This is a genomic window from Corynebacterium casei LMG S-19264 (assembly GCF_000550785.1).
Classification (GTDB): Bacteria; Actinomycetota; Actinomycetes; order Mycobacteriales; family Mycobacteriaceae; genus Corynebacterium; species Corynebacterium casei.
In genome coordinates this window covers 2,528,043-2,756,623 of sequence record NZ_CP004350.1, presented here as the reverse complement: position 1 = coordinate 2,756,623, position 228,581 = coordinate 2,528,043, and the positions used below count along the sequence as shown (strand labels likewise).

Annotated in this window: 212 protein-coding genes, 7 tRNA genes, 3 rRNA genes and 4 pseudogenes (2 of these 226 cut by a window edge); 123 read left to right on the top strand and 103 right to left on the bottom strand. The window is 58.7% G+C overall.

Going from position 1 to position 228,581, the window contains the following annotated elements; genetic code table 11:
• The 11 genes from tilS to CCASEI_RS12550 form a co-directional block, all read left to right on the top strand.
• On the top strand, positions 1 to 8 hold the 3' end of the coding sequence (tilS, locus tag CCASEI_RS12600; RefSeq protein WP_025388164.1) for a tRNA lysidine(34) synthetase TilS. The gene continues 1,096 nt to the left of window position 1, outside the view; 8 of the gene's 1,104 nt are visible here — the last part of the coding sequence; its start codon lies beyond the left edge, outside the window; it ends in the stop codon at positions 6 to 8.
• A gap of 42 nt (positions 9 to 50) precedes the next feature.
• Positions 51 to 659, top strand: coding sequence for a hypoxanthine phosphoribosyltransferase (gene hpt / locus CCASEI_RS12595; protein WP_006822654.1), 609 nt, complete (start codon positions 51 to 53; stop codon positions 657 to 659).
• 13 nt (positions 660 to 672) lie between these two features.
• Positions 673 to 3,240 carry an ATP-dependent zinc metalloprotease FtsH gene (gene ftsH, locus CCASEI_RS12590; RefSeq protein WP_025388163.1) on the top strand — a complete coding sequence of 856 codons (2,568 nt, stop codon included), beginning with the start codon at positions 673 to 675 and terminating at the stop codon, positions 3,238 to 3,240.
• 79 nt (positions 3,241 to 3,319) lie between these two features.
• The gene (gene folE, locus CCASEI_RS12585) at positions 3,320 to 3,913 is read left to right on the top strand and encodes a GTP cyclohydrolase I FolE (protein ID WP_025388162.1); all 594 of its coding nucleotides are present in this window, start codon (positions 3,320 to 3,322) and stop codon (positions 3,911 to 3,913) included.
• 26 nt (positions 3,914 to 3,939) lie between these two features.
• Entirely contained in the window at positions 3,940 to 4,815 is an 876-nt protein-coding gene (folP, locus tag CCASEI_RS12580; RefSeq protein ID WP_025388161.1) for a dihydropteroate synthase, read from the top strand.
• A complete protein-coding gene (gene folB / locus CCASEI_RS12575; protein WP_006822658.1) occupies positions 4,816 to 5,193 on the top strand; it encodes a dihydroneopterin aldolase in 378 nt (125 codons plus the stop codon).
• A 3-nt stretch (positions 5,194 to 5,196) separates the two neighbouring features.
• Positions 5,197 to 5,682 (top strand): 2-amino-4-hydroxy-6-hydroxymethyldihydropteridine diphosphokinase, encoded by a 486-nt coding sequence (folK, locus tag CCASEI_RS12570; protein WP_006822659.1) that lies wholly within the window; start codon positions 5,197 to 5,199, stop codon positions 5,680 to 5,682.
• Positions 5,679 to 6,155, top strand: coding sequence for a DUF3180 domain-containing protein (locus tag CCASEI_RS12565; protein ID WP_006822660.1), 477 nt, complete (start codon positions 5,679 to 5,681; stop codon positions 6,153 to 6,155). The genes folK and CCASEI_RS12565 overlap by 4 nt, the downstream gene beginning before the upstream one ends.
• A 5-nt stretch (positions 6,156 to 6,160) precedes the next feature.
• Positions 6,161 to 7,474 (top strand): DUF6779 domain-containing protein, encoded by a 1,314-nt coding sequence (locus tag CCASEI_RS12560; protein ID WP_025388160.1) that lies wholly within the window; start codon positions 6,161 to 6,163, stop codon positions 7,472 to 7,474.
• 5 nt (positions 7,475 to 7,479) lie between these two features.
• Positions 7,480 to 8,166, top strand: a complete 687-nt coding sequence (locus CCASEI_RS12555) for a 6PGD fold domain-containing protein (RefSeq protein ID WP_006822662.1) — start codon at positions 7,480 to 7,482, stop codon at positions 8,164 to 8,166.
• Positions 8,163 to 9,023: a pantoate--beta-alanine ligase gene (locus CCASEI_RS12550; RefSeq protein ID WP_025388159.1), complete on the top strand. Its 861-nt coding sequence runs from the start codon at positions 8,163 to 8,165 to the stop codon at positions 9,021 to 9,023. The genes CCASEI_RS12555 and CCASEI_RS12550 overlap by 4 nt, the downstream gene beginning before the upstream one ends.
• Before the next feature lie 13 nt (positions 9,024 to 9,036).
• Here CCASEI_RS12550 and CCASEI_RS12545 read toward each other — a convergent pair whose 3' ends face one another.
• The 3 genes from CCASEI_RS12545 to CCASEI_RS12535 are packed head-to-tail and all read right to left on the bottom strand — an operon-like array spanning position 9,037 to position 11,978.
• Complete coding sequence (locus CCASEI_RS12545; RefSeq protein WP_025388158.1) at positions 9,037 to 10,005, bottom strand: ArsA family ATPase; 969 nt, start codon at positions 10,003 to 10,005, stop codon at positions 9,037 to 9,039.
• Positions 9,996 to 10,259, bottom strand: coding sequence for a cory-CC-star protein (locus CCASEI_RS12540; RefSeq protein ID WP_006822665.1), 264 nt, complete (start codon positions 10,257 to 10,259; stop codon positions 9,996 to 9,998). Before CCASEI_RS12540 ends, CCASEI_RS12545 begins: the two co-directional genes overlap by 10 nt.
• Before the next feature lie 3 nt (positions 10,260 to 10,262).
• The gene (locus CCASEI_RS12535; protein ID WP_025388157.1) at positions 10,263 to 11,978 is read right to left on the bottom strand and encodes a carbon starvation CstA family protein; all 1,716 of its coding nucleotides are present in this window, start codon (positions 11,976 to 11,978) and stop codon (positions 10,263 to 10,265) included.
• Between the two features lie 233 nt (positions 11,979 to 12,211).
• On the opposite strand from CCASEI_RS12535, the gene CCASEI_RS15120 reads away from it, so the two are divergent.
• The 3 genes from CCASEI_RS15120 (at position 12,212) to CCASEI_RS15115 (ending at position 13,582) form a co-directional block, all read left to right on the top strand.
• The gene (locus CCASEI_RS15120; RefSeq protein WP_155894846.1) at positions 12,212 to 12,349 is read left to right on the top strand and encodes a hypothetical protein; all 138 of its coding nucleotides are present in this window, start codon (positions 12,212 to 12,214) and stop codon (positions 12,347 to 12,349) included.
• Between the two features lie 390 nt (positions 12,350 to 12,739).
• The gene (locus CCASEI_RS12530; RefSeq protein WP_006822668.1) at positions 12,740 to 13,276 is read left to right on the top strand and encodes a hypothetical protein; all 537 of its coding nucleotides are present in this window, start codon (positions 12,740 to 12,742) and stop codon (positions 13,274 to 13,276) included.
• Positions 13,277 to 13,417: 141 nt separating this feature from the next.
• Positions 13,418 to 13,582 (top strand): hypothetical protein, encoded by a 165-nt coding sequence (locus CCASEI_RS15115; protein WP_155894845.1) that lies wholly within the window; start codon positions 13,418 to 13,420, stop codon positions 13,580 to 13,582.
• 139 nt (positions 13,583 to 13,721) lie between these two features.
• On the opposite strand, the gene CCASEI_RS12520 is transcribed toward CCASEI_RS15115, so the two are convergent.
• Entirely contained in the window at positions 13,722 to 15,833 is a 2,112-nt protein-coding gene (locus CCASEI_RS12520; protein WP_025388155.1) for a PhoX family protein, read from the bottom strand.
• A gap of 214 nt (positions 15,834 to 16,047) precedes the next feature.
• On the opposite strand from CCASEI_RS12520, the gene lysS reads away from it, so the two are divergent.
• Together lysS and CCASEI_RS12510 are read left to right on the top strand one after the other, a co-directional pair.
• On the top strand, positions 16,048 to 17,631 hold the full coding sequence (gene lysS / locus CCASEI_RS12515; RefSeq protein WP_025388154.1) for a lysine--tRNA ligase: 1,584 nt from the start codon (positions 16,048 to 16,050) through the stop codon (positions 17,629 to 17,631).
• A 62-nt stretch (positions 17,632 to 17,693) separates the two neighbouring features.
• Positions 17,694 to 18,245: an NADPH-dependent FMN reductase gene (locus CCASEI_RS12510; RefSeq protein WP_006822672.1), complete on the top strand. Its 552-nt coding sequence runs from the start codon at positions 17,694 to 17,696 to the stop codon at positions 18,243 to 18,245.
• 247 nt (positions 18,246 to 18,492) lie between these two features.
• Here CCASEI_RS12510 and CCASEI_RS12505 read toward each other — a convergent pair whose 3' ends face one another.
• On the bottom strand, positions 18,493 to 19,044 hold the full coding sequence (locus CCASEI_RS12505; protein ID WP_006822673.1) for a CAP domain-containing protein: 552 nt from the start codon (positions 19,042 to 19,044) through the stop codon (positions 18,493 to 18,495).
• Between the two features lie 393 nt (positions 19,045 to 19,437).
• Here CCASEI_RS12505 and CCASEI_RS12500 point away from each other — a divergent pair, with 393 nt between their 5' ends.
• The 4 genes from CCASEI_RS12500 to CCASEI_RS12485 all read left to right on the top strand — a co-directional run bounded on the left by CCASEI_RS12500 (position 19,438) and on the right by CCASEI_RS12485 (position 26,792).
• Positions 19,438 to 20,355, top strand: a complete 918-nt coding sequence (locus CCASEI_RS12500; protein WP_025388153.1) for a phytoene/squalene synthase family protein — start codon at positions 19,438 to 19,440, stop codon at positions 20,353 to 20,355.
• Positions 20,356 to 20,359: 4 nt separating this feature from the next.
• Complete coding sequence (crtI, locus tag CCASEI_RS12495) at positions 20,360 to 22,063, top strand: phytoene desaturase family protein (protein WP_025388152.1); 1,704 nt, start codon at positions 20,360 to 20,362, stop codon at positions 22,061 to 22,063.
• Between the two features lie 242 nt (positions 22,064 to 22,305).
• Complete coding sequence (locus tag CCASEI_RS12490) at positions 22,306 to 23,805, top strand: MDR family MFS transporter (RefSeq protein ID WP_025388151.1); 1,500 nt, start codon at positions 22,306 to 22,308, stop codon at positions 23,803 to 23,805.
• 269 nt (positions 23,806 to 24,074) lie between these two features.
• Entirely contained in the window at positions 24,075 to 26,792 is a 2,718-nt protein-coding gene (locus CCASEI_RS12485; RefSeq protein ID WP_006822677.1) for an ATP-dependent Clp protease ATP-binding subunit, read from the top strand.
• A gap of 103 nt (positions 26,793 to 26,895) precedes the next feature.
• Here CCASEI_RS12485 and CCASEI_RS15110 read toward each other — a convergent pair whose 3' ends face one another.
• On the bottom strand, positions 26,896 to 27,072 hold the full coding sequence (locus CCASEI_RS15110; protein WP_155894844.1) for a hypothetical protein: 177 nt from the start codon (positions 27,070 to 27,072) through the stop codon (positions 26,896 to 26,898).
• A gap of 128 nt (positions 27,073 to 27,200) precedes the next feature.
• Here CCASEI_RS15110 and CCASEI_RS14840 point away from each other — a divergent pair, with 128 nt between their 5' ends.
• The gene (locus CCASEI_RS14840) at positions 27,201 to 27,371 is read left to right on the top strand and encodes a DUF4236 domain-containing protein (protein ID WP_006822678.1); all 171 of its coding nucleotides are present in this window, start codon (positions 27,201 to 27,203) and stop codon (positions 27,369 to 27,371) included.
• 58 nt (positions 27,372 to 27,429) lie between these two features.
• Here the strand turns inward: CCASEI_RS14840 and CCASEI_RS12480 are convergent, their stop codons facing one another.
• The gene (locus CCASEI_RS12480; protein WP_025388150.1) at positions 27,430 to 28,293 is read right to left on the bottom strand and encodes an HhH-GPD family protein; all 864 of its coding nucleotides are present in this window, start codon (positions 28,291 to 28,293) and stop codon (positions 27,430 to 27,432) included.
• Between the two features lie 62 nt (positions 28,294 to 28,355).
• Between CCASEI_RS12480 and CCASEI_RS12475 the strand changes: the two genes are divergently transcribed.
• Positions 28,356 to 28,961 (top strand): carbonic anhydrase, encoded by a 606-nt coding sequence (locus CCASEI_RS12475; protein ID WP_035095172.1) that lies wholly within the window; start codon positions 28,356 to 28,358, stop codon positions 28,959 to 28,961.
• Between the two features lie 130 nt (positions 28,962 to 29,091).
• A complete protein-coding gene (locus tag CCASEI_RS12470) occupies positions 29,092 to 29,847 on the top strand; it encodes a hypothetical protein (protein ID WP_025388149.1) in 756 nt (251 codons plus the stop codon).
• Positions 29,848 to 29,898: 51 nt separating this feature from the next.
• Here CCASEI_RS12470 and radA read toward each other — a convergent pair whose 3' ends face one another.
• The 4 genes from radA to CCASEI_RS12460 form a co-directional block, all read right to left on the bottom strand.
• Positions 29,899 to 31,290, bottom strand: a complete 1,392-nt coding sequence (gene radA / locus CCASEI_RS12465) for a DNA repair protein RadA (RefSeq protein ID WP_025388148.1) — start codon at positions 31,288 to 31,290, stop codon at positions 29,899 to 29,901.
• Between the two features lie 158 nt (positions 31,291 to 31,448).
• The gene (locus CCASEI_RS15635; protein WP_264298710.1) at positions 31,449 to 31,577 is read right to left on the bottom strand and encodes a hypothetical protein; all 129 of its coding nucleotides are present in this window, start codon (positions 31,575 to 31,577) and stop codon (positions 31,449 to 31,451) included.
• A 42-nt stretch (positions 31,578 to 31,619) separates the two neighbouring features.
• Complete coding sequence (locus tag CCASEI_RS15105) at positions 31,620 to 31,757, bottom strand: hypothetical protein (protein WP_155894843.1); 138 nt, start codon at positions 31,755 to 31,757, stop codon at positions 31,620 to 31,622.
• Positions 31,758 to 32,152: 395 nt separating this feature from the next.
• Positions 32,153 to 32,719 (bottom strand): hypothetical protein, encoded by a 567-nt coding sequence (locus CCASEI_RS12460; protein ID WP_174401648.1) that lies wholly within the window; start codon positions 32,717 to 32,719, stop codon positions 32,153 to 32,155.
• A gap of 429 nt (positions 32,720 to 33,148) precedes the next feature.
• Between CCASEI_RS12460 and CCASEI_RS12455 the strand changes: the two genes are divergently transcribed.
• The 9 genes from CCASEI_RS12455 (at position 33,149) to CCASEI_RS12415 (ending at position 41,955) form a co-directional block, all read left to right on the top strand.
• Entirely contained in the window at positions 33,149 to 33,736 is a 588-nt protein-coding gene (locus CCASEI_RS12455) for a CarD family transcriptional regulator (RefSeq protein WP_006822685.1), read from the top strand.
• A 3-nt stretch (positions 33,737 to 33,739) separates the two neighbouring features.
• The gene (ispD, locus tag CCASEI_RS12450) at positions 33,740 to 34,435 is read left to right on the top strand and encodes a 2-C-methyl-D-erythritol 4-phosphate cytidylyltransferase (RefSeq protein WP_006822686.1); all 696 of its coding nucleotides are present in this window, start codon (positions 33,740 to 33,742) and stop codon (positions 34,433 to 34,435) included.
• 23 nt (positions 34,436 to 34,458) lie between these two features.
• On the top strand, positions 34,459 to 34,953 hold the full coding sequence (gene ispF / locus CCASEI_RS12445) for a 2-C-methyl-D-erythritol 2,4-cyclodiphosphate synthase (RefSeq protein WP_025388146.1): 495 nt from the start codon (positions 34,459 to 34,461) through the stop codon (positions 34,951 to 34,953).
• A 466-nt stretch (positions 34,954 to 35,419) separates the two neighbouring features.
• Entirely contained in the window at positions 35,420 to 37,597 is a 2,178-nt protein-coding gene (gene nagE, locus CCASEI_RS12440; protein ID WP_025388145.1) for an N-acetylglucosamine-specific PTS transporter subunit IIBC, read from the top strand.
• Between the two features lie 207 nt (positions 37,598 to 37,804).
• Positions 37,805 to 38,569: a glucosamine-6-phosphate deaminase gene (gene nagB, locus CCASEI_RS12435; protein WP_025388144.1), complete on the top strand. Its 765-nt coding sequence runs from the start codon at positions 37,805 to 37,807 to the stop codon at positions 38,567 to 38,569.
• Between the two features lie 69 nt (positions 38,570 to 38,638).
• A complete protein-coding gene (gene cysS / locus CCASEI_RS12430; RefSeq protein ID WP_006822690.1) occupies positions 38,639 to 40,027 on the top strand; it encodes a cysteine--tRNA ligase in 1,389 nt (462 codons plus the stop codon).
• A 25-nt stretch (positions 40,028 to 40,052) separates the two neighbouring features.
• Positions 40,053 to 41,009 (top strand): 23S rRNA (guanosine(2251)-2'-O)-methyltransferase RlmB, encoded by a 957-nt coding sequence (gene rlmB, locus CCASEI_RS12425; RefSeq protein WP_006822691.1) that lies wholly within the window; start codon positions 40,053 to 40,055, stop codon positions 41,007 to 41,009.
• A gap of 111 nt (positions 41,010 to 41,120) precedes the next feature.
• The gene (locus tag CCASEI_RS14540) at positions 41,121 to 41,669 is read left to right on the top strand and encodes a hypothetical protein (RefSeq protein WP_006822692.1); all 549 of its coding nucleotides are present in this window, start codon (positions 41,121 to 41,123) and stop codon (positions 41,667 to 41,669) included.
• 19 nt (positions 41,670 to 41,688) lie between these two features.
• Positions 41,689 to 41,955 carry a hypothetical protein gene (locus CCASEI_RS12415; RefSeq protein WP_006822693.1) on the top strand — a complete coding sequence of 89 codons (267 nt, stop codon included), beginning with the start codon at positions 41,689 to 41,691 and terminating at the stop codon, positions 41,953 to 41,955.
• A gap of 57 nt (positions 41,956 to 42,012) precedes the next feature.
• Here CCASEI_RS12415 and CCASEI_RS12410 read toward each other — a convergent pair whose 3' ends face one another.
• The 4 genes from CCASEI_RS12410 to CCASEI_RS12395 all read right to left on the bottom strand — a co-directional run bounded on the left by CCASEI_RS12410 (position 42,013) and on the right by CCASEI_RS12395 (position 45,613).
• Positions 42,013 to 42,834 carry an alpha/beta hydrolase family esterase gene (locus tag CCASEI_RS12410; protein ID WP_038574758.1) on the bottom strand — a complete coding sequence of 274 codons (822 nt, stop codon included), beginning with the start codon at positions 42,832 to 42,834 and terminating at the stop codon, positions 42,013 to 42,015.
• 11 nt (positions 42,835 to 42,845) lie between these two features.
• The gene (locus CCASEI_RS12405) at positions 42,846 to 43,814 is read right to left on the bottom strand and encodes a metal ABC transporter permease (RefSeq protein ID WP_025388141.1); all 969 of its coding nucleotides are present in this window, start codon (positions 43,812 to 43,814) and stop codon (positions 42,846 to 42,848) included.
• Entirely contained in the window at positions 43,814 to 44,515 is a 702-nt protein-coding gene (locus tag CCASEI_RS12400) for a metal ABC transporter ATP-binding protein (protein WP_006822696.1), read from the bottom strand. The genes CCASEI_RS12405 and CCASEI_RS12400 overlap by 1 nt, the downstream gene beginning before the upstream one ends.
• 81 nt (positions 44,516 to 44,596) lie before the next feature.
• Entirely contained in the window at positions 44,597 to 45,613 is a 1,017-nt protein-coding gene (locus tag CCASEI_RS12395; protein ID WP_006822697.1) for a metal ABC transporter solute-binding protein, Zn/Mn family, read from the bottom strand.
• A 158-nt stretch (positions 45,614 to 45,771) separates the two neighbouring features.
• Here CCASEI_RS12395 and CCASEI_RS12390 point away from each other — a divergent pair, with 158 nt between their 5' ends.
• Positions 45,772 to 46,890, top strand: coding sequence for a LacI family DNA-binding transcriptional regulator (locus tag CCASEI_RS12390; RefSeq protein WP_006822698.1), 1,119 nt, complete (start codon positions 45,772 to 45,774; stop codon positions 46,888 to 46,890).
• Here the strand turns inward: CCASEI_RS12390 and ccsB are convergent.
• The 6 genes from ccsB to thrE all read right to left on the bottom strand — a co-directional run bounded on the left by ccsB (position 46,772) and on the right by thrE (position 53,274).
• Positions 46,772 to 47,887: a c-type cytochrome biogenesis protein CcsB gene (ccsB, locus tag CCASEI_RS14835; RefSeq protein WP_025388140.1), complete on the bottom strand. Its 1,116-nt coding sequence runs from the start codon at positions 47,885 to 47,887 to the stop codon at positions 46,772 to 46,774. The two genes, CCASEI_RS12390 and ccsB, sit on opposite strands and share 119 nt — an antisense overlap.
• 134 nt (positions 47,888 to 48,021) lie before the next feature.
• A complete protein-coding gene (gene otsB, locus CCASEI_RS12385; protein WP_025388139.1) occupies positions 48,022 to 48,816 on the bottom strand; it encodes a trehalose-phosphatase in 795 nt (264 codons plus the stop codon).
• Between the two features lie 93 nt (positions 48,817 to 48,909).
• Positions 48,910 to 49,485 carry a hypothetical protein gene (locus CCASEI_RS12380; RefSeq protein WP_006822701.1) on the bottom strand — a complete coding sequence of 192 codons (576 nt, stop codon included), beginning with the start codon at positions 49,483 to 49,485 and terminating at the stop codon, positions 48,910 to 48,912.
• The gene (locus CCASEI_RS12375; RefSeq protein ID WP_025388138.1) at positions 49,485 to 50,978 is read right to left on the bottom strand and encodes an alpha,alpha-trehalose-phosphate synthase (UDP-forming); all 1,494 of its coding nucleotides are present in this window, start codon (positions 50,976 to 50,978) and stop codon (positions 49,485 to 49,487) included. The genes CCASEI_RS12380 and CCASEI_RS12375 overlap by 1 nt, the downstream gene beginning before the upstream one ends.
• 45 nt (positions 50,979 to 51,023) lie before the next feature.
• Positions 51,024 to 51,377: a hypothetical protein gene (locus CCASEI_RS12370; protein ID WP_025388137.1), complete on the bottom strand. Its 354-nt coding sequence runs from the start codon at positions 51,375 to 51,377 to the stop codon at positions 51,024 to 51,026.
• 79 nt (positions 51,378 to 51,456) lie between these two features.
• Positions 51,457 to 53,274, bottom strand: a complete 1,818-nt coding sequence (gene thrE, locus CCASEI_RS12365) for a threonine/serine exporter ThrE (RefSeq protein WP_051461268.1) — start codon at positions 53,272 to 53,274, stop codon at positions 51,457 to 51,459.
• 378 nt (positions 53,275 to 53,652) lie between these two features.
• Between thrE and CCASEI_RS12360 the strand changes: the two genes are divergently transcribed.
• Positions 53,653 to 53,725, top strand: a tRNA-Thr gene (locus CCASEI_RS12360).
• A 164-nt stretch (positions 53,726 to 53,889) separates the two neighbouring features.
• Entirely contained in the window at positions 53,890 to 54,384 is a 495-nt protein-coding gene (locus tag CCASEI_RS12355; RefSeq protein WP_006822705.1) for a hypothetical protein, read from the top strand.
• A 56-nt stretch (positions 54,385 to 54,440) separates the two neighbouring features.
• Here CCASEI_RS12355 and CCASEI_RS15740 read toward each other — a convergent pair whose 3' ends face one another.
• Genes CCASEI_RS15740 through CCASEI_RS12335 form a run of 4 tightly spaced genes read right to left on the bottom strand, consistent with a single transcriptional unit; the run spans position 54,441 to position 57,333 of the window.
• Positions 54,441 to 54,656, bottom strand: coding sequence for a PLD nuclease N-terminal domain-containing protein (locus tag CCASEI_RS15740; protein WP_006822706.1), 216 nt, complete (start codon positions 54,654 to 54,656; stop codon positions 54,441 to 54,443).
• A 7-nt stretch (positions 54,657 to 54,663) separates the two neighbouring features.
• Positions 54,664 to 55,266, bottom strand: a complete 603-nt coding sequence (locus CCASEI_RS12345) for a hypothetical protein (RefSeq protein ID WP_025388134.1) — start codon at positions 55,264 to 55,266, stop codon at positions 54,664 to 54,666.
• A 32-nt stretch (positions 55,267 to 55,298) separates the two neighbouring features.
• Positions 55,299 to 55,832, bottom strand: coding sequence for a TetR/AcrR family transcriptional regulator (locus CCASEI_RS12340; RefSeq protein WP_006822708.1), 534 nt, complete (start codon positions 55,830 to 55,832; stop codon positions 55,299 to 55,301).
• The gene (locus CCASEI_RS12335; RefSeq protein ID WP_025388133.1) at positions 55,819 to 57,333 is read right to left on the bottom strand and encodes an MFS transporter; all 1,515 of its coding nucleotides are present in this window, start codon (positions 57,331 to 57,333) and stop codon (positions 55,819 to 55,821) included. Before CCASEI_RS12335 ends, CCASEI_RS12340 begins: the two co-directional genes overlap by 14 nt.
• A 187-nt stretch (positions 57,334 to 57,520) precedes the next feature.
• Here CCASEI_RS12335 and CCASEI_RS12330 point away from each other — a divergent pair, with 187 nt between their 5' ends.
• A complete protein-coding gene (locus CCASEI_RS12330) occupies positions 57,521 to 59,272 on the top strand; it encodes a pyruvate dehydrogenase (protein ID WP_025388132.1) in 1,752 nt (583 codons plus the stop codon).
• Positions 59,273 to 59,328: 56 nt separating this feature from the next.
• Here CCASEI_RS12330 and CCASEI_RS12325 read toward each other — a convergent pair whose 3' ends face one another.
• Entirely contained in the window at positions 59,329 to 60,669 is a 1,341-nt protein-coding gene (locus tag CCASEI_RS12325) for an MFS transporter (RefSeq protein WP_025388131.1), read from the bottom strand.
• A 121-nt stretch (positions 60,670 to 60,790) separates the two neighbouring features.
• Between CCASEI_RS12325 and CCASEI_RS12320 the strand changes: the two genes are divergently transcribed.
• The 3 genes from CCASEI_RS12320 to CCASEI_RS12310 all read left to right on the top strand — a co-directional run bounded on the left by CCASEI_RS12320 (position 60,791) and on the right by CCASEI_RS12310 (position 64,138).
• Complete coding sequence (locus CCASEI_RS12320; RefSeq protein WP_025388130.1) at positions 60,791 to 61,582, top strand: MerR family transcriptional regulator; 792 nt, start codon at positions 60,791 to 60,793, stop codon at positions 61,580 to 61,582.
• A 107-nt stretch (positions 61,583 to 61,689) separates the two neighbouring features.
• Positions 61,690 to 62,400 carry a response regulator transcription factor gene (locus CCASEI_RS12315; RefSeq protein WP_006822713.1) on the top strand — a complete coding sequence of 237 codons (711 nt, stop codon included), beginning with the start codon at positions 61,690 to 61,692 and terminating at the stop codon, positions 62,398 to 62,400.
• Positions 62,401 to 62,620: 220 nt separating this feature from the next.
• On the top strand, positions 62,621 to 64,138 hold the full coding sequence (locus CCASEI_RS12310) for a sensor histidine kinase (protein WP_025388129.1): 1,518 nt from the start codon (positions 62,621 to 62,623) through the stop codon (positions 64,136 to 64,138).
• Positions 64,139 to 64,211: 73 nt separating this feature from the next.
• Here CCASEI_RS12310 and CCASEI_RS12305 read toward each other — a convergent pair whose 3' ends face one another.
• Positions 64,212 to 64,652 carry an HIT family protein gene (locus CCASEI_RS12305; RefSeq protein ID WP_025388128.1) on the bottom strand — a complete coding sequence of 147 codons (441 nt, stop codon included), beginning with the start codon at positions 64,650 to 64,652 and terminating at the stop codon, positions 64,212 to 64,214.
• A 145-nt stretch (positions 64,653 to 64,797) separates the two neighbouring features.
• Here CCASEI_RS12305 and purD point away from each other — a divergent pair, with 145 nt between their 5' ends.
• The 5 genes from purD to CCASEI_RS12280 all read left to right on the top strand — a co-directional run bounded on the left by purD (position 64,798) and on the right by CCASEI_RS12280 (position 71,667).
• On the top strand, positions 64,798 to 66,078 hold the full coding sequence (gene purD / locus CCASEI_RS12300) for a phosphoribosylamine--glycine ligase (RefSeq protein WP_006823169.1): 1,281 nt from the start codon (positions 64,798 to 64,800) through the stop codon (positions 66,076 to 66,078).
• 149 nt (positions 66,079 to 66,227) lie between these two features.
• A complete protein-coding gene (gene purB, locus CCASEI_RS12295; RefSeq protein WP_025388127.1) occupies positions 66,228 to 67,667 on the top strand; it encodes an adenylosuccinate lyase in 1,440 nt (479 codons plus the stop codon).
• 147 nt (positions 67,668 to 67,814) lie between these two features.
• Positions 67,815 to 68,702, top strand: coding sequence for a phosphoribosylaminoimidazolesuccinocarboxamide synthase (locus CCASEI_RS12290; RefSeq protein WP_025388126.1), 888 nt, complete (start codon positions 67,815 to 67,817; stop codon positions 68,700 to 68,702).
• Positions 68,703 to 68,739: 37 nt separating this feature from the next.
• Complete coding sequence (locus CCASEI_RS12285) at positions 68,740 to 70,878, top strand: S9 family peptidase (RefSeq protein ID WP_025388125.1); 2,139 nt, start codon at positions 68,740 to 68,742, stop codon at positions 70,876 to 70,878.
• 51 nt (positions 70,879 to 70,929) lie between these two features.
• On the top strand, positions 70,930 to 71,667 hold the full coding sequence (locus CCASEI_RS12280; RefSeq protein WP_006823166.1) for a DUF2334 domain-containing protein: 738 nt from the start codon (positions 70,930 to 70,932) through the stop codon (positions 71,665 to 71,667).
• A gap of 18 nt (positions 71,668 to 71,685) precedes the next feature.
• On the opposite strand, the gene CCASEI_RS12275 is transcribed toward CCASEI_RS12280, so the two are convergent.
• Together CCASEI_RS12275 and CCASEI_RS12270 are read right to left on the bottom strand one after the other, a co-directional pair.
• Positions 71,686 to 72,633: an iron-siderophore ABC transporter substrate-binding protein gene (locus tag CCASEI_RS12275; RefSeq protein ID WP_025388124.1), complete on the bottom strand. Its 948-nt coding sequence runs from the start codon at positions 72,631 to 72,633 to the stop codon at positions 71,686 to 71,688.
• Between the two features lie 490 nt (positions 72,634 to 73,123).
• Complete coding sequence (locus tag CCASEI_RS12270) at positions 73,124 to 75,538, bottom strand: ExeM/NucH family extracellular endonuclease (RefSeq protein ID WP_025388123.1); 2,415 nt, start codon at positions 75,536 to 75,538, stop codon at positions 73,124 to 73,126.
• 321 nt (positions 75,539 to 75,859) lie between these two features.
• Between CCASEI_RS12270 and purS the strand changes: the two genes are divergently transcribed.
• From purS to CCASEI_RS12250, 4 genes are all read left to right on the top strand, one after another.
• Positions 75,860 to 76,102 (top strand): phosphoribosylformylglycinamidine synthase subunit PurS, encoded by a 243-nt coding sequence (gene purS, locus CCASEI_RS12265; protein WP_006823163.1) that lies wholly within the window; start codon positions 75,860 to 75,862, stop codon positions 76,100 to 76,102.
• A gap of 1 nt (position 76,103) precedes the next feature.
• On the top strand, positions 76,104 to 76,781 hold the full coding sequence (gene purQ / locus CCASEI_RS12260) for a phosphoribosylformylglycinamidine synthase subunit PurQ (protein WP_025388122.1): 678 nt from the start codon (positions 76,104 to 76,106) through the stop codon (positions 76,779 to 76,781).
• 9 nt (positions 76,782 to 76,790) lie between these two features.
• Complete coding sequence (gene purL, locus CCASEI_RS12255) at positions 76,791 to 79,067, top strand: phosphoribosylformylglycinamidine synthase subunit PurL (RefSeq protein WP_025388121.1); 2,277 nt, start codon at positions 76,791 to 76,793, stop codon at positions 79,065 to 79,067.
• Positions 79,068 to 79,291: 224 nt separating this feature from the next.
• On the top strand, positions 79,292 to 80,392 hold the full coding sequence (locus tag CCASEI_RS12250; protein WP_025388120.1) for an HNH endonuclease signature motif containing protein: 1,101 nt from the start codon (positions 79,292 to 79,294) through the stop codon (positions 80,390 to 80,392).
• A 15-nt stretch (positions 80,393 to 80,407) separates the two neighbouring features.
• Here the strand turns inward: CCASEI_RS12250 and CCASEI_RS12245 are convergent, their stop codons facing one another.
• From CCASEI_RS12245 to CCASEI_RS15495, 3 genes are read right to left on the bottom strand one after another with little or no spacing between them, the layout of a single operon-like run.
• Entirely contained in the window at positions 80,408 to 81,604 is a 1,197-nt protein-coding gene (locus CCASEI_RS12245; protein ID WP_225868406.1) for a thiamine pyrophosphate-dependent enzyme, read from the bottom strand.
• 21 nt (positions 81,605 to 81,625) lie between these two features.
• Positions 81,626 to 81,769 carry a hypothetical protein gene (locus CCASEI_RS15500; protein ID WP_225868405.1) on the bottom strand — a complete coding sequence of 48 codons (144 nt, stop codon included), beginning with the start codon at positions 81,767 to 81,769 and terminating at the stop codon, positions 81,626 to 81,628.
• A 24-nt stretch (positions 81,770 to 81,793) separates the two neighbouring features.
• Complete coding sequence (locus CCASEI_RS15495; protein ID WP_225868404.1) at positions 81,794 to 82,045, bottom strand: thiamine pyrophosphate-binding protein; 252 nt, start codon at positions 82,043 to 82,045, stop codon at positions 81,794 to 81,796.
• Between the two features lie 355 nt (positions 82,046 to 82,400).
• On the opposite strand from CCASEI_RS15495, the gene CCASEI_RS12240 reads away from it, so the two are divergent.
• Genes CCASEI_RS12240 through CCASEI_RS12235 form a run of 3 tightly spaced genes read left to right on the top strand, consistent with a single transcriptional unit; the run spans position 82,401 to position 83,189 of the window.
• On the top strand, positions 82,401 to 82,640 hold the full coding sequence (locus CCASEI_RS12240) for a hypothetical protein (protein ID WP_006823157.1): 240 nt from the start codon (positions 82,401 to 82,403) through the stop codon (positions 82,638 to 82,640).
• Between the two features lie 26 nt (positions 82,641 to 82,666).
• Positions 82,667 to 82,888: a hypothetical protein gene (locus CCASEI_RS15100; protein WP_006823156.1), complete on the top strand. Its 222-nt coding sequence runs from the start codon at positions 82,667 to 82,669 to the stop codon at positions 82,886 to 82,888.
• A gap of 28 nt (positions 82,889 to 82,916) precedes the next feature.
• On the top strand, positions 82,917 to 83,189 hold the full coding sequence (locus CCASEI_RS12235) for a hypothetical protein (RefSeq protein WP_006823155.1): 273 nt from the start codon (positions 82,917 to 82,919) through the stop codon (positions 83,187 to 83,189).
• A gap of 84 nt (positions 83,190 to 83,273) precedes the next feature.
• On the opposite strand, the gene CCASEI_RS14535 is transcribed toward CCASEI_RS12235, so the two are convergent.
• Positions 83,274 to 84,674, bottom strand: a complete 1,401-nt coding sequence (locus CCASEI_RS14535; protein WP_025388119.1) for an alpha/beta hydrolase — start codon at positions 84,672 to 84,674, stop codon at positions 83,274 to 83,276.
• Positions 84,675 to 84,882: 208 nt separating this feature from the next.
• On the opposite strand from CCASEI_RS14535, the gene trhA reads away from it, so the two are divergent.
• On the top strand, positions 84,883 to 85,593 hold the full coding sequence (trhA, locus tag CCASEI_RS12225; RefSeq protein ID WP_035095553.1) for a PAQR family membrane homeostasis protein TrhA: 711 nt from the start codon (positions 84,883 to 84,885) through the stop codon (positions 85,591 to 85,593).
• Positions 85,594 to 85,647: 54 nt separating this feature from the next.
• Here the strand turns inward: trhA and CCASEI_RS12220 are convergent, their stop codons facing one another.
• Complete coding sequence (locus CCASEI_RS12220) at positions 85,648 to 86,598, bottom strand: acyl-CoA thioesterase (RefSeq protein WP_051461266.1); 951 nt, start codon at positions 86,596 to 86,598, stop codon at positions 85,648 to 85,650.
• Positions 86,599 to 86,735: 137 nt separating this feature from the next.
• On the opposite strand from CCASEI_RS12220, the gene CCASEI_RS12215 reads away from it, so the two are divergent.
• From CCASEI_RS12215 to purM, 3 genes are all read left to right on the top strand, one after another.
• Complete coding sequence (locus CCASEI_RS12215) at positions 86,736 to 87,134, top strand: sterol carrier family protein (RefSeq protein WP_006823151.1); 399 nt, start codon at positions 86,736 to 86,738, stop codon at positions 87,132 to 87,134.
• An 83-nt stretch (positions 87,135 to 87,217) separates the two neighbouring features.
• Positions 87,218 to 88,717, top strand: a complete 1,500-nt coding sequence (purF, locus tag CCASEI_RS12210; protein ID WP_025388117.1) for an amidophosphoribosyltransferase — start codon at positions 87,218 to 87,220, stop codon at positions 88,715 to 88,717.
• A gap of 15 nt (positions 88,718 to 88,732) precedes the next feature.
• Positions 88,733 to 89,788, top strand: coding sequence for a phosphoribosylformylglycinamidine cyclo-ligase (gene purM, locus CCASEI_RS12205; protein ID WP_025388116.1), 1,056 nt, complete (start codon positions 88,733 to 88,735; stop codon positions 89,786 to 89,788).
• A gap of 221 nt (positions 89,789 to 90,009) precedes the next feature.
• Here purM and CCASEI_RS12200 read toward each other — a convergent pair whose 3' ends face one another.
• Together CCASEI_RS12200 and ygfZ are read right to left on the bottom strand one after the other, a co-directional pair.
• Positions 90,010 to 90,225 (bottom strand): DUF3073 domain-containing protein, encoded by a 216-nt coding sequence (locus CCASEI_RS12200; RefSeq protein ID WP_025388115.1) that lies wholly within the window; start codon positions 90,223 to 90,225, stop codon positions 90,010 to 90,012.
• 284 nt (positions 90,226 to 90,509) lie between these two features.
• On the bottom strand, positions 90,510 to 91,610 hold the full coding sequence (ygfZ, locus tag CCASEI_RS12195) for a CAF17-like 4Fe-4S cluster assembly/insertion protein YgfZ (RefSeq protein ID WP_006823147.1): 1,101 nt from the start codon (positions 91,608 to 91,610) through the stop codon (positions 90,510 to 90,512).
• 121 nt (positions 91,611 to 91,731) lie between these two features.
• Between ygfZ and CCASEI_RS12190 the strand changes: the two genes are divergently transcribed.
• The gene (locus tag CCASEI_RS12190; protein WP_025388114.1) at positions 91,732 to 92,580 is read left to right on the top strand and encodes an aminodeoxychorismate lyase; all 849 of its coding nucleotides are present in this window, start codon (positions 91,732 to 91,734) and stop codon (positions 92,578 to 92,580) included.
• Here the strand turns inward: CCASEI_RS12190 and CCASEI_RS12185 are convergent.
• Positions 92,577 to 93,281 carry an FABP family protein gene (locus CCASEI_RS12185; RefSeq protein ID WP_006823145.1) on the bottom strand — a complete coding sequence of 235 codons (705 nt, stop codon included), beginning with the start codon at positions 93,279 to 93,281 and terminating at the stop codon, positions 92,577 to 92,579. The two genes, CCASEI_RS12190 and CCASEI_RS12185, sit on opposite strands and share 4 nt — an antisense overlap.
• A gap of 134 nt (positions 93,282 to 93,415) precedes the next feature.
• Here CCASEI_RS12185 and CCASEI_RS12180 point away from each other — a divergent pair, with 134 nt between their 5' ends.
• Complete coding sequence (locus tag CCASEI_RS12180) at positions 93,416 to 94,441, top strand: diacylglycerol/lipid kinase family protein (RefSeq protein WP_170316209.1); 1,026 nt, start codon at positions 93,416 to 93,418, stop codon at positions 94,439 to 94,441.
• Between the two features lie 17 nt (positions 94,442 to 94,458).
• Here the strand turns inward: CCASEI_RS12180 and CCASEI_RS12175 are convergent, their stop codons facing one another.
• Positions 94,459 to 95,277 (bottom strand): LmeA family phospholipid-binding protein, encoded by an 819-nt coding sequence (locus CCASEI_RS12175; protein WP_025388113.1) that lies wholly within the window; start codon positions 95,275 to 95,277, stop codon positions 94,459 to 94,461.
• A gap of 73 nt (positions 95,278 to 95,350) precedes the next feature.
• Here CCASEI_RS12175 and mshD point away from each other — a divergent pair, with 73 nt between their 5' ends.
• From mshD to pstB, 5 genes are all read left to right on the top strand, one after another.
• Positions 95,351 to 96,271: a mycothiol synthase gene (mshD, locus tag CCASEI_RS12170; RefSeq protein ID WP_006823142.1), complete on the top strand. Its 921-nt coding sequence runs from the start codon at positions 95,351 to 95,353 to the stop codon at positions 96,269 to 96,271.
• 246 nt (positions 96,272 to 96,517) lie between these two features.
• Positions 96,518 to 97,648, top strand: a complete 1,131-nt coding sequence (gene pstS, locus CCASEI_RS12165) for a phosphate ABC transporter substrate-binding protein PstS (protein ID WP_025388112.1) — start codon at positions 96,518 to 96,520, stop codon at positions 97,646 to 97,648.
• A gap of 182 nt (positions 97,649 to 97,830) precedes the next feature.
• Entirely contained in the window at positions 97,831 to 98,904 is a 1,074-nt protein-coding gene (gene pstC / locus CCASEI_RS12160; RefSeq protein ID WP_025388111.1) for a phosphate ABC transporter permease subunit PstC, read from the top strand.
• Positions 98,905 to 98,916: 12 nt separating this feature from the next.
• Positions 98,917 to 99,834 (top strand): phosphate ABC transporter permease PstA, encoded by a 918-nt coding sequence (gene pstA / locus CCASEI_RS12155; RefSeq protein WP_006823139.1) that lies wholly within the window; start codon positions 98,917 to 98,919, stop codon positions 99,832 to 99,834.
• Positions 99,835 to 99,873: 39 nt separating this feature from the next.
• Positions 99,874 to 100,647, top strand: coding sequence for a phosphate ABC transporter ATP-binding protein PstB (pstB, locus tag CCASEI_RS12150; protein ID WP_006823138.1), 774 nt, complete (start codon positions 99,874 to 99,876; stop codon positions 100,645 to 100,647).
• A gap of 193 nt (positions 100,648 to 100,840) precedes the next feature.
• Here the strand turns inward: pstB and phoU are convergent, their stop codons facing one another.
• Together phoU and dusB are read right to left on the bottom strand one after the other, a co-directional pair.
• Positions 100,841 to 101,569: a phosphate signaling complex protein PhoU gene (gene phoU, locus CCASEI_RS12145; protein ID WP_006823137.1), complete on the bottom strand. Its 729-nt coding sequence runs from the start codon at positions 101,567 to 101,569 to the stop codon at positions 100,841 to 100,843.
• A gap of 110 nt (positions 101,570 to 101,679) precedes the next feature.
• Positions 101,680 to 102,825 carry a tRNA dihydrouridine synthase DusB gene (dusB, locus tag CCASEI_RS12140; RefSeq protein ID WP_006823136.1) on the bottom strand — a complete coding sequence of 382 codons (1,146 nt, stop codon included), beginning with the start codon at positions 102,823 to 102,825 and terminating at the stop codon, positions 101,680 to 101,682.
• A 235-nt stretch (positions 102,826 to 103,060) separates the two neighbouring features.
• On the opposite strand from dusB, the gene CCASEI_RS12135 reads away from it, so the two are divergent.
• The 5 genes from CCASEI_RS12135 (at position 103,061) to CCASEI_RS12115 (ending at position 107,116) form a co-directional block, all read left to right on the top strand.
• A complete protein-coding gene (locus CCASEI_RS12135) occupies positions 103,061 to 104,560 on the top strand; it encodes a succinate CoA transferase (protein ID WP_006823135.1) in 1,500 nt (499 codons plus the stop codon).
• Between the two features lie 254 nt (positions 104,561 to 104,814).
• Positions 104,815 to 104,887, top strand: a tRNA-Lys gene (locus CCASEI_RS12130).
• A gap of 105 nt (positions 104,888 to 104,992) precedes the next feature.
• Positions 104,993 to 106,129, top strand: a complete 1,137-nt coding sequence (locus CCASEI_RS12125; RefSeq protein WP_025388110.1) for a cytochrome P450 — start codon at positions 104,993 to 104,995, stop codon at positions 106,127 to 106,129.
• 116 nt (positions 106,130 to 106,245) lie between these two features.
• The gene (locus CCASEI_RS12120; RefSeq protein ID WP_225868403.1) at positions 106,246 to 106,635 is read left to right on the top strand and encodes a hypothetical protein; all 390 of its coding nucleotides are present in this window, start codon (positions 106,246 to 106,248) and stop codon (positions 106,633 to 106,635) included.
• Positions 106,636 to 106,648: 13 nt separating this feature from the next.
• Positions 106,649 to 107,116 (top strand): SgcJ/EcaC family oxidoreductase, encoded by a 468-nt coding sequence (locus tag CCASEI_RS12115; protein WP_025388108.1) that lies wholly within the window; start codon positions 106,649 to 106,651, stop codon positions 107,114 to 107,116.
• Positions 107,117 to 107,144: 28 nt separating this feature from the next.
• On the opposite strand, the gene CCASEI_RS12110 is transcribed toward CCASEI_RS12115, so the two are convergent.
• From CCASEI_RS12110 to CCASEI_RS12090, 5 genes are all read right to left on the bottom strand, one after another.
• Positions 107,145 to 107,768 (bottom strand): DNA-3-methyladenine glycosylase I, encoded by a 624-nt coding sequence (locus CCASEI_RS12110; RefSeq protein ID WP_038574740.1) that lies wholly within the window; start codon positions 107,766 to 107,768, stop codon positions 107,145 to 107,147.
• Positions 107,765 to 108,361: a methylated-DNA--[protein]-cysteine S-methyltransferase gene (locus CCASEI_RS12105; protein WP_404825255.1), complete on the bottom strand. Its 597-nt coding sequence runs from the start codon at positions 108,359 to 108,361 to the stop codon at positions 107,765 to 107,767. Before CCASEI_RS12105 ends, CCASEI_RS12110 begins: the two co-directional genes overlap by 4 nt.
• Complete coding sequence (locus tag CCASEI_RS12100) at positions 108,348 to 108,851, bottom strand: RNA polymerase sigma factor (protein WP_025388105.1); 504 nt, start codon at positions 108,849 to 108,851, stop codon at positions 108,348 to 108,350. The genes CCASEI_RS12105 and CCASEI_RS12100 overlap by 14 nt, the downstream gene beginning before the upstream one ends.
• A gap of 21 nt (positions 108,852 to 108,872) precedes the next feature.
• A complete protein-coding gene (locus tag CCASEI_RS12095) occupies positions 108,873 to 109,400 on the bottom strand; it encodes a methylated-DNA--[protein]-cysteine S-methyltransferase (RefSeq protein WP_025388104.1) in 528 nt (175 codons plus the stop codon).
• 87 nt (positions 109,401 to 109,487) lie between these two features.
• Complete coding sequence (locus CCASEI_RS12090; protein WP_006823126.1) at positions 109,488 to 109,820, bottom strand: metal-sensitive transcriptional regulator; 333 nt, start codon at positions 109,818 to 109,820, stop codon at positions 109,488 to 109,490.
• 87 nt (positions 109,821 to 109,907) lie between these two features.
• Between CCASEI_RS12090 and CCASEI_RS12085 the strand changes: the two genes are divergently transcribed.
• Together CCASEI_RS12085 and CCASEI_RS12080 are read left to right on the top strand one after the other, a co-directional pair.
• Positions 109,908 to 109,980 (top strand) — tRNA-Glu (locus tag CCASEI_RS12085).
• A 23-nt stretch (positions 109,981 to 110,003) separates the two neighbouring features.
• A tRNA-Asp gene (locus CCASEI_RS12080) sits at positions 110,004 to 110,077 on the top strand.
• A 140-nt stretch (positions 110,078 to 110,217) separates the two neighbouring features.
• Here CCASEI_RS12080 and CCASEI_RS12075 read toward each other — a convergent pair.
• Positions 110,218 to 111,402, bottom strand: a complete 1,185-nt coding sequence (locus CCASEI_RS12075) for an IS1249 family transposase (protein ID WP_025388103.1) — start codon at positions 111,400 to 111,402, stop codon at positions 110,218 to 110,220.
• A 244-nt stretch (positions 111,403 to 111,646) separates the two neighbouring features.
• On the opposite strand from CCASEI_RS12075, the gene CCASEI_RS12070 reads away from it, so the two are divergent.
• From CCASEI_RS12070 to CCASEI_RS12050, 5 genes are all read left to right on the top strand, one after another.
• Entirely contained in the window at positions 111,647 to 113,713 is a 2,067-nt protein-coding gene (locus CCASEI_RS12070; protein ID WP_025388102.1) for a vWA domain-containing protein, read from the top strand.
• Positions 113,714 to 113,910: 197 nt separating this feature from the next.
• A tRNA-Asp gene (locus tag CCASEI_RS12065) sits at positions 113,911 to 113,984 on the top strand.
• A 24-nt stretch (positions 113,985 to 114,008) separates the two neighbouring features.
• Positions 114,009 to 114,081 (top strand) — tRNA-Phe (locus CCASEI_RS12060).
• A gap of 66 nt (positions 114,082 to 114,147) precedes the next feature.
• On the top strand, positions 114,148 to 114,432 hold the full coding sequence (locus tag CCASEI_RS12055; RefSeq protein ID WP_025388101.1) for a GNAT family N-acetyltransferase: 285 nt from the start codon (positions 114,148 to 114,150) through the stop codon (positions 114,430 to 114,432).
• A gap of 50 nt (positions 114,433 to 114,482) precedes the next feature.
• Positions 114,483 to 114,803, top strand: coding sequence for a GNAT family N-acetyltransferase (locus tag CCASEI_RS12050; RefSeq protein ID WP_025388100.1), 321 nt, complete (start codon positions 114,483 to 114,485; stop codon positions 114,801 to 114,803).
• A gap of 128 nt (positions 114,804 to 114,931) precedes the next feature.
• Here CCASEI_RS12050 and epsC read toward each other — a convergent pair whose 3' ends face one another.
• Positions 114,932 to 115,504 carry a serine O-acetyltransferase EpsC gene (epsC, locus tag CCASEI_RS12045; protein ID WP_006823122.1) on the bottom strand — a complete coding sequence of 191 codons (573 nt, stop codon included), beginning with the start codon at positions 115,502 to 115,504 and terminating at the stop codon, positions 114,932 to 114,934.
• 121 nt (positions 115,505 to 115,625) lie between these two features.
• The gene (gene cysK, locus CCASEI_RS12040; protein ID WP_025388098.1) at positions 115,626 to 116,561 is read right to left on the bottom strand and encodes a cysteine synthase A; all 936 of its coding nucleotides are present in this window, start codon (positions 116,559 to 116,561) and stop codon (positions 115,626 to 115,628) included.
• Between the two features lie 296 nt (positions 116,562 to 116,857).
• Here cysK and ramA point away from each other — a divergent pair, with 296 nt between their 5' ends.
• The 5 genes from ramA (at position 116,858) to rrf (ending at position 125,053) form a co-directional block, all read left to right on the top strand.
• A complete protein-coding gene (ramA, locus tag CCASEI_RS12035) occupies positions 116,858 to 117,697 on the top strand; it encodes an acetate metabolism transcriptional regulator RamA (RefSeq protein WP_006823120.1) in 840 nt (279 codons plus the stop codon).
• 11 nt (positions 117,698 to 117,708) lie between these two features.
• The gene (murA, locus tag CCASEI_RS12030) at positions 117,709 to 118,977 is read left to right on the top strand and encodes a UDP-N-acetylglucosamine 1-carboxyvinyltransferase (protein WP_025388097.1); all 1,269 of its coding nucleotides are present in this window, start codon (positions 117,709 to 117,711) and stop codon (positions 118,975 to 118,977) included.
• A 637-nt stretch (positions 118,978 to 119,614) separates the two neighbouring features.
• Positions 119,615 to 121,137: ribosomal RNA gene (locus tag CCASEI_RS12025) — 16S ribosomal RNA — on the top strand.
• A gap of 538 nt (positions 121,138 to 121,675) precedes the next feature.
• A 23S ribosomal RNA gene (locus tag CCASEI_RS12020) occupies positions 121,676 to 124,750 on the top strand.
• Between the two features lie 184 nt (positions 124,751 to 124,934).
• A 5S ribosomal RNA gene (gene rrf, locus CCASEI_RS12015) occupies positions 124,935 to 125,053 on the top strand.
• Together the 16S, 23S and 5S rRNA genes form the textbook arrangement of a ribosomal RNA operon.
• A gap of 151 nt (positions 125,054 to 125,204) precedes the next feature.
• Here the strand turns inward: rrf and CCASEI_RS12010 are convergent.
• On the bottom strand, positions 125,205 to 125,681 hold the full coding sequence (locus CCASEI_RS12010) for a universal stress protein (protein ID WP_025388096.1): 477 nt from the start codon (positions 125,679 to 125,681) through the stop codon (positions 125,205 to 125,207).
• Positions 125,682 to 125,987: 306 nt separating this feature from the next.
• Between CCASEI_RS12010 and CCASEI_RS12005 the strand changes: the two genes are divergently transcribed.
• Both CCASEI_RS12005 and CCASEI_RS12000 read left to right on the top strand, forming a co-directional pair.
• Positions 125,988 to 126,806 carry an ABC transporter ATP-binding protein gene (locus CCASEI_RS12005; RefSeq protein ID WP_025388095.1) on the top strand — a complete coding sequence of 273 codons (819 nt, stop codon included), beginning with the start codon at positions 125,988 to 125,990 and terminating at the stop codon, positions 126,804 to 126,806.
• A complete protein-coding gene (locus CCASEI_RS12000) occupies positions 126,806 to 129,367 on the top strand; it encodes an ABC transporter permease (protein WP_025388094.1) in 2,562 nt (853 codons plus the stop codon). Before CCASEI_RS12005 ends, CCASEI_RS12000 begins: the two co-directional genes overlap by 1 nt.
• Positions 129,368 to 129,492: 125 nt before the next feature.
• Here the strand turns inward: CCASEI_RS12000 and CCASEI_RS11995 are convergent, their stop codons facing one another.
• Positions 129,493 to 129,885 (bottom strand): fluoride efflux transporter FluC, encoded by a 393-nt coding sequence (locus CCASEI_RS11995; protein WP_025388093.1) that lies wholly within the window; start codon positions 129,883 to 129,885, stop codon positions 129,493 to 129,495.
• Entirely contained in the window at positions 129,878 to 130,231 is a 354-nt protein-coding gene (locus CCASEI_RS11990; RefSeq protein WP_006822152.1) for a fluoride efflux transporter family protein, read from the bottom strand. The genes CCASEI_RS11995 and CCASEI_RS11990 overlap by 8 nt, the downstream gene beginning before the upstream one ends.
• 94 nt (positions 130,232 to 130,325) lie before the next feature.
• Between CCASEI_RS11990 and pgm the strand changes: the two genes are divergently transcribed.
• The 4 genes from pgm to CCASEI_RS11970 all read left to right on the top strand — a co-directional run bounded on the left by pgm (position 130,326) and on the right by CCASEI_RS11970 (position 133,472).
• Positions 130,326 to 131,954, top strand: coding sequence for a phosphoglucomutase (alpha-D-glucose-1,6-bisphosphate-dependent) (gene pgm / locus CCASEI_RS11985; RefSeq protein WP_006822151.1), 1,629 nt, complete (start codon positions 130,326 to 130,328; stop codon positions 131,952 to 131,954).
• A gap of 10 nt (positions 131,955 to 131,964) precedes the next feature.
• Complete coding sequence (locus tag CCASEI_RS11980; RefSeq protein WP_006822150.1) at positions 131,965 to 132,426, top strand: MauE/DoxX family redox-associated membrane protein; 462 nt, start codon at positions 131,965 to 131,967, stop codon at positions 132,424 to 132,426.
• Between the two features lie 103 nt (positions 132,427 to 132,529).
• Positions 132,530 to 133,258 carry a DsbA family protein gene (locus CCASEI_RS11975; RefSeq protein WP_006822149.1) on the top strand — a complete coding sequence of 243 codons (729 nt, stop codon included), beginning with the start codon at positions 132,530 to 132,532 and terminating at the stop codon, positions 133,256 to 133,258.
• Between the two features lie 138 nt (positions 133,259 to 133,396).
• Positions 133,397 to 133,472, top strand: a tRNA-Ala gene (locus tag CCASEI_RS11970).
• Between the two features lie 89 nt (positions 133,473 to 133,561).
• Here CCASEI_RS11970 and CCASEI_RS11965 read toward each other — a convergent pair.
• The 3 genes from CCASEI_RS11965 to CCASEI_RS11955 all read right to left on the bottom strand — a co-directional run bounded on the left by CCASEI_RS11965 (position 133,562) and on the right by CCASEI_RS11955 (position 137,095).
• On the bottom strand, positions 133,562 to 134,746 hold the full coding sequence (locus CCASEI_RS11965) for an IS1249 family transposase (RefSeq protein WP_038574734.1): 1,185 nt from the start codon (positions 134,744 to 134,746) through the stop codon (positions 133,562 to 133,564).
• Positions 134,747 to 134,987: 241 nt separating this feature from the next.
• Positions 134,988 to 136,172 (bottom strand): IS1249 family transposase, encoded by a 1,185-nt coding sequence (locus tag CCASEI_RS11960; protein WP_025387088.1) that lies wholly within the window; start codon positions 136,170 to 136,172, stop codon positions 134,988 to 134,990.
• Positions 136,173 to 136,336: 164 nt separating this feature from the next.
• On the bottom strand, positions 136,337 to 137,095 hold the full coding sequence (locus CCASEI_RS11955) for a GAP family protein (RefSeq protein ID WP_025388091.1): 759 nt from the start codon (positions 137,093 to 137,095) through the stop codon (positions 136,337 to 136,339).
• A gap of 136 nt (positions 137,096 to 137,231) precedes the next feature.
• Here CCASEI_RS11955 and CCASEI_RS11950 point away from each other — a divergent pair, with 136 nt between their 5' ends.
• Positions 137,232 to 137,822 carry a TetR/AcrR family transcriptional regulator gene (locus CCASEI_RS11950; protein WP_025388090.1) on the top strand — a complete coding sequence of 197 codons (591 nt, stop codon included), beginning with the start codon at positions 137,232 to 137,234 and terminating at the stop codon, positions 137,820 to 137,822.
• 137 nt (positions 137,823 to 137,959) lie between these two features.
• Here CCASEI_RS11950 and CCASEI_RS11945 read toward each other — a convergent pair whose 3' ends face one another.
• On the bottom strand, positions 137,960 to 138,796 hold the full coding sequence (locus CCASEI_RS11945) for a phosphosulfolactate synthase (protein WP_006822145.1): 837 nt from the start codon (positions 138,794 to 138,796) through the stop codon (positions 137,960 to 137,962).
• Positions 138,797 to 138,811: 15 nt separating this feature from the next.
• On the bottom strand, positions 138,812 to 140,185 hold the full coding sequence (locus CCASEI_RS11940) for an MmgE/PrpD family protein (protein ID WP_025388089.1): 1,374 nt from the start codon (positions 140,183 to 140,185) through the stop codon (positions 138,812 to 138,814).
• 209 nt (positions 140,186 to 140,394) lie between these two features.
• Between CCASEI_RS11940 and CCASEI_RS11935 the strand changes: the two genes are divergently transcribed.
• Positions 140,395 to 141,183 (top strand): class I SAM-dependent methyltransferase, encoded by a 789-nt coding sequence (locus tag CCASEI_RS11935; protein ID WP_038575244.1) that lies wholly within the window; start codon positions 140,395 to 140,397, stop codon positions 141,181 to 141,183.
• Between the two features lie 102 nt (positions 141,184 to 141,285).
• Here the strand turns inward: CCASEI_RS11935 and CCASEI_RS11930 are convergent.
• The 3 genes and pseudogenes from CCASEI_RS11930 to CCASEI_RS11920 all read right to left on the bottom strand — a co-directional run bounded on the left by CCASEI_RS11930 (position 141,286) and on the right by CCASEI_RS11920 (position 144,223).
• Positions 141,286 to 142,409, bottom strand: a pseudogene (locus tag CCASEI_RS11930) (HNH endonuclease signature motif containing protein).
• Positions 142,410 to 142,541: 132 nt separating this feature from the next.
• Positions 142,542 to 143,768: an NAD(P)/FAD-dependent oxidoreductase gene (locus CCASEI_RS11925; protein WP_025388088.1), complete on the bottom strand. Its 1,227-nt coding sequence runs from the start codon at positions 143,766 to 143,768 to the stop codon at positions 142,542 to 142,544.
• A 104-nt stretch (positions 143,769 to 143,872) separates the two neighbouring features.
• Positions 143,873 to 144,223, bottom strand: coding sequence for a cupin domain-containing protein (locus CCASEI_RS11920; protein WP_006822141.1), 351 nt, complete (start codon positions 144,221 to 144,223; stop codon positions 143,873 to 143,875).
• A 217-nt stretch (positions 144,224 to 144,440) separates the two neighbouring features.
• On the opposite strand from CCASEI_RS11920, the gene CCASEI_RS11915 reads away from it, so the two are divergent.
• The 6 genes from CCASEI_RS11915 to CCASEI_RS11890 are packed head-to-tail and all read left to right on the top strand — an operon-like array spanning position 144,441 to position 149,708.
• A complete protein-coding gene (locus CCASEI_RS11915; protein WP_006822140.1) occupies positions 144,441 to 145,406 on the top strand; it encodes an ABC transporter substrate-binding protein in 966 nt (321 codons plus the stop codon).
• A 6-nt stretch (positions 145,407 to 145,412) separates the two neighbouring features.
• Positions 145,413 to 146,477 carry a FecCD family ABC transporter permease gene (locus CCASEI_RS11910; protein ID WP_025388087.1) on the top strand — a complete coding sequence of 355 codons (1,065 nt, stop codon included), beginning with the start codon at positions 145,413 to 145,415 and terminating at the stop codon, positions 146,475 to 146,477.
• 3 nt (positions 146,478 to 146,480) lie between these two features.
• On the top strand, positions 146,481 to 147,560 hold the full coding sequence (locus CCASEI_RS11905; RefSeq protein WP_006822138.1) for a FecCD family ABC transporter permease: 1,080 nt from the start codon (positions 146,481 to 146,483) through the stop codon (positions 147,558 to 147,560).
• On the top strand, positions 147,557 to 148,351 hold the full coding sequence (locus CCASEI_RS11900; RefSeq protein ID WP_006822137.1) for an ABC transporter ATP-binding protein: 795 nt from the start codon (positions 147,557 to 147,559) through the stop codon (positions 148,349 to 148,351). Before CCASEI_RS11905 ends, CCASEI_RS11900 begins: the two co-directional genes overlap by 4 nt.
• A gap of 44 nt (positions 148,352 to 148,395) precedes the next feature.
• Complete coding sequence (locus tag CCASEI_RS11895; protein ID WP_025388086.1) at positions 148,396 to 148,968, top strand: dihydrofolate reductase family protein; 573 nt, start codon at positions 148,396 to 148,398, stop codon at positions 148,966 to 148,968.
• The gene (locus CCASEI_RS11890) at positions 148,965 to 149,708 is read left to right on the top strand and encodes a fructosamine kinase family protein (protein WP_025388085.1); all 744 of its coding nucleotides are present in this window, start codon (positions 148,965 to 148,967) and stop codon (positions 149,706 to 149,708) included. The genes CCASEI_RS11895 and CCASEI_RS11890 overlap by 4 nt, the downstream gene beginning before the upstream one ends.
• Here the strand turns inward: CCASEI_RS11890 and nadE are convergent.
• Positions 149,705 to 150,535 carry an ammonia-dependent NAD(+) synthetase gene (gene nadE, locus CCASEI_RS11885; protein ID WP_006822134.1) on the bottom strand — a complete coding sequence of 277 codons (831 nt, stop codon included), beginning with the start codon at positions 150,533 to 150,535 and terminating at the stop codon, positions 149,705 to 149,707. The two genes, CCASEI_RS11890 and nadE, sit on opposite strands and share 4 nt — an antisense overlap.
• Before the next feature lie 107 nt (positions 150,536 to 150,642).
• On the opposite strand from nadE, the gene CCASEI_RS11880 reads away from it, so the two are divergent.
• From CCASEI_RS11880 to nrdE, 5 genes are all read left to right on the top strand, one after another.
• Positions 150,643 to 151,974, top strand: a complete 1,332-nt coding sequence (locus tag CCASEI_RS11880) for a sugar porter family MFS transporter (RefSeq protein WP_025388084.1) — start codon at positions 150,643 to 150,645, stop codon at positions 151,972 to 151,974.
• A 236-nt stretch (positions 151,975 to 152,210) separates the two neighbouring features.
• Positions 152,211 to 152,333, top strand: a complete 123-nt coding sequence (ykgO, locus tag CCASEI_RS11875) for a type B 50S ribosomal protein L36 (RefSeq protein ID WP_003847162.1) — start codon at positions 152,211 to 152,213, stop codon at positions 152,331 to 152,333.
• A 504-nt stretch (positions 152,334 to 152,837) separates the two neighbouring features.
• On the top strand, positions 152,838 to 153,065 hold the full coding sequence (gene nrdH / locus CCASEI_RS11870) for a glutaredoxin-like protein NrdH (RefSeq protein WP_006822132.1): 228 nt from the start codon (positions 152,838 to 152,840) through the stop codon (positions 153,063 to 153,065).
• A 101-nt stretch (positions 153,066 to 153,166) separates the two neighbouring features.
• Entirely contained in the window at positions 153,167 to 153,601 is a 435-nt protein-coding gene (nrdI, locus tag CCASEI_RS11865) for a class Ib ribonucleoside-diphosphate reductase assembly flavoprotein NrdI (RefSeq protein ID WP_006822131.1), read from the top strand.
• A gap of 94 nt (positions 153,602 to 153,695) precedes the next feature.
• Entirely contained in the window at positions 153,696 to 155,858 is a 2,163-nt protein-coding gene (gene nrdE / locus CCASEI_RS11860; protein WP_025388083.1) for a class 1b ribonucleoside-diphosphate reductase subunit alpha, read from the top strand.
• Between the two features lie 117 nt (positions 155,859 to 155,975).
• On the opposite strand, the gene CCASEI_RS11855 is transcribed toward nrdE, so the two are convergent.
• Positions 155,976 to 156,689, bottom strand: a complete 714-nt coding sequence (locus tag CCASEI_RS11855; protein WP_025388082.1) for a FadR/GntR family transcriptional regulator — start codon at positions 156,687 to 156,689, stop codon at positions 155,976 to 155,978.
• A gap of 369 nt (positions 156,690 to 157,058) precedes the next feature.
• Between CCASEI_RS11855 and nrdF the strand changes: the two genes are divergently transcribed.
• From nrdF to CCASEI_RS11840, 3 genes are all read left to right on the top strand, one after another.
• Entirely contained in the window at positions 157,059 to 158,048 is a 990-nt protein-coding gene (gene nrdF, locus CCASEI_RS11850) for a class 1b ribonucleoside-diphosphate reductase subunit beta (protein WP_006822128.1), read from the top strand.
• Positions 158,049 to 158,413: 365 nt separating this feature from the next.
• Positions 158,414 to 159,730 (top strand): tyrosine-type recombinase/integrase, encoded by a 1,317-nt coding sequence (locus CCASEI_RS11845; RefSeq protein ID WP_009881981.1) that lies wholly within the window; start codon positions 158,414 to 158,416, stop codon positions 159,728 to 159,730.
• Positions 159,731 to 159,764: 34 nt separating this feature from the next.
• Complete coding sequence (locus CCASEI_RS11840) at positions 159,765 to 159,971, top strand: helix-turn-helix domain-containing protein (protein WP_009881983.1); 207 nt, start codon at positions 159,765 to 159,767, stop codon at positions 159,969 to 159,971.
• Between the two features lie 56 nt (positions 159,972 to 160,027).
• Here the strand turns inward: CCASEI_RS11840 and CCASEI_RS11835 are convergent, their stop codons facing one another.
• A complete protein-coding gene (locus CCASEI_RS11835; RefSeq protein ID WP_009881985.1) occupies positions 160,028 to 160,378 on the bottom strand; it encodes a hypothetical protein in 351 nt (116 codons plus the stop codon).
• A 10-nt stretch (positions 160,379 to 160,388) separates the two neighbouring features.
• Positions 160,389 to 160,781, bottom strand: coding sequence for a hypothetical protein (locus CCASEI_RS11830; protein WP_009881986.1), 393 nt, complete (start codon positions 160,779 to 160,781; stop codon positions 160,389 to 160,391).
• 231 nt (positions 160,782 to 161,012) lie between these two features.
• Between CCASEI_RS11830 and CCASEI_RS11825 the strand changes: the two genes are divergently transcribed.
• Positions 161,013 to 161,747, top strand: a complete 735-nt coding sequence (locus tag CCASEI_RS11825; protein ID WP_009881987.1) for a DUF6349 family protein — start codon at positions 161,013 to 161,015, stop codon at positions 161,745 to 161,747.
• A 65-nt stretch (positions 161,748 to 161,812) separates the two neighbouring features.
• On the opposite strand, the gene CCASEI_RS11820 is transcribed toward CCASEI_RS11825, so the two are convergent.
• The 6 genes from CCASEI_RS11820 to CCASEI_RS11795 all read right to left on the bottom strand — a co-directional run bounded on the left by CCASEI_RS11820 (position 161,813) and on the right by CCASEI_RS11795 (position 171,107).
• A complete protein-coding gene (locus CCASEI_RS11820; RefSeq protein ID WP_009881988.1) occupies positions 161,813 to 162,409 on the bottom strand; it encodes a hypothetical protein in 597 nt (198 codons plus the stop codon).
• An 11-nt stretch (positions 162,410 to 162,420) separates the two neighbouring features.
• Positions 162,421 to 162,885: a single-stranded DNA-binding protein gene (locus tag CCASEI_RS11815; RefSeq protein ID WP_009881989.1), complete on the bottom strand. Its 465-nt coding sequence runs from the start codon at positions 162,883 to 162,885 to the stop codon at positions 162,421 to 162,423.
• A 103-nt stretch (positions 162,886 to 162,988) separates the two neighbouring features.
• Positions 162,989 to 167,971, bottom strand: a complete 4,983-nt coding sequence (locus CCASEI_RS11810) for a helicase-related protein (protein ID WP_025388081.1) — start codon at positions 167,969 to 167,971, stop codon at positions 162,989 to 162,991.
• 41 nt (positions 167,972 to 168,012) lie between these two features.
• Complete coding sequence (locus CCASEI_RS11805) at positions 168,013 to 168,567, bottom strand: hypothetical protein (protein WP_009881992.1); 555 nt, start codon at positions 168,565 to 168,567, stop codon at positions 168,013 to 168,015.
• Between the two features lie 231 nt (positions 168,568 to 168,798).
• Entirely contained in the window at positions 168,799 to 170,550 is a 1,752-nt protein-coding gene (locus CCASEI_RS11800) for a TraM recognition domain-containing protein (RefSeq protein WP_081448517.1), read from the bottom strand.
• A 29-nt stretch (positions 170,551 to 170,579) separates the two neighbouring features.
• Positions 170,580 to 171,107: a hypothetical protein gene (locus CCASEI_RS11795; RefSeq protein WP_196776663.1), complete on the bottom strand. Its 528-nt coding sequence runs from the start codon at positions 171,105 to 171,107 to the stop codon at positions 170,580 to 170,582.
• A 10-nt stretch (positions 171,108 to 171,117) separates the two neighbouring features.
• On the opposite strand from CCASEI_RS11795, the gene CCASEI_RS15630 reads away from it, so the two are divergent.
• A complete protein-coding gene (locus CCASEI_RS15630; RefSeq protein ID WP_009881998.1) occupies positions 171,118 to 171,252 on the top strand; it encodes a hypothetical protein in 135 nt (44 codons plus the stop codon).
• 22 nt (positions 171,253 to 171,274) lie between these two features.
• On the top strand, positions 171,275 to 171,742 hold the full coding sequence (locus CCASEI_RS15095) for a hypothetical protein (protein WP_155894841.1): 468 nt from the start codon (positions 171,275 to 171,277) through the stop codon (positions 171,740 to 171,742).
• Positions 171,743 to 171,956: 214 nt separating this feature from the next.
• Here CCASEI_RS15095 and CCASEI_RS11785 read toward each other — a convergent pair whose 3' ends face one another.
• From CCASEI_RS11785 to CCASEI_RS11750, 7 genes are all read right to left on the bottom strand, one after another.
• Entirely contained in the window at positions 171,957 to 172,718 is a 762-nt protein-coding gene (locus tag CCASEI_RS11785; protein WP_009882001.1) for a class I SAM-dependent methyltransferase, read from the bottom strand.
• Between the two features lie 82 nt (positions 172,719 to 172,800).
• On the bottom strand, positions 172,801 to 173,895 hold the full coding sequence (locus CCASEI_RS11780) for a DNA alkylation repair protein (RefSeq protein WP_009882003.1): 1,095 nt from the start codon (positions 173,893 to 173,895) through the stop codon (positions 172,801 to 172,803).
• A gap of 459 nt (positions 173,896 to 174,354) precedes the next feature.
• The gene (locus CCASEI_RS11770) at positions 174,355 to 175,728 is read right to left on the bottom strand and encodes an MFS transporter (protein ID WP_009882004.1); all 1,374 of its coding nucleotides are present in this window, start codon (positions 175,726 to 175,728) and stop codon (positions 174,355 to 174,357) included.
• A gap of 213 nt (positions 175,729 to 175,941) precedes the next feature.
• Positions 175,942 to 176,691 carry a DDE-type integrase/transposase/recombinase gene (locus CCASEI_RS11765; protein ID WP_169731183.1) on the bottom strand — a complete coding sequence of 250 codons (750 nt, stop codon included), beginning with the start codon at positions 176,689 to 176,691 and terminating at the stop codon, positions 175,942 to 175,944.
• A gap of 269 nt (positions 176,692 to 176,960) precedes the next feature.
• Complete coding sequence (locus CCASEI_RS11760) at positions 176,961 to 177,407, bottom strand: hypothetical protein (protein ID WP_025388078.1); 447 nt, start codon at positions 177,405 to 177,407, stop codon at positions 176,961 to 176,963.
• A 20-nt stretch (positions 177,408 to 177,427) separates the two neighbouring features.
• Entirely contained in the window at positions 177,428 to 177,985 is a 558-nt protein-coding gene (locus tag CCASEI_RS11755; RefSeq protein WP_196776662.1) for a formyltransferase family protein, read from the bottom strand.
• Positions 177,982 to 178,863, bottom strand: a complete 882-nt coding sequence (locus CCASEI_RS11750; RefSeq protein ID WP_205751068.1) for a ThiF family adenylyltransferase — start codon at positions 178,861 to 178,863, stop codon at positions 177,982 to 177,984. The genes CCASEI_RS11755 and CCASEI_RS11750 overlap by 4 nt, the downstream gene beginning before the upstream one ends.
• 38 nt (positions 178,864 to 178,901) lie before the next feature.
• Between CCASEI_RS11750 and CCASEI_RS11745 the strand changes: the two genes are divergently transcribed.
• Positions 178,902 to 179,657 carry a helix-turn-helix domain-containing protein gene (locus tag CCASEI_RS11745; protein ID WP_225868402.1) on the top strand — a complete coding sequence of 252 codons (756 nt, stop codon included), beginning with the start codon at positions 178,902 to 178,904 and terminating at the stop codon, positions 179,655 to 179,657.
• A gap of 109 nt (positions 179,658 to 179,766) precedes the next feature.
• Here the strand turns inward: CCASEI_RS11745 and CCASEI_RS11740 are convergent, their stop codons facing one another.
• From CCASEI_RS11740 to CCASEI_RS11715, 6 genes are all read right to left on the bottom strand, one after another.
• Positions 179,767 to 181,251 (bottom strand): ATP-binding protein, encoded by a 1,485-nt coding sequence (locus CCASEI_RS11740; RefSeq protein WP_009882008.1) that lies wholly within the window; start codon positions 181,249 to 181,251, stop codon positions 179,767 to 179,769.
• Positions 181,248 to 182,102 (bottom strand): hypothetical protein, encoded by an 855-nt coding sequence (locus tag CCASEI_RS11735; protein ID WP_009882009.1) that lies wholly within the window; start codon positions 182,100 to 182,102, stop codon positions 181,248 to 181,250. Before CCASEI_RS11735 ends, CCASEI_RS11740 begins: the two co-directional genes overlap by 4 nt.
• Before the next feature lie 79 nt (positions 182,103 to 182,181).
• Complete coding sequence (locus tag CCASEI_RS11730; protein WP_009882010.1) at positions 182,182 to 183,648, bottom strand: PrgI family protein; 1,467 nt, start codon at positions 183,646 to 183,648, stop codon at positions 182,182 to 182,184.
• A 6-nt stretch (positions 183,649 to 183,654) separates the two neighbouring features.
• Positions 183,655 to 185,043, bottom strand: coding sequence for a conjugal transfer protein TrbL (locus CCASEI_RS11725; protein WP_196776661.1), 1,389 nt, complete (start codon positions 185,041 to 185,043; stop codon positions 183,655 to 183,657).
• A 103-nt stretch (positions 185,044 to 185,146) separates the two neighbouring features.
• A complete protein-coding gene (locus tag CCASEI_RS11720; RefSeq protein ID WP_009882012.1) occupies positions 185,147 to 185,416 on the bottom strand; it encodes a DUF6112 family protein in 270 nt (89 codons plus the stop codon).
• A gap of 132 nt (positions 185,417 to 185,548) precedes the next feature.
• A complete protein-coding gene (locus tag CCASEI_RS11715) occupies positions 185,549 to 185,815 on the bottom strand; it encodes a DUF6112 family protein (RefSeq protein WP_025388076.1) in 267 nt (88 codons plus the stop codon).
• Positions 185,816 to 186,106: 291 nt separating this feature from the next.
• Here CCASEI_RS11715 and CCASEI_RS11710 point away from each other — a divergent pair, with 291 nt between their 5' ends.
• The 4 genes from CCASEI_RS11710 to CCASEI_RS11695 all read left to right on the top strand — a co-directional run bounded on the left by CCASEI_RS11710 (position 186,107) and on the right by CCASEI_RS11695 (position 188,582).
• On the top strand, positions 186,107 to 186,565 hold the full coding sequence (locus tag CCASEI_RS11710) for a lipocalin-like domain-containing protein (protein WP_009882014.1): 459 nt from the start codon (positions 186,107 to 186,109) through the stop codon (positions 186,563 to 186,565).
• The gene (locus CCASEI_RS11705; RefSeq protein WP_009882015.1) at positions 186,549 to 187,031 is read left to right on the top strand and encodes a winged helix-turn-helix transcriptional regulator; all 483 of its coding nucleotides are present in this window, start codon (positions 186,549 to 186,551) and stop codon (positions 187,029 to 187,031) included. Before CCASEI_RS11710 ends, CCASEI_RS11705 begins: the two co-directional genes overlap by 17 nt.
• A gap of 71 nt (positions 187,032 to 187,102) precedes the next feature.
• A complete protein-coding gene (locus tag CCASEI_RS11700; RefSeq protein ID WP_009882016.1) occupies positions 187,103 to 187,909 on the top strand; it encodes a thioesterase family protein in 807 nt (268 codons plus the stop codon).
• 55 nt (positions 187,910 to 187,964) lie between these two features.
• Positions 187,965 to 188,582, top strand: coding sequence for a cysteine hydrolase family protein (locus tag CCASEI_RS11695; RefSeq protein WP_009882017.1), 618 nt, complete (start codon positions 187,965 to 187,967; stop codon positions 188,580 to 188,582).
• A 329-nt stretch (positions 188,583 to 188,911) separates the two neighbouring features.
• Here CCASEI_RS11695 and CCASEI_RS11690 read toward each other — a convergent pair.
• The 12 genes and pseudogenes from CCASEI_RS11690 to CCASEI_RS11635 all read right to left on the bottom strand — a co-directional run bounded on the left by CCASEI_RS11690 (position 188,912) and on the right by CCASEI_RS11635 (position 202,303).
• Positions 188,912 to 190,238, bottom strand: a pseudogene (locus tag CCASEI_RS11690) (IS1380 family transposase).
• A 141-nt stretch (positions 190,239 to 190,379) separates the two neighbouring features.
• Positions 190,380 to 192,032 carry a M23 family metallopeptidase gene (locus CCASEI_RS11685; protein ID WP_009882020.1) on the bottom strand — a complete coding sequence of 551 codons (1,653 nt, stop codon included), beginning with the start codon at positions 192,030 to 192,032 and terminating at the stop codon, positions 190,380 to 190,382.
• Between the two features lie 16 nt (positions 192,033 to 192,048).
• Positions 192,049 to 192,783: a hypothetical protein gene (locus CCASEI_RS11680; protein WP_009882021.1), complete on the bottom strand. Its 735-nt coding sequence runs from the start codon at positions 192,781 to 192,783 to the stop codon at positions 192,049 to 192,051.
• Between the two features lie 44 nt (positions 192,784 to 192,827).
• A complete protein-coding gene (locus tag CCASEI_RS11675; protein ID WP_009882022.1) occupies positions 192,828 to 193,847 on the bottom strand; it encodes a ParB N-terminal domain-containing protein in 1,020 nt (339 codons plus the stop codon).
• Positions 193,847 to 194,710, bottom strand: a complete 864-nt coding sequence (locus tag CCASEI_RS11670) for a hypothetical protein (RefSeq protein ID WP_009882023.1) — start codon at positions 194,708 to 194,710, stop codon at positions 193,847 to 193,849. Before CCASEI_RS11670 ends, CCASEI_RS11675 begins: the two co-directional genes overlap by 1 nt.
• Positions 194,711 to 194,795: 85 nt before the next feature.
• Positions 194,796 to 195,302, bottom strand: coding sequence for a hypothetical protein (locus CCASEI_RS14530; RefSeq protein WP_009882024.1), 507 nt, complete (start codon positions 195,300 to 195,302; stop codon positions 194,796 to 194,798).
• Complete coding sequence (locus tag CCASEI_RS11660; RefSeq protein WP_081748497.1) at positions 195,299 to 196,150, bottom strand: DUF2637 domain-containing protein; 852 nt, start codon at positions 196,148 to 196,150, stop codon at positions 195,299 to 195,301. Before CCASEI_RS11660 ends, CCASEI_RS14530 begins: the two co-directional genes overlap by 4 nt.
• Positions 196,151 to 196,152: 2 nt before the next feature.
• Complete coding sequence (locus CCASEI_RS11655; protein ID WP_009882026.1) at positions 196,153 to 197,085, bottom strand: bifunctional DNA primase/polymerase; 933 nt, start codon at positions 197,083 to 197,085, stop codon at positions 196,153 to 196,155.
• 357 nt (positions 197,086 to 197,442) lie between these two features.
• Positions 197,443 to 198,252: a helix-turn-helix transcriptional regulator gene (locus CCASEI_RS11650; protein ID WP_196776660.1), complete on the bottom strand. Its 810-nt coding sequence runs from the start codon at positions 198,250 to 198,252 to the stop codon at positions 197,443 to 197,445.
• Between the two features lie 295 nt (positions 198,253 to 198,547).
• The gene (gene wecB, locus CCASEI_RS11645; protein ID WP_009882028.1) at positions 198,548 to 199,723 is read right to left on the bottom strand and encodes a non-hydrolyzing UDP-N-acetylglucosamine 2-epimerase; all 1,176 of its coding nucleotides are present in this window, start codon (positions 199,721 to 199,723) and stop codon (positions 198,548 to 198,550) included.
• Positions 199,724 to 199,771: 48 nt separating this feature from the next.
• Positions 199,772 to 201,034 carry a hypothetical protein gene (locus CCASEI_RS11640; protein WP_025388074.1) on the bottom strand — a complete coding sequence of 421 codons (1,263 nt, stop codon included), beginning with the start codon at positions 201,032 to 201,034 and terminating at the stop codon, positions 199,772 to 199,774.
• Between the two features lie 24 nt (positions 201,035 to 201,058).
• Positions 201,059 to 202,303 carry an MFS transporter gene (locus CCASEI_RS11635; protein WP_009885391.1) on the bottom strand — a complete coding sequence of 415 codons (1,245 nt, stop codon included), beginning with the start codon at positions 202,301 to 202,303 and terminating at the stop codon, positions 201,059 to 201,061.
• 199 nt (positions 202,304 to 202,502) lie between these two features.
• On the opposite strand from CCASEI_RS11635, the gene CCASEI_RS11630 reads away from it, so the two are divergent.
• From CCASEI_RS11630 to CCASEI_RS11615, 4 genes and pseudogenes are all read left to right on the top strand, one after another.
• A complete protein-coding gene (locus CCASEI_RS11630; protein WP_009885392.1) occupies positions 202,503 to 203,378 on the top strand; it encodes a helix-turn-helix domain-containing protein in 876 nt (291 codons plus the stop codon).
• A 57-nt stretch (positions 203,379 to 203,435) separates the two neighbouring features.
• A pseudogene (locus CCASEI_RS11625) lies at positions 203,436 to 205,034 on the top strand (GMC oxidoreductase).
• A 26-nt stretch (positions 205,035 to 205,060) separates the two neighbouring features.
• Positions 205,061 to 205,768: a hypothetical protein gene (locus CCASEI_RS14525; RefSeq protein ID WP_009885394.1), complete on the top strand. Its 708-nt coding sequence runs from the start codon at positions 205,061 to 205,063 to the stop codon at positions 205,766 to 205,768.
• A gap of 168 nt (positions 205,769 to 205,936) precedes the next feature.
• A complete protein-coding gene (locus CCASEI_RS11615; RefSeq protein WP_025388073.1) occupies positions 205,937 to 206,803 on the top strand; it encodes a helix-turn-helix transcriptional regulator in 867 nt (288 codons plus the stop codon).
• A gap of 474 nt (positions 206,804 to 207,277) precedes the next feature.
• Here CCASEI_RS11615 and CCASEI_RS11610 read toward each other — a convergent pair whose 3' ends face one another.
• Positions 207,278 to 208,696, bottom strand: coding sequence for an MFS transporter (locus CCASEI_RS11610; RefSeq protein WP_025388072.1), 1,419 nt, complete (start codon positions 208,694 to 208,696; stop codon positions 207,278 to 207,280).
• Between the two features lie 101 nt (positions 208,697 to 208,797).
• On the opposite strand from CCASEI_RS11610, the gene CCASEI_RS11605 reads away from it, so the two are divergent.
• Positions 208,798 to 209,682, top strand: coding sequence for a helix-turn-helix transcriptional regulator (locus CCASEI_RS11605; protein WP_009885397.1), 885 nt, complete (start codon positions 208,798 to 208,800; stop codon positions 209,680 to 209,682).
• A gap of 127 nt (positions 209,683 to 209,809) precedes the next feature.
• Here CCASEI_RS11605 and CCASEI_RS11600 read toward each other — a convergent pair whose 3' ends face one another.
• The 6 genes from CCASEI_RS11600 to CCASEI_RS11575 are packed head-to-tail and all read right to left on the bottom strand — an operon-like array spanning position 209,810 to position 215,676.
• Positions 209,810 to 210,760 carry an MsnO8 family LLM class oxidoreductase gene (locus CCASEI_RS11600; protein ID WP_009885398.1) on the bottom strand — a complete coding sequence of 317 codons (951 nt, stop codon included), beginning with the start codon at positions 210,758 to 210,760 and terminating at the stop codon, positions 209,810 to 209,812.
• Complete coding sequence (locus tag CCASEI_RS11595) at positions 210,757 to 211,287, bottom strand: hypothetical protein (RefSeq protein WP_009885399.1); 531 nt, start codon at positions 211,285 to 211,287, stop codon at positions 210,757 to 210,759. The genes CCASEI_RS11600 and CCASEI_RS11595 overlap by 4 nt, the downstream gene beginning before the upstream one ends.
• Positions 211,284 to 212,129, bottom strand: coding sequence for an alpha/beta hydrolase (locus tag CCASEI_RS11590; RefSeq protein WP_009885400.1), 846 nt, complete (start codon positions 212,127 to 212,129; stop codon positions 211,284 to 211,286). The genes CCASEI_RS11595 and CCASEI_RS11590 overlap by 4 nt, the downstream gene beginning before the upstream one ends.
• On the bottom strand, positions 212,126 to 212,908 hold the full coding sequence (locus CCASEI_RS11585) for an SDR family NAD(P)-dependent oxidoreductase (RefSeq protein ID WP_009885401.1): 783 nt from the start codon (positions 212,906 to 212,908) through the stop codon (positions 212,126 to 212,128). The genes CCASEI_RS11590 and CCASEI_RS11585 overlap by 4 nt, the downstream gene beginning before the upstream one ends.
• 15 nt (positions 212,909 to 212,923) lie before the next feature.
• The gene (locus CCASEI_RS11580; protein WP_009885402.1) at positions 212,924 to 214,156 is read right to left on the bottom strand and encodes an acyltransferase family protein; all 1,233 of its coding nucleotides are present in this window, start codon (positions 214,154 to 214,156) and stop codon (positions 212,924 to 212,926) included.
• Between the two features lie 14 nt (positions 214,157 to 214,170).
• Positions 214,171 to 215,676 carry an FAD-dependent oxidoreductase gene (locus CCASEI_RS11575; RefSeq protein WP_196776659.1) on the bottom strand — a complete coding sequence of 502 codons (1,506 nt, stop codon included), beginning with the start codon at positions 215,674 to 215,676 and terminating at the stop codon, positions 214,171 to 214,173.
• 22 nt (positions 215,677 to 215,698) lie between these two features.
• On the opposite strand from CCASEI_RS11575, the gene CCASEI_RS15335 reads away from it, so the two are divergent.
• Positions 215,699 to 215,896, top strand: coding sequence for a hypothetical protein (locus CCASEI_RS15335; protein WP_196776658.1), 198 nt, complete (start codon positions 215,699 to 215,701; stop codon positions 215,894 to 215,896).
• 495 nt (positions 215,897 to 216,391) lie between these two features.
• Positions 216,392 to 216,787 carry a transposase gene (locus CCASEI_RS15330; RefSeq protein ID WP_009885404.1) on the top strand — a complete coding sequence of 132 codons (396 nt, stop codon included), beginning with the start codon at positions 216,392 to 216,394 and terminating at the stop codon, positions 216,785 to 216,787.
• Here CCASEI_RS15330 and CCASEI_RS11570 read toward each other — a convergent pair.
• Positions 216,704 to 217,750, bottom strand: a complete 1,047-nt coding sequence (locus tag CCASEI_RS11570) for an IS110 family RNA-guided transposase (RefSeq protein ID WP_025388069.1) — start codon at positions 217,748 to 217,750, stop codon at positions 216,704 to 216,706. The two genes, CCASEI_RS15330 and CCASEI_RS11570, sit on opposite strands and share 84 nt — an antisense overlap.
• Before the next feature lie 272 nt (positions 217,751 to 218,022).
• Between CCASEI_RS11570 and CCASEI_RS15295 the strand changes: the two genes are divergently transcribed.
• Positions 218,023 to 218,508 (top strand): hypothetical protein, encoded by a 486-nt coding sequence (locus tag CCASEI_RS15295; RefSeq protein WP_009885406.1) that lies wholly within the window; start codon positions 218,023 to 218,025, stop codon positions 218,506 to 218,508.
• Between the two features lie 545 nt (positions 218,509 to 219,053).
• A complete protein-coding gene (ltrA, locus tag CCASEI_RS11560) occupies positions 219,054 to 220,460 on the top strand; it encodes a group II intron reverse transcriptase/maturase (protein WP_025388068.1) in 1,407 nt (468 codons plus the stop codon).
• A gap of 21 nt (positions 220,461 to 220,481) precedes the next feature.
• Here the strand turns inward: ltrA and CCASEI_RS11555 are convergent, their stop codons facing one another.
• On the bottom strand, positions 220,482 to 221,756 hold the full coding sequence (locus CCASEI_RS11555) for an IS256-like element ISBli2 family transposase (RefSeq protein WP_009882371.1): 1,275 nt from the start codon (positions 221,754 to 221,756) through the stop codon (positions 220,482 to 220,484).
• Positions 221,757 to 222,069: 313 nt separating this feature from the next.
• Here CCASEI_RS11555 and CCASEI_RS11550 point away from each other — a divergent pair.
• The 5 genes and pseudogenes from CCASEI_RS11550 to CCASEI_RS11530 form a co-directional block, all read left to right on the top strand.
• Positions 222,070 to 222,546: pseudogene (locus tag CCASEI_RS11550) on the top strand (IS3 family transposase); the annotation flags it as partial.
• A 219-nt stretch (positions 222,547 to 222,765) separates the two neighbouring features.
• Positions 222,766 to 223,401, top strand: coding sequence for a hypothetical protein (locus CCASEI_RS11545; protein ID WP_009885258.1), 636 nt, complete (start codon positions 222,766 to 222,768; stop codon positions 223,399 to 223,401).
• Between the two features lie 206 nt (positions 223,402 to 223,607).
• Positions 223,608 to 227,174 (top strand): MobF family relaxase, encoded by a 3,567-nt coding sequence (gene mobF / locus CCASEI_RS11540; protein ID WP_225868470.1) that lies wholly within the window; start codon positions 223,608 to 223,610, stop codon positions 227,172 to 227,174.
• 121 nt (positions 227,175 to 227,295) lie between these two features.
• A complete protein-coding gene (locus tag CCASEI_RS11535) occupies positions 227,296 to 227,592 on the top strand; it encodes a DUF6504 family protein (protein WP_009885256.1) in 297 nt (98 codons plus the stop codon).
• A gap of 7 nt (positions 227,593 to 227,599) precedes the next feature.
• Positions 227,600 to 228,581: the 5' portion of a DNA polymerase III subunit alpha gene (locus CCASEI_RS11530; protein ID WP_009885255.1), read on the top strand. Its footprint extends 2,387 nt past the window's final position; only the first 982 of its 3,369 coding nucleotides appear in the window; it begins with the start codon at positions 227,600 to 227,602; the stop codon falls past the right edge of the window.

Genomic DNA, 228,581 nt, shown 5'->3' with positions numbered 1-228,581 from the left:
CTCCCTAAGCCACCTAAAGGTCCTAAACCGGCTCATCAGAAAGGGCGACCATGGCTCACAATGAAACTGCGCTATATGAATCCAAAGACTTCAACGTCCCGCCACACCGTTATGGCAACGATGTTGAATCAGTACTGATCAGTGAAGAAAAGCTCCAGGAAAGAATCCAGGAACTAGCTGATAAAGTATCCAAGGACTACGCGGACACCGAAGAGGACCTGCTGCTTATCTGCGTGCTCAAGGGCGCGGTCTACTTCCTGACCGACTTCGCGCGTGCGTTGTCCATTCCTTCCCAGATGGAATTCATGGCGGTTTCTTCCTACGGCAACTCCACCTCCTCTTCCGGCGTGGTACGCATCCTTAAAGACCTGGACCGTGAAATTGAAGGCCGCGACGTGCTCATCGTTGAGGACATCATTGACTCCGGCCTGACCCTGTCCTGGTTGCTGCGCAACCTCAAGGGCCGTCACCCAAAGTCTTTGGAAGTCATCACCTTGCTGCGCAAGCCTGAGGTAGTCACCGCTGAAATTGACCTCTATGACGTGGGATTTGACATCCCTAATGAATTTGTCATTGGCTACGGCCTTGACTACGCCGAACGTTACCGCGACTTGCCGTATGTAGGCACTTTGCATCCGGACGTCTACTCCAACCACTAAACTAAAACGCTTGATGAAAAATTCTTCCTGGATCAAATACGGTGGCATCGCTGCAGTAGTACTAGTAGCGCTGTACATCTTCACCTTCTTCTCCGACGACACCCGCTCCTTCATGCGAGTGGATACGTCCATTGCGCTGGAGCAGCTCAACGACCAAAACGTTGAGGAGGCGCAAATTGATGATCGCGAACAACAACTGCGCCTGACTCTGCGCGAGCCAATAACGGTTGAAGAACGCGAGGGCGTTGAAGAGGTTATTGCGAAGTACCCAGCGCGTACCTCGCCGGAAATCTTCGACTCAGTGCGCAACTCCGGTGCTGAGACCTACCAGACCAACGTCACGCAAGATTCGATCTTCATGTCGATGATCTCCTTCTTGCTGCCGATGTTGATTCTGTTCGCAGTACTGTTCTGGTTCATCTCGCGTATGCAAACCGGCGCCGGCGGCATGTTCGGCATTGGCGGTTCCAAGGCGAAGGAACTGACCAAGGACATGCCTACCAACACCTTTGAGGATGTTGCGGGCGCTGATGAAGCAGTGGATGAGCTGCAAGAAATCAAGGACTTCTTGGAAGACCCAACGCGCTACCACGAGCTTGGCGCGAAGATTCCGCGCGGCGTGCTGCTCTATGGCCCTCCGGGTACTGGTAAAACCCTTCTTGCCCGCGCCGTTGCAGGTGAGGCAGGCGTTCCTTTCTACTCCATCTCTGGCTCGGACTTCGTGGAAATGTTCGTCGGTGTTGGTGCATCGCGCGTGCGTGATTTGTTCAAGCAGGCTAAGGAAAATAGTCCTTGTATCATCTTCGTCGATGAGATTGATGCCGTTGGCCGCCAGCGTGGCTCCGGCACTGGCGGTGGACACGATGAACGTGAGCAGACCCTGAACCAGCTGCTGGTGGAAATGGATGGCTTCGGCGACCGCGAGGGCGTCATTTTGATTGCCGCGACCAACCGCCCAGACATCTTGGACCCAGCGCTGTTGCGCCCGGGCCGTTTCGACCGTCAGATTCCTGTCACCCCGCCTGATTTGGCTGGCCGTGAGCAGATTTTGCGCGTGCACTCAAAGAACAAGCCTTTGGCGAAGGAAGTTGACGTCACCCAGCTGGCAAAGCGTACCGCCGGCATGTCCGGTGCGGACCTGGCCAATGTGTTGAATGAGGCGGCACTGTTGACTGCCCGTATCGGCGGCAATGTGATTACCGCCGATGCTCTGGAAGAAGCCACTGACCGCGTTGTCGGCGGCCCGCGCCGTCAGTCCAAGGTGATTTCTGAGCATGAAAAGAAGATCACTGCCTACCACGAGGGCGGACACACGCTGTCCGCGTGGGCATTGAAGGACATTGAGCGCGTCTACAAGGTCACCATTTTGGCCCGTGGCCGTACCGGTGGCCACGCGATGACTGCTCAAGAAGACGACAAGGGCATGTACACCCGCGATGAGCTGTTTGCGCGTTTGATCTTCGCCATGGGTGGCCGTGCCGCTGAGGAACTGGTCTTTGGTACTCCAACTACCGGTGCTTCTTCCGATATTGAGCAGGCAACCAAGATTGCCCGCGCCATGATTACGGAGTACGGCTTCAGCCCATCATTGGGCACCGTGAAGTACGGCAAGGAACAAGGCGACCCATTCGCTTATGCCGGTGGCGGCGGAGTCTCTGAATACTCGGATGCCGTGGCAGCCAAGATTGATGATCAGATGTCCTTCCTTTTGGACTCCGCTCACCAGCAGGCCTACGACATTTTGGCTGAGCACCGAGACTACCTGGACAAGCTCGCCGAAGCGTTGCTGGAAAAGGAAACTCTGCGTCGCCCTGACCTGGAAGCTCTTTTCGATGGCATTGAGCCACGCGAATCTCGCGAGGTCTTCCCTGGTGAAGACTCCCGTTTCCCAGCTCAAGCCGGCCGCGAGCCAGTCCAGACCCCAGTTGAAGTTGCCATCGAGCGCGGCGAAGAACCACCACGCCGTTTCTCCCTGCTGGACGCCTCCCGTATCGCGCGTGAGCGCCGCATAGCTTTGGAAGAATCTCAAGCCAACGCTGGCAACGACTCCGATGACGCCAACGAGAGCTCCGACAAGGACTCTGCCAACGAGCCAGAGATTGGCTTCAACTTTGGCCAGCACGCCGGCGACTGGACCGAAGACGGCTTCAAGACCGTCGAGGAAACCGAGCCGACCACGCCATCCGACGCCGAGCCAGCCGAGGATGACTCCCACGTCGTTCCAGATGTAGCGCCTGAGGCTGAAAAGCCGAAGGATGCGAAGCCATCGGTCATCATGCCTGAGCCATCGCGTACTGCGCCGAAGGCTGCAGAACCAACGAAGGACAAAGCTGAAAAGGCTGAAAAGGCCGACCAGGCAGAAAAATCTGAGAAGCCTTCCATTTCAGAGCGGATGGGTGAGAGTCGTCCAAGCGAGGATGACACTGCGGTTATCCCAACCGGGCGCCACCACAAGCCGTCGATGAATGATGATGAGGGTTGGCAGGCTCCGGGCTGGGACAATCAAGATGAGTCCAGCAATCCTTATGCGGCGAAGCCGAAGGATAAGCAGGACCGTCACCCCGGTGAAGATAATTACTAGGCGTGTTTAGCTGCTTCCCGCGTGCGCAATGGCGCGGGAAGCTTGAGAAAACTTGAAAGCAAGGAAAAGATCCGTCGATATGAGTGACAATTCGATTCCAGCCCGCAAGCCTTTTGATCAGGCACGAGCTGAAGCAGCAATTCGCGAGCTGCTCATCGCAGTGGGTGAAGACCCAGAACGCGAGGGCCTCCAAGAGACCCCGGCACGAGTTGCGCGCTCATATGCAGAGATCTTCTCCGGACTTCATACTGACCCAACGGAAGTTCTAAACAAGACTTTCGCGGAGGACCACCAGGAGCTCGTCCTGGTGCGTGATATTCCGATCTACTCCACCTGTGAGCACCACTTGGTGCCGTTTTACGGCGTGGCACACATTGGTTATATTCCGGGCAACGACGGCAAAGTTACTGGCCTGTCCAAGCTGTCACGCCTGGCCGATGGCTTTGCCAAGCGCCCACAGGTACAAGAGCGCCTGACCCGCCAGATTGCGGATGCGCTGACTGAGGAACTCGGCGCGCAGTCTGTCATCGTGGTTATCGAATGCGAGCATTTGTGCATGGGCATGCGCGGCGTGCGTAAGCCGGGTGCAGTGACCACCACGTCGGCTGTGCGCGGCGGGTTCAAGAACAACTCCGCATCCCGCGCTGAAGTCATGAGCCTCATCCGCAGCTAGTCAGACTTTCGAGGAGAGCCACACACATGCAGGTCGCCGATATTTGCCCTGATGCCGCAGCCAAGCGCACGCTGGTCATGGGAATTGTGAACGTCACAGAGGATTCCTTTTCCGATGGCGGAAAGTGGATCGACATCGACCGCGCGATTGCGCATGGCCGTGAGCTGGTCGCGCAGGGTGCGGACATGATTGATGTCGGCGGCGAATCCACCCGTCCGGGCGCAACACGCGTTGAGCCGGAGATGGAAAAGCAGCGGGTAGCACCAGTTGTTCAGGCTTTGGCGGAGGAAGGCATTGTGGTCTCCGTTGACACAATGCGTGCAAGTGTCGCCGAGGCAGCAGTCGAGGCAGGGGCATTATTGCTTAACGATGTCTCCGGTGGCCTTGCCGATGACAACATGTACTCAGTCATGGCAGATTCCAAGGTGCCAGTGTGCTTGATGCATTGGCGCACCGTGCGCTTTGGGGACGCAGCGGGTTCCGCGGACCACAACGGTGACGTGGTCAAAGACGTACATGCCACCCTCGCGCGGCTTACTGACAACGCCATCAAAGCCGGTGTCACACCAGAGCTCATCACCCTGGACCCAGGCTTGGGCTTTGCCAAGACCCCGCAGGATAACTGGGTGCTTCTCAAAGCACTACCGGAGTTTATCGCTGGGCACTATCCCATCTTGGTTGGCGCATCCCGCAAGCGTTTCCTCGCCGCTATCCGCGAAGACCGCGGCATGGAACATGGGCCGCACTTGTCAGATCCTGCAACGGCGGCAGTAACCGCGCTATCGGCACAATTGGGTGCATGGGCAGTGCGCGTGCATGACGTGCCGGTTTCCCGCGATGCCGTGGATGTCGCCGCCGCTTGGGCAGCAGGCCCACAGTATATTTCAGGAAGTGAGCGCTAAATGGCTGACCGTATTGAACTCAAAGGCTTAGAATGCTTTGGCTACCATGGCGTCTTCGACCATGAAAAGCGCGATGGGCAAAAATTCATCGTGGACTTGACCTGCTGGTTGAGCTTCAAAGAAGCAGCGGCGACCGATGATCTGGACAAGACTGTGAGCTACGCGGACCTCGCTGACATCGCCGCCGACATCGTTGAAGGCCCAGCGCGGAATCTCATTGAGACCGTTGCTTCTGAAATCGCCGATAAGATCATGGCTAGTGATCCAATTTTGTACGCTGTGGAAGTCACCGTGCACAAACCGGATGCACCAATTGAGCGAACTTTCCATGACGTGGCCGTTGTTGCCCGTCGTTCCCGCAAATCAGAACGGATGTAAATCATGCGTGCAGTGCTATCAATCGGGTCCAACATGGACGACCGCGTCGAACTATTGCGAACCGTCTTCGAAGAATTCAAGGATGAAATAGTTTCTGAGTCGCGCGTGTACTCCACCCCGCCATGGGGTGTGGAAGACCAAGCGGAATTCCTTAACGCCGTCATCATCGTCGACGTGGACCAAACCCCGCTCGAGCTGCTGCACCGTGGACAGGCACTTGAAGCGGCAGCGGAGCGTGTCCGCGAGCAGCGCTGGGGTCCTCGCACTCTGGATGTAGACATCATTGAGATCGAAGGCTTTAGCTCCGAAACGGAAGAACTTACCGTTCCTCATCCGCATGCCGCTGAGCGCGCCTTCGTGCTCATCCCATGGATGGCCGCTGATGTTAATGCCACGTTGGGCGGAAAGCCAGTAGCGGAGCTCATAGGCAACGTCCCTCAAGAAGACATCGAAGGAATCAAGGTGTTGGGGAGCATCGACAAGCTGTGAAAAAGACATCCATTGCCGCACTAGCGGGCATTGCTGTCTTTATCACCCTGGCTGTTTTCATCCTCACCCGCGGCTTTTATGGCTCCATGATGTCCATTCCCACCACGGTGTCCATCACCCTGTGGGGCATGGCAATTTTATGCGCGGGCCTGTCCTGGAAAGTCCATAAAGCCAAGGGCGATGACTCTCACGGCATTGGATTAGACCGCAGCCAACTTAACCCCATGACCATCGCGCAGTTCATGCTGGTGGGCAAAGCATCCGCCTGGACCGGGACGATTGTCGGCGCTGCATATTTAGGCATCGCGTTGTACGTGGTGCCGATGTCAGGGCAGATCGCCGCAGCGCAAGAAGACCTTACTGGAGTAGTTACCTCAGTTTTAGGTGGGCTAGCAATGGCAGTTTCGGGAGTAATCCTGGAGCGACACTGTGAGGTGCCACCTCCAACTGACGGAGCACAAGCGATAGAGTAGAAATCATGACCGCCTACGACGAAGAGAAGTACCACGACTCTGAACGCTCTGACAGCGCTGATCAGTCCGCCGATTCACACACGGGCGATGATTACAGTGATGATCAATCAAACGGTCATGCTCAAAGTAATAAACAAGGCCTTGATACCGGCTCCATCATTTTGATTGTGTTGGTAGTGCTAGCAATCATTGCGTCTATCGTGATGCTGATTGCCAGCTCTACTGCCGCTTTGAAGATTGCTTTGCTGGCCGCGCTGTGGGCGGCAGTCGGCGGAATCTTCCTGGTCTCGCGCTACCGCAACCAGGTCCGTGACCGCGAGGATGAACTCTACGTCCGTGAAGACCTCTACCACGCTGAACTGGAAAGGCTGCGTGCGCAGCAAGAAACCCGCCAGGCAATTGAGCATTTAGAAAACTCTTCTTCCGTTGACATGGATGTGCTGGCGGAAATCAAGGCGGAACTGGCCTCTATCCGTGAGCAGCTAGAAGAACTCTCCGGACGTGAGTTCACCTATGAGCCAGCCGCGCTTCAGGCGGAAGCGCGCCGCATCATGGAAATTGAAGCCCGTGCACATGCCGCCGAAGCCAACGGCAACGGCGCTGGCGCCGCTGCTGGCACAGGTACTGGCAGCAATTACAACAGCAGCAGCTATGCCTCGAGCTATGGCACTGATTTCGGTGATGACGCCGAGCCAGAGTTCACCCCGGTGAATTACACGCAGGCGCCAGCGGGCAAGCCGTCCGCAGATGCTATTGCTGGCCGCATTGGCAACACCCCAACCTATCCACGCAATGACAATCCACTGGCTGAGTTCATCAATGAGATGAACAGCAACGCCAAGGATGAAGAGCCAAAGCCGGCGGCTGCTGCCAAGGCACCAGCTGAATCTGTTGCAGAACCTGTAGCTGAGCCCGCTGCAGAAAAGAATGCACCAAAGGCTGAGACTAAGAAGGACGCCAAGAAGAAGTCCAAGTCCAAGGCATCTGAGGCTGCTGCGAAGGCAGAGCCAAAGCCGGAAGCGAAGCCAGAAAAGAAGGCTGAGGCCAGGGTCGAAGACAAGGCTGAAAACAAGGCAGCGGCCAAAGCTGAAGACTCCCAGGGTGAGAAGCCAAAGGAATTCAACACCGGTTCCTTCCAGGCAGTGCGCTGGGATGCGGGCGGCGATGAAGCAGCGAAGCCTGCGGCCAAGAACGCGACGCCGGCTGAGGAAGAAGACGAGCCACGCGGTGGACGTCGCCGCAGTGATGCGCACCGTCAGGGTTCCGTGTCTGTTGCTGAGCTTCTAGCAGCGGCGAAAAAGCGCGAGAAGGATTCCTAAAACCAATGCCAGGACCACGCATGATCGTTGGTTGGTTGGGTCGTGAAAGCCGTTTCAAAGCACTACTTGAAGCCCAAGGCCACGACATTGTTGATCTTGAGTCAGCAGCAGATTCGGTGCGCTGCGAAGCCATTGTCATTTCTACGCCGGAAGCCCAGGTAGAGGGCATGGTTACCGCGCTTGAGCCACACGTGCGCAGGGGGCAGATTGTTGTCCACTGCAGCATTGGCTTGGGCGTGCAGGTCTTGGATCCGCTAGAGGTGCAAGGTGCGTTGGCTATGGCTATTGCGCATGTCGGTGCGGACCGTTGGATTGTCACCACCAGTGATGAGCTTGCGCAGGGAATCGCTGAGGTCTTGCTCTTTGAATCCGGTCAGGTGACCTTGCCGAAGACGGATGCTGAGCGCGTGGAGATTGCGCCCAAGATTGCGTATGCGCAGATGGTGCGCCAGCTTGCGCGCGCAGCACACAGGGACCTGAAAGTGGTTCTGGATGAAGAAGCCGTTCCACCCGGGGAGGAACAGGGCGAGTTTTTGGCGCCACGCTTTGTCACCAGTGACATCTATTCGGCATTTCAATCCATTACAGACCCGGGCTTTAGAAAAGCCTTCGTGGAGGCAGCACGCCGGGTGGGCGAGATTGAAAACAACATGGAGTTAGAGATGTGGGGATTGCAGGAGGAGCTTCGATGAGCATTGGCCGCGGGCAAGCAACGGTGGTTGCAGACCTGAATATGATTTCCAAGGTCGGTTCGGCTTTTAAGAAAACCGGTGCGCCGGTCGTGCTGGTTCCTCTGGGCCGCGGCGTTCACGCCGGCCACATTGCGCTGGTGCGCGCAGCGAAAGCAATCCGCGGCGGCGTGGTCGTCGTGGCGTTGTCCTCTACTGATGAGCAGGACTTGGAAGCGCTGCGCAAAGAATCTGTGGATGTCATTTGGCAGTACACCGATGAGCAGTTGTGGCCAAACGGCCACCGCTTGCAGCTCGCGGTGAAGCAGGATGCGCTAGAGCCTGCCGATGCCCTCTCCGCCGCCCTCACCCGCAACCTCGCGCTTATCGGCGCGCTGAGCCCAAGCGATGTCGTGGTGGGTGAAAAAGACTATGAGCTGCTCATCGCGCTGAATCAGGCTATTCATGATTTCCACATCCAAGTCCGCCTGCAGGGTGTTCCGACCGTGCGTATGCCTGATGGCCTAGCACTGTCACTGCGCAATATGGATGTCGAGGAATCTGCGCGTGAAAAAGCCAGCACCTTATCAGCAGCGCTGACCGCTGGCGCGCACGCCGCTGAAGCAGGCGCCGAGCAGGTACTTGAAATAGTTAAGACTGTTCTGGACGCAGCCGGAATCGAGCCTGAATACGTGGAACTGCGCGGCCGCGACCTTGGCCCAGCTCCTGAAATTGGCGATGCCCGCCTGCTCGTCGCAGCGAACATCGGCGGCGTCCGACTGACCGACAACGTCGGCCTGCCACTCGGCATCGGCTTCCGCAACATCGAAGCCCACGCTGAAGAAGCGACACAAGCTGAAAACGCAGCAGGTTCCAACTAATAGCAGCCGCTACTTAGAGGTAAGTAGCGATATCTTCTAGCGCCTGCGGCGAGCCGACATCGTGGGCGCGCAGGGGAATCTCCACGACTGGAAGATTTGGTAGGCGGCGGTGAAGATCTGTCAGTGCTTCGTCTTCATAGCTGCGGCGGGAGGCGAGGAAATCACCCTGGTCCGCAGGGGAGCGACGGTTCACAATTAGTGCGCCGACGTGGACGCCGTTGGCGGTGAGCTCGGCGTGAAACTCATCGGTTTCTAACACCGGTAGACGCTCCGCGGTGAGGACAATGTTGAAGGTGCACGCGGTGGCATCGTTAAGCACTGCGCGAAGCCGCTCAAACCGGTGCCTGCGTTTGAGCAAAATGGACCGCAACTCTTGGTTGCGGCGATCGACGGGATCGATGGCTGTTGTCACCGTGGTGTCTTTGCCTGTTGGCGACATCCCGCGAACCAACTCGGAGAACTTCTCCGATTTCGCGCGCCGCTCCAACAACCCATCCGTCCAGGCGGACATGAGCTCCGGCAATGCCATCAACCGTGCCGTGTGGCCCGACGGCGCGGTATCAAAAATGATGTGGTCATAGCTCTCGCCGTACTCTTCCAGCAATATAGCGATGCGCTCCAACAACGCTGCCTCATGGGTGCCCGGCGAATGCTTGGCCAAGTTCAGGTGCTTGTTCACTTCCTTGTGCAGATGCTCCGGCATCATCCGGCGCATCGTGTTGCCAGCCTGCTTGAGATGCTCATCCGTGGCGCGCGCGGGATCGAGCTCCAGCACATCCACGCCCGGGCGCACCGTGGTTTGGGTATCTCCCACCTTGGTATTCCATAGGTGGCCAACGTTGTGCGCTGGATCCGTGGAGACCACCAAGGTGGAGGCACTCTCAGAAAGTTTGAGCGCCGTTGCATTGGCGATGGTTGTTTTACCTACCCCGCCTTTGCCACCAAAGAACATGACGGGAGAGGTAGGGACATTTAACAACACTGAATGTTCTCCAACGGTGAGTTCGCCATTCCCATCCGGCGGTGCCAGGCGTGGAAATCTTCATAAATAACGGGCAGGAGCTCCAGGGTATAAAAGCTCGCTGGATTCGGAATCCCCAAAGCTTCTGACATGACCAGCAGCATGAACAGGTCTTCTTCTTGTTGCTGTGCTTTTGCAAACGTCGCTCGGTAGGGCGCGGAGTAATACTCTTGAAGCTCCGCGCTCAACCGTGCGAGTTTGTCTTTCAGCGACATAAATTAGGCCTTGCTGTCTACCGATTCTGGTGTTGGGGCGTCGATGTCTTCATCTGACCACTCAATCTGCTTGGTCTGCTTCATGCGGCCAACCGCGAGGAAGACCTCCACGATGATCCAGATTGCTGCTAGGACGATGATGACGTCCATGGTAAACAGCAGCCAATTGCCTTGCTGGAAGAATGTGCCCAGCTGGATGAATGCGGCCCACAGAGACATCACTGTCAGGAAGATCAACGGGATGAGAATTGGCCACGTTGGTCGACGCAGGTGCATGAGAATCAGCAGCAGGATGGACAGTGACAGGCCTGCCATGAGCTGGTTGGTGGTACCGAACAGCGGCCAGATGGTCATGCCGCCTGAACCGTCGGTGCCCTGGGAGAAGGTCAGACCGAAGGCGACCAGTACGGCGATACACGTTGCTAGGAAGGTGTTGATCTTGAAACCTGCGGTATCACCAATTTCTTGCACCACGATTCGCTGAAGACGCACACCGGAGTCCATGGTTGTTGCGGCGAACAGCACGGCCATGGTTGCCAGGATTGTTGCCGACAACGAGGTGGAGATGCCAAGGCCCTCATTCACCAGGTTGCCGCCACCTTCAACAAACGCGTTCACACCGCCGGCGTTGAACTCGGAGTAAATGGATTCCCATTCCTGGTAAGTGCGGAAACCAGCAGTGGTAGCAATGATGGTGCCCAGCGCCAGCAGGCCTTCACCAACAGCGCCGAAGTAGCCGACGAAGCGAGCATCGGTTTCCTTATCCAACTGCTTCGAGGAAGTACCAGAAGCAACCATGCCGTGGAAGCCGGAAATCGCGCCACACGCAATGGTCACGAACAGCAGTGGGAACATGCCCGGGGTACCGGCAGGAACGTCTTCACGGATTGCCGGTGCAACGAGGTCAGGGCGGGTGAACAGGAAGGACGCGTAGAGAATACCCAGGCCAATGAACAGCTGCAGGCCGTTAATGTAGTCACGTGGCTGAAGCAGCATCCACACTGGCAGCAGAGATGCGCAGAACGCGTAGATGAACAAGATGATGATCCAGACACCAGCGGCTGGGATACCCAGGACGGTCTCCGGCAGGGAGATTGGGTACCTATCGCCAATGAGCATCAGGGAGTACAGCGCGACCACGCCAACAACGGACACCAGTGGCAGGTTCCACTTGAAGCGGTACATAGCCTGGCCGATGCACAGTGCAACGGCGATAGCGCCCCAGGTTGGGATGACCGAAGATGGGGTGGAAATCAGCAGACCGGAGATAACCACACCGAATGCTGTGTTGACCATGAGCAGCAGCAGGAAGATGACCACGAGGAAGAGCATGCGGCCACGCTTGCCGATGTAGCGCCCGGACAAAAGTCCAATGGACTGGCCGCGGTGACGTTGGGATGCCCAGAGCACGCCCATGTCATGCATACCGGCGGCGAAGACCGTACCGATGGTTACCCAGAGGAATGCTGGGAACCAGCCCCAGATAACCGCAACGGCTGGGCCGATGATGGGCGCTGCACCTGCAACGGAGGTGAAGTGGTGTCCCCACAGGACGTACTTGTTAGTAGGAACAAAGTCCACGCCATCTTCCATGGTGTGGGCTGGGGTTTTATAGTTTGGTGAAAGCTGGAAAATTTTCTTACCAAGGAACTTGGAATAAAGCAGATAGCCACAGACCATCATGGCCACGCCGATTATCGCTAAGATTAAAGAGTTCATGTGGAATGCTCCGAACACAGTAAGACGGCAAGGTCCACCACAGGTATATGTGATGTGCATCAAAGATTGTTGTGAACATAGCGTAAATCATTGAAGGTGAATTCACGAAGGATTAGGGGAACTAATTTCCAATCCCAAAGAACATGGGTGCCCCCGCGGGACGTTCGAAAACGTGAAATCCCTGCTAGACATAGGTTCCACCTGAGTGGCGGGTAGGCTAGCAGGGAAGTGCCGTGGTGGACTATTTAGCTAATGCAGCTAATGCTTCTAACTCGGTAGAGCTGTATCAAGTCTGCTGGCGACTAAGCGTCTTGCAGGCCGATGTTGCCATCGGTGCGCCACACGGTGACAACAGCGAAGCGTTGGACTGAAATGCTGTAAATTGCCTAAGTTAATTGGATGCCGTTTCTTAGGGGTTGACTCGACGCGGTCTTTGGGAGTGTGGCTAAATCCTTAAACTGAGGGACAGTGGTTTCCCAAGCGGGTACTGGGTTACCCGAAAAATATGGACACGTATTTAAGTTACCCGGTGATTAAGCAGCTGCTTCTTTTCCTTGTGGGTCTTTATTCTGCGCTTCGAAGTTGGCTGAGCTGACCATCCAGATAGCTGAGTAACGGCGGCGCCGGTTGTAGACAATCTCAATCCATCGGGGCTCAGCTTTCCTGGCTTCATCACGCGAACTTGACCTATGTGTTCTTTGAGAACCAAAATAAGATCAACTGCTGTCGCATTTGTGGCGGCTGCTTTGATGAGCGGTCACATGGCTGCTGTTGCTGGCGCGTCTGAGCCATACGGTGCTGCTGAGTTTGAATCGGTCGATTCGCTGCAGACTGAGCAAGAAGACGAATTAGCCGGAGACCTTGAAATCCTGTTCACCGAGTATGTGCCTGAAAAAGACGGAGTTTTCGTGGTAGATGAGCAGGCGATTACAGCTGATGGGCACGAAGCGAGTCTAGGAGATTTTGAGGCATTGGCGGCGATCCTAAATAGCCCTAATCCGAGCCAAATGAGGGGTGAGCCGACCAATGAGAACTTAATCCAAACAAGGGATGCGCAGTCTTATGCTAAGTGCTTGATTTGGGGCGCATTGGGAATTCCAGCGACGGCGTTTTCTGCTGGAACTTGGCAAGCAATCGTCACAGGAATTAAAGCAAATCAGTGGAAACTTACTGCATCGACCATCGTTCGCGCTCTCGGTCCGGCGTTCGTTAATGGCGCCGGAAAGGCGATTGGCGGGCCGGTAACAATTGCAGCCGCTCTAGTTGTAGCTGCTGGACTGTGCGCTTTTCAGCAGTAGAGAAAACTGAAACAGTACTATGGTAGAAAGAGTGTCATGACCCCACGAAAGTATCTTATGAGAATGGTCATTAGTTGCGGGATATTCTTCATCATTTCCACGGTTATTCTGGCGTTCTTCTTCGCGTTGGGAAGAGGGCACATGATTAATACACAGGATGTGCTGCCATGGATTGGCGCGGCGTTTGTCTCTTGTTTCTTTACGTACTTCTGGGCTAAACGAAATTCCAAGGAACTCCGAGAGCGCCAGAACCTATGGGGGCCAGATAGCCCCACGCATAATCCCTCAGTGCGTAAACGCGACTAAGCATGTGGGCAAACGGCATTTAATACCGATGTGAGAGCCCGATAAGACCTGCTAGCCCCACTTTTTCAGGGCTAGCAGGTCTTATTCGGCGGTTACAGTCAGCTCATAACATCGACTGTCGACGCTTGACGGGTTGGAGCTAAGCGTCTTGGATGCCAATATTGCCGTCGGTGCGCCACACGGTGACGACGGCTGGGCGAGGGGTAGAGTTGCCACCATCCGGCCAATTGGAGGTTGGCTTTGCAAAGGTTGCGTCGTCGGACTCACCCGGGTGTTGAACGTTGACCATCACACGTTCATCGGTGACGATCGGGCCACAGGTTTCCGCACTAACGGGAACGGTGAGGAAGCACTTGAGTTCACCCCGATTCTTGCCTTCGGTGGTTACAGCGTAAAGACCATCGTTGGAACCGAGAGCATTGCCGTCGGTAGAAATCCACATCAATCCGTGGTTATCGAAAGCCAAGTTGTCTGGGCAGGAGATGGGGGATACCTTCTCTTTGTCGAAGCCGCCGAAGTAGGTCGCAGCTTCTGCAGGATCGCCACAGACCAAAAGCAGGTTCCAGGTGAAGCTTTCGCCCGCGTGGTCGTCTTCAATTTCCATCACCAAGCCGTTCTTGTTTTCCTTGACCGGTGCCCACTCCATTGGATCTTCCTGGTTGCTGTCGGCGTTTTCACCGGTTGCGCCACGGTAGGAGTTGTTGGTCAAAGCAACGTAGACCTTGGATGAGGTTGGGTGAACCTCGATGTCTTCTGGGCGGTCCATCTTGGTCGCGCCGACTTCATCGGCAGCCTCGCGAGTGAAGATGGCAACTTCCTCAGCGGTGAAACCGTCAACGTGGGACTCGTAGTTTCCGTCCTCACAGGTCAGCAACGGTTCCCACGTGCCGGTGCCATCAAAAGCACCGTCTTCTGGCAGTACACCAGAGCCATCGATTTCATCTTCTGGGGAGTTACCTTCCATAACGGCGACGTAGAGGGTGCCGTTGTCCAGGATGGACATGTTGTGCTCGAGGTCGCCTTCAACCATCTTCTTGGAAGAGACGAACTTGTAGATGTACTCGAAGCGGGAGTCATCGCCGGAATAGCACACCACGGTGCCATCTTCGGTGATGTGGATGTTGCCGGCCTCGTGCTTGAAGCGGCCATTAGCGGAGTGCTTGATTGGGGTGGACTCTGGATCGAAAGGATCAAATTCCACGATGTATCCGAAGCGGTTGACCTCATTGGGAGTCTTGGTGACATCAAAGCGGTCATCGTAGTTTTCCCACTTGCGGTCTGATGCCTCATCGCCGAATCCGAAACGTTCCAGCGACTTCTGGGTGCGTTCATCATCAGACTTGGCATTAGCGAAGTACTGGTTAAAGTTTTCTTCACCAGACAAGACGGTGCCCCACGGGGTGACGCCGCCCGCGCAGTTATTAAGGGTGCCCAGGACGTCTTCGCCAGTTGGGTCAGCTGCAGTCTTGGTGTAATCAGAACCTGCTGCAGGGCCGACCAGCTTGAATGGGGTGGTGGCGGTGATGCGGCGGTTGAGCGGGCCGAACTCGCGCTTCAGATCACCGGTGCCATCAACTTTGGAAACCTCCAAAACAGTCAGGCCGTGGCCTGCCCAGCCAATCTTCACGTGCTCTTCAGATGGATCTTCAGGATCATAATCTGGGAACATCTGTGGCTCAGTGGTGTATTCGTGGGAGCAGACGTACATCATGCGAGAGTCATCTTCTGGATGCTCTAGCAAGCCAGCGAAGTCATTGTTGAAGCCGAACTGCTTTTCTGCATCCACAGCGGTCTGGTTCTCAACATCGAATTCTGGCGCGCCTTCAATCACTGGATCGCCCCAGGCAATCAGGATGGATTGCTCGTAGCCTTCAGGGATGACAATCGCATCCTCAGTGTTTGGCTCCACTGGGGTGAACTGCATGCCCTTATTGGAAACGTGCTCCGCGGTAGCAGCGGAGGACGAACCCGAAGAGGATTCTGGCGCAGCATTCGCAGAGGTGGTTGCTGCGGAATCATTCTGGTTCGGAGGCGCACACGCAGCCAAAGCTGCACCGCCGCCGACGGTAACAACAGTCAGCCCGCCAGCACGCAGTGCAGTGCGGCGGGAAAGCTGATCGCCAAAGTAGGGGTTATTAGAGGTGTTCTCGCATGCCCCGAAACATGCGTTGCCGCACTTGTAGGTGCAGGTCAGGGAAGAACGAGAAGATGAAAACAGCGAACTTAGAAGGTTACGTCCTTTGAGATCCACGAAGTATGCTCCAGTCTGAAATTGAAAAAGGTGAAGATCGTTGTCTGGGGATGACGTATCTAAGGTAGGTATTTCAGCTTTCCTAACTAATAAATCCAGATGACAATTAGGTGAATTAACTATCGGTGGCACGCGCGTTGTCCTTGGATAAGGTAGAAACTCCAGCTCGGCCTGTATTTAACGTGGATGTGGTTGATCGACTAACCTTGTGTGCGTGAGCGAGCAGAAGAAAAACAATCAGACCCCAGACGTCCCAGAGCAACTGCGTATCCGCCGCGCTAAGCGCGCCCGGCTGCTAGAAAACGGCACCGAGGCTTACCCGGTATCCGTTAAGCGCACTATCGGGCTGCGCGATCTGCGCCAGAAGTTCCAGGTTCTTGCAGAAGGCGAAACCGCAGGGGATGCAGAAGGTGTGACCTACCTGGAGGTAGGGCAGGAAACTCAAGAGGTTGTTTCCATCGCTGGCCGTCTTATCTTTATGCGCAACACCGGCAAGCTGTGCTTCGCCACCCTGCAAGACGGTGACGGCACGCAGGTTCAGGCCATGCTGTCTTTGGCAGAGGTCGGCGAGGAAGCCCTGGCTGCGTGGAAGGCTGATGTTGACCTTGGTGACTTCATCTCTGTTACCGGTCGCGTGATTTCTTCTCGCCGTGGTGAGCTTTCCGTAATGGCGTCTGAGTGGCAGATGGCTGCGAAGTCTCTGCGCCCAATGCCAGTGGCGTTTGCCGACATGGCAGAAGATACCCGCGTTCGCCAGCGCTACAACGATCTAATTGTTCGTGAGGAAGCGCGTAAGAACGCCATGACCCGTATTCAGGTCATCCGCGCACTGCGTCACCACTTGGAAGATGACGGCTTCAATGAGATTGAAACCCCAATGCTGCAAACACTGCACGGCGGTGCAGCGGCTCGTCCATTCGTGACTCACTCCAACGCACTGGATATTGATCTCTACCTGCGTATTGCTCCTGAGCTGTTCCTCAAGAGGGCTGTTGTTGGCGGTATTGACAAGGTCTTTGAAATCAACCGCAACTTCCGCAATGAGGGTATTGATAAGTCTCACTCGCCTGAGTTCGCGATGCTGGAGATTTATGATGCCTGGAGCGACTACAACGGTATTGCCAAGACCATCAAGGACTCCATCCAAGCAGTAGCCAAGTCCGTATTTGGCTCCCACGTTGTCACTTTGGCGGACGGCACCGAATACGACCTGGGTGGCGAGACCTGGCCAGAAATTGAGATGTACCCATCTCTGAATGAAGCCCTGCAGAAGAAGTTCCCAGGCCAGCAGGAAGTCACCATCGACTCCACCGTTGAACAGCTCGAGGAGCTGGCCAAGGTTATTGGTCTGGACGTTCCAAAGGGCGGTGGCTGGGGCCACGGCAAGCTTGTTGAGGAAATCTGGGAGCTGCTGTGCGAGGATCAGCTGGAAGGCCCAATCTTTGTTAAGCACTTCCCAGTTGAGACCTCACCACTGACCCGTTCACACCGCAGCGAACCAGGTGTGACTGAAAAGTGGGACCTCTATGTCCGCGGCTTCGAGTTGGCTACCGGCTACTCTGAGCTGGTTGACCCAGTTATTCAGCGTGAGCGCTTTGAGGACCAGGCTCGCCTTGCTGCCGCCGGTGACGACGAGGCAATGGTTCTGGATGAGGAATTCCTTTCAGCCATGGAACAGGGCATGCCACCAACAGGCGGCGCCGGAATGGGCATTGATCGCCTGCTCATGGCCCTGACTGGTTTGGGTATCCGCGAGACCGTTTTGTTCCCAATTGTAAAACCGGAAACAAAGGACTAGCACTTAAAGCTTTAATCATTTAGGATGGCCGTTGACATATCAACTATCGAAAGGTTTCTTAAATGAAGGTCGGCATTATTGTTGGTTCTATCCGCGAAGGCCGCTTGGGCGAAGGTATTGCGAAATGGGTGAATGACTTGGCTCAGGGTCGCGACACCGGCGTTGAGTACGAACTGGTGGACTTGAAGAAGTTCAACGTTCCTCTGCTTGAAAGCCCAGTTGTTCCGGGTGCAGCGAACAAGCAGTACGACAACGCGCAGGTCCAGGAATGGTCCAACGCAATCGATTCTTTCGATGGCTTCATCTTCATCACCCCTGAGTACAACCACTCTGTACCAGGCGCTTTCAAGAATGCATTCGACGCTCTTGGCAGCGAGTGGTTCGGCAAGGCTGTTTCCTTCATCAGCTACGGTGCTTCCGGCGGCGTTCGCGCTACCGAGGCATGGCGCCTGATTGTTTCCAACTTCCAGATGCTGCAGGTTCGTACCTCCCTGGAGCTCGGCCTGTTCACCGACTTTGGTGAGAACGGCTTTGCACCTAACGACCGTCGTATCGAAGAAGCAGCCAACCTGTTCACCGATCTTGAAGCAATGCTCAACAAGGTCAACGCTTAAGGGTTTCTTCTAGCCTCTGATTAAGAGGCTACAACGCGTTGAAGCCGCGGGCCGCAATCATTTGGGTTGCAGCCCGCGGCTTCTTCGATCCCTCAACTTCGGGCAGATTCTAGTGGTTGTGGGGTGCCCAGTTTGGTGGTGTGCATGTCGCACGACGATAGGAGATGCAGGTATGAAGAAAGGCTAGAGCAGGAGCTTGCTCTAGCCTTTAAATCTTGCCGTCTGGGCGGGTAGCCAGTGTGGCTTATTAGCGCATGTAGTTGGTGACAACCCACATGCGGCCATCGGCGCTGTAGGCAACGCCGACGCCAATCTGGTTGAAGTTCGGGTCAGCCTGGTTTAGGCGGTGGGATTCGGAGTTGTGCCAAGCCTGGACAACTTCCTGCGGGGAAGCGCCGCGCCAGTTCTGGTGCACGTTCTCGCCGCCCTCACGCCAGCCGGCAGGGTACTGGCCCAAGTAGTTAGGGTTGTGTGCCGGAACGCCAGTACGTGCCATGTGGTCAGCCCAGTTCTGCGCAATGTTCTTCAGCTGCGGGTTGGAAGCAATTGGTGCCAGACCATGGCGAGCACGGTATTCATTGACCGCAAGGTAAATTGAAGTGGTGCTTACTTGACCGCTAGAAGAAGCAGGAGTAATAGCGCCTGCGCCAGCGGTGGTTGCTGCGGTAGCGCTCTGGGAAGAGCCAGCAAACTGGGCTTCAACAGATGCAACTGCGTCCTGGACGCCGCCAGTAAGGCCACCGAGTGCGGTGGTAATGATCGCGATAAAGCCAGCGATCTGAGTTTGAATTGCGTTCATCGAATTCGCTCCACTTAAACCGTTCGTTACGCCCCGTGCGGATTGACACCAAGCTGTAGCGGGTTTGTTATTTAATCGATATATAAGGTCTGAAAAGAAACTTTAGGACTGAACAAAAAGCGGCGCGAGGAGCAGGGGTAAAGAAGGGGTACACTATTGTGACCAGTGTGTTTAAGTGTTGCTTGTGTGGATAAAGGGATTTATTTTCGGCAGTAATTCGAACACTGAAATAGGTGTCTCTAATTTCTCAACCTGCTCCAAACGGTCACGTTCGGGCAGGGTCAAAAATGGAGAAGAAAAAGCCCAATGTCTTAATTTTCAGCCGACCGGCTTATAGTCAGTGGGTAGAAATTTTGGTTTAAGCGCTGTAGTTAAGGCGGAGGTGTGGCAGACATGTCAGGTGCGTGGGATGAGCAACCTGCTAAGTTGCTGCACCACTATGACCGCACTGCTCAGCGCGCGGCGCACCAAGTTATCCGCAACTATTCCAGCAGTTTCAACCTGGCCTCAAACTTATTGCGGGGCACTATCAAGACAGATATCCGCAGTTTGTACGCGGTTGTTCGCATCGCCGATGAAATCGTGGACGGGGCCGGCCACGCCGCAGGGCTTAATAATGAGCAATGTCGAGAGTTGCTCGATGATTATGAAGCGCAGGTTCTGCGCGCCCCACGCCAAAGGCTGCACCGCGACCCGATCATGCACGCCTACGGCATAACCGCCCGGCGTTGCGGGTTCGCCGATGAACATATCCGTGCCTTCTTTACTTCTATGCGCAGGGACTTGGGCGATCAAAGTACTAATGAACAACAAGAATTCGATGCCTATATCTATGGCTCTGCTGAAGTCATTGGGCTGTTATGCCTGCAAGCATTCTTAGTTGACCGGGATGTCAACGCCAGCGACCGGCAAATAATGGAGCATGGCGCGCGAAAGTTGGGCGCAGCATTTCAAAAAATTAATTTCCTGCGCGATATTGCCAATGACACTGAGTTCTTGGGAAGGCAGTACTTTCCGCAACTCCAAGACGATGAGTTCAATGACGCCATCAAAGCCGAACTTGTTGCCGATATCCGCACAGATTTAGCTGCAGCACGCCGCAGCGTTGCGCTACTGCCGCTCGATGCCCGTATTGGAGTAGTCGCAGCACTTGAGCTTTTTAATGAACTGACTAATGACATCGATCGTCTTACCGCAGCGGAACTGCTGAGCACACGCGTGAGCCTGTCGCCAGCGCGTAAGACCAGAGTCTTGGCACGCATTCCGCGCACCGTTTTGAAGAAGGATAATCAGAAGAAGGGCTCGAAGTAAGGTAATGAGCGAACAGTCAGCAGTAGTCATTGGCGCTGGTGTCGCAGGTCTTGCAACCGCGACTTTGCTCAGCCGTGAAGGCTATGACGTCACGGTTATTGACCGTTTGAGCCAACCCGGAGGACGTGCTGGTAGCTACACCACGCAGGACGCACCGGGCTTTCGTTGGGATTCCGGCCCCAGCTGGTATCTCATGCCAGAAGCATTCGACCACTTCTACCGCCTGTGCGGCACGACCACCGAAGAACAACTGGACCTGGTTGACCTGCAGCCGGCTTACCGCGTCATTACTGGACCTTCTGCAGATGAACAGGATGCTGAGGGCGTTGTGGGCACCGAGGGGGCTGGAGACGCTGGAAATGCGTTAGACCGCGTTCTTGATATCACGCCAGAGACCATCATCGATACCTTTGAAAGCATTGAACCTGGGGCGGGCGAGCGGCTGCGTAAGTATCTGCAGAAGTCTTCTTTGGTCTATGAGGTGGCGATTCAAAAGTTCCTCTATAACAACTTCACGCGCCCGCAAAACCTCATGACCTGGGAGATGCTGCTGCATGCACGCCTGCTGGCAGTGCTGTTGGCGCGAAGCCTGGATTCCTATGTGAAGACCGTTGCGCAAGATAGCCGACTGCGCCAGGTGCTGAGCTACCCCGCGGTATTTCTCTCCACAGAACCAAAACAAGCCCCGGCGTTGTATTCGCTGATGAGCCACACTGACCTCATTCAGGGGCCAAAGTATCCGCGCGGTGGATTCGCGGCGGTTGTGGATTCCCTTGTCCGCCTTGCCAAAGACAATGGTGTGAAGTTCCAGATGGCCACGGAAGTCACCGAAATCGTGACCTTTGGAAAGAAACAGCGCGTGCGAGGTGTGCGTATTGCTGGTGGGGACATGGACGGAGACGGAGAGCACGGCCAACACGGTCAACACGGCCGAATTATTACGGCGGATGTTGTGGTGTCGGCGGCCGATTTGAAGTACACAGAAACGAAGTTGTTGCCGCAAAGCTTGCAGACCTATCCGGAAAAGTATTGGGACAAACGCAACCCGGGTTTAAGTTCTGTTCTCATCTATGCCGGGGTTAAAGGCAAGCTACCGGAGCTGGCACACCACACTTTGCTATTTAGCAGGGACTGGGATCCTGATTTCGAAGCCGTGTTCGGCCCGCAGAAGTCTCTGCAGAAATCTTGGTCGCACTCGATTTATGTTTCTAAGACTTCCGCCACGGATGCAGATGTCGCACCAGAAGGTTATGAAAACCTCTTCGTGTTGGTACCAGCTGCCGCTGAGCCCGAGATCGGGCACGGTAGTGCCTACATAGAAGACAGCAGCAAAGTGAATGGCGGTGTTGCTGGCCGGGGGGAAGATGAGCGCGTGCGGAGCATCGCTAAGCAAGCGATAGCGCTTATCGCCCAGTGGGCGGGCATTGATGACCTTGCACAACGCATTGTGGTGTCCAAAACTGTCGGCCCGGCGGATTTTGCTGAGCGTTACTACTCCTGGTCCGGTGGGGCGATTGGTCCGGCGCATACGCTGGCGCAATCGGCGTTCTTTCGCGGTAAAAACAAGTCCGCCAAGGTGGAAAGTCTCTACTACGCGGGAGCAACCACGGTGCCTGGCGTTGGCGTGCCGTTGTGTCTGATTTCTGCGGAGAACATCATCAAGCGACTACGTGCTGACCACACTCCGGGGCCACTGCCGGAGAGCTAGCAATAGTGCACACCGCGTACACATAGTGTTTTCAGTTACAGCAGGGCGCTGTGGGCTATCTATGTGGATTAAAATTCCGTAACCTGTTGCTAGCTCTAATGCGGTTGACCAATTTTTCGGCTCATACCGCATGGGCCCTTTTTTGTCTTTAGGTACCGGCGCGAGATTTCACGCGGTGCTCAATTTCCTCTCCCCATGTTTTCCTTAAAGCAATGCGTGTTTAGTTAAGAAAGAAATCTCTAGTGTCACAAGAAAATACCCAGGCGCCCGCAACCGCGGCCAGCCCGGATAAACTGCCCGCTGACGTGAAGACCACGTTGGCGGTCCTGGTCGGCGCAGCGACCATCATGATTTTGAATGAGACCTCGCTGTCGGTGGCGTTACCAGCCATCATGGCGGAATACGCTGTGCCAGCAACTACAGTGCAGTGGTTGCTCACCGGTTTTATGCTGACCATGGCTGTGGTCATTCCGGCTACTGGTTTCGCCATTGAGCGTTTTACCACCCGCCAGGTGTTTATTACTGCATGTTTGCTGTTTCTGAGCGGCACCGTTGTTGCGGCCCTCGCGCCGGCGTTCGTGTTTTTGTTCATCGGCCGCCTGATTCAGGCGGCCGGCACGGCACTGGTTATCCCGTTGCTGATGACAGTGGCAATGACGCTGGTTCCGCGCCAGCGGCGCGGTTCCGTCATGGGCATTATCTCCATTGTTATCTCCGTAGCACCGGCGCTCGGCCCAACAGTTGGTGGCGCGATTGTTAACTCCCTGACCTGGCACTGGGTGTTCTGGTTGATGGTTCCACTCATCGCTTTGGTCTTGATCGCTGGTTGGTTCAAGTTGAAAAACGTGGGCGAAAACCGCAAGGTTCCGCTGGATATCTTGTCCTTCTTCCTCTCCGCCATCGCTTTCGGCGGCTTGATTTATGGCCTGTCTTCCATGGAATCCATGCTGGCCGGTGAGGGCACCGTGGCAATCGCAGTGGCCGTCATCGGTGCGGTTTCCCTGGTGCTGTTCGTGATGCGCCAAATCAAGCTGGGCAAAGAAAACAAGGCATTCTTGGACCTGCGCCCATTCACCATCCGTAACTTCACCCTGGCGGTTTCCGTCATCCTGATTTCGTTTGGCGCCATGCTCGGTTTTGCAACCGTGCTGCCGATTTACCTGCAGACCTCCCTCGGCGTGACCGCGCTGGTCACCGGCCTGGTGGTTATGCCAGGTGGCGTGTTCCAGGCGATTATGTCCCCATTCGTCGGTCGTCTCTTTGACTCCTACGGACCATTCCCGCTGGCTATTCCGGGCACCATCTTGATGCTCATCGGCGTTGGTTCCATGATTACGCTGAGCGAGGAGTCCGCAGTGTGGATGGTTGTTGCCATGCACATCACCTTCTCCGTCGGCATGGCCATGATGATGACCCCAATGATGACCACGGCGGTGAGCTCCTTGCCGGACAACCTGTACAGCCATGGCTCGGCCGGCATGAACACCGTGCAGCAGCTAGCCGGTGCAACCGGTACCGCCATCTTGGTTGTCTTCCTCACACGCGGCACGATTGCGGGCACGGAGTCTGGCATGACTGAGGCAGCCGCCACCGCCCAGGGCGCGACGATGGCGTTTACTTTCGCTGCAGCTTGCATGCTGGTTGTTGTCTGCTTGGTACCTTTTGTTAAGCGCGTCAACAATGACCCAGAGCTCGTTGAAGTAACCGAGCCAGTCTCTAAGGATGAGGCAGCAAAGGCTTAAGGTAGTTTCACGGCTTTAAGGCAGGCCGGCATCGACGTTTTTAAAAGCTTGCACAAGCTTGTCGATGCCGGCCTTTTTCCTGCCCTAAAACCGGCACAAACGTTGGCTATAAAATGCGATTTATGCCTCTGTTCGCTACCGGCGTACACCCCTTTGAGCTGGTGTTATGGTGAATTTTTGAACAATTGCTGAGTTAGTGAGAAATAGTCCTGCCTAACTCGCGTTAGAGTGGGTGACAACTTAGCAACGAAATTCAAGGGGTAAGACTCATGTTCGAGAGGTTTACGGACCGTGCTCGTCGCGTCATTGTGTTGGCGCAAGAAGAGGCACGGATGCTCAACCACAATTACATTGGCACCGAGCACATCCTGCTTGGCCTCATCCAGGAAGGTGAGGGCGTTGCCGCTAAGGCGCTGGAGTCCATGGGAATCTCGCTCGAGGACGTCCGCGGCGAGGTAGAGGCAATTATTGGCCACGGAACTCAGCCACACAATGGCCACATTCCGTTTACTCCACGTGCAAAGAAGGTTCTGGAGCTTTCCTTGCGTGAAGGTCTGCAGATGGGACACAAGTACATCGGTACTGAGTTCCTACTGCTCGGTCTCATCCGTGAAGGCGAAGGCGTTGCTGCACAGGTTCTGACCAAGCTGGGCGCTGACCTTCCACGCGTGCGCCAGCAGGTTATTCAGCTGCTTTCTGGTTACGAAGGTAACCAGGGTGAGAAGCCAGAGGCAGGGCCGGGCCCAGTTGGTGCTGGTACCGGCCCACAGAACCCAGGACGCCAGGGTCCTGGCAACCAGGGTGAGCGTTCCAATTCGCTCGTATTAGACCAGTTCGGACGCAATCTCACCCAGGCAGCCAAGGATGGCAAGCTGGATCCAGTTGTGGGACGCGAATCCGAAATTGAGCGCATTATGCAGGTCCTGTCCCGCCGTACCAAGAACAACCCTGTTCTTATCGGTGAGCCGGGTGTTGGTAAGACCGCCGTGGTTGAAGGCCTCGCGCTGGATATTGTTAACGGCAAGGTTCCAGAGACCCTGAAGGACAAGCAGGTTTACTCGCTTGACCTGGGTTCTTTGGTTGCAGGTTCCCGCTACCGTGGTGACTTCGAAGAGCGCCTGAAGAAGGTTCTCAAGGAGATTAACCAGCGCGGCGACATCATCTTGTTTATTGATGAGATCCACACACTCGTTGGTGCTGGTGCGGCAGAGGGCGCAATCGATGCAGCTTCCTTGCTGAAGCCAAAGCTTGCTCGAGGTGAGCTGCAGACCATTGGTGCAACCACCCTGGATGAGTACCGCAAGCACATTGAGAAGGATGCTGCGCTGGAGCGTCGTTTCCAGCCAGTCAAGGTTGATGAGCCTTCCATGGAAGACACCATCACCATCCTGCGTGGTCTGCGTGATAAGTATGAGGCACACCACCGCGTCTCCTACACCGATGATGCTTTGAAGGCTGCGGCTTCCTTGTCTGACCGCTACATCAATGACCGTTTCTTGCCAGATAAGGCAGTTGACCTACTTGATGAGGCCGGTGCACGCATGCGCATCAAGCGCATGACCGCACCAAAGGGCATTCGTGACGTGGATGACCGCATTGCGGAAGTCCGCAAGGAGAAGGAATCTGCTATTGATGCGCAGGACTTCGAGAAGGCAGCTGGCCTTCGCGATACCGAGCGTAAGCTGCATGAAGAGCGTTCCGCGAAGGAAAAGCAGTGGCGCTCCGGTGACTTGGAAGAAATCGCTGAGATTTCTGAAGAGCAGATCGCAGAGGTTCTTGCACACTGGACCGGTATCCCTGTTCTGAAGCTGACCGAGAAGGAATCTTCCCGTCTGCTCAACATGGAAGATGAGTTGCACAAGCGCATCATTGGCCAGAACGAGGCAGTCAAGGCTGTTTCTCGCGCCATCCGCCGTACCCGTGCTGGTCTGAAGGACCCACGTCGTCCTTCCGGTTCCTTTATCTTCGCTGGTCCTTCCGGTGTTGGTAAGACTGAGCTGTCCAAGGCTTTAGCTAACTTCCTGTTCGGTTCTGATGATGACTTGATTCAGATCGACATGGGTGAGTTCCATGACCGCTTTACTGCGTCACGTCTGTTCGGTGCTCCTCCGGGATACGTTGGCTACGAAGAAGGTGGCCAGCTGACTGAGAAGGTTCGCCGTAAGCCTTTCTCCGTGGTTCTTTTCGATGAAATTGAGAAGGCACACAAGGAGATTTACAACACCTTGCTGCAGGTCCTGGAAGATGGCCGTCTGACCGATGGTCAGGGTCGCGTGGTGGACTTTAAGAACACCGTTCTGATTTTCACTTCCAACCTTGGTACCCAAGATATTTCCAAGGCTGTTGGTCTGGGCTTCACCTCTGCGAATGAGACTGACTCGGATGCTCAGTATGACCGCATGAAGAACAAGGTCAATGATGAGCTGAAGAAGCACTTCCGTCCTGAGTTCTTGAACCGTATTGATGAGATTGTGGTCTTCCACCAGCTCACTCGTGATGAGATTGTTCAGATGGTTGAGCTGCTCATCGGCCGTGTTGAGGTTCAGCTTGCTGAGCGCGACATGGGCATTGAGTTGACTCAGAAGGCGAAGGACTTGCTGGCTAAGCGCGGCTTCGATCCAGTGCTGGGTGCACGTCCACTGCGTCGTACTATCCAGCGTGAGATTGAAGACCAGCTGTCTGAGAAGATTCTCTACGGCGAAATTGGTGCCGGCGAGATCATCTCCGTCGATGTCGAAGGCTGGGATGGCGAGGCCAAGGATAACTCCAAGGCAACGTTTACCTTCAGCCCACGTCCGAAGCCACTGCCAGAAGGCACCTTCGACGAGCCTTTGGAGGACACCGTGGTTCATGAGAACGACGGCGAAGACTCCGACGGCGCTGACACCATCGTTCCGGACACTCTGCCAGAAGAGCCTGTTTCCTCCTCTAACGACGACGGAAACAACCCACCACCAGCTGGTGCAGGCGCTCCTTCCGGTCAGTAGTCGCCCTGAGTAGCTGCTGGCAGTAGCTACTCCCGGTGATTGCCGGAGATACAAGAAAGTCGCCGTTTCAGTACAAACACTGAAACGGCGACTTTCTTCTGTTTTAGTTCCCTACAGCGGTCTTCTTTCGATGATTGAGTTCAATGCCGACGATTAAGGCCAAGATGATTCCAAGGAATGGGAAAAACCATCGGAATGGGTCATCAAGAACTATGTAAAGCAACGCCCCGTTGAGCAACCACGACAGCGCAAACATTATTGGGAAAAAGCTTTGCTTCATCAGCAGCTACCTCTCATTGTTGAGTTTGTAGTGAACCAGGTTAGTTAAAAAACAATTTCCGCAGCCGAAGTTGTCGTGGTGATGAAAATTCATGGCTGAACTGTGCATGCTGCGCTAAGGTTTTCGGTATGGGAATTTACTTTCGTAAGCGCAAAAAGATGGGCAAGAACTCCTGGCTTAACCTCTCTGGTTCGGGTGCATCCACCTCTACGAAGATTGGACCAGTCACCCTCAACTCTCGCGGCGGCATGTGGGTCAATCTGCCTGGCGGACTGAACTTCCGCGGCCGCTGGAAATAAATCCAACGTCGATTTCATCGGTTAGAGATTTACCGTTCAGCACTGACCGTGGAAAGCGTTACTGCGGAAGATGGAATTTGCCGGCATCAGTTTGGACGGCGAGACCGTCTTCAACAAGCGAGAAAAGCGCACGGGAGCGCTGCGCGGCATCGGGCCACACCACGTCGAGCTGTGATTTCTCCACTGGATCATCGGCCGCGCGCAACACATCCATGAGCAGACCACGGACCTGGCGGTCAGTGCCAGTGAACTTTTGAACTCGCTTCTTTGCTTTGCTCAAGTCTTCTTCGCTTGGCTGTGGACAGCCGAGTTTCTGCCATTGGCAGGTGCGCCTAATTGGACAGATATCGCACTTCGGGGACTTCGCGGTGCACACCAGTGCGCCCAACTCCATGAATGCCGCCGAACAGCGCGGCCCAGTGGTGACCTCAGCAACCTGGCCAAGCTCCTTGGCGGATGGCTGAGGCTGTAGGAACTGCCCAGTCACGGCGCGGCCGCAAACACGACGCACGTTGGTATCAACCACCGGTACGTTCTGCTGGAAATGAAAACATGCCACTGCACGCGCGGTATATGCGCCGATGCCGGGCAACGCGAGGAGCTCATCGACATCGGAAGGCACTGCGCCATCATGGCGCTTAACAATCGCCTGCGCGCACTCATGCAGGCGCAACGCGCGGCGCGGGTAGCCCAGCTTGCCCCAGGCGCGCAGAACCTCCGCCTTACTTGCCTTCGCGAAGTCCGCAGGGGTGGGCCAGCGCTCAATCCATTCTTGCCACTGGGGTGCCACGCGCGCCACAGGAGTCTGTTGACTCATGACCTCACTGATAAGAATCCCCCAGGCAGAGGTAGTTTTGTTTCGCCAGGGAAGGGGACGTTCATTGAGGTCAAACCAAATAAGAAGCGCAGCAGTATCAATCATGATCACGGTAATTGTACTAGTAGGGAGTAAGATCAGTAATTGTGACGGAACAAACTACTAATATGAACCCCCAAAGCGTCTGGGATGCCTTGAAAGAAGGCAACCAGCGTTTCGTAGAAGAGCGCGCCGAACACCCCAACATTGACCAGACCCGACGTGTTTCCCTGGTCTCTGGACAAGACCCTAAGGTCGTAGTGCTGTCCTGCTCGGACTCCCGTGTTCCAGTGGAGCTGGTCTTTGACATGGGCCTTGGAGATGCCTTTGTCATTCGTACCGCCGGCCACATCGTCGACAACACCGTGCTGGGCTCTTTGGACTACGCGCTGGAGAACCTAGGCTGCAACCTGATTGTGGTCATGGGCCACCAGTCCTGCGGTGCAATTGGCGCTACCGCTGCCTTTGTTGATGGTGACATGCAGATTCCTTCTGGTTTCCAGCGCACTATTATTGAAAAGGTTGCGATGTCTACATTGCGCGCACAGAAGGAAGGCAAGCGTGACCGCTCCGACTATGAGCGCCAGAACGTTCAGGACACTGTGCGTCAGATTCTTGCCCGCATGCCTAACTTGAACCAGCGCATCATCAATGGCGAGCTCGGCGTAGTGGGCACTCGCTACCTGCTGGATGAGAGCAGCATTGAGCCAGTCGTTCTGCACGGCGTGGTTTAACAACTTCCGTTGTCCAGTTTTTTAAAGCGCCCGAATCCAGGCCACTAACGCTGTGCCCTGGGTCGGGCGCTTTTGAGACACGCCCGCCCGCATGGTGTTGCTGAGCAGCAAAAGCGCTTAACATGAGGGTGTGTCTAACCCAAACCAGTCCTCCGATAAGCTGCCGCGCGAGATTTACATGCGACGTCGCATCGCGGCGTTTGTTGTCATTCTGGTCGTGGTGGTTGGTTTGCTGATTGCATTTAGCGCATTCGGCGGCAACAACGATGATGAAACGGCTGCCCCGGAGTCCACTCCGGTTTCGGCGCCTGAAAACTCAGAAGATGAGGGCGCAGGCTCCGAAGGTTCAGAAGAAATTGAATCTGAATCCGCGGAGCCATCTGCGGCCAATGATGAAGAAGCTAACCGTGATCAAGCGCGTGACGGTGAGAGCGAAGAATCCTCTAATGATTCCAACTCCAGCAACATCGACCCAGCATTAGCGGACAAGGATTCTTGTGAGCTCTCCGACTTGGTTATCCGTGCGTCCTCTGATGCCACCACCTACCCGAATGGCGTGCAGCCAAACTTTGGTATGACGGTGGTGAACCCAACTGGTGCTGACTGCGACATCAACCTGGATGAGGAAACCCTACGCTTTGAGGTGTACCGAATCTCGGACAACCAGCGTATGTGGACTGATACCGACTGCTACGACTCAGTACAGACCGGTACCTACAACTTCCCAGCAGGCGAAAAGCGCAGCTTCGACGCAGTCTGGTCCCGCCTTGCATCTGAGCGCGGCGGCGACTGCGGCCAGCGCCCGGTAGTAGAACCAGGTGCTTATTTTCTGCACACTGTCATTGGTGATAATGCTTCGGAGCCATACACCTTTAACTTGGCATAACTTTTGTTCAACTAGCCCGTCTGTGCACTGGAATAGCCCAGCACAGGCGGGTTAGTTATTGATGATGGCAATAGCTTGGCCAAGGGTGGAAGCATAGGCAATGTTCATGCTGGTGACTTCGGACTTCCCACCGGCCGGAACAATAGCGTGGGTATAACCCAGACGCGCGGCTTCGCTCAATCGGCGGTCAATATTAGGCACGTGGCGCAGCTCGCCTGCAAGCCCGACCTCGCCGATGACTACCATCTTGGAGGGCAATGGCCGTTCATGCAGCGATGACCAGGTTGCTAGCGCAACCGCTAGGTCTGTGGCGGTCTCAGTAATTTTCATGCCGCCAACGGTTGCCACATAAGCATCTTTGTCATTAGTGCGCTCATTCGCACGTGCCTGCAGCACTGCCAGCACCATGGGCACGCGGTTATTATCCAATCCGGTAACCACGCGGCGTGGGTTCTTGCCCACTGGGTCAACGGTCAAAGATTGTACTTCTGCGAGAATAGGCCGCACGCCATCCATCGCAACGGTGACGGCAGAGCCGTCAGGAGTGGTGCCGCGGTGGGAGAGAAACAGCCCTGAGGGGTCGGCGACTTCCCGGATGCCGCCGGCGGTTTGTTCAAAACAACCCACCTCATCTGTAGCGCCGAAGCGGTTTTTAATGCCGCGCAGCATGCGCAAACTGGATTGGCGGTCGCCTTCGAAGTTGAGCACCACATCCACCAGGTGTTCAAGTACGCGCGGGCCAGCAACATTGCCGTCCTTGGTTACATGCCCGACCAGAAGGATGGGAATGCCGGTGGTCTTTGCCAGTGTGGTCAACGCAGCGGTCACCGCGCGGGACTGCGCCACACCGCCGGCAACGCCCTCAACGCCGGCTGCGTGCATGGTCTGCACTGAGTCCACGATGATGAGGGAGGGTTTGATTTGCTCCACATGCCCGAAGACAATGTCGAGGTTTGATTCGGCTGCTAGATACAACGTGTCATGCAAGGCGTTGGTGCGCTCCGCACGGGTACGAACTTGGCCCACTGATTCCTCAGCGGTGACATACAATGCCGTTCGCGGATCCTTTTCAGCCTGAGTCCAACGTGCGGCCACTTCAAGCAGAAGCGTGGATTTACCAACACCGGGTTCACCGGCCATCAACACCACAGAACCTGGAACAATGCCATCACCCAGCACACGGTCGAGTTCCCCGATACCGGTCTTTAGAGCTTTCGTGGTGGTGCTTGCGACCTGTGAGATGGGCTTTGCTGGGGCAGTAGGAGTCAGCCCCTTAGATACTTGCCCAGAGATTGCCGCTGCCGCAACATTCGCGCTAGCAGTAGCGGGCATTGATTCTTGCAGCGTGCCCCACGAGCCGCACTCTGGACAGCGACCCAACCACTTGGGTGAAACATATCCACATTCAGAACAGGTGTGGATGGGACGTTGCTTTTTAGCCATGTCTTCACACTTTAGTCGACCGCCCCGACATTAGCCTTAACCAGCAAGGTTGAAGCTCTCTCCCAATAAGAAACCGCCGTCAAACCCCTTCACGTAGGTTTGACGGCGGTGAGATCCCCCGGCCGTTTCAAGCGGCGGCCAAGTTGGCTTTAAGGAGATTAAAAGCCGTACTTGGATGCTGCACGCTGAGCAGCTGCAGGGATGCCTGCACCTGGTGCGCGCTGGTATTCAGTGAATACCTCGAGGATGCCCCAGATGAATGCTGCGGATGATGCAAGAGCGAGCATGTTGAATCCTTTTCGGGTTAGTAGGGAGTTCCTCGAAAGGAATTAGAAGCCGTACTTGGAAGCTGCGCGGCGTGCAGCGGAAGGGATGCCTGCACCTGGTGCGCGCTGGTACTCAGTGAATACCTCGAGGATGCCCCAGATGAATGCTGCGGATGATGCAAGACTGATGATAGTTGCCATGGTGTTTCCTTTCGAGTGGGTTAAGTGTCTCCTCAATTAAAAGTTTTGCCGACATTTGTGCAGTGCAAATGTGCAGCGTGAGGGCACTAACTCGAAAGGTGACGTGTCACGTGTCACCAATCGCGAGACGTGAAATCATGGTTTGACCTGCATGAATTGTCTAGATTTATACCTGCGTTTTCGCTTGGAATAATCCGAATTTAAACTGAGAGAAACCTACCCCCGTTAGGGTGAAACCCGCTGGTGGCGTAACGAATTGGACTGTTCGAGCGATAGCCTGCGACCAATTCGGGCTGGCGGGCTGACTCTGGATGCAGGCGGTCTGAAAACGCAAACGCGCCCTGCCGGGATAGGGATCCAAGCGGGGCGCTGAGGTGCTGAAAGCTGTGCGGGGCTTAGTTAGCCTCGTAGCCTTCGGTGCTCTCGACGTCGCGGTCCATCTCGCCAGCAGGCATCTGTGGAGCGGAGACGGTGGCGTTGAGCTCAATGTCGCCGTTGGAGAAGGAGAATACGACCGGGCGGTGGCCAGCGTAGCCGTAGTCATCATTCTCAAGCTCGGTAGCAACGTACTGGATACGGTCGTTGTCCGATTGTGGAATTTCATCCAGCAAGTCAGCAGAGTTGCCGACGATGGAGGTGTTGCGGGTCAGTGGCTCCAAGCCTTCGAGTGCAACGTCCTGGCCATCAACTGTGATGGAATCAAGGGTGAACTCTTCGTTGGCGTATGCCTGGTTGGAGGCGGTGAACTTCAGGGATGCTTCACCGGTGTCAGGCTCAACCTGAATGGCGACGTCGCGAACTGCAATGTTGCCATCCTCGCTTTCGGCCTCGCCGCCGTCAACTGCTGCAACCTGGTTAGAGGTCTGGGTAATCTGGCCTGCGGAGCAGGATGCCAGAGCCAACGCGGCAATAGCAGTGGCGGAAATGGTGGCACCCTTGCGGGTTACAGACTTCAGGGACATCACGTCGAGGGTCCTCCATCGATTGAGATCACGCGGGTTATCAACGACTTAGCTTAGTCCCTCTTGTCGCGGAATACCCAGTTTCTATCCTGTCGAGATGCTCACAATGACATTTTAGGGGGCATTCTCGGGGTGAATCGGGGGTAATCCGTCTAGAATGTAGCGCTTACGTCTGGGCCAGTATGCAGCGCACTTGGGCTTAAAATATTACCTCGCCCGAAGCTGCAGCGTATGGGGAAGGCGTGCTAGAATCGACTGCCTGAGTGTGTCCTTGGTGCGTTTATGGCGTGGATTTGGTATCTGGCTCATCGGTGCTTAGGCATTGAGTGAGCTGCAAAGGATAGAAGCAGTCTTTTAGGCAATGCATGGCCGAAGATTGTGGTGCGCACGTGTGCATATGCAACGAAATTTTATTTTAAAGGAGCTGCAATGGAGTTCAAGGTCGGCGAGGTTGTCGTATATCCCCACCACGGTGCGGCGGTGATTGAGGCAATTGAGCATCGTGAGATGGGCGGCGAGATGCTGGAGTATCTCGTGCTGCAGATCAATCAGTCTGACCTTGTGGTTCGCGTTCCTTCCAAGAACGTTGAACAGGTTGGCGTTCGTGACGTCGTAGGCAAGTCAGGCCTGGAAAAGGTCTTCTCCGTTCTACGCGAAATTGACGTTGAAGAAGCGGGCAACTGGTCCCGTCGTTACAAGGCGAACCAGGAGCGTTTGGCTTCCGGTGACATCAACAAGGTTGCGGAGGTTGTTCGTGACCTGTGGCGCCGTGACCAAGACCGCGGCTTGTCCGCTGGTGAGAAGCGCATGTTGGCTAAGGCTCGTCAGATCTTGGTAGGCGAGCTAGCGCTTGCGCAGCCAGTGGATGAGAAGAAGGCTGACACCATGTTGGATGAGATTAACTCCACCATTGAGCGTCACCGCGCGGCTGGTTTGGTTGAAGATAATTCGATTACCACCACCATCGATGATGATGCGGATCTGGATGATCTCTCCTTCGATGATGACGAGGATTAAATAGTGGCTCGTCGCGTTAGTGCCCTGGTCGCTGCTGCTGGCCAGGGCACTCGTCTAGGTGCAGCCGTCCCCAAGGCTTATGTTGAGCTGGCGGGCATGACTCTGGTGGAGCGTTCGGTGCGCGCGATGCTTGACTCGGGCGTGGTGGATGACATCGCCATTGTGGTTTCCCCATCCATGGAGGATCACGCGCGAGCAATCTTTGAAAAAGCCGAGCTCGCCGACTGTGTGCGTTTGGTGCACGGCAGCGTGGAGCGCGCTGATTCTGTGTGGGAGGGGCTTAAGTCCATCCCCGATGAGGACGGTATTGTTCTGGTTCATGATGCTGCCCGAGCATTGACTCCGCCGGATATGATTGCCCGCGTGGTTAATGCCGTGCAGGCTGGCGCGCCGGCGGTCATTCCGGTGCTCGCCTTGGCCGATACCATCAAGCGCGTTGAGGGCACACAGGTTATCGGTACCCCGGATCGCGCGACGCTGCGGGCGGTGCAAACCCCGCAGGCCTTCGACTTGGCCACGTTGCGCGCGGCGAATGAGAAGTACTTTGCCAGTTCAACAAGGACTTTTGTGGCAACAGATGACGCCAGCTTGATGGAATGGTTCGGCCAGCGAGTCACCACTGTTGAGGGCGACGGACTGGCATTTAAAATCACAACGCCCATTGACTTGACCTTGGCTAACGCAATTATCGCGCAATAAAACGCAGAAAGGCATTCACTACCGTGACTTCACCACAACCGCAGCCCATCATTCCCCGCGTCGGCACGGCTTTTGACGCGCACCAGATTGAAGAAGGCAAAGAGTGCTGGATTGCTGGGCTGCTGTTCGACGGCGTTGCAGGGTGTGAGGGTCATTCCGATGGGGATGTTGTATCGCATGCGCTTGTCGATGCCCTCTTGTCCGCCGCCAACTTAGGCGACCTAGGTTCCTTTGTCGGCGTAGGCCGCAAGGAATATGACAATGTCTCCGGTGAGCGTTTGCTGCGGGAATGTCGTGAACTGTTGGAATCCAACGGATTCGTGATTGGCAACGCGGCTGCGCAAATGATCGCGCAGACCCCAAAGATGGGCCCACGACGTGAAGAGGCGCAGGGCGTTCTCAGTGAGATTCTTGGCGCGCCGGTGTCAATTTCTGCAACCACGACTGACCACATGGGCTTTACCGGCAGTGGGGAAGGCCGCGCTGCTATCGCCACCGCAGTGGTCTGGAAGGCTTAGACTTCATAACGTGGTGCTGAAGTTGATTGCAACTTCAGCACCACTAGTCACATGCGTCACCCGAATGGGGTTAGTTTTCGCTGCCTTAATGTTGGGAACTGAAAGTGCTTGTGAAATAGCGGTCAAGATATTGGAACCGGCCATAGCAAGAGGGCACCGCTCGGTGCCCTCTTGCTATTTCACTGCGTGGGACTAGCGCTTTTGTGGAAGTTTGGGGTGCCCACGCACGTAGCGTGGGCACCTTTGGGAGTCGGCTTAGGGCGGTTGAAATTGGGTAGAGCGCTATGTGTGTCCTGCGCACTTGGGTAGGTAGGGCGTCGCCAGCAATGGCCTGTGCGTGTTAGGTTGAATAAAACTTTTTGATGTGTGAGCAGGATTACCTTTGCTCGCGCTTTGTCGACTTTTTAATCAAACCATTCAACTTCTCAAACACAATTACGCAAAAGTAGAAAGGGGCGCGGGCGCGATGGATAATTTCATGGAGCCGCTACAGCGACTCGGAAGAGCTTTGATGGGTGCAGTTGCAGTTATGCCACTGGCTGCGCTCATGATGGGTGTTGGTTACTGGATCACCTCAGTCGGTGGGGACAACGCCGTTATGTTCGGTGACCTGCTGCTCAAGACCGGTGCTGCAGTTCTTGACAACCTTGGTGTCATCTTCGCCATCGCTATTGCTTACGGGCTTTCTAAAGACAACAGTGGCGCGGCAGCGCTGGCAGGCTTTGTTGGTTTCGCCACGCTGGTCAACCTCATCGGACCGGACGCGATCGCCGGATACCGGGGCATTGACCCGGCTGAACTTACTGGTGATGAAGCTCTGCAGTGGGCGGAGGCCGGCTGGAACGGCATTGGCTACGGCAACGCTTTGTTCGGAATCATGATCGGTATCCTCGCCGCGTGGACCTACAACAGGTTCTATCAAACGCAACTGCCTGATGCCCTGGCCTTCTTCTCAGGCCGCCGCCTGGTCCCAATTCTCGCGTCGATCTTCTCGGCGGTTGTCGCTGGAATCATGTACATCATCTGGCCGCTGGTCTACTCCGCTCTGTTCTCCTTTGGCGCGTGGATTCAAGGACTAGGTGCGGTTGGTGCTGGTCTCTACGGATTCGCCAACCGTTTGCTCATCCCGACAGGCCTGCATCACGCGTTGAACTCAGTGTTCTGGTTTGACGTGATGGGTATTGATGACATTCGTAAATTCCAGGAAGGGCCTGCCACTATTGAGGCGGCTGCCGCAGCTACTGATGCTTTGAGTTGTCCGGGTGTCTGGGACGGTTCTACCTGTGAAGTCATGGGCATTATTGGTCAGTACCAGGCCGGATTCTTCCCCATCATGATGTTCGGTCTGCCAGGTGCGGCGTTGGCTATCTACCTGCGTGCAAAGACCAAGCGCCGCAAGGTAGTTGGTGCCTTGATGATTGCGGCAGCTGTTGCCTCCTTCTTTACTGGTGTTACCGAGCCACTGGAATTCTCCTTCATGTTCCTGGCTCCACTGCTGTACCTGGTGCACGCAATCCTGACTGGTATCTCCTTGGCTATTGCTTCGGCGATGGGCTGGACTGCGGGCTTCGGATTTAGTGCCGGTGCCGTGGACTTCCTGTTGTCCTCGCAAAACCCACTGGCGAATCAGTGGTGGATGCTGCTTGTGATGGGCGTGGCTTACTTCTTCGTTTACTTAGGGATTTTCTACTTCCTCATCGGCAAGCTCAACATTAAAACGCCGGGCCGCGAAGACGATGATGACGCTGATTCTGGCGCAGACTTTGATGCATTTTCCGATGTTGCTGACTCTTCCACTGGCGCCGGTGCAGCAGCTGCATCTAGTAATCCGAATGCACAAACTGCCCAGCAGATTGTTCGTGGCCTCGGCGGCAAAGACAATATTGATTCGATTGACTACTGCTCAACGCGACTGCGCACCCGCATCAATGACCCGGAGCTGGTGACGGAATCAGAAATTCGGAAGGCCTCTGTCTCCGGATTGGTTCGCCCATCCAAGCAGACCGTGCAGGTTATTGTCGGACCGAAGGTGCAATTCGTTTATGACGAAGTCGCACGCATCCTGGCACAATCCGGTGCTGACGTGGAGCTCATTGGCGCGCGCCCAGAATCCGAGCTCGGAAGTGACATCGGCGCAGCTGGTGCTGCTGCTGGAACCGCAACCTTGGCAGGAACAACAGCTGGGGTAGTAGTTGAGCTGTCCAAGCCAACGGTGGGTTCTGTGACCGCGTTGGAGAATGTCTCTGATGAAGCATTCGCGTCCAAGTCCATTGGTGATGGCTTCGCGCTGGTGCCAGTGGAAGCAGCGGCAGTGTTTGATATCTGCGCACCGGCATCAGGCCAGCTCGACATGGTATTCAAGACCAACCACGCCTTCTCCATCACAACGGCCACTGGACTGGAAGTACTCGTCCACATTGGCTTTGACACAGTCAAGCTGAAAGGTGAAGGCTTCACTCGTCTGGTTGAAGCTGGTCAACCGGTCGAAGCGGGCCAGCCCATTATCCGCGTGGATGCCAAGACACTGCGCGCTAAGGGTGTCGACTTGACCACCGCAGTGGTTATGCCAACCAAGAAGCAAGTGGAATCTGTCCAGTTCGCCCAAGGATTCGGCACCATAGCCGCCAAGGTGACAATGGCCTAGACCGAAGCTAATCAGCGCGCCAATTCGGGCGCTAATCCCGGGAATATCTCAGCGAGGGCTGAGAAAGTGACCTAGAATTTCAAGAACCTGTGCTTTTATCAGGGCTGTGCGCTGCAAACCGGCGCGCAGTCGTAGTATGGGGGAAGAAAATCTAGGCCACAATTTTTATGTTTTAAAATTTTAGGATTTGGAGAAAAGGCAGCTCACATGGAAATTATCATCAGCGACTCACCCAATGATGTAGCTGTCAAAGCAGCAGATATTCTCCAGGGCTACGCCAATCGCGGCGCAACCTTGGGCGTTGCTACCGGCTCAACTCCCTTGGCAACCTATGAAGAACTAATCCGCCGCCACACAGCAGGCGAGCTCAGCTTTGCCGGCTGCAAGATGTTCGCACTTGATGAGTACGTGGGCCTGCCCATTGAACATGAGCAGTCCTATTACAGCGTTATCCACAATGAGCTCTCCAATCACGTTGACATTGACCCTCAGGATGTCCACATCCCGAACGGCCTGGCAGAAGACCTCGCAGCGGGTTGCGCGGATTATGAGCAAGCCATCGTGGACGCAGGCGGAATTGATGTTCAGCTGCTGGGCATCGGCGCTAACGGCCACGTCGGTTTCAATGAGCCTTCCAGCTCCCTTTCCTCACTGACCCGCATGAAGACGCTGCACCCGCAGACCGTGGCAGACAATGCACGCTTCTTTGATTCCGCAGAAAATGTGCCAGTACACGTGGTGACCCAAGGCTTGGGCACCATCCAGCGCGCCGGGCAGCTTTTGCTGCTGGCCACCGGTGAGCAGAAAGCACATGCCATCTCTCAACTGGTGGAAGGCCCCTTGAGCGCAGCCTGTCCAGCTTCCATTCTGCAGATCCACCCGCACGCCACCGTCATCGTGGATGAAGCCGCGGCAAGCAAGCTCAACAACGTGGACTATTACAAGTTCATTCAACAGCACAAACCTGCTTAAACAACGCTAGGCAAGACGGTTCTGCAAACCGTTAGTGACGGGGAGATACTGGCCGGTAGACTAGGACACGTGAATCTTCGTATCTTTGACACCGCCACCCGTTCGTTGCGCGACTTCGAGCCGATCAAGCCCGGCTATGCTTCGATCTATTTGTGTGGTGCCACTCCACAGGCCAAGCCTCATATCGGACACCTGCGCTCAGGTGTTGCCTTTGATATTGTGCGCCGCTGGCTCAGCGAGCTGGGCTTGGATGTGGCTTTTGTCCGCAATGTCACCGACATTGATGACAAGATTTTAACCAAAGCCGCTGATAACAACCGCCCTTGGTGGGAGTGGGTTTCGACCTATGAGCGGGAATTTACCAAGGCTTATGAAACTCTTGGCGTACTGCCGCCATCGGTAGAACCACGCGCGACGGGCTTTGTCACGCAGATGGTGGACTACATGCAACGCCTGATGGACCGCGGATTTGCTTATGCTTCCGAGGGCTCTGTCTACTTCGACGTTGCTGCCTGGGTTAACTCCGAGGGCTCGGATTATGGTTCCTTGTCTGGCAACCGCGTGGAGGATATGGAGCAGGGCGAAACCGATGTCACGGGCAAGCGAAGCCCGCAAGATTTTGCCCTGTGGAAAGCTGCGAAACCAGGCGAGCCTTCCTGGCCCACCCCGTGGGGCGACGGCCGCCCCGGCTGGCACCTAGAGTGCTCGGCGATGTCCACCTACTATCTGGGCGAAAGCTTTGACATCCACGGTGGTGGCCTAGACCTGCAGTTCCCGCACCACGAGAATGAGATTGCACAGTCGCATGCAGCCGGTGATGGCTTTGCCAATTTCTGGATGCACAACCACTGGGTCACCATGGCCGGGGAGAAAATGTCCAAGTCCTTGGGCAATGTTTTGGCCGTGGATAATTTGCTCGATATAGTTCGTCCGCAAGAATTGCGCTATTATCTTGGTTCTGCACATTATCGCTCTGTTCTTGAGTACTCCGAAGGTGCGTTGACTGAGGCAGCTGCTGGCTACCGTCGCATTGAGGAGTTCCTAGCACGCTTTGACAACGTGGAACTCGGTGAGTGGACCGAAGGTTTTGAGAAGGCCATGAATGATGACTTCTCTGTCCCGAAGGCACTGGCTGAAATTCATGTTGCTGTTCGTGAGGGCAATAAGGCCCTTTCTGCTTCCGATGAGCAGACTGCACTATCGCTTGCAGGTTCAGTGCGCCGCATGGCTGCAATTTTAGGCTTCGACCCATTGAGTAATCAGTGGTCGAAGGGTGAATCTGATGAATCTGCTGCACTTGGCGCGTTGGATGTTTTGGTTCAGGCTGAACTGACTCGTCGCGCGCAAGCTCGTGCAGAAAAGGACTGGGCTGTTGCTGATGAAGTCCGCGATCGTCTCGCCGAAGCCGGAATCACTGTTACTGATTCCGCTGATGGCGCCACGTGGTCGCTGAATTAAACTACCGTTAAGGAGAAACACATACATGGCACGTATCCACGGCCGCGGCGGCGCAGGTCCCCGTAAAACCAACAAGAAGGGTGCTGTTAAAGGCACCGGCGGTCAGCGCCGCAAGGGCCTAGAAGGAAAAGGCCCAACGCCTAAGGCAGAAGACCGCACCTACCACGCGAAGCACAAGGCAAAGCTGCATCGCCAGCGCCGCGATTCCGGACGTCATGAGAAGGAAACCGCGGAGATGGTCGTTGGCCGCAACCCGGTTGTTGAGTGCCTACACGCGAAGGTCCCTGCAACCAGCCTCTACATCGTGCAGGGCACGCGCAATGATGAGCGTCTGTCTGAGGCAGTAGCCATTGCGAACGCGCGCAACCTTCCTATCTTGGAAGTCCAGCGCCACGCCATGGACCAGATGACCGGCAATGGCATGCATCAGGGCATTGGCCTGCAGATTCCGCCATACAAGTACGCCGATGTCCATGATCTGATTGCAAATGCTGCTGACAAGGCAGAACCAGGCATGTTTGTCATCCTGGATAACATCACCGACCCACGCAACTTGGGCGCGGTCATCCGCTCCGTTGCTGCCTTTGGTGGTGACGGCGTGATTATCCCTGAGCGTCGCTCTGCATCTGTGACCGCTGTGGCGTGGCGTACCTCTGCTGGTACCGCGGCGCGTTTGCCAGTGGCACGTGAGACCAACATGACCCGCACCGTGCAGGAATTCCAGAAGAACGGCTACCAGGTTGTTGGCCTGGATGCCGGCGGTGAGCACACCCTGGACACCTACAAGGGCGGCAAAGACCCAGTTGTTATCGTCATCGGCTCTGAGGGCAAGGGCATCTCACGTCTGGTTAAGGAAAACTGTGACGTTGTCATGTCCATCCCAATGACCAGCTGGGTTGATTCCCTCAACGCCTCTGTTGCTGCCGGCGCAGTACTCTCCGAATTCGCCCGCCAGCGCCGCGTCGCTGCGCAAGAAGGCTAGATTTGGTTCGAGTGTTTATGGATCTATTGCACAATCCTTAGTGGAGGTGTACTTTTGGGCTATGCACATATTCCAAAGGGGGGATTTGTGCGATATCTAAAAGGGGGACCTATGAGAAGTATCAATTTTGGAGCACAGGTTGTGGCGGTGGCTACGGTCTTGTCAGTCTTTTTATTTGGAGTTGGTTCGGCACACGCCGAATCTACTAGTGAGAGCGTGGGGCAAGTAGCAGTCGATGAGACCGGGAACGAGCGTTCCGCGGTTCCGACTGAAGATGGACTCAAGCTCAATACAGCTCCAGGGGATACAGTATCGATAGATAACGATGTGGCTTCGTGGACGGATTTGGATGGAAACATCATTGCGTCCATCGAGCTCGATGACGAAGGCGACAGTGATACCAAGTTCCGTTTTGATGAAGAAAGCCAAACCATTTCAGCGGAGTCAGCGACCGAGAAGAATCTTCCTGAGGGCATGGTAGTTCAAGCAGCTTGCATGCCGAAATGGGTTGCATGGGCATTCAATATCACGTGGGGTGGGCTGGTTTGTATTCCGGCTTCCCTAGCTGCGAGTGGCGTTGCCACTCCAATTGCTGGAATTGCCACTGGTGCGGCGTGTGAAGCGGCCGGTGGAGCTATGGTGACAGCGGTTTCCTGTTAATAATGAAAGGCGCAAGAGGATGAATAAGAGTTCAATTGGCAAACATACGTACAGTGTCTTGATTGCGCTTGTCATTACTGCCGTTGCGATTCCATTCAGCCCGGGAATACCTTGGCTTGCTTGGCTCGGCGCTTTTATTGTATTACTGGCGGTCGCTGAGATCGCTGGGACTCTGATGCAATCCGATGATGGAAAATTAAAGGCGCAACGACAACGGCAGGCGATCTATTTTGCTGCTGGAGCGGCTGTTGTCATACTTCTCCTCCTAATTGCCTGGTTCATATAATGATGTGAAAACGCGATGCTTAAAGCAGTGATCGTGTGTGATTGGGGTAGGAGTTATTTAAGACAGCTCGAAGAATTCCGCTACGACCTCCGCTGCGGTGAAAGAATCAGTGTTCTTTCCCAAGCGGGGGTCTAGTTCTTTTCCAGAGGGCACAACATGGCCCATGTCTTGGACGGTCCACAGCTCAACGCGGTTGTCACCCGGCCAGGTGGTGACTTCCACGTCTGGGTAGGGGTTGGAGATTTCTGCGGCGCCGGCGTCATTGCGCTCAGCAAAGAACTCGCCGGTAGCAGGTGCGGAAAGCACTTCGCCGCGGGTGCGCTTGGCGTGAATACCAGCCATACCGCCTTCATACGGTGCCTTGTCATCCAAGGTGCCGTGAATCATCAGCAGAGGAGTCGGCTGATAGGCCTCAATTGGATTGGTTGGCGCGAGATTCTCACAGGCAGCCAAGGTTGCAGCGAAGACGGCGGCGCCGGAGAGCAACCCGGGGGCATCAAAAAGCAAGCGCAACACCATCTGCCCACCATTGGAATACCCGCAGGCAAAGATGCGGCCAATGTTGTACTCTTTGCGCAGCTCATCCACGACTGCTTGGGTGAATCCAACATCATCGGTGCCCAGCTCACGCGTCTTTTCCGGCAGGTGCTTACGGGCATCATTGAAGTGATTATGAATACCACCTGGATAGGCCACAATCGTGTTGCAGCTAGCCAGGGCATCAAAGGTGAAATCAGTAAAACGCCGAATCACATTCGGGGACTGCAAAGAACCATGGAAGACCAACAGTAAATCCTGCGGGGTGTCTTCGGGGTTCTCAGGTGGGACAAGAACGTAGCGACGTTCAGTGTCCTGGAAGGTAATCCGGCGTTGTTCCATAAGCAACAAGCTTAATCATCAACGTGATCGCAACGTTCATCATGGTGGCTGGTGTGGTGTACCTCTGCCGGGTCGGCATTGTTGTGCTGCGGGGAGATGGCCGTCGTGAACTTCTGATTGTCACGCTTAGCGGCAATATCATCGCGCACTGCACGGCGATTCATAAGCTTGCCGATACCGCGGCAGATGAGATAGATGATGAAAGAAATGGTGGTGACAAAAACAGACACCGGCAGGCCCGGGGCCAGCGAAAGAACCAAACCACCGACCGCGGCGATTTCGGCGAAGATGACCGACCACATCACGGATTTCAGCGGGGAGGAGGTAATCTGCACCGCTGCCGCACCCGGGGTGATAAGCAGCGCCATGACTAGTAGTGCGCCGACAATCTGCACGGACTGCGCGGCAGCAAGACCGACCAACACCGCGAAAAGCACGGCGATAGCGCGCACCGGAATACCCGCTGCTTGGGCCATGATCGGGTCGGCGGAGGCAAAGAGGATCGGGCGCCAAAACAGCACGACTGCGCCCACAACAATCACCGTGGTCAGCGCCAGCAACCAGACAGAAGCGCTGGAAACGCCAACAATTTGACCGGTCAGCAAAGACATAGCCGCGGTGGAATTACCGGGGTAGAGGTGAATAAACAGAACGGATAAGCCCAGGCCAAAGCTCATGACCACGCCGATGGCGCTGTCTTGCTGTCCTTTAAAGCCCAGCACCGCCAGCACAATCGCGGCACCAATCGCGCCGGCGATAGCGCCCCAACCAATGTTGAGACCAAACAACAACGCTGCCGCCGCACCCATCAAAGCCAGCTCAGAAGTCGCGTGCACCGAGAAGGACATCTGGCGCAGCACAATCAGCGAGGTCATCACGCCGGAGAGCACGCCGAGCAGCGCGCAGGCAATGAGTGCTTGCTGCACAAAGTCAACGGAGAGCAGGTAGACGGTGTCTTCCCACATGGTTTCAAAATCCATTAGGCGACAATAATCCTTCCATCGACGTTCAAAACCTTGACGTTCGCGCCATAAAGCTCAGACAACACTTCCGTGCGCATCACCTCATCCACCGTGCCGAGCACGTGCCCGTGCGGCGCGAGATACAGCACCCGTGAGACCACATCGAGCACCGGGTTGATGCCGTGGGTGACAAAGATGGTTGCGGTGCCCTTGTCATGGCGGCGGCGCTGCAGCCTGTCGATGGTCATCGCCTGGCGTGCAGGATCCAACGACAACAGTGGTTCATCGGCAAGAATTACCTGCGGATCATTAGCCAACGCCTGTGCCTGACGCACCAACTGTTGCTGCCCGCCGGAAAGCTGGCCCACGCGCCGATCCGCGATGCCTTCTGCACCGACCTCGGCGAGCAACTCATCAACCTTGGTCTTGGATGGACTGCGTTTGGCTATAACGCCATGCGCTAAAGACAGCGACACCAGATCACGTGCACGCAACGGCAACTGCTGCGGGAACATGCGCTGCTGCGGGATGTATCCCAGCCGCGCGTTGATTTCCAGCTTGCCCCCGGTGAGCGAACGGGTGCCCAACATGGTGCCCAGCAGCGTGGATTTACCCACGCCATTGGGGCCTAAAACAGCGATAAATTCGCCGGGGTGCACTTCCAAGTCCAGCCCTGACCAGAGTGGGTCAACGGCGGCTTGAGAAAAAGAAACTAACATCAAACTCCAAAAGGATGGTTGGGCTACATCGAGTGATGTCTAAGCCCAACCATCTTAAACGCAGGTTTATATTTTTAGATTTTATACTTCGAGAGCTTCCAAGCTGGAAACAACTTCTTCAAAGTACTCAAAGAAATTCTGGTTGTCTGGGGGAGTCTCACCAATTTCTACAACCTGGATGCCTTCATCTTCCGCGGTGGTGCGGATGCGGCTGGTCATATCAGTCTGGGTCTGTGGGTTGTAGATGAACACATCCACATCCCCGGCCTTGAGCTCATCAATGAATGCGGCCAAGTCAGCAGCTGCTGGTTCACCGTGGCTTAAGGTTGCGTGGCGGTAGCCTTCTGGCGTCGCATCAGTCATGTCGGTGTGTGCCAGCATGTAGTCCGCGATTGGCTCGGTCTGTGTGTAGGTGACCTCTGGCAGCGCGTGCAGGCGTGAGTCCAGGTCAGATACCAGGCTCACTACCTCTTCATCACTAGCCTGCGCATCCGGATTAACCTCATTGATCTGCTCCGCAATCTCATGCGCTACTTCCATGACCGCAGTTGGGTCATACCAGATGTGCTCATTGCCATCGATGGAAGAAACATCATGCGAATGTCCCTCTTCGCCATGATCATGGTCATGGTCGTGATCTTGGGCCTCTTCATCGCCGTGATCATGGCTGTGCGCGGTCAAAGGCAGAGCGTGAATGATCTTGTCCTGGTACTCGATGGCGTCATAGAGCCAGGCGTCGTATCCGCCGCCGCCGACAACAATGACGTCGGCTTCGCCAGCGCGCGCAAGGTCTGCCGCGGTGGGTTCAAAGTGGTGTGGGTCCATGTTGTTGCCTTCAACGATGGAAGTGACTTCCACATCCACACCTTCAGCGGAGTCAGCAATGGACTGTGCGACATCGCCCCAGATGGACGTGGAGGCAACGATATTCAAGGTGTCGGTGTCATTGCCGCCTTCTGATCCGTAGTCAGATGCTTCATCAGAAGTTGCGGTAGAGCATGCCGATACAAAAGCCAGCGCGCCGACGCTCAGCGCAGCTAAAGCGGCACGTCGGCCGCGGTGGGTGCGGGATGAATTAGGGGAAGTCTGTAAATGCATAAGTTCTATAATTGCCTTATTGAAAACAATTGTCAACTGAAAATGGATTGAAAATGGATTGAAAATGAGTTAAGAGTTAAACCCCTATTTCAAACACCGGGCATGTGCCGTCCATTCCCGGCGAAGTAAAACGGTGCGGGAGCGGTAAGGTGTAGAGCATGGTTAAACGCGGTCCGGTTCGAAAGACTCTTGCTTCACTAGCAGCTGAATTAGGGGTCTCCCGAACGACCGTTTCTAATGCATATAACCGCCCGGATCAGCTCTCGCCAGAGTTGCGTGATCGAATTTTGGCGGCCGCTGCATCGCATGGTTATTCCGGGCCGGATCCGATGGCTAGGAGCCTGCGCACCCGGCGTGTGGGTTCTATTGGCGTGGTGCTGACGGAAGATTTGACCTACGCCTTTGAGGACGCCGCCTCGGTTGATTTCTTGGCGGGTATGGCGCAGGCTCTCGCGGGTGAGCAAAGCACTTTGACGTTGATTCCCGCGGGGCCTGACACAGCTGAGGACACCGGTGCGGCGGAGCTGCTTGGCCGCGCGGTGGTGGATGGCTTCGTGGTCTATTCCGTCGGTGGGGATGACCCGTACCTGGCTGCGGCAGGCAACCGTGGATTGCCCGTGGTGGTCTGTGACCAGCCGCGCGATACCGGGCAGCCTTTCGTGGGCATTGATGATTTCGTGGCGATTGCCCCCGCAGCACAAGCTCTTATCGATGCCGGACACACCGACGTCGGCATCTTATCCATTCGCCTCCGCCACGGGCGCCTTGATGGTTCTGTGGACCGGGAGAATCTAGCTGCCGCCGAGTTTGATACGCAGCGTCTGCGCGTGCAGGGCGCGCTGAAAACTTTCGCCGATGCCGGTATTGATGCTGATGCGATTCCCGTGGTCACTCGCCACATCAACAACCGCGACACCGCGCGGGAAGCAGCCGAAGAACTGCTGAGCAATAATCCGGAACTCACCGCGGTGCTATGTACAACGGACTCCATGGCGTTGGGTGTTATGGACTACGCCGAAGAACATGGAATCAGCATTCCCGAAGAGCTCTCAGTCACCGGTTTCGATGGCATCGAATCGGCCCGCCTGCGCGGTCTGACCACGGTCATCCAGCCAAACTTTGACAAGGGCGCAGAGGCCGGCCGCATGCTGGCACAGCTTATTGATGCATCCGTTGCCAACACCGACTATCCCACCGACGCCGACGGCGAGCCCCTGCGCTTTCTCCTCGAAACCCAGCTCGCGCCGGGCAACACCGTCGCGCCGCCGCGGACCTGATGAAGCGGCGGGTTTTGTTGAGACCTGCGTAAGAATGCAGGCCAGAGACCACCATGTTGATGAAGAATAAGTTGAAGATCATGGTGGCGAATGCCAAGAGGTTTACAAACGCGGCCTTCTCCGGACCCCAGCTGGGAGTCGCACGGGCGTGTAGATACGCGGCATAAAGAACCCACGTCATAAACGACACTGCTTCTTTTGGATCCCATCCCCAGAACCGTTCCCATGCTGATTCAGCCCAGATGGCGCCGAAGATAACTCCCAGACCAAAGGTGGGGAGGGCAGCGATTGCGAACCGGTACGCAAGGGCATCTAGTTTGTCTGCGGACGGAAGCGGGCGAACTAGGAATGACAGGAATTTGAGGTTGGATTTTTCTTCCCACACCCGCAACAAGTAGAGCAAAGATCCGACACCGGAGGTCAGGCCGATTGATGCGCCAAAGATGACCGTGGTGATGTGAATAGGAATCCGGTTGGATTGCAGCGCTGGAACGACCGGAGCAGCTTCCGCATAAAGACGGGCTGCAGCGTAGAACATCAACAGCAGGGTCGGGGTGAGAAACCACGGCACGAGGGTGATATTGCGGCGCTCGCGCGCAACCAGGATTGCGCAAATGATTATCGCGACGAGAGCAAATGCGACCGAGTATTCATAGAGGTTTCCGAGCGGAAATCGAGATACCGCGATTCCTCGAATAGTCCATGAGGCAGCGTGCAGAACCAAACCTAAGAACAACAAGAACCGAACTATTGAGGAAGAACGGTGCGCTTTTCGTGATTGCGTACTAACGCCGTTCTTGGCTTTGGTAATTGTGCCAGTGCTGTTCCCGGAAACCACGGCTTGCTCAGTGGCGGTTTTAGCTTGATTCTGTTTTCGAAGGATTTCTGAGATGAGGCCGTAGTAGTACAGCGACACCAATAAACACAGAATATATGTGGTGAAAGCACCCTGATAAAACACATCCGAGATGCTTGAAAGCTGCGCGTTGGCACCCATAATTTTCCTTTTCGAGCCCCCCGACCCCGAGAGCAGGCAATTTCTATTGCAAGATATTGCTGACTACTTTGAATGTACTCAAAAAGGAAAGGTTAGCCAATGCAAAGTGGCCAGAATCAACGCGCGGTGAATCCTTAGTTAGTAAGGAAGTCCTGGCGTGCCTTCAGAAGCGTTTGTAAGAACGTTGCAACCTCGTCGATATCGGCAACGCGCAGGTAGGCGCCGGTGTCGCCGTCGCCGACCTTCACGCCCAAGTCATTAGGCTGGTCAAGAACTGCGAAACCGTGTTCATCGGTGGTGTCATCGCCCAAGAAAACTACCGCGGTGGCATCGACAGTCTTGCGGTGAGTCTCCAACCAGGTGCCCTTGGTGGCGGTGGTCGCGGAGAACTCCACCAAGTTCTTGCCCTCAGTGACGAAGTAATCGCCGGGATCCACTTCCAGTCCGCGTGCTAGGGCAGCGTTTGCTTCCTTTGGGTTGCGTTCATAAACAGCCTTGACGTGCAGTCCACGGTGGAAAGGCTTTTCCTCAACAAATGCACCTTCATAGTCAGCGGCAATGGCGTTGAGCTCACCTCCGACGCGGTCAAGGAAAGTCTTCATGTCTTCAGACAGAGCACTTTCTTCCCCCTCAGTCTCCGCGCCGTGAGAACCGCCAAGCAATACTGGCGCACGCAGCGGAAATACCTTCTTCAAGCCATCCAGGTGACGTCCTGACAGTGCGGCAGCGAAGGTGTTGGGTAGCTCGGCGAAAGCAGACAATGCATCGATGGAGTCTTGATTGACCGGGACGGCATAGATATCCGTGGAATGATGCGCGAGCGTGCCATCAAAATCAGAGACCACGAACAAGCGCTCAGTGGAGGCTAGCTTGTTGATGATCTCTTGGGCCTGTGCGGAATCACGAAATGCAATGGGAAAGTCAGACATGGCTACAAGATTACCCACGAAAAAGAAAACAAGACCTACAAGCAGAGCTTTGCAGGTCCTAGTCTGGCCCCGTCTTGCCTAGTTCGTCTTGAGCTAGAGCCCCACGAAGCGGATGGCTGGAGAATTCACTAGGTCATCCTGAAGAGTCAAAATCAGCTGATTGTTCTTATCCACAGCAATATCGAACTCATTGCCCTCAACATATAGGCGCGACAAGTTGTTGTGCGTCCACTGCATTTCACCCGAGCATTCCACGCTGCCGGTCTCGCCCTCGGTGTCATATGCAATTGAATCAATGCGTACCGAGTCAGCCTTGCGCAGCTCCGCTGCGGAATCATCTTCAGAGTCTGGGGCGTCACTAAAGTAGCTGACCTCTGCCCGGAAGTGCTCACAGCCGGTCGAGCCAATCATGGAAGTTTCACCAAAGACAACGCGTGGGACCACCAAGGCGTTCTCAGAGATAGCGCCATTCGACTCAGGCGAGGTGTACACGCCAATCGCTTGCCAGGTCTTTCCGCCCACGCGGTCATCACCCAGTGGCTCCGGTGGGGCATCGTCAGGCGTACTGCATCCTGCGAGCACAAGGGCTGCTGCGGCCAGACCACCTGCGACATACTTGTTGACCGTGCGGCCCAAAAACTTCTGGCCAAAAAGGTTGGAAATTGTCATTATGCGCGTGCCTTATCCAAGGCACTTAAGAATGCGGACGCCCATAGGTCAACGTCATGTTCCATGACTTGGTTGTACATCGATGCCATTCGTTCTTTCATCATCTCCGGGTTGTCCTTCAAACCCCAAGCTGCCTGCAGCATGGCTTTCTTAGTATCTTCAATATCGAATGGATTGCACAGGTGCGCCTGAGTGAGCTCATCCGCCGCACCGGCAAACTCTGAAAGCACCAGGGCACCCGAAGAATCAGCACGGGTGGCCACGAATTCTTTGGCCACCAAATTCATACCGTCACGGAAAGGGGTGACCAGCATGATGTCCGCCAGGCGGTAGTAGCGCATCAAAACATCTTTGGACACTGAGCGGTGCTGATAATGCACCACCGGGCGGCCAATCTGCGCGAAACGGCCATTGATGCGGCCGACTGCTTCTTCCACGTTCGAGCGGGTAATGCGGTAGCTATCAATACGCTCACGCGACGGCGTAGCTAGTTGAACCAGCGCAACATCGGCCGGATCCAACGCGCCGGAATCAAGCAATTCCTCGAAAGCTAGAAGGCGCTGCAGGATGCCTTTGGTGTAGTCCAAACGGTCAACGCCAAGGAAGACCGTGGAGGGCGACCCCATATCGAGGTGCATTTGCTCCAACGCTTCATCGGCTTCCTCATGGGAGCCCGACGCAGTCGGCGTCGCCATCGCGGAAGTATCAATAGAAATTGGGAATGCGCCAACCCCAAGCTTGTGACCGCTTGGAGTAGTGATGGTGATTCCAGCTTCACGAATGGTGATGTCGCCGCTGATTTCAAAATCATAGGAACGGCACAGCTCAACAAAGTTACGAACGTTAGATACCAGGTGGAAACCGATGAGGTCAGCGTCCATGAGCCCCCGCAGCATCTCATCCCGCCATGGAAGCTGGCGGTAGATTTCTGGCGGTGGGAACGGAATATGCAGGAAGAACCCGATGGTGAGATCCGGGCGCAGCTGGCGCAGGATCCCCGGAACGAGCTGCAGCTGATAATCCTGCACCCACACCGTTGCGCCGTGTGCTGCAACCGATGCTACCTCGGTGGCAAAACGTAAATTGACGTCGCGGTAGGCATCCCACCAGGAGCGATTGAACTCCGGGGTGACAATCAGATTGTGATACAGCGGCCACAGCGTGGCATTAGAAAAGCCCTCATAGAACTCCTCATAGTCATACTGAGTGAGCTCCACTGGGTGAAGAAGTACCCCGCGTTCAGTGCGGAATGGCTCCGGTGATTCATCAGCAACACCAGGCCAGCCAACCCAGCAGCCCTGATGCTTTTCCAAGACCGGCGACAGCGCAGAAACGAGACCGCCAGGGGACGCCTGCCAGGTCTTTGTGCCGTCGGCTTCTGTAATCATGTCGACGGGAAGCCGGTTCGCAACAACGACAAAACTGTTGTTGCCTGCGGCTCCGCCTGTTTGGTTAGCGCCCTTGACGCTAACGCCCGTGGCGGTCTCGCTCATGTGCTCAAAGGCTCCTCAAGTTGGCTTTCGCTGGATGAAGTGAAACTAGCTTGAAGTCTTCTTAGCAGCAGTCTTCTTCGTAGTCTTCTTAGCAGCAGTTTTCTTGGTCGCTTTCTTTGCTGCGGTCTTCTTGGTGGCCTTCTTAGCCGGAGTCTTCTTCGCGGCCTTCTTTGTTGCATTCTTGCGGGTGGTCTTTGGTTCTGCTTCGACCTGCTCTGCCAGAACCTTCTTGTGGATTAGACCCTCAGGTTCCACACCCAGCATGGACATCAAAGTAACGCCGTCCAAGAAGTCTTGAGCGTACGTTGCGACAACGCGGCGAGCTGAGCGCGCGGTCTCTTCCTCCACAGCATGCATCTGCTCCGCTGCTGGCTGTGTGTCAGTGACCTTTGGTGGCACGAGTTCCTCCTATATGCGTTCCCTGCGATTAGCCAGGGAAAATGATGATCAACCGTGAGTAGGGTTCAGACCGGATATTCTACCGTATCTCACCTTGTGAAGCCGCGTCGCCCTCATTTTCACCGGCAGGCTCGGCACTGTTTCCTTGTTCAGCGGCCTGTGCTTCTTCGGCTGCGGAACGCTGGGCAACGAATTCTTCCGTACCTGGTGAAGTGTATACGGTTGGGGCTTCTTCGTCTGGCCAATGCTGCGCCGGGAAGGTAGTGCGTGGCGGCCACGCTTCATCGTAAGCGTGCTCGTTTGGCTCAACTTCCCACTGTGCCGTTGGCGTGGCATCAGCATAGACGGTGGTGGTAGCTTCCGGCGGTGCTGTCGGTCCCTGAATTGGTGGCAATTCGGGACGGTTAACCCGTGGTGCAAGCGGCGCCATTGGCACCCGCGGAATCTTCTGTGCCTTCGCAGCCAAGCCCTTTGCTTGAACCACCGAATAGCGGCTTATTCGTTTGAACGCGGTGTATGGGCGGAAGTGCTTTGGACGGCGCAGACGACGCGCACCGCGCTCGCCCAGGAGAACACCAGCCGCGAGTGCACCGGCGATAGCTAGCGCGGTTGCCAGGTTTGAGATACCGGTGATGAACTGCTCGTTCAAGGAGGCGTACATACCGCGGTAGAGAGTCAAACCAGGAAGCATTGGCGTATAGCCAACAATCATGGTGATAAGCGGCGGGATGAAGAAGCGACGAGCCAACAGACCACCGGCAAGGCCCACAACAATCGCAGAAATACCAGAGGCAACAACCACGCTGGCGCCGAAAGGAACGACCACGAAGTAGTAGAACAACATGCCTGATGCGGCAGTCGCACCGGAGATAAGCACCTCAGTCCACGAAGCGTGCAGTGCGAAGCCTAGCGCCGCGGAACCAATGCCACCCGCAAGAACCAGCAGCGGGATCTCGTAGTACACCGGCGATGACATGGAAGCCAGTGGCGGAAGCGGGTAGCCGATCCACGCGGAGAACTGGATGCCCAAACCGACGCCGCCAACAATCGCACCTGTTGATAGGAGCGCTTCAAAGAATCGCGCCGTGGATGTCACGGGTGCTCTGGTAATGCCGTCAATAATTGATTGCACCAGCGTTAGACCAGCAACCAGGACGATGATGCCCATGCCGATAACCTGGCTGGGTGAGAACGCCAATCCAAGCGTGGATGCAATGTTGTAGACGACTGCTGCGGGCACAACGGCCATAAATCCGCCGACAATATTGTGATAGAACGGCGGGATTCTCAGCCCATCCATCCAGATGACAACCGCCATGATGCTGAATGCAACAAAGAAGGACATGATTGCCACGAAGACGTTGCCGCCCAGCATGACTGAGAACGCGCCACCCATCGTGCCCCAGCCAAGCAACTCAGTGAAGATGGTGCGCGGCGACTTCATGGCCTCGATGTCATCCAGGGCTTGCTCTGCAACAGCAGGCGGGGTCATACCCGTGTGGATCGAACGAATCAGACGGTCAACAGCGGAGAGTTTAGAAAAGTTAACAGTCCACTTCGGGGCTGAGCGCACCACAGTAAGTGGCTGCCGTTTGGAACCGGTACCGATATTGGTGTGGATGGTAATCGTGGACATGACGATATCCACGTGGCAGTAGTGCAAACCGTAAGATGCCGCGGCGAGATACACCTGCGCGCGGGCATCCGCGTTGGAGCTGCCGGAGAAGATCAAGATCTCACCAATGCGCGCCGCGATTTCCATAACGCCGGTCACCTGCGCTGGGTCTGTCAGATCGACTGGTGCCAGGGGCGATGGCGGCGGTGCCGCCATCGCGGTATCGACCGTTGCAACGTGGTCGGTGTTGAGGAAACCTTCAGGGAATTCACCAGTCAGGATGCCGTGAACAGTGGAGTCTTCATCATGGATAGAACTGGTTGCTGAAGTACCTTCAGCCGACGTTTCCGACTTATCGCCCTTGAACAGGCGTGCCTTAAAAGACTCAAATACAGACAACGAACTTCCTCTACACCAGCGTTGATGAACTACATTAAACTCTTCGGATATTTACACTGCACACAGTCGCATTACACGTTTTCTGTACTGCACTTTAATGCCGGAACTCGATTCGTGCATACCACCGCGTAAACATTAGTTTTCACCAGAAATAACGCCGTGTCATGCGTTGAAATGTGGTCTGTCAAACTCGGCTTTTGCCACTGCGTATAGCCCTATTTGGAAGTTTATAAACGGAATGTTGTAGTGTAAATAGGCACTGCTGAAGTGGCGCAATTGGTAGCGCAACGCACTTGTAATGCGTAGGTTGCGAGTTCAAGTCTCGTCTTCAGCTCAAATTTTCCCCTATGGTCTGCTGTGCAGCTCGAATAGGGGAATTTGTCTTGAGTAGCCATTGAAAGTTTTTCTCTCTCTGTACATTGGGCTGCACGTTGGTTATTCCCACATCCTGAACTGGGCTGCGAGGTTTGCCATTATTTGTACGAGAATTGGGGAATCATGAGCGAAGGACGAAACAAAGACGGCGGAATGTCGGAGCTATACGCGGAAAAACTGCAAGAGCTCGAAAAACGCGCTCGGGCGATTCTCATTGAGCATCAGGCTGGAGACAGTGCACTTGTGCATTCAGAACTGAATGTTGCTGACCTCGGTGAAGTAGATTTTCCACGGAAGGCAGTTGAGTCAATTCGGGACTCGGACTTGCCTAGGAGTGAGCGGCATGAGCTAATGACGTACTTGCTGGGATGCTGGTACAAAGACAACATTGGTGGAACATGGACCTATGTTCCAATGCTTGTAGAGCAGCCTGCGCTTTACTTGGGATTTGGTATCGGAATAGCAAACGCATCTGGCACCGTACTGGCTAATGTAGCGGAGACTGCGCGCGGGATTCTTGAAGGAGCAGACATGGACTTTGAGGAAGCTCGTTTCAATGCAGACGTCAAAGTCGCGAAAAGCAGCACCGATGAAGCTCGGGGAGCATCCGAAAGATAAATTGCGCTGGAACACACTTGGTTTAGCGCTACAGAAATGCGGCTCCGCAGAGGAATTCAATACCTGCGGGACCGCATTCTTTGTGTCTTGAAAAGAGACACAAGCGAGCCGATGAAAGGCGCGAGCAGGATGAAAATCAGCCAGAGTAAGGTACGGGCGCGGTTGTTTCGCTGGAAGTAAAGATCGATTGCCGACCAGGCAGTGAGTACGACAAGAACAACAGCAAGTGTGCCAAATGCAATGTCAGTGGCGGTGAGGATCAGAGGATTCATTCCGTGCTCATTTCATTGCTGGTCCGGTCATTGGAACTTGAGGTTTGAGGTTGGATGACAACTTTCCACAGATAAAGGGCAAGGACAATGCCGAGTGAGATGAGGACGGCGCCGGAGACCCAGCCGGCCCAGACGGTGGGCCAGGGGAGAAAACCCGTGCCGGGATGCTGTTGATGACAAATGGTTCCGCGATAAGACCAAGCGGAACGATCAGAAGCAGCCAGGGGAATTTGTGGGAAAGACCCCCGATAAGTCCGAAGGTGGGACCGGAAATGAAAGAGCCATACATCCACAAGGCGTTGCTGCTAAAGATCTGATCATCGAAGACGCCGATGAGCAAACCAAATGCGTAATGAATAGCCAGCATGGCGAAGATGATGACGGTACCGGCAAGAATGCTGCGCCACAGGCGGGGGCCGGCAACACGCCCAGCCCACACGCTCATCGACGCCCAAAGGATGCCGGAGCCGACAACAAGGCCCACGGTGTTGCGCAAGAACAGCAAGCTGTTGGCTTCACCGGAAAGCATTGCAGTCGTGGTGAAGTGCCCAAGCGCGTATCCAAAAGTCGGCACCGCCGCCACGATGGTGATCGTCTTATATCGTGACATCACAATTTCCCCCGATAAGTCGTAGTTTTCGACTATACCGCCGCGATTCGGTCGAGGAGGTTGTCCACCATGAGTTTGCGGTTGGACGCAGACAGGGGGCGCTGCGAGATGTGGTCATAAACCCACAGGCCGTTGGCAATAAGCGAGATTTCCAGCATTTCCGGACTCAAGTCTGGGTCGGAGGCATTGGGAATCCACTTGCTATCCACCGGGACCCACTGCTGCGCGAAGTCAGGGTGAGACTTGGTGTGGATGCTCAAGATGAGCTCCACCAGCGGATCATTTTTGCCAAGCGATAAAATCACCGCGCGCAGGCGCTGCTTGGCGTCTAGCTCATCGGCAGGTGCGCCAGCGATGGAGATGAGCTCATCCTCCCAGCGCTGCGCGGACCACGCGTGGATGTCAATAAGCATCTCGTGGCGCGAAGGAAAGTGATAGATCAGCCCTGATTTAGACATGCCGGTCGCCTCAGCGAGTGACTCATAGGTCAACGCGGGAACACCATCGCGTTCAATGATGTTCAGGGCTGCTTGAAGCGCTACTTCCTTCTTGCTAGTGCGCGCCACCGTTTCCTCCTGACTTCGGGTTATCGCGGAAGCACCAGACCGTGACAATAGTGAGGATGAAAGCAAAGACAGCCATGAATCCCACGGTGGTGCCGTATGCAGAAGCATACGCGGTCGAGGCTTGAGCATGACCAAGCCCACCATGCAGAGCTACGATGCCCATGTGCTTGAGCTCCGCCGGAAGATTAGTCAGATACAAAGCAGGAGTCAGCGAACCCACGAAGGCCACGGACAGCAAGGTGCCGAACTCATAAGAGACTTCCTCCACGCCGGCGGCCATGCCGGAGCGGTGCATCGGAACCGAACCGATAATCGCGATGGAAGATACGGACATGATGGAACCCGCCCCGGCGCCCAGGAAGAGTAGGCCGGTAATGAGCAGCGGAACCGAATCGGCATGTGTGGACCACATGGCCAGCCCCGTGCCGATGGTGGCGAGCAAGAAGCCGCCAGAAATCAACGGCAAGAAACCTATGCGGTGCAGGTTCGCACCACCGAGTGCGGACATTGGCAAGGCAGCTACGGCAGCCGCGGCAACAACGAGACCGGCGTGGAAGGGCGAGAAATCATCAGCGAGCTGAAGCTTTTGCGCCGTGATCATCTCCAACCCAGCCATTATGAACATCGCGCCCGAAGCCGCAATGACACCACCGGCAAACAGGCGGTTGCGGAAGACTTCAAAGGTCAACAGTGGCTCATCCAGCTTGTTCTGACGCTGGACAAAGAGGTGTCCGCCGATAATAAACGCCACGAAAGCCACGGCGATGAGAATCCACGAGCGGTTCGGGTTAGCCAGTTCCTTGATGGTCAACGTCAGACCGGTGAGGGTGACCAGCGCGAAGATAGAAGACACCAAATCCCAGTGCTTGATTGGGTTAGCCATATTCGGCGGCGCCAACAATGCTGTAGCAATCAACGCGATAACCACGACGGGGACGTTGATGAGGAAGACCGAGCCCCACCACCACACTTCCAGCAGCGCGCCGCCGACAACTGGACCGGCCGCAGCGCCGACCACGGCAACAGAGCCCCAAATTCCGATGGCGGTATTGCGCTCTTGCTCATTGGTAAAGGTCAAGCGGATAAGCGCCAGAGTTGCAGGCATCATTACCGCAGCGCCCAGGCCAAGCAACGCGCGGGCGGCAATCAAGAACGCCGGGGTGGGGGAGAACGCCGCGGCTAACGATGCCACGCCGAAGATTACCAGGCCGGTGGTAAACATCCGACGGTGGCCAATCTTGTCACCCAAGGTGCCGGTGCCCAACAGCAGACCAGCCAGGACCAGCGGATAAGCGTTGATGATCCACAGCTGCTGGGTATCACCCGCGTGCAGCTCTTCCGTGAGTGTAGGAAGTGCGGTGAACAAAATGGAGTTGTCTAGGCCGATCATGAGCAAACCCAGAGAGATAGCAGCGAAGAAAGACCAGCGCTGCACTGGCGTGGAGTTGTTATCGAATTCCTTGCGCGCGTTCCTCAGACGCGCGTTGTGTCCTGCCGTCATAGCGGATTACTGTAACGTACGTTCGGTACAGTAACAAGTGTGAGGAAGGGGTTGGTTAGAAACGTCACAACCGCCATATCCGGTAAGGATGCGAACCGTTGTGGCGAAAATTCCGGATTGGACGCATTATGGGGATACACCCTGCGTTTAGTGGAGTGGCAAATCTTCGAGATGAAAGAGGTTAGACATGGCACGTACTTATGCTGACCAACTGGTTGACACCCTTGAAGTACAAGGTGTCAAACGCATTTATGGTCTAGTTGGTGACTCCCTCAACCCCATTGTTGATGCTGTTCGACGCTCATCTATTGAATGGGTTCACGTTCACAATGAAGAAGCAGCCGCGTTCGCTGCCGGCGCGGAATCCCTGCTTACCGGTGAGCTGGCCGTGTGTGCTGGTTCCTGCGGCCCGGGCAACACCCACTTGATTCAGGGCCTTTATGACTCCCACCGCAATGGCGCGAAGGTGCTGGCTCTGGCCAGCCACATCCCATCGCGTCAGATTGGTGGGCAATTCTTCCAGGAAACCCACCCAGAGATTTTGTTCAAGGAAGCCTCCGGCTACTGCGAGATGGTCAACTCCGCAGCCCAGGGCGCTGTGATTACGCACAACGCTATCCAGTCCACCATGGCCGGCAACGGCGTTTCCGTTTTGGTTATCCCTGGTGATTTGGCTTCCGCTGAGGCAGAAAATGAGCAGTTCACTGAATCTGTCATCTCCGCTGGCAATCCCATTACCTTCCCGGATCCGGCTGAGGCAGCAGCGCTGACTCAGGCCATCAATGAGGCAGAGAAGGTCACCTTCTTTGTTGGTGTCGGTGCACGTTATGCCCGCAAGGAAGTCCTTGAACTAGCTGAAAAGGTCAAGGCGCCGGTAGGCCACGCGCTGGGCGGCAAGATGTACATCCAGTATGACAATCCCTTTGACGTGGGCATGTCTGGCCTGCTGGGCTATGGCGCGGCGCACGATGCCATGAATGAAGCAGACCTGCTGATTTTGCTGGGTACTGATTTTCCTTATGCCGACTTCCTGCCACAGGGTGGTGCGGGCGATACCAAGGTGGCGCAGGTGGATATCAACGGCGCGCACATTGGCCGTCGCACCAAGGTCTCTTACCCAGTCACCGGTGACGTTGCTGCCACCATCGCGAATATCTTGCCGCATGTAAAAGAAAACAAGAACCGTTCCTTCTTGGACAAGATGCTCAAGCAGCACCACAAGAAGCTGACTCAGGTGATTGATGCCTACACCTCAAATATTGAGAAGATGACGCCGCTGCACCCAGAGTTTGTTGCTGATGTTATTGATGAAGAAGCAGCGCAGGATGCTGTATTCACGGTGGATACAGGCATGTGCAACGTGTGGGGTGCTCGCTACATCACCCCGAATGGCCAGCGTGAACAGCTCGGTTCCTTCCGCCACGGCACTATGGCCAATGCTTTGCCACACGCGATTGGTGCGCAGTTCGCAGACCTTGACCGCCAGGTCATTTCCTTCAACGGTGATGGTGGCCTGGCCATGCTTCTGGGTGAGCTCCTCACCGTCAAGCGCCATAACCTGCCAGTGAAGTCCTTTGTCTTCAACAACTCTTCATTGGGCATGGTGAAACTAGAAATGCTGGTGGAAGGCATACCAGAGTTTGAAACCGACCATGATCCTTTGAATTTTGCGGACATTGCAACCGGCATTGGCATCAAATCCATCCGCGTGGAAAAGCCAAAGGAAGTCCGCAAGGCTGTGCGCGAGGCACTCGCTTATGACGGCCCTGTGCTGGTGGAGTTTGTTACCGACCCGAATGCGCTGTCCATTCCACCAACACTGTCTATTGATCAGCTGCTCGGCTTTTCCAAGGCTGCAGCCCGCACCGTCTTTGACGGCGGCGTCGGCCACATGGTGGACATGGCTGCGTCTAACCTGCGCAACATCCCGCGCTTCTAGGTGTTTAGCTGGCGCTAAATCACCGCACATGAGGTGGCGCTAGGACGTGGAAGTCCCTAATTCTGCGTGGAAAGTTCCTTGGAGCTTTCCACGGAGGGGTCGCGCACTGGGATGAGAATGAGTGCGCCGACTAGTAATACAACGGCGATCGCGATGACACCACCGCGGTCGCCGTCGCCGATCAAGGACACGAAAATGCCAAAAAGTGCAGGGGTGAGCCAGCTGACTGAGCGGCCGGTGGTGGCGTAGAGGCCGAACATCTGGCCCTCGTGGCCGGCGGGTGCAACGCGGGCGAGGAAGCCGCGAGATGCGGATTGTGCAGGGCCGACGAAAAGACACAGGATGAGCCCCAGGATCCAGAAGGCGACGGGGCCGTCGACAAAGTACATAGCGCTGCCTGTTCCGGCGAGGATCAACAGTGAGGTCAAGATGATGACTTTGGGTCCCACGATGTCATCAATGAGACCGCCGATGAGTGCGCCGAGTGCTGCGGCAACGTTGGCGGCAACACCGAAGATGAGCACGTCGCCGGCGTTGAGCCCGTAGACGGAGACACCTAGAACAGCGCCGAAGGCGAAGACCCCGGCCAGGCCATCGCGGAAGATGGCTGAGGCGAACAAGAAATAGCAGGCGTTGCGGTCAGCGTGCCATAGCTCTTTGATGTCACGAAACAGCTTGGCGTAGGAGTCCTTGATGCTTCCCGGCTTTTCACCAGATGGGGGAATCTCCGGCACGCGGAAGAAACCCGGCAGGGCGGAAAGCCCGAACCAGACGGCGGCGAGTACCGCCACCATTCGGATATTCAGGCCGCCCTCAGTACTAATCCCCAGCAGGCCGCCATCACCGGCGACGAACCCGAAGTAGCAAATCAACAGCAGGAAGATTCCACCGAAGTAGCCAAAAGACCACCCGAGGCCGGAAATCTTACCAACATTGTCCCTGGTAGAAATCTGGGAAATCTGCGCGAAGTAGTTGACCTCAGCGAACTCAATGGTGATTGTGCCAATAGCTAAGACAACCAGGCCAATCCAGAAATACATCGGTGCATCATTGCGGATGAAAAACAGCGCGGCCATCAATAAGAACGTGATGAAAGACCACAACGCCAAAGAACGCCGGCGGGTACCGCGGGTATCGGAGCGCTGGCCCATAATCGGTGTGACCGCGAAGATAGCCAAGCCCGCAACGGTCATGGCAACTGAAAGCCACTGCGCCGGGGTGCGGGAGGTATCAATCTGCGCGCCGACGGAATCGGTGAGATAAACCGCGAAGATAAACGTCACCAGCACCGCGTTGAATGCTGCGGAACCCCAATCCCACATGGCCCAGGAAAAGACCGTCTTTTTATCAGTGCGCTTGGCGGAGTCAGGAACATTCTCCAATGCTGGGCTAGTCATAGTGCTCAATCCTAAAACTATCCCCGCATTTGTGCAGCGCAATAAACCGCAATGAGTTCTGTACAAAAAGTTTAGGATTGGGCTTGAACTTAACGCTGCGTCAACCAGGAAGATAATTCTTGTGACCAATTACGACCAGAACGAATACACCATCGGCGAGGCCGCGGAGATGCTGCAGGTATCCACGCGCACGCTGCGCCATTGGGATGAGGTTGGCCTGCTGCAGCCCAGCTGGCGCACGTGGGGCGATCATCGTCTGTACTCCGAGTCCGATGTGGAGCGTGGCATGAACATTCTCATCTACCGCGGCGCGGGCGTGGCGTTGAAAGATATTGCACAGCTTATCGATTCCTCAGCGGCCTCCCGCACCGCCATCCTGCGCGATCAGCGCCAGCGGCTTCTGGCTCAGGTTAGTCACATGAAAGAACTCATCCAGGCAGTCGACACCCTGTTGACTGCGGAAGAAAACGAGAAAGGAAAGACCATGAGCATGGAAGACAAGATTGCACTATTTGGCGACAGCTGGCCCGTCTATGACGAGGAGGCCCGCGAGCGCTGGGGTGATACGCAGGATTACCGAGACAGCCAAGAAATGGTCCGGAAGATGAGCAAAGAGGAGATTGTCGCCGCGAAGCAAGCCGGTGAAGATTTCAAGAACTTGCTTGCCGATGCCCATCAGCGCAACGTCGCGCCGGGAAGCGATGAGGCACGCGGGATCATCGATAAGCATTTGGCGACAATCAGTCCCTTTATGCCGATGAGCCGTTCCAAGCAGGTCCTACTTGCGCAGATGTATGTGGCGGATGAACGCTTCGCAGAGGCGTACGGTGATAGTAGGGAGTACCTGAAAGAGCTGGTTGAGGCGCAGGCGAAGGCTGAGGGAATCGATCTAAACAACGTGAATTGGGAGTAGCAAAGTCTCACAGGTTTCTTTCAGAAGGTGTTCAGTTCCTTTGATAGCGTGTGTGCCACACTTTCTTGTTAGTTAAGGAAACGGCGAAATCTTTCTAAGGAAGAAACATGGAAGAAAACAGTAATGACCAAGTAACTGTCTTAGTTGTCGATGATGAACCGAATATCGTCGAGCTATTGACAGTATCCCTCAAATTTCAGGGCTTTAATGTCCGCAGTGCCAACTCCGGCACGGAAGCATTGCGCATCGCGCGTGAGATCAACCCAGAGGCTTACATCCTGGACGTCATGATGCCAGGCATGGACGGCTTCGAGCTGCTGGGAAAGCTGCGTGCTGAGGGCCTCGACGGTCCAGTGCTGTACCTGACCGCGAAGGACAGTGTTGACCAGCGCATCCACGGCCTGACCATTGGGGCAGATGACTATGTGACCAAGCCATTCAGCTTGGAAGAAGTCATTACCCGACTGCGCGTTATTCTGCGCCGCGGCGGCGCTGCCCAGGACGACCATGGTGATGCCACCATGTCCTATGCGGACTTGACGCTCAATGATGATACCCATGAGGTGACCAAGGGTGGGGAGATCATTGATCTTTCACCAACCGAGTTCAACCTGCTGCGCTTTTTGATGCAGAACAAGGAAGTTGTGCTGTCCAAGGCCAAGATTCTGGACAACGTGTGGCACTACGATTTCGGTGGCGACGGCAACGTTGTGGAGTCGTACATCTCCTACCTGCGCCGCAAGATTGATACCGGTGACTCACCACTGATCCACACCGTGCGCGGTGTTGGTTATGTTCTGCGTACCCCGCGTTCTTAGAATTAACGTCTTAAGAATCGGCAACTAAGCTATCTCCTGATGTAGCGATTTCAGGTAGATACAGGTAGAAATAGGCAGAAACAGGCACTGCGTGAGTAATTCAGCAACAGCAGACAATGGCGGGTCCGTAAACGGAACCGCGCAGGCTAAAGACGGACGTTCTTTTAAAGACCGCGTGCAAGGGTATTTCTACCCAGGCATGTCTGGCTCGCCGCAGGCAATGCCGCTGCGCACCTGGCTGGTTGTGTTGCTGGTTGTAGTGTCCGGCCTGGGGCTTATCAGCGCTTCGGTGGCAGTGTCCGCGGTGATGCGTGATGTGTTGTACAACCGCGTTGATGATGAGCTCATGGAAGCTGAAGATGGCTGGGCGCGTACCGCCAACATCTTCGGCGTGGATATGACTGGCCGTCCGCCGACAGAATATTCGCTGATCAAGATTTATGCGGATGGCACAGTTCGCTACCTCAACCCATATGAGTCCATGCCGCAGGTGGATGAACTGGTTATTGGTGCAGCACCGGAAACGGTGGATTCCACGAAGGAATCCAACTCCACTTCGGAGTGGCGTGCCATGGCTACTGAACGCGACGGTGTTATCACCGTGGTGGCAAAGAACCTGGATTCGGAGCAAGTCTTGCTGCGCGGTCTCGCCGTCGTGCAGTTAATGATTGCTGTGGTGGTGCTGATGCTAATCGCCATTTCTGGTTTCTGGTTCATCAGACGTGCCTTACGCCCGCTGCGCGTGGTGGAAAAGACGGCCTCTGAAATTGCGGCCGGTGACCTGGATAAACGAGTCCCGCAGTGGCCGCTGCATACTGAGGTTGGTCAGTTGTCTAGCGCGCTGAATATCATGTTGGCCAAGCTGCAGGCATCCATTGAGCATGCCCAGGGCAAAGAGGAGCAGATGCGCCGATTTGTTGGTGATGCTTCGCATGAGCTGCGCACACCGTTGACTTCATTGCGTGGTTACACAGAGCTGTACCGCTCGGGCATTACTGATGACGTCGACTTGGTGCTGTCAAAGATTGATGCTGAATCTTCGCGCATGTCTTATTTGGTGGAAGACCTTTTGGCGTTGACGCGCGCTGAGGGCTCCCGCCTGGATATTCGCACCGTGGATGTTCTTGAACTGTCTCTTTCCGTAGCATCATCTGCACGCGCGGCCTTTACGGATCGCTCCATCAACGTTGCTAATAACACCTCCGGCGTGCCGGTGGTCTACGGCGATCCGAGCCGTTTGCACCAAATCATTTTGAACCTCATTACCAACGGCTTGCGCCACGGTGGTGAGGATGCCAAGGTCACCATTGAGCTGGAAAAAGACAATGGTGATGTGTTGGTTAAGGTTATTGACACCGGCCGTGGCATGGACCCGGAAGTTAGCTCCCATATCTTTGAACGTTTCTACCGTGAGGACACCTCCCGCACACGCGATACCGGCGGTTCCGGCTTAGGCTTGGCCATTGTGAAGTCTCTGGTGGAACAGCACGGTGGTTCCATCGATGTTGAATCCGAGCTAGGAGTCGGTTCCACCTTCACGGTGCGCCTGCCTGCCGCGGAAGAACCCGAATCCATCGAAGCTTCCGAGGACCTCAATGAAGTAGAAACTCCACAAGCTAACGCCACGCCGGTGAAAGCTGCCCGCAAGAACCGTTCTTTCCGCAACGGCAAGAAGGATAGTGCCAAAAAGGACAATGCCAAAAAGAGCAACGGTAATGCGGACGAAGTAGAGCACTAGCCAGTTCTAGGCCGGATACAAAAGAGCAGCCAGCCACGAAGAAAACCGTGGCTGGCTGCTTTAGTTGTGCGGCCTAGTTGTTGCGGTAGCCGTTCTCATCGGTGTTGAGGTGCTGGCGGATACGCACCGCCGCCTCATCCATCGCCTTCGGATCAGTGGCATCCATGGCCATCGCCTTAGCAAAGTCGTACTCAGACATCTTCTCAGTGGGGAAGAGGTGAATGTGTGCGTGTGGGACATCGAAACCAGCGATGATAAAACCGGTTCGCGGGGTGTCATAAGCAGTCTTGATGGCTTCACCAATCTCTTGTGACAGAGAGGACAAGTGCAGCCAGGTCTCAGAATCCAGGTCAGTCCACTTGTCTACCTGCTCAATTGGAACCAGCAGCACATGGCCATAGCGCAGTGGCTCGATGGTCAAAAACGCAGCGCAGACATCATCACGATAAACGAAACGGCCCGGAAGCTCGCCGTTGATAATCCTGGTAAATACAGAAGGCTCAATCTCAGTCATGGTCTCAATGCTAGGTCAATTATTCACTGTGTGTCGTAGAATTTTCCGACGCTTGGTAATTGAAGGACACGCTGTATGGGCAAGCCGTAGCGAAATTTGGCTCGCGTTGGGGTACCCAGGGCTGCGAAAAGTTAAGATAGTTCACATGCGCATACTTGTAATTGGTTCCGGCGGCCGCGAGCACGCCATCCTTAAAGGCCTTGCGGCTGACCCCGCTACCACTGACCTGCACGTTGCACCGGGCTCACCAGCTTTTGCTTCCTTAGCTACTGTGCACGCTGACTACAAGGAAGTAGCGGACCCAGCCCGCATGCTGGAGTTGGCACGCGACGTCAACCCGGACCTGGTTGTTGTTGGACCTGAGGTTCCCCTCGTCGCCGGCGTCGCTGATGCTCTGCGCGCTGAAGGCATTGCAGTCTTCGGTCCAAACGCTGACGCAGCTCAGATTGAGGGCTCCAAGGCCTTTGCTAAAGAAGTGATGGAAGCAGCAGGCGTGGCTACCGCCCGCGCACAAACCGTGCCAGCCGGCGCGAGCGATGACGATATTGAACACGCACTCGATTACTTCGGCCCCATGTATGTGGTCAAAGATGACGGTCTTGCCGGCGGCAAGGGCGTTGTTGTTACCCCAGACCGTGCTGAAGCTCGCCAGCACATTCACCTCGTGCACGCTGCTGGGAACCCGGTACTGCTGGAGTCTTTCCTGGACGGTCCTGAGGTTTCATTGTTCTGCCTGGTTGATGGCGAAACCGTCGTTCCACTGCTGCCAGCGCAGGACCACAAGCGTGCCTATGACAATGATGAAGGCCCAAACACCGGCGGTATGGGCGCGTACACCCCGCTGCCATGGCTGCCAGCCGAAGGCGTTGAGCGCATCGTGCGTGAAGTCTGCGAGCCAGTAGCTAAGGAAATGGTCAAGCGCGGAACTCCATACTCCGGCCTGTTGTACGCGGGTCTGGCATGGGGCGTAGCTGGTCCGTCCGTGGTTGAATTCAACTGCCGTTTTGGTGACCCAGAAACACAACCGGTGTTGTCATTGCTCAAGACCCCATTGGCTGGTGTTCTCAACGCGGTTGCAACCGGAACCTTGGATGAGCTTCCACCGCTGGAATGGGAAGACGGCTATGCGGTCACTGTTGTGTTGGCCGCAGCGAACTACCCAGCAGACCCACGCAAGGGCGATGCCATCACTTCACCTGACCTCGCGGATGCAGACAAAATCCTGCATGCTGGTACCTCGGTGAAAGATGCGGAAGTCATTTCTAACGGCGGACGTGTTCTTAACGTCATTGGTAAGGGCGAGTCCCTATCTGAAGCGCGTGCTGCTGCATATGACGTGCTCAACAACATTGAGCTGGCAGATAGCTTCTACCGCAACGACATCGGCCAGGCTGCAGAAGAAGGCCGCATCAGCATCGATTCTTAAGTCCGCATCGTGGCTTCTAGAGAGACGATCAACCCGCACAATCTCCTTGTGAATGAGGCGTAGGTGCAGCAACGGTGTTGCTGTGGAAAAGTAGCTGCAGGAAAGTAAAGGCGCAAGTAGAGTACTTGCGCCTTTATCCATGTGGAATAATGAAGCGCGTGGCTGATAAGAAGAAGATTTCCAACGTTTTGTCCTCGCGTTACGCCTCCGCAGAGCTATCCAACCTGTGGAGCCCGGAACACAAAATCATTATGGAGCGCCAGCTCTGGATCGCGGTCATGCGCGCCCAAAAAGACCTTGGCGTAGACATCCCGGCTGATGCAATTGACGCATATGAAGCAGTCATTGACCAAGTGGATCTGGGTTCCATCGCAGACCGTGAGCGAGTGACTCGCCACGATGTGAAGGCTCGTATCGAAGAGTTCAACGCTCTGGCGGGCCACGAGCACATTCACAAGGGTATGACTTCACGTGACCTAACTGAGAACGTGGAGCAGCTGCAGATTTACCGCTCTTTGGAGCTGGTACGCGATAAGGCTATTGCTGTTGCCGCACGCATTGGTGAGCACGCTGCCAAGTACCAGACCCTGGTTATGGCAGGTCGCTCCCACAACGTGGCAGCACAGGCTACCACCTTGGGCAAGCGTTTCGCTTCTGCCGGTGATGAATTGCTGCTGGCTATCGAGCGCGTGGAAAACTTGTTGGGCCGCTACCCACTGCGTGGTATCAAGGGCCCAATGGGTACATCCCAGGACATGCTGGACTTGATGGGCGGGGATGAAAACAAGCTCGCAGCACTGGAGACTGCTATCGCGGATCATTTGGGCTTTGCTCGTGTCTTCAACTCTGTTGGCCAGATTTACCCACGCACCCTCGACTTTGATGCGGTCTCCGCGCTGGTTGAGCTCGGTGCAGCGCCATCGTCATTGGCCACCACCATCCGTTTGATGGCGGGCAATGAGACCGTGACCGAAGGCTTCAAAGAAGGCCAGGTTGGTTCTTCCGCAATGCCGCACAAGATGAACGCTCGCTCCTGTGAGCGCGTCGGCGGCCTGCAGGTTATTCTGCGCGGCTACCTCACCATGGTCGCGGACCTAGCTGGCCAGCAGTGGAATGAAGGCGACGTATTCTGCTCCGTGGTTCGCCGTGTGGCACTGCCAGATGCATTCTTCGCCATCGATGGCCAATTCGAAACCTTCCTCACCGTGCTAGATGAGTTCGGTGCATTCCCAGCGATGATTGACCGTGAGCTCGAGCGCTACCTGCCATTCTTGGCAACCACCCGCATCCTCATGGCTGCTGTGCGCGCCGGCGTGGGACGTGAAACCGCACACGAAGTCATCAAGGAAAACGCTGTCGCAGTTGCTCTAAACATGCGCGAAAACGGTGGCGACCAGGACCTGCTGGAACGCCTCGCAGCAGATGAGCGCCTGCCAATGAGCAAGGAACAGCTCGAAGAAGCACTGGCTGACAAGCACGCGTTTATCGGCGCTGCCGAGTCCCAGGTTGACGCAGTCCTCGGCCGCATCAAGGAACTGGCAGACCAGCACCCAAAGGCTGCTGCCTACACCCCAGGGGAAATTCTTTAAAGAATTTCCGGGCGAAGAGATCGTATGAATTTCACGGTCAAGGGATTCTAAGTAATTCCCGTTCACGGGATTTTGGTGAGGAGGTCTTGAGTCTACTCACCGCCACGAGTGGGAGACGCTGTGGGCGCATGCACTAACATTTAGGGCATGCGCCCACAGCTTTCTGATTATCAGCACCTGTCCTCCGGAAAAGTACGCGATATCTACGAAGTAGATGACTCGACGCTGCTCATGGTGGTCACAGACCGCATCTCCGCTTATGACTTCGCGTTGGAGCCAGCCATCCCAGATAAGGGACGCGTGCTGACAGCAACCACCATGTTCTTCTTTGATGCCATTGATTTCCCGAACCACCTGGCGGGTCCCATCGATGATGAACGCATCCCGGAAGAGGTTCTGGGCCGCGCCATCGTGGTCAAGAAGCTCAACATGTTGCCGTTTGAGTGCGTGGCACGTGGTTACCTCACCGGTTCCGGTTTGAAGGAATACAACGCCAACGGCACCGTCTGTGGCATTGAGTTGCCGGAGGGCTTGGTTGAGGCATCACGTTTACCGGAGCCTATTTTCACCCCAGCCACCAAGGCGGAGCAGGGTGATCATGATGAGAACGTCAGCTTCGAGCGTGTTGTGCAAGACCTTGGGCAGGAGCGAGCAGAGCAGCTCCGCGATGAAACCCTGCGTATTTATTCTGCCGCCGCCAAGATTGCCGAAGAAAAAGGCATCATCTTGGCTGACACCAAGTTTGAATTCGGCCTGGATTCCGAGGGCAACCTGGTTCTGGGCGATGAGGTTTTGACCCCGGACTCTTCGCGCTACTGGCCAGCGGACTCCTATGCTGAGGGCGTAGTACAGCCAAGCTTTGATAAGCAGTACGTGCGCAACTGGTTGACCTCTGAGGAATCTGGCTGGGATGTGGCATCAGAAACCCAGCCGCCAGTGCTGCCAGAAGATGTCGTGGCAGCGACCCGATTGCGCTACATCGAGGCCTATGAGCGCCTGTCCGGCAAGCGTTTCATCGACTTCATCGGCGGTTAAAACTTAAAGTCTAAACACGCGGGTAGGGTTGTTCGTTATGACAGACAACAATCTCAACAACGTTAAGCCGCCCATCGCAAAGCAAGAAGTCTTCGTCCGTGAATTCCACGGGCGAAGCTTTGTTGATGAATATGAATGGATGCGCAACAAGGAATCCCAGGACACCCTGGACTACCTGAACGCTGAAAACACATATACCGAGGCCAAGACCGCACATTTGAAGCAGCTGACTGAGAATGTGTTTGAAGAGATTAAGTCGCGTGTGAAGCAAACCGATATGTCCGTGCCATCGCGCGCGGGCGATTATTGGTACTACGGCCGCTCCGAAGAGGGTAAGGAATATGGCTATAGCTGCCGCATTCCGGTCGCCGAGGGCCAGGATCCGTGGGAGCCGCCGGTCATTCCGGAGGAAGGCAAGCCGGAAGGCGAGCAGATCCTGCTGGACAACAACGCGCTGGCCGAAGGCCACGAGTACTTCGCGCTGGGCGCTGCCTCGGTGACCAAATCCGGGCGCTACCTGGCATATTCCACGGACACCGAAGGCGACGAGCGCTTTGAGCTGTTCATCAAGGATTTGGAAACAGGCAAGCTTCTCGATGACCACCTGAGCGACATCTTCTACGGCGCCACGTGGGCGGGCGAAGACTATATTTTCTACCAGAAGGTTGATGACGCCTGGCGCCCAGATACTGTGTGGCGCCACAAGGTGGGCACCGCACAAAGCGAAGACATCTGCGTCTTTACTGAGGCCGATGAGCGTTTTCGCGTTGGCGTGGGTTCCACGCGCAGCGAAAAATACCTCATCATCGCAGCTGGCTCCCCGCTTACCTCTGAATACTGGATTCTGGACATGGATAGTCCAGAGGGTGAGTTTGAAGTCCTCTGGGAGCGCGAATCCGGCGTGGAATACGACATTGACCATGTGGTGTGCGGCGGTAAAGACCAGTGGCTTATCACCCACAATGCGCACGGGCCGAACTTTGAAATCGGCTGGGTAGATGCTGATGCAAGCCCGCTGCCGGGTATTCGTGACCTAGAAGTTCTGGTTCCGCACAGCGATGACGTGCGTATTGAAGGCGTGGATACCTACCGCGACTTCGCCACCTTGTCCTATCGTCGCGGCGGAATCCCACGCGTTGCCGTGATGAAGATTGACGGCGATACGTTCGGCGAGTTCGAAGAGCTGCACTTCGATGAAGAAATCTACTCCGCGGGTTCATCCGGCAACCCGGAGTGGGATGCGCCGGTGATCCGCTTGTCTTATACCTCTTATACCCAGCCGGCGCAGCTGTTCCAGTACCGCATTGCCACCGGTGAGCGCACTTTGCTCAAGGAACAAGAAGTTCCTGGCGGCTACAACGCCGATGAGTATGAGGCCTACCGTGAATGGGTGATTGCGAAAGATGGCACGCAGATCCCAGTGAGCATAGTCAAGCGCAAAGACCTTGCCACCGACAAACCTCAACCGGCGTTGCTGTACGGCTATGGCTCCTACGAAGCCAGCATGGACCCAGGCTTTTCTGTCTCCCGTCTCTCGCTGCTTGACCGCGGCATGCTTTATGTGGTTGCGCACGTGCGCGGCGGCGGTGAAATGGGCCGGCTGTGGTACGACGAAGGCAAGCTGATGGCGAAGAAGAACACATTTACTGACTTCATCGACGTTGCTGACCACCTGATTTCCAACCAGCTAACCAGCCCTGAGGTGCTTGTGGCGGAAGGTGGTTCTGCCGGTGGCCTGCTCATGGGTGCGATTGCCAACATGGCCCCGGACCGCTTCAAAGGTATTCAAGCCGTGGTGCCATTCGTGGACCCACTAACCTCGATTCTGAAGCCTGAACTGCCGCTGACCGTGGGTGAGTGGGAAGAGTGGGGCGACCCCTTCCACGACCCTGAGGTCTATGACTACATGGCCACCTACGCGCCTTATGAGAATGTCTCGGCGCAGCACTACCCGGACATCCTGGCTGTGACTTCGCTCAATGACACCCGCGTGCTGTACGTGGAACCAGCGAAGTGGATTGCCAAACTGCGCCAGGTCGCCACCGGTGGTGAATTCTTGCTCAAGACCGAGATGGCCGCTGGTCACGGTGGTGTTTCCGGCCGTTATGCGCGCTGGCACCAGACCGCGTTTGAGTACGCGTGGACTATCAACAAAGCCACCGGAGCTGTTGAATAAGTTCTTCTACTTGCCGCGCGGGGCGTGCTGTCCTGTGTGATAATGGACAGCATGCATGGGCATCTTCTGGTTTCGATTTCATCTATTTTTGACGACACCCGGAAGTCCGCTGTGCGGCTGCTTGAACAGCTCGACAAAGAAGGCGTGCCCGTCTCCCTGCTGGTTGCCCCGCACATTGACGGCAACTGGCACTTGGCCAAAGACCCTACCACCAAGCAGTGGCTGCAGGAACAACAAGTAACCGGGCGTCTTCTCATTCTCAACGGCTTTGACCAAGCAGTGCAAGGCCGCCGCGCGGAATTCGCGAACCTTGACGCGCATGAGGCGAACCTGCGGCTGAAAGGCGCGACCCGGCAAATGTCCAAGCTGGGTTTTGATTTTGATATCTTCGCTCCACCCCGCTGGCGCATGTCGCCGGGCACGCTGGAAGTCCTGCCGTACTTTGATTTCTCCCTCGCAGTATCATCCACCGGTATTCATGACCTGCGCACAGAGAATTTCCACCAGTCCCGCAACCTGTCATATGGTGAAGGCTTTGGTGCGGCGAAGTGGTGGCGCCGTTCGATTATTAGCGCCGCTGAGCGTGGCGCTAACCGCGGCAACACCGTGCGCCTGTCTGTCTCCGGCCGCAACCTGGCGGAGAAGAAAGTCCAGCACGACTTTATGCGCGCAATTGGCAAAGCCATGAAAGCCGGCGCCACTCCCGCGTCCTACAGCGTCTTTATGGAGCCTTCGAAGAAAGAAAAGAAGAAGGCCGACAAAAAGAAAGCTAAATCAGAAACGGCGTAGAGCACCTCTTAGACCGAGTTAAGAAGCAGGAGCTGCTTCCAGAACATAGGACTTCAGGCCGTCGAGGATGATTCCTGCGGACACCAATGACGCGTTCATGTACCAGGAGTCATAATCAATGGTGATGGCGCGGTCATTCTTCACTGCTTCCAGTGATGGCCACAAGGAAGTGTCCTCAGGGCTTTCGGCGCCATCCTGTACGCCGTAGTCCAGCCAGTCCGCATCCGCTTCGGCGATGAGCTCGGGTGAGAGATCCTTGCCCGCTTGGTCGGTGAACTGCTGTGCTTCGGGGCGTGCGAAACCACAATCGGCAGCGACGGTGCCAGCCATGGATTCTGCACCGTACATCTGGAACTCACCCTTGTTGGTACGCAGGAAAGACACCGTTGGTGGGTTATCCGGCTGGGAGTCTTTGACCTCAGCTGTGGATGCCTCGTACTCATCCAGCAATGCCTGCGCATCTTCGCCCTTGCCCGCGGCTTCGGCGATGGTTATCAGGTCCTGCTTCCAGTTCTCGCCGCCGCCCTCGCCGGTGATGACCGGCGCGATAGCGCGCAACTTTTCCAGCAACGCTTCATCACTGCGAGTATTGGCGCAGATGAGCGTCGGCTGCAGATTAGCGATGATTTCCATATCCGGATCCTGACGGAAACCACAGTCCGCGATGCTATCCAAGTCCATGTCATCCCCGAAACGATTACGCAGGAACTGCGGTATCAGGTCCGTGTTCTTCGCAGCAGCCACACCAACTGGCGTGATGCCAAGCAGCAGAAGGCTATCCAGCTGACCGGTGTTGAGCGCAACAATGCGCTGTTCTTCGCCGCCCCCAGCAGCGGTAGTGGAATCTGCTTCAGCAGAACCTTCAGCAGCGGCGGATGCTTGGCCAGATTTATCTGACTGCGAACACGCTACGAGTGCAATTGCAGCGGCACCAAGACTGGCGCCCAGGAAGCCACGACGGCCAATTTTCTTATGCGTTTGAATAAAGTTAGCCTATCCTAACAATTCAAGTCAAGATAAGTAACCCATTAAACAAAGGGCGGCCTATCGCTGCGCTTGTAACAATCTCAGTGATACAAGCGCAGCAACAAGCCGCTGAAATGCTCAGCTCAAAACCCGGAGAGGCTAGTAGATCTGGACGCGTTGTTAGAGACTAGAGCTGGCCGCTGAAGAACGCGCGGATTTGGTCGCGCAGGTTCTTGATTTCGCTTGGCAGGTGCTGGTCAACGGCGCCGCTAAACAGTGCACCGAGGCCGAGGGTGGCTGCTAGTGCGGCGATGATGCCGAAGAAGCCGCCGAGTGCGCTGCCGTCGTTGGAGCTGCCGGTCGAGGACTCGTCGCTGCCGCCGTTGCCATTACCGTTGCCGCCATCGGTGGTGTCGAGGTTGAAGCCAACCTTGACGGGGTCGTGGTCGGAGGAGCGGAATGGGGTTGCGTCGTGGTAGTCAACAACGTTCTAGAGGCGGCGGGAGTACTCGAACGCGATGGATTCATCGGAGTTGATGTTCCACACCTGAGCGTCCTGCAGGTCAACGTGCTCGTTGGCCAAGACGTGGTCGAGGGAGCCGAGCATGCCGTCGAACTGGTAGGAGGTGGAGGCGTTGTATTCTTCCTGCGGTACGGAGTAGCCGGCATCGCGGAAGCGGTCTAGTGCGTGCTCACGGGTGTAGGTGTTGAGGTCGCCCATGACGAAGGTGGCCTTGTCTTCCCAGTCGGTCTGCTGCGCTAGGTGCTCAAGCACTGCTTCGGCCTGGGAGACGCGCAGGTTCGCGTTGTTGCCCTGGCCATCGCCCATGTCGGCGTCATCATTAGCAATGGAGCCCTTGGACTTGAAGTGGTTCGCCACGGCCACGAAAGTTTCGGTGACATCTTCATCGACAGGCTTGAATTCCTGCGCCAATGGTTCGCGCGCGGTGCCGGTGAAGCGCTCATCTTCAAAGATGCGAGAAGCGCCAACAGGTTTCACGCGGTCAGGGTTGTAAATGAAAGCCACGCGGATGACATCAGGGTTGCCAGGAATTTCATCGGCAGCAGGAGACTCCACAGCCTTCCAGTTGCCGCCATCAGCGTTAAGAGCATCAACCAAGGTCAGCAGAGCTTCATCGCGGCGGGTGATATCGCCGGTGACAGCGAAGGTGTCCTCAATTTCGGACAGGGCAATAACGTCAGCGTTGAGTCCGTTGATGGCAGCAACAATCTTTTCCTGCTGGTCCGCCAACGCGGATTCAGAGTAGGTGCCGCGAACGGTGCAGTAGTTGGTTGCCACTGGGTTGCCGTTGATGTCGGTGTACGCGCCGCAGCCGTCTTCATCCTGGCCCAGGGACGTGAAGTAGTTCAGCACGTTGAATGCGGAGATGGTGTAGTCACCAGCGATGTTGTCCATCGCGCCGAGTTCATCCGCGCGGGAGTCTTCCCAGGTGATAGGCAAGTCTGCCGATGCCGTGTTGCCGGTCACCGGGGTGGTTGGCAAAAAGCGCCACAGGTTGAAATCCTTCTTCACAATGACAGGGTTTTGGAATTCCACCTGGTCAGTGGTGCGCAAGGACTTGATGTTTTCACCGTTATCAGAGGTGATATACGGCAGCGGGGTGTGCTTATCGGATTGCATGTAGTTCGCGGTGCGAGCATCGTCCAAGGTCACCAGTAGTTCTTTGTATTCTTCAGCTTTGGCAACGGCTTCCGCGCCGGGCGCCATGAAGTCAGTTGGCTGACGGAAAGCTTCATCACCAGCAGCCAGGCCAACTTCGCCAAAGGTGTTGAGCGCATAGTTGTTGGTCACGGTGTGGGCACCAGGCAGGACCAGCATGTACTCATAAGGTTCGCGTTCAACATCGCCAGCAGGCAGCTTGTCGATGCTCAATGGAACCACCGGCTCGAACTCGCCCTCTGCGACCTCAAAGGTGACATTGGAGAGCTGAGTGGAGTCAAAGTGCTCGCCAGCCTGGCCGCGCACGGTGAGAACTTCACCGATGGTTGGGTACTCATCGGCGGCACGGTTGCCCATGTAGACGAAGATGCCGTGGGATGCATCGCTTGCCGATGGCACATCCACGCCAGTGCCTGGAGTCTGAATGACAAAACCGTTCAGGCCGCCATCGGAGTACACCGCGGTGACCTCACCCTGGGTGGTGACGGTCTGGCCGTTGAGTGGAGTCGCTGCGTCGGTGCCCTGAATCTCTGCAATATCGATTGCTTCATCTGGGTTAACTGGAGTCTCTGGCTCTTCCGGATCGGTGTTGCCATTGCCGTCCTCATCGCCGTCGCCGTCGCCGGAAACGGTTTCGCCTGCGGAGTTGGTGGGGGTTGGGTCACCCGCGGTGAAATCAGCGGAGTTGTCATCAGTATCCGCGCCATCTTCTGCACGGGATGCGGAGGTGGAGTTGGACAGGCCTGGTGCGCCTGCGGTTTCAACCCGGGAAGCGGTGCCGTAGCCCACTAGGTCAACGGTGCTTGATGCGTCATCGGTAAGTTCAACGGAACCGTTTGCGCCAGCCATGCTCAAAGAACCGGTGGCATCTGGGGTTGGCAGTGCAGCCAAATCCTTGTTGTTTCCAGCGGACTGCTGGATGAGGAAGTAGCCGCCGGCAGGGATGGTTCCGGTCAGTGAGGTGGAACCACCGGTGTTGCCGGAAGCTGCGAAGTACTCCACGGACCAGCCGGCAAGATCGATGTCTTCATCGGTGGGGTTGAACAGCTCAATGAAGTCGTTGGTCAACGGAGCGCCGTTATTGCCGCCACCGCCGTAGACTTCGCTGATGACAACATTGTCGCCGGCAGGAGTTGCATGAGCAACAGGGAAAGCGATGGTTGCGAGGGACGTGGAGGCAAGAGCGGCGAGTGCGAAAGTGCGCAGACGGCGAGACGAAGACATAGGAAGAAATACCCTTAAGTTGTAATTCTGGTGGGGAAAAGAGGTTGTGCAATGAAACAACTGTTTCGTTTCTATAACCGTTTAATAACGCCAGCAACAGCAGAAATGAACACGAACTGGCTGTTTGCTTGAACAGAGCTGAAAGTTCTCCTGCGGTTTAAATTCGAGACACATCGTGTTCATGAAACGGGGGCAGGGAACGCTACGGGGCTACTAGTGGGGAGTAAGTGCGCGGTAGCCGTCTAGGAGTTTTGGTTGCCTAACCGCTAAAGTGGGCAATTGCAGACAAGCAGTAAAACTCGCACAGTAAGGCTTAGAATTATGGCTCGTGTTGTTGTCAATGTCATGCCCAAGGCTGAAATCCTAGACCCGCAGGGACAAGCTGTTGTCCGTGCACTAGGACGCCTGGGTGTTAACGGAGTAAGCGATGTTCGTCAGGGCAAGCGCTTTGAAATCGAAGTCGATGATTCGGTCAGCGCTGAAGACCTGGACAAGGTCGCAGCAAGCTTGCTGGCAAACACCGTCATCGAGGACTACGAAGTTGTAGGGCTGGAGGTCAAGTAAATTGACCGCGAAAATCGGAGTAATCACTTTCCCCGGCACACTTGATGACGTTGACGCACAACGCGCAGTACGTCTTGCCGGCGCCGAGGCAGTAAGCCTCTGGCACGCAGACACCGACCTCAAAGGTGTAGACGCCGTCGTTGTACCCGGCGGCTTCTCCTACGGTGACTACCTGCGCTCCGGTGCGATTTCCGCACTGGCACCCGTCATGCAGTCAGTTATTGACCGCGCACGCCAAGGTATGCCAACGTTGGGCATTTGCAATGGTTTCCAGATTTTGACTGAAGCAGGCCTGCTTGAGGGAGCACTAACCCGCAACAAGGGCCTGCATTTTCATTGCGTGGACACCCACCTCGAGGTTGTAAACAACAACACCGCATGGACCACCGAATTCGAAGCTGGCGATAAGATTTATGTCCCAGCCAAGCACGGTGAGGGACGTTTCCAGGCGGCACCGGAGACCATCGACAAGCTAGAAGGCGAAGGCCAGGTGGTCTTCCGCTACACCGACAACTTTAATGGCTCCCTCAATGACATCGCTGGTGTCACTGATGAAACCGGCCGCATTGTTGGCCTCATGCCGCACCCAGAGCACGCCATTGAGACCCTGACCGGTCCATCCACCGATGGCCTGGGACTGTTTGTATCCGCGATCAATGCCATCACGGCGTCTGTTTAGGAGTAAAACATGACTGTTTCCAATGACACAGTAGATAACGCAAAAGCCACTCCTGAACTGCAGCAGCCGTGGGAAGAGCTGGGACTCAAGCAAGACGAGTATGACAAGATTGTCAGCATTTTGGGCCGCCGCCCAACCGATGCTGAGCTAACTGTTTACTCCGTCATGTGGTCTGAGCACTGCTCCTACAAGTCTTCCAAGACCCACCTGCGCTACTTCGGCGAAACCACTACCGAGGAAATGGCGTCGAAGATTCTTGCCGGTATTGGTGAGAACGCCGGCGTTGTGGACATCGGCGACGGTGACGCGGTGACCTTCCGAGTGGAATCCCACAACCACCCATCATTCGTGGAGCCATATCAGGGCGCTGCGACCGGTGTGGGCGGCATTGTTCGTGACATCATGGCCATGGGCGCGCGCCCAATCGCAGTGATGGACCAGCTGCGCTTCGGTGCCGCTGACGCGCCTGATACCGCACGCGTTCTGCCGGGCGTTGTCTCCGGTATCGGCGGCTACGGCAACTCCTTGGGCCTGCCAAACATCGGCGGCGAAACCGTCTTTGATGAGTCTTATGCCGGCAACCCACTGGTCAACGCACTGTGCGTAGGCACCTTGCGCGTGGAAGACCTGAAGCTGGCATTTGCTTCCGGCACCGGCAACAAGGTCATGCTGTTTGGCTCCCGCACCGGCCTTGACGGTATCGGTGGCGTCTCCGTTCTGGGTTCCGCATCCTTCGAAGAGGGCGAAGAACGCAAGCTTCCTGCCGTGCAGGTAGGCGACCCATTCGCGGAAAAGGTTCTGATTGAATGCTGCCTGGAGCTCTATGCTGCCGGCGTTGTTGTTGGTATTCAGGACCTGGGCGGCGGCGGACTTGCGTGTGCTACCTCTGAGCTGGCAGCAGCTGGTGATGGCGGCATGGTGGTCAACCTCGACAACGTTCCTCTGCGCGCGGAAAACATGTCCGCGGCTGAAATCCTGGCTTCTGAATCCCAGGAGCGCATGTGCGCGGTTGTCTCTCCAGATAACGTGGCGAAGTTCCGCGAAATCTGTGAAAAGTGGGACGTGACCTGCGCTGAAATCGGTGAGGTTACTGACAACAAGGACACCTACCTCGTTTACCACAACGGTGAACTGGTTATTGATGCTCCTCCTTCAACCATCGATGAAGGCCCTGTGTATGAGCGTCCATACGCGCGCCCACAGTGGCAGGAGGCGTTGCAGCAGGCACCTGAAATTGCGCGCCCTGAGTCTTTGGTTCAGGCGCTCAAGGACATGGTCTCCTCCCCAGCGCTGTCATCGCGTGCATTTATCACTGAGCAGTATGACCGCTACGTGCGCGGCAACACCGTGAAGGCGAAGCAGTCTGACTCTGGCGTACTCCGCATTAATGAGGAAACCTCCCGCGGTGTTGCAATTTCTGCCGATGCATCAGGTCGCTACACCAAGCTGGACCCCAACATGGGTGCACGTCTTGCTTTGGCTGAGGCCTACCGCAACGTTGCTGTCACCGGCGCGCGTCCTTACGCGGTGACCAACTGCCTGAACTTCGGTTCACCAGAAAACACCGACGTGATGTGGCAGTTCCGCGAGGCAGTCCACGGTCTGGCGGACGGCTCCAAGGAACTGAACATTCCAGTCTCCGGCGGCAACGTCTCCTTCTACAACCAGACCGGTGATGAACCAATCCTGCCTACCCCAGTGGTAGGCGTACTCGGTGTCATCGACGATGTTCACAACGCGATCGCTCATGACCTGGGCGGTATTGAAGAGCCAGAAACCCTGGTTCTGCTGGGTGAAACCAAGGAAGAGTTCGGCGGCTCCATCTGGCAGCAGGTCTCCGGCGGCGGCCTGCAGGGCCTGCCACCACAGGTGGATCTGGCGAATGAGGCCAAACTGGCTGAATTCTTCGTGGGCAACACCTCTGTTGCTGCATCCCACGACCTGTCTGAGGGTGGCTTGGGCATCGCGGCATTTGAGATGGCTCAGAAGAACGGCGTTGGTGTAGACCTCGATTTGAGCGTCGTCCACGAGGACGCACTGACCGCACTGTTCAGCGAGTCCGCATCCCGCGTTCTAATCTCCACGGCCTCTGACCACCTTGATGGTGTTCTGACCCGCGCATCCGAGCTGGGCATCCCAGCCGTTGTTGTGGGCACCACCAACGACTCCGGCACCTTCACCTTCGCCGGTGAGGAAGTCGCCACCGCCGAATTGCGTGAAGCATGGTCCGCGACCCTGCCAAACCTCTTCGGCCACGCCGTTGGCGCAAACTCCGTGGTTGAGTAAACGCCGCTAAGCAGCTTTGCTTCACGCAGCTGCTTAGCCAGGCTAAACGCCCGGCGCTTCCACGAGCAGTTTCGTTTAAGGAAGGGCCGGGTTTGCCGTTCCCAGGGCAAATTTGCCTCGCCTGTGGATAAGTTAGCCGTTTGGGTGACGCGTCAACGTAGTTATCCACAGGTTTTCAGGCTTGCTCTGGTGCGGGCTTGCGCTGTCGGTTTAGCGTCTGAGTTATGGACTTTCTTCACGCAATCAAATTCGTCTACACCCAGGGTATTGGCTTTCTCCGTCTTGCTTACGAGCACTCTCCTTATGACTTGGAAAGCTTTGGCATCGTGCTGCCAAAGGCAAAAGAGTATTCCAAGCTCGCCGATGCCCTTCTTGGCCCCGCCGACTCCCCGCGCCTGCAGCGCGAATTTTTAGCGCTCGCCGAACAACGCGAGTTCAGCCTCGACCACCTCGTGATGGTCAATAGACACGCCAAGAAATTGAAGAAGCGCGGCGCAGCCTGGAAACTGCGCGCGGAACTTATCGCACACGAGGGCAGCTACAAGGAAGTCAATGCCTACGGCAACCGGCGGGTGAAAGAAATCCAAGGTGAGAAACCGAAAGGGCCCGGTGTAAAAGTGAGCCAAGCCAACAACGGCATGCGCACCATGACCGTGACTGATACCCAACGCCGCATCACTGACTTGATGAAGACCCTCGACGCGATAGAAACCACTGAGCAACCGAGGAAGAAAGCGCTGTTGGAAGCGTTCTGGAAACACATCGACGGCGGCGGAGGGATACTCAAACCGGAATACCGCACCGTTATTGCTATCGGCTTGGACCAATCCGCGCAGATCATCCGCGGCGAAGGCGACGAATCCATCATCGGCGCCTCCGACGGCACCACCATGACTGGCGCGGAGATCGTTAACCTTGCGATTTCTGGTGCACTCGGCGACAAAATCTACGCCGGACTCTTCCATCCGACTGCAGGGCCGGTCAATCTCTATGAAGCACGGTTCGCGTCGTTTAAGCAGCGGACTTTATGTAAGGCGGAGAATCTCGTGTGCCCGTGGCCGGACTGCAACGTGCCAGCGGATCGCTGCCAGGTCCACCACCTGGACGCGCATAAGAACGGCGGGCAAACCAATCCGTCGAATCTCAGCACGCTGTGTGCTTATCACAACGGCGTGAATGACGATGGCGCACAAGGCGTGCGCCATGAAAAGAGCAGAGGGCGAATGGTTCGCCACCGCGGCAAAGTCAAGCTTTTAACCCCAGGAGGAAGGCTCGTGGGCAACACTCATGACCTCGGCGGGATGGGGGCGTTGGACTTAATCTAATGCTCCATGCCTTGGCTAGTTCTTCATGAGCTCCTGCATGAACGGTGCGATTATATCGCGGGAAACCCGGCAGTCTAACGAGTATGTTTCCGGTTCATCGCTGTTGACCCATGCGCGAAAGTCCTCTAGGTCCTCCAGGGCGTGAATGATTTTAGACCGTGCCCCGAAAGCACCTACGAGTGCTGCAAAATCTACTTCGGGAATCAGCATGGGTGCTTTGTCGATCCCTTTTGTAGCGTACCGATGGATTTCGGCGCCGTAGGCAGCATCATTGACAACAACGATGACGCCGCGGTGTGCTTCGCGGATAAAGCTCTCGGCATCGGCAAGTGCCATCAAGCCGCCGCCGTCCCCGGTAACCAGAACGGTCATCTTGTCTGTGCCGGCAGCGGCTGCAACGCCCACAGCAGAGTTGAATCCCAGGCCGATGGATTGGGTTGTGGTGCCTAAAAGCACCATGTTGTCAGCCGCGGGGACATCAAGATACGTATTTGCCCAGCCAATGAAGTGTCCACCGTCGGTTACCACTAGGCGATTGGCAGGAACGATGTTGTTGATAGCATCCATTAGGCTGCGCGGATCAAGGCAGCCATCAGGAGCCAGAGGATTTCCTTTATCGTGCTTTTTCGGGTTTGGATTCGCAAAAGCCCGTGGCGTTGGGGTGAAGTTCTGCTTGCGAAGCGTAGCGGAAAGGGCGCTTACTGCTTCGGTCGCGCTTGCACGCAAGAAACTATTAACTCGTTCATGCGTTGCTTGTGCTGTCACGCCTATCTGAATGATCGTGGCATCAGCGCTGAAAGCCTGGTCAAACGCCATGGTAAATGGATTAAGACCTGCACCGACAACCAAAACAACATCAGCTTTTTGAATCTCAGCGGCGGCGGCCGAAGATGCAAATCCACCGCAGATCCCTAAATTGCGGAATTCTCCGTTGCTATTGAACAATCCTTGTGCGGGCGCCGAGGTCGCGACATCAGCGCGCAAGATGTTGGCTGAATCAATTACCTGGGCCGCGGCCGATTTAGCGCCACGTCCCGCGACAATGAGCGGATGTGCCGCGCTAGCCAAAAGTGATGCAATTTCTTCGGCCTCCTGCATATTCGGACAAACAACCTCAGGCTGTGGAAGCTCTTCAGTAGCGTGGAGAATGTTCTCGAATTCTGGGTCTATACATTCCAACGTCCCCAAGTCATGAGCAATCTCCAGAACCACAGGAGCGCGGTTTCTAAGAGCCTAGGTTAGCGCAGTGTGGGTCTGCTGCGCGGCGTCGTGCGGGTTTGCGGTAAAGGTTTCAACCCCGAAGGAGGCAACCATTGCTGCCTGGTCAATATCCCAGGGACGTGGAGCGTCCTGCGGCGCGGAACCAGTGACCAGCAAAACGGGGACACGAGCCTTAGCGGACTACACAAGTGCGGTGATGGTGTTGGTAAACCCCGGTCCATAGGTGGTGGTTGCAACCGCAATCTCGTTTGTTACCCGGTGATATGCATCCGCCGCAGCAACCGTTCCCACCTCATGGCGAACCGGAATGATCCCGATATTGAGTCTCTCAAGCGCATCAATGAACCATGCATTGCCATTGCCCATGATGCCAAAATATTTGTCCACTCTTGGCGCCAAAATGCGGGCGATAGCTTCCGAGACTGAGTGCATATGAAGGGGACTCCTTGGACGTGAACTCTCGTAATTCTTGAGAGGGCTGAAGTAATCGAACCACATCACGGCCTCGTCCCAGCTAATAGCTTGCAACAAATCTAAGAAGACAGCAATCAGAATGCAAAGTCCAGTCCTTTGGGCCAAGGCGCTTACTGGCGATCTGCTGAGCGGTCACTGTTCAAAACCAGTTCGAAAACTGTGTTCATGCTGGTGGTCGCGTTGCAGATATGTCGGAAGAAAACGATTTCTTCTACTGACATATCTGATTTGCTTTGGTAGCGTGACGAACACTGGCGTATTCACAAGCTGTGAACTATGTCTTGGCGCAACAAGTAACCTTCAGGAGAATCTCATGCGCAAGAAGATTCCATCGATAGTCATTGTAAGTGCTGTTACCTACGGCGTCGCCGCGCCGGCACCTGCGCTTGCCCAAGAAACCGGCGACAACAACAATTCCATCGCCTCCGCGCAAAGCATCGGCCTAGGCGCCGCCAACGACCCGCTTGGGGTGCTGCTGGGAATCGTCGGAATGTCCGCCATCGCCCCGTTCATCCTGTCCTCTTGGGCAGGGGTCGACATTCTTCCGCAGTAACGTCGAGCAGGGACTAGGAGAACATCATGCGTAATAAAGTCGCATCCATCGCCTTTGCTGGCGCCGCGTTCGCAGTTGGTATCGCAGCACCCGCACCGGCAATGGTCAACCCGGCGTCGACTCATTCGTGCAGTTCGCGCAGAACAGCTCCCAGCGGTTTGTGGAAGACCCCGCGGGAGAAGCCCAGGGAGGGTTCATCGACGCTCGGCGTTGAGCATTGCGGACCATTATCCACCCAGCGTTGCTAGCGGAAAACAACACCCGTAGGAGTTGAACATGTTTAAGAAATTCGTATCCATCGCCGCTGCCGGTGCACTCGCCGTGGGCATCGCGGCACCCTCGCCGGCAATGGCCAACCCAGCCGTCGACTCATTCGCACAGTCCGCGCAGAACAGCTCCCAAGGGTTTATGGAAGACCCAGCAAGAGAAGCTCAGAACGGAGTTTCTCTGTCAGCGTTCTTCCCGTACATGCTGTCCTCCATGGGCTCATCCTTGATTGGTATTGAGCAATGCGGCCTGCATGACACCCGCGGCTGCGACGACATTTAAAAACCAAAGCCCAGCACCGCCTCTTCCATGAGAGGAAACGGTGGTGGGCTTTTCTTATGTCCGCAGGGAAAATCGTGCAGTGCTTTATTCGTAAAGCGCAGGGGCGAAGGTGGAGTCCCACGCTTTGTAGAGTTGCCGTTCAAACAGGCTGTAGGTGTGCGCGCCGTAGAACTCGTGGTGGCGGTCTACTTCCACGCCGGCTTCCTCGGCGACGCGGGTGAAGTAGTTGGAGGTGTATTGGGAAACCACTTCAATGCCCACGAGTCCGCCCCAGTCGCCGAGGAGTTCGTTGGCGGAAGGCACGCCTAAGGAGGTGCCCACGAAGACGCGGGTATTTCTCAGCTGTGATGGGTCGTAGGAAGGGTCGTTGAGCTGCCACGCATCGGAGGATGATAAGCCGTAGGCGTTGGTGGAGGAGCCTTCACCGCCGGAGATGACGGAGTTGACCATGAAGCGCCCGAGCAGGCCGGACGACGCAGGGAAGCCAGAGAAGGAGCCGGCGGCTTGGAATGTCTCAGGGTATTCGCCAGCGATGTTCAGTGAAGGCCCACCGGACATGGATAGCCCCGCGATGGCTTTGTGGTTCGTGCTGTTGAACTCAGCGTCGAGGATCTGCGGGATTTCTTCGCCCAGGTAGGTTTGCCACTGTTGGCGCCCGGCATAGGCGTCATCGTGGAGCCAGTTGGCGTACATCGAGGCGCCACCGCCCATTGGAGTGATCACGTTGACGTGCTTGTCCGCAAAGAATTCTTCATAGTCGGTTTCGCTCACCCAGTTGGCGCCACCGGCACCGCCGTCAGCGCCGGACATCAGCACCAGGGAGGGCGCAGGTGCGGGGTCTTCGGGCAGCAGCAAGAGGTTGGTCACCACGGTCTGGTTGGCGGGGGACCAGATATCAACTTCCCACAGGTTGCCTTCCACGTGGCGTTGGTCCATCATCAAGGGTTCGGGGCCGTGATCGACGGTTTCTTCCGCGCCGCGGTCTTCGTCGGAGCTCATTTCCTTGGCGATGGAGTAGTTGCCTTCTTCCGCCACGGAGCTGCCCGCCAGAGAACTTCCCAGGGCCGCGCTTCCCAGCAACGCACCTTCGTCTTGGAAACTGCTCAATCCGTTGCGCAGGGACTGGATATCGGTTGCCGCGCTGCCCAGCCAGCCGGCGTTTGCGCTGCCATCGCCAGAGCCGACAGAATCAGGCAGTTGGGCAGAGCCGCGTGGGGCGAGCAGTGGGTCCAGGGCGCCAGAAGAGCCAAAAGAGCTTGTCGATGACCTATCGCTGTTTTCCGCCGATAACTCATCCGCGTTATCAATCGCGTTCGAGGAAGTTTCTGAATTTGAAGACTGCTCAGAAGAAAAAGCGCCGGGGCCAGTCCCGGACTGCGCGAAGGCAGAGGGAGCGATGCACACTAAAGCCAGCGTCGCTGCTGCTGTCGCAGCCGTGATTGCCTTCGTGCCGAGTCGGCGGGAGGGAAGAATATTAATAGTCACTCCTGTAACTGTAGTATCAATGTGCGCCGAACCATAGTTTACTTTTCGTCTCTCTACGGTAGCGTAGGTTTTGGACAAGTCGCTTAGACTATGAAGAAAGAACTGCGCTCTGCATACCGATACACGCGAGACGGATACCCCCATGAAATCTGCTCCACATCAACCCGCTCAGGCTAATATGCCTGAGACGGAAGTAACCGAGGCTCCCATGCCCAAAGAAAACAATGCTGTTGCTGACCGTATTCAACGCAGCATCTGGGTTGCCGATAGAGGTCCACGCCCGCTCACGCGCGGCTGGGGCCATTTGATAGCCGCCATCTTGTCAGTTATCTCTTCCACCGTGCTCATCACTTTTTCGTGGATGACGCTCAACTGGGTCGAGGCCCTTGGCGTCACCGTCTATGGCGTGGGCTTGGTCGGCCTTTTTGCTGTCTCGGCGCTGTATCACCGCTGGCCATGGCCAACGGCACGCGCTGTGCAGTGGTGGCGGCGCGCGGACCACGCGACCATTTCAGTCTTTATCGCAGCGACCTATACGCCGCTGTGCATCATCGCCTTTGAACCGCGCACTACCGCGTGGATGCTGGGCATCGCGTGGACCGGCGCAATTGCGGCGGTCATTTTGAACCTGGTATGGATCAATCACCCGCGCTGGCTCGATGTCATTGTCTATCTCACCTTGGGTTGGCTAGTTGTTCCGCTCATTCCAACCTTGTGGGCCAACTTAGGCCTGACAGTGGTGTGGCTGCTGGCTGCAGGCGGTCTGTTCTACACCGTTGGCGCGGTGGTCTATGGCCTCAAGTGGCCAGGGCGCAACGCCAAATACTACGGCTACCACGAGCACTTTCACACTGCGACGATTGCGGCAGCAGTCGTGCACCTCGTCGCAGTGTGGATGGCAGTAGTCCAGGCAACCTAGATCCGTTGCTTGCCAGCACATCGACTAGGTCTTAGCGCCCAAAGCGCGTTAGAGCTAGTCGATGTGCTGGTGGTTCGGCGCGTGCACCAGTGGAAGCGGGGAGTACTGGCTGCGCAGGTTGCGCAGGGTAGTGGCATGTTCTGCCAGGCGCTTGTCTTCTTCGGTGTGCGGAATGAACTGACGCGCTGGAAGCGGATTCCAGTCACGGTCCATCGCTAGATAAGCCGCGGTGGCGTGAATGGCAGTCGATAGCTTCTCGCGGCCACCGCGCGCTTCGCCGGAGCGAACATGCACCGACATCTGCATCGAACGGCTATCGGTGCGCATCATGCGGGCATCAACCTCGATGAGATCACCAATGTGGATGGGCTTGTAGAAGCGAATGCCGCCGGCATACACGGCAATAGTCTGCTCACCAGACCACTCCATGGTGCAGGCCGTAGCTGCCTCATCGATCCATTCCATGGCGGTGCCACCGTGGACGTTGCCGCCCCAGTTAATATCCGTTGGCTTAGCCAAGAAACGGTTGACCATGCGTGGCGCATCAGATGGGCCGTCATAGGTCTGAACGTTCATCTCGGCCTCAATGGCCTTGCGCAGATCAATGCGGGTCTTTGCCGCCTCCATCACGCGAAACTGCTCATCGGTTCCTGGCACGAATGGCGGAACCGGAGTCGGACGCTGAGTATCGGCATCCTTCGCCACGAAAATCACCAGGCAGTCACATGCGCGGGTGAAAATGCCGTCGCGTGGATCCGCAGACCATACCTCGTTGACAATGTGCATGGACGACGTACCTGTCATCGTCAAGCGGGAGCGAACTTCGACCAAATGCCCCGACTCAATCGGCCGCATGAAGTGAATATGACCCACATAAACGGTCACGCAGTACTGCCCTGACCACTGCACAGCGCAGGCATAGGCAGCCTTATCGATCCACTCCAGGACGCGGCCACCGGAAATGCCCTGCGAACCTGCAAGCAGGACATCGTTCGGCGAAGCCATAAAACGCAGCGTGATATTAGGATTCTTCAAGGACTCCTGCGACTGAGTCTCTTGCTTCTTGGACGTATCGGACGTGTGCTCACCAGAATTTAATTGGGACATACGAATCAAATTAGCAGGTCACTATAATAGTGCGCATGAGTCCCCAACGAGCCAAGCCGAACGTGCACGACACCAAAGCTGCTGTCGATGCCATCGCGCAGTGGCTGCGCAACCCAGAAGCAGCACAAGCACCTTCTCGGAACGAGCTGGCCAAGGCCGTGCGCAACACCGCGCGCACGCTGGAACATGACGCGCCGGGGCATTCCGTGGAACTGCGAGTACCCCCTTTCGTGGCAGTTCAATGTATTGAAGGACCACGGCATACCCGCGGCACCCCACCCAATGTGGTCGAGTGCTCCCCGCGCACCTGGTTGCAATTGGCTACCGGGCTAATTCGCTGGGAGGAGGCCGATGTGGACGCCTCCGGATCGCGCGCTGGTGAGATTGCCGCGTGGCTGCCAATTATCCCGCTGCGTAGTTCAGCCGCTGAATAAAATACGTGCATACGCCCCCGATCGTGCAGCCTTGAGTACGCAACAGTTAGTTATCGCGGCCAGAACTTAGTAGAATCAGCGTCGTGGTGAACACTACTTTCCCCAGCGACGTGAATTTAGATGACCAAGGCGAACAAGAACCCCGCGAAGAGTGCGGTGTCTTTGGCGTCTGGGCTCCTGGTGAAGATGTTGCGAAGCTGAGCTACTTCGGCCTTTTCGCTCTGCAACATCGTGGCCAGGAAGCCGCTGGTATCGGCGTCGGTGATGGAGACCGCCTCGTTGTCTTCAAAGACATGGGCTTGGTCTCGAATATTTTCGATGAGTCCATTTTAAATTCCCTCCATGGCTCCGTGGGCGTGGGGCATACGCGCTACTCGACTGCCGGTGGCAAAGAGTGGTCGAATGTCCAGCCGATGTTTAACACCACCGCAAACGGTGTGGACATCGCGCTGTGTCACAATGGCAACCTGGTCAACTACCAGGAGCTGCGTGAAGAATCCATAGCGCTGGGACTGTACAAAGAACATGAAAAGTCTTTGTCTGATTCCATGGTGATGACGTCCTTGCTCGCGCATGGCGTGAGCGATGACAAGTCCGTCTTCGAATCAGCTAAGGATCTGCTGCCGCGCATTGAGGGCGCGTACTGTCTGACGTTTACGGACGGCAAAACTCTCTATGCAGCGCGCGATCCACACGGCGTGCGCCCACTGGTGCTGGGCCGTTTGGCCCAAGGCTGGGTTGTGGCTTCGGAGACTTGTGCGCTCGACATCGTTGGTGCGCAGTTCATTCGTGAAGTTGAGCCAGGTGAGTTGATTTCAATCAATGAAGCCGGCATCCGCAGCGAGAAGTTTGCTGAGCCAAAGCGTCAGGGCTGCGTCTTTGAATACGTTTACCTGGCTCGTCCAGACACCGTGATTAAGGGCCGCAATGTTCACGCGACCCGCGTTGATATTGGCCGCGCGTTGGCGAAATCTCACCCAGCTGAGTTCGCTGACATGGTTATCCCCGTGCCGGAGTCCGGCAACCCTGCAGCGGTCGGCTTTGCCCGTGAATCCGGTTTGACCTTCGCGCATGGACTGGTGAAGAACGCTTATGTTGGACGTACTTTCATTCAGCCAACCCAGACCCTGCGCCAGTTGGGTATTCGTTTGAAGCTCAACCCGTTGCGCGAAGTCATCGAAGGCAAAAAGCTGGTTGTCGTTGATGACTCCATCGTGCGTGGCAACACCCAGCGTGCTTTGATACGCATGCTGCGTGAAGCCGGTGCTGCCGAGATTCACGTGCGTATTGCATCCCCGCCAGTGAAGTGGCCTTGCTTCTACGGCATTGACTTCGCTTCCCCTGGGGAACTCATCGCCAATATTGAGCCAACGGATGACCCTGAGGTCATCACGAAGGCAGTGTGCGAAGCTATTGGTGCTGACACTTTGGGCTTCGTCTCCGTTGATGACATGGTAGAAGCAACCCACCAGCCCATCAATGAGCTATGCACCGCTTGTTTCGATGGCAACTATGAACTTGGCCTCCCAACCGCTAATCCCAATGCTGACGCTGTGCGAACCTTGCTCGGCGAAAAGAACTGAAAGGTTTGACCTGACATGTCTGAAAACACCTACGCCGCGGCAGGCGTCAACATTGAAGAAGGCGACCGCGCAGTTGAACTGTTCGCGCCACTAGCTAAGCGCGCAACCCGCCCAGAGGTCATGGGCGGACTCGGTGGCTTCGCTGGGCTGTTCAAGCTCGGTGAGTACAAAGAGCCAATCTTGGCTGCTGGTTCCGATGGCGTGGGCACTAAGTTGGCTGTTGCGCAGGCGATGGATAAGCACGACACCATCGGCATTGACCTCGTAGCCATGTGCGTGGATGACCTGGTTGTCTGCGGTGCAGAACCGCTGTTTTTGCAGGACTACATTGCCGTGGGCAAGGTTGTGCCAGAAAAGGTTGCGCAGATTGTTGCCGGAATCGCAGAAGGCTGCGTGCAGGCAGGCTGTGCACTACTCGGTGGCGAGACCGCTGAGCACCCAGGCGTCATGGACGAAAATGACTATGACGTCTCTGCTACCGCAGTCGGCGTTGTTGAAGCAGATGAGTTGCTCGGCCCGGACAAGGTTCGTGATGGCGATGTCCTCATCGCCATGGGCTCTTCCGGCTTGCACTCCAACGGCTACTCACTAGCGCGCCACGTCCTGCTGGAAAAGGCTGGCCTGCCGCTCGATGGCTACATTGATGAACTGGGCCGCACCCTGGGCGAGGAGCTCTTGGAGCCAACCCGCATCTACGCTAAAGACTGCCTGGCACTGGCAGCTGAGTGCGAAGTTTCCACCTTCTGCCACGTCACCGGCGGTGGCCTGGCCGGCAACCTAGAGCGCGTCATTCCAGAAGGCCTGACCGCTGAAGTTAACCGCGCGACCTGGACCCCTGCCGAAATCTTCCGCACCATCGCCTCCTTCGGCAAGGTCTCATTGGAAGAGATGGAAAAGACCTTCAACATGGGCGTTGGCATGATTGCGATTGTCTCCCCAGAAGACCGCGACCGCGCCCTAGCCATGCTGACCGCACGTCACCTTGACGCGTGGGAGCTGGGCACCGTCCGCACCAAGAAGGAAGAAGACACCGCCGGTGTCATCATGCACGGCGAACACTCCAACTTCTAAGTGAGCTTCTCGGCGTCAGCCGAGAAGCCTCCGGGGGAAGCATAAAAACACACAAATACCGCACCGGTGGCAGGAAATATCTAGGAACCAAGAATTCCAAGTGGTGCGGTATTTATGTGTTTTACAGTGGAAGGAGTCGGGGAGTTACTCAAACCTCAAGGCAATAATCTAAGATTTCAAGCCCTGAGGTTTTCCACTCCTGCGAAGGCGCCTTTTAAGATCTAGCGCCGGTCATCATCCTCATCCTGGTCGTCGTCCCATTCATCGACGTAATCGTCGTATGAATCGCCGTCGTCGTCATCATCCTGTGAACGTGAATCACTCGGGCGCTGTGAAGCAAGCTCCCGTTGAAGTGAATCCAAGTCCATATCAGGCGTGCTGTACTTTAGTTGGCGTGCAACCTTGGTCTGCTTTGCCTTTGCGCGTCCGCGTCCCATGTGCATGACCCCCTTGAGGTGTGTAGGGCAATCCAGGGAATTCGGACGCCCCATCGGCTGTAATCTTGTATATGTTCCTGTTAGACACAATAGCCTGTACAGCAGCAAAATGCCGCACTGACCCCCGCCCTTGGTCTTGACCTGCGGGTTTAGCAGGTCCTTTGGGGCGTGAATTTAATAAAAGCGTCGTTTAAATACACTCGTGCGTGTACTTAAAACTTAAAGTCGCACGAGCGTTGGTAGAGGAACTAGATTAGGGCCAAATTTTGCGCGTCGGGGAGTGCTTATCTGCCGCGCAACTTATCAACTGCGCTGCGTCCGAGCTTGTCGCCTTCATCCGTTGGCAGGGAGTCTTCATCAACCGTCGCAGCACAATCGCCGATAAGTAGTTCAGGCGCGGCAGCACCGGATTTTCCTTCAGCTGGCAATGCGGAACGTTTGACCACGCCAATGGCGATGGGGCCGTACTCAAAGTCATCAATGATGGTGCCCAGGCGGCCAACGCGGCGGCCACCGGAAGTAATCTCAGCGCCAATCTCTGGCATCTCCGGCACGGAGCCATCAACATGCATGAGAACCATCAGGCGAGGGGAGCGGCCGAGATTTTCAACACGCGCGACAGTTTCTTGGCCGCGGTAGCAACCCTTGTTCAGGTGCACAGCACCTGGCAGATGTCCGCGCCCAATCCAATGCGGCACCTCATGTGGAATCGATTTATCGTCCAAGTCAGCGGCGCGCTCAGGTTCAAGGTTGCGAACGCGTTCAGCGGTATAGGCCATGAGGCCTGCCGGCTTAAAGCCGGCCTCAATGAGTGCGTTAGCCATTTCTCGCAGCTGCTCCCGCGGCACCGCAATATCAGTGCGTGGAGTCTGCGTCCACGCATCAAACTTGCGTACAAACGCGGCGGCCTCCTGGACCTGTGCTGGCAATTCTGGAAGCGTGCCCAGCAAGGTGATAACCGCCAAGTCAGCTTCAGTGACTTCCACCTTTGACCAGAAGATCATCATGGTCAAAAATTTGAAGAAGGACTCAAACTCAGCTTCGGTGGTGTCCAGATAGAAGCCATCTTCCACACGCACGATGTCGGCGTGATGAAGGATATGGCCCTGGATATCTAAATCCAAAGCAGTGGCGGCATAACCCGTGTCAGCATCATCGAGCTTTTGCGACAGCAGGTTATTCAAAAACTCTGGCGCATCAGGTCCAACAACAGAGATAACTCGACGCTGCGAGCGATCTACCAGCACAGGGGTATCTAAATGAATTGCGCGTTGTTCAACCAGCGGGTCTCCGTAATGCCACGCAACTCCCTTGGAGTCAATCAGCGTTTCATCTTGTACGACCGCCGCACCCGGCAATTGCATCAGGGGCGAAGTATAACTCACAGGCACTAGCGTACCCGCCCTTTAAGCGAAAAGACACCCTCGGGCATTCAGGCGTGGGGTGTGGTGAGATTAATCAAGCGTTGCCAAGACGCATGTGGTTAAGCAAGGCATAATCGAAGCCATGGTTTCTACTAAGCCGGTTATCTTTGTTGTTGAACCTTTCGGAGGTTCCATTCGCTGGCATAACCCCTCGCTTCCTTTGATTTACTGGGATGACTATGCCGTGACCCGTGGCGACGGCATCTTTGAGTCGATCCTCATTCGCGATGGTCAGGCGGCCAATATTGAGCGCCACGCGCAAAGATTCCGCACCTCAGCCGAAGCCCTGGGGCTTCCTGAACCCATCATTGAGTCGTGGATAAGCGCTACCAACGCCGCTATTGAAGAATTCGGCGACGGTGAAGGGAAGTGCACGTGGACTTACTCCCGGGGGCGGGCTTCAACTGGGCTGCCAACAGCGTGGGTCGCTATCCAGCCAATCGCGGATGACGTCTTGGCGCAGCGCGATAACGGCGTGCGGGTGATGCTCAGTGAGCGCGGATGGAGTTTCCCATCCGAGCTGCCGGCAAAGACATTGAATTATGCTGCGACGATGGCCACGCTGCGTCTAGCGCGCGATCGGGGTTTTGATGATGTCATTTTCACCGACCCCTATGAGGGCCATGTGCTGGAAGGCGCAACCTCCACGGTGGTTACGGTGAAAGGCGATAAGCTGCGCACGCCTTACGATGACACCATTTTGCCGGGCACCACCCAAGCCGCGCTGTTTGAATACGCAGAGAGCCAAGGCTATCGATGCAAACAGAAAGTACTCGACGTGGACTATCTTCTGGATGCTGATTCCGTGTGGTTGGTATCTTCCATCCGGGTAGCTGCGCGGGTGCGCCGGCTGGGGGAGCATAAATTAAAGGCTCCGGATAACGAGCAAGAAATCCGAAGCCTTATTGATACCGCAATGTCCGCTAATTAACCCGCGACGCGGCGCAGCTCAGCTGACATGTATGGGCGCATCTCATCATCGACGAGGCGTTCATCAACCCAGCCCAGGTTGTTGTTTGGCATCAGGCCGTACATGCGCTTGCCTGGGCCTAAGTTCTTCGGGCCGGTCTCAGTGACCATGGTGGATGCGGACTGCAGCTGCCATGCGCGTTCATTAAAGACTTCACCGTAGAAGATTTCCACGATGCCGTTGGACGAGGTGTAGGTCAGTTCAATCTCATCCTTGGAGGAGATGCGCCAGAAACCGCTCTCGCGAACATCGTGTCCGGTTGCCTTACCTTCAGAATCAATCTTCCAGGTACGGGAGCTATAGGTCAGGTATTCGCCACCATCGTGGGCAACGATGAGTTGCTGGCCGAAGTGGTACTGGGTGCCATCGGAAGCGTGAGCTTCACCCTCGCCCTGCCATACACCGACGAGTGGAAGAAGGCCCAGGAGGGCATCGTTGAGCGAAGGTCCCTGGCGTAGGTTAGCGGTATCTGGCTCTAGTGCTTCATCCGCGAACTTAAAGGTAGGGATGTTCTGGCTAGCAGCATCTTTCCATGCCTCAGCGGCCAGGTTCACTGCCTCATTGCCGTTAAGGCGGCCGTTGTCGCCGGTGTTTGCTGCGAGTGCATCAGCAGCGGAATCTGGAATATTTTGTGCGTTATTTTCTGAAGTATTTTCGCTCATGGTGCACCAGCCTAGTCGGACAGCCCCACGGGTTCTTAATTCTGGGGTTGGGCCAAAACACACAGTTATTGCACATCACTAATCCTGTCATCAACCCGGAAATCACGATAGGCTTGGAAAACGTGCGTGCACTGATGATCTTAAACCCGAACTCAACGACTCAATCCAGCGAACTGCTGCGCGAGATCTTGCCTCCGCTATTCGCCATTGAGCAGTTGAAACTGTTCGTGCGTCATACCCAATTTCCTGGCCATGCCGAAGAAATGGTGGCAGGACTGACGCGTGATGACTATGACCTGATCATCTTGCTGGGCGGCGATGGCACTGTGAGCGAAGCCATCAATGGCATGCTCGGCTCGGCTGATACGGAAAGCCCCAGCCCGGAGACTCTTCCGAAGCTGGCGGTCATTCCAACTGGCTCCGCGAATGTTCTGGTTCGTGCCTTGGGCTTTTCCGCCGACCCTGTTGAAGCGGTTCATGTGCTGGCCCGGTTGATCGAAAAAGATATCTCCCGGACCATCTGTCTGGGCACCTGGAATGACCGCTGGTTTGGTGTCAACGCAGGTTTCGGCTTGGACGCTGACGTGTTGGCGCAAGTTGACCGCGTGCGCGAGAAGGGCTTTTCGGCCACTCCGTTTCGATACCTCATGGTCACCGCGCGAGCATTTGGCCGCGCGCGAAACAACCCGCCAAAAATCAATGTCCGTGCAGTTTCTGATGACGGGGAAGAATTCTCACTCGACGAAGCGCCAGTATTGCTTGCCTCTAATACCAACCCCTGGACCTTCTTGGGCCCACTTCCAGTGGGGACCAACACTGAGAACTCCTTCGATGGTGGGCTGAGTCTGTTCGGTGTTACCGATATCTCTGGCCTGGGTGGGCTTATCGGCGTGCTGCATCTCTTCGGTGCCGATCCAAAGCGCGTGCTGAACAAGTTCTCCACTGCCCGCACCATTGACTTTGACCACGCAAGCTCTGTGACGCTGAGCTGCCCAACCCCGCACCGTTTCCAAGCAGATGGGGAATCAGAAGGAAAGCTCACCGAAGTAAAACTGCGCTCGGTGCCAGACGCAGTGGAGGTCTATGCCCCACGCGCGGCCCGTGCTCCGCATGAGCGGAAGCTGCGCGAAATTCTGCGCGACTTCATCCGCGTCTTCTAGTTGCACACTAGCGTTGGCTAGTTCTCGCGGCCTTCGCTGTCATAACGGCCATCGATTTCGACAGGGGACAGCTGGGAAACATCCAGCGTGGTGTTGCGGTGCTGGGTTTCAAAAGTGATGGAACCGCCCTGCAGGCGAACAGCGGTTGCCTGCGCAGACAGTGGAAGGTGGCGGGTATCCAAGGAATAGCTGAAAGCTTCAGCAACTCTGTCATTTTCGGCGTTGACGGGGGTCATGATGAATTTTTCATCGATAAGCCGAAGCGTCACCTCCACCGTGGTGGACTCGTCATCGCCTGGAAGGGTGCCCACCAGATCGGCCTCAGCAGAAGTACCCGACGTCGGCGAGATGTTCTTTGGATTAGCAATCTGCAAGTCATTAATGCCCATTAAACGGCCCAAAGACACAGCATCAACGGAAATGGCACGCGACCACGTGGAGACCGAAGCGCCTGTGAAATTGCCGCTGAAGAGCTGATCTGGGGTGACCTGGACATCGCGCAAAGTAGTCGAAGCATTGACCAGGCCAAGGCGAGGAACCTCAATATCCAAAGCGTTGACTTCCATCAAAGGAATCTCATGGTCCGGCATGATAGCTGCACCTAAGTAAGGCATGCCGCCGACATACACCTGTGGAGTATTTTCCAGCTGAGCCTCAGCTTTTACCTGCTGCGCAAGGGTGTGTTCCGCGTGCATGGCAAATCCTGTATCCACCACGCCGAGCACACCGACAACAACGGCAATTCCGCCGATGATCTTCAATGGGCGAACAGCGCGCGCCGGAATAGTCACGGTGGCCGTGGTGTCTGCCGTGGTGTCTGCCGCGGTATGGCTCATGGTGCATTCCTAACTGTGATGGTGCGTTGAGTAGAAGCTTACTTACCTCATGGTTCATCACTAGGGTGGGGATATGACTTTTAATGTGCAAAGCGTCAACATCACAGACAGTGCTGAACTAGCTGCCGCAGTAGAGGCCGCAGCCCAAGAAACCTCCAAGCATGACGGGATTGACCCGTTTTCTGAGCAGTACTTATTTGGCTTGCGCGATCCCCGGCTGGGGCATAAGCACTGGATTATTGAACAAGAAGGCCAGGTAGAAGCCATTGCGGCAAACGATGGCTCAAGCGCGGAGTTATTTGTGGTTCCTTCCGCACGGCGACAGGGCCGCGGCACGGCGCTGTATGAAGCAGTAGCGCCAACGCCAGTCTGGGCGCACGGCAACTTTGAGGGTGCGCAAGCCCTGGCCAAGGCGAAGGGACTGGATATCACCCGTCACCTGCTGGTGATGGCGATTGAGAGTGCTGCATTGAAAGCGGCAGCGCAAAAGCCTGAAACTGACTTAGAAGTAGCCAACTACGCGGAATCGGTAGAGCGCTTTGGCAAGGACCACGTTCAAAACCAGTGGCTCAAGGCCAATAATGAAGCCTTTTCCTGGCACCCAGAACAAGGCGGCTGGGACCTTGACCGCTTGCAGCGCGGCATGGAACCAGACTGGTTTGATGAGCGTGACGTCATCTTTTTCTGGGATGTAAATGGTGAAACTTCCGGCGAAACGCAGCCGGAAATGGCAGGATTCCACTGGACTAAGTGGCACGAAGAGGTGGATCCAGGATTCGGCGAAGTTTATGTCGTGGGTTTGGCAGATGCGTATCGCGGACGCCGCCTCGGCGGACCACTTTTGAACGCGGGACTGCAGCGTATGACAGAAAAAGGCGCTGAAAGAGTCATCCTTTATGTGGAAGCAGATAACGTGCCGGCAGTGAAAGCCTATGAGCGTTTGGGCTTCGACATCGCCGAAAATCACGTGGTTTATAAGACGCAAACTAGATGAGACGTCTACAAGTGATCAGTTTCACTGTGAAAATTGTCTAAGTTAACCAGTTGTTAACCGGAAAGCACTATTGCGGTTAACCCGCGCCCGATAGGTTTGCAACTCGTGAGCACAACAGCCTGAGATTTGGCTGCTTAAAACTCTTGAAAGATTTAAAGAAAATCTTTCAAGGGAATAGGAAGCCCAGCGCAAGAATGTGTTCGGACAATCAAAAACTTCCCTGAATTTAACCGGAAAGGTTTCCCCGTGATTCGCAACTTTAAGCGCTCCGCTGCTGTCTTTGGTGCTGTTGCAGCATCTTCCCTCGCTCTTGTAGCTTGCTCTGATTCCGCTGAGGACACTTCTGCTGAAGGTGGCTCCGAGGGTGAGTCCGCTGTAGAGCTTCCTGGTGGCTACTCCCTATCCGGCGCAACCGGTGGCCTTGTCGCTGAGGGTGCATCCTCCCAGCAGAACGCAATGGACTACTTCGGCGCTAAGTTCCAGGAGGTCACCGGTGGTGACGCATACTTGGAGTACAACCCAACCGGTTCCGGTTCCGGCCGCACTAACTTCGTTGACGGCAACGTAGTCTTCGCCGGTTCTGACTCCCCACTGGAAGATGAGCAGGTAGACGCAGCTGCTGAGCGTTGCGGAGGCAACGAAGCATGGCACCTGCCATTCGTTATCGGCCCAGTTTCCATCGCGTACAACCTTGAGGGCGTTGATGAGCCAATCAACCTGTCCACTGAGACCCTGGCTTCCATCTTCGCCGGTGACATCACCTCTTGGAGCGATGAAGCAATCGCTGCTGACAACGAGGGCGTAGAGCTTCCTGACACCGACATCTCTGTTGTTTACCGTTCCGACGAGTCCGGTACCTCTGACAACTTCCAGAAGTTCCTGACCGCTTCCACCGGCAACTGGGAGGGCGAAGGCACCAACTTCCCAACCGCAGTTGGTGAGGGCGCGAACGGCTCTTCCGGTGTTGCAACCCAGGTTCAGCAGATTGACGGCGGCATCACCTACGTCGAGAACTCTCACGCAGTTTCCTCCGGTCTGGACGTTGCAAACGTCGATTTCGGACAGGGCCCAGTTGAGCTCAACGAGGAGTCTGTTGGCCAGGCGCTCGAGTCCATGGAGTTCACCACCGAGGGCAACAACATGGTTGTTGACGCTGACGTGCTGTTCGCATCTGACGCTGGCTACCCACTCATCCTGACCACTTACGAAATCGTCTGCTCCGGTGGCTACACCGAGGACGAGGCAAACTTGGTTAAGGACTTCCTGATGACCGCTCTGGCATACCAGGATGAGGGCTTGTCCGAGGCTGGCCACATTCCAGTGTCCGGTGGACACTACGACCGCCTGGTCGAAGCTGTAGAGGCAATCAACGGCTAGTCTTGAGGTTGTTCATTATGAACACCCTGCACTTCCTAAGTTAGAACCTTGGGGAAGTAAAACGCCCCCGCTGGCTTGTATGGTGTGTCTGAGACACTCCGTTAGAGCTCCGGGGGCGTCGCGCCGCTTAGGCGGTGACTGTGACCAATAACAAATCCCATGAAGTTGAAGGACTGCGCCATATGGCTGACTACAACTCGACCTCGGGCGACCACGTCAAGCTGGAAGATAACCGAAGTGCAGAAGCACATCCGGTTACCGTGAACTCCAGCAAGAACGAACAGCCTGCAGGTGTCAATGACGGTGTTAAGTCGGGAAGCGTTCGCCGTCCAGGCGACCGCGTATTTGAATTCCTTTCCACGGCATCCGCAACGCTGATTACGGTATTCATTGCCGCTATCGGTATTTTCCTTGTCCTCCGTGCACTTCCTGCACTGAACCGAAACGCCAATGGATATCTAGGATTCTTCACGTATTCGGATACGTGGAACACCTCCGATGTTGACAACATGTACTTCGGTATTCCGAACCTTTTTGCAACAACGGTCATGATGTCAGTCTTGGCGCTGATTATTGCTATGCCGATCGCGTTGGGCGTTGCAGTCTTCTTGTCCAACTACGCACCGAAGTCCATTGTTAAACCAATGGGCTACCTGGTGGACATGCTGGCTGCGGTACCTTCCATCGTATACGGCCTGTGGGGTTGGCTCGTTCTAGGGCCATTCCTCTCAGGCTTCTACGAATGGCTTGAAAGCTGGGGCGCAGGTTTCTTCTTGTTCTCCACCTACAGCAATACTCCATCGTTTGCTACAGGACGAAACATCTTTACCGGTGGCATTGTCCTGGCGATTATGATCTTGCCGATCATTGCAGCGACCGCACGTGAGGTCTTTGTCCAGACTCCTAAGGGGCATATTGAGGCTGCACAGGCCCTGGGCGCGACCCGGTGGGAAGTTGTTCGTATGACCGTTTTGCCTTTTGGCTTGTCCGGTTACGTTTCCGGTTCCATGCTGGGACTTGGTCGTGCACTGGGTGAGACCATGGCACTGTACATGGTTGTTTCCCCATCGTCGGCATTCCGTGGTTCGTTGTTCGATGGCGGTACGACGTTTGCTACCGCCATTGCGAATGCAGCGCCGGAGTTTAACAACGATATCAAGGCAGGCGCGTACATTGCAGCTGGCTTGGTTCTGTTCCTGTTGACCTTTGTGGTCAACGCGATCGCCCGCTCAATGGTCTCGGGCAAGAAGAAATAGGGAGGGCGTAAAATGACTAATGTTGCATCTCCTGCACCAGCCGGAGTGGGTAAAGCTTCTTCGTTCTTGGAAATCTCCGGGAAACGTAAAGCTACTGATAATTTTGCCAAGGTAATCATTTACCTGTGTATGGCGCTGGCGATTATTCCGCTGGTATTTGTCCTGTGGGAACTGATTTCTAAGGGCCTTCCGCCAGTGCTCAATGCCGAGTGGTGGACTCAAGACATGCTGGGCACCATGTACCACCAGAGCGGCGGCGGTGCGTTGCACGCTATCATCGGTACCCTTGTTCAGACCCTGCTGGCTTCCGTCATCGCTATTCCAGTAGGTATCTTCACTGCTATCTACTTGGTTGAGTACTCCCGCGGTGGCTGGCTCGGCCGCACAACAACTTTCATGGTGGATATCCTATCTGGTGTTCCATCCATCGTTGCAGCACTGTTCATCTATGCCGCATGGATTACTGTCCTCGGCTTTGAACGCTCAGGCCTGGCAGTTGCTTGGTCCCTGTTGCTGCTGATGATGCCAATTGTTGTGCGTAACACTGAAGAAATGCTGCGCGTGGTTCCGATGGATCTGCGTGAAGCGGCCTACGCGTTGGGTGTTCCAAAGTGGAAGACTATTGCGCGGATTGTTCTTCCAACCGCGTTGTCCGGTATCGCAACCGGCATCATGCTTGCGATTGCCCGCATCATGGGTGAGTCGGCACCAGTTCTGATTCTGGTGGGTACCACCCCGGCATTGAAGTGGGACCCGTCCGGCGGCCCAATGTCTTCGCTGCCATTGATGATGCTCGATATGTACAAGGCCGGTTTGAATCCGAATGTTCTTGACAAGATGTGGGGCGCGGCATTTACGCTGGTTCTCCTCATCGCTATCCTCAACGTTGGCGCTCGCATAATTTCGGCGAAGTTCTCTGTCAAGCAGTAACGCGTACTACCTACACTTACATTTGTTCCAGGAGTAAAAATGTCAAAGCTCGAACTCAATGACGTGGACATCTTTTATGGTGATTTCCACGCTGTGCAGAACGTCAACATGCACATCCCGGCGCAGGCAGTGACCGCCTTTATTGGCCCATCCGGCTGTGGTAAGTCCACCGTACTGCGAAGCATCAACCGTATGCACGAAGTAATCCCAGGTGCTCACGTCAAGGGTGAAATCTTGCTCGATGGTGAAAACATTTACAACAGCAAGGTTGACCCAGTTTCTGTACGTAACACCATCGGCATGGTGTTCCAGAAGGCTAACCCATTCCCAACCATGTCCATTGAGGACAACGTGGTTGCTGGTCTGAAGCTTTCTGGGGAGAAGAACAAGAAGAAGCTCAAGGAAGTTGCAGAGAAATCTCTTCGCGGCGCTAACCTGTGGGATGAAGTTAAGGACCGCCTGGATAAGCCTGGCGGTGGCCTTTCCGGTGGTCAGCAGCAGCGCCTGTGCATCGCACGTGCTATTGCTGTGGAGCCTGAGGTTCTGCTCATGGATGAGCCTTGTTCCGCACTCGACCCAATTTCGACCCTCGCGGTGGAGGACTTGATCCACGAGCTGAAGGAAAACTTCACCATCGTGATTGTTACGCACAACATGCAGCAGGCTGCACGTGTGTCTGACAAGACTGGCTTCTTCTCTCTCGAGGCAACCGGCCGCCCAGGCCACTTGGTTGAATATGATGAGACCAAGAAGATCTTCGAAAACCCTGACAAGAAGGAAACCGAAGATTACATCTCCGGCCGCTTCGGCTAAACCGCCTATCGGCCCAATCCTCTTCTTCAGGGGATTGCACATATTGATTGTCTGAGCACAAAGTCCAGCAAATTCTTTCCTGCTGAAAAAGGAAGAACAACCTGGACTTTTTTGTTGCCACAACGCAAACACCCCTAGCGCGGAAAACTCGGCTGAGAGCCCCAGGCTAGGGATTGCTGCTTGATGGGGTGTTTTAATTACGGAATTGGCGCTCTAGAGCTTGGAAGCGGGCCTCGGCAGCCGCACGCTGTTGGCTGCTCTCGCGCTCGGCGAGATACTCCTCCGGGGTCATGCCCGTGATAAGGAAGACCACGCGGGCGGCTACGTTGACGCAGTGGTCAGCGTAGCGCTCATAGAAACGTGAAAGTAGCGCGATGTCGACGGCAGCTCGGGTAGTCTCAGTCCACTCGCGGCGAGTAAGCACATTCAGTAAATGCTCGTTGATGTCATCCACCGCGTCATCTTCAGAGGTTAGGCGCAGGGCAACATCTGCGTCAGGATCGACCAAAACATCACGGGTGAGCGCAACCATGTCTTCGACCAAACGTGCCATTTCCTTGAAGTAGCCCAAGTAGGTTTCGGGGATAACCGAGTCGGGATGGCGGCGGCGCGCAGCGTTGGCAATATGCTTTGCCAACTCGCTCATACGGTTGAGATCTTCCACAATATAAATGGAGGACACAACTTGGCGCAGCTCCTTGGCAACAGGATTTTCTAGTGCCAGTAGCGCCACCGCGCGCTCCTCAGAGCGCAGACGCACGGCATCCAACTCATCCGATAGTGAGATGGCTTCTTCGGCGGGCTGAAGATCAGCCGTCAATAGCGCCTGGGAAGCCTTGTGCATGATCGCAGAAACGCCGTCGCACATCACGATCAAATCGTGGGCGAAGGCATTTAGCTCTTCCCGATAAGCATGTCGCATATGGGTAGTTTAGAACATTGCTGCAGATAATGCGCGTTGAAAAGGGGCTACCCCTCATGGGGAAGCCCCGAATATGAGTAAATTCAATGATTTATTACGCCGGTGGCAATTTATCCACCGGAGTGCATCAGTTCAGCGCCCTCAGGAACCGACTCATCTTCCGGATCATCCAGCCAACCCTCAGGCAAAACAACCTTCCCTGGCGAGCCCTGACGGCCACGTGGGCCATCGGCGTCATCGGCAAGCGCTGGCGACTCTGCCCACGGTGCGAGAAGCTCACGCAGCTGCTGGAGCGACTCCACCCGTGCCAGTGCTGAGCGGACCTCGCCGCCGACTGGGAATCCGCGCAGATACCAACCAATGTGCTTGCGGATATCGCGGGTAGCGTGATCCTCACCGTCGTACTGTGCGAGCAGCTCGGCATGGCGAACGATAATCTGTGCGACTTCACCCATAGTTGGCTCCGAAGGGATGTCCTCCCCGCGCAAATGTGCGGACAGCTCGGCGAACAGCCACGGGCGGCCCAGGCAACCGCGGCCGACCACAACGCCATCGCAGTCGGTTTCTTCCATCATGCGGTGCGCGTCAGTGGCCTTGAAGATATCGCCATTGCCGAGCACCGGAATGTTCGTGTCGGCGAGGTGCTCCTTCAAACGCGCAATCTCACTCCAGTCCGCCTCACCGGAGTAGCGCTGCGCAGCCGTGCGGGCATGCAATGCGACAGCGGCCGCACCCTCTTCCACGGCGATGCGGCCGGCATCGAGGTGCGTGTGGTGCTCATCATCAATACCGACGCGGAACTTCACGGTGACTGGAATATCGGTACCTTCGGTGGCTTTGACCGCGGCAGCAACGATGTTGCCGAAAAGGCGACGTTTATAAGGCAGGGCCGAGCCACCGCCGCGGCGGGTAATCTTTGGCACCGGGCAGCCGAAGTTCATGTCAATATGATCGGCTAGATTCTCATCCGCGATCATCTTCGCGGCCTTATACGTGTACTCCGGATCGACGGTGTACAACTGCAGCGAACGCGGATCCTCATCCGGGGCGAAGGTGGTCATCCGCATGGTCTTTTTATTGCGCTCCACCAAGGCACGCGCAGTAACCATCTCACAGACATACAGACCTGAGACGGTTCCGGTGCGCTGGACTTCCTGCTCCCTGCACAAGGAGCGGAATGCAACGTTGGTTACCCCCGCCATCGGTGCCAGTACCACGGGGGAGGAGAGTTCAATGTTTCCAATTGTTAAAGCCACGTGGCTATTGTCCTCTTACTACGACCCTAGAAGCAAGTGTCAGTGACATGCACCCATGCCTGCTCAGGGTGTGGTGGGGAGCCTGTGAATGATGAGTGGACAATTGGGCGTAAACTGACAATGTTCGCTATTGTGGGCTATGTAACTTAACACAGCGCCGCTGCTGAAAATTCACAACGTCGGGGTTGCATGCCCGCGTGTGTCAGTAGTGTGCCACTACTAGGAGGTAATCAATTTGTCTGACAGGATTGGCAATTACAAGGACCTGGTCATGTCTGCTGAAGAGGCAGCCAAGTTTGTCAACCATGGTGACCGCGTAGGCATCTCCGGCTTTACCGGCGCTGGCTACCCAAAGGCCCTGCCAACCGCTATTGCTGAAAAGGCAAAGGCGGCTCACGCAGCAGGCGATGAGTTCCAGATTGACCTGTTCTCCGGCGCATCCACCGCTCCTGACTGTGACGGTGTTTTGGCTGAGGCAGACGCACTGCGTTTCCGTTCTCCTTACAACTCTGACCCAATTCTGCGTAACAAGGCTAACGCTGGTGAGATCCTTTACCAGGACATCCACCTGTCCCACTCCGGCCAGCAGGTCGAAGAGGGCTTCAACGGTGACTTCCAGGTAGCCATTATTGAGGTTGTTCGCATTCTGGACAACGGCAACATTGTTCCTTCCTCCGCTGTTGGTAACAACCTGGAGTACATCGAGGCTGCTGACAAGATCATCCTGGAAGTTAACTCCTGGCAGTCCGAGAACCTTGAGGGCATGCACGACATCTACAGGATTGAGAAGCTGCCTAACCGCCAGCCAATCCCAATCACTGAGGTAGAAGACCGCATTGGTGAGACCTTCATCGAGCTTCCATCTGAGAAGGTCGTTGCAGTTGTTGAGACCAACGCACCAGACCGCAACGCGCCATTTAAGGCACCGGATGAGGTTTCTGAGAAGATTGCTGCGAACTTCATTGAGTTCCTCGAGGGCGAAGTTGCTGCCGGCCGTCTCGCATACGACCGCTTTGTCATGCAGTCCGGCGTGGGCAACGTCCCTAATGCTGTGATGGCTGGCCTGCTGGACTCTAAGTTTGAGAACATCAAGGCTTACACCGAGGTTATTCAGGACGGCATGCTGGACCTGATTGACGCGGGCAAGATGACCGTTGCTTCCGCAACCTCCTTCGCTCTGTCTCCTGAGTACGCAGACAAGATGAATGATGAGGCGGAGCGTTACTCCAAGCACATCATTCTGCGTCCACAGCAGGTTTCCAACCATCCAGAGGTCATCCGCCGCATAGGCCTGGTTTCCTCCAACGGCATGATTGAGGCCGACATCTACGGCAACATCAACTCCACCAACGTTGGTGGCTCCCGCATTATGAACGGCACCGGTGGTTCTGGTGACTTCACCCGTAATGGCTACATCACCACCTTCGTGTCTCCATCCGTGGCTAAGGACGGCGCTATTTCCGCGATTGTTCCTTTCGTTTCCCACACTGACCACACTGAGCACGACACCATGGTCATCATCACCGAGTACGGTGTAGCTGACCTGCGCGGCCTGGCTCCACGTGAGCGCGTTGAGCGCATCATTGCGGTTGCACACCCGGATTACCGTCCGTTGCTGCAGGAGTACTTCGAGCGTGCGATGCAGAACAAGTTCGTTCACACTCCACACGACCTGGAGACCGCATTCGAGTTCCAGATCAACTTTGCTAAGCACGGCGACATGCGCGGTGAGTAGAAGTAAAAGCACGCATTGCTTGCCGATGTTCCCATGCACCGCCAAGCACCTCGCCCCTTAGCTAAATAGGCGAAAGCCAAGTAGTTGCAGCCAACTTGCTAGGGCGCGAGAAATGCAGTGCATGTGAGGGCCTGTCCGGGATTATCTTCGGGCAGGCCCTTGCTGTCGCAATACCTGCTTTATCCTGTATCTTTGCGCAATCGGGTACCCGGTTTTCAGATTTGTTGCCGGTGGCATTAAGATAGACAGCCGTTGGGCCTTTAGCTCAGTTGGTAGAGCTACGGACTTTTAATCCGCAGGTCGCGGGTTCGAGCCCCGCAGGGCCCACAAAAGAAAAGCACCGCTGATACAGTTCAGCGGTGTTTTTCTTTATGTCTTCTCTTCCTCCATCATTAAACACGGCTTTTTTCGTTTAATGATAAGATTTGGGGTGTGTATCCGAGAGAGTTTGCCGATAAAGCCCATCTTGAAGGTCGAGCAATTGTTCCCCAGGGCGACGAATTTGTCATTGTTGCTCACGCTGAAGCTGTTGCGGCAGGAAATGATCCTGGGCGGTTTTCTTCCCGCGTTTCAGCGCATCTGCAAATCCCGAACGGGCTCGATGGAAAAGCGCACGCCGAGGCACGAGCGCTCGTCGATAGTTACTTAGCGCCAGGGCGAGTAGAGACGTTTGTGCCGCAGTTTCACGCAGCCGCGGACCAAGTTGTGGGCGATGCGCTCTCCGATGGTGCTGTCACTGACATAGGTGCTTTAGCTCGGTTGTATGCAGTGCTCGCTATGCAGGGCTGGTTGCAGTGGCCGGAGCATCTCACGCAGCGTTTCTTGGATTGGATTCAAGACAATGACCGCGCTCGCGTGAGCGGGGACAGGCAATGGACCAAGAGAGTGGCAGGAGAATTCGATGCCATCATCCGCATCGCTGTAGCAGAGGCCCCTGTTGGGTCAGAAACCCATCTGCTTGCAACTGGGCATGGACTCTCGCATGAGGAAGTTGTTTCCATCCTGCGCAACTGGACGGCAGGTGATTTAGGTTCGATGGCTAGGTGCATTGAAGTTATTGCAGTGGCTTTCGCGAACGCGCCTGAACTGCAGGACAGAGTGCGAGTCATCTTGAAGCCAGGCGAGCATGGGGGTCAGCGTGAGTTTGAAGCCATCGCTGATGAAATCTTGCGAATCGATAATCCTTTCGTCAGCAATCGGCGTGTGACCACGTGCCCAGTCGATATCGGGCAAACTCATATTCCGCAGGGCACTCGCGTACACATTCATTGGACTGGTGCTAACCGCGACCCGAAGGTCTTTGAAGGCTTTGACCCCCAAGGGCATGCGAAGGACAACCTAGTGTGGGGGACTGGGCCGCACTGTTGTCCAGGAAAAGCACTATCTATGGCGGAATTGCGAGCCTTTTGGACTGAGGCACTCGCTCGCTGCGAAGTAGTTGCGGTGACTGAAGCCGGTGCGAAACTCGAGGGCGTGCGCAGTGCCAATGGAGGCTGGGAAAGATCACCTGCGCGGCTGGTTCGGCGTAAAACAGGTGGAGAACAAAACCCTATGGCAAAGACGATTTGAGGAAGTGACGGCACGATGAGCTACGAGACTGGGGCTAATGTTTCACAGGCGTTGTTGCAGCAGTGGTTGATGATTATCGGGGCGTCTTTGTACTTCTTGGCGGAGCGGTCGCAGCAGTGACTTCACCGCTGGGCATTGAAAAAGGCAGCTGGCTCGCAGCCTATCTCGTGCTCGTGGCAGGCGTCCCGGTGTATTTGGTGGGGCAGTTCATCGCGCACTGGTTAGCAGGCCGTGGCGGTTGGGCACTGTTGATTGGGTGGAACCTGGGCAATGCCGCGGTCATCGTTGGCTCGCTGCTGTCTTTGCCACTACTGGTGGATGTCGGTGGAATCGTTCTTCTCATCCCACTGGCGTACTTGCTGTGGATTGCGCTGCAGTGGAAAGGTGCTGCTGATGGTACTGCGAGCAGTGCGGCAGTCATCGGCCGCTGGTTGCTCATCGCAGCGCTTATCATCATGATTTTCAGCATCCCCGTGGGCCTTGTTCTGGCGCATGTGCGAGCTTAAGGAGCAATCGGACATGAGTATCTGTCAATCGCCCCTTGATGTGGCAGAAGGCTTTGCGCAAGCCTGGAATGCAAATGACGCGGAAGCACTCGCGGGGCTATTTATCGAGGACGCGGATTTCGTCAACGTCGTTGGCCTGTGGTGGCATGACCGCGAACATATTCGCCAAGCCCATGCTTATGGCTTCCGGAAGATCTTCCGAAACTCGGAAATGAGACTCGGCCGCACGTCTGTGCGTGAGCTGGGACCAGATGTCGCGGTGGTCCACGCGGCGTGGTCAATGACGGGCCAGGAATCACATGACAACCGTGAGGCAGGCAAGCGCCGTGGGGTTATTAGTTTCACCGTGCAGCGCCAAGATAACGGCGGGTGGCTTGCAGTAGCAGCACAAAACACCGACCGCATCAACGGCGCCGAAACCCACATTGCCGCGAGCAGTGGCTTGGAAGCTACGCACTACGGCAACGAGCCGGATGCCTAAAGTCCAGCTAGCTGCGCAATAGATGCAGCTACGCTTTAGCTGGCCACACCCCGGATGAGCCACGGCGATGCGAATCCAGCAGGTGTGTGTCCACAATGCCGACTGCTTCCATCAACGCATACATGGTGGTGGGGCCAACGAAGTTGAAGCCCTCCTTGCGCAGGGCTTTGGACAGCGCCAGGGATTCAGCAGACTTGGTGGGGATCTCCGCGATGGTGCGCGGCTGTGGGGTCTCATCCGGTTGGAAAGACCAAATGAAATCAGCCAGCCCGCCCTTGTCCCGCAGCTTGATGGTGGCGTGTGCGTTGTTGATGGTGGCTAGAATCTTGCGTTGATTACGCACAATGCCGGCATCATTCATCAGACGCTGCACATCAGCATCGTTAAAGAGCGCGACCTTGTCAGGATTGAAGTCGGCGAAAGCCGCACGGAAGGCGGGGCGCTTGCGCAAGATGGTCGCCCAGGACAGCCCGGCTTGAAATGCTTCTAAGCTCAGGCGCTCAAACAGGCCCTGCTCATCGCGTACCGGCATGCCCCATTCGGTGTCGTAATACTCGCGCATGAGCAGGTCGCTGCTTGCCCACTGCGGGCGTGCTAGGCCATCCTCACCGATGACAACTCCGTCGCTGCTCGTTTGTGCTTCATCGCTCATGCTGCGTGCTCCAATTCCAAAAGAGTGCTCTTTGCTTCCAACCCGCCCAAGTATCCGCCAAGAGAGCCGTCGCTGCGCAAAACCCGGTGGCAGGGAATTACCACGGGAAGCGGGTTGGTGGCACACGCCGTGCCCACCGCGCGCACCGCATTCGGGTTGCCCACGGACGCTGCTACTTCCTTGTAGGAGCGCGTGTGCCCGTATTCAATCAGCGGAAGATACTGCTGGACAGTCCGCCTAAAACCCGACGACAACGCATAATCCACAGGCACCTCAAAGCCGCGGCGCGTGCCGGCGAAATACTCATCTAGTTGCACCGCCACGTTGTCCAAGCGTCGTGGGGCGAGCAGGATGCGCGGGCCCAGCTTCGCCGCCAGGGTTGTCAGAACGGCATCAAAATCTTCGCTTTCAAAAGCCACGCGCACCAGACCGGTTTCGGTCGCGGCTAACAGCAAGGGGCCAACAGGTGTATCAACAAAGCGATAGGCCACATCCAGCAGGCCTAAGCGCTGCGCATTCGCCGCGAGCCGCGCGTGCAAGGCATCGGTCGCGCCGGGCTCGATGGGGAAACGCGAGTTGTCATTCATCGTCATAGATCTTTCGTAGTTTCTTCATGCCGTCGGCGGCTGCCCGCCGCACTGCATCAGGGTTGGAGCCGGTTAGCGCCGCAGTCTCGGCGTGGCTGAGGCCCCCGAGAAAGTGATAAGCAATCGCTTCGCGTTGCCGTATTGGCAAGGCCTCCACCAGCGCCCACAGGTCGCAGTCCACCAGGCTAGCTTCGCCATTGCTTACCGATGCTCCCTCGCCCTCATAGTGCGTCAACTCCTCCGGCGGAACCGAGGAGTTAACACGCGCGCGCCGGGCTTGCTGGCGGGTGATATCAACAGCTTTGTGGTGTGAGACGCGCACCAGCCAGGCTTCCACGTTGGTGCTGTCATCCAGTTCGGGCCAGGCTTTCATTGCTGCGAGGAAGGTCTCGGACCAAGCGTCATCGGCGTCTGTGCCCGGGCCAAGAATCGCGCGGCAAACCCGCAACACGGTGGTGCCGTGGAGCTCCACGGACTGCTCAAAAGGAAGATTCATCAGGGGATCAACGCAGTTGGCCTAAAATAGCCGGGATTCGGTGACTTCGGCTGGCTCTTCTAATTCCAGAAGGAAACGCTTACGCTCTAAGCCGCCGGCATAACCGGTCAGCGAACCATCCGAACCGATAACGCGGTGGCACGGAATGATCATGCTAATAGGGTTGCGTCCCACCACCTGACCCACGCGCTGCGGTAGGTGTTTGTTGCCCATGCGCTCGGCGATGTCGCCATAAGTCATGGTCTGCCCAAAGGGAATATCCTGCAGCATCGCCCACACTTTCTGGGAGAACTCATTTCCTTGTGGAGCAAGTGGGATGGTGAACTGCGTGCGCTGCCCATCGAAGTATTCATCAAGCTGCGCCTTGACGGTCTGGAAGAGCTCATCCACGGAGGCATCGACAGCCGTGCCGAATGAGGACTGCTCCGGAAGATACCAATGGCCGGGAAAATAGATCGCGGCCAGGCCGTCACCATCCTGATCACGAGCAGCAACCAGGGTGAGCTCACCGAGCACGGTCTTAATCGTTCCGTGTCGCACATTCGGCATCGTGCTACCTCCTGGTTTAATCTCCTGGTTTAAGGGACTTGCTAATAGTTTCACCTAGTAGACGTTTGAGCGAGCTAAAACGTGAGATTAGCTCTTTAACAATTTTTTAATCGCTCGCATGGCCTCATCGAGCATCTCCTGATCGACAGTGCCGTCCTCCTTCGAAGCACCGGCAACGCAATGCGCAATGTGGTCTTCTAATAACGCCAGGGAGACATTCTCTAGCGCAGACTTCACCGCTGAAATCTGGGTGATGATGTCAATGCAATACTGATCCTCATCAACCATGCGATGAATTCCACGGGTTTGGCCCTCAATGCGCTTGAGGCGAGCGAGGTATTTCTTCTTCGATTCCTCATCAGAGTTGTATCCATGTTGCCCAGGTTCGTGGCAACTGCAAGTGCTTGATTTTTCGGTCATGACCTGCCCTTTCTTTGACTAAGGGGGGTGCGATTTTGTTTACCAGTCTACTTCAAGTATATTTTTGGAAGTCGCCAAGAGCGACAGGCCCCCATCGTCTAGCGGCCTAGGACACCGCCCTTTCACGGCGGCGGCACGGGTTCGAATCCCGTTGGGGGTACGGAAGTAATTCCACAGCAAATTGGCCCTGTGGCGCAGTTGGTTAGCGCGCCGCCCTGTCACGGCGGAGGTCGCGGGTTCAAGTCCCGTCAGGGTCGCATTGTGAAGTAAGAAGCGTCAGCGAAAGCTGGCGCTTTTTGCGATCCATGGCCCCTGTTGCCAAGCTGTTCTGATTTGTTTCACCAAGGGTTAAGTAAAGAAAAGTGTGTCTGTCGGTGTGTTGCCGGCGGACATTGTGTTATCTACCTAGCCATCCTTTCTGTATTCCCATAGAGTGCTGGTAGGTGGTATCGATTGCGGTGTCGTATCCGCTTGGGCCACCGATTTCTGGTGGTGTGGGTGATTCCGCTTCGAGTAAGGCGTTGACTTTGGCGAGTGCGTCTTTACCCCAGCGTTGCTGCCTGGCGGTCTTTACGGGCTCGGCAGGCAGCTGCGTTTTTGATGCGAGCCACCAATCGATGGCGGTGCGTTGGTGTTCTTTGCTCATTCCGCGGTGGTTTCTGGCGAGGAGTTTGAGCGGTGAGTTGATGCCACCTTCAAGGCTGTTGGTGGTGGATTTTGGTGTTCCAATGAATCCTTCGGGTGGTTCTATCCAGGTAAATAGCCATTTTTTGCTGTTGAGGTTGTTTAGCGAATTCATGGCTGTGCGGTCTCGTTTGTGTGTCCAGTCCCAGGTTTTCCCGCTGGGGTGTTGACCGCGTTTATAAAAGGTTTTCTTAGCGAGTGTGGGTTTGTAAAACTCGTGGGTGGCCAGCAGGTTTGTAGTCCATTGGTAGGCGTCGTCGGGGGTTTCTACTTTGGTCAGCGACAGGGCTAGTGCGTAGATGGCTTTGCCTGCTTCTGTGCGTGGCCTGGAGGTGGTTTGGCGTCTGATATGGCGTTGAACGTGGACGGTGCAGCGTTGAATGTGGCTGGTGGGCCAGCATTTTTGGATTGCTGATAAGGCTCCGGTCCCGCCGTCGAGGGTGATGATCAGTGGGGGCTGTAGTTGGGAGATGAGTTTGATGTAGTTGGTGGTGGATTCTTTATCGCACCACAGCCATGCGACGACGTGGTCGAGGCTTGCGGCGATGAGCAGGCACTGTTTGTTGAGGTAGGTGCCGTCGATAAATAGCTGGTCATAGACCCTATTGTGGTCGATTTCTACGTTAGGTTGTATCAGCCAGCACCATTTCATGCGTGCGTGCAGGGTTTGGCGGGTGGTGTTGTGTTCTTGTGCGAGGCTGTTGAGGGAACGACCCGTGGTGATCCAGGTGTAGAACAGTCGGAAGGTTGCGGCGTCTTTGCTGGCTTGTTGGCTGTTTCTTACTGAGGATCCGCGGCAGCCTTGTGTGCATCGCCAGCGTTGGGTGCCGGCTTGTGTGTATCCGTTTTTCTTCATTAGCCCTGTACAGATGGGGCATCTTGGTCTGTTTGTACTCACCGGAAAATCAAACCAGAACCGGTTAGCACATTTTTCACGGGATCTCGGTATTGAACGCAAAAGGCCGGTTAATAGCTCTTGGAGACCTATTAACCGGCTAAAAACAGTTGTTGAGCTGGCAGAAGTAAGCTAATTCAGACACACTTTTCTTTACTTAACCCAACGTTAACCTTTCCTCAATACTCTGGCACCCTAGGGTCGCCTATTCCCGGGTGGCTATCTCGTATTGGAAGGAGCACCCGGCATGGTGAAATTGCCTCTGAGGACCGCCACTCAATTCCTTGCCCTGTTGGTAACAATCATGTTTGTTATCACCTGGACGGCGTGGCCAGCGTTAGCCCAAAGCGCATCTACCAGCGATGAAGTAGCAGAGTCGGAGTCTTCTGCGAGTGATACCGAAGATGAACCAGCTGATTCGGACAGCTCTGAAAGCTCCGATGGTGGTGACTCCCGTGCCGCGCTGATCATGGATGCTTCAGATTCCATGATGGCGCAGGACGTTGATGGGGGAACGCGTCTGGATGCTGCGAAGCAGGCAGCTAATCAGCTGGTGGATTCCCTGCCGGAGACGGCCGTGATGGGCATGCTTGTCTATGGCGCCTCTGAGTCCAACGCGCCGGACAATCGTGAAAGAGGATGTCAGGATATTGATGTCCTGGCCCCGGTTGAGCGCATTGACAAAGAAGAACTCAAGGGTGAGATTGATGCCTTGGAGGCGCAGGGCTACACCCCGATGGGCAATGCTTTGCGCGCGGCTGCCGATGAGCTTGGCAGCGAGGGGGAGCGCTCCATCATCTTGGTCTCTGACGGCATTGACACCTGCGCGCCGCCGCCTGTCTGTGAGGTTGCAGAAGAACTCGCCGGCGACGGTTTGGACCTCGCGATCCACACCGTGGGTTTCAAGGCCGATGAAGCTGCCCAGGCTGAGCTGGAGTGCATCTCTGAGATCTCCGGTGGCATCTACGTTGAAGCCGAGAACGCCGAGGAACTCGGCAACCAGCTCGAGTTCCTGGTCCAGCGCGACGCCGTCGGCTACGAAATGGCCGGCACCGAATTTGAATACGCCGACAACATCGACGACGCCAAATGGCTCGATGAAGGTCAATACCAAACTCATGTCACTGTCTCCGGTACTGAATCCGAGGTCAACTACTTCCGAGTTGCTGTTCCTGAGGGCCACAATGCGATGATTTCAGTAACCGGTATCCCGCAGCGTGACGCAACCGGATCCGTAGCCTCAGGAAGTGATGGCAGCGTTCGAGTGAATGCCGCTGAGGTGTCTAATCACATGGACGGTTCGGACTGCCGGGCAGATGAGTCGATGACGGTCTGGCGGGGAAACGTCGACATGAGAAATCTCTTCCCAACTGAACCGATGACATCTTTCATCGACGGTGAAGAAGTGGGCAATTGCGACATGGAGGAGTGGATTGTCGGGCACACTTTCACCGCGGGAACGGATGGTGAATTAGTCGGTGAAGAGCTCGGCGTAGAAGTCAACATCTACTACGAGCCTGTACCGCCGGAAAATGTTATTCAACTAGAAGGCGACTTTGGATCTTTAGCTCAGGAGTCTCCCGATGTGAAGTTTGGTGAGGCTCAAGGTGTTGAAAATGGCACCAGCTTTAATGACGCACCCGAGATTGAGCCAGGAACCATTAAGAACTCCATCGTGGCCGGTGAAACCCACTACTACAAGATCCCCGTCGAATGGGGCCAGGTTCCGGAGATGGCCATTCGTAATCGCCTGAATGAGAACATCGACTCCGCGTGGTTGTCTCTCCAGCTGGTCAATCCAGTGAAATCGGTCGTGGAAGATACTTACAATTCTCAGCACACTTCAAATGACACTGACGTTTCTCACCTGATGTCGGACCGCCCGCTGCGTTACAACAACAGAAACGCGAACGCAGGAGGAGATCGCATGTCCATTGCCGGTGATCACTTCATTGCTGTGTCGCTGTCGGTGCCGTGGGATGAAGAAAGCCTCAGAAACATTGACCAGGAGTATGAGCTCGCGGTTGATGTAACTCGTCCCGTGGATGAGGGCAGTGACTGGCGTCCAACCTATGAGCCGGGACCAGAGTCTTCGGATACCCCACCGACCTTTGAAGCGGCATCTTCTGAAGCAGAGGAGACCGCTACGGAGTCGGAGGAAGCCACTGATACAGATACCTCCAATGCGGCGGCGGAAGGAGAGTCCGGCGGCGGTGGATTTAATGGCGCCATCTGGGGTGCGGTTGGCATCTTGGTGCTAGGTCTTCTAGCCGCAATCGCGGTCATCGTGATGCGGATGCGCAACAAGCAATAGGCCATGACCGCTGGTTGGTCTCTTGCTTGTTTCTTCCGGGCATCTCAATGCGGGCTTCTCCCCGGTAAGCGAAAGCTACCAGGGTAGAAGCCCGGGTTGAGGTGAGGTAAACTGGTGCTTGAACTGCTGATTTGTATTGAATGACGCGCGTTCTGTAAAGTAACCTATCGTGCCTAAGGGCACAGTTAATTAAATATGGCCCTGTGGCGCAGTTGGTTAGCGCGCCGCCCTGTCACGGCGGAGGTCGCGGGTTCAAGTCCCGTCAGGGTCGCAAGATTGCCTTGCGGCAATCTTTGGCCAGATAGCTCAGTCGGTAGAGCACACGCCTGAAAAGTGTGGGGTCGCCAGTTCGATCCTGGCTCTGGCCACAACGTAAAGCTCCTAGTGTGAAAACATTAGGAGCTTTGTTGCGTCTCGGGTGTAGAATGACTCACATGTCACAAGAAGTAACTCATAACACTGACCGTAAGCGTTTCGTCATCACAGTAGATGGTGAAACCGCAGGCCACGCCGATTACGTCACCCCATCTGATGATGTTCGCGATTTCAACCACACGGTTATCAACCCTGATTTCCGCGGCAAGGGTCTGTCCTCACCTTTGATTAAGACAGCCTTGGATGAGACCCGCGAAGCCGGCCTTAAGGCTGTTGCATCCTGCTCAGCAGTACAGCACTTCGTGTCCAAGAACCCAGAATACGAAGACCTGATTCGTCGCTAAGCATCTGCGTACTCGAAGCTACGGCCTAGATGCCTTGGCAAGGATGAAGAATGAGCACCGAAGACAAAAACAACGAGATTGTCCACGACGCTGAGAACACCAAGTACGTTCTCAAAGTTGATGGGAAAGAAGCTGGCGCAGCGCACTACGTGCTTGCTGCGGAGGGCGTGCGCGATTTCAACCACACCGTCGTTGATGAAGCCTTCCAAGGCCATGGTCTTTCAAAGCCTTTGATTGCTGGCGCGTTGGATGCCTCCCGGGAAGATGGCGTCAAAGTCATTGCTACCTGCCCTGCAGTACGCAAATTCGTACGTACCACGGGTGAGTACAAGGACATCCTCGTTAAAGCTTCTGATGTAGAAGGCAGCTAGAGAGTGCAAACCCCATGTGGTTTGCACTTGAGACAAATAGAAAGTGGGGCCGCGGCACTTAGAGTGTGCTGCGGCCCCACTGGCATTGCTGGCGGCTGACTGTAGGCGCCAATTACTGCTGCTGTGGACTAGATGAAGTAATCCGGGTCAACCAGCTTGATCTGCTCTTCTTTCTTGCGAGGTCGGTTCTTCGCTGGAATACCGGTAGCGGTGTGGTTATCTGGCACATCCTTCGTCACTACCGCGTTGGCGCCAACAGCGGAGCCTTCACCGATAGTGATGGGGCCCAAGACCTTTGCGCCGGCGCCGACAACAACGTTGTCCTTCAAAGTTGGGTGGCGCTTAGTTTGCGTAAGCACCTGGCCACCCAGCGTGACGCCGTGGTACAGCATGACACCGTCACCAATTTCGGCGGTTTCACCAATAACGATGCCCATGCCGTGGTCAATAAAGAAGCGGCGGCCAATAGTCGCACCAGGGTGGATTTCAATGCCCGTGAGGAAGCGGTTGAACTGGGCTAAAATGCGTGCCGGTCCCTTGATGTTGCGCTTCCACATCCAGTGGCAAATGCGGTGAAGCCAGATGGCGTGAAGACCGGAATAAACGACAGCGTTTTCAACGTCGCTGCGAGCAGCAGGGTCATGCTCGCGGGCATTTTTAAGGTCTTCCCGAATCCGAGAACTGATAGTCAAAGGGTTCATATGCGAAATCCTACCGTTTAACCTCTAAGTCGCCACCAAATAAAAACTCCCGGCCACCCAATAAAGTTGGATAGCCGGGAGTGACGCAGTGAATTAAAGTGCCACCGCGTGCGCGAAAGAATTAGTCGCGAATGTCCTCGAACAGGACGGTGGAGACGTAGCGCTCACCAAAGTCAGGTGCAACAACAACGATGGTCTTGCCCTTGAACTCATCACGAGCAGCAACCTTTAGCGCAGCGGAGATGTTGGCGCCGGAGGAGATACCAACCAGCAGGCCTTCATCGGTAGCCAGCTTGCGAGCGGTAGCGATTGACTCTTCGTTGGTTGCGGTAACAACCTCATCGAGCAGCTCGCGGTCAAGAACCTCAGGGATGAAGTTAGCGCCCAGGCCCTGAATCTTGTGTGGGCCAGCCTTGCCCTCGGTCAGAACCGGGGAGTCAGCTGGCTCAACAGCAATCAGGCGAACGTCAGCGTTCTTTTCCTTCAGGTAACGGCCGGAACCGGTGATGGTGCCGCCGGTGCCGACGCCAGCTACGAAAGCGTCAATCTTCTCGCCGGAGTCTTCCCAAAGCTCTGGGCCGGTGGTCTCATAATGAACCTGTGCGTTTGCCTCGTTGGAGAACTGACGAGCCAGAACAGCGTTTTCCTGCTGAGCCAGAACTTCATTGGCCTTGTCCACAGCACCCTGCATTCCAGCAGCGCCTGGGGTCAGAACGATTTCTGCACCGTATGCGCGCAGCAGAACGCGGCGCTCAGCGGACATGGTCTCAGGCATGGTCAAGATGACCTTGTAACCGCGAGCAGCGCCAACCAGTGCAAGTGCAATACCGGTGTTGCCGGAGGTTGCCTCAACGATGGTGCCGCCTGGCTTCAACTCTCCGGATGCCTCAGCAGCGTCGATGATTGCCTTACCAATGCGGTCCTTGACGGAGTTTGCTGGGTTGAAGGACTCAACCTTCACCAGCACCTCTGCGTCGATGTCCTTGGTCAAGTTGTTGAGACGAACCAGTGGGGTGCCACCGATGGTTTCGAGGATTGAGTCATAAATCTTAGCCATGGTCATGGCCTCCTTTTAGTTAGATTTTTTGTTGCTGTAGGCCAGTGTACACCACGCCACTAGACCGCACGGTATATTTATTCTAGACCGAAAGGTGAAGAATGCCGGGTCGGCATTGCGTTGTTGCAGTAAGTGGGGGCACCTGATTGGGTGTCCCTGCTTTTATGGAAGTCGTTGTGAGTCTGATTAGAGATTCCGTAAGGGATTGGGTTAGGATTACCCCCGAATAACGGTTAAACTGTGGATAAACGTGTTGAAATACCCCCGATTCAAAGGGTTATAAGGAGTTTGGGTTAATGGACTCGCATCGGATCAAAGACGACGATGAAGCCGTCCGTACCGCGCTGTCTTCTCTGAAGACTGCAACTGGCATTCCGGTCACCATGTACGGAACTCTGTTGCCGGATAATCGGCTGCAGATTACTCAGTGGGTTGGTTTGCGTACTCCGGCTCTTCAGAATCTCATCATCGAACCGGGTGTTGGCGTTGGTGGCCGCGTAGTGTCTACCCGCCGTGCTGTTGGTGTTTCTGATTATGTTCGTGCGAACACCATCTCGCATGAAAATGACCGTTTCATCCAGGATGAAGGTCTGCATTCTATTGTCGCGGTTCCTGTCATCGTTCAGCGCGAAATCCGTGGCGTCATTTACGTCGGTGTTCATTCGCCAGTGCGGCTGGGCGACAAGGTGATTGAAGAAGTCACCATGACCGCTCGCAGCCTGGAGCAGGACTTAGCGGTTAACTCCGCTCTGCGTCGCATGGATGGCAACAAGGCTGGCGCTGGCCGTGGCCACGTCATGAACGGTGCGGAGTGGGAGCAGGTTCGCTCCACGCACTCCAAGCTGCGCATGCTGGCTAACCGTGTAGAAGATGATTCCTTGCGCAAAGAACTTGAAGCACTCTGCGATCAGATGGTTTCCCCGGTTCGCGTTAAGCAGTCCACCAAGTTGTCTGCGCGTGAGTTGGATGTCTTAAGCTGCGTCGCCTTGGGGCACACTAACGTGGAAGCGGCAGAGGAAATGGGCATCGGCGCGGAGACCGTGAAGTCTTACTTGCGCTCGGTGATGCGTAAGCTAGGCGCCCATACTCGCTATGAAGCTGTCAACGCTGCGCGCCGGATTGGTGCTTTGCCGTAAGATAGCGAGGCGTGAAAGATCTATTTATTGTTTCCGGCGGAGCGCGCCTACAAGGCGCAGTGAAAGTAGACGGCGCAAAGAACTCTGTTCTTAAACTTATGGCTGCCGCATTGCTCGCTGAAGGATCTACAACGTTAACTAACTGCCCAGAGATCCTCGATGTGCCTTTGATGAAGAAGGTGCTTGAGGGCCTGGGCTGTTCTGTTGTTATAGACGGCACGACTGTCACTATTGATACTCCTGCGATGCCCAGCAATGATGCTGATTTTGATGCGGTTCGCCAGTTCCGCGCCTCTGTGTGTGTGCTTGGTCCGTTGACCGCGCGCTGTGGTGAGGCCCGCGTCGCGCTTCCAGGCGGTGACGCTATTGGCTCCCGTCCGCTGGATATGCACCAGTCGGGTCTGGAAAAGTTGGGGGCAAAGACTCGCATCGAGCACGGTGCGGTGGTTACTGAGGCTTCGCAGCTTACTGGCGCAAAAATTAAGCTGGATTTCCCATCGGTAGGTGCGACAGAGAACATTTTGACAGCCGCAGTGCTTGCCGATGGCACCACGGTCCTCGACAACGCCGCCCGCGAGCCAGAGATTGTTGACCTGTGCAACATGCTTTTGGAAATGGGTGCGGATATTTCCGGCGCAGGCACGTCCACCATCACTATTAATGGTGTCGAAAAGCTACAGCCGACCAACCATGAGGTCATCGGTGATCGCATTGTTGCCGGCACATGGGCATATGCTGCCGCGATGACCCAAGGTGATATCACCGTTAGCGGCATCGCACCGCGCCACCTCCATCTTCCTTTGGCGAAGCTGCGTTCAGCAGGTGCTGACATCGAAACCTATGAGAACGGTTTCCGGGTTCGGATGAATGGACGTCCACAGTCAGTGGACTACCAGACGCTTCCTTTCCCAGGATTCCCAACTGACTTGCAGCCCATGGCGATTGGACTGTCCGCAGTAGCGGAGGGAACCGCGGTCATCACAGAGAACGTCTTTGAATCCCGCTTCCGCTTTGTTGATGAGATGCTGCGCCTTGGTGCCGATGCACAAGTCGATGGACACCACGTAGTCATCCGTGGGCAAGAGAAGCTGTCTTCTACGCACGTGTGGTCTTCCGATATCCGCGCTGGAGCAGGACTTGTCCTCACCGCACTGTGCGCTGATGAGCAGACCACCGTTCATGATGTCTTCCACATTGACCGTGGCTACCCGAACTTCGTGGAAAACCTGCAAGCTCTTGGCGCCACAATCGAGCGCGGACAGGAAGAAACGGTCTATTAACTTCAAATGGCCCAAAACAGTCCCCAGTATGAATCGCATTTATGTGGTTTGTGCTGGGGATTTGTCAAGGGTGTGGGTGGCGTGTAACTTTATGTGAGTCAGCGAGACCGACAACGCCCCGCACAGAGCTTGAAGTTCTGGTGAGAATGGCGGTAGGAAAACAGCCGTTGACAATCAAAATAGATTTTTGACTTTCCATTCACTTATCTTGTGACGCATCGTTGATGTGGGTTATGAGAAGTGGTGTGGTTGTTGTCTGAGAACTCAATAGTGTGCCAATGTACTAGATATTATATTTTTGTCTGTGTTGTGTGGATGAGGATTATGTTGGGCTAGATACTCTTTTGGGTGTTTGGTTGTTGGTGTGTACCGGATGTCACTTGTCGTTAATGGGGTGTCATTGAAAATAGTTAAATATTTTAACGGTGCATATTGAATATCGATGTAATTGTTGTCTGTAGTGATACAGGATAAACACTTTTTACCTTACTCAATTGGTTTGTTCTGGTTGGGTTTGTTGATTTCTTTATGTAGTAATTTTTGGTCAGCTTCACACATTTGGTTTAAGCGCTTTGTGTGTGTTGTTTGTCTTTTTTTGCTTGGTTTAGGCTTTCTCGCCTAGATGCTATACGCATTTTTTGTGGAGAGTTTGATCCTGGCTCAGGATGAACGCTGGCGGCGTGCTTAACACATGCAAGTCGAACGGAAAGGCCTCAGCTTGCTGGGGTACTCGAGTGGCGAACGGGTGAGTAACACGTGGGTGATCTGCCCTGCACTTTGGGATAAGCTTGGGAAACTGGGTCTAATACCGAATATGACCACTTCTTGGATGTTGTGGTGGAAAGCTTTTGCGGTGTGGGATGAGCCTGCGGCCTATCAGCTTGTTGGTGGGGTAATGGCCTACCAAGGCGGCGACGGGTATCCGGCCTGAGAGGGTGTACGGACACATTGGGACTGAGATACGGCCCAGACTCCTACGGGAGGCAGCAGTGGGGAATATTGCACAATGGGCGCAAGCCTGATGCAGCGACGCCGCGTGGGGGATGAAGGCCTTCGGGTTGTAAACTCCTTTCGCTATCGACGAAGCCACTTGTGGTGACGGTAGGTAGATAAGAAGCACCGGCTAACTACGTGCCAGCAGCCGCGGTAATACGTAGGGTGCAAGCGTTGTCCGGAATTACTGGGCGTAAAGAGCTCGTAGGTGGTTTGTCGCGTCGTCTGTGAAATCCCGGGGCTTAACTTCGGGCGTGCAGGCGATACGGGCATAACTTGAGTGCTGTAGGGGAGACTGGAATTCCTGGTGTAGCGGTGAAATGCGCAGATATCAGGAGGAACACCGATGGCGAAGGCAGGTCTCTGGGCAGTAACTGACGCTGAGGAGCGAAAGCATGGGTAGCGAACAGGATTAGATACCCTGGTAGTCCATGCCGTAAACGGTGGGCGCTAGGTGTAGGGGGCTTCCACGTCTTCTGTGCCGTAGCTAACGCATTAAGCGCCCCGCCTGGGGAGTACGGCCGCAAGGCTAAAACTCAAAGGAATTGACGGGGGCCCGCACAAGCGGCGGAGCATGTGGATTAATTCGATGCAACGCGAAGAACCTTACCTGGGCTTGACATGTACCGGATCGGGCTAGAGATAGTCTTTCCCTTGTGGTCGGTATACAGGTGGTGCATGGTTGTCGTCAGCTCGTGTCGTGAGATGTTGGGTTAAGTCCCGCAACGAGCGCAACCCTTGTCTTATGTTGCCAGCACGTTATGGTGGGAACTCATGAGAGACTGCCGGGGTTAACTCGGAGGAAGGTGGGGATGACGTCAAATCATCATGCCCCTTATGTCCAGGGCTTCACACATGCTACAATGGTCGATACAATGGGCAGCGACATCGTGAGGTGAAGCGAATCCCTGAAAGTCGGCCTTAGTTCGGATTGGGGTCTGCAACTCGACCCCATGAAGTCGGAGTCGCTAGTAATCGCAGATCAGCAACGCTGCGGTGAATACGTTCCCGGGCCTTGTACACACCGCCCGTCACGTCATGAAAGTTGGTAACACCCGAAGCCAGTGGCCTAAACTTGTTAGGGAGCTGTCGAAGGTGGGATCGGCGATTGGGACGAAGTCGTAACAAGGTAGCCGTACCGGAAGGTGCGGCTGGATCACCTCCTTTCTAAGGAGCTTATTTTTTATAACCCGCATCTTGAGTAGTTTCTTGAGGTTTGTTGGGTTGGTGGTTGATGACCCGAGTGTGGTCATGCCACTTGTTGAATCGGAGTGGAAACACACCGCTGGTCGAAGAGACCGGTAACAGAATCTTTTTAAACACATACACGGACAATCTTTTTCTAGATTATTGCGTTGGCACACTGTTGGGTGTCTGGGACAACAATCCATTTTTGTGGGTTGGTCCTGGTGCTCACACCAGATTTGAGACATACACGAGTGGTTGACACTGTGGTTGTTGATGGTGGTGTGGGGTGTTGTGTGAGAACTGTATAGTGGACGCGAGCATCCATCACATGAGCTTGTGGGGTTTATCCTTGTTGGTTTGTGTGGTGTGTGTAATTTCTTATTTTTTTGTGAGAACGGCATATCAATGCTGATGCTTTCGAGTGTTGGTGTTGGTGTGTGTTTAGTATTTTTTTAGTTACGGTTGTTCACCCCCATGGCTGGTGGTCATCTTTTGGTGGTTGTTGGTTGTGGGGTGTGTGTTCGTTATTTAAGGGCGCATGGTGGATGCCTTGGTATGCTGGGCCGATGAAGGACGTGTAAGGCTGCGTTAAGCCTCGGGGAGTTGTCAATTGAGCGTTGATCCGAGGATGTCCGAATGGGGAAACCCACCTATCGTTATGGGTAGGTACCCACTAGTGAATTCATAGCTGGTGTGGGGGTTATACGTGGGGAAGTGAAACATCTTAGTACCTGCAGGAGGAGAAAATAATAATGATTCTGCTAGTAGCGGCGAGCGAACGTGGATGAGGCTAAACCGTGTGTATGTGATACCTGGTAGGGGTTGTGCATGCGGTGTTGTGGGGCCATGATTTTTTGTATCTACCAGTACAAAGCGCGCAGTGTGTTGTTAGGTGAAGTGGGTTGGAATGCCCGGCCGTAGAAGGTGAGAGCCCTGTAGGTGAAGATAGTATGCTGTGTGTGTTGTGGTGCCCGAGTAGCAGCGGGCTCGTGGAATCTGCTGTGAATCTGCCGGGACCACCCGGTAAGCCTAAATACTCAGTGTGACCGATAGTGTATGAGTACCGTGAGGGAATGGTGAAAAGTACCCCGGGAGGGGAGTGAAATAGTTCCTGAAACCATGTGTCTACAATCCGTCAGAGCCTCTTTTGTTGGGTGATGGCGTGCCTTTTGAAGAATGAGCCTGCGAGTCAGCGGCATGTCGCGAGGTTAACCCGTGTGGGGTAGCCGTAGGGAAACCGAATCCTAACTAGGGTGTTTAGTGGCATGTTCTGGACCCGAAGCGGGGTGATCTACCCATGGCCAGTGTGAAGCGATGGTAAGACGTCGTGGAGGCGCGAACCCACGTAGGTTGAAAACTGCGGGGATGAGTTGTGGGTAGGGGTGAAAGGCCAATCAAACTCCGTGATAGCTGGTTCTCCCCGAAATGCATTTAGGTGCAGCGTCGTAGTAGCTTGGTGGAGGTAGAGCTACTGGTTGGTTGAGCGGGACTATCATCTTAGCAACATCAGCCAAACTCCGAATGCCATCAATGTGTTCTACGGCAGTGAGACTGTGGGGGATAAGCTTCATAGTCGAGAGGGAAACAGCCCAGATCGCCGGTTAAGGCCCCTAAGGGTGTGCTAAGTGGAAAAGGATGTAAGATCGCGAAGACAGCCAGGAGGTTGGCTTAGAAGCAGCCATCCTTGAAAGAGTGCGTAATAGCTCACTGGTCGAGTGGTTTTGCGCCGACAATGTAGTGGGGCTCAAGCACACCGCCGAAGCCGCGGCAAATACTTTTGATATTTGGGTAGGGGAGCGTCGTGCATGGGTTGAAGCGTTACCGTGAGGAGGCGTGGACTGTGTGCGAGTGAGAATGCAGGCATGAGTAACGAATTGAACAGTGAGAATCTGTTCCGCCGGATGACTAAGGGTTCCTGGGTCAAGTTCGTCTTCCCAGGGTGAGTCGGGACCTAAGGCGAGGCCGACAGGCGTAGTCGATGGACAACCAGTTGATATTCTGGTACCCGTATATGCGCGCCCGTGGTAAAGCATTGATACTAACCACCCACAAGCACTGTTGATTTGTCCTTCGGGATGTTTGATGGTGTGCGTGCGTGGGGCCTGAAATGTGGTCCAAGCGATGGGGTGACACAGGGAGGTAGCCATGCCACTTATTGGATTGTTGGTGTAAGCGTGCAAGCCGAGTGATAGGTAAATCCGTCGCTCAATGTGCTTAGGCGTGATGCGTAGCCTTTATTGGTGAAGTTGGTGATCCTGTACTGTCGAGAAAAGCCTCTAGCGATGTGTGTATATGGCCCGTACCCTAAACCGACACAGGTAGTCAGGTTGAAAATACTAAGGCGTTCGGGTGAACTGTGGTTAAGGAATTCGGCAAAATGCCCCCGTAACTTCGGAAGAAGGGGGACCTACCAAAGTGAGCATACTTGCTATGTGAGCTTGGGTGGGTCGCAGAGAATAGAGGGAAGCGACTGTTTATCAAAAACACAGGTCCATGCGAAGACGTTAAGTTGAGGTATATGGACTGACGCCTGCCCGGTGCTGGAAGGTTAAGAGGACCGGTTAGAGACTTTCGGGTTTCGAAGCTGAGAATTTAAGCCCCAGTAAACGGCGGTGGTAACTATAACCATCCTAAGGTAGCGAAATTCCTTGTCGGGTAAGTTCCGACCTGCACGAATGGCGTAACGACTTCTCTGCTGTCTCAACCACAGGCCCGGTGAAATTGCACTACGAGTAAAGATGCTCGTTACGCGCGGCAGGACGAAAAGACCCCGGGACCTTCACTATAGCTTGGTATTGGTGTTCGGTTCGGTTTGTGTAGGATAGGTGGGAGACTGTGAAGCTGCAACGCTAGTTGTGGTGGAGTCGTTGTTGAAATACCACTCTGATCGGATTGGATACCTGAACCTTGGCCCATGATCTGGGTTGGGGACAGTGCCTGGTGGGTAGTTTAACTGGGGCGGTTGCCTCCTAAAATGTAACGGAGGCGCCCAAAGGTTCCCTCAGCCTGGTTGGCAATCAGGTGGTGAGTGTAAGTGCACAAGGGAGCTTGACTGTGAGACTGACAGGTCGAGCAGGGACGAAAGTCGGGACTAGTGATCCGGCACCTACTTGTGGAAGTGGTGTCGCTCAACGGATAAAAGGTACCCCGGGGATAACAGGCTGATCTTCCCCAAGAGTCCATATCGACGGGATGGTTTGGCACCTCGATGTCGGCTCGTCGCATCCTGGGGCTGGAGTAGGTCCCAAGGGTTGGGCTGTTCGCCCATTAAAGCGGCACGCGAGCTGGGTTCAGAACGTCGTGAGACAGTTCGGTCTCTATCCGCCGCGCGCGTTGAAACTTGAAGAAGGCTGTCCCTAGTACGAGAGGACCGGGACGGACGTACCTCTGGTGTGCCAGTTGTTCCGCCAGGAGCATTGCTGGTTGGCTACGTACGGAAGGGATAACCGCTGAAAGCATCTAAGCGGGAAGCCTGTTTTAAGATGAGGTTTCTGTTGAGGTTCCCTACAGACTATAGGGTTGATAGGCCAGACCTGTACGCATTGTAAAATGCTAAGGCTACTGGTACTAATACACCAACAAACAAACACACCAAACACATAAGTCACGCTGTGGCTGGTTTGGTTTCGCAATCGTAACGAGAAAATACTCAAAAAAATAAGAACACATAAAGACTACTTGGTCTTTGCCGTGCACCGCGTCCACTATGCAGTATCTGACACAACACCCATAGCATCAGACACTCACCCACCGTGTGGTGATTGTTCCGATGATTTGTCGGTGGCCATAGCGGCAGGGAAACGCCCGGATACCCATTCCGAACCCGGAAGCTAAGCCTGCCCGCGCTGATGGTACTGCACCCGGGAGGGTGTGGGAGAGTAAGTTACCGCCGACATAAAACATAAATAACTACATAAGACAAAGACCCAAGATGAGGAATAACATCCTCGTCTTGGGTCTTTTAGACGTTTTACCCTGGCTGTGAGAACTAGGAGGCGGAGGCGCAGAGCGAAGCTTGGTGTGATTGTGCTTCGCTCTGCATCCAATTAACGTGATTGTTGTTGCGTGGTGTTAACGATGTACAGATCGCACTTTGCTTCGGCGGCGACGTTGCGTGAAATGCTTCCGAGGATGCGGGAGAGTCCTTGAGCCTTTTTGTTTCCGACGACAATGGCATCGGCACTGAGTTCGTCAGCCTTCTTGAGTAGTACCTCAGCTGGTTGTCCTTCAACAGCAAGTGGCATGACCTGAATCTTTGGCCAGGAGTTGCGCAAGATGGTGGCAACAGACTCGGCTGCTTGTTGTGCGGCTGCGGCCTGGCCGTCGGCGAGGCGTTGGTAGGCTTCGGAAGTCTTTGTTGCCATATTTCCGCTGTTAGCGGTTTGGATAGCTACTGCGGAACTCATGCTGTATGCGGAAAATACGTAAAGATCGGCGTCAAAGCTGGCAGCGAATTCGGCTGCCTTTTCTGCTGCGGTGAGGGCTGTCTGACTGAAATCGACACCCGTGATAATAGTTTTCATGCTTTCAATTGCCTTTCGAGGTTGAACTAGCGTGATAGCAGTGTGTTCTTCGTCGCTAAGCATAGCTTTGTAAGAATGTCATATCATAGGGTTTCTTTGCTGTGAATTGCAGGTGTTAAGGCTGGGGAATCCTTGGAGCATATATGTGTATTGTGCTGCTTCTTGGCTGATCAGAAGTTGAGGGTCATCCCCGATATCTCACAGTGAGACTGTCCGGTAGATTGACAAGGGTAATTGTTTTAGGCGTTTAGCCATAAGCCCCGTATGTGTGGGGCACTTTGAATTCTGAGGAAAGTACAGAAGTATATGAGCAACCAGCCCACTGGTACCCCTGACAAAGAGACGGCAGATGCTTCCGTCCCGGCCTCTGGTATTGATTCGAACGGCAGCTCTCAAGGTGGTGCTGCCGCAGCCCGTGCCATTGATTTGCATAAGCAGTACGGCGAAGGTGAGACTGCGGTTGTTGCACTTGATCACATCAATATCGAGTTCGCACGCAACAAGTTCACTGCAATTATGGGCCCGTCGGGTTCCGGTAAGTCGACTTTGATGCATACGATGGCTGGTTTGGATAGGGCATCGTCAGGCGGAGCTTTTATTGGTGAAACTGATCTGTCCCGTCTTAATGACAAGGAAATTACCGCTATCCGTCGTGACCGACTGGGCTTTATCTTCCAGTCTTTTAACTTGGTGCCAACTTTGACTGCAGAAGAAAACATCACCCTGCCAACTGATATTGCTGGCAAGAAGGTGGACCGCGAATGGTTCGAAGAGGTAACTACTCGACTAGGCATTGCTAACCGTTTGTCCCACCGCCCAGCGGAGCTATCTGGCGGCCAGCAGCAGCGTGTAGCATGTGCGCGCGCACTGGTCTCGCGTCCGGAGATCATCTTCGGCGATGAGCCGACCGGTAACTTGGACTCCAATTCCTCCAAGGAAGTTTTGGACATTCTGCGTACCGCGGTGGACAAGGATGACCAGACCGTGGTTATCGTGACGCACGATCCGAAGGCAGCAGCATATGCCGACCGCGTTGTATTCCTTTCCGATGGCCAGTTCGTCAACGAACTGCAAGACCCATCTGTGGAAGACATTCACAAGGCAATGGCGGAGATTGAGAGCTAATGGCTAGTGGTTCAACAATGCGCAAGGTGTCCTTGCGCAACATTCTTGCACACAAACTCCGGCTGGCACTGACGCTTCTTGCGGTGGTTCTGGGTACCTCGTTTATCGCAGGTTCCTTCATGTTCACTAAGACGCTGTCGGATACTTTTGATTCCGCGATTTCCTCGTCGTTTGATGGTGTTGATGCAGCAGCCAGCCCAGTCGAGGGCGGGCAGGGGATCTCGGAAGAAACCCGCCTGGCTATGGCCGAAGATCCAGAGGTCGGCTCTGTCAATATTCGTGGCAGCCAGACCGTGGTGGCGGCGAATGAAGATTCTGAGGCCTTCCAAACCGGTGGCGGCTCATCATCACTCGCGCCGTTCTACCCCGAAGAGGACTATGTTGGTGAGCCTTTCAGCATGACTGAAGGTGAGGCACCGACTGGCACTGATGAGGTAGTCATTAACCAAGGAGCGGTGGATGAATATGACATTGCTGTGGGAGACACCTTCGTCCTGGTCACTCCGGATGAGCACATCAACGTCGAGGTCTCCGGTATCTATGAGCCGGCGGTAAGTTCTGGTTCTTCCATTACTTTGATGATGGCAGAAGACGGCTACCTGGAGCGCTTCACCGCTAATGGTTCGGTGAGCTCCTTGGCGGTATCCGGTGCTGAAGATGTGGAGCCGGACGCGTTGGTAGAACACCTCAACAATGAGTATGAGGTCTCTGCTGAATCCGGTGAGAAGCTGGCTGAGGAAATGACCGAAGCGATTGCTGAGGGCATGCAGTTTATTAACTATTTCCTGATCGCGTTCGGTTTGATCGCGCTGCTGGTGGGCACGTTCATCATTGCTAATACCTTCTCGATGATTGTCGCGCAGCGTACAAAAGAATTCGCGCTGCTGCGCGCGCTGGGTGCTTCCCGCGGTCAGATTACACGCTCGGTGGTGACGGAATCCGTCATCGTTGGTTTCATCGGTTCTGCTGTTGGTGTTCTAGCCGGCATGGGCTTGGTGGCGATCATCAAACTGGTTCTCAGCGCCCAAGACATGCCGATGGGCAGCGGTTTGGGGCTGACCCCAAGTGCAGTGATTGTTCCAATCGTTTTGGGCACCATCGTCACGGTTATCTCCGCGTGGGCGCCGGCGCGTCGCGCCGGTTCGGTCGAACCAGTTGAAGCGATGCGCACCACGGAATCGGCGGCGGGTTCCTCGCTGAAGGTTCGTACCGTCATTGGTCTAATCGTTCTGGTGCTTGGTGCAGTGTTCGCCATTTGGGGAACATTGTGGACTGATGGCTCAACTGGCAGTCGCGCCTCCCTGGTGGGGGTTGGCGCGTTGTTCGTCATCGTCGGCTACTTCCTAGCCGGTCCAGCATTGAGCCTTCCGATTGTGCCGGCCTTCGGCAAGGTCATCGGCGCACCCCTCGGAGCGATTGGCTCGCTGGCGGCAACCAACTCCAAGCGCAACCCGCGCCGTACCTCCGCGACCGCATTCGCGTTGACCTTGGGTCTGGCGCTGGTCACGGCGATTGGCATGCTGGGTGCGACCATGAACAGCTCCATTCAGGATTTGATGGAAGACAACGTCTCCTCGGATTACATCCTGAGTGGCCCGACCGATGGTTCCTTCCCAACCCCAGGCAACACGCCAGAGTTGGCACAGGAGACAGAGGGCGTGGCAAGCACCACAACAGCGGGTATGTCGCCAGTGCTTATCGATGGCCAAGCGGCGATGAACTACGGCCCGCAGTTCCAGTTCACCAACTACGTTGATGGCAACCCTGAAGACATGGTGACCTTCGAAGTAGTTGAAGGCTCCATGAACCTGGATGAAACTCCAGGCTTCATTGCCAATACCACCGTCGTGGAGGCTAATGGTTGGGAGGTCGGCGAATCTTATGAGCTGACCTCGCCGGTCAATCCGACCGAAACCCGTGATGTTGAGCTGATTGGTATCTACGAGCCGAATCCGATCGTGGAAGGTTTTGCGGTATCGAAGTCTGCTTATGAAGGCATGATTCCAGATGGCGTGAGCCAGATGCTCTTCGTTGGTGTTAGTGCTGAAGAGGGCTATGACCTCGATGAGCTGCGCACCAACCTGGAAGAATCCATGAAGGATCTGATCATTGTGCAGGTCATGACTGGTGAAGAATACGCCGGTCAAGCAACCGACATGGTCACGCAGATGCTGTCTATCCTCTACGCACTGCTGGCGTTGGCTGTCATCATCGCCATCTTGGGCATTGTGAACACCTTGACCCTGGGCGTGATTGAGCGCCGACAGGAAATCGGTATGCTGCGCGCGGTGGGTACCCAGCGCCGCCAGATCCGCACCATGATTACCCTCGAGGCCGTACAGATCGCGGTCTTCGGCGCGGTCATGGGTATGTTGATCGGTCTTGGCCTGGGCTGGGCATTCATCGAAGTGCTGGCAGATTCCGGTCTTGAAAATGCTGTGGTTCCGTGGGCTCAGCTGCTGATTATGCTGGCATCTTCGGCTGTCGTCGGCGTGATTGCCGCTATTTGGCCATCAGCCCGTGCGGCGAAGACTCCGCCGCTCGAGGCCATCGCCGACTAGGAAACGGTTGTTCCAACCGTTTCCTGATCCACGGAGCGGGATTGCCAACCGTTTCCTGCAACCTGGAGAAGGTTTTGAGCAAACCTTCTCCCTGAAGGGCGTTTAGTGGCGGGTCGAAGACCGCACTAAACGCCCCATCCGTTGTATATGCGGGCGGCCCACACGGTTCCACGGTGGGCGAGAATGAGCCCTACTGCCAGAGTGAAACCCAGGTAGCGAACGAGCTTGCGCCACTGCTTGCGCTTGATGAGCTCAGATAGCTCTGCCGCGAGCGTGGACCAGGTCGATAAGGCGCCGGCGAAACCCGTGGCAATGACGGGAGGCAAAAATTCGGAGGCGTCTTGGGTATCGATAAGCATGGCGAAACCGATGGCCAAGCCTGCCGAAAGCGATGCGAGCATGTTGGCAACGAAAGTGCCCACGCGTTTGGGGAACCACTGCGATAGCAGAGAACGCAGCATGCCGCCGAGGAAGGCCGCGACGGCGAAGCCCAGGATAATCACGAAAATATTAGACATGTTGGCCGCCTCGCTGACGCAGGGCATCGGCAAGTATGTAGCAGGCGATGCACCCTGCGACGGTGAAAAAGACATGAGCCAGGGCGCCAGCAGCAGTCATAGTGACGGTGGCGGCGGTAAATGCTGAGAAGCTGGTGAAACCACCAAGCACGCCCTTGCCCCAAAACGGACCCGGCTTGAAATAGCCCATCAGGGCGGAGCCGAGGAAGTTGATGAGCAGAAGCGGCCAGATCTCGGCATAGGGGACAGTGGCGATGGCGGGGATTGCGCCGACACCGAGGCTGAGCCCCCAGCGTGCAAGGGCGCCAATGACGGCACCAGCACCGACCAGTAATGATTCTCGCATGCGCCAATCTTAACGCCGGGGGATAGTTATCTGCTGCAAAGAGAGTCTACGTGGGGGATACTAGAAGAAATACCCTCTCTACCAAGGAGCAACCATGGCGCATGAGCGTGCGGGACAACTGGCCCAACCAACTGATTTGATTGATATTGCGGAGCTAGTCACTGCGTATTACACGCTGGAACCAGACGTGAACAATCCCGATCAAGCAGTAGCTTTCGGCACCTCTGGCCACCGCGGCAGCTCCTTGGACTCGGCGTTTAATGAAAACCACATCTTGGCGATTACGCAGGCGATTGTGGACTACCGCGCGGAGCAAGGCACCACCGGCGCAATTTTTGTTGGCCGCGACACCCATGCACTGTCGGAGCCAGCGATGGTCTCCGCGTTGGAAGTACTGCTTGCAAACGAGGTGGAAGTACGCGTGGACAACGCTGGCCGCTACACGCCAACCCCTGCGGTTTCTCTCGCTATTTTGACCAACCCGGGCACCGACGGAATTGTCATCACCCCATCCCACAACCCACCGCGCGATGGCGGCTTTAAGTACAACCCATCAACCGGTGGCCCGGCTGACTCGGATGCCACGGACTGGATTGCTCAGCGTGCCAATGACTACCTGGTCAAGAACTTGGAGGGTGTCAACCGCGTGCGCACCCAAGGCGTGTTGGATTCGCGCTGCGTTCAGTGGGACTTCATGGGCAACTACGTAGCCGACTTGGGCAACGTCATTGATATGGAGGCGATCGCAAGGTCTGGTTTGTCCATTGGCGCTGACCCCATGGGTGGTGCGAGCGTGGATTATTGGGGGAGCATCGCAAAGCATTATGGCCTCAACATGACCGTGGTCAACCCGGAAGTGGATGCGACCTTTAGGTTTATGACGCTCGATACCGATGGCAAAATCCGCATGGACTGCTCCTCGCCGCACGCGATGGCCTCTTTGATTGATAACCGTGACAAGTACGACCTGGCTACCGGTAATGACGCTGACTCTGACCGCCACGGCATTGTCACCCCGGATGCCGGGCTGATGAACCCCAACCACTACCTGGCTGTGGCCATTGATTACCTGTTTAGCCACCGCCCGAACTGGGGCGATGCCGGTGTGGGCAAGACCTTGGTATCTTCGTCCATGATTGACCGCGTGGTGGTCGATTTGGGCAAAAACCTGGTGGAAGTACCGGTTGGTTTCAAGTGGTTTGTGGATGGCTTGCTAGATGGCAGCATTGGCTTTGGCGGTGAAGAATCCGCGGGTGCTTCCTTCCTGCGTTTCGATGGAAGCGTGTGGACGACGGATAAGGACGGCATTATTTTGAACCTTTTGGCCGCCGAAATCACCGCTGTGACCGGAAAGACACCTTCACAGCGTTATGCCGAGCTGGCTGAGAAATTCGGTGCGCCGGTCTACGCGCGAACCGATGCCCCGGCGAACCGTGAAGAAAAAGCTGTGCTCAAGGCATTGTCCCCGGAGCAGGTAACCGCGACTGAACTTGCTGGTGAGGAGATTACAGCGAAGCTAACTGAAGCCCCTGGCAACGGTGCGGCGATTGGCGGTTTGAAGGTAACTACCGAAAATTCATGGTTCGCTGCTCGCCCTTCTGGCACCGAAGACAAGTACAAGATTTACGCAGAGTCCTTTTTAGATGAAAATCACCTGAAAACAGTGCAGGAAGAAGCCCAGAGTCTCGTGGCGGGGGTTTTAGGGGCCACGTCCACCGACTAAGGTGGGATGAGTGAAATTTCTCAACAAGGCGTTCATTCTTGACTGCGTGAGCGCGTTCGCGCGCTTCTACATGGCCTATATCTGGATCACAGCTGGTATCTCCAAGCTGAACCAGCACGCCACAGTCGCAATGGCCATCCGAAACTACGATATTTTCCCCGGGGAATGGTCCAACTTCCTGGCGCTCATCATTGGCCCGCTGGAAATCATGGGCGGCGTACTGCTGCTGCTTGGACTCTTCTTGAAACAGGCAAACAAGATTGCGATCATCGTTCTGACACTATTTGTCATCGGTATTGCGCAAGCTTGGTTGCGCGGGCTTGACATCGATTGTGGCTGTTTCGAGGCCGACCCGAATGCTACTGACGGGCCGATGAATTACGCAATGACTATCTTGCGTGACTTCTTCTACATCTTCTTGTCCGGCTGGACCATCTTCCGTCCATTCAAGAAGTTCGCAATCTATCCATAGTTGGTGAATTGCGTCATCCGGTAGTGCTTAAAGCTAGCCTGTAAAGTATCATCTAAGTGCGAAAACTTATTAAGTATAAACTCTAGAAAGTTGGAGACAACTCATGGCAAAGAGTGCCAAGGTTTCAGACCCGAACAAGCAAGGCGGCGCTGGCTTCCTGTGGGGCATCGTAGCCCTGCTGGTGATTGCAGCTGTTGTCATTGGCTACATCGTGATTAACGGTCAGCGTTCCCGCGCTGCCGATATTGAAGACGTTGCATTCAATGTTTCTTTTGAAGACGATGCAGTTGTTTTGGCATCGGATAGCGCTACTGCGGACACGCCTCAGGTTGACCTGTACGATGACTTCTCTTGCCCTCACTGCGCTGACCTAGCAGTTGCTACCGGTGATGAGATGAAGAACGCTGTTGAAGCAGGCGACTTGATTGTCAACATCCGCCAGCTCAACTTCCTGGATGGCCAGGACCCAACCGCCAACGATGGCCACTCCACCATGACTGCTGCTGCAGTGACCCCACTGGCTGAGGCCGGCGAGGCCAAGGCTTGGTGGAACGTTCACAAGATCCTGATGGCTGACCAGCAGAAGGTCTACAACTCTTGGACCGCTGAGGATGTTGCCAATGCTGCTGCCGATGCCGGCGCATCCTCCGAGGTAGTAGAAGAAGTTAAGAACTCTGAGATTGCTACCGGCCAGGAGATTGCTACCGCTAACTACGAGAAGCTGGAGCAGGCCACCGGTTCTGTTTCCTCCCCACGTGTTCTGATCGATGGCGAGGACATCCCTGATGACCAGCTCAACACCTGGGTTTCCTACGCAGTAGAAAACGGTTAAACACAAGGCTTAAGCCTAACTAGCCTGAAGGTGGATACCTTCACCCACTACACCGCCAGCGATTTGGTTAACTAATCGCTGGCGGTGTATCTTGTAACAAGTGCCTAACGGCATTACAGACACTTATTTCAAGTGTTCGGGGCTATGGCGCAGCTGGTAGCGCACCACACTGGCAGTGTGGGGGTCACGGGTTCGAATCCCGTTAGCTCCACCAATGAAAGCCGCCGACGTTTCGTCGGCGGCTTCGCTCGTTCCGGCCTATATGCCAAAAGTGGTGTCTGGCGGCGTGTCGGGGTGGGATGTTTAGCGGATGGTTCCTTTTCTGATTCCTACTGAGTGGTTGTATTCGGTTGGGATAGCATTGTCGTAGAGGGCTGGCCTTCCGGTTTCGTGGTTGGTGTGGTTCTCGGTGTGGGTTAAGACGTGGACTTTGGCGAGTTGGTCTTTTCCCCAGTTCTGCTGTCTGGCGATCTTGCGTGGGTCGTCAGGCAGTGGTGTTTTGTTGTAGAGCCACCATTCGAGCATTTTTCTTTGCCGTTCCCCGCCGCGCCCGCGGTGGCAGCGAGCGATGAATTTCAGTTGCGAGTTGATGCCGCCTTCTAGTCTGTTGGTATTTGATGCCCAAGATTCTTTGTCTATGGCTTGCTTTGGTGGGGTGAGGTAGGTAAATAGGTGTCCCTTTTTGTGCAGGTTAGTCAGCGAGTTATAGGCGCTGCGGACTCTGCGGTGGGTGAATTCATAGCGTTTGCCGGTGCGGTTTATTTCTGGGGGCAAGGGGGTTTTCTCGTTGAGGAAATCGTGGTGTTTGAGTCCGTATTTGTGGAGGTCGACGGCCCATTTTCGGGCTTGTTGCACGGTTTCTCTGCTTGTTAGTTCTAAGGCGAGATTATAGATTTCGCGTCCGGCTTCGGTCCGTGGCCGGGAGGTGACGTAGCGGCGAACAACTCGTTGGGCGTGGATGAGGCAGCGTTGGATCAAGGTGCTAGGCCAGAGCTTTTTGATGGCTGCTTGAGCACCTTGGCCGCCGTCGAGGACGACGCATAATGGTGCTGCGAGTTTAGACAGTAGCTGCGTGTAGGAGTGGGTGGTTTCCTGTTTGCACCAGTGCCAGCACAAGACATGGTCGGGGGTTGAGGCTATGAGTAGACATCCGGCTGCGGTGTAGGTGCCGTCGATGAAGATTTGGTCGTGGATGCGGTGTTTGTCAGGGTTGTTGGGTATTTCGATAAGCCATAGTGGTTCGAAGTAGCGGTATACGGTGCGGGTGGATACTTTCATCAGCCTGGCGCATTCGGTGATTGGGTAAATGCCGGTGACGTGGTTGTGGAAGTAGGTGAAGTGGCGCTTGGCAGTGATGTCTGGTCGGTGGGTTTGTTCGGATATTCCGCAGGTGGTGTTTTTACAGCGCCATCGGGTGCGTGCGTTTCTTTTCCCATTTTTCTTCATTTCCCCAGTGCATAGTGGGCATCGTGGTCGTATTTCGGGCATGAGAAATACAAAACCGCACCTGTTAGCACAGGTGCGGTAGAAACTTCGGGATTGACCGAAAAACTCGTGTGTGCAAGCTTTTTGACCTTGCAGAGTATTGATTTAGCTATTGAGAGCTGCGGAGATTGCCGGATCTAGACACCACTTTTGTCACATAGCCCCTCGTTCCCGCAACTAGCGCACACTAGCGGGTTAAGTAAAGAAAAGTGTGTCTGTCGGTGTGTTGCCGGCGGACATTGTGTTATCTACCTAGCCATCCTTTCTGTATTCCCATAGAGTGCTGGTAGGTGGTATCGATTGCGGTGTCGTATCCGCTTGGGCCACCGATTTCTGGTGGTGTGGGTGATTCCGCTTCGAGTAAGGCGTTGACTTTGGCGAGTGCGTCTTTACCCCAGCGTTGCTGCCTGGCGGTCTTTACGGGCTCGGCAGGCAGCTGCGTTTTTGATGCGAGCCACCAATCGATGGCGGTGCGTTGGTGTTCTTTGCTCATTCCGCGGTGGTTTCTGGCGAGGAGTTTGAGCGGTGAGTTGATGCCACCTTCAAGGCTGTTGGTGGTGGATTTTGGTGTTCCAATGAATCCTTCGGGTGGTTCTATCCAGGTAAATAGCCATTTTTTGCTGTTGAGGTTGTTTAGCGAATTCATGGCTGTGCGGTCTCGTTTGTGTGTCCAGTCCCAGGTTTTCCCGCTGGGGTGTTGACCGCGTTTATAAAAGGTTTTCTTAGCGAGTGTGGGTTTGTAAAACTCGTGGGTGGCCAGCAGGTTTGTAGTCCATTGGTAGGCGTCGTCGGGGGTTTCTACTTTGGTCAGCGACAGGGCTAGTGCGTAGATGGCTTTGCCTGCTTCTGTGCGTGGCCTGGAGGTGGTTTGGCGTCTGATATGGCGTTGAACGTGGACGGTGCAGCGTTGAATGTGGCTGGTGGGCCAGCATTTTTTGATTGCTGATAAGGCTCCGGTCCCGCCGTCGAGGGTGATGATCAGTGGGGGCTGTAGTTGGGAGATGAGTTTGATGTAGTTGGTGGTGGATTCTTTATCGCACCACAGCCATGCGACGACGTGGTCGAGGCTTGCGGCGATGAGCAGGCACTGTTTGTTGAGGTAGGTGCCGTCGATAAATAGCTGGTCATAGACCCTATTGTGGTCGATTTCTACGTTAGGTTGTATCAGCCAGCACCATTTCATGCGTGCGTGCAGGGTTTGGCGGGTGGTGTTGTGTTCTTGTGCGAGGCTGTTGAGGGAACGACCCGTGGTGATCCAGGTGTAGAACAGTCGGAAGGTTGCGGCGTCTTTGCTGGCTTGTTGGCTGTTTCTTACTGAGGATCCGCGGCAGCCTTGTGTGCATCGCCAGCGTTGGGTGCCGGCTTGTGTGTATCCGTTTTTCTTCATTAGCCCTGTACAGATGGGGCATCTTGGTCTGTTTGTACTCACCGGAAAATCAAACCAGAACCGGTTAGCACACTTTTCACGGGATCTCGGTATTGAACGCAAAAGGCCGGTTAATAGCTCTTGGAGACCTATTAACCGGCTAAAAACAGTTGTTGAGCTGGCAGAAGTAAGCTAATTCAGACACACTTTTCTTTACTTAGCCCACACTAGCCGACGAACCAGCCCAAGGTGTAGACGGCACGGAGGGCGAGAATTACGCCGACGACTCCGAGAATCCATGACGTTGTGGTTTGGGCGTGGGTGGTGAGCCATTTGTCCAGTGCTGTTAGGGGACGCTCGAGTGCGGATCGGGCAACAATTCGCCCGACTGTAAGCAGCAGCGCTGGGGCAATCATGACTAGACAGTAGCCGGCGAGTAGCAATGCGTTTCCTGGAAGTCCTGGGCCTTCAGCGGTGATGAGTCCGATGGCGGCGAGGTAAGGAACCATCGTGGCTACCTCGGCGAGAACTGCCGTCACCGCCAGCGCCATCAATGGTGCGGTGGTGCGTAGTTTCACTGCACCAGCTGAAGTAGAAACACCAGTTGGATGTGAATTGGCGCCCGTGGCGCGCGCCCGCCAGCGGGAGATGCGCCCGCCAGGCTGCGGGGATTGTCCGCGGGTATTCTTGTTATCCATCTTGTAGCTGAGAAAGATCAATGCGAGGCCAACAATGAATTGCCCGATGAGGAACGCCTTGGTTTCTAGCAACGAGCTAAATGTGGCGAATAGTGCATTGGCTCCGAGAAGCAGCCCGAGGCCAATGAAGAAATACATGCTGACAACGGTGAGCAAGAATTGCAGGACTCTTCCAACTTGTAATCGGCCTGGTGTCATGAGTAGCCACACTGGAATGAGCAGGGTGCCGAAGCTGGTGGAATCCACCAACGCGAGAACGGCTAGCGTTCCCAAGCTTGTAATGTCCATTGCTTTCTCCTCCAGAATTGAATTAGCACGGTCGTGCTTATCGGCTTAGTTGAAAACTAGCACGACCGTGCTAGTTGTGCAATGTGCTGAAGGGGGCTGAGGAATTTTATTAGCACAGTCGTGATAGAGTGCGGTCATGTCACGCACGATAGATAAAGAAGCTCGAAAGGCACAGCTCGCCGAGGCGGTGTGGCAAGTGATCCTGGATGAAGGAATCGGTGCTGTATCGGTTCGCACCGTGGCAGAGCGAGCTGGGGTAGTGGTTGGCTCACTCCGGCATATCTTCCCAACGCGTGCGGAGCTCGTGGTTTTCTCCGCGGAACTGATGGTGAAACGCGCGACCGAGAGGTTGCTCGCAATCGAACCCGATGATGACGTGCGAGAGTACGTATTCACGATTGTGAAGCAACTGCTTCCGCTGGACCCGGATAGCCGGGCGGAGTTTGAAATCAATCTTGCACTATTCGCTGAAGGTACAGCGGTCAAAGGACTCGTTGACATTCGGCAAGACGCGAACCGCCAACTCGCAGACCTATTCGTGCGCTTGGTGGAAATGGTCACCGGTGAGCGGGATACCCCCGAATCACTTCAGCAATCACGACGTCTACATGCGTTGGTGGATGGGTTTGCTTTCCATATTCTGCACCAGCCCGAAATGGAAGATACTTCGTGGGCGCTGGATATCTTATGGGCAGAAATTAACTCTTTGGCAGCTCAGCAGGCTTAAGAAAGTAGCGTGGATAGGGCGTATAAAACGCCATTACCCTCTCCGGCGACGGAATTAGGACATCGTCAGCGGAGAGGGCTTAGCGTGAAAGTGATTGGAGCTCACTTTCGGGGTGATCCAGGGTTAAAGAGCGTGGCTTAAGGAGCGGGGTTGATTACTCGTCCCCAGGTGCTCTTATTGCCCCAGATGTTTTGGCGCAGCCCTTCGAGCTGCAAGATTTGGCTGTGGTCTACGAAGAGGTTGCACTCGTTGCCGTAGTTTTTGACGTACCACTCAAAGACCGGACCGTCGGCGGCTTCAAACATCACGTTCTCAAGGCCGAGGCCGTTGATGATGGATGCGGCAGCGCCGGTATCCCATTCGGTGACGTTCTCAGTAATGCCTTCGGACTCGATCATGATGATGGATGCGCCGGCATCGAGAGCCTTCTTGCCTCGGTCCACCAGGTCGCCGATGTCCTTCTTGCTCTCGGCTGCGAGTTCGGCTTCGCCGGAGTCACCGCCGGAGCCAATCTGTAGTCCCAGCTCAGGCTTTGCTTTCAGGCCGGCTTTGACTACTTTTTCTACCAGGCGCTGCAGACCGGAGGTGTTGAGCATGATGAAACCGGTGGAAATTTCAATAACGTCGAAGCCGACTTCTTTAGCTTCCTTCAAGTAGTGGTCAACCGCGTCATCGCCGTAGCGAAGGACGGTCTCAATCCATCCACCGGAGGAAACATAAGCATCATTTTCATGGGCGATATCGCTAAAGGCACGCACCTGCTCAGTTGGAACAAGAGAGAAGGATCCGCCGGCCCACTTAATGCCATCGACCCACTGGCCAGCGACATCAAAGACGTCTTGAAGGTGACGCGTGCCGAAGGTGGAGTAGTACGGTGCACGAATCTCGGTCATGCCGAAGGTGCGTGGCTTTTCCGGACGGTATGCCCGGGGAACGAAGTTAAAAGATACATTGTGAGGTACTGCATTGCTCATGATGAGTTCCTTTCTCTAGCTGCGGGTGGGTGAGACTTTGGCCAAGGCTGCTGTTAGGTCCGAAACTTGGCGGGTATCGAGTTCGTGGATGATGGTCGCGATTTCCTCGCGCAGCTCCTCGCCTGTAAATGGAGTCACGAGGGCATCGAACTTCTTGCGAGCGTTCTCCCAATCCAGGGGATTGTCGTGGAAACCGAGGTAGCTATCTTGGGAGGCGGTGAACACGGAGCCATCGTTTAGCGTGACCTCGAGGTCAGCGGGCATGTGATCCGGGAAGCGGTCAGAGAATTCGTCCGAGGGAGTAATCTCGACCTTCTTCATCAGGGCTTGCACGTCATTGGCAACGATGCGTGCGGGCTCGTATTGCTCAGGATTGAGCTGGCCATCGAGAAGCACGACCGCAAGCATCCACGGCAGTGAGTGGTCAGCTTCCTCCTTGGTACGAATCAGCTGCTTATCGCCTTCTTCACCACCGCCGATAATGGAATAGGCGACATCGAAAGTGGTCAAGCGAATCTTGTCGATATCTTCGGCCTTGAAGCCTTCCTGCGCGCGGATTTCTAAGGCTGCATCGAGAGCTGACTGCGAGTGAATCTCCGCGTTGTGCCTTTTAATGATGGTGCGCTTAACGCTTTCGAGGTCTTCTTTCGACCAGTCGATTTCGAAAGGCCCGGACACAGAGTCCTTGAAACCCTTGTTGCCTTCGAAGACTTCCTCGGGGCCGGTGATGCCGCGGCTGGCGAGTAGCGCTGCCCACGTTCCTTCCTTGGAAACATGCGGGTAGGCAAGGCCTTTCCAGTGGCTCAGGTTGCCGGTGCGGGCCACGCGTAGCGCGACATTCGCGGTGCCGGCGATGGCTAAGGCGTTGGCAATCTGCTCGGCTGGCAATCCAAGAGCCTTGGCTGCTGATGCACCCGCGGCGAACGCACCCTGGGTGGTGTGGTCGAAACCTTTGGCGCGAACGGGTGCGACATCGGAAAGCCGAGTGTGCACTTGGTATGCCACGGCGAAAGCGGTGAGAAGCTGCTTGCCGGAAGCCCCGACGCTTTCGGTAGCTGCGAGTACCGCGCCGAAATTATCGGAAGGGTGGTTGGTTTCGCCCTTTGCCAAGTAGGCGTCCATGAAATCGAGGTAGCGGCTTAGTGCGCTGTTGAAGAATGCGGCACGCTCTGGGGTGGTCTTGCCGCCGCCGATAAGCGTTGCTTGTTCGGTACCGCCGAGGTCCTCCAAAAGTTCTCGGATGGCGATTATTGGCTCGGCATCGAGTGCGCCGATAGCAACTCCCACGGTGTCTAGCACCCTGATTTTTAATTGCTCAACGGCTTCGGGACTTGCTCCGTCTAATGTGGCAGCTTCCACGAAGGCGGCGAGTTGTTGTGATTCGGTCATTGCAATCCTATCTACTAGTTAAGTGAGGCTTACCTCAATTAGGCTCCTTTTCTGCGGGATTGTCAATGATTCACGTCACAATGTGGATTAAGTCATTAGGCTCTTCTATATCCAACTAAAGTTTGTTAGTCTCTGGTTATCAGTGTGTTGCCAGCCGGAAAGGCTCTCATTGTCTGGCGTTAGTGGCCTTTATTGTCGCGGAGGACATCATGACTGAACAGCTACCGGGTACATCTCGAGCAGATGAGGACATGCAGGGGCATTGGCTATTGGTCAAATTGGGGAAACGGGTGCTGCGCCCAGGCGGGCGCGAGCTTACCGAAAGGTTGCTTTGTCTAGCTGGAGTTCCCAACGTTGATGTGGTTGAGCTCGCGCCGGGCTTGGGACGCACGGCGGCGTCAATTTTGGAACTTGGCCCCGCGAGCTATACCGGCGTGGACAGTGATCCGGACGCGGTTGCTGCCGTGCGCCGGGTTGTGGGCTCCGCTGCGCAGCTGGTGGAAGCCGATGCCGCCGAGACAGGTCTGGGTGGGGAGTCCGCGGACCTCGTCATCGGCGAGGCCCTGCTGACGATGCAAGGGGAGAAGACCAAGAACGCCATCGTCGCTGAGGCTGCCCGAATTCTGCGTCCTGGCGGTAGGTATGCCATTCATGAACTGGGGCTTGTTCCGGAAGATTTATCCAAAGATATCAAAACTGAAATCCGCAAAGGACTAGCTCGCGCGATTAAAGTAAATGCCCGCCCGCTGACGCTGACCGAGTGGACTGAGGTGCTAGAGGCAAATGGTTTCCAGGTCATCAAAGTCAGTACCGCGCCGATGGCACTTTTGCAGCCACGTCGCATCATCGCCGACGAGGGGCTTGTAGGAGCGCTGCGCTTTGTGAAGAACCTGCTGCTTAACCCAGACGCGCGTAAACGCGTTGTGCAGATGCGCCGGACGTTCAACACCTACCGTGACCATCTGAATGCGGTAGCTATCGTCGCGACCAGGAAATAGCCCCAGGTAAATGTGCTCGGCTTTTTTAAAAGGGAGCGCCGAATTGACTAACCAGCACGGTTGGCTAGTTAGCTCTTGCTAGCTGTGGGGATCTCCCCTGTTTTAGAGAAGGTCCATCGCCCCCATGCTGCTCACATGGTGAGTGTTGCCCACAAGCTTCCCACCTGGGGCGTGCAGGCGGACTTTGCCGCGGTGTCGACGCATCCTGCCGCGCTTGGGTTTACCCGGACTTGGTCGTTTCCGTTTCTTGCGCGGACCATCGTCATCATTCACACCGTTGTGGTACTTGCACAACATGGTCAGATTCGATGGCTTGGTGTGTCCACCATGTTTGTGTGCGTCGATGTGGTGAACCTGGCATCTATCGGCCGGCACATTGCAGTCCGGCCACGGGCACACCAGGTTTTCCGCCATGGCTAAGGTGCGCAGCTTCTCTGATGCGAAACGGGCTTCGTAGAGATTGACAGGGCCGGCGGTGGGGTGGAAAAGACCGACATAGAGCTTGTCACCAAGGGAGCCGGCCATCGCAGCGTTGATGAATTCAGCGCTCGTCATGGTCGTGCCGTCGGATAAAGCAACAATGACGTCCTCGCCTTTGCCGCAGGAAACTTTCGCGAAATCATCAAGACCAATAGCAATCACAGTGCGGTATTCCGGCTTGATAAGCCCGGTGCCGGTGCCTTCGACTAAATCCCAGAAAGGTTCAGCAACGCCGCTGAGCGAGGTTGGTCATCGTCTTTGATAGCGGCGTCAAGCGTCTTTTCTAAATCGGCAATACGACGTTGGGTATCGGTGATGCTGATAGTTCGTAGGCCGTCTACAACGCGACCTAGGCGTACACCGCGCTGTTTGGGTTTGTCGCCGCCTTTTTCCATAACGCGCTTTTTCGCGTAGGCTTCGACTTCTTCGAAGGTGCCTTCAAACGCGATAAGTTCTGCACGCAAGCGCCAGGCGGCACCGCGCTTCTTCAACTTCTTGGCGTGCTTTTCCACCATCTCTAAATACTCAAGGCTTAACCCTCGTTCTTCGGCGAGAGCTACTGATTCGCGTTGTAGGCGCGGTGAGTCGGTGGGGCCGAAAAGGGCATCGGCTAGCGTGGTGAAACTCTTCGCAGTCTTCCGAGCCATGCCATCGCTTGCCATGTCATACGGCGAGCGTTTAGACATGTCTTTTAAGATGCCTATTGTTTGGCTGGTGAGAGCCATAAATTCTTCGTATTTATCCATGCCTTCGACACTAAAACGCAAACACAAGCCCGCGCTAGGGGAAGGCCAAAAACCTGTGGATAACTACGTTGACACATCACGCAATAGCCGAAGTTATCCACAGTCACCGTATTTTAGGCCCGAATGAGCGGGTTAGAGGTCGGAATAAGCCACGTTCGGATCGACGAGCTTGTCCGGATCGATCTTCTTGCCTTCCGCGATGAGTGGCTTGACCTCATCGGGGACATCCCAGATATTGACGTTCATCGCGGCGAGGATTTGGTTGTCATCATTGACCCAAAACGCAACGAACTCGCGCTTTTCAAGGTCGCCACGGATATAGACCTGCTCCTCTGAACCGGTGGCGTGGCCGACGTATTCGCAGCCCAAGTCGAATTGGTCGGTAAAGAAATAAGGCAAGTTGGTGTACTGCACATCTTCGCCCAATGCGGCCGCCGCCGCGGTTGCCGGCTGGTTAAGAGCTGTCGCCCAGTGTTCCACGCGGATGCGGTGTCCTAAGACTGGGTGGTCGTGGTTAGCGATATCGCCGACCGCAAAGATGTCTGGATCGCTGGTGCGTAGGGAGGCATCAACAAGCACGCCGTTGTCGACCTCTAAACCTGCTGCCTCGGCGAGGTCGACTGCCGGGGCAACGCCGACGCCGATGACAACATTGTCTGCTTCAATAATCGTGCCGTCTTCAAGACGAACTCCCGCAGCGCGGCCACCTTCGGTCACAATGTCTTGGACTTTTACTTCCGTGCGCAGATCCACGTCATTGGAGGTGTGCAAGTCGGCGAAGACCTGCGCGACCGTGTCGCCGAGGATCCGCAGCAGCGGAAGCTTTGCGCCTTCCAGAACTGTAACCGCGGTACCTGCCCCGCGTGCCGCCGATGCGACCTCTAGGCCAATCCAGCCGCCGCCGATAATTGCAAGCTTTTTATCGTCGCCGAAGGTAGCGCGAATGGCATCTGAATCCTCGACAGTGCGCAGGTAGTAGACGTTGTCGGCATCCGCGCCCGGGATAGGAAGCTTGCGCATCGTTGAACCGGTTGCCAATACCAACTTGTCGTAGTCAAGCACCGAATCATCATCTAAGGTGACCTGATGGTTTGCGGCATCAACCTTGGTTGCGCGAACGCCCTGCTTCAGCGTGACATTATTTTCTTCATACCAGTCGGCTGGTTTCACAACTGCGTCATCAAAAGAGCCCTTGCCAGCGAGGTATTCCTTGGACAGTGGTGGGCGCTCATAGGGCAGATGATCCTCTGCGGCGACGAGCGTAATCGAGCCCGTGAATTCTTTCTCACGCAGTGCTTCGGCGGTCTTGGCTCCGGCCAGGCCGCCACCAATAATGACAATATTTTTTGGGGTACTCATGCCATCCTCCTCATTACTTACAATGGGCGGTCGGCTCCGAAGTCGACCGTGTGGGTCATATTCGCCATGATACGCGCGTAAGCAGGGCTTAGTTGGAATTTAAATCAGGAGAGATAACGCACGACAGTCAGCAAGACCGCGGAGTCTTCCACAGCTACTAGCCCGTGGCGTTGTTGAGGAACCACGGCGTGCTCATCCTCTTTCACCTCAATCGCGTCTTCGCCAACCGTGACCTGAACTGTGCCCTGCAGGACGTGCAATAGCGCTTCACCGGGATTTTCGTGGTCGGACAGGTTCTTGCCGGCCTTGAGCGCCAGGAGTACCTGCGTGAGATGACCGCCTGGTACCGCCCGGAAAGAATGCGTTGCGCGACCATGTTTGACCGTTGCTGCCTTTTCCAGCAACTTGGCACTTAAATCGCGAAGGTTGACAATGTTATTGCTGGAATCAGCCATGGGAGCTCCTTGCTTTGAGGTATTTACACGGTTTGTTTCGAGTTTATACGCATTTGCTTAATCGTGTTCACTGTTCGCACTGGTGACGACGCGAGCAGCTTGCCATACGCCTTTTGGTTGACAAGCCATACCTAATTAAGGTTAGGCAATCCTGCTATTGTCGTGTATATTTTGGCGTGGTTATAGATACCTGTTCTCTAGCAAAAGGAAATCTCTCGTGAAAAAGACGGCACTAGTGGCTCTTGGTGCAGCTGCAGCCATGGTCCTTGCGGCGTGCTCGACATCTGACTCTGATAACCCGCAGGAAGATTCAACTGCTGCTAACGGTGAGCAGCTCACTCTTTCGCACCCCAGCATCGAGGGGTTGAATATCGATTTTGAAAATCCCCCAGAGACCCTAGTCATGGACTGCTATGCGTATAGCTCCTTGCATGAGTATGGGTTGGAGCCAGATGCGCTGTTTGGTTTTGAGTGCGATAACGAAGCCTTGATGGGCAATGCCGATATCGAAGGTATCGAGACTGTTGGCCAAGATGCAGAAATCGATCTGGAAAAGCTTGCGGAGCTACGCCCGGATGCCATTATCGGCAACGGCAACGCCGATGGCTGGTCATGGTTCGAAGATGATGTTAATGCGCAGTTGACCCGCGTGGCACCATTTGTGCCGTTGCCTTCTGAAGGCTCGATTGATGAAAAGATCGCTGATACCCGCGAGATTGCAGATTTCTTTGGCGCAGATGTAGAAGCAGAGAATATTGTTGCCGCTGATGAAGACTATGAAGCAGCGAAGGAAGCGTTTAGCAAGGCAGTAGAAGGCAAGGATTACAATTTCTTGCTGGCCAGCCCAACCAAGGAAATGCTGTACACGGGCGTAGGCTTCGCGCAGGCAGACTTGCTAGAAGAGCTCGGCGCGAACATCGTCGGCCCAGATGCACCCGCTGAGGGCAACCCATGGGGACAGGTGGCATGGGAAGATGCTTCGACCTATCCAGCAGATATCATCTTGGTTGAGAACTTCGATCCTGAGGCTCCATTTACTGCGGAGCTGTGGGATGACCTGCCAGCAGTAAAGACAGATCAGCTCAGTACTTGGTCTTCAAAGGGTGCTTTGACCAGCCGGACATATGCGGACTGGTTGCAGGATTTGGCAGACAAGGTAGAAACCTACGACAAGGTGGCTTAGGCCTTAATGTCTTCACCAGCAGCGCCGACAGAGCCGACACCGGCAATAATTAAAGGACAAGATACAGCACGACCAATCGCGCAGACACGGCTTTTAGGACTGATAGTCCTTGTCGTCATTTGTTTAGGTGCATTGATGCTCAGCATGATGGTGGGCTCGCGCAGTATTGACCCGGCAGAAATCATGCATTTCTTGTTGCATCCGGACTCAGGCGATCCGCTCTCGCAGGTGGTGTGGCAATCACGAGTTCCGCGCACTTTCTTGGTGCTAGTAGCAGGAAGTGCACTGGGCGTTGCTGGTGGGTTGATGCAAGCTGTCACCCGCAACCCGATGACTGACCCCGGAATCTTAGGTGTCAACGCTGGCGCGTCTTTGCTGGTGGTTATCGGCTTGGCCTTTTTCGGAGTCACCGATATCTCGCACTACATGTGGTGGTCTTTTGCAGGCGCCACTATTACTTCGGTGGCGGTCTTTGCCATTGGCAATACCGGCCCCATGCGCGGAAGTCCTGTTCGAATGACATTGTCAGGAGTTGCGCTTGGCGCCGTCCTTGGTGGGTTTACTTCCGCAGTGCTGCTTACCAACTCGGAAGTTCTAGAGCGCATGCGCGGTTGGTCTGCTGGAACAACTGCATCGCAACCACTCGAGGCCACATTATCTATCACGCCGTTTATCGTGGTGGGCCTACTCATTGCCTTGGCCAGTACGCGTGCATTGGATGTGTTATCTCTTGGGGAGGCCGCAGCCGTTGCCATGGGCGCGCATCCACAAAGAACTCGCCTGGTGGTCTTGATTGCGATCGCATTGCTTGCCGGTGGTGCAACTGCTGCGGCGGGTCCCATTGGATTTATTGGTTTGCTGGCACCGCACTTAGCGCGCATGATTGTCGGTCCGCACCAGGGCTGGATTATGGCTTATTCCATAGTCTTGGCCCCGGCCGTGCTTGGTGTCAGTGATGTCATCGGCCGCGTTATTACATCCGGGGAAGTACCGGTTGGCGTGGTCACAGCTTTTGTCGGTGCCCCGCTGCTTATTTATATGGTGCGCAAATACCGCATCCCGGAGGTGTAACTGGTGGTTAATACAGCAACCTCAACGGCAGATTCGGAACTGGAGTTCGGGCGCAAAATCTTCCGCATTGGTCCTAAAGACCGTCCATTTATGCTCATTGGCGCACGCACTGCGGTCATCACCGTTAGCTTGTGGCTGGCCACTGCGGTGATCGCCATATTTTCGCTTGTCGATGGCTCCGCTTCTATCACCGTCGCCGAAGCCTTCGCGGCGCTGACCGGCAACGGTGATTCCTACACCAACATGATCGTGGTGGAATGGCGCGCCCCGCGCACACTTCTCGCAATCTTGCTGGGTGCGACGCTGGCGATGAGTGGCGCCATCTTTCAAAACCTCACGGCCAACCCACTGGGTTCACCTGATGTGATTGGTTTTCAGACAGGTTCTTATACCGGCGCCTTAATCGTCATGTTGATTATCGGCGGCGGCTCCACCCAGACACTGATCGGCGCGCTCATCGGCGGAATCACCACTGCGTTGGTGGTGTTCTTCCTGGCCTCGAAGCGCGGCTTTGCTGGCGGCGTGCGCCTGATTATTGTCGGCATTGCGGTCAGCGCCATGCTGGCATCGCTCAACGTGTGGATTTTGCTTACGGCTTCAGTAGAAGATGCCATCATGGCAAGCCTGTGGGGTGCAGGAAACTTGGCCGGTACTTCCTGGAATTCGCTCCTGCTTGCGGTGGTCGGTTCAGCGATATTCATCGTGATGGCAGCATTTTTGGCACGCCCCATGCGTCTGATGCAGATCGGCATTCACTTCGCCGTGGCCCTGGGGCAAAATGTGCGACTCGTGCAGATTCTCGCCGTGGTTGCTGGTATTGGCCTCACTGCTCTAGCTACCGCCACCGCTGGCCCGATTTCCTTTATTGCACTCGCCGCGCCACAGATTGCCCGGCGCTTAGTTCACGTGGATGGCCTGGCTCTGGCTCCCACCGCAGCTGTCGGCTCTTTCTTGCTGATCCTCGCCGATACGGTTGCCCAAAGAATTGATCCTGAATCCCCGCTCCCAGTAGGTATTGTCACCGTGTCCATCGGTGGCGTGTACTTCCTGTGGTTGCTCATGAGAGAAGGCCGACGCAAATGACACGACTTCTAGTAGAAAACGCCCGGCTCGGATACGCGGACAAGGTCATTTGTCCAGGAGTTGATCTGGAAATACCGGATGGCCAGTTCACGGTCATCGTTGGACCGAATGCCTGCGGAAAGTCCACCTTGCTCAAGAGCTTGACTCGGTTGATTGCGCCGCAAGAGGGCCAGATTCTTCTGGATGGGCAGTCGCTGCACAAAAAGCCCACGAAGGAAGTAGCGCGTGAGGTCGGCTTGTTGCCGCAAGGTCCGGTTGCCCCGGATGGCATTCGGGTTATCGATCTGGTCTCACGTGGCCGCTACCCGCACCAGAGTTTGTTCAAGCCATGGTCGCGGGAGGATGAGCAGGCAGTCAAAGAAGCCATGGATGCTACGGGCATTAGAGAGCTTTCAGGCCGGCTTGTCGATGAACTCTCGGGCGGTCAACGCCAACGCGTCTGGATGGCGGTGGCCTTAGCGCAGCAAACCCCGATTTTACTGCTCGATGAACCGACCACCTTTTTGGATGTCAGCTATCAGATTGAGCTTCTGGAATTGTGCCGCAAACTGAACCGGGAACGCGAATACACCCTGGTTGCGGTCTTGCATGATCTGAACCAGGCAGCGCGTTATGCCGACCACATCATTGCTATGAAAGATGGCGAAGTCGTCGCGACTGGCGAGCCCGCCACAGTAATTACTGAAGAGCTAGTGCGCACCGTCTTCGGCGTGGACTCCAAAATCATCGCCGACCCCGAGTCCGGTGCACCGTTGATGATTCCAACCTGGAGCCACCAACCAGCGCAGTAAGTCACCCAAGATTCCCGTGTGGCCTATTGCGTACGCTTGGGGTCATGCGTGAATTAATTGTCACTGAGATGGTAAGCCTCGACGGTGTCATGGAAGCACCCGGCGGCGAGGCCGGCTACCGCAACGCGGGCTGGACCTTCAATGAAATTGAATTCGACCCGGCGGCCTATGAGCTCAAGGATACTGAGCAGGAAGGAGCCGGTGCGCTGCTGTTAGGCCGCACCAGCTATCAAGCATTCGCTCCTGTGTGGCCTCAGATGGAAGACTTCGCGCGCTACAACGCCATGCCGCGCTTCGTTGTCTCCACCACCTTGGATACAGATGATGAGCACTGGCCGGCGACAATCCTGCGCAACCTTGAAGAAGTCCGCGCGCTCAAGGCAGGGGATCTGGGTGACTTTGATGGCCCCATCCTGGTCCACGGCAGCGGCACTTTGGTGAAGTCACTGCAGGAAGAAGGGCTCATCGATAAGCTGCATCTGCTCGTCTTCCCAGTACTTTTGGGCCAAGGCAAGCGGCTATTCAGCGAGGCCGAGCTATCCGCCGAGCATCTGACGCTGGAGCAGCATGAAAGCTACTCCAACGGAATCCAGAAGATGGTGTTTCGCATTAAATGACAACGTTTACAAAGACCACCAATACTCCTGACCAAGCCGGGGCCGAAGCGGCCGGATTGAAGTGGTTGGCCGCAGCAACGCCCGAAGCCGCGAAAGCTGTCGTCGAGGTAGTGGAAGTCTCCGGCACCACGCTGGTTGAACAACGCATAGAGGCGGTACGGCCCGACCCGGAATCAGCATATGAGTTCGGTCGCGTTCTGCGCGGCATCCATGAAGCTGGGGCAGAAGCCTTCGGCGCTCCGCCGGAAGGGTGGACTGGAAAGAACTACATCGGGCGCGTGGAGCAGGACTGCATCCCAACTGAGAGCTGGGCGCAGTTTTATACCGAGCAGCGTGTGCTGCCGTTCGCGCGCCGGGCCAACCTTCATCCGGAGATTTTGCAGAAGGTGGAGAAGGCGTGCGAAAACATCGTCAAGCATGCCGATGCTCCCGAATTTGATGTGCCACCTGCTCGCATCCATGGCGACCTGTGGGCCGGCAATGTGCTCTTCAGCGCTGATGGCGTGGTCATGATTGACCCTGCCGCGCACGGTGGCCATCCGCACACTGACCTAGCCATGCTGGAGCTATTTGGTACCCCGCACCTGGTGGATATCTTGGCTGGATATGGCGACCCAGATGTGGATTTTGCCCTGCACCAGCTGCACCCCTTGGCCGTGCATGCCATGACGCACGGCTCGGCCTATCACCGCGCATTGGGTGATGCCGCAGCTGAGGTGCTGCAGCGCTACGGCAACTAGCTATTTCGCCCGTTACCAGTGTCATCAGCGGTAACAGGCCCTTGGGGCATGCGGCGCTTGTGCGCGCCGTGGTGCCAGTGGCGTTCGATGGTCGCGGCGGCATCGGCAGGCACTTGCTTGCCTTCCAAGTAATCATCAATGTGCGCATAGCTCACGCCCAAGGCCTGCTCATCCGGCAAACCTGGCTTGTTATCTTCCAAATCGGCGGTAGGTACCTTGCGCCAGGTCTCCTCTGGCGCACCTAAGTGCTGCAGCAACTGCGCGCCCTGGCGCTTATTCAAACCTTCCAGCGGCAACAAGTCTGCCGCACCATCGCCCCACTTGGTATAGAAGCCGGTGACATTTTCTGCCGCGTGGTCTGTGCCCAGGACAAGTAAGTTCTTCTCACCTGCGACCGCATATTGCGCAACCATGCGCAGCCGGGCCTTAACATTGCCACGGTTGAAATCGCCCAAGTCCTGCCCACCAAGGCTTTGCGCCACCTGGTCATCAATAGCCTTGGTGGCATCTGCGATGTTGATGACTAGCGAATGATCCGGGTTGATAAACCGCAGCGCCGTCTGCGCGTCATCCTCATCCAACTGCACGCCATGCGGCAGGCGCAGCGCATAGAACTGCGCACCTTCGACCTTGTCCACCGCCATCTGCGCAAGCTTGCCTGCCAGCGTGGAATCTTGCCCGCCTGAAATGCCAAGGACAAAACCTGCGGCGCCCGTGGTGGTGAGATAATCCACTAGGAAATCAACGCGCGAAGCTACCTCCTCGGCCGGGTCAATGCTGGGCTTGGTGCCCATGGCGTCAATGATGGTCTGCTGCAGGTTTTCCATGTGTTCATTCTAACCCCAAAGCAACTTGGTAGTAATCGTCATCTTGATGGATTCAGAAAAGATAGATCCCTCGGTGAATTAACTAGCTGGTGCTTTAATGGTCTCTTGTGAGTACTGACAGATATGTAAAGCTAGTTGCCCTGATTGCGGCATTAGGCGGCTTGCTCTTTGGCTATGACACCGGCGTGATGTCCGGTGCTTTGTTGTTTATTAGCCCCGAATTCGACATGACCGCCCACCAAGAAGGCTGGGTTACATCCATGCTGCTGGTCGGCGCCGCGGTTGGTGCGCTGACCGCCGGGCGTGCCGCTGATGCATTGGGCCGGCGCATGACGCTGCTTATTGGCGGTGCGGTCTTCGTTGTCGGGTCCATCTGGTGCGCGCTGGCTGATTCCATTGTCATGCTGGGCGCGGCACGTACCTTTTTGGGCGTTGCCGTGGGTGGTGTTTCTATTGTTTCCCCGATGTACATCGCGGAAATGGTGCCACCAGCAGTTCGTGGCCGCCTGGTCTCGCTGAACACCTTGATGATTGTGGTGGGCCAGCTCGCTGCTTACCTGGTCAACTCGGCGCTAGCGACCACCGGGAGCTGGGAATGGATGCTGGGACTAGCCGCCGTGCCTGGCGCCATGCTGTTTGTGGGCATGCTCTTTGTCACCGACTCTCCGGTCTGGCTGGTCTCGCGCGGGCGCGTGGATGAAGCACGCACGGTGGCGGGCAATCTGGGTATGAGCCTAGAAGAACTCGCCCCACCCGAAAGCAACCGCGGCACCGCTACCAAATGGTCGATTCTAAAATCCACACGCTGGATTCGCATCACCGTGCTGCTGGCCATGCTCATGGGATTGACACAGCAAATCACCGGCGTCAACGCAGTGGTCTACTTCGCACCAACCATGATGAACCAGGTGGGAATTTCCACCACTAACTCCGTCTATACCTCGATTGTCATCGGCGTTGTATCAGTGCTTGCCTGCTGGGTTGGCCTGAAAGTGGTGGACCGGATCGGCCGCAAGCGCTTGCTGATGATTGGCCTGGCCGGCAACACGATTTCCTTGTTTGTCTTGGCCGTGGCTTATTCCTTTGCCGATGGCTCCTTCTTCTTCGCCATGCTGTCCCTGTTCTTCATGGCTACCTTCATTGCCTTCCAGCAGGCCGCGGTATCTCCAGCCACCTGGCTGCTGATTTCTGAGCTGGTTCCCGCCAAAGTGCGTGGGCTGGGCATGGGCATTGCGGGACTCAGTCTGTGGGTGACCAACTGGGCTGTTGCACAGTACTTCTTGCCGCTGGTGGAATGGCTCACCGGCTCCGTTGCCTTTGCCGTATTCGGCGTCCTGGGCATCATTGCGCTGGGCTACACCCGGACCCTCGTGCCGGAGACCATGGGCAAGTCATTGGACGAGGTTGGTGCCGAGATGCGCAAACGCTATGATCGATAGTGCAATTGATATACGGACTCGCATAGTTGAAATAGCAGTGCGGAATCCGGAACCTGAAGCATCGTGTTGATTGAGCTATTTTGTGTTCACGGTGCTATAGGGTAATATTTTCCCTCGTGTCATGACCGGGGTTTTCATGTAAAACCTCGGCGCGTGCTTGAACAGTATTAACCGCAGTAAATCTGAAGACTCCCCAAAAGGGCGGGTCAGGATGCGCATAACGAAAGGAGCGCCCGATGAAGGTTCGCAAGTCGCTTCGGTCGCTGAAGAAGAAGCCGGGCGCCCAGGTTATTCGCCGCCACGGTAAGGTCTTCGTGATCAACAAGAAGGATCCACGTTTCAAGGCTCGTCAGGGCTAAGATACGCTTTTTCCAACAAAAGCCACCCAAGTTGTCTTCAAGATGACTCGGGTGGCTTTTGCTATGGCCCCGATCGTCAGCCGCCGGCGGAGTGTTGGCTAAGATACGTTTGCGGAAAAACTGAATTATTGGGACGCATGCTATACATGTGGTCACTGTGGCTAAATGGATATCAGTAGCCCTCTTGATTGTGAACTTAATCACAATTGTGTGCGCTAAAAGCCTAAATCCGCAGGCAATTTCACCGATGTAGTTCCGGGAAGTTCCATCGATGTAATTGGGTGTGGCTCCGAGTGGCCTACATGTGGGGTTGGGTTGATGTCTATCCTGGTAATTCCATGGCTGTAACTACTACATGTTGTGATGGTTGCAGGTTATTGCCACAAAGTATAGTGTTATGGATGTTGCTCACCGGCGAGGAAATGCCGGGAGAGAATAATTCTAAAACGCCTCAAACAGTGCCGATTAACGGCCCACAAGAATTTCTAAGGTTAGGTTTGCGCCATGTCCATCACTCTCTACACCAAGCCAGCTTGCGTCCAGTGCACCGCTACTAAGAAGGCCCTTGACCGTGCGGGATTGGCATACAACACTGTTGATATCTCCCTCAATGACGAAGCACGTGACTACGTCATGGCACTGGGCTACGTACAGGCTCCAGTAGTAGAGGTAGGCGGCGAGCACTGGTCCGGTTTTCGCCCAGAACGCATCAAGCAGCTGCAGGCTGCCTAAGCAGCCACACACTGCGGGGTAGAGCTAAACCCCGCACCTCTTCCAGTGAGGCTAAGTAATTCCTGGAAGAAACTCGTCAGTTTCAAAGGAGGGAGTCGGCCGTGTTGGTCGTCTACTTTTCTTCTGTCACCGACAACACCCACCGCTTTGTACAAAAGCTCGGCCTACCGAATGTGCGGATTCCGCTGCGGTTAAAGGACGAGCCTTTAGTAGTTAATGAGCCTTATGTGCTGGTGTGTCCAACTTATGGTGGCGGAGTCTCACTCACTCATGAAAACAGCCGTCCTGTCCCTAAACAGGTCATCCGTTTTCTCAATGATGAACACAACCGCAGCTTGATACGTGCGGTTATCGCCGGAGGCAATAGCAACTTCGGCACCGACTTTGGCAAGGCCGGAGAAATCATCTCAGGTAAATGTAAGGTCCCGTATGTTTACCGATTTGAAATGATGGGCAATGAAGAAGACGTCCGTATCTGCCGCGGGGGCCTTTTAGACAATGCTCACAAGCTGGGGCTGCAGAAACAAGCAAGCTAAAACCTAGGCCCGTAATTACTATGTGGAATTACGTCGCGAAAAACTTTAGACAAAACTCTATTGCAAGACTCTATTGAAAGGCTGAGTGCTTTAAGTGACTCAACAATTGGGAAAGACCGTAGCTGAACCAGTCAAGACGTCTGAGAAGCTGGACTTCCACGCCCTCAACGCACTGCTTAACCTGTACGACGAAGACGGCAAGATCCAGTTCGACATGGACCGCGAGGCTGCGAACCAGTACTTCTTGCAGCACGTTAACCAAAACACTGTCTACTTCCACGACCTGGAAGAAAAGATCCAGTACTTGGTGGACAACAAGTACTACGAGCCAGAAGTAATTGAAGCTTATGACTGGGAATTCATTAAGTCCCTGTTCAAGCGCGCTTATAGCTTCAAGTTCCGCTTCAAGTCTTTCCTTGGCGCATACAAGTACTACACCTCTTACACCCTGAAGACCTTTGACGGTCGCCGTTACCTGGAGCGCTTCGAAGACCGCGTTTCTATGACTGCATTGTTCTTGGCTGACGGTGACACCGCTGTTGCGGAGAGCATGGTTGATGAAATCATGTCTGGCCGTTTCCAGCCAGCAACCCCAACCTTCCTAAACGCTGGTAAGGCACAGCGCGGCGAGCTCGTCTCCTGCTTCCTTCTGCGTATCGAGGACAACATGGAGTCCATCGGCCGCGCAATTAACTCCTCCCTGCAGCTGTCTAAGCGCGGCGGCGGCGTAGCGCTTCTTCTCAGCAACATCCGTGAGACCGGCGCTCCCATTAAGCACATTGAGAACCAGTCTTCTGGTGTTATCCCAATTATGAAGCTTCTGGAAGATGCCTTCTCTTACGCGAACCAGTTGGGTGCACGTCAGGGCGCAGGTGCTGTTTACCTGAACGCACACCACCCAGACATTTTGAACTTCCTGGACACCAAGCGTGAGAACGCGGATGAGAAGATCCGTATCAAGACCCTGTCTTTGGGCGTTGTTATTCCGGACATTACCTTCGAGCTGGCTAAGCGCGATGAGGACATGTACCTGTTTAGCCCTTATGACGTGGAGCGCGTTTACGGCAAGCCTTTCGGTGACATCTCTGTGACCGAGCACTACGCCGAAATGGTTGAAGACCCACGCATTAGCAAGAAGAAGATCAACGCTCGTCACTTCTTCCAGACTGTTGCTGAGCTGCAGTTCGAATCCGGCTACCCGTACATCATGTTCGAGGACACCGTTAATGACGCGAACCCAGTCAAGACCGGCCGCATCAACATGTCCAACCTGTGCTCTGAGATTCTGCAGGTCAACTCCCCATCAGTATTCAATGATGACCTCAGCTATGAGACGATGGGCAGCGACATTTCCTGCAACCTGGGCTCTATGAACATTGCTCTGGCAGTGGATTCCCCAGACTTCGGCGCAACTGTTGAAGCAGCTATTCGTGGTTTGACCGCAGTGGCTGACAAGACCGGCATTGATTCCGTTCCATCCGTTCGCCACGGCAATGACCAGTCCCACGCAATTGGTCTGGGCCAGATGAACCTGCACGGCTTCTTGGGCCGTGAGCACATCTACTACGGCTCTGAAGAAGGCCTGGACTTCACCAACGCTTACTTCGCGGCAGTTCTGTACGCAGCTCTTCGTGCATCCAACAAGATTGCTAAGGAACGCGGCGAAACCTTCAGCGAGTTCAAGGATTCTGAGTACGCCTCCGGTGTATTCTTCGACCGCTACGACCCAGCTGAGTTTGCGCCACAGACCGACAAGGTGAAGAACATCTTCGCGAACTCCACCGTTCACACTCCTTCTGCGGAGGATTGGGCGGACCTCAAGGCTGAGGTTATGGAGCACGGGCTGTACAACCGCAACTTGCAGGCAGTTCCACCAACAGGTTCGATTTCCTACATCAACAACTCCACCTCTTCGATTCACCCAATCGCTTCCAAGATTGAGATCCGTAAAGAGGGCAAGATTGGCCGCGTTTACTACCCGGCTCCTCACATGGACAATGAGAATCTGGATTACTTCCAGGATGCATACGAGATCGGACACGAGAAGATCATCGACACCTATGCAATCGCTACGAAGTACGTTGACCAGGGCTTGTCTTTGACCTTGTTCTTCAAGGACACCGCAACCACCCGTGACATCAACCGCGCGCAAATCTACGCATGGCGCAAGGGCATTAAGACCTTGTACTACATCCGCCTGCGTCAGATGGCTCTTGCCGGTACTGAGATCGAAGGCTGCGTATCCTGCATGCTTTAATGCTTAACCACTGTCTAATGTCCTAGTGGTGTTAGACAGCGTTAGGTCACACAGGAAAGCACAAGGCCCGAGGTAGTTCCACAAATGTGGAGCACCTCAGGCTTTTCGCTGTTTTAACTACTGGTAGAGCTGTTCTGTTTCGTCGCGGCTATCGAGCAAAATGCGACGTGAAATCTCTTGCGCCTCAACATGGTTGCGGGCAATGATTGACTCGGCGAGTTCCACATGCAGACCAGCAGTGTTGCCCACTGGGTTTCGCTTTTGGGATCCAAATACGGACTTGCCCTTCAGAATGCTTAAAAGCGATGGCGCTAACGCCACGAACATTTCGTTGTGGGACGCAGTAAAAATCAGGGTGTGGAACTTTAAGTCCACTTCCAAAGCTTCGCCTACACGCGTGGAAGGATTCTTTTCCAGTTCCAATAGCCGATGGGCCAATGCCAAGATTTCTTCGCGTTCTTGCTCAGTCGCGGAGCCCGCAGCTACCGATGCCGCAATCGGCTCAACAGCAAAACGCAACTGATTCAGAGAGCGCTGTTGTGCTGGGCGAGCCTTGTCATTGTTGAGTCGCCACTGAATCACGTTCGGATCAAAGCTCACCCAGCGTGACTGGGGGAGTACGGTCAAACCCACGCGCGGGGAAGTCTCCACCAAGCCCATGTGTTCAAGCGTGCGCATGGTTTCGCGCGCGACCGTGCGTGAGACATCGAACTGTGCCTCAATATCAGTCAGCGTGAACTTTTCCCCCGCGGCAATAGTGCCGGTAACAATGTCATTGCCAATGGAATCTAAAACGGGGTTGACCAAGGGCACGCGCCGTGGATCCGTCATGGGTGTCTTCCTTTACATTGTCGAACCCGAAATCGGGTACGTGGACCTAAACCTTCATTCCAGTATGAACTAGTCAAACCCAAGATAGGGGACTGGCCGAACAAGCGGGTCCGAATTATTCAACATCTCTATCGATGCACCAACGAGCACTCAAATTTCACGGTTGTCTCGAGCCAAGTGATTTACTCCGAAAATAGTGTGTTCCAATAGAAAAATGTTGAATGTTCTCGCAGGTCAATATAGCTAAATTTACAGTGACTTTAGCCATAGGGATTATGTCCACCCGCCCCAGCTAAGGAGCTATGTGTTGGGTATGCTTGGAGGCTGATAAAAAATTCACTTTCGAGTTAGAGCAGGTAGGTTGATTTCGTGTCGAACGAATATGACGAGTACGTCGCTAACCACACGGAACCGGTTAAAGCGATTAACTGGAACGTCATTCCAGACGAGAAAGACTTGGAAGTTTGGGACCGTCTGACCGGAAACTTCTGGCTACCGGAGAAGATTCCAGTATCAAATGACATTCAGAGCTGGAACAAAATGACCAAGCAAGAGCAGGAAGCCACCATGCGTGTGTTTACTGGCCTGACCTTGCTGGACACCATCCAAGGCACCGTCGGCGCGATTTCATTGCTGCCTGATGCAGAGACCCTGCACGAAGAAGCGGTCTACACCAACATCGCTTTCATGGAGTCGGTGCATGCGAAGTCTTACTCCAACATCTTCATGACTTTGGCATCGACTCCGCAGATTAATGAGGCATTCCGCTGGTCTGAAGAAAATGAGAACCTTCAGCGCAAGGCGAAGATCATCATGTCCTACTACGAGGGCGATGATCCGTTGAAGCGCAAGGTTGCCTCCACCTTGCTGGAGTCATTCCTCTTCTACTCAGGCTTCTACCTGCCTATGTACCTGTCTTCCCGCGCGAAGCTGACCAACACTGCGGATATTATCCGCCTGATCATTCGTGATGAGTCAGTGCACGGTTACTACATTGGTTACAAGTACCAGCAGGCCGTTAAGAAGCTTTCTGCCGAAGAGCAGGAAGAGTACAAGGCCTACACCTTCGACTTGATGTACGACCTGTACGAAAACGAAATTGACTACACCGAGGACATCTATGATGACTTGGGTTGGACCGAGGATGTAAAGCGCTTCCTGCGCTACAACGCCAACAAGGCGCTGAACAACCTGGGCTACGAGGGCCTCTTCCCATCGGATGAGACCAAGGTATCCCCAGCAATCTTGTCTTCCCTGAGCCCGAATGCAGATGAGAACCACGACTTCTTCTCTGGCTCCGGTTCTTCCTACGTTATTGGTAAGGCAGAAGACACCACCGATGACGACTGGGACTTCTGAGACCCCGTAGCTTGCTCGAGGCCCGAAAGGGCTGATGGGAGGCCCGGACCTGCAGGTTTCTGCAGGTCCGGGCCTTTTTTCGTGCCTCCATCCGAAGGACAGAGGAGAGCACAGATGAACATCAGTACCCGTTCGGCATGGCACACGGGTGGCACGGACACACCTTCCACCCGAGAGCGGACGCCTTCACACACGCGATTTTGGTGGAGGAGCACCCACAATGTCGTGCCACTTCGTGCCACTGACGACCACCGCGAGGCGGCAAAACCCGAGGCCAGAAGCGGTTTCGAGGAGGCAAGAAGATCTAGTGGCACGAAGTGGCACGACCGTCCGCTCCAGTCCGTTCGAGGCGACTGGAGGACACGATGAGCGCGACGACGAAGGAGAAGAAGGCGTCTCCACGAGAGGCCTGGGGGAGCCTGCGCAAGCTCCCATCCGGTCGATGGCAGGCGCGCTACCCCGGCCCGGACGGTGAGACCCATACGGCGCGAACCGAAGACGACAAGGCCCTGACGTTCCAGACCAAGACGGACGCCCGAACCTGGCTGTCTAGTGTGCACACGAAGATCGCGCTCGGGACGTGGGAGATACCAGAGGTCCAGGCCACACGCCGACGTGCCGAAGCCGAGGCAGAAGCTGCTCGCACGATCGGCTTCACCGAGTACGCCGACCGCTGGATCGAGATGATCCGCACCCAGCCAAATCGCAGCGGCAAGATGCGCTCCGAAGGAACAATCCGTTCCTACAAGGGCAAGGTCAACGGCTACCTCATTCCCGAGTTCGATGACACCCCCATTCGAGACATCGACAAAGAGCGGATCCGGCTCATGACCGACAAGCTGGACAAGATCCCTTCCCCACTCAATCCCAAATCGAAGTTCAACGGAGTCACACGCCCGGTGCTCATCGTTCTCATGATGATCCTGCGGCAGGCCGCCAGAGACGGCATCATCGCCAAGGAACCGGACGTGCCCATGCCTCGGCAGAAGCCTGTTCGCCATGATGCCGACCACGACCCCGGTGAAGACGTGGCGACCCCGGCACAGGTCGAGGCTCTCTACGATGCCATGCCCAAGCGGTGGGCCATCGCGGTCTTGCTGGCCGCTTGGTGCCAGCTGCGACGCGGGGAGTGCCTGGGCTTGCAGCGTCGCGACATCGAATGGCGCCCCGATGGCAGTGCCATCCTCCACGTACGCAGGCAGCTCAACGCGAACACCGGGGACTTTACCGATCCGAAGAGTGAAGCGGGCAAGCGGTCTCTGAGCGTGCCACGGATCATGCGTGATCGCCTCTGGGAACACCTGCGCGACTACGTAGCGAAGGAGGCCAAGGCTCCAGTGATCGCGGCCAGCGTTCAAGGCAGCGTGCCGCTGTCGAACACCCGCTGGTGGAACGTCTGGAGCGAGGCGAAAGACGCCGTGGACGTCATCGACTCAGGGTTCCGATTCCACGACCTACGGCACACCGGCCTCACGATCTTCGCGCAGGAGGGAGCAACGCTCGCCGAGCTGATGAGACGGGGAGGCCATTCGGACATGCGCGTCGTGCTTCGATACCAGCACGCCACGATGGCCCGCGACCGTGAACTCGCAGACCGGATGAGCGATCGCGTGGAGGCTCATCTCCGCAAGAAGGAAAACGGTGAAGCCGCGTCATCTCCGGACGGCGATGGACACCTGTGAGGGGAAAGGACCCTGCTCGCTGGAAGGAACCATCATGGACCAACGTAAACGACCCGATGAGTCCGCGCAGACCCTGGTATCGCTCGCCAACGCGGCGGACCAACTAGGGATCTCCGTCAAGACACTACGACGGCGGATCTCCGATGGAACTATCCATGGGTATCGAGTCGGACGCTTGATCCGGGTGGACCCGGAAGAGCTTCGGCGAAGTCTGATCATCGAGATGCCATCGGTTAGATGATGCACAGAGACGGGGTGAGCGTACATGCTCACCCCGTCTTCGCTGCCACGATCTGGTTATTCCACGTCTGATGCGGTATCGACGTCGGCCGCGATCGCGGCGAGAAAGGTGGAGGCCTGCTTGGCTAAGGCGATCTCACGCTCGCGGGAGACTCCCGCAGTTTCGAGGTCGGCGGGAAGCTGATTCTCGTCGACCAGTCGGGGAAGCTTTGCGCAGAGGACCGCCGCCCGGTGGAGCACGCCGACCGGGGAACCGGCTTGTTCCCAGGCACGGACGATGCTCTGCCGGAGCACATCCGCACCTTCGGTATCGAGAGCCCCGATGCTGTCGAACCCCACGTGCCGGGAGAACGCCCTGCTGGCGAGATTACGTGCGACTTCCTCGTCTCGGGCCGTTGCGAAGTCCATGCCTCCGACTCTAGGGCACCCACCGCTCACCGGGTAGTGTTCCGCTCCGATCCCCGGCAGCGCGAGGGGCTGAGCGTTCTACATCGTCGCGCCGACCACGGGCGCGTTCCTTTGCTCGCACCACGATCAGCGTGACCAGGCTGATCGGTCCCATGATGAGGAACTTCAACGCCGACCACACGTACACGAGGAAGACCAGGTGCAGGAAGCCGGGGCCGCCGTGCTCGATGGTGGTGGTGGCCCACTGCGCGATGGCGAGATAGGGAGCTGCGATGAGCATGGCCGGCACGCCCCACTTCAAACCCGCACGGGTGCGGATCAGGTCGAGCACGATGTTGCTGGGCAACCAGGCCCGCAGGATGCCGCGGGTACGGATGCTGGTGACGAGTATGGCGCGGAGCATGGCTCAGTCCTCCCAGGAGGCGACTCATCTTCGGGAGGGACGTGCCGGGGGCCGGTTCCCCTGGACTGTCAACCACCGCATCCAGCTGGTGCGGCAGCGTAGCTAACTTGTATCGCCTAGATCACATCCTACCAATCCGGGCTGACACAGGGAAGTGCGACTGCGGCCAACCGGCTTATCGGTGCGCCGACCCCTTGCTGCGTACCTGCCCTCGAGAGGGAGGTCAGGATCATGCCAGAACACATCGAGGGACAGTTCGCGTTCGACTTCGACGAGATGGCCCGCGAGGAAGCACGTGCACGCCTGGACGAATGGGGCGGTGCACCGCTGGGGTTCACGCGGGACTACTTCCCGCCCGCGCAGCTTGATGAGGCGTTCGAGCACTGGAAGTTCCTCAACGGCTCCATGGGCTCGTGGAAGCGCAGCCACATGTGGCACCGGGAAGGCTGGAACGGGACCGGCACCGAGTTCGGCGGGCACCGCGGCGAGATCTTCGAAGCCGAGCTCGGCCCCGAGGACGGTCACGAAGGCCCCGGCGGAATGCTGGAGCAGATGATCTGCGAGCCGTGCGAGTGGCACGTGATCGGCGACGAGAACTCCGTCATCGAGCAGTGGCACGATCACGCGGTGCCCGGTTGGCGTGACCTGCCTGTTCTACCGGCGACGATCCGTGTCCGAGATGGCGGCTCGAGCCTGTCGAAGCTGGCCATGAAGTGGATCACCGAGCGCTACCCGCAGCACATGCAGGTTCCCGGCGCGCCGATCATCACCGAGCGCGGGCCCTACGGCACCCGGCATGTGCACCATTACTCGCCGTGGGGCGGCTACGACCTCTCCCACACCGCACTCGAACGCCCCGCCGCACCTCAGGTGCCCTCACGGGCACCGCGACGTGAGCTGCCGCCGTTCGTACCGGCCTCGCAGCCCGGGCAGTCCAGCCCGGCAGGCCGTGCCCTGTCCCAGTGAGACGAGCATACGAGGAGGGCCGGAACCGAGATCGGTTCCGGCCCCCAGACTGTGCGGCGGGTGGGTCAGGTCAGTTCACCGGTCTCGGGGTCCAGCCGAGCGTAGAAGTCCTCCTCAGCCTGTTCCCGGCGGGCGACGTCGGAGACGACGAAGGCCACGAAGTCGGCGTCCCGGTCGGTGATCGCGGCGTCCTCGATCGGCTCGGCCTGTTCCTCGCCGGGCCAGATCGTCTGCCGGGTCGGTCGGTCTCGATCCAGCCGGGTTCCGGACGCGGCGACCCAGTCGCGCAGCCGCTGCCGGGAGTCCGCGAAATCGCGTAGCCAGCCGATCGGTGCCGATCCGTTTTGCTGCGGGTCGTAGGCGCAGAGCCAGTGGATGTGCAAGGCGCTCAGCTCCCAGACCAACTCGGGGTGACGATGCCAGTGCGGCGGGATCACCGCGGCCGGGAGCCCGAAGGCGTGGCGCAGCCAGTCCACCCACCGGTTGAGCTCCAGCCAGGCCTCCTCGGCCTGCTCGGCGGTCAGCAGGTTCCAGTTCACCGGCCCCGGCGGCTCGTCCAGGGCCGCGGGCCCGTCACTGGGCGGGGTGGGCAGGTCCTCGGGTTCGGGCTCGTCCAGCTCGGGGACTTCTTCCGGGCCGGGGGTGATGTCGTCGTCATCCATGAGGGTTCCTCCTACTGGCCCATCGCGACGGTCTCGGGCTGCTGGGCTGGGCGCTCGGGGGCCTCGAAGGCCTGCGCCCGCTGGGCGGTGACTTGCTCCTGGGTCAGGCCCTCATCCCGTGGGGTCCGGTCGACGGTGTACGTCGAGCGGGCGGCGTCGTGGCCGATCTTGCGGGCGACGAATTCTTCGCCACCGACCTGGCGTCCCTCACGCTCGTAGGTATAGGGGCGTACGTATCCGTCGGCGACGAAGCGGTCGCCCTTGGCGAAGGCTTCTGCGGCGTGTTCGGCGCTCTTGCGGTAGACGACGAGATCGTGAAACGACGGCTCGAGCTGTGTGAACGTGCCGTCTTCCTCGCGTCGGTAGTGTTCGATTCCCATCCGGGCGTAGAACCGGGCGACGCCTTGCTGCCCATAGGTCAGTTTGGGGTCCGTGGCGATGAACCCCGAGACCGATGTGCCGGTCTTCATGGCCATGATCCGGCCTCCTTCCTGTGTGCCTGGCGATCAGAACCTCTGCTCGCTGCTGGCAGACAGGTGCACGCCCCGTCCGGTAGTCCTCGGAGGCCAGCGGGGCCGGCTACAGGCGACGGTCGAACCCGCCTGCGGCACTTGAGCGCGATGCCTCCGGTATCGGGTCCGGGGTCCGGGACGGATCGGCTTTGACCCCGAGTGCGGGCCGATGAGCGCGCACTGCCTCGACCGTCAGTTCCCGGCCGCGATCCTGCCCGGTCTGTGGCTGCCCGGGCTGTTGCTCGGGGTTGTTCTTCCGGGTGGCGGCCAGCTTCTTCTCGACCTGTGCGAGGTTCTGCTCCGCCTCGGCCAGGGCCTCGGTGTGCCGGAAGGGCTTGCCGATGCGCTCTTGGGCCTCGGCCAGGGACTGCTCGGCCTCGGCCAGGTCGGATCGGGCGCGCTCCAACAGGGTGGGGATGCCGGAGACTCGGTTCTCGATGCGCTGGATCACTCCCGCCCCGCCGGCCAGGAACGTCTCTCGTCCGACCACGGTGGCGCTGCGTGGGACATCGGCCAGGGCGATTTCGACCGAGGGCTCATCCCCCAAAGACGGGACCGTGGCCACGGTGATGTCGAAGCCGCTGATCTGCCCGAGGGTTCCGTAGTCGCGGCCGATGTGCTTCGGCGCCCACGTCACACCTTCCCGGTGCGCCCACTGGGCGAGGGCATGGCCGGCGTCGGTGCGCGAGTCGTAGCTGTGTCCGGCCAGCGTGATGCGGAAATTCTCTCCCGAGGTGTCGGTGACCTGGCCTGCGGCCTGTTCGAGACCGGTGATCTCCTCCTCGTGCCGGGTGATGTCCTCGCGGGCGCGGAGGCGGGTGTGTTCGAGCATGGACTCGTTTCGGGAGTGGGCGCGCTCGAGGCGGTGCAGCTTGGCGACCTCGGCCTGGATCGTGGAGTGTTCCAGCAGTAAGGGGTTGCCGGAGCTGATCGCTTTGGCCTCGGCGGCTGAGAGCTCGGCGGAGTCGATTTCTTCGACCTCGCGGACATCGAGGGACCCGCGCATGATCTGGGAGATGAACTTCGCTTTGCGCTCCACGGCCTGCCACATGTACGCGTCGAAGCTCTTCTCGGTGACCAGGCGCACCACCCCGACTTCCGGGTTCTGGTTGCCCTGGCGCAGGATGCGGCCCTCGCGTTGGGCGATATCGGAGGGCCGCCAGGGGCAGTCCATGTGATACAGCGCCACCGCGCGTGCTTGGATGTTCGTGCCGACCCCCATTTTCTGGGTCGATCCGATGAGCACCGCGACGTGCCCGGCCCGGGCTGCGGCGAAGAGTTGGGCCTTGTCGATATCAGACTTGGCTTCGTGGATGAAGCGAATCGACTCGCCGGGCATCCCGCGCAGCACCAGTTGAGCGGCCAGCTCGTCGTAGGCGTTCCACTGATCGGGGTTCGGGGTGCCGATATCGGCGAAGACCAGCTGCAGCGCCCCACGGGCCGCGGCCGGCTGCCCGGTGGCCGGGTCGAGGTATTCGTTGTCGCGGGTCTGCTCCCAGACGCGGGCGATCGTATCGGCGGCCACATCGACTTTCGTCGGCCCGGTGGGCTGATCGTCGAGGACCAGGCGGATGTCCAAGGCTGCCTTGCGGCCATCGGTGCTGATGGTCAGCATGTTGTCCTCACGCGGCGTCACCAAGCGGGCGGCGACTTTCTCGGCCCGGTCACCTAGGTCGGCGACGAAGTCTTCGAGCTCGGCGGTGGGCTGGACGACCTCCGTGGACGGGGCGCGGGAGCCGTCGTCGCGCTCAGCGATATCGGGCACCGGAAGCTGGAGGTCCTCGGCGGTTTTCACATCGGCGAAGGTGGACCACATGCGCAGCATCTCCGGGACGTTGGTGAACCGGGAGAACCTGGTTTTGAGCCGGAAGCTGCCGGTCGGGGACATCTCCATGTCCGTGCTGGTCTCACCGAAGGTGGCCGCCCACGCATCGAAGGCCTGCACACCGGCCGTGTCGAGCAGGTCCGGACGCAGGTACTTCTGCATTACGAAGGCCTCGGTGATGCTGTTCGAGATCGGGGTGGCCGTCATCCCGGTCACCACCCGGTCCTTGCCCTGGTCGCGCAGATAGGTCAGCTTCATGTCCAGGTCACTGGCGCGCCCGGAGCCCTCGATCGCGGCATCGGAGATGTTGGACTCCGTGGCCAGGTTCTTGTACATGTGCAGTTCGTCGATGACGAGGTAATCGATGCCTGTGTCCTCGAAGCACACTCCCACGTCGCGGCTGGTGTCCAGGCGTTCCTTGAGCTTGTTCTCCAGGTTGACCAGCTTGCGCTGGATGCGTTTGACGCTCATCGCATCACCGGCCTCGGCGTTTTCCAGCACGCGCCGGAGGTCGACCACCTGTCCGCGGATGTAGTCCTGCTGAGTGCTCTGACGCAAGGGGATCTTTGAAAACGCCGATTGCGTGAGCAGGATGCCGTCCCAGTCGTTGGCCGCGGCGCGAGCAACGAAGGAGCGACGCTTATCGGCGGTGACGTCCTTGCTCGACGCAGCGAGAATCCGGGCCTGCGGGTAGATCTGCAGCCACTCGGAGCTGAACTGGGCGAGCATGTGGTTCGGGATGACGATCAGCGGCTTGCTGATCAGTCCCATCCGGCGCATCTCCATCGCGCCCATGATCGCCTCGGCCGTCTTCCCGGCTCCGACCTCGTGGAACAGGCCGGTGGAGGGTTCGGCGATCATCCGCGCGACCGCGGCCCGCTGATGCGGGCGCGGGGTGAACGTCTCCGCCATCCCCGGCAAGCTCAGGTATTCCCCGGCCATGGAGTAGTCGCGTAGCACGATGTTGTTGAACCGGGTGTTGTACTCATCGACCAGGCCCTTGGCCCGCTCGGGGTCTTCCCACACCCATTCGGCGAACCGGGCCTGCATCGTCTCGGCCTTCTCCTGAGCCGCGGTGGTCTCGGTGGCGTTGAGGACCATCTGGGGTTTGCCGTCAGGGCCTTCGATCTCGTCTTTGACGATGATGGCCTTCTGTTCCATCAGCGCTTGGGCGATGGCTGGGGCCGGACGGCGTTCGGTGCCCCATTCGCTGGTCGCCTGCAGCCCGGACCGGCCCCCGCGGACGTCCCACATGCCCGGCAGCGGATTCTCGACCCGGACCTGCTCGGTGCGCAGGATCTCTGCGAGGAACTGCTGGTGAATGGCGGGACTGATCCACACGGCCCCGAACCGGGCCGTGATGTCCTCGACGCCGAGGTCCTCGGGCTGCACGTCGGTCAGCGCCTCGACGTTAGTCTGGAAGTCCGGGTCCTCGGCGGCGCGGTCCTTGGCCTGGGCGAGTTTCGTGCGCACATCGCCGCTGAGGTATTCCGGGGCATGGACGAGGGCGTCGGTGACTGGGTCGGTGTAGACCAGCCCGGTCAGCGCCTGCCGGGTCTCGGTCTCGTCCATGCCGAGCATGTCCGCGATCAGCGGCAGGTCGATGCCACCGGTGCGATCCAGACTCAGAGCGACCGCGTCGGCCGGGGTGTCGGCACCTTGGACCTCCGCGCGTGGGGCGACGACCCGGCGGGAGAGGATCGTCGCGGGGCTCGCGGTCTGGGTGGAGTCGTCGAATTCCTCCAGCGCGGTCACCAGTGCGCCGAAGGGATCTGAGCGCAGCAGCCGCAGCGGGGTGGGCATGATGCGGGCGTGGGTCTCCTCACCGGCGTCGTTGGTGCGTCCGGTCCGCCGCCAGGAGAAGCGGTTCAAGGGCCCAAAGGTGCCGAGGTATTTCTGGTAGTCCCGTCGCAGGCTCTCCCGGGCCGTGGTGATCTCCTCGGTGTCATCGGCGGTGGCGGCTTCGAGCTTGAGCAGATGCGTGGCCGAGTCCCGCAGTCCCAGCAGGGCGGTCATCTCCCGGGTCGCGTTCTTCGGCACCTTCAACGGCTCCAGGGAACCACCGTTGATCGTGGCGAATCCTCCGTCGTCGGTGGCCAGAATGGTTCCGTCCCACGTCCGCGGTGCGCTGCCGGTGGCGGCCACCGCCGGTGCCTGCCCGACCGGGGTGGTGCGCGCGGTCATCGTCTGGCCTTTACGGCGGGCGGTGAAGGTGATCTGCTCCAAGGTCGTGCGCAGATCCTCGGCGACATGGTCGAGGTCGCCGTCGGCCCGAAGGCTCTCGGCGCCATACATGCCCTGGCTGATGCTCATCGTGCCCAGCACGTGCTCGGGGTGGGTGTCGAAGTAGCCGTTAATCTTGATCTCTTGCCCGTCGAGAGTCACGGGAGTGACGGTCTCCCAGAGGTCATCGGCCGGCGGCTGGTCTTCGTCACGGCGGCGGAAGATCAACACGTCGGTGATCGCCTCCGTCCCGGCGGTGCGCTGATGGGTGCCGGTGGGCAGGCGCACAGCGCCGACGAGGTCGGCCAGCAAGGCCATCTCCCGCCGCGCGCCTGGGTTCTGGGCATCGAGGGTGTAGCGCGAGGACAACACCGTGACGAGCCCGCCGGGGCGGGTCGCGCGTAGGGACTTGAGGATGAAGTGGTTGTGGATCGACTGCCGGGTGGGGTTATCGACCGGATCGTGGAGGACGATCTTGCCGAAGGGGACGTTGCCGATCATCGCATCGAACTGCCCGTGGGCGGGGCGGGTCTCGGCGAAAGACTCCGCTCGAATGTCCGCGTGCGGGTAGAGGTGGCGGCTGATGCTGGCGGTGACCGGGTCCAGTTCCACGCCGGTCATGCGTGCATCCGGTGGGGCCAGGCCGATGAATGTGCCGGAGCCGGAGCCGGGTTCGAGGACCTCTCCGCCGGTGAAGCCCAGCGAGGTCATGGCCCGCCAGAGCTCGGGGGCGACCAACGGAGACGTGTAGTGGGCGTTGAGGGTCGTGCGGGCCGCATCGTCCCACTCCTGCTCCGAGAGCAGAGCGCGCAGTTCCTCGCGCTGCTCGGCCCACTGGTCGTTGCGCGGATCGAAAACTTCCGGGAGGGCACCCCAGCTGGACCAGCCGGCCAGCACGGCCTGTTCCTGTTCGGTGGCCGGGCGCTGCTCCTCGTCCAGGACGCGGGCCAGTCCCAGGGCATCGAGGTTGGCGCTGTAACGTGCCCGGGCACCGGAGGGCACGCCAGGATGGGTGCGCGGGTCGAACCGCGGCGCGGTGGGAGTTAGTGGACTTCGCGCAGGAACCGCACGCTCGCGGCCTCCGTCAGTACCTTCTCGTGCTCCTGGGCGTACTGGCCCGGGATCTCCGCTGCGATCAGGCCCTCGAGGAACCACACCGGCAGGGCCCAGTCCTTGGCTTTCTCCTCCAGCTCGGCTGTCGGCGGGGCCAGGTCCGGGGAGTCCTGAATCCTCTCGGCCCAGCTGACCAGATTCGAATCTGCTGGCCGGGTCTGCTCCCACTCCTCGCGGGCTTCGTCGATCGACAGGCTCGGATCCTGCATCCAGACCAGCTCGTCCATCACGACCTCCTCCGCGATCCGTCGTGCCGTTATTCGGCGCGAGACCTCCTGTAGGTACCTCCCATTCTCTCGCGAAGAGCCCGCCATCGCCAGAGGGGCGAAGCGACCGGTCTCGATCTGGATCGTCAGTTCCACGATCTGGGTCGCGATCTGCTCGCCCAGCTCGGTGAAGAACGTCTCCTGATCCTGGATCTCCTCCAGCCGGTGCGGGGCGTGGCGACGCCAGTGCTCCAGGGCTTTCGTTCCGTAGTGGTTCATCGGTGGCCTCGGCTTCCTGTTCGTCGGTCTCAGCCGGTGTGTTGGTCTCCGGGCTGGTGCGGTCGTTCTCGATCTGTTTTGCCGCCTCGGTCTCCGAGGTGCCCCACAGGTCGAACTCCAGCTGTCCCGGGGCGGGCTGGCGGCTACGCCGTGCCATCGCGGTCTCCTTCCAGCACACCCGCCGGTATCTCGCGCCCGTTCAGGCACAAACGCATCGGGGGTGGGTGCATCTCAGGTGTCAGGGGTGGTCTCGAGCAGGGCCTCGATCTCGGCCCGATCCGTCTTCAGCTGCGCCCCGTCGGTGCGGTCGGGCCAGCGGCGCAGGTCCGTGATGATCGGCGGGGCCGAGCGCAGCAGCGTCACCGCGGTCCCGAAGGGCAGCAGGCGGATCCGCTCGGGCGGCAACACCGCGACCCGGCGGATGGAGCGCTGGGAGGATCGAGATCCGTGATCGCCGAGGGTGACACTGTCGGTGAACTCATCCCGCTCGCCGATCAGGTTGGACAGGTCTTGGAGGTCCTTGCTGTTCGACGCCCCGCCCAACAGGAGTTTGACGATCGCGGCGTCCCAGATGGCGTTGGCCTGATGCTCGTTCCACTTATCCCGAGCCTGGGCCAGGGACTGCAGGACCGGCATCGTGGTGATCCCGGTACCTCCGCCCTCAGCCATGAGCGTGGGCAGCGAGGGCAACGGCGCCAAGTTCGCGATCTCGTCCAGGGCCAGCAGCATCGGCGGGTCCAGCCGGGCTCCGGGAGCCCGTGCTGCCATCCGCCGGGCGGTCTCGATGAGGTCTTCGACCAGTGCTGCCACCAGTGCGGCACTGGCCCCGGCTCCGGCGCCGGTGGCCAGCAGGTAGAGGGTGCCGGACTCGCGGAGGAACGCCTCCGGGTCGAAGTCCTCCCCGTCCCGGGGTGAGACGGCATCGAGGACCCGCGGATCGGCCAGGGCACTCAGCGACAGGCTCACGCCCTGCCAGATGGAGTCGCGGGTGCGCGGGTCGGCATCGATCATCGACTGCAAGGAATCCGCCCACCCTCCGGCAGCCTGCGGCGAGTTGGTCAGGATCGCCACCGCGTCGCTGGCGGCACTGGGATCCAGGGTCCAGCGGAACAGTTCCTCCGGTGGCCGGGCGTCGATGGCGGCGGCGTGCAGCAGGGCCTGCAGGGCCGAGCGGGTCTTGCCCTCCCAGAATCCTCCGCCTTCCACACCGCCCGAGCTCAGCCCGGTCGCTGCGGCCAGCCCGTTGGCGCGGATCATCGCCGTCAGCGGGTCCGCGCAGCCGCGAATCGGCGACCACCGCAACCCGGCCGGTAGGCTCTCGGCGAGGTGCTGGGGGTCGAAGACCGCGACCGGGCCGATGCGCTTGCGCGCCCGCAGGGTCGCGGTGAGGTTGTCCGGGCGGGTGCTGGTGGTCACCACCGCGCCCGGGGCATCGAGGATCGTGTTGATGACCACGTGCAGGCCCTTGCCGGACCGGGGCGGGCCGATGAGCAGGAGGGAGTCTTCGACCGAGGCCCAGACCTGCTTGCCGTGCGAGGTGCCCAGCAGGTAGCCCACATCCTTCGGGGCCGGGTTCTCCAAGGACGGGCGCAGGTTCCCAGCCCGGCCCAGCAGAGCCTTCGGCGAGGTCGCCTGGGCCAGATCCTGGCGGGTGGCGACCCCGGCCAGACGCCTCGGGTCCTTCTCGACCTGCTGGGTGCGACGGCGGATCAGCGACCACACCCAGGTGATCGCCGCCGCGACCGTGGAGAGCAGTAGGGCCGCGACCAGCCAGTACACGATCGCGTTGAGGTCCTCGGCCTGCAAGGCGACACCGGGATTGGTGGGGTGGATGAGGACCAGCGCCCCGGCGGCCGGTCCTGCTTCCGGTGCAGGGCTGCCGGTCAGCAGTGCGGTCAGGGAGCCGGCCAGGCGCAGGACCAGGGCCACGGCGAACAGGCCGATGAGCCCGATGATCGCGAAGGTCGTCAGCTCATCGCCCATGGAGCCGGTCTGGCGTCCGGCCGGGGAGCTCACGAGATCTCCCGCACGACCAGCGCCTTCGAGGTGCGCCCGAGCAAGATGACCTCGCTGATGCCCAGGCCCTCGATGAGGTCGCGGTCGAGCTGGACCCGAGCGTCCCCGGTCTCGGTGGCCTCGACCTGGCCGGTGACCACGGCCACGGCGAGGGCCTCACCGGGTGCGAATCCCATCCGCGTCGCCGTGACCTCCACCGTCTCGGCCTGCCCGACATGGGCCGGTGCCGCGACCTCCTGCCCGTCGTCCTCGCGGGTGGTCTCCACGGCGGGGTCGGCCTCGGCGTCGGGGTCGAGGGGGTCCGGGGCGGGGGTGCGGCGGATGATGGCCGGGACGATGTCGGTGAAGGCGGTCCCGTCGTTCTCGTGGACTTCGACCCGCACCGGGAACGCGCGGTCGTTCGAGGCGAGGTCGATGATCTGCGGGAACGCACCGCGTCGCCACACTCCGGGATCGGGTGGGGGCGGCAGGGGCGTCTCGTCGACCGTGACGGTGATCGTCCCGTCATCGTTGACGTTCAGCATGACGGTGGGCATGGACACCGGGGGCAGGCTGGGGCTGGGATTCTTGCTCATGCAGGCAGGTGCACGCCGGCGCGACCAGGGCCCCACCGAAGCCGCATTCGGAACCGTGGCGGGCAGCAATCAGGCCCGCCAGGAAGAGTCCTGACGGGCCTGCGCGGTTAGAGGCGGTGGCTGGGCGGGGCGGGGCCGGGTCCGGCGCGGCCAGTGGCATCGAAGGATTCCGTCCGGAGGGTCTGGGCCCGCACCGACTGCGCCCAAGCGCGGGCGTGGTCGATAAGCTGGTCGACGTCGGCGGCTTGGACCCTGCCGCTGGCGTGCGTGCTCCACTGATAATCACCGGCCGGCTGGCGGGTTCTTTCTTCGGCCTTCCAGGACCAGGAGGTCGGCAGCCGGTCGGGATCGGACCAGTCCGTGCCGGTGTAGTGCTCCTCGATGGCGAAGCGGGCATGACTCTCGCCATCTGGGTAGAGGACGAAATGCCCGGCTCCGAACGTCTCGGGGTCTTCGTCTTCGAGGTCGATGAACCGGGAGTAGTCGCGTTTGATCTGCTCCAGTCCCGTACTGAGCCGTTTCATGTATCCGGTCAGGCGTTCCCGGTCTGCATCGTAGGTCGGGCTTGGGATGGCCTCATCTGAGGGGGCGGAGCTAGGGTTGATTATCTCTAGGGGCACATCTTCTTGACTGAAGTTCATGCCTCTCAGGTGCGTCCGCCCGCCTTGTCCGCTGGGGTCCACTGTTGTTAGGAATCCTGGCAGATCGTCGCGACTCCTGAAGTCGCGGGGCGATACTGCTCACCGCGGTTGAGGGTACCCTGGAACTGCCCGGTCCTGGCGAACCCGCGCCTGTGTCCTACGCCGCTGGCCGTCTGGCTTCGATGAGGTGGCGGGTGGAGTGGGCGATGAACGGGCCGTCCTGCTGGATCAGGTCGTGGAGGTCGCAGAGACGATCGTGGTACTTCTCCACGGTGAAGCCGGGCACCCACCAGATCACCTTGCGCAGCAGATACACCATGGACGCGACATCATGGATCTCGATGCGCAGCCTCGACGTCTTCACGTCGACGATCTCCAGGCCCGCGGCCTGGGCTGCGGCGGTCTCGTCGTCGGGGTGGCGTCCTCGCCGCGCAGCCGGTTGCGGGCCGAGGAAGAACTCGAACAGCTCGAACACGCTCGCCGGCCCGACGTGCTGGGCGAAGTAGGTGCCACCGGGGCGGAGGATCTGGGCGATCTCCTCCCACCAGATCGTGGCCGGGTGCCTGCTGGTGACCAGGTCGAACGCCTCGTCTGCGAACGGTAGCGGGGGTTCGTCCGGATCGGCCACCACGACCACACCGCGGGGATGTAGCAGGCGGGTGGCTTTCGCGACGTTTGGCAACCAGGATTCGGTCGCGACCGCAGTGGTGGGAAACGTCTTGGCTTCGGCGAGGACTTCACCGCCGCCGGTCTGGATATCCAGCGACGCCGTGGCCCTGCTGAGCCGGTCGGCAAGCTGCCGTGCATAGCCCCAGGGCGGGCGCTCCTCAGCGGCCCGCCCCTCCAGCCAGGAGAAATCCCACCCAGACACGTCGGCGCAGGCCCCGGCTTCGATCAGGGAATCGAACGTGTTAGCCATGGGGCACATTGTTTCAGACAACGCGGCAACCTGAGCGCGATCACCACCGCTCTTCGACGAACTGGAACCAGCGGGTACGGGGTCAGGATGAGACCTCGTCTTCGGTGATCTCGATGATCGTTCCATCCAGGATGCGTCCGTTGACCTGCACCTCGATCCGGTGCGGGCCGGGATGGATCGTGCGCACCGAGACGTGCCCGAACCGGTGCTCGCGTGAGAAACGCGCCGGCTGGCCCGCCGGCAGATCGCGCACGGTCAGCTTGAACACCTTGCCCGACTTCGGGCCGCGAGCCCCCTGGTAGTGAATCACGTAGTCGATGGCCGCTCTCGTGGCTTCTTCGGCTTGCAGGGTGAAGCTGATCGTGACCGCATCGCCGATCGCGATGCTCGCCGGCGTGCAGGTGAAGTCAGTGATCTCGATCACCGCGTCCGGATCGAACCCGAGGATCTCCATCGCCTCTGGGCGCCCGCGCTTGATGAGCGTGCGCAGGCCATGACGCACTACGAAGTCACCCTGCGTGGTGCTGGCCGCCCACCGTCTGGCGGTCTCGAGGACGAGGTCGGGGTGGTCTTTGGCGATGTCGTTGAGATGGTTCGCCACCGACCGGCGCACATACAACGACTCGTCATCCACGAGAGCATCCAGCAGCTCCAATGTGGGTGTGGGATCGGCGATGAATCCGGCGAGGCGCCTGCCCCAGGGCAGCCGCGGACGGGTGCCCTCGGAGACGAGCCGGCGCACGTGCTCGTCCGGGTCACGCGTCCACGCCCGCAGGTACCCCATCGTGGTTTCGTACTGGGCGTCGATGAACGGGCGGATCGCGAACTCCGCCGTGTACCGGGAGGTCAAGGCCGCCAGTAGCGGCAGACCGATATCGGGTCGGTCCAGCATCGTCTGAGCAATGTAGGCGTTAACGGCCATCGATGCCCAGTCCTGGAGACCTCCGCGATCGAGGGCGCCGCGAATCATCCGGTCGGCGTCCTCGGGCGAGGGCGGCGTTGTTTTCGTGAGAGCGCAGGCGATCCAGTCCAGCCGGGCCATCAGCTCACGCTCATCGAGACCATCAATCGCGAGCTGTTCGAACGTTGCCCGCTCGAATGATGCCGAAGCACCAGCGAGTTCACTGCCGAGACGTTCGATGAGGCCCGGAGAGAGTTCCTCCTTGAAATCCGCCAATGCGCTTTACCTCTCTTTGGCACGGCCACAATTCCCCTGATGACTGCCGACTGGCCCTCGTTCTTGCGGCCCTCTGCTCGCTGGTTGGACGGGTCTACGGACGAGTGCTGCTCGTTCATGAGACCTCACCGCGCGCTATCGGCCCTAGTCTGCCGGAGAACCTCGCACGCGCGGCGGAGGCGCGCTTGACAGAGCACGCCAGGTTACAGGGAGACGAGGACGATGCTGATCAGAAGGGTTCGTGAAGCTTAGAACTGAGATCGTCTGACCGGGATGGGGTTCTCAATTATCCGCGAAGCCCTTCACAATCTTCGCCGGACTTCCAGGTGCGGTTGCTTCGTCTGGGTTTCCGCATCTGAATCTTACGCCTCATGTTTGTTTTATCTATCGCGGCAAGATCCGCAGTCATTTCAAAGTGGCAATCAGCGTGTCCCGGCGTTGCCGGTGTGACTGCTCAGATCATCCAGTGGGCGTGTTCGACGCCTGCTCGCGAGTGGTCAGAAGGGCCAGCACCACCAGTGCGGCCGCCACAGCGAATACTGCGCTGGCCGTTGCGACTGCCTGGTGGAAGCCGGGGAGAAAACCGTTGGTGCCTGCGATCATGGCACCGAGCACCGCTATGCCGAAGATGCTCCCGGTCTGGCGGGCTGCGTTGATGACGCCACCGGCCACACCAGTGTGCGAGGGTGGAGCCGCCGCCACGGCAGCGGAAGTAGCGGCGGGCATGGTGAATGCCATACCGAATCCTGCGATGAAGGACAGGACAGCGATCAGCGGGTAGGGCGTAGTCGCGTTCAGAACGATCAGGCTTCCGAAACCCACTGTTCCGATGAGCAGTCCGATCAGCATCGTCGGGAATGGTCCGATACGGGCGGCAACACGCCCTCCCAATGGGGAGGCGATGACCGCACTGCAAGCTTGGGGTGCCAGTGCTAGACCGGCGATGAGCGGGTCGTATCCACGGTACGTCTGGAAGTACAGCGACAGCACGAACAACTGGCCGAAGAAGCTGACGTTGAGTGCGAAACCGACGAGGGCTGCGACCGTGAAGCGAGGTTTTCGGAACAGCACGATGGGCAGCATCGGATCGGGATGGCGACGCTCAACCCAGACGAACACGAGGACGAGGACAACGCCGAATAGGAGCAAGCCCAGCCGGACGGGGCTCCACCCCTGCTCACCTGAGGTGATGACAGAGTAGGTGATCGCCACGAGTGCGGCGATGGAGATCACCTGGCCAGCGGGATCGAGCCGCCGAGTTCGGTCATGCGCCGAGGCGCCGATGCTGCGCATCGTCAGCCAGCAGCCAAACGCGATGATCGGCACGTTGACCCAAAAAACCGCCTGCCAACCGATCGCGGAAACCAGTAGTCCGCCGAAGACTGGACCACAGGCGGAGGCAATACCGCCGGCTCCACCCCAGAGTCCAATGGCCTTCGAGCGTTCGGCCGGGTCCGGGTAGACCGTTGCCAGCAGCGCGAGCGATCCGGGTACGACTGCCGCAGCGCCGATGCCTTGGAGGGCCCGGGCGATGATGAGCGCTGGCCCGGTCGGCGCCAGAGCGCAGGCAATGGAGAGAACTCCGAAGGCGACGAGCCCGAGGATGTAGACCTTGCGCGCACCAATCCGGTCGCAGGCGGCACCGGCAGTCAGCAACAGTGCGGCGAACACGAGCGTGTAGGAGTCGACGACCCATTGCAGGGTCGCCACCTGCGTGTTCAAGGACGCCGCCATGTCGGGCAGTGCCACGTTGACGATGGTGGTGTCGAGCATGACGATGAAGAATCCCAGCACGACGGCCACCAGCGCACCGGTTTTTCGCTGTGTGTTCACTGTGCTCCTCTCTGCGCCGTTACGGTCCGGGTCTCTGCTGGGTCAGGCTGTGGTCAGTACGCGCTGGGGCGGCGCACCGTAGTAGGTCCGCAGACTTAGGTCTTGCGGCCAGGACCGGTACGTTCGTGCATGGAGTGTGGGCAACACCAGATCGAACAGCCGCCATGAGGCACCGAAGTGCGAGGCGCGCCCTGTCAAGCTGTTTGGAGTCACTCACGCTGCTAGCGTGTCTATCTCTCGATGGTTGATCCCGACGACCTCGGCTGGTGCCGGGGTCGTCGGTGGTTTCGCGAACCGTTCCGGATGCTGCGCGTAATACTTGGCCAGAGTGTCCTGTCGTTTCTCCCATACTGTGTTCCAGGACCCGTCTTGGACCTGGTCCGGGGTGAAGTGAGCGATCCCGGAGTGACGATGCTCAGTATTGTACCACTGCACATGCGCACCGACATAGTCTCGAGCATCATCAAGGTCATCAAACACGACGGGATACGCCGGCCGATACTTCATCGTGCGAAACGCTGACTCCGAATACGGGTTGTCATTAGACACATACGGTCGGTTATGCGTTGTCTCAGTGCCATGAACGGCCAGGACTTCTTTCAACACCGCGGACTTCATCGCCGCTCCAGAATCGGCATGCACGAACTCCGGGGCACCATATCTCGTGATAGCGTCTTCGAACATCTCCACTGCAAGGTCATCGGACTCGCGGTGCTCGACCCGATATCCCACGATCTTGCGGGAGAAGATATCAATGATCGAGTACACCTTGAACACGACGTGTGCCCAGACCGACTTCACATCAGTGATGTCCCATGACCACACTTGCCCCGGCTTGGTCGCCACCAGCACCGGTATCTCACGGGGCTGCCTTGTGCCCTTGCGCGTGGCGACCTGCGGCCGTTTGGTCTGATCCTCCAGATCGGCAGCGATGCGCCACCATGTGCGTTGGGACGCGACCATGATCCCGTCGTCCCAGGCCCGCGCGAATGCATGATCAACCGAGTGATCATCGGCCCACCCTGCTTCGATGAGTGTCTTAATCTGCTGTTTCGCTTCAGCATCGATGCGGTTCGGATAGGCCCGGTCCCGATGCGCCACCGGCTCAGCCGTAGTCTGGCGCGGGTTGAGCCGGTAATGCCACGTAGACCGTGACAGGCCCACGACGTCAAGAACTCGGCGCTGTGACAGGCCAGACTCGACGAGGTCGAACACGAGGGTGTTCTCCATGGTCAGGAATTCTTCGGACTCGACTGTTCCTCGTCCGCGTCGGGCTCTGACACGTTCCTGCTGTGCAAGAGCCCGATAGCTTTTCCCAAGCTGTTCGCCGTCTCTTCCAGCCTGCGGATCTCCTCACCTTGGGACGCCAGTTCCTTCTCCTTCGCGGCCAGAGCCGCCTCCTTGACCGCGAGTTCCTTCATCAGGGCTTTCTCACGGTCCGAGGTCAATTCCTCGGTCATCTTCTTCCGCCGTGCCGCATAGGTCATAGGGTCATTGTTCCGCGGGACGAGTCCGCGGTCGAGGTCGCCGGTAACGAGAGCTCGTATCCACGTGTACAGCTGCTTTCGCGTGAACGGTTGAGCATCGACCCATTTGCCCTTCTGTCCGAAGGGGATCTGGTCGTACTGAACCAGGAAAGACCGGATCTCTGCCACGCTGTATCCAGTAGTGATGGTCATGGTTAGTGTTCCTCTCAGTGTCAGACTGAGTGACTCACAACCAGCCTGACAGAGAGGGAGGCACGGACTTCATCAGGCGTCTCGTCCCCGCGCAGGCTCAGCAGCTGCTGAGCGATGAGAGGCCCGTCGTCGAGGCCCGCGCTCATGCGGATTGCCGAGACTCCTCCCTGGGCCTCGTGGTTCTGAGCCATCCAGTAATAAGGGGCCAGTCCTGCATAGCGTGGCAGCGGGCTCGGATGGAAATTGAGGATGTCCACAGCGGGCACGTCCCTCAGCTCGCGTCCGACCTGCAGTTGGTAGTTCGCCACGATGATGTAGTCCGGAGCCAGCGCGCGCATCGCCTCCACGATTTCGGAAGCATTGGGGTTCTCGGGCTGATACACGTCGACGCCGTTCTGGCGAGCCTCGGTAGCGACATCGACCTGCACGTCATCGTCGAGGTAGTAGTCGCAGAGAACGCCGGGCGCCCGTGTGACGACCGCTGCCAGGTTGCTTCGCTCGTCAGCGAGGAGACGGTGCAGAAACTCATAGCCGAACAGTGAGTTGGTCTCGGTGATGAGGACGAATCGTGTGTTCACTGTGCCCACCACGCCTTCTCCACCAGCTTCGCCCGCCACGTCAGGGTGTCGAAGAGGGCGTACCCAGGCTGCACGGGAAGCGGCACCCGGCCGGGCAGGTCCATGATCTCTTGGGCCAAGCGTTCGACAAGGACACCTTCGGCCAACGGGGGGCAGGCTCCGAAAATCGGCATGGTCTGGTTCTTCACAAACCATTCGTCCAGGGTCTTCTCCGACGGGAAGTCCTGGTACTCGGGCATGATCCGTTCCATCAGCCGCCGTGTGACCTCCGGCGTGAATTCGGCGTCCTCGGGAAGGTCATAGACCTCTTCGATCGGCATCGAGTCTTTCGTATAGGTGAAGATGATCGTCGAATGAGCCACTGTCGGGATCTTGAACATGAACTTGCACCGATCCGAGGCGCGGAACGCTCGATGCAGGGCATACCGGTTCTTGATCTGGAAGAATTCCATCTGGTCCATGACATAGTCGCACCCGTCCATGAATTCCTCGGCCGAGTCCGGAGTGATACCTTCAGGAAACACATCGATGTTGACATCGCCTGTGAGGTCGTAAACCTGCTCAGCGACCACTTCGGCCTTGTTCCGACCAATCGTGTCGCGTCCGGCACCGTACTGCCGCTGCACGTTCGTGAGATCGAAATGGTCGGGATCGGCCAGCTTCAGATTTAGTGCTCCCATGCGCACCAAACGGGCGGCAACTGCGCCACCGATGCCTCCGGTGCCAACGACCCCGATCACAGAGTCGCGGAGTCTTTCCTGCCTGGCGCGCTGCTCCTCGGTGGTGTCGCCGAGCCAGCCGAGGTTGCGATTGACCCTCTCCCAGTAGAAGTCGTCGTCGTAGGTGCCACGGTACTGCGGACGTCCCGTACTCATCATTCCTCCTCTGAATACGACAGATGCGATGGCATTGAGTCTTGTCCAGGAACTGTTCGGTGGTTGCCGAACAGACAGGGGCTCATACTGGAGGGATGGACACGCGCACGTTTCCCGAGGCTCTTCCGGATATCTCCCGGACCGCCGCCGCGCTGGCCGACGCTTCACGCGCAGCGATGTGCTCCGCTCTGATGGATGGGCGTGCATGGACGGTCGGCGAGCTGGCGAACTACTGTGGCCTCGCGCGTTCGACCGCCTCGGAACACGTGGACCTTCTCACCGAGCGGGGGCTCGTCCTCGACATCCGCCAAGGCCGGCATCGTTACGTCCGCCTTGCTGGTAGCGACATCGCCCGCGTCATTGAGAGTCTTGGTATCGTTGCGCAGTCGAAGTTCGACACCGCCCACAGTCTTCGGGCCTCCTCCGCCACCGACCGCGCCCGGGCTGGACGCACGTGCTATAAGCACCTCGCGGGTCGCCTCGGTGTCGCACTCGCAGAACAGCTTCACGATAGAGACTGCCTGAACGAAATGTGGGAGCCCACCGCCGCCGGTCGTGAGCTGCTGGCCGCGTGGGGGCTTCCGCACGCGCAGTCGGTGACTGCCACTCCATGCATGGACTCAACCGAGAGACGTTTCCACCTGGCCGGACCGCTCGGAAAAGAACTGTGCTCGGTATTCTTCGACAAGGGATGGATTGAACGTCTCGGTGCCACCCGAGCGGTGCGTTTAACCGATGCAGGCACGACAGCACTTGCGGACTCTGGTATTCGGCTGCTGACCGCTGTCGCATCCTGAGGCCCAGAGCATAACAACTACTATTTAGTCTCGATCGCGACGGTCCAAAGGTGTCGACTGCCTGTGGAAACCAAAGCGTCGGCGAAGCTTGTGGACCAGGACGGTGCTTTCAGACTTTCCCGGCCGCGCGAGCGCTGGTATCCCACAGATCCATCTCGGCGGGGTGGAGTTGGTGTTGCGTGACAAAGGATCTCGAGGCGATCTTCCACAGCCCCTGCCCAACACTCAGGGTCGGCAATAAGGACTCTTCGGTGCCGGTCAGGCCCAGGGCCTTGGCGGTGGAGCCGAGCTGGTCGGCTTCCTGCCGGTAGATCACGCGGGTCTCGGCGTTGGCCAGCAGGGAGGCCGCGATCGAACGCATCGCCGATCCTTGATCGCCGACGGCTTCCAGGTCCGAGATCCGGTGAAAGAGCATGAGGTTGGCGATCCCGTAATGGCGGGCCAGCCGCCAGTGCGAGTCCATCCGCCGCAGCAGCGGGGGGTGGCTCATCATCCGCCACGCCTCGTCATAGACGCACCACCGCTGACCGCCGCGCGGGTCCAACAGGGCCGCCTCCATCCAGGCCGACGAGCAGGTCATGAGCACGCTCATCAGCGTGTTGTTCTCCGTCACCCGGGACAGGTCCAGGCTGATCATCGGCAGCGTAGGGTCGAACATCTCGGTCGAGGGACCGTCGAAAAGTCCCGCGAGATCCCCGACCACGAGCCGACGCAGGGCATGGCCGGCGATCCTGCCGTCTTCGGTCAAACGTCCGTCGGCATCGTCGGAAGGGTTGAGGATGTGCTCGACGACCATCGGCAAGATCGGCGTGTCGTTCTCCCGCACCGTCGCGGCCAGGGCCGTGTCGATCGCGGTGTGCTCCAGCGGCGTCAGCGGCCGGGTCAGCACGGTCTCCGTCAGTGCTCCGATCAGGTCTCGGCGGCGGGAGGCGACCGTGGAGGACCACTCGGCATCGGTCATGCCGCTGGGCCGGTAGCCCTCATCAAGGGGATTGAGCCGACTCGGCAGCCCGTGGCCCAGCGCGATGGCGCGCCCGCCCACGGCTTGGGCGACCCGGGTGTGCTCACCCTTGGGATCACCGGGCACGTACACGCGCCGTCCGAACGGCAGACTTCTGGTGTAGAGGCTCTTGGCCAGGGCCGACTTGCCCGAGCCGACGATGCCGGCGACCACGACGTTCGGGGCGGTGATCACGCCGCGGGCGTAGAGCACCCACGGGTCATAGACAAAGCTGGCCCCCGAGTAGAGGTCCTGACCGATGAACACGCCTTCACTGCCCAGGCCCCCTTCGGCCAAGAAGGGATAGGCCGCGGCCAGGCTGGCGGTGGTGTCCTGATGCCGCGGCAACCGGAACCGGCCCGGGGTGCGCAGCGCTGCCGGCCCCGGCTCCCCGGAGGCCGGCAGGTACGCCCGGGCACGGCGTTCGGCGCGTTCGGCCTCGGCGCGTGCCTTCGCTGCGGCCATGTGCTGGCGGTTCTGCTTGGCCTGGATCGCGGTGGCCGCGGCCCGGCGAGCCTTGCGGGAGCGGCGCCGTTCAGAGGCAGGGGCGACCAGCACGGAGGTGTGCAGTCGCTCGTCGTCGTCCCGGCTCATCGTCCCAGCCCTCGGCTGTCCTTGACCGCGGCGACACCGGGGTGTTCGAACCATGAGCTGTCCCGGCGCGACGACTGCGTCGCCCCAGAAGACGGTGGAGCAGGGCTCTGCCCGGCAGGTGCCTGGCGCGGGGCCGGCTTGATCACCGGGCGCGGGAAGCCCGGCACATGACTGTGGTCCGGCACTGCGGGGGCGGCGGGTGTGTCGAGGGCGTCGTCCGGGTCCGGGGTGAAGGTCCGGTAGAGGCCGACGTGGCCGAGGTCGCGGTTGTAGACCATCATGTAGCCCTCACCGGAGGCGGTGTGGTCCAAGGCCCGTATCGGCGGGGTGGTGTAGACGTAGCCGTTGGTCAGAGCGGCGTCGGTGGTCTCGGCACCGGCGTCGAAGGCCTGCAGGTGATCGATCGCGGCGTCTTCGCCTTCGTCGTCGATGATCTCGATGACCTCATCGGCGTCCTGGCCTTGGAGGAAGACGACGTTTAGCCACTGCGGGTCCGGTTCCGGGGACGGCTGCCAGGCGATGAGGTGGGCGTGGGTGCCGGCCCGGTCCAGGCGAGCTTCGACGTCATCGATGAGGGTGACAGCCTCATCGAGCGCGTCGGCGGCGGCGAAGGCATGGGCCTCACCGGTCTTGAAGTCCCCGGCATCGGTGCTGGCCCGGTCGATGTAGTACACGTGCGTCTGCGCCAGGACCTCGAGGGTTTCGCGCAGGCGCCGGGTGGTGGCCAGCAGGTCCCCAACGATGCCGGGCATCGTCTCGGGACGGGAGATGGCGTGGATGGCGTGGGCCAGACCGCGTGTGGCCTCGGCGGTCTCGGCGGCATCACGGGCGGGATCGGAGTAGGTCGGCATGATCAGCTCTCCTGAGTCGAAGGTGGACGCTCCGGCTGCAGGGCGGGAGCGGAGATAGCACGGAGGTGCACGCGAAGGGTCAGACCCGACGGCACAGGGGCAGGGCCGCGGCGGTGAAGGCGCGGGCCTGTTGTCCGACCAGGCGGCGGGTCTCACAGGAGGCCTGGATCGCAGCTTGTTCGAGTGCGGCCAGGTCTCGGTCGAGGTCATCGAGGGTTTCGGCCGAGACGGAGATCAGGCCCGTGTAGCGCACGACGCCGTGGCCGGCGGTCAGATCGGCCTCTTGCTGGAGCACGTCCTGGAATTCGGCGCTGTGCCCGGCGTCTTCGATCTGCCCGATCCGGGCGCGCTGGGTCCGGTCGGAGATGTACTCGACCTTCTTCTTGCGGATATCTCTCGCGGCCTGATCGGTGCGCAGCGGGGTGCAGATCAACGAGAACGCCCGCTGGATACCGGTCGAGAGCAGCACAGGTGAGAGGAACCCGGGGTGGACCATCGCCCGGGGCCACTCGCTGATCCACAGCACCGCGTGGAACGCGGAGTCGGTGCGCAGGTGCCCCCACCGTTCAGTCACAGCGACCGGGCCGGCGGTGGCCAGGTCCTGGCCGATCTCGCCGTGGCGTTCCAGGGTCGCAGCGATGGCCGGGTCGTAGGCCGAGCGCAGGATCACCGCGATCTGGCCGGTGCTCAGCCAGTCGGTGAAGGACAGGTCGGCTGCCCGTAGCGCTGAGGCGAGGGTGGACATGTCCTGGCGGAGGATGTTCGCCGCCCCGCGCAGGCCGCCGCCGGCGGTGCGGATCTGGCGGGCGGCGTGCTTCATGTCCAGGCTCAGACTCAGCGTGGTCGCATGCCTCTCCCCGGCAGGGCCTGCCCGGTCGATGAGCTCGGCGTAGGTCGTCGCCGCCCACGAGCCGTCGTCGCTGCCGTGGGCGGACCACCATTCGGCCAGGCCCTGCCCGGAGTCGGGCAGGGTGCGCTCCAAGACTTGGAGCTGACTGATCCGGCCCGAGCGGCAGATCGTGGCCAGCACACGACCCCAGGATTCGACGCGGCGGTTCTGCTCGACCGGGTCCAGTAACACGAACGCCGGATGAGAGAGTTCGATCATCACCGTCAGCGTCGCGGCCGTGGGGTCGTGGATCATGCCGGCCCCGGTCTCGGGATCGGAATACTCCCGCAGTCGGGCGGCATCACCGGGCAGGGCAAGGGTGCCTGCCGGGCGGGGCATGACGATCCGGCGCCGGTAGATCAGCTGGCCCATGCTGGCCCGCCACACCCACCAGCCGGCGATCGGCACCCACTCCACCGCGGGGCGACCGCTGATGGGGATCCAGGTCATCGCCGCACCGAGGATCCAGATCGGTGATGTGAGCAGGAACAGCGCCCCGCCGCCGCCGTAGAAGGAGCCGACCAGGCTCACCCCGGCGATGCCGAGGGTGACCAGCTGGGAGGCCGAGAGCCCGAGCAGGATGCCCCGACGGGTCAGGCGGCTGAACTTCGCCGGGACCAGGGCGGTCCCGGACTCCGTGGAGGTTTCCGTGGACATGAGGGACTACTCCTTCCCACTCGTCGGGCCTGAGGGCTTCGGACCCTGCCGATTCGGGCCCTGCTTGGGCGCGGACGGTTTCGGTGAGGACGTGTCCGGCGGCGACTTCGGCACCGGCGAGGACGCCGGGGCGGCGTTCGGGGCCGGGGTATCGACCGGGGCCGGTGTCGAGGTCGTGGTGTCCTGGGAGGGCTTCTCGGCGCCCTCGGTTGCCGTCTCTGCCTGTCCGGCCAGGGCTTGGCCTGCTTCGGGGCCGGCGGTGGCGGCCTTCTTCGCGACCGCGGCACCAGCCACGACCGCTGCGGCCGGCCCGGCCGCAGCTGCGCCGGCCCCGGCACCCGCGCCCGCTCCAGCGCCCGCGCTGCCGGCTCCAGCACTTCCGGCCGAACCAGCACCCGCCGACCCCGCACTTGCACTGGAGGCACCGGAGCCACCGGTGCCACCGCCGGGACCAAGAGTGGCGGCCTGGCTCGAGCTGTTGCCGGACTTCTTCCCCCCGCCTCCGCCGTCGCCGCCTTTGTCGGACTTTCCGTCGAGGACCTTGTTCGGGCTGTTGCCCTGCGGCTTGCCCGGTGTCGGCATCGGCCGGTTCAGTGCCGATTTCGCTTCCTGCTCGGAGCCCATCGAGTTGTAGAGGTCGAAGCCGATGAAAGACAGGAATCTGTAGGTGAGATAGGGCGCGAACCCGGCGAGCGCCATGAGCACGATTCCGGCGAGAGGATCGGCGACCGAGGCCAGATCCGCCTCGATCGGTGCTGAGACCTGGGTGACGGCCACGAGCAGGATGATGACCAGGACGAGCTTGCTGAAGATCAACGCGAGGACGAACATCGACCATTTGCCGATCCAGCCGCGACTGGCATCCCAGGAGGCCCCGGCGAACGCGAACGGGGCCAGGACCACGGCGACCAGCAGCAGTGCTTTGCGGATGAGCAGGCTCAGCCACACGATCGCGGCCGCGGAGATCGCGAGGCCGCCGAGGAAGATCGAGATGATCGCGCCGACTCCCGGCGCGGTGATGTTCAGGGTGGCCAGCGCGGCGACCAGGCCGGTGATCTTCGCGCCCATCGACTCGGTGGTCTCGCCGGCGGCTTGGATGATGCCGATGCACAGCTGATCGACGATCTCGAGCAGTAGGGCGGTCAGGGTGAGCACGACGAAGGATCCGAGTACGCTCTTGGCCAGTCCGAAGGCTGCGCGGGAGAGCGCGCCGGGTTCTCGGCGGATCATCCCGGTGATCAGTTGCAGGCAGAAGAAGATCAGCATCACGAAGATCGCGATGCCGAAGATCAAGTTGAAGACCTCGACGTATTCGCCGCTGGTGACATCGACCAGGGTCGTGGTGTCGAAGATCTTCCAGACGGACTCGAACATCCATTCCGCGGCCGCGCCCATGCCCGCGGCCAGCCACTCGAATGGTGCTGATACGAGGCTGGCCGCGGCTTCCCCTGCGGTGTCGCAGACCGAGGAGAGGACAGGTACGTCGCAGAAGCCCATCTCAGATGCCCTGCCCGACGTCCCAGAAGAAGTTCACCAGGGTGACTGCGGCCCCCGACAGGACGGCTGCGGCACAGCTGATGAGGACACCGATTTTGCCCCTGCCCGCGAGGTTCGGGTTGCTCGAGTTGGAGCCGTACGCCCAGACAATCGCGGAGATAATCAGGGCGAGCACGGACAGGATCAGCGCCACGGTCATCACGGCGCCGACGATCTCGCGCAGCTGTTCGATGCCGGGGAGTCCGGAGTCATTGGGGTCAATGTTGATCACGACAGACGCTCCTTCATGCAGAGTCGTTGGGTGCTTGTCTGCGGCAAGGTGCACGGGCGTTGTCGTGGCATGAAGAAGCGCCCATCCGGTATCTGGATGGGCGCTCGGGTCGTTCGTGGAGTGGGGCGGGGATCAGAGCTGTTCGCCGAGGTTGACCAGCCAGTTCAGCCATCCGGTGGCCGCTCCAGCGAGGATCGCGCCGCCGAGGGAGACGAGCACGCCGATGCGGCCTTTGGCGGCGAGGCTGTAGTTGCCGGTGCTCGCAGCGATCGCCCAGATGATCGCGGAGACGAGGACCATGAGCACGGCGATGATCAGCGCGGCCATGAGCAAGGCACCGGCGACCTCCATGAGATCACCGATGCCGCTCATGCCCTCGAAATCGGGAAAAACATCCATGCCCCCAGGTGCACAGGCACCGGGTGGGGCGCCAGCCGCCGATTCGCGTCAACGTCGGGCACGGAGCATTACCTCGGTGGAAGCCCACGCACGTGAAACCGGGCATCGAATGCGACTGACCTGGTGGGTCGAGGGTTCACGGTGCGATCAAGAGACGAATGCATCTGATGTAACTTCGGACCTTTACCGGCAGGGTCGGATGATCGAAGTGCCCGAATGGCCTGCTCGCTTGGGTCCTCATGCCGTCCAGGTGGGTTGGCCGTCGCGTGCCATCGGATGTAGGCTTGCTTTATGCAAGCCAGTGAAGAATCAGTGAAGGACGCCGTCGTCGGCGTGTGGACGTTCGGCTCCTACGAGACGAAGGACATCGACGGTAGCGACGTGGCCTACCCGCTCGGGGAGCACGCGACCGGGATGATCATGTACACCGCTGACGGGTACATGTCGGTGCAGATTGGCGCCGCTGGCCGCCCGGCGTATGCGGACGGGGCCCTGCACGGCGGCACGGACGCTGAACGCGCCGCTGCCGCGGCCGGCTACCTCGCCTATACCGGCACTTACAGCGTGGACGTAGACGTGATCACCCATCACCCGGTCGCGAGCCTGTTCCCGAACTGGGAGGGCAGCGACGTGCCCCGCCGGGCCACGATCCAGAACGACACGTTGAGCCTGGACCTGCTGGAACCCATCCAGCAGGACGGCCAGGCCCGCACCGGAACGCTGAGGTGGCATCGTGCCTCTGCGCTCTGACTGGTCGCACGATGCCTGCTCGATCGCCCGCGGCGTCCAAGCCGTCGGTGACCCCTGGGTGCTGCTGATCCTGCGCGAACTGGTGAACGGACAGACACGGTTCGACGCCCTACGCGAAAGACTCGGTATCGCGGACAACACACTCGCAGCACGGTTGAAGTCCATGACCGAAGCCGGGCTCGTCACCCGGCATCCCTACCACGATGGGCGCCGCACCCGTTACGAGTACCAGCCCACCGAGGCCGCGAAGGACGCGCTGCCGATCCTGCACGCCTTCTCGCTGTGGGCCGGCAAGCACGCCACCGGCGATGCCGACCGGGAGATCGAGATCGTCTGCCGCGCCTGCGGTACCCACAGCACCATGGGTGAGAGGTGCAGCGCCTGCGGAAGTCAGCTCACCGTGGCGACCACGGCATGGATTCGCCCGTCGAGCACCGACCGCACACCGGTACCCCTGGCCGGATAGCCCCCGGAACACTTCCGCTCCCGGCCACCGCGCCCGCGGTGGTCCGAAGAAGCACCAGGAAAGGACACCCGATGCCCGCACCCGATACCGCCTCATTGCCCGCAGCATTCTACCTGCCACTCGCCGAGAACGAGTTCGACTCCACCGCGGCCACAATGAGCCCCTGGGACGAGTCGATGCAGCACGGCGGACCGCCGGCGGCGTTGCTGGCTCGCGCGGTCGAGCGGGTGCGCCCGGATGCGGGGATGCCGATCGGGCGGATCTCGATCGACATGCTCGGCCCGATCCCGCAGGGGCGTATTCGCACCGAAGCGCAGATCCTGCGGCCGGGCAAACGGATCGAGCTGGTCGAGGCCAAGCTGTGGGCAAACGAGAAGCTCGCGGTCACCGCGACCGCCTGGCGCCTCCGCGCCACCCCCGGCGCAACAACCGAGCAAGCACACACAGTGGAAGCCCCGGCGCTGCCGGAGGAGCAGGAGCAGGTCTACTTCCCCGGCGTGGATCCGGACTGGGGGTACGGGCGGGCCATCGAGTGGCGCTTCGTCGCAGGCTCCTACCAGGAGACGGGCCCGGCCAACGTCTGGGCCAGGCCCCGCATCCCGCTCGTCGCCGGCGAGGAGACCAGCCCCGTCCAACGGCTGGCGATCGTCGCGGACTCCGCCAACGGGCTCTCCGCCGAGCTCTCCCAGACCGAGTGGGCGTTCATCCCGCCGACCATGACACTCACCCTCGGCAGACAGCCCGGCACCGAGTGGGTCAACATCACCGCGCGCACGATCATCTCCGCAGATGGCCGCGGTGTGACCGACGGGGACCTCTACGATCAGGACGGATACCTCGGAGTCGTGAGCCAACCCCTGCTCGTCGCCGCCCGCTGACCCGACCGACGCGCATCACCGCGATACCGGCACCACTCATTACGAGGAGGACATCATGACCACGGCCTACGAGCCCGAGATCACCGCACTGCTGTGCGTGGACCTGTACAACGACTTCCTGACCGAGGGCGGCAAGCTCTACCCCTGGGTCAAGGACATCGCCGAGGCCAACGACATGCACGAGAACCTGCGCACGCTAGTGGCAGCCGCCCGGGAGAAGGGCATCACCGTCTACCACGTACCGCACCACCGGTGGGAGCCCGGCGACTACCAGGACTGGAAGTACCCCTCGCCCTATCAGCTCGGTGCTGCCGAGCGGCAGGCGTTCGCCAAGGACACCTGGGGCGGGACGTTCCACGACGACTTCCAGGTCCAGGACGGCGATGTCGTGGCCACCGAACACTGGGCCTCCAGCGGCTTCCCGAACACCGACCTGGAGCACAAGCTCAAGCGGTTCGGCAAGGAGAAGATCATCTGCGTGGGACTACTGGCGAATACGTGCTTGGAGGCCACGGCCAGGATCGGGATGGAACTGGGCTTCCATACGACCTTGGTCCGTGACGCGACTGCGGCCAGGTCCGAAGAGGCGCTGCACGCCGCGCTCAACATTGACGGGCCGACCTACGCGCACGAAGTGCTCACGACTGCTGAGGTAATCCACGCGCTGGGATAGGACCAGCACTTAGTGACGGCGTCCGTGTGCGGCGATACATTAGATGCACGATTCGTGCATTAGATGCGATCCGCCGCACGAAAGGCCAGGTCAGGAGTGCGTCGCAGGGTAGGCCCGGACCTAACGTGTTGCCGCAGATCGGCGCGATTCCGCCATGTATCAAGTGCATGAATCGTGCTTTAGCCTCGATCCACCGATGAACGCTGGAGTAGGTGTCGGGTCCGATTTCAGCTGAGGTCGCAGCCTCCGGGCAGGAATGATCGCCGGGCCTCGCTGCCCGGAGCGTTCCACTGATGGTCCTCAAGTCGCGCCGTTCGCCGGCTGGTCGGTCAGGCTGCAGCTTGCTGTGGTGGTCCGTTGATGGCGGTGAATAGGTTCGTCCAGGCGGTCTCCCACGGCCAATCCTGCGGCAGGTGCAGGGTGATCCGGCGGGCGGAGGTCGCGGTCCGGGCCGGGACGCTGATGAGTTTGCGCCGGATGGTGCCGGTGGTCGCCTTGGCCAGCCCGGCCCCGGCGATCGTGGCCGCGGCCCGGGTGAGGTTGAACGCGAGGACGGCCAGCACCAGCCAGGCGGCGTTGGCATTGAACTCCCCGGAGGGCAGGTGGGCCAGCGCGCTGTCCTTCAGATCGGCGTTGACCTGCTCGATCACGGCATGGGCGCGGTGGGTCTTGTCCGCGGTGACGGTGTCCAGGTCGCTGGTGGTGAAGAAGGCGTGGAACCGGTGGGTGTCGAACAGGGTCGGCTGGTCGAGGTCCTTCGGGTTGAGCTCGGGAATGCGGCGCACCACCAGGCGGCCGGGCACGCGTTGGCCCTTTCTCTTCGAGGTGAAGGCGGTGTAGTCGATCTCGGCGACCTCGGCGCTCGAGATCCAGGTGCCGGTGTCCTCGTCGTAGACCGCGTCGGTGTACTTGATGGTCTGCCAGGCACTGTCGTCGATGGCGGCGATGGCCTTCTTCACGGCCGGGTCCATCCTGACGGTGACGGACACCTCGGCCCCGCCGGCGATCGCGGCCTGCACGGCGGCGTGGCCGTAGTAGGCCGAGTCGGCCCTCATCAGGGTCCTTGCCCCGGCCATGCCGGCGAGGCGGCCGGTGGTGGCCAGTGCGTCGCCGATCAGCCGAGCCGGTGGTGTTGACGGTGGCCAGCTGCGCGTTGAGCCCGCGGACCCCCGAGTAGCCGTAGCTGGAGCCCTGCTTGGCGTGGCCGTGGACCTGGACGATGGTGTCATCGACGTCGACGTACACGTACTGGCCGGGCTCACGGACCAGCAGCGGAGCCTGGGCGCTCAACCCGGTCAGCACCCGGGAGGCGACCGCGTCGAGCTGGCGCACGTGGCCGAAGGCGAACTTACGCAGGAACGAGCCCAGCGTCGAGGGTGCGTACCGGCCGGTGAAGACCTTTCCGGTGCCGCCGTGGCGCAGCAGGGCCATGTCGTCGATCGAGTCGGCGCCGGCGACCATCCCGGCCACCAGGGAGGCCACCTTCGCCCCGGCGTTGGCGCCCTTGTCCGTGGGCACGCTCAGGTGCTGGTCGGCCAGCGCGTGTAGGCCGGCATCTGCGGCGAGCTTGACGGCCGGCACCAGGCCGGCTGCCGACACGAGATTCGGGTCATCGAAGGACACTGACGTGGCCGCCGAAGTATGAGAGAGTTGCACCTGCGAGATGCTCCTTGATCAATTGGAAAGTGAACTGTCGCAAGTTCCATTTTCCCTGATCACAGGGGCATTCTCGTGTTTAACGCGCCATCAAAACCACTACTCGATCGGTGGATCCAGGTTTAGATGCAACTTCCGAGATTATTCTTTCACCGTGATGTGGACGTGGTCGTAGTGTCCGCCTGTGATGTCCTCGGGACTGTGCATGCCCCCACCGTCGTAGTCGCGCCACCCGTCCTTGTCGCTGCCGACCGACCAGATCTTGCCCTGCCAGATCAGATACTCCACGCCCAGGTCCTCGGCATGGTCTTGCATCCAGTGCGTGAAGTCCCAGCCCGCCTCGAGCTGATCCGGCGTCGGCATCTGCCCGATCGGGTTGCCGAACGTGACATCGCAGGCCCGGCCCAACGGGTGCTCGGACTTCTGCCCGGGTCTGGGGGAATAACAGGCCCAGGAGGTGTCGGGGTAGGCCTTCAGCGCCTCGTCGTGGACGTGGAGCATGCGCGCGGTGATCTGCCCGTCGCTGGTGGGATCGTCGACCATCTGGCTGGGATCATCCCCGTCGAAGTCGCTGGGGTCTTCGCCTGTCCCGCCACCGTCGTCGGTCTCGCAGCCGTCCTCGCCGGGTTCTGGGTTGCCGCCTTCGGCCTCGGGGAGGTCTGCCGCGTCGTGATCGTTAAGCCAAGCGGCGGGGTCGGTGTAGTCGCCGTCTGGTCCGCCTTCGCGGACTTCGAAGTGCAGATGGGCTCCGGTGGACTGGCCGGAACTTCCGACGTCGGCGATGTGCTGCCCCGCCGTGATCTCATCGCCGACCTGGACGTGGATGCCGTCTTCCCACATGTGGATATAGGCCGTGGCCAGTCGCTGCCCGTCGACCTGGTGGTCGATGACGACGATCCCGCCGCCGGAGTCGGTGTACTGGGCCTCAGCCACAGTGCCATCAGCGGCGGCGAGGATCTCGGTACCGTCCTCGGCGGCGAAGTCACTGCCGGTGTGCAGGGTCTCTTCGCCGGTGATCGGGTGCGTGCGCGGGCCGAACGGGGAGGTCGCGACCCAGGTGTCCTCCGGGAGGGGGAAGACCACGCGGGAGGTCTCCGCGGCCGGCTGATCATCTTCTTCCCCGTCGCCGCTGCCGTCCTCTGAGGTCGACAGCTTGGTGAGGATGGCCTCGGCGACCGGCTCGTAGTTGGCGTAGCGGTCGGGGTAGGCGCTGACTTCGACGGCTTGGGCGGCTTCGCCCTTGCTCATCTCCTCCCACCCGTCGATATCCAGCAGGCCCCGCGGGGAACCGCCGTTGGGACCGTCCGGCCCGCCGTAGAACGCTTCAGCCTGGTAGTCGGGATCCATCAGCTCTTCGACCGATCCCCACCCGGATTGCGGGCGCATCTGGAACAGCCCCAGAGAGTCGTTGTCGGAGCCATTGCCGTCGTTGGGCATGTCGCCGGATTCGGGGTAGGAGCTGGTGTTCGACAGCTGCTTGAGCACGGATTCGGTCAGTGCCGCCATCAGGGCGATCTGGACCCCGTCGCGGGTGACGCCCTCGGTCTTCGAGCCGGTCTGGATGATCGTGGCCGCGTGCTCGAGCTGCTTCTTGCCCAGCGTGATCGTCTCGCCGTTGGCGGTCTCGGCGGTGAGCTCATCGGGGACATCACCAACATCGCCAACATCACCGTTCTCCCCGGGGGCTACGCATTGGGCGGAGGCGGCGGGGTTCATGATCAGGCCGACGCCGACCAGGGCGAACATCGGGCCCAGCAGAACCAGGACGGCCAGAGCGGCCACGGCTTTCTTCATCGCACGGCCTTTCGTCTCAGCGCAGGGGCGTATCCAGCGCCGAGAGCCGCATGAGGAAACAGGAGTCCTCTTGCCCCTCCGTGGAGGGCGCCACCGTGGCGGTGCTCTCCGGGGTGCTGGTGGCCTTCGGGCAGGTGAGGAAGAGGGTGAAGGTGACCGGGTGCTCGGAGGTGGCGGGGGCGTCGTTCCATGTGCCGTCGCGGTGCCGGGTGCCTTCGATGGTGATCGCGGTCGCGCCCTCGGGCAGTTGTCCCGGCTGGGCCTGGGCCAGGGCCTCGTCCCACTGCTCGGGGACGTAGGCCCGGTCGATGCTCAGATGCTGGCGGGTGGAATGCTTGCGCAGCTCGACCCAGGCCTCCCGGGTCGGGAGGTAGCCGGCGATGTCCGAGGCCAGTCCGGCTTGCTCGACGCCGCTGGGGTCGGCGACCTCCAGCACGGTGGCGGTGTAGTCCAGGGGCATCAACCCGCTGGTGGTGTCCCAGGTGAACAGTGCCTCGGCGGCACTGCGGGCGAAGTCCTCCGGGTCGGTCGAGGGGGCGATGCCGGGGATCTCGACCTCCGCCGGAGCCGGGGACGGTGCTGGAGTCTCGGTGCCTGGAGGGTCAGGCTGTGGTGCGGTGTGCTCCGGGTTGGCGGGGCCGATGATGATGCCGTAGACCCCGACCCCGGTGAAGATGAGCAGGATGATCGTGGCGATGGCCAGGGCGATGTGGCGGCGGCGCAGCCGCGGGGAGCCTTCAGTTCTCGTCATACCCCCAGGTGCACTCCGACCGTCGCCGGTCGGGCGGGGCGGGGTCAGAGGGCGCGCAGATGCCCTCGTCGCGCGCCCTCGTCGTGGGCGTCGCGGGCAGCGCGCAGGTCCCGGGCGAACTGGCTGGTTCCCTCCGCGGTGGCGAGGAAGCTCTCGATCTGTTCCTCGCTCAGCTCAGCGGCGAGCGCCTCGGCGTTGTAGTGGATCCACCAGTTCTCCAGCTCGGTCCAGGTGGCGTTGAACGCGCGCAGGGGCCAGCGGATGATCTTCGCCACCGGTTCCTCATGACTGGTCTCGGGCGGGTCTCCGGCGGGCTGATCCGGGGCGTCCTTGCTCCGGTGAGCGCGCGCGATCGCGTCGTCGGCCATGCTCTGCAGATCCGTGCCGCGCGCCGGCACCGCCTCGCGCTGCTGCAGGCCGCGGATGCGCTCGTAGGCGGGATGGACGGGGCCGCCGTCGTTGATCGCCTCCAGCTCCGCGGTGATCTGCTCTCGCAGCGCCGGTGGGGTCTCGGGGTCGGTGGCGAGCTGATGCAGGTAGGCGATCTTGTCCAGCGTGGTGTGGGAAGCACCGCCGGGGATCATCCCTGCGGCCTGTGCGCGTGCTTCACCTCGGGGAGTCCCCAACGGGTCCGCAAATTTTGCGGACCCGTTCCACCGGGGCTGATGTTCGGAACTGAACTGCGTTGCGGACTCACGTCGGCTGGCGTCTTCGGCCATGAGCGTCTTGAGCTCCCCGTACAGTGCGGCGGCCTCGACGGGGGTGAGGTCCTTGTGCTGGGTGTTCTCATCCTGTTCGGCCAGCAGGTGCCCGAGCCGGTCCGAGATGCTCGAGCGGACCCACACGTCCACCGTCCGCCAGCCCAGCTGCTTCACGGCCGCCAACCGGCGAGCGCCACAGACCAGGGTCCCGTCGGTGGTGATCGTCGGCGGCTGCAGCAGTCCGAGCTGGGCGATGGACGCGGCCAGGGCGTCGATGTCGCCGAGGTCGGTGCGGTGCCGGTGCCCGATCATGATCGAGGCAACGGCCCGCTGGAGTTGGATGTGTCCCTGTGCCTGTCCCATCAGCGATACCCTCCACGGCGCGGGGCGGCCAGGGAGAGGGTGAGCACGAGGTCTTCATCGCGCAGCAGTGCCCGCAGGGTCTCGCCGATGAGCAGCCGGTGCAGGATTCCGCGACCGGTGCTGGTCGCGGCATAGGCCGGGTGCGGGTGCCCCAGCAGCGCTTTGAGCAGAATCGACCAGGAGTCGGCTTCGATATCCAGCAGCGCTTGGGCGTGCTTGTCTCGGCGCAGCGCCTCGTAGGCGGTACGCCGGGTCCCGGCGCGGGCCAGTTCCTGGCAGACGTGCTCGACCGCGGCCCGAGCCAGCGCCGGCGGCCATTTCATCATGGTCACGAAGGCGATGGCGTCTTCGACCAGGCGGGTGGCGGTGGTGAAGGTGTCGTACTCGCGCCGCTGGTCGTCCTCGTCGTGATCGGCGGGGTCCTCGGTCGGGTCGGGGTCGGTGATGTGGAAGGCCTCGTGGTAGTCCGTCAGGGGGTTCTCACGGTCGGAGATCCGTTCGGGATCGTGGAAGGCGGACACGTGCGGGCGGCGAGCTTGATGGACTGAGCACAGCAGTCCTTGGGCGCGTTCTTCGGCGATGCAGGTGATCCGCACCGCGTGGGTGATCACACCCCACGGGTCCTTCGCGGTGCGCGCCGAGCGGGTGCGCATGACATCGAACGCCGCACTGGCGGCCTCCCAGGGGTCGAGGCCGTGCTTGCGCGCCAACGGCGTGTACTTGGCCGCGGCGTGTTCCATCAGATCTGCGGCCACGGGGTCCAAGCGCCAGGCGGCGGGTCCGGCCTCATGCAGGCGGACGAGCAGGGCGCGCAGGCCCTCGCTGGTCGTGAAGTCTTCGGGTTCGGACAAGGTCGTCATCATCGGTATTTCCTCCTGTACGTCAGGTGCACGTCGCTTTCGTGGGGGTCGCATCGGGTCGTGGCGTGGGCTCATGTGAGGTCACCGCCTAGTTCCGTGCGATGGCCGAGCGGGTGGCCGGTTCGCGGATATGGCCGTGGCCGAAGGCCTTCAGCGGTGGCAGCTTCTTCGCGGCAAACGCGCCGGCGCTCTTCCCGGCGGTGACCAGGCCGCGGTCGACCTTGCGGGCGAGGTGTTCCTGCAGGGCGATCCCGCGTCCTGCCATCGCGGCGGAGGACCGGGCGACCAGGTCGGTGGGCCTGACCCAGTCGACGCCGCGGCCCTGCGGGGCCTGGAGGCGCTGGTGCAGGCTCGCGCGGCGCTGCGCGGTCTTCTCGTGCTCGATCGCATCCGGAGCCCCCGTGCCCTCACGGCCGGTGATCCTCGCGGCGTCGTGATCGGGCTCGGCCTCGGGTTCAGGGGCGTCCCACCAAGGGTTCTGCTCTCCGGCAGGGTCCGGAGCGGGTGCGGTGTTCAGCGCATTCCATGGTTCGGGATCGGGCGGGGTGAAGCTGGTGTCCCAGTTCTGCGCGTCCTGGGCGGGATCGGAACTCATGATGTGCTCTCCTTCTCTGCGGCCTCCCCGGGTTCGGACGAGGCGGTAGTGGCGGTCTGGCGGGTGCGCCAGCGGCCGATGGTCGAGGGATGAACGTCCAGGCGCGCGGCGATGGCCTTGTTCGACCACCCGGCCTCCCACAGCCGCGCCGCCTCCGGCTTCCGTCCCGACCCCGCCGATTCGCTCGTGCGCGATGGGGCAGGAAGCTGCGTGGGACCGTCGTCGGATACGGCCTCGGTCGGTGTAGGCGAAGACTCGGCGGTCGGTTCCAGCGGGGTCGGTGAGGGCAGAGCCGACCGGGGCAGGTCCGCCACGGTCGAGGACGTCAGCGGCAACTCGTCACCGTCGCCGTCTGTCCGGTCCGGCACCGTTGCGAGCTCGGGGTCGACGGCATCGGTGCGCTCGGCCTTCTCCAGCCCGTCTACAGCGGATGAGCGATGGTGGTGGGCGGAGCGGATGAGGACCACAGTCAGATGCGTGGATGCCAGCAGCACCAGCGGCGGTACCGAAGCGATCACCGACGCCAGCAATCCCGGCACGGCTGCCTCCGCGGCCACCACAGCGTGCATCGCGTTCGCCGCCACCGAGACCAGAGCCCCAGCGATGAGCAGCCCCCACGGATACCAGGCCCCAGCCCGCCCATCGAGAGCCACCACAGCGATCGTGGCGACGACGATGAGCCCATCGACGAGCAGCGGCCACACCCACGCCTGCGAGCTGGCGATCCCTGAGCGTCGCGCCAGATCCGCCAGAGCGGTGAACGAGAGCCAGAACGCGCCCAGAGCGATCCCGATCGTCCCGCATGCGGCCGTGATCACCGACCATCCCCACCGTTCCGAGCTGCCCATGATCACATCACCCGATACACCGGCGGACGCGACGGCCCCGTACTCGCCGGGGAGAACGAGCGCTGCTGGTCGCCGACGGTGGTGCGTTGCCGTGCTCCGCTGCCGTGGACGTTGTGGTAGGCCGACTGCACCGTCCGGGAGATCTCCCGCTGGCCCAGCCCCGCCTGACCGGCGGCCGCACCGAGGACGTCGAGAGCCTCACCGGCAGGCATGCCGTTCTCCGCCAGCCGGCACGCGGCCTTGAACAAGCCCAGGTTCCGTTCGCCCTCGCGCAGGCTGGCCACCCGGTCAGCGAGCGCGGCGATATTCGGCGTCCGCCGAGTCCCGCGTGACTCGGGTGCAGGCACGGCAGGGCGGGGATCGAGGAAGTCCCGCAAGCCCTGGGCATCCACGGCGGTGGCCGGGCCGTTGTTGACTTGGTCCAGCCGGTAGTGGTGTTGCTGGCCGTCGATGTGGCGGTGTGAGGGCGGGACGATGATGTAGCCGCCGTCACCGCGGAAATCCACACCAGCCCGGGCCGCCTGCCACGACCGCTGCTGCGTCGCCGGTGTGGCCGGGTAGATCAGGTGGGCGCCGCCGGAGGGGGTGCGGGTGACGACTTCCCAGTGCCCGAGCTTCCCGGCGTCGTGGGCGCGGTTGATCGCGTCGTAGCCGTTGACCTTCTCGTGCAGGTCGACATCGACGACGACCACACCACTGGGATGGCCGGTCGGCAGGCCGATGTTGGCGTTGGGGATCTGGTCCCACCACGCCTGGACCTGGCTGAAATCTGTCGTGGCATCGTGGAACCCGCCGTGGGTCAGGGGGCGCTTGCCGTTCGGCGCGCAGGGGAAGACGGGTACTCCAGCCCGGGCGAACTCGCGTGCGGCTGCGCCTAAGGGCCAGGAGTCATCGAGGCGGAGGAGGACCGAGGAGACGGCACCGTGTTCGGCCATCACGACCACGCCCCTCGGGCGGTGCCTGTGGCAGGTGCGGTCCTGTCGTGATCGCGTGCTGTGTGATCAGGTCGTGGTTCGTGTCGGTTGTGCCGTGCGTGTCTCATCACCAGGTCTCCTCGTCGAGAGCCGGCTTCGGGGTGTGGAGCAGGCTCTACGTCCGGCAGGTGCGCGGAGAGGGTCCGGCGTGTCGAGACGGCCAGCACTCACGATCGGTGAGTAGGGTGGCCGCCAGGGCGCGACTCGCACCTGACGTATACACCGGGATAGCGGGAAGTTAGTCGAGCCGGAGCTGGACCTTAGGGATGACCCGTAAATCAGGATCAGAGATCGGAAGATCGGAACCAGAAGTGTCATCTATGGGTCTGCATGTCGCATGGCGCGATAGCGGCTAGGACTCATGCCGATAGCGTGACGGAACACTCGAGCGGCGTGACCCCGGCTGCTCCAGCCCACCTGCCGGAGGATCTGATCGATCGGGGCATCCGTGTCCCTGAGGAGCCGTGCCATTTTCTCGATGCGCAGCATGGTCAAGCACGCGTGCGGGGTCTTGCCGAACGCATCGGTGAAGACTTCGCTGAATCGCGAGGGCGATAGGTGAGTCGCGGCAGCGAGGTCCGCAAGCTTCCACTGCCGGTCGAGCTGATCTTTCATCATCTCTGCGGCCTGCCGGGCTTCAGCCCGCAGCGGGCAATACTTCCGATGGCGGGGTTCAGTGGGGCGTGTACTCGCTCGTTGAAGCGGCGAGGTCCGGACCGGCGAGAAGCGCACAAACGGCGCGATGATGTCCAGCACCAAGAACCACAGCGCTTGCATCCTTGGAGCACGACGGTTGAATCCGTGCGGATCCATGCTCAGTCTCACGAGCTCGTCAACCCAGGGCATGAGCAAACCGACACGGTCTTCGCCGAGACGCAGTATCTGTGTGGGATCGGTGTAGACCGTGTCGGCGAACTCCTTCGCATCGAGCCGATTCTGAATGACGCTGGCGTACTGCCAGTACAGCTGATCCAACGCGTACTCGGGATCAATGTAGATCGTGCTGGCCGTGATCTGCGGGTCGGGATCAATGCCGCACAGCACGTTCGTCCCCAAGAGCACAACATCACCGACGTTCACAGCGCGCTCGCCGAACTCGCTATACATGAACGCGGAACCATCGCGCACGATGATGAGCCTGATGCAGTCGTACGCGACCGGCGCGATAGGGCGATGGCACGCCCTCGTCCTCGCCAGGATTGGGGAGAACTCAAATCCTTCACCTGCACTAATGGGCTTCGGCATCTTCCTCGTCAGACCACTTTCCCTTGATGGGGTAGCGTTCCGTCGCAGACGCGCTTAATGCAAAAGGCTGAGGATTCTTCAGATACTTGCACCCTGGAATTGGGCAAAGAGTGCGAGGCGCGGGGTGATGTCGGTCGTTAGCCCCCATCACCCCGCACCTCGACTCACGCAGGGTGTCTTACGCCGTCAGCACAGGGCGTCGCAGTGTGGAACGGTGAGCCATTGCGTCCTTTCGGGCCTTCGGCACTTCCAGGAAGTCCGCGATGGCTTCGATCGAGCGGGCCGTGGCCTGTCCGTCCCCGTAGGGGTAGATCGCGTTGGCCATGGACGAGTACGCCTCCTCATCGTTGAGGAGCCGTTCGACTTCAGCGATGATCTGGGGGCGGGAGCGGCTGACCAGTCGAGCGGCGCCCGTGGCGAGGGACTCGTGACGTTCGGTGACGTCACGCAGGACCAGAGTGGGGATGCCCAGAGCGGGTCCTTCTTCCTCGGCGCCGGAGCTGTCGGAGACGATGATGTCGCTGCGCTGCAGCAGCTTGCAGAACGCTAGGTACGGCAGGGGCTCGACCAGGTCGATGTTGTCCCTGCCCTCCAGTGCGGGCACGATCACGTTCCGGACGGCGGGGTTGGGGTGGACCGGGATGACGATGCGCACGTCGTGCCGGTTGGCGATGTCGGCCAGGGCGTCCGCGATCTCCTGCATGGGTGCCCCGTGGCTGACGCGGTGATGGGCGGAGGCGACGATGACGCGGCGCGGATCATCGTCGAGGTCATCCAGCAGCGGGTCGCCGTACCCGGTAACGTTCTCCATGCCCCAGTGGAGGGCGTCGACGACAGTGTTGCCGGTGATCACGATGTTCTTCTCCGGCACGCCTTCGCGGATGAGGTTGGCGAAGTTCCCGTGGGTCGGTGCCAGGTGCAGCGCGGCCATCTGCGCGACGAGCTTGCGGTTGCCCTCCTCCGGGAAGGGCGAGGTCGCCACGCCGCTGCGCAGGCCTGCCTCGACGTGCACGATGGGCACCTCGGCCTGGAACGCGGCCAGGGCTCCGGCGAGGGTGGTGGCGGTGTCGCCATGGACGAGCGCCACGTCGAGCCCGTCAAGCGCCGAAGTCGCTGAGAAGCGGGCCAGGGCACGGTGAGTGACATCGGTCAGGGACTGGCCGGGTTCCATGATGTCGAAGTTCACATCGGGGGTGATCCCGAACTCGCCGAGCGTGTGCGTGAGCATCTCCCGGTGCTGGCCGGTGGAGATGACTCGCAGGTGGAAGCGGGAATCCTCGCGCAGTGCGTGGATGAGCGGGGCGAACTTCACGGCCTCAGGCCGGGTGCCGAGGATGATGCCGATGGTCTTCATGTCTGTTTCCTTCGTGTGCGTGTCCCGAAAATGGGGCGTCTCTGGGGTTCAGGGGTGGGTGTTGTTGGTGTGCAGGGTGATCTCGGCGCGGGGTGCGACGAAGTAGTGCTCGACGGAGTAGGAGATCGTCGCGAAGTCCATCGACCCGGTGCCGGTGAAATCAGCGGCGACGATGCGAGCCGTCGACTCCTCGCCGACCTTCCACTTCACGAAGATGCCGCGAGCGGCATCGATGGCCTTGTAGTAGACGGCGCCCTGCCAGGGCTGCGGGCCGCGCAGCCCGATGAGGAACTCGTCCTCCCCGTCGCCGTCGAAGTCGGCGCACATCACCGAGTGGCCGGGGCCTTCACCGTTCTCGTTGGGCTCTCCGTAGGTGTCGAGCAGGAACCGGTTCCAGGAACCGGGGCTGACGGGGTCCTTGACGTACACGGCAACGGTGTTGCCGTGGAAGGGCTCGAGGGTAGCCACGTAGGCGAGCGGGTCGTCTCCGATGCGGCCGCCGTCGACATCGCCGCTGCCGCGGAAAGTGGTCTGCTCGAACTGGCTGTGCTCGCCCTCGCCGATGCGCTCGAACGCCCATCCGGTGTCGGTGTAGGTCATCCAGGTCACGCCCTCGTCGGAGGCCATGAGAATCCCGTCGAGCCCGTTGGGGGCCAAGCCCGGCTTGCGGGCGACACCGTGGATCATGCGGAATTGGTTGTCGTTGACGACCTCCATGTCCCACTGCTCGGCGGTGTGGACGTCGTCGGGGGCGGTGAAGAGCACGATCGGGAGCACGGAGTGGACACTCTCGACGGCGACGATGGGGAAGCCCAGGATCTGGATCCGGTCGTGGCGGGTGAAGTGCCCCACGCGCAGGCGGTGCATGCCGATGGCGCGGCCGACGTGGTGGCGCTTCCAGCGTTCGCCGCGGCGCACCGCGTCGGGGCCAGGGTTCTCCAGCCAGTCAATCTTCCCGCCCTCGGGATCGGCGTGGTGGATGGTGCCGCCGGGGCCGTAGAGCTGATAGGAGATGACGTAGTCGTCGCCGTGCTCGCCGGTGATGTTGGCGAAGTCCGCGCCGACGGGCTCCTTGATCTTGTCCAGCAGGAGTCGCTTCTCCCAGGTCGGGTTCTCGTACCAGTAGAGCTCGCCGGCCTTGAGGCCGTGGCCGACGAGGTCGGGCTTGCCATCGCCGGTGATGTCGGGGGCTTCGAGCCAGTAGCCGTCGCGCAGGAAGTCGGTAACGGTGCTCGAGGAGAACCACGGGATGGTGATGTCGGCGGCAGCGCGCTCAGGGGCTGCTGCGGGGGCGGGTGAGGTGAGAGACATGATGAGTGTTTCCTTTCGTGGGGTTTACGAGCTCAGCGAACTCGGGTGCGCCTTCTTGGCACGCGCGGCGCGTACCGACCGAGTGGCGGCCAGGCACATGATGATGAGACCGATGACGGTCAGTCCGGCTCCGACGACGGTCGGGCTGCGGAAGCCCCACCCGGCGCCGATCGCCGCTCCGGCGAGACTCACGCCGATGGTGTTGCCAAGGTTGAAGGCGGCGATGTTCGTCGCCGAGGCCAGGGTGGCCGCGCCCTGGGCGTGGCGCATCACACGGGCCTGCAGGCCCGGAACGGTCGCGAAACCGACCGCGCCCATGAGCGTGAGCAGTACCGCGGTCGCCCACGGGATCCCCGCGGCCATGCCCAGGGCGAGGATGACGATCGGCAGCAGGATCGACAGCACCACGACCGCCTTATCGGGGTTGCGGTCGGCGGCGCGTCCGCCGATGACGTTGCCGAGGAAGAGGCCACCGCCGAAAAGGACCAGCAGCCACGGGATCGCCCCGGCGGAGAAACCGGTCTCGTTGCGCAGCAGCGGCTCGATGTAGGTGAACACGCCGAACATGCCGCCGAAAATGAGCGCGGTGGTGATCAGCGAGGACAGCACCTGGGGCTTGGCAAGGGTGGCGAACTGCTGGCGCACCGGCAGCTGATCCTGCTCGGGATCGGTGCGCGGGACCAGGGCCATCAGACCGATCAGGGCAAGCACCCCGATGACACTGATGATCCAGAACACGGCCCGCCATCCCAGCTGCTGGCCGATGAAGCTGCCCAGGGGCACACCGAGCACGTTGGCGATCGTGAGGCCGGCGAACATGATCGAGATCGCCGACGCCTGCCGCGACTTCGGGACCAGGGATCCGGCCAGAACCGCGCCGATCCCGAAGTACCCGCCGTGGGCGAGCGCGGCCACGATGCGCCCGGCGAACATGACCTCGTAGCTGGGCGACCAGGCCGAGAGAATGTTGCCGATGACGAACAGGGCCAGCAGCGCCACGAGGGCGACCTTCGGGGGCCGGCGCATCAGAAACGGGGTGAGGATGAGAGCGCCGGGCACCACCGCCAGGGCATAGGCGCCGACGAGATGCCCCGCGGCGGGAATCGTGACACTGAGGTCAGTGGCGACCTCAGTGAGGAGTCCTGCGATAACGAATTCGGTCAACCCGATCCCGAAGCCGCCGATGCTCAATGCGAGCAACGCCAATTTCGCGCGGGAATTCCGAACGGGGCTGATAATGCCCACATCGGGTTTCGTGTCGATGGACAATAGCCGTCCTCATTCTCTCCATAGGTCCGTGTGCGAGATGTGCCCGATACCTCGCCGCCAAGGCGACAAATCAACGGGTGTCAATTCCACTATCGGACCGCGTCGAGCCATCAACCATCCCTCTGCTTCGTCTAGCACCGGCCTGCCTATCACTGGCAGGGATAGGCACGGCACCGGCGAATTTGAGACCCTGGTGAGTATGGCAGCAGCATCGCTTCGGCCCACCGGGCACCCTGACCCACCCGCCGTTCACACGTCGACGAACCCGCTTGGAGACTTCCTCCAGGCGCACCGTTCGCGTCTCACGCCGGAAGAGGTCGGGCTGGTGGCCTACGGGATCCGCCGGGTGCCCGGACTGCGGCGCGAAGAGCTCGCCCAACTCTCGGGTATCTCGCCGACGTACTACACACGCCTGGAGCAGGGGCACGCGGCAAACGTGTCCGGGTCGGTCATCAACGCCCTCGCCCGGGCACTTGGCCTCGATGAAGATGCGACGATCTACCTGCACAGCCTCGCCGGCACCATCAAGGAAGCACCGGCGCCGGCAGCGCCTGCGTCACCACCGGCCGGCGACCCGCTCTTCGAGGACGTGGTGGCGTTGATGCCCAGTGCGGCGGTGTTCGCGATGTCGCGCACAAACGACGTGCTCGCCTACAACGATCTCGCCGGACGGATCTTCTTCTCCCACCTCGACGAATGCGCGCCGCTCAACACGCACCGGCTACTGTTCACCGACCCGTACACCCGCGACCTTTACTCGGACTGGCAATGGGAGGCCCGACTGGCGGTGGCGTCACTGCGTTTCATGTCGGGCAACTCGCCGCACGACCCGGACATCCGCAACCTCGTCGGCGAGCTGTCGATGGCCAGCCGGGAGTTCGCGAAGTTGTGGGCGGAGCATCCGGTCACTCGCTGCACCCGGGGTCGTAAGAGCTTGATCCTGCCGGACTGGGGGACCGTCGAGCTCGACTATCACGTGCTGCATTCCCCGCTGGATGACGGCCAGCGCCTACTGGTGCACACCGCGCCCGAGGGAACCGTCGGCTACGACGCGCTCCGGATGCTCAGCGACTAGTCCGATGCTTGAGAACACGCGCTCCTTCACAAGCCCAGAGGCGAGGTGGCCGAGGCGATGACGTCCACGATCGAGCCGACACCTTCAACCGGTTGGCAGCCGCAGCCGCATCCACCGCTGCGTCCCGGGGTGCTCATCGACCCTGAGACCTGTGGCGGCACGATCACCGCCGACGTCGTGATCATCGGCTCCGGGATGGGCGGTGGTGCCCTCGCCTACGCCCTCGCAGGCTCCGGCCTGTCTGTGCTCATCGTCGAACGCGGCGACTTCCTGCCCAGGGAATCGGAGAACTTCGATGCGGCGCAGATGTTCCTCCACCACCGCTACCAGACCAGCGAAGCCTGGATTGACGGGCACACTGGTACGGAGTTCCAGCCCGGCGTCTACCACTGGGTCGGCGGGAACACGAAGATGTACGGGGCGTGCCTGCCCCGCTTCCGCCGTGAGGATTTCGAAACCTTCGACACCGCCGACGGGATCTCGCCCGCCTGGCCGATCCGCTACGAGGATCTTGACCCTTACTACACGCGGGCAGAGAAAATCTTCGACGTCCATGGCAACGCCGGTGAAGATCCGACCGAGCCGCCACATGCAGGACCCTATCCGCATCCCGCACATGCCCATGAGCCGGTCATCGAACGATTCGCCGCACGGCTGCGCCGCCAGGGTCTACAGCCGTTCCACATGCCCAACGGGATGACGTTCACCGCGGACGGGGATCGTGCCCGCGCGTCCACCGACGACGGCACTCCCTCCGGCACCGATGCGAAATCGGATGCCGAAACCCGGCTGGTCCGCCCGGCCCTGGCCAACGAGAACGTGCGCCTGCTCACCGGCACCACCCTCACCCGGCTCACAACCGACCCCGCGGGCGAGCACATCACCGCGGCTCACGGCAGCAGGCAGGGGCGCCCCGTGACGGTACGCGGTCAGCGGTTCGTGTTGGCCGCCGGCGCGGTCAACTCCGCCGTCTTGCTGCTGGGCTCGGCGACCGAGAGGCATCCGGACGGGCTGGGCAACTCATCCGGCCTGTTGGGACGCAACTACATGGTGCACAACAGCACCTTTGTCATCGGACTCCACCCGCTGCGCCGCAACCGGACCCGATGGCAGAAGACCCTCGGCCTCAACGACTGGTATCTGCCCACTCCGGCGCACCGATATCCGCTGGGTAACGTGCAGATGCTCGGCAAACTCCAGGGGGCGCACCTGAAACCTGCCCGAGCGCGGTTGCCGCTGTGGTTCCTCGACAAGGTCGCAGCACGCACCGTGGACCTCTATCTGACTACCGAGGACCTCCCTCGGCAGCACAACCGTGTGCGCCTGGCAGGCGGGCGGACTGTCATCGACTGGACGCCGACGAATCTGCGTCCCCATCAGGAGCTCGTCGAGGAAGTCACCGCCGCCGTGCGAGGCAGCGGATACCCACTGGTCTTCACTGAGCGGATGGGCATCTAGACCAACTCGCACATGTGCGGCACCGCTGTGGCCGGACACGACCCCGACGGCAGCGTCCTCAACCCGGACTGCCGCAGTCACGACCTCGACAACCTCTGGATCGTCGACGGGTCATTCTTCCCATCCTCGGCCGCGTTGAATCCGGCGCTGACGATCGCCGCGAACGCCCTGCGCGTCGCCGAGCGCATCCTCGCGTAGCCACCGACCTCACGAAAGGACCCACCATGTCCACCACCCGCCGCGCCTCCTTCTCCTTCGATGCCCTCTCCGCGGACACTGTCACCGATGCCGACGAGTTCACGCTCGAGAACCCGAGCATGGTGGTCAACCTCGATGCTGATCCTGCCCGCATCGACATGCCACTGGGCGGGTATATCCCGCCGCTGGCCTCGACGATGCTCGCCGCCGGCACCCAGGTCTCCGGCCGGCTCCTCGCGCTCATCAGCCTGCCCGGGCAGCCGCTGCCCGAGTCCGTGTTCCGCGCCCAGGGGTGGGAAGACTTCTACGGATCCGACCGCGCCGACGCGCAACCGGGGACGGCGGTGCTGCTGAAGTCGACGCAGGACAGCGTCGGCCAGGTCGAGCTCGTGCCCGCGCAGATCCTCGCCGACCCGCACGCCCCGCAGGATCCCTTTCCTCACGAGGTGAAGCTGAATCTGTGGTTCAGTCCCGCGGGGACCGACTGCGGGATCCACCGGGATCACGCGTTCATCGAGACCCATACGCAGCTGCTGGGGACCGGCCGGATGCAGAAGTTCGCCTACAACTCGCATGCTTCCGTCTTCGAGGACCAGATCCTCGCGCCCGCCCAGACCCAACCGTCCATCTTCGGCCGATGGGATGACGGGCGGCTCGCCTACCCCTGGCACCAGTATCGGGCAGACACCGACGTGGTCTGGCTCGCCATCGAGTATCACGCGCTGACATCGTGACCGCGCCGCAACTGCCTGCCCGGCGAAGGGTCCATGCCCCGCGTCGGTCGCAGATGATATCCGCATCGCTGCCGAGCTGCACCGGGGCTGCGCGCGGCGATCTCCTTATTCAAAACTCCGGTCTGCGACGCACGCGGTCCGGCTTCCCGCGAAAGGGGACCTGTTGTTATGCCGTCACACCCGAACGGCCATCCTGGCCGTGCCGCCTTGGGAGCATTCCTCCGCTCCCGCAGGCAATCCTTGACCCCGGAGGACCTCGGTCTCGATCTCACCCAGCCCCGCGAAGGCCCGGGCCTATTTCGTGAAGAGGTCGCTCACCGCGCTGGCATCTCTGTGGCCTACCTAGCCCGGCTTGAGCAGGGCACGGCCACCCAGGCTTCCGTAGCCGCGCTCAACGGTCTCGGGCGCGCGTTGATGCTCGACGCTCACGAGCGCGACGAACTCTTCCGTCTCGCCGAGACGCCTCCTGCCACGCGTCGCCGCGAGCCTCCGCCCGAGCATGTCAGCATCGGCACCGCGCAGCTGCTCACCGCGATGGCCGATGTTCCCGCGATCGTGCTGGGCACTCGCGACGACGTCCTCGCGTGGAATCGACTCGGGCATCGCCTCATCGCCTCCCACCTGCCCTTTGAATCGCCTCTAGACCTCGACACACGCCCAAATCGCGTGAAGATGGTCTTCCTCGATCCCCGACTGCGAGAAACGTATCGCGATTGGAAGGTCGAGGCGCAGCGAGCGGTCACCCAACTTCAACAGCTCGCCACACACCGATCCGACGATCTCGCGCTCATGAGACTGGTCGGAGATCTGGTCGTGGCTAGTGACGAGTTCGCCGCCTACTGGGCAGACCCGCAACCAGCAGCGCCGACCCGCGGAATCCGCGAGCTTTACCACCCCGAAGTCGGGGACTTGGATCTCCGCTTTGAGATCCTCACCCTCGAGGGCAGCGAGCAACGACTACTGACCCATTCCGCCGACCCCGGCAGCGTGTCCGAGGAACGCCTCCGCGACCTGGCGGCACTCATCCCGGCCTGACCTACCTCTTGGCCAACCATCTTCTCGGCGGTGCCGGGCCCGCGGGTCCGGCACCGCTTCGCTGTGTCCGGCACGCCCCTCCTCTCACCGACTTGCAAGAGCTCCGGTGGTACGGCGGAGACCGACATCGTGGTGTGCTGGCGGCGGCGGCGACTCGGCCCCGTGGGCTGATCATCGACGCTGTACCGTCGCGCCCATTGGTGTCGCTCGACCCTTTGTCATGACAGAGGCCACGGCGTCGCCTCGTGCACGCAGAATCGCGTGATACCCAGGGAGACCAGGTCAGCAACCCGGCCAGCACGGTACGCAAGCGGACGCAACGAAGCCGGGGTGGGAGCTCTCCGTGTTGGAGGGCTCCCACCCCGGCTTCGTTCGTTCCTTCCTCGGCCTGCGGGCCACTGCTTCTCACGGTGGCCCGCAGGCCGTGCGCAGATGGGATGGACCCGTGGTGACGGTCCGGTGGTGCTTGGAGGCTCAGACGCGTGCGGGCTTGGGCAGCCGGAGCACGATCGCGATGAGCACGGCCGATGCCAGGGCGATGATGCCGTTGACGCCCATGGCCAGCTGCAGGCCAGGCAGCATGCCGGCGGCGAGCTGGCTGGCCAGGATTGCCGACATCACCGGGGTGCCCAGCGTGATGCCGACCTGCTGGCTCATGGTGACCAGGCCGGTGGCCAGGCCCTGCTGGTGCGAGGGCACCGCGGCCGTCGAGGTGACGGTGTAGCCGACGATGGCGACCAGGTTCGCGACGCCGCCGATGAAGGACAGGATTGCGACCGGCACCACCCAGATGCTGGACTCGGTGGCGAAGAACAGTGGCACCGTCATCACGCCCTGGACGACGAGACCGATGATGATCGCCGTCTTGGAGCTGGTGCGGCCGATGATCTTGGGGGCGATGAGACCGCCGAGCACGGTACCGATGCCGAGCACGCCCAGGACCACTCCGGTGCTGATCGCGCCCAGGCCGAGGATTTCCTGCAGGTAGAGCGTGAGTAGGAACACGAGAGACGTGAACGTGCCGAAGGCCAGGAGCCCGGTGATGTTGCCCCACGCGACGTTTCCGCGACGCAGCATCGACAGCTCGACCAGCGGTTCCGCGACCTTACGCTCGATGGCCCAGAAGACCACGAACAGGATCGCGGCGGCCAGGATCGGACCCCAGGCGCCGGGGTGGGACCAGTCGGCGTGGCCGGCGGTGTCGATGCCGAAGACCAGGGCGACCAGGGCGAGGGTGACCGTGATGGCGCCGGGCACGTCGAGCTTGGGTCGGTTACCGGTCGGCTTCTCGCGCAGCACGAACGGAGCAACGAGGATCACGGCGACGGCGACGACGACGTTGATGAAGAACGCCCAGCGCCAGGACACCGCGCCGGTGAGCAGGCCGCCGAGCACGGCCCCGGCGGTGAAGCCTGCAGCCATGAGCGCGCCGTTGAGGCCGAGTACGCGGCTACGGGCCGGTCCTTCGGGGAAGGTCGTGGTCATCAGGGACAGTGCGGCAGGAGTGACCATCGCGGTCGCGATGCCCTGGCCGACGCGAGCGATGATGAGCAGGGTCGGGTCCTGGGCGAGGCCACCGGCCAGGGAGGCGACGCCGAGGAGCACGATGCCGATGAGGAAGAGCTTCTTCCGCCCGAACAGGTCGGCGACGCGGCCGAAGAGCAGTGTGAAACCAGCCGCGCACAATGCGAAGGAGGTCACGATCCATTGCAGGCTCTCGGTGGGGAACCCGAGTTCGCGGCCGATGTGCGGCAGCGCGACATTCAGGATGGAGAAATCCACCGCGAGGGTGAAGTTCGCCGTCAACAACACCGCGAGGGCCAAACGCTGAAGGGCAGTAAGCCGAGTTTGACCGCGGTCTATTTCTTCTGGTGCTTCGGTTTTTGTGGACATGCTCCCATATTGGAAGCCGGTCAAAGGCGTAGCCAGATCCCTGAGTTGCCTATCACTCACAGGGGTAGGCTAGGAACTCGCAGGCACGGCACAATGGAAGCATGGAGGACTACACAACAGTGACCCGCGCCACAGCCGCCTACGAGGCCCGCGCCGACGACCTCGGCGAATTCCTGCGCTCGCGCAGGGATCGGCTCAGCCCCGAAGACGTCGGCGTCCCCTCCTACGGGCGCCGCCGCGTGGCGGGCCTGCGGCGTGAGGAACTCGCCCAGCTCGCCGGTGTCTCCGTGACCTACTACACCCGACTTGAGCAGGGTCAGTCTCAGAATGCCTCCGACTCGGTCATCGAGTCTCTGGCTCGCGCTCTGCGCCTGGATGCCGATGAGACCGCGCACCTGTTCGCCCTGGCCCGGCCGGGGATGGTCAAACGGCCTGCCGTGGACCGGCCCGAACGGCCCAACGCCGGTGCCCGTCAGCTCCTCCACGCGATGGAATCGGTGCCCGCTGTCCTCCTGGGTCGTCGCAACGACATCCTCGCGTGGAACCGTGCCGGGCATCTCCTCCTGGCCGGGCACCTCGACTTCGAAGCTCCCACTCGCGAGGACGACCGTCCCAACCAGATGCGGATGCTTTTCCTCGACCCGCACACCCGCGAGCTCTACCGCGACTGGGAGGCTGAGGCCACCGTCGCGGTCGCCTCGCTGCGGTATGTCGCCGCCCAGTTCCCCGACGATCGGCGTCTGCACGAGCTCGTCGGCGAACTCAACGTCGGTAGTGAAGACTTCGCGCGCCTGTGGGTCCAGCACACGGTCCAGCTGTGCACCAGCGGCACTAAGCGGCTGCACCACCCTGAGGTCGGCGACCTCGACGTCGACTACGAGGTGCTGCACCTGCCTGAGGGCGACGGGCAGCGCATTCTCACCCACTCTGCAACGCCGGGCAGCAGCGCCCGCTCCGCTCTTCAGCTGCTCCTCAACTCCGCCTGAGTCCTGCCTCTCCCTGCGCGCTCGCTGCGGCATCGTGTGATCGCCGAGCGTTGCCCAGCGGACACGACAGAACTGCCCCGAAGTCTGATTTGGACTCCGGGGCAGTTTCGCGTTCGGTGGGCCGTGTCTATGCCACGCCCACTGCCGCTTGGTCGAACGCGTCCGCCAACAGGGTGTACGAGGCGTCACGGTCTGCCGGATCGCTAGTCAATGTGTTGACCATGATCTCGCTGGCCCGATGCTGCTCGGCAAGCGCGAGGAGCTGGTCGCGCACATGCTCCGGGGTGCCGTGGATGAAGCCGTTTTCCCGGGTGACTGCGCGCGCCCGTTCTTCATCGCTCCATTCCTTGTCGCGTTCTGCGTGTTCGAGACTCGGGATCGGGCTGTCGTAGTTGAGGTCCTTGCGAGCTCGCCACAGGGCGGCCGCTGCCGCCAGTCGCTGCGCCTTCTCGGCGGTATCCGCTGTCACGGCACGCACCGCGATAACGGCGAACCCCGGCTTCTTCCCGACCTCGTCCCAGTAGGCGCGCATGCCTCGAGGCGTGGATGACGGGCTGAGGAAGTGCCCCTGCACGTACCCGGCCCCCAGGCTCGCAGCGAGAGGAGCAGAGGTTCCGCCGGCGCCGAGCACCCACACCCGGTGCTCGGGCTCTGTGACGGTCTGCGGCATCCCCTCAGGGAGTCGACTCAGCAGGGTCTCGACCTTGTGGGGGAAGTCATTCGTGTGCAGCGCAGCGCGGCCGATACCGATATCGACACGATCGCCATGGACCCGCTGGAGCAGCCCCATCGTCTCGGCGACTTTCTGAGGCGTGTACAGCGGGAGCAGGATCCCACCGGTGCCCACCCGGATCCGCGTGGTGCGTTCGAGGGCCAGGGCAGTCATGGTCTCCGGGGCTGGGCTGGCGAAGGACATCGAGTGGTGGTGCTCGGCGTACCAGATCCGCCGGTACCCCTCGCGTTCGGCCCGTTCGGCCAGGCGCAGGCTTTCCTGCAGCGCCTCGGTGCGGTCGAGATGGTCGGTGATGGGTGACTGGTCGAGGACCGACAGCGTCACGGGTGTGGTGGAGCCAGTCATGAGGCGATCAGCTCCCCGGTCCGGTTCTGCGCGGTGGCCGGCACGATGCGCCAGTTCCCGCCGACCTGGAACACGAGATCCTCGATGTCGCTGCCGGCGATCGATCGCAGCACGGGAACCAGTTCCCAGGCGTGATCGGCGGTGGCGACGTTCAGGGGCCATTGGGCCACGGTCGCCCCGCGTAGGTGCGGGTGGTGGAATCCGGCGCCGTAGATGGCGATGATGCTGATCGGGACGAGGCCTGCGGCTTTCTGCTCCGGCCAGCTCAGCAGCCAGGAGGCCAGGAGCCCGCCATGGGCATCGCGGTGCAGGCCAGTGAAGTCGATCTGTCCGGTGTCGAGCAGGAGGTAGGAGTTGAACTCCTCCAGCACCTGCCGGGCTGGGGTGTCGAGGAGTTCGACGGCGCGCTGGAACGCGGCCTCCTTGCCTTGGCGGGTGACCTCGCCGAAGTGGTCCCCGTCGCGCAGATCGGCGAAGTGGCGGACGAGGGCCTCCAGCGGTGCAGGGGTCGTGGTCGCGGTGGTCATGATGATGCTTCCTTTCGCTGTGTGTATTCTCGGGGGAAATCTGTGAGTGCCGCGGCGAGTGCGCCGATGACGGCGCTGGCCGGGCGGAGGACGTCGCCGTGCCCGATCCCGGGCAGGACACGATGGTCGACGGGCACTCCGTCGGCGCGAAGCTGCTCGGCGTAGGCGGCGACGTCGTCACGGACGGGGTCGTGGTCACCGACGACGAGCACGGCCGGGGCCACCTCAGCAAGCGAGTCGGCCTCGCGCGGGGAGAGCAGGAGTCGAGTCCCGTCGGAGGCCACCGCCGAAGCCTGCGGCGTACCGTGCCAGGACCGCCAGGCTGTCCTTAGCAGCCCGGGCGGCGGGAATGAACCGGGGTCGGCATGGTAGGAGACGGCGCGGCACTCGGGATCGATTGGCGGGTAAGCCAGGATCTGCGCCTGCAGGCTCTCGCCCCGGTCGCGGGCGGCGATCGCCGCGACAGCGGCGAGGGTGCCTCCGGCGCTGTCGCCGCCGACGATGATCGAACTGTCCGGGCTGGTCTCGCGCACCCAGCCGATGGCGGTGAGCATGTCGAGCACGGCCGCGGGGTGCCGATGCGTCGGCGCGAGCCGGTAGTCGAGTGAGAGCACGTTCCGGCCTGACAGGCTCGCGAGCAGACCGGTGGCGTGCTGCCAGTCGGCGGCCGACCCTTGGTGCCAGGACCCGCCGTGGGCCCAGATGATCCACCCGGCAGCCCCGTTCTCGGTCTGCCGGTGCATGGTCGCCGGTAGCGCTGGTCCGTCTTTGCTGGCAGGCACGGTGACCCGAGTTGGGCTGATCGTCGCGCGTAGGCGATCCTGCGTGAGGGGGGTGGTCATATCTGGCGCAGAGCTCCACCGTCGATCGACCACTCCGCTCCGGTGACCTGGGCTGCCCGCGCCGAGAGCAGATAGGTCACCGGCCCGGCGATGTCCGTGGGTGCGCCGATGCGTCCAGTGGGCAGGCGCCGCTCCTTCTGGATGAAGTGCTCGATGGCCTCCTCTGGGGGAAGCTCGAACCTCTCCGCGAGCTGCTCAGCGAACCCTCTCGGGGCATCGAAGAGAGCTGTGCGGGTGGGGCCGGGTGAGATCACGTTCGAGCGCACCCTCCCGCCGTAGTCGATGGCCAGGGACTTCGACACCGAGAGCAGAGCCGCTTTCGCTGCCGCGTAGTCGGCGATCGTGGGATCCGGCATCCGCGCGGCTTCGCTGGCGATGTGCACGATCGATCCGCCACCCTCCGCTGCGGCCAGCAACGGTAGCGCGGCCCTGATGAGTCGAATCCCGGCGTGGAGGTTCAGCTCGAAGATCCGGTGCCACTGCTCGTCGTCGATGTCGGCGAACGAAGGCTGGGAAATGAGGATGGCCGCATTGTTGACCAGCCCGTCCAAACGCCCATGGCGTGCCCGGACAGCTTCCACAGCTTCAGTGGCAGCGTGGGGGTCGGTCAGATCGGTCTTGAACAGCTCCGCCCCCTTGGGCAGGGCCACGTCGGTGGTGCCGCGGGCGAGGACGACCACGTGCGCGCCCTCCCGGGTGAGCAGTTCGGTGGTGGCCAGGCCGATGCCGCTGGTGCCTCCGGTGACGATGACGACGTTGCCGGTGAGGTTGAGGTCCATGATGTGTCTCCTTCTTCAGACTCGGGAATCAGCGGTGGCCACCGCGGCCGGTTCGGCGACGGCGGGGGCAGCAGTGGGCGCTGTCGGTTGGACGGCGACTCGCGGGAGGGCGGGCTTGCGGCGGGGCCGGGCGAAGCGGTCCATCATCGGTTTCTCCACGAGCGCGTAGAGCGCCCAGCCGGCCAGCAAGGTCAGGGCGAGGAACCCGGCGATGAACAACAGCGCGACCGAGGTGGAGAAGGTGGCGTTGTCCATCATCTGGCGGACCCAGAAGATCGAGACGCCTTGGACGAGGTAGAAGCCGAAGGAGGTGTCGCCGAGCCATTGCATCGGCTTGGACTGGAGGAAGCTCTTGCGTCCGGTCGCGTCGTAGGAGGCGGCGGTAGCGATGAGCACGGTCACCGGGATGATGGTGGCGACGTTGAAGGTCCACACGAAGGGCACCACGTTTGCCAGCGCATATCCCGCGACGGCCAGGAGCAGGGCGTGCCACATGCGGAAGGCGGGCCACCGCTTCTCCAGGACCAGGCGGGCGACGATCGATCCCAACAGGAACTCGAACAGGCGCGAGGGCGGGAAGATGTAGCCGAACCAGAACTGGAACGAGGACACCGGGGTCAACGCCGACTTCGGGGTGTCGGGGATGAGGGTGAGGTTGATGATCTGGATGGCGATCATGCCCACGACCATGAGCCCCGCCCACGCCCACAGGCGGTTACCCGGGAGCTTGCGGATGAGGACGATGAAGAACGGGAAGAGCATGTAGAACAGCAGCTCGCTGCTCAGCGTCCACGACGGCGGGTTGACGGCCACGTTAACGGCCCCGTCCGGGGAGTAGGCGTGGAGGAGGAAGAAGTTAAGCACCGAGGCGTGTGCCGGGGTGATCGCGGCGGCGAACAGCACCATCGACAGCACCCACATGACGATGTGGTTCGGGAAGATCTTCATCACCCGGCGACGCCAGAACGCGGTGAGCTTCTCATCGGGCTTCGCCGCCCACGCCAGGAGGAACCCGGAGAGGACGAAGAAGAACGACACTCCCACGTACCCGGTGACCAGGAAGATCTGCTCGGCCACGCGCGCGACCTCGGGGTCGGCGAACAGGTTGATCGGGTCGTTCGGCGGGATCGGTGAGGAGGAGAGGGTGATGTGGAATCCGAACACCAGCAGGGCGGCGAAGAATCGCAGCCCGGTCAGGGACGGCAGCTTCGGTGGTCGCGTCGTCGTCGCGGGGACAGGAGTGGTCATGTCAGGCACCCTTCTTAGGCGGGAAGTTCCACGCCGAGGCTGTGGGTGAAGAAGTTCGTCGGATCCCAGGACTTCTTCGCCCGCTGCAGGCGGGGATAGTTGCCCTGGTAATAGAGCTCGGACCAGGCCACGCCAGAGCGGTTGCGCTTCGGGTCGGCCATGTCGGTGTCCGGGTAGTTGATGTAGCAGCCATCGACTTGCCCGTCGGGCACCGGGACGCCACCGGAGGAGGCGAACATGGCCTCGAAGGTCTCGCGCGCCCAGCCGAGATAGAAGTCATGATCTGCTTTGTCCGGCCAGAACGTCTGCAGGCAGATCTTGAAGATCGAGTCGCGCTGCACGTTCGCCGTCGCATCCTTCTTCACCGCGTTGACCGCGCCGCCGAAGGAGAAGACCACCATCATGGTGTCCGGGTTGGTGAAGTCCTCCCGGGTCATCTGCTCCCACATCACGTCGAGCTGGGCGTCGGTGAACCGCTTCTTGAAGTACGCGGACTTGTGCGCGCCCCGGCTGGTGGGGTTGGTGATCGTCGGGTTGTCCGTGCCCACCATGCGAGTTGCCTGCATCCAGGAGATCTCCCGGGTCTGGTGGAAGTCAGGCAGGGCCGGCAGCTCCCCGTTAGGCTTGGTCATCGCCGAAGTCTCGATGTCCACGCCGTCGGTGATGCGGGCGATGAACCGCTCGAGGACGCCGGTCGCATCGGGCGCGTCGGCGTCGATCTGGGTGAACATGCCCAGGCTGCCATGGGCCTTGTGGTTGAGGTTGAATAGGCTCGACAGGTGCGATTCCGGGGTGCCGGGGTCCTTGAACTCCTCGTGCCAGGCACCCCAGTTGTCCATGAGCTTGCGGAACTTAGTCTCGTCGACCTGGTCCCACGGGAACGCGAGCGCATTGACAAGCACACGAGAGGGTGCCTCGATCAGCTGGCCGGCCGGCTCGGAGCCCTTCGCGTGCGGGGAACGGAACCAGTACTTCGTGACGACGCCGAAGTTGCCACCGCCTCCACCGGTGTGCGCCCACCACAGATCGCCGAGCGCCCCGCGGGAGCCGCGGGTGGCGACCTGGATGGACGCCTTCCCGTCCGCGTCGACGGTGACGACTTCCACCGCATACAGGTGGTCGACGACCAGGCCGTGCGCCCGCGACAGGAGGCCATATCCGCCGCCGACGATGTGCCCGCCAGCACCGACGCTGTAGCAGATGCCACCGGGGATCGTCACGCCCCAGCGTTTGAACAACTGCTCGTACACGTTCGAGAGGCGCGCACCCGGTTCGACCGCGAAGGCCCGCTTCTTCTCGTCGTAAGACACCCCGACCATCGTCGACACGTCGAGAATGACTTCGATGTCAGAGTTGCAGACGAAATCGGCGAAGCAGTGCCCTCCACTGCGAACGGATACCTTCTTCCCGGCATCGACCGCTGACTGCACCGCCTTCTTGGCGTCCTTGGCACTGTTGATCATGTGCACGTAGTCAGGCTTCGCTACGAAGCGCACATTGTTTCCCGTCCTGAGGTCCAAGTAACGCGGATCCTTGGGGCCAATGACACCGCCACCACTGGGTAGGGCGCTGGAGACGCTGGCATCGGCGAAACTGGGCGCGGCGTTGAAGGGCATCATCGCCCCGGCGGCAGCTGCTCCCGCCGAGCCCAGCAGAAATGAGCGCCGTCCGACGCGGCCTTTCGACGGTGGCGTTTCAATCGTGGTGGTGTTCATTATCGGTTTCTCTTCATTGGTGTAGGCAGCACAAATCCGCACTTGCCTTGCGGCAGATCTGGTGACTGGCAGACGGGACAGTGGAACAACTGGGAATGAACCCATCGAATCACCGCTGGAGGAGGCCAACCACACCCTGCGAGTGACAGGCTCCCCAGTGACAGGCTTGCGTGACGGCTTCCCGAGGCACTGGACTGTCGGCTACCGTCGTCGTGCATCCGCGCTTCAGGCTCGTGGTGTTCAACCCGCCCTGCCTTGACTAGTCCAGTCACCAACGTGCGACTGGCTTGACGCGAACCCCTGAACAGGCGGAAGGATCGCCCCGAGACGGTAGTTGGCGAGGGCCGCGATTGATTCTCTATTCGGCGCCCCGCCAGACGTCGGAACAATGCCGCTGTAGCAAGAGCCGTGCCAGGAGCCGCTCCGGCGACGGCTTCCGTGTACCGCGGTAGGGACTGATGCAGGGTTTGGTGACATCTGATCTGGCTTGTACACAGGCAAGCCTGGAAGGATAGACACCATGCCCCAGCCCTACCCGAAAGAGTTCCGCGATGACGTCGTCCGCGTGGCCTTGAACCGCGACGAGAAGACCACGATCGGACAGATCGCCAAGGACTTCGGCGTCCACGAAGGCACCATCGCGAAATGGCTCCGCCAGGCCGAGATCGATGCTGGTAACAAGCTCGGCAATACCACCGACGAATCCGCTGAACTGCGGGAGCTGCGGCGGCGGACTCGCCTATTGGAGCAAGAGAACGAAGTCCTGCGCCGCGCGGCTGCGTATCTGTCGCAGGCGAATCTGCCGTCAAAAGGACGCTTCTATGCCTCCGTGTCAAGCCATCCGGGTCCGAAGCTCCCGAAAGAGAGAACGGCAGACGTATCGCTTGAGGCACCTTCGGATCTCGCGCTTGGATAGCCCTTCCGCGCGCCGGCGTTCAACATACTTGCAGGTGGCAGGGTCGTAGCTCATCCGCGAGCGAACGACGACGTCGACGGCCCGGTTGAGTTGCCGGTCGCCCGAGCGGGAGAGCCGGTGGCGACTGGTGTTGCCCGAGGAAGCCGGCAACGGGGCAATGCCCCCGAGCGCGGCGAAAGCCGCTTCCGAGCGCACCCGTCCGTGGTGTGAGTACGACGCCACCAAGATCGCTCCTGTGACCGCGCCGACCCCCGGGATGCCCTGGAGGCCCGGGGCGAGAGCCTCGGTCAGCGCCGACAGCGCCTGGTGGTTCTGCTGGAGTGACCGGGTCTGCTCGATGATCGCCTTGGCCAGCCTTCGTGCCTCCTCACGGAAGATTCGATGTGATGGCTCATCTCGCCCGGTCCGCCAGGCCGCGATGGTGGAGATCTGCGCGTCGGTGAGCGGTTTGCGCGCATCGACTCCGACGTCGGTGGTGCGCAGCAGTGCCGTGAGCGCGTTCTTGTTGGCCGTGCGCTGCTGATCGGTCAGTGACCGGCTCGCCAGCAGCACGCGGAGCGCCGCGCGGTCACCAGAGCGGCGTGGATGAGCGAGCTTCTCAACGTCGGTGCAGAGCGCCGTTCGAGCGGCTGCTTCTGCATCCAGGGGGTCTGACTTGCCTGTTCGTGCTCGGGAACGGCGGTAGAGAGCTCGGATCTCGGCGACCTCGATCCCCTCGGTCAGAAGGGCGGTGGTGATGCCGGCACCGTACGAGGAAGTACCCTCCACGGCAGCGAGCACCGCCGTTCCGCGAGTCCTTCGTCGAATCCAGGAGACCGCACGCTGCATCCCGGGGGCAGTAGTCGGGAACGCTCGCGTATCGACCGTCGATCCCGTTCGAGAGTCGATGATGCAATACGTGTGGGTACGCGCGTGGGTATCGATCCCTACGACGTGCTCGTAGCGTTCAGTAACGGTGGCCATGGTGAGTTCCTCCAGTCGTCAGCACATCAGTGGGCTGGCCCGGGTCGCTCAGAGTCACATCTGTAATGAGTCACGCCCCTGGGGACGGACAGGCTTCTGATCAAGGCATCTGCGCGGAGAGACCGAGCCGAGGCTCGGACGAGGACACGTCCTTTTGAAGACATCGCGAACTGTTCACGAGTCGGTTCTACCCGGAGTCACTCGGCCGAGCTACGGCTCAGCATCCCAGCCGGCCGCAGGCCCGCCAGAGGCCATTACAGCTCTACCCGCTCGTGAGAGAGCTCGCCGTCGACGGTATTCCCGTGGCGGTGTCGTGCCGGGTCTTGAAGCTCTCGCGCCAGCCCTACTACCGGTGGTTGGCCACACCGGTCCCTGAAGCCGATATCGTCGAAGCGTACCGGGCCAACGCCCTGTTCGACGCCCACTGCGACGATCCCGAGTTCGGATACCGATACCTCGCCGATGAAGCAGAGTCGGCCGGCCATCCCATGGCAGTGCGCACCGCGTGGCGGTTGTGTTCGACCAACTCCTGGTTCTCAGCCTTCGGCAAGGGCCGGGGTAAGAATGGAAAGAAGCCCGGTCCACCCGTCCACGACGACCTGTGTGCCGTGGTCGACGAGGACGGTCGGACCCGGCACAAGTTCACAGCCGATGGCGTGAACCGGCTCTGGTTGACCGACATTGTGCGCCACGAGGCGCTGTTGAACCGAGTGGAGGTGAGAGACCACCACCGCCTGGCTGTCGCAGCAGCCAGGTGAAGTTGAGGGCAGCCTGAACTCCGGGATGGGAGCGAGGGCGGGAAGCAGCCCTGACAACGCCGAGACGATTCCAGTACTGCCAGATGGGTCGGGCTCGGCTAACACGACGGAGAGGTACACGCATAGGAACCAGTGTCCGAACGCTCCTCAAGTCAGACCACCGACTCGAAATCTGGTGGATCGGGGTCGGGTTGCATCGCAGACCGAGGCTGGTGTGCCAGTCGAGGGAACTTCCGGATCGGAGAATGTCGCCGGTCCGGGAGGCCATAGTGAAAGCCTGCGGCGTAGCTATGGCGAGGATGCAGGAGTAAAGCTGGGTACCGATCCCGTCAATCGGTTGAATAGTGAACGTGGGAACCCCGCCGCTGGTCCCTGCTGACCACGGATTCCATGCGTGGTCGGCAGGGAAGGTCCGTCGCCGACTGATACCAGTGGTGTGGGGGCGGAGAGTCCGTAGTAGTCCGAGGTCGGGAAAACCGACCACATGGCGAAGGAACTCAGTGCCGATTCCGCAATGAAAGTAGGGATGAAAAGGAGGGACACCGGTGAATACGGGTGTGTCGGGGCCAGTCGATATTACTTCGGCATGGCATCGAGTACTTACGATCCAGACGAAATTGCACCAATGGGCGCGCACCGATCCGGGGCGTGTCTTCGATGATGTGTTCAACCTTGTCCACGATCCGGCCTTCCTCGTAGCAGGGTGGGATCGAGTGCGGGGTAACAAGGGCGGTCGGACTGCTGGAGTCGATGGGGTCGCACCCCGGTCCCTGCTTCATGGTCAGGCCGTTGAGGTGCTCACTATGATTCGCCGCCAGGTGAAGACTGGTGAGTTCCGACCCTTGCCGGTGCGTGAGCGCAGGATCCCGAAGTCGAATGGGAAGACTCGTTCGTTGGGGATTCCAACGCTGGCCGACAGAGTGGTGCAGGCGTCGCTGAAGTTGGTGCTGGAACCGATCTTCGAGGCGGACTTCTATCCGTCCTCGTATGGGTTTCGGCCGCGTCGGCGTGCGCAGGACGCGATTGCTGAGATTCATAAGTTCACGTCGAGGCCTTTGAATTATGAGTGGGTCTTCGAGGCTGATATCACTGCGTGTTTCGACGAGATCGATCACACTGGTCTGATTCAGCGTTTGCGTGAACGAATCACGGACAAAAGGGTCCTGGCTCTGGTCAGAAGGTTCCTCAAGGCAGGCATCCTCAGCGAGGATGGTGTCAATAGGAACACTCACACCGGCACCCCGCAAGGAGGGATACTTTCACCACTTCTGGCCAATATCGCCTTGTCTGGGCTTGATGATCACTTCCAAAAGAAGTGGGAGTCGCTGGGTCCGAGCTGGACGCGAGCGAAACTGCGCCGTAGGGGCATCCCGGTGATGAAGCTGATCCGGTACGCGGATGACTTCGTTGTCCTTGTCCACGGTTCGGTCGAGCACGTGGAGGCACTGTGGCACGAGGTGGCTGAAGTGCTCGCGCCGATGGGTTTGCGCCTATCGGTGGAGAAAACGAAAGTGACTCACATTGATGAGGGGTTCGACTTCTTGGGCTGGCGCATCCAGCGTCGGATGAAGAGGGGAACCAGCGGTCAGGCTCAGGTGTATACGTATCCGTCGAAGAAGTCTCTGGCTTCGATCAAGGAGCGTATTCGCGGTCTGACTCGCAGAGCGCAACATCGGACGCTGGCCGATCTTCTCCGCCGGGTGAACCCGGTGTTGAGAGGGTGGTGTGCGTATTTCCAGCATGGGGTGTCGAAAGCGACATTCAGTTACGTTGACCATTACGCGTTCTGGCGGATCGTCAATTGGTTGAATAAGCGTCACCCCAAGCTGAATAAGCATACTGTGGTGCGTCGTTTCCTCCCTGGATGGGAGATACGGACGGAAGGAGTCGAGTTCTTCCGGTCAAGTCCCTTTTCGTGGTGTTCTTCGGTAGTTCCTTTAACTTGGTATTAAGCAGCGGGGTCGGGCTACGAATCACGCGGTCAGCGGCATCACCACCCCGACCGGGTCGACCTCGGTCTGCCCATGCAACACCGTCACGAGTTTGCGCATCGAGATCTCCGACAAATAGCGTCTCTCACCGTACTGCCATTCCTCGTGCTGTTCCTGCAACACGGCCCCGATCAACCGAGTCACCGACTCCCGGTTCGGAAAGATCTGAACGACATCAGCACGGCGTTTGATCTCCCTGTTCAACCGCTCGATCGGGTTATTCGACCAGATCTTCTGCCAATGCTGCCTGGGCATGGACACGAACGCCGTCAAATCGACCTCGGCGGACTCGAGCATGTCGGCGATGTCGGGAAACGACGCCCGCAGACTCTCAGCGACTTGCTTGTACTGGGCAATGACGGCCTCGGCTGTGGTCTGGGCGAAGATCGTTGAGATCAACGCGTTGACCGGCTTCGAGTGCGCACTGCCAAGGCGCTGAGTGACGTTACGAGCGAAGTGGACTCGACACCGCTGCCACCCAGCACCGGGCAGGATCGCTTTGACCGCGGCCTTGATCCCCGAATGAGCATCAGAGATCACCAGCGCGACCCCTTCGGGATCAGTCTCGGTGCTCACCTTCAACCCCCGCTCACGCAGCCCACGCAGGACCTGTGTCCAGAAGTCCGTGGACTCGGCATCTCCGACACTCATGGTCAGGATCTCCCGCCTGCCCTGTGATGAGACACCCGTGACCACAGCCACGGCCTGAGACACGACACGACCCCGGTGGCGGACATCGACATAGGTGGCGTCGACGAAGAGGTAGGGAAACCACGTGTGATCGAGTCGACGGGCCAGGAACTCGGCCACTGCCTCGTCGATGTCGGCACAGATCCGCGACACCGTCGACCGAGAGATCCCGGACTCGTTGCCCAAAGCACGCACAAGGTCATCGACCTTCCTCGTCGAGACTCCGTCGATCCAGGCCTGGCAGATGACGGCGTAGAGGGCCTTATCGACCCGCCGACGGGGATTGAGCAGGGACGGGAAGAACGAGCCTTTCCGTAGCTTCGGGATCGCCAGGTCGACTTCTCCCGAGGGAGTTGCCAGGGTCTTCTTCCGCGACCCGTTACGGCGTGTTGAACGGTCTTCGCTGCGTTCGTAGCGGGCGGCACCGATCGTGGCGGTGGCTTCGGCTTCGATGAGGTCCTGGAGGCCAGCTTGGAGCATTTGCCTAAACACGTCGGAGTGGGCGAGGTCAGGGTCGGTCAGGACTTGGTTGATCAGGGTCGACACGGCAGAATTGGGGTCAGCCATCGTGGGATGCCTTTCGTGAGGTTCTTGGCGGAACTACTAGCGGGATCCCACGATGGTTCTTCACATTTTTGGGGGTGAAGTCCCTGGTGGGAATGCCACCACTCTATGGGACTCACCCGTTCTTCCGGGCCTGTCGGGTTCCAGTGACTCGCTATCGGTTCCGGGGAACTCGTATTCCCACGCCATGGGACAGTGCTGCGGCTTGATTGGCATGGAGAGCTGGATGCTCAGGAATGGGCACGTCCGGTTCGGAGGGCGGGCCGGGGAAACTTACCAGTCGTGAGGCTGGCAGAGCGCCCCGGTCCGACCCTACTCGGAACACCACACCGATGAGGGCAAGCTGTACCTCTGTGCGACCAAGGACGTCTACTCGGGCCGGATCGTCGGCTACTCGATGAGTGCGCGGATGAAGGCCCGGTTGGCTGTTGACGCTCTCGAGATGGCGGTGGCCCGCAGGGGTGGTGATGTGGGCGGATGCACGGTACACAGCGACCGTGGCAGTCAGTTTCGATCAAGGAAATTCACTCAGAGTCTGGCTTGCCACGGCCTTGTTGGGTCGATGGGCCGGGTCGGTGCTGCTGGCGACAACGCGGCCATGGAGTCATTCTTCGCCCTGCTGCAGAAGAACGTTCTCGACCGTCGCCGGTGGGTGAGTCGGGAGCAGTTGAGAATCGCGATCGTGACGTGGATCGAGCAGACGTATCACCGTCGTCGGCGGCAAGCCCGGTTGGGTCGTTTGACACCTGTCGAGTACGAAGCAATTATTGAGTCACCTGCAGTCGCAGCGTGACACCCGAATTGTCACCTCTCCTTGCATCAGTCCCGTACCTAGATGTTCAGGCTTGTTGTCCATCGAGTCACCGCTATGTGCAGTGGTGGCTTGCGAGCGAAGCCTGTCACTCACAGGGTGTGGTTGGCCTCCTCCGGTGATGTTGCGATAGTTTCATCGCCGAACGCGCCAACGACTGGCCGTCAATTCTGGTCCCGCGTTTGGTGAGGAGAGGGACTTATGTGTCGAGCCAAGTCTGACCCGAACTACTATCGCTGTGAATGGCGTTCTCTGACGACGGGCAAGTTCCTCGACAGGCTCTCAAATGCAGCTGCGGACGTGGGCGTCGCATTCGCAGCGGGCGAGCTCGATCCCAAGAGCACCGAGGACTGGAGTGAGGTCGCAGCACGCGCACGAACATCAGTTGCAGAAGGCGTCGCAGACGTGCTCGGAGCGAGGTCCAAGGCGAGGCGTCGTCGTGAGGCTGCCGCCGGATTCCGACGCTCCGAGAGCCATCTGCTTTGCGCCGTAGCCGCGGCCATCGGCGAAGCATGTGCAACCCTCACCAGCGTTCCAGGGGACATCGCCACCGCCGTCGGCAAAGAGGTTCAGAGCGCCACAGGCAGCGCAATCGCAGGCAAACTGGCGGCAGCCGCTACACGACGGCTACTCAACGATGTCTCGGCGGCCCTCAACCCCGTGGCGAAGGTCGGGCTCCTTGCGGACCTCGCCGCTACTGGATTCTGCCCATCGCAGCAGGACGGCGGAATCCCGGGGGATCATTCGGAGGTTGTCAAGTGCGCAGCCCGAGTCGAGCGGACGATCCTCGCGGGCGTCGTTGACGACTTGTTGACCCCAGCCGGGTCAGTCACCTAAGCCGTTCGCCTCACGAGCTTCTCGCTCACAGTCCTGCCTCCGGACGCCCCCATAGACCCATTGGATCATCCGATGCTTCTGAGGTCCCCAGGCCTTTGAGAACCACTCACACGGTTGGCACCAGGGTGCGACTCGGCGCGCTGCGCGCACCTGCCCGCTGAGGCGGCCCCTTCCTGAGCCCGTCTCGGGAGGGGGCCATCGTGGTGATGACGATCCGCCCTATGTCCGCCGGCCGCGGCTACGAATACCTCCTGAAAACCGTCGCCGCCGGCGACGGCGACCGCGACCTGGGCACCCCGTTGACCCGCTACTACACCGAGTCCGGCAGCCCACCGGGGACCTGGCTCGGCACCGGCCTGGCATCCCTGGACGACGGCACCGGCACCGGAGTCGATGAGGGGTCGACCGTGACGGAGGAGCACCTGGCCCGGTTGCTCGGGCAGGGCGTGCACCCGGTCACCGGCGCGAAACTCGGCCACGCCTACCCGAGCCTGCGCCCACCGCGTGAGCGGATTGCCGACCGGGTTGCAAAGCTCGCCCCGGACATGCCGGCGGCGCAACGTGAGGTCATGATCCAGGACATCCGCGACGAAGAGGCTGCACGGAAGCCCAAGAGCGCCATTGCAGGTTTCGACCTGACGTTCTCCCCGCCGAAGTCCCTGAGCACCCTCTGGGGTGTTGCGGATGCACCGATGCAAGAGCTGCTGGCACAGGCCCATCACGCCGCGATGCGCGACACCGTCGCGATGCTGGAAGAGCGGGTGGCCTCGACCCGGGTCGGCAAGGGTGGGATCGCGCGGATGCCGATCACCGGCGTCATCGCCACCGCCTTCGACCACTACGACTCGAGAGCCGCCGACCCGCAGCTGCACACGCATCTGGTGGTCTCGAACAAGGTCCAAGGCGAGGACGGGAAGTGGAGGAGCCTGGACTCGCGGCGGCTGCACAAGGCCACCGTCGCTCTCTCGGCCAGCTACAACGCCTACCTCATCGACCACACCGCCGACCTGCTCGGCCTGACCTGGGAGCCCGTCGACCGAGGCAAGGACAGGAACACCGGCTGGGAAATCACCGGCATCCCTGCCGAGTTGATCGCGGAGTTCTCCCGACGCTCCACCGGCAGCAGTGGGGGAGTGGAGGGTATCGAGCAGGCGAAGAACCGGCTCATCCGTGACTACCGGGACGCTCACGGGCACGCGCCCAGCCCGGACACCATCGCACGATTGCGCCAGCAAGCAACCCTGGAAACTCGGCCCGAAAAAGAGCTGCATTCGCTGGCTGAGCTCACCGCAGACTGGCGGGAGCGTGCAACCCGGCTGCTGGGCACCGATGCAACCACCTGGGCGCAAGACGTGCTCACCCGCACACCCGATGCGTCCCGGTTGCGTGCCGAGGACCTCGGCGCGCAACAGGTCGAGGACCTGGCAGCGGTGGTGGTGATGACGGTCGCGGATCGGCGCTCGACCTGGACGCGGTGGAATCTGCACGCTGAAGCCATGCGTCAGCTCATGTCCACCCGCTTCACCACCCCGGCCGAGCGCACCGCAGTGCTGGATCAGATCGTGGCCGGGGCGGAAGCCCAGTCGCTGCGCCTGACACCCGAATATGACCGTGCGGTGCCGGGGCACTACGTCGACGGGAGTGGGAACCGCTTCCAGTCCAGCGACCAGGTCGCCTATTCCAGTCAGGAGATCCTCGACGCCGAACACCGCCTGCTGAAACACGCCGATGACACATCCGCGCCGCGACTGCCATCCCGGATGGTTGCCCGGCACGTCTCCCGGAAGATCCAGGGCGTGAGGCTGGCCGATGATCAGGCCGCCGCCGTGACTCGCATCGCTTGTTCGGGGCGGAGCCTGGACCTGTTGGTCGGCCCCGCCGGTGCGGGGAAGACCACCGCGCTGCGCGGGCTGCACCGTGCCTGGACTGCCCGCCATGGGCAGGGCTCCGTGATCGGTTTGGCTCCCTCGGCGGCCGCGGCGGAAGTCCTCGGGGAATCGTTGGGCGTGCAGGCCGAGAACACCGCCAAGTTCCTCTACGAGCACGAGAGAGGCCGGTGGGACTTCCAGCCCGGCCAGCTGATCCTGCTCGATGAGGCCAGTCTCGCCGGGACGCTGACCTTGGATCGGATCGCTGAACACGCGGGGCAGGCCGGGGCGAAGCTGGTGCTCGTCGGTGATCCGGCTCAGCTCAGTTCCGTAGAAACCGGCGGGGCGTTCGGGATGCTCGTGCGCCACCGTCCCGGCCCACCGACGCTGACCGACGCGCGCCGGTTCGTCCACGAGTGGGAGAAGACCGCCAGCCTCGACCTGCGCCGCGGCAAGACCGCCGTGCTCGAGGACTACGAGAACCACGGCCGGCTGGTCGACGGGAGCATCGAGCGAATGCTTGATGCCGCCTACACTGCCTGGCAGCAGGACCGCGATGAAGGCCTGGCGACGCTGATGATCGCGGGCAACGCCGAGATGGTCGCCGAGCTGAACACCCGCGCCCGCGAGGACCTCATCGCGGACGGGCGCGTCGAGCGCGACGGGATCGGGCTGCATGATGGCACCACTGCCGGGGTAGGGGACTTGGTGGTGACACGGCGCAACGACCGCCAGCTGAGTCTCGGCCGGTCCTGGGTGAAGAACGGCGACCGCTGGTCCGTCGCCCGCAGGCTCGAGAACGGGGCGCTGGCCGTGCGCCGCCTCGGCCCCGGAGACCAGCCTGCTGGGGCTGAGCTGGTCCTGCCAGCGGAGTATGTCGCCGAGGACGTCGAGCTCGGCTATGCCACCACGGTGCACCGGGCGCAGGGTGCCAGCGTGGACACCGTCCACGCCCTCGTCGATCCCGAGACCGCGTCCCGCGAGCTGTTCTACGTGGCAATGACCCGCGGCAAGCAGAACAACACCGCCTACATCATCCAGCCCGACCCCCACGAGATCGAACCCCACCTGGAGACGGCGGAACCGCTGACTCGAATCGAGCAACTGCACCGCGTGCTGGCCCGCAGTGATGCTGACCTCTCGGCCACCGAAACCCTGAAGCACGAAGTCGATCGGCACGCATCTCTGGCCACGCTGGTGCACGAGTACGACGTGCTCGCCCGGGAAGCACAGGTCGAGCGGAGCGCCGCCTATCTGGACGTCGCACCCTTCCCTGAAGCCGTTGCGGACGATGTGTTCACCAGCCCGCACTACGAACAACTTGAAGCCGCCATCACCCGCCACGAGGCAACAGGCCATTCGCCCACCCGCGTCCTGACCGCGCTGGCTCCACGCCTTCAACCGACCAGCGACGAAGCCGACCCCGCCGCACACCTGGCGTCGATGATCGATACCGCCACGGCCCAGATGACCCACGGCAGAACCTCGACGCCGGGACGAGTCGGAGGCCTCATCGCCCGCCCCGCTGAGCCCTTGGACGAGGACATGCGCACCGCATTACGCCAACGTGAAGCTCTCATCGACGCGGCGGCCGGTGCCGCTCTCGACGAGGCGGTGGACCATAAGGTCGGCTGGGCGACGCAGCTCGGAGCACCGGGGCCCAGCACCCGAGAGCGGGAGTGGTGGCGGGCCCATGCAGTGACGATCGCCTTGTATCGACAGCGCTACGACATCCAAAGCGCGGCGCCGCTCGGGTCAGACAAAGATGTGGAGTCCCCGCAGCAGGCAGACGAACGGCGAACCGCGCAGGTCGCCTACTCGCGGCTGCGGACGCAGCACTCCTCGAGCTCGCTCCCACGGCCAGAGCGCACCTCTGCGCGACGGACTTCCGAGCGTGGACTGTAGAACGGTCGCAGCAGATCAGAGGCGTGGGTCAGCCGATCACAACGGTGGTGCCCTTGGCTATGTCGGTGCATGGATCTACACTGAATCATCGAACATTTGTTCGATTTGGAGGGAGTGGGCCATGGACACGATGCACCGCGAGGAAGTCGCGACCGTCTGGACGACCTCCTCTGGCGCCCCGGAGCGGTTCATCTGGCACCGTCGCCGTTTCATTGTCTGCGCCCGCCCCATCCCGTGGATGTCCCGGGTCCGCTGGTGGAAGGACAACACGGACCTCGTGGGCACGAAGAACGCCCTCATGGTCGAGCGGCCGATGTGGCAGGTGCAAGCCAAGGCGCTCGATGACGGTGAGATGCTCATCTTCGACCTCGCGGTTGGTGCAGGGCCGCAATGGTCGATCCGGGTCGTCTCCGACTAGAGCGTCCGTGCCCTCCTTCACCCATCTCCATGTTGCCTCGGCGTTCACCGCTCACCACGGCACCGCCCACCCCGAGACTCTCGTCGCTGCAGCTGTCGTCGCCGGCGCTGATGCGGCAGCGATCACCGATCATGACGGCATCTTCGGGGCGATCCGCCACGTCCGCGCGTGCCTCGCCGCCGGGATCGACCCGATCGTCGGCGCGAACCTCCAAACCCGCGACGATAACGGTCAGCTCTCTACGGTCACGGTGCTCGCGCACGGCCACAACCATGGTGCCGGATGGGCCGGCCTGGTCCGGCTCATCTCGGCCGCCCACTCGCCGCGTCGCCGCCAGCACACCCTCCACGGCACCGCCCACCGCAGCGCCTGGATCACCCCCGACCAAGCACCCGCATTCCTGAGCGGCGAAACCGGTCCCGTCGCCACGGTGCTCCTCGGCCCCGGCTCCGATGTCGGCCGCGCCGTCCTCAACGGCGACCGCCCGCGTGCCCGGGCCCTGCTCGAGGCGTGGGAGCGGAGGCTGCCCGGCGGTATCGCCGTGGAGATCGTCTGCCACCACACTCGCCCCGGTACGGCGGCGAGCCTGCAGCAAGCCGCCGACATGCTCCAACTGGCCCGTGTCCAGGGGGTGCCGGTGGTGCTCACCAACGTGGTCCGATTTCTCCGCCCGGACGACGCGATCACCGGCGATGTCCTCGACTCAGCCGCGTTCCTCCTGCCCCTTGGCGCGTTCGAACCTCACTCTGCTCAGGCGTGGTTGAAGCCGGCCTCGGTCATGCACGATCTGGCGTACCGCATCTGCGATTACGCGGGGCTGCGCCGCGATGACGCCATCGATCTGCTTGCTCACACCGAGCGGGTCGCCGACTGGTGTCGTCTCGGCCCGGAGACGGATCTGCGATGGCGACACCCGAAAGTGCCTGAGCTGGAGGCGATCGGACTCGCGGGGGCTGATCCGGTGCGGGTGCTGCGGCAGCGCTGCGAGG

Bases quoted from the DNA above. Each gene is read 5' to 3' on its own strand.
- CCASEI_RS11830 (WP_009881986.1), bottom strand. From the start codon at position 160,781: ATGCTCCGCGCCATACTCGTCACCAGCATCCGTACCCGCGGCATCCTG.
- CCASEI_RS12530 (WP_006822668.1), top strand. From the start codon at position 12,740: ATGGCTGCTGTTGCTGGCGCGTCTGAGCCATACGGTGCTGCTGAGTTT.
- CCASEI_RS12250 (WP_025388120.1), top strand. From the start codon at position 79,292: ATGGACTTTCTTCACGCAATCAAATTCGTCTACACCCAGGGTATTGGC.
- CCASEI_RS11920 (WP_006822141.1), bottom strand. From the start codon at position 144,223: ATGGCTGATTCCAGCAATAACATTGTCAACCTTCGCGATTTAAGTGCC.
- cysK (WP_025388098.1), bottom strand. From the start codon at position 116,561: ATGGCTAAGATTTATGACTCAATCCTCGAAACCATCGGTGGCACCCCA.
- nrdH (WP_006822132.1), top strand. From the start codon at position 152,838: ATGTCCATCACTCTCTACACCAAGCCAGCTTGCGTCCAGTGCACCGCT.
- nagE (WP_025388145.1), top strand. From the start codon at position 35,420: ATGGATAATTTCATGGAGCCGCTACAGCGACTCGGAAGAGCTTTGATG.
- CCASEI_RS11795 (WP_196776663.1), bottom strand. From the start codon at position 171,107: ATGCTGAACGTCAACGATGACGGGACGATCACCGTCACGGTCGACGAG.
- CCASEI_RS11605 (WP_009885397.1), top strand. From the start codon at position 208,798: ATGGAGGACTACACAACAGTGACCCGCGCCACAGCCGCCTACGAGGCC.
- ramA (WP_006823120.1), top strand. From the start codon at position 116,858: ATGGACTCGCATCGGATCAAAGACGACGATGAAGCCGTCCGTACCGCG.
- CCASEI_RS11655 (WP_009882026.1), bottom strand. From the start codon at position 197,085: ATGGCCGAACACGGTGCCGTCTCCTCGGTCCTCCTCCGCCTCGATGAC.
- CCASEI_RS11935 (WP_038575244.1), top strand. From the start codon at position 140,395: ATGACTGAACAGCTACCGGGTACATCTCGAGCAGATGAGGACATGCAG.
- CCASEI_RS11955 (WP_025388091.1), bottom strand. From the start codon at position 137,095: ATGGACATTACAAGCTTGGGAACGCTAGCCGTTCTCGCGTTGGTGGAT.
- CCASEI_RS12115 (WP_025388108.1), top strand. From the start codon at position 106,649: ATGAGTATCTGTCAATCGCCCCTTGATGTGGCAGAAGGCTTTGCGCAA.
- CCASEI_RS11740 (WP_009882008.1), bottom strand. From the start codon at position 181,251: ATGAGCCGGGACGACGACGAGCGACTGCACACCTCCGTGCTGGTCGCC.
- CCASEI_RS15105 (WP_155894843.1), bottom strand. From the start codon at position 31,757: ATGGCAACTATCATCAGTCTTGCATCATCCGCAGCATTCATCTGGGGC.
- CCASEI_RS12410 (WP_038574758.1), bottom strand. From the start codon at position 42,834: ATGGAACAACGCCGGATTACCTTCCAGGACACTGAACGTCGCTACGTT.
- rlmB (WP_006822691.1), top strand. From the start codon at position 40,053: ATGGCACGTATCCACGGCCGCGGCGGCGCAGGTCCCCGTAAAACCAAC.
- CCASEI_RS12310 (WP_025388129.1), top strand. From the start codon at position 62,621: ATGCCGCTGCGCACCTGGCTGGTTGTGTTGCTGGTTGTAGTGTCCGGC.
- CCASEI_RS12315 (WP_006822713.1), top strand. From the start codon at position 61,690: ATGGAAGAAAACAGTAATGACCAAGTAACTGTCTTAGTTGTCGATGAT.
- CCASEI_RS12100 (WP_025388105.1), bottom strand. From the start codon at position 108,851: ATGAATCTTCCTTTTGAGCAGTCCGTGGAGCTCCACGGCACCACCGTG.
- CCASEI_RS12005 (WP_025388095.1), top strand. From the start codon at position 125,988: ATGAGCAACCAGCCCACTGGTACCCCTGACAAAGAGACGGCAGATGCT.
- CCASEI_RS12050 (WP_025388100.1), top strand. From the start codon at position 114,483: ATGAGCACCGAAGACAAAAACAACGAGATTGTCCACGACGCTGAGAAC.
- nadE (WP_006822134.1), bottom strand. From the start codon at position 150,535: ATGGAAAACCTGCAGCAGACCATCATTGACGCCATGGGCACCAAGCCC.
- phoU (WP_006823137.1), bottom strand. From the start codon at position 101,569: ATGCGACATGCTTATCGGGAAGAGCTAAATGCCTTCGCCCACGATTTG.
- CCASEI_RS11835 (WP_009881985.1), bottom strand. From the start codon at position 160,378: ATGGACTTCGCAACGGCCCGAGACGAGGAAGTCGCACGTAATCTCGCC.
- otsB (WP_025388139.1), bottom strand. From the start codon at position 48,816: ATGTCTGACTTTCCCATTGCATTTCGTGATTCCGCACAGGCCCAAGAG.
- CCASEI_RS11890 (WP_025388085.1), top strand. From the start codon at position 148,965: ATGACAACGTTTACAAAGACCACCAATACTCCTGACCAAGCCGGGGCC.
- CCASEI_RS11840 (WP_009881983.1), top strand. From the start codon at position 159,765: ATGGACCAACGTAAACGACCCGATGAGTCCGCGCAGACCCTGGTATCG.
- CCASEI_RS11680 (WP_009882021.1), bottom strand. From the start codon at position 192,783: ATGACGAGAACTGAAGGCTCCCCGCGGCTGCGCCGCCGCCACATCGCC.
- mshD (WP_006823142.1), top strand. From the start codon at position 95,351: ATGACTTTTAATGTGCAAAGCGTCAACATCACAGACAGTGCTGAACTA.
- CCASEI_RS11615 (WP_025388073.1), top strand. From the start codon at position 205,937: ATGCCGTCACACCCGAACGGCCATCCTGGCCGTGCCGCCTTGGGAGCA.
- CCASEI_RS12500 (WP_025388153.1), top strand. From the start codon at position 19,438: ATGTCAGGTGCGTGGGATGAGCAACCTGCTAAGTTGCTGCACCACTAT.
- CCASEI_RS11815 (WP_009881989.1), bottom strand. From the start codon at position 162,885: ATGGCCATGAAGACCGGCACATCGGTCTCGGGGTTCATCGCCACGGAC.
- CCASEI_RS15100 (WP_006823156.1), top strand. From the start codon at position 82,667: ATGCGTAATAAAGTCGCATCCATCGCCTTTGCTGGCGCCGCGTTCGCA.
- nagB (WP_025388144.1), top strand. From the start codon at position 37,805: ATGGAAATTATCATCAGCGACTCACCCAATGATGTAGCTGTCAAAGCA.
- CCASEI_RS11995 (WP_025388093.1), bottom strand. From the start codon at position 129,885: ATGTCTAATATTTTCGTGATTATCCTGGGCTTCGCCGTCGCGGCCTTC.
- CCASEI_RS14540 (WP_006822692.1), top strand. From the start codon at position 41,121: ATGAGAAGTATCAATTTTGGAGCACAGGTTGTGGCGGTGGCTACGGTC.
- epsC (WP_006823122.1), bottom strand. From the start codon at position 115,504: ATGAACCCTTTGACTATCAGTTCTCGGATTCGGGAAGACCTTAAAAAT.
- CCASEI_RS12180 (WP_170316209.1), top strand. From the start codon at position 93,416: ATGATCTTAAACCCGAACTCAACGACTCAATCCAGCGAACTGCTGCGC.
- CCASEI_RS15115 (WP_155894845.1), top strand. From the start codon at position 13,418: ATGATTAATACACAGGATGTGCTGCCATGGATTGGCGCGGCGTTTGTC.
- CCASEI_RS12285 (WP_025388125.1), top strand. From the start codon at position 68,740: ATGACAGACAACAATCTCAACAACGTTAAGCCGCCCATCGCAAAGCAA.
- wecB (WP_009882028.1), bottom strand. From the start codon at position 199,723: ATGAAGACCATCGGCATCATCCTCGGCACCCGGCCTGAGGCCGTGAAG.
- CCASEI_RS11700 (WP_009882016.1), top strand. From the start codon at position 187,103: ATGCCCGCACCCGATACCGCCTCATTGCCCGCAGCATTCTACCTGCCA.
- CCASEI_RS14525 (WP_009885394.1), top strand. From the start codon at position 205,061: ATGTCCACCACCCGCCGCGCCTCCTTCTCCTTCGATGCCCTCTCCGCG.
- folB (WP_006822658.1), top strand. From the start codon at position 4,816: ATGGCTGACCGTATTGAACTCAAAGGCTTAGAATGCTTTGGCTACCAT.
- CCASEI_RS12090 (WP_006823126.1), bottom strand. From the start codon at position 109,820: ATGACCGAAAAATCAAGCACTTGCAGTTGCCACGAACCTGGGCAACAT.
- CCASEI_RS12270 (WP_025388123.1), bottom strand. From the start codon at position 75,538: ATGTCTTCGTCTCGCCGTCTGCGCACTTTCGCACTCGCCGCTCTTGCC.
- ccsB (WP_025388140.1), bottom strand. From the start codon at position 47,887: ATGGGTGCCAACGCGCAGCTTTCAAGCATCTCGGATGTGTTTTATCAG.
- CCASEI_RS11945 (WP_006822145.1), bottom strand. From the start codon at position 138,796: ATGAGCAATGCAGTACCTCACAATGTATCTTTTAACTTCGTTCCCCGG.
- CCASEI_RS11805 (WP_009881992.1), bottom strand. From the start codon at position 168,567: ATGAACCACTACGGAACGAAAGCCCTGGAGCACTGGCGTCGCCACGCC.
- purD (WP_006823169.1), top strand. From the start codon at position 64,798: ATGCGCATACTTGTAATTGGTTCCGGCGGCCGCGAGCACGCCATCCTT.
- CCASEI_RS12290 (WP_025388126.1), top strand. From the start codon at position 67,815: ATGCGCCCACAGCTTTCTGATTATCAGCACCTGTCCTCCGGAAAAGTA.
- CCASEI_RS12345 (WP_025388134.1), bottom strand. From the start codon at position 55,266: ATGTCACGATATAAGACGATCACCATCGTGGCGGCGGTGCCGACTTTT.
- CCASEI_RS12560 (WP_025388160.1), top strand. From the start codon at position 6,161: ATGACCGCCTACGACGAAGAGAAGTACCACGACTCTGAACGCTCTGAC.
- crtI (WP_025388152.1), top strand. From the start codon at position 20,360: ATGAGCGAACAGTCAGCAGTAGTCATTGGCGCTGGTGTCGCAGGTCTT.
- CCASEI_RS12305 (WP_025388128.1), bottom strand. From the start codon at position 64,652: ATGACTGAGATTGAGCCTTCTGTATTTACCAGGATTATCAACGGCGAG.
- CCASEI_RS12540 (WP_006822665.1), bottom strand. From the start codon at position 10,259: ATGTCGCTGAAAGACAAACTCGCACGGTTGAGCGCGGAGCTTCAAGAG.
- CCASEI_RS11765 (WP_169731183.1), bottom strand. From the start codon at position 176,691: ATGGTCGCGTCCCAACGCACATGGTGGCGCATCGCTGCCGATCTGGAG.
- CCASEI_RS11735 (WP_009882009.1), bottom strand. From the start codon at position 182,102: ATGCCGACCTACTCCGATCCCGCCCGTGATGCCGCCGAGACCGCCGAG.
- CCASEI_RS11710 (WP_009882014.1), top strand. From the start codon at position 186,107: ATGCAAGCCAGTGAAGAATCAGTGAAGGACGCCGTCGTCGGCGTGTGG.
- pgm (WP_006822151.1), top strand. From the start codon at position 130,326: ATGGCGCATGAGCGTGCGGGACAACTGGCCCAACCAACTGATTTGATT.
- CCASEI_RS12200 (WP_025388115.1), bottom strand. From the start codon at position 90,225: ATGGGACGCGGACGCGCAAAGGCAAAGCAGACCAAGGTTGCACGCCAA.
- CCASEI_RS11600 (WP_009885398.1), bottom strand. From the start codon at position 210,760: ATGACTGGCTCCACCACACCCGTGACGCTGTCGGTCCTCGACCAGTCA.
- CCASEI_RS11555 (WP_009882371.1), bottom strand. From the start codon at position 221,756: ATGGCTGACCCCAATTCTGCCGTGTCGACCCTGATCAACCAAGTCCTG.
- CCASEI_RS11590 (WP_009885400.1), bottom strand. From the start codon at position 212,129: ATGACCACCCCCCTCACGCAGGATCGCCTACGCGCGACGATCAGCCCA.
- CCASEI_RS12355 (WP_006822705.1), top strand. From the start codon at position 53,890: ATGAGCGAAGGACGAAACAAAGACGGCGGAATGTCGGAGCTATACGCG.
- CCASEI_RS12460 (WP_174401648.1), bottom strand. From the start codon at position 32,719: ATGTCCCTGAAGTCTGTAACCCGCAAGGGTGCCACCATTTCCGCCACT.
- CCASEI_RS12240 (WP_006823157.1), top strand. From the start codon at position 82,401: ATGCGCAAGAAGATTCCATCGATAGTCATTGTAAGTGCTGTTACCTAC.
- CCASEI_RS12505 (WP_006822673.1), bottom strand. From the start codon at position 19,044: ATGAACGCAATTCAAACTCAGATCGCTGGCTTTATCGCGATCATTACC.
- CCASEI_RS11610 (WP_025388072.1), bottom strand. From the start codon at position 208,696: ATGTCCACAAAAACCGAAGCACCAGAAGAAATAGACCGCGGTCAAACT.
- CCASEI_RS12535 (WP_025388157.1), bottom strand. From the start codon at position 11,978: ATGAACTCTTTAATCTTAGCGATAATCGGCGTGGCCATGATGGTCTGT.
- CCASEI_RS12415 (WP_006822693.1), top strand. From the start codon at position 41,689: ATGAATAAGAGTTCAATTGGCAAACATACGTACAGTGTCTTGATTGCG.
- CCASEI_RS12325 (WP_025388131.1), bottom strand. From the start codon at position 60,669: ATGACTAGCCCAGCATTGGAGAATGTTCCTGACTCCGCCAAGCGCACT.
- CCASEI_RS12235 (WP_006823155.1), top strand. From the start codon at position 82,917: ATGTTTAAGAAATTCGTATCCATCGCCGCTGCCGGTGCACTCGCCGTG.
- CCASEI_RS11975 (WP_006822149.1), top strand. From the start codon at position 132,530: ATGGCAAAGAGTGCCAAGGTTTCAGACCCGAACAAGCAAGGCGGCGCT.
- CCASEI_RS14530 (WP_009882024.1), bottom strand. From the start codon at position 195,302: ATGAGTTCCGATCCCGCCCAGGACGCGCAGAACTGGGACACCAGCTTC.
- CCASEI_RS11825 (WP_009881987.1), top strand. From the start codon at position 161,013: ATGCCAGAACACATCGAGGGACAGTTCGCGTTCGACTTCGACGAGATG.
- mobF (WP_225868470.1), top strand. From the start codon at position 223,608: ATGACGATCCGCCCTATGTCCGCCGGCCGCGGCTACGAATACCTCCTG.
- CCASEI_RS12510 (WP_006822672.1), top strand. From the start codon at position 17,694: ATGAAGGTCGGCATTATTGTTGGTTCTATCCGCGAAGGCCGCTTGGGC.
- CCASEI_RS12380 (WP_006822701.1), bottom strand. From the start codon at position 49,485: ATGACAATTTCCAACCTTTTTGGCCAGAAGTTTTTGGGCCGCACGGTC.
- ykgO (WP_003847162.1), top strand. From the start codon at position 152,211: ATGAAGGTTCGCAAGTCGCTTCGGTCGCTGAAGAAGAAGCCGGGCGCC.
- CCASEI_RS11545 (WP_009885258.1), top strand. From the start codon at position 222,766: ATGTGTCGAGCCAAGTCTGACCCGAACTACTATCGCTGTGAATGGCGT.
- CCASEI_RS12185 (WP_006823145.1), bottom strand. From the start codon at position 93,281: ATGAGCGAAAATACTTCAGAAAATAACGCACAAAATATTCCAGATTCC.
- CCASEI_RS12330 (WP_025388132.1), top strand. From the start codon at position 57,521: ATGGCACGTACTTATGCTGACCAACTGGTTGACACCCTTGAAGTACAA.
- CCASEI_RS11820 (WP_009881988.1), bottom strand. From the start codon at position 162,409: ATGGATGACGACGACATCACCCCCGGCCCGGAAGAAGTCCCCGAGCTG.
- CCASEI_RS11800 (WP_081448517.1), bottom strand. From the start codon at position 170,550: ATGGGCGATGAGCTGACGACCTTCGCGATCATCGGGCTCATCGGCCTG.
- trhA (WP_035095553.1), top strand. From the start codon at position 84,883: ATGCCCAAAGAAAACAATGCTGTTGCTGACCGTATTCAACGCAGCATC.
- CCASEI_RS12395 (WP_006822697.1), bottom strand. From the start codon at position 45,613: ATGCATTTACAGACTTCCCCTAATTCATCCCGCACCCACCGCGGCCGA.
- CCASEI_RS11725 (WP_196776661.1), bottom strand. From the start codon at position 185,043: ATGGGCGCGGCCGCGGAATGGATGTTCGAGTCCGTCTGGAAGATCTTC.
- CCASEI_RS11570 (WP_025388069.1), bottom strand. From the start codon at position 217,750: ATGGCCACCGTTACTGAACGCTACGAGCACGTCGTAGGGATCGATACC.
- CCASEI_RS12485 (WP_006822677.1), top strand. From the start codon at position 24,075: ATGTTCGAGAGGTTTACGGACCGTGCTCGTCGCGTCATTGTGTTGGCG.
- pstB (WP_006823138.1), top strand. From the start codon at position 99,874: ATGTCAAAGCTCGAACTCAATGACGTGGACATCTTTTATGGTGATTTC.
- folP (WP_025388161.1), top strand. From the start codon at position 3,940: ATGCAGGTCGCCGATATTTGCCCTGATGCCGCAGCCAAGCGCACGCTG.
- CCASEI_RS12390 (WP_006822698.1), top strand. From the start codon at position 45,772: ATGGTTAAACGCGGTCCGGTTCGAAAGACTCTTGCTTCACTAGCAGCT.
- CCASEI_RS12220 (WP_051461266.1), bottom strand. From the start codon at position 86,598: ATGGCTTCGCCGAACGATGTCCTGCTTGCAGGTTCGCAGGGCATTTCC.
- CCASEI_RS12555 (WP_006822662.1), top strand. From the start codon at position 7,480: ATGCCAGGACCACGCATGATCGTTGGTTGGTTGGGTCGTGAAAGCCGT.
- CCASEI_RS12000 (WP_025388094.1), top strand. From the start codon at position 126,806: ATGGCTAGTGGTTCAACAATGCGCAAGGTGTCCTTGCGCAACATTCTT.
- CCASEI_RS12400 (WP_006822696.1), bottom strand. From the start codon at position 44,515: ATGTTAGTTTCTTTTTCTCAAGCCGCCGTTGACCCACTCTGGTCAGGG.
- CCASEI_RS11640 (WP_025388074.1), bottom strand. From the start codon at position 201,034: ATGTCTCTCACCTCACCCGCCCCCGCAGCAGCCCCTGAGCGCGCTGCC.
- CCASEI_RS11855 (WP_025388082.1), bottom strand. From the start codon at position 156,689: ATGACGGATCCACGGCGCGTGCCCTTGGTCAACCCCGTTTTAGATTCC.
- CCASEI_RS12480 (WP_025388150.1), bottom strand. From the start codon at position 28,293: ATGATTGATACTGCTGCGCTTCTTATTTGGTTTGACCTCAATGAACGT.
- CCASEI_RS12280 (WP_006823166.1), top strand. From the start codon at position 70,930: ATGCATGGGCATCTTCTGGTTTCGATTTCATCTATTTTTGACGACACC.
- CCASEI_RS11940 (WP_025388089.1), bottom strand. From the start codon at position 140,185: ATGACCGAATCACAACAACTCGCCGCCTTCGTGGAAGCTGCCACATTA.
- ftsH (WP_025388163.1), top strand. From the start codon at position 673: ATGAAAAATTCTTCCTGGATCAAATACGGTGGCATCGCTGCAGTAGTA.
- CCASEI_RS12095 (WP_025388104.1), bottom strand. From the start codon at position 109,400: ATGCCGAATGTGCGACACGGAACGATTAAGACCGTGCTCGGTGAGCTC.
- CCASEI_RS12190 (WP_025388114.1), top strand. From the start codon at position 91,732: ATGGTTTCTACTAAGCCGGTTATCTTTGTTGTTGAACCTTTCGGAGGT.
- CCASEI_RS12550 (WP_025388159.1), top strand. From the start codon at position 8,163: ATGAGCATTGGCCGCGGGCAAGCAACGGTGGTTGCAGACCTGAATATG.
- CCASEI_RS12055 (WP_025388101.1), top strand. From the start codon at position 114,148: ATGTCACAAGAAGTAACTCATAACACTGACCGTAAGCGTTTCGTCATC.
- CCASEI_RS12475 (WP_035095172.1), top strand. From the start codon at position 28,356: ATGAACCCCCAAAGCGTCTGGGATGCCTTGAAAGAAGGCAACCAGCGT.
- CCASEI_RS12215 (WP_006823151.1), top strand. From the start codon at position 86,736: ATGAGTCCCCAACGAGCCAAGCCGAACGTGCACGACACCAAAGCTGCT.
- CCASEI_RS11965 (WP_038574734.1), bottom strand. From the start codon at position 134,746: ATGCCCGAAATACGACCACGATGCCCACTATGCACTGGGGAAATGAAG.
- CCASEI_RS12110 (WP_038574740.1), bottom strand. From the start codon at position 107,768: ATGAGCGATGAAGCACAAACGAGCAGCGACGGAGTTGTCATCGGTGAG.
- CCASEI_RS15330 (WP_009885404.1), top strand. From the start codon at position 216,392: ATGCCCCAGCCCTACCCGAAAGAGTTCCGCGATGACGTCGTCCGCGTG.
- CCASEI_RS12175 (WP_025388113.1), bottom strand. From the start codon at position 95,277: ATGAGCCATACCGCGGCAGACACCACGGCAGACACCACGGCCACCGTG.
- CCASEI_RS15635 (WP_264298710.1), bottom strand. From the start codon at position 31,577: ATGCTCGCTCTTGCATCATCCGCAGCATTCATCTGGGGCATCCTCGAG.
- CCASEI_RS11670 (WP_009882023.1), bottom strand. From the start codon at position 194,710: ATGATGACGACCTTGTCCGAACCCGAAGACTTCACGACCAGCGAGGGC.
- CCASEI_RS15495 (WP_225868404.1), bottom strand. From the start codon at position 82,045: ATGCACTCAGTCTCGGAAGCTATCGCCCGCATTTTGGCGCCAAGAGTG.
- CCASEI_RS11910 (WP_025388087.1), top strand. From the start codon at position 145,413: ATGTCTTCACCAGCAGCGCCGACAGAGCCGACACCGGCAATAATTAAA.
- purB (WP_025388127.1), top strand. From the start codon at position 66,228: ATGAAGCGCGTGGCTGATAAGAAGAAGATTTCCAACGTTTTGTCCTCG.
- CCASEI_RS11750 (WP_205751068.1), bottom strand. From the start codon at position 178,863: ATGATGAGTACGGGACGTCCGCAGTACCGTGGCACCTACGACGACGAC.
- CCASEI_RS12375 (WP_025388138.1), bottom strand. From the start codon at position 50,978: ATGAGCGAGACCGCCACGGGCGTTAGCGTCAAGGGCGCTAACCAAACA.
- CCASEI_RS11925 (WP_025388088.1), bottom strand. From the start codon at position 143,768: ATGAGTACCCCAAAAAATATTGTCATTATTGGTGGCGGCCTGGCCGGA.
- pstA (WP_006823139.1), top strand. From the start codon at position 98,917: ATGACTAATGTTGCATCTCCTGCACCAGCCGGAGTGGGTAAAGCTTCT.
- purS (WP_006823163.1), top strand. From the start codon at position 75,860: ATGGCTCGTGTTGTTGTCAATGTCATGCCCAAGGCTGAAATCCTAGAC.
- CCASEI_RS11675 (WP_009882022.1), bottom strand. From the start codon at position 193,847: ATGGGACAGGCACAGGGACACATCCAACTCCAGCGGGCCGTTGCCTCG.
- CCASEI_RS15110 (WP_155894844.1), bottom strand. From the start codon at position 27,072: ATGAAGCAAAGCTTTTTCCCAATAATGTTTGCGCTGTCGTGGTTGCTC.
- purL (WP_025388121.1), top strand. From the start codon at position 76,791: ATGACTGTTTCCAATGACACAGTAGATAACGCAAAAGCCACTCCTGAA.
- CCASEI_RS11630 (WP_009885392.1), top strand. From the start codon at position 202,503: ATGGCAGCAGCATCGCTTCGGCCCACCGGGCACCCTGACCCACCCGCC.
- CCASEI_RS11990 (WP_006822152.1), bottom strand. From the start codon at position 130,231: ATGCGAGAATCATTACTGGTCGGTGCTGGTGCCGTCATTGGCGCCCTT.
- CCASEI_RS15630 (WP_009881998.1), top strand. From the start codon at position 171,118: ATGGACACCGGGGGCAGGCTGGGGCTGGGATTCTTGCTCATGCAGGCA.
- purM (WP_025388116.1), top strand. From the start codon at position 88,733: ATGTCTGAAAACACCTACGCCGCGGCAGGCGTCAACATTGAAGAAGGC.
- CCASEI_RS12455 (WP_006822685.1), top strand. From the start codon at position 33,149: ATGGAGTTCAAGGTCGGCGAGGTTGTCGTATATCCCCACCACGGTGCG.
- CCASEI_RS11895 (WP_025388086.1), top strand. From the start codon at position 148,396: ATGCGTGAATTAATTGTCACTGAGATGGTAAGCCTCGACGGTGTCATG.
- CCASEI_RS11730 (WP_009882010.1), bottom strand. From the start codon at position 183,648: ATGTCCACGGAAACCTCCACGGAGTCCGGGACCGCCCTGGTCCCGGCG.
- CCASEI_RS11900 (WP_006822137.1), top strand. From the start codon at position 147,557: ATGACACGACTTCTAGTAGAAAACGCCCGGCTCGGATACGCGGACAAG.
- CCASEI_RS14840 (WP_006822678.1), top strand. From the start codon at position 27,201: ATGGGAATTTACTTTCGTAAGCGCAAAAAGATGGGCAAGAACTCCTGG.
- CCASEI_RS11760 (WP_025388078.1), bottom strand. From the start codon at position 177,407: ATGACCATCACTACTGGATACAGCGTGGCAGAGATCCGGTCTTTCCTG.
- CCASEI_RS11845 (WP_009881981.1), top strand. From the start codon at position 158,414: ATGAGCGCGACGACGAAGGAGAAGAAGGCGTCTCCACGAGAGGCCTGG.
- CCASEI_RS11685 (WP_009882020.1), bottom strand. From the start codon at position 192,032: ATGAAGAAAGCCGTGGCCGCTCTGGCCGTCCTGGTTCTGCTGGGCCCG.
- CCASEI_RS12405 (WP_025388141.1), bottom strand. From the start codon at position 43,814: ATGGATTTTGAAACCATGTGGGAAGACACCGTCTACCTGCTCTCCGTT.
- CCASEI_RS11950 (WP_025388090.1), top strand. From the start codon at position 137,232: ATGTCACGCACGATAGATAAAGAAGCTCGAAAGGCACAGCTCGCCGAG.
- CCASEI_RS11695 (WP_009882017.1), top strand. From the start codon at position 187,965: ATGACCACGGCCTACGAGCCCGAGATCACCGCACTGCTGTGCGTGGAC.
- folE (WP_025388162.1), top strand. From the start codon at position 3,320: ATGAGTGACAATTCGATTCCAGCCCGCAAGCCTTTTGATCAGGCACGA.
- CCASEI_RS12070 (WP_025388102.1), top strand. From the start codon at position 111,647: ATGGTGAAATTGCCTCTGAGGACCGCCACTCAATTCCTTGCCCTGTTG.
- CCASEI_RS12105 (WP_404825255.1), bottom strand. From the start codon at position 108,361: ATGACGATGAATGACAACTCGCGTTTCCCCATCGAGCCCGGCGCGACC.
- pstC (WP_025388111.1), top strand. From the start codon at position 97,831: ATGGCTGACTACAACTCGACCTCGGGCGACCACGTCAAGCTGGAAGAT.
- radA (WP_025388148.1), bottom strand. From the start codon at position 31,290: ATGGCTAAAAAGCAACGTCCCATCCACACCTGTTCTGAATGTGGATAT.
- CCASEI_RS12010 (WP_025388096.1), bottom strand. From the start codon at position 125,681: ATGAAAACTATTATCACGGGTGTCGATTTCAGTCAGACAGCCCTCACC.
- hpt (WP_006822654.1), top strand. From the start codon at position 51: ATGGCTCACAATGAAACTGCGCTATATGAATCCAAAGACTTCAACGTC.
- CCASEI_RS15335 (WP_196776658.1), top strand. From the start codon at position 215,699: ATGACACCGCCACCACTGGGTAGGGCGCTGGAGACGCTGGCATCGGCG.
- CCASEI_RS11580 (WP_009885402.1), bottom strand. From the start codon at position 214,156: ATGACCACTCCTGTCCCCGCGACGACGACGCGACCACCGAAGCTGCCG.
- CCASEI_RS12335 (WP_025388133.1), bottom strand. From the start codon at position 57,333: ATGACGGCAGGACACAACGCGCGTCTGAGGAACGCGCGCAAGGAATTC.
- CCASEI_RS11715 (WP_025388076.1), bottom strand. From the start codon at position 185,815: ATGGATGTTTTTCCCGATTTCGAGGGCATGAGCGGCATCGGTGATCTC.
- CCASEI_RS11585 (WP_009885401.1), bottom strand. From the start codon at position 212,908: ATGGACCTCAACCTCACCGGCAACGTCGTCATCGTCACCGGAGGCACC.
- folK (WP_006822659.1), top strand. From the start codon at position 5,197: ATGCGTGCAGTGCTATCAATCGGGTCCAACATGGACGACCGCGTCGAA.
- CCASEI_RS15740 (WP_006822706.1), bottom strand. From the start codon at position 54,656: ATGAATCCTCTGATCCTCACCGCCACTGACATTGCATTTGGCACACTT.
- CCASEI_RS11535 (WP_009885256.1), top strand. From the start codon at position 227,296: ATGGACACGATGCACCGCGAGGAAGTCGCGACCGTCTGGACGACCTCC.
- CCASEI_RS11660 (WP_081748497.1), bottom strand. From the start codon at position 196,150: ATGGGCAGCTCGGAACGGTGGGGATGGTCGGTGATCACGGCCGCATGC.
- CCASEI_RS11785 (WP_009882001.1), bottom strand. From the start codon at position 172,718: ATGGCTAACACGTTCGATTCCCTGATCGAAGCCGGGGCCTGCGCCGAC.
- CCASEI_RS11595 (WP_009885399.1), bottom strand. From the start codon at position 211,287: ATGACCACCGCGACCACGACCCCTGCACCGCTGGAGGCCCTCGTCCGC.